Genomic DNA, 230,686 nt, shown 5'->3' with positions numbered 1-230,686 from the left:
TTGCCGTCGATGCATCACCAGTTCAAGGAGCTGGCCGATGTGGACATCACGAAGGAGCCCATGGAGGTCGGCCCCACCTGCCATTACGTGATGGGCGGCATCGAGGTGGATCCCGATACCGGCGCGGCGCGGGTGCCCGGTCTGTTCGCGGCTGGTGAGTGTTCCGGCGGTATGCACGGCTCGAACCGGCTCGGCGGCAATTCGCTGTCGGACCTGCTGGTCTTCGGCCGGCGGGCGGGGCTGGGTGCGGCCGCTTACGTGGAGGGATTGGGCTCCCGGCCCGCGGTCGCCGACGCCGATATCGCCGCGGCCGCGACAACCGCACTGGCCCCATTCGATCCGCCTGCCACGGGCACCGGCGAGAACCCGTACACCCTGCACACCGATCTGCAGCAGACCATGAACGATCTGGTCGGCATCATCCGCAAGGAACACGAGGTGCGCGAGGCCATCGACAAGCTGGCCGAGCTGCGCGAGCGGTTCACGGCGGTGACGGTGGAGGGCCATCGCCAGTTCAACCCGGGCTGGCATCTCGCGCTCGATCTACGGAACATGCTGCTGGTCAGCGAATGCGTCGCGCAGGCGGCGCTGCTGCGCACCGAGAGCCGCGGCGGCCACACCCGCGACGACCACCCGGCCATGGATCCGCAATGGCGCAACAAGCTCCTGGTCTGCACGCTGGACCCGGCGCGACCGGACGACATGGTGCCCGGTGTGTCGGTGACGGTCGAGGATCAGCTGCCGATGCGGCCGGAATTGCTGGCGCTGTTCGATCTGGCCGAACTCGAGAAGTACTACACCCCAGCCGAACTCGCCGGGCATCCGGCGGCCGGAGTTTCCACCGACGGAGAGGCCTGACTATGGGTTACGACGCCAGGTTCCGCATCTGGCGCGGCGATATCGACGGCGGCGAGCTGCACGACTTCACCGTGCCCGTGCACGAGGGCGAGGTGGTGCTCGACATCATCCACCGCTTACAGGCCACTCAGGCGCCCGATCTCGCGGTGCGCTGGAATTGCAAAGCGGGTAAATGCGGTTCGTGCTCGGCGGAGGTGAACGGCAGGCCGCGGCTGCTGTGCATGACCCGGATGTCGACATTCACCCAGGACGAGCTCATCACGGTGACGCCGATGCGGACCTTCCCGGTCATCAAGGATCTGGTGACCGACGTGTCGTTCAACTACGAAAAGGCCAGGGAAATACCGTCGTTCACCCCGCCGCCGGATCTGAAACCGGGGGAGTACCGGATGAAACAGGTCGATGTGGAGCGGTCGCAGGAATTCCGCAAATGCATCGAATGTTTCCTGTGCCAGAACACCTGTCACGTCGTTCGCGATCACGAGGAGAACAAGCAGGCGTTCTCCGGTCCGCGGTTCTTGATGCGCATCGCCGAATTGGAGATGCATCCGCTCGATGTGGCCGACCGCCGGGATATGGCTCAGGAGGAGCACGGCCTCGGCCTGTGCAATATCACCAAATGCTGCACCGAGGTGTGCCCGGAGCACATCAAGATCACCGACAACGCGCTCATTCCGATGAAGGAACGGGTGGTCGACCGCAAGTACGATCCGCTGGTGTGGCTGGGCAACAAGCTGTTTCGCCGCTGACCAGCGGTCTACAGCTGGGCCGTCACCGCTCGCTCGGCGGTGTCGGCACCCTCACAGCAGGGCCACCACACCCGCTGCCACCAGCCATACCAGCGCCCCGACGAGCAATGCCGACGCCAACGAGCCGGTGAGTACATAGATACCCACCGCCGACACCGCGAAAAGCAGCGCGACGATAAGCCATTCGACCCAGTCGTGCGGCCGCAATCTGCGGTACAAGGGGTGGGTGTTTTTCAGCCCACGATCCACAAGTTGTTGTCTACCCGTTATCTTCGGATGTCAAACACCAGGTAGATCGTGGGCCGGTGCGCTCGAGGCTAGGAAGTGCCGGGCCGGTCGAATTCACCGTCCTGCACGCCCGCGGTGAACGCGGCCCATTCGCCCGGGGTGAAGATCAGGGCGGGGCCGTCCGGGTTCTTTCCGTCACGCATGCCGACGTGGCCGTCGGCGAGCAGTGCCACCTCGACGGCGTCGCCGTTTTCCCCTTCGCCCGCGCGCAGCCAGGTCGCGCCGGTCAGGTCGATGTCGGCGCCCTTGTTGATACTCATGCCAGGAACTCCTTCGCCAGCTGCCGCAGCAGGTGCCTACTCGATGGACCGTCCAGCGCGGAGTGCCGGAGGTTCTCGTGCGCCCGATGGTACCGGCGCACATCCGCCGGGCGTTCCAGATACAGATCCCCGGTCAGGCCCTCGGCGTGCACCACCGGCGGTTCCAGCGGACGGCCCGATCGGTCGACGCCGAATTCCAGGATGGTGAACGCGCCGGTGCCGACACCGAGCGGTACGCCGGCGGTGAACGGCAGCACCCGCACGGTGACATTGTCCCTGGTGCCCGCGTCCGCCAGCTGCCGCAGCTGGCCCGCCATCGCCTTCGCGCCGCCGACCATCCGGCGCAGCACCGCTTCGTGCACGATCGCATCCAGGTTCGCCGGTGCGACCCTGCGGGTGATCAGCGCCTGCCGTTGCAGCCGCAGCTGCACCCGCTTGTCGAGTGCGGCCTCGTCGTCACCGGGGTGGGCCAGTCGGTACAGCGCCCGTGCGTAGTCGGCGGTCTGCAACAGCGGAGGGACGAGCTCGGGATGATAGGCCGTGACGGATTCCGCCGCCGCCTCCAAACCCACGTATACGTCGAAGGTTTCGGGAATCACGTCACCGAAGGCGTGCCACCAGCTCGGGGTGTCGGCCTGCTGGGCGAGCCCGGCCAGGCCCTCGGCGAGTTGATCGGGGACACCGTAGATCCGGCACAGCTCCCGGATGTCGATGGTGCGGATCCGGTCGGCCTGACCCTTTTCCAGCCGTTGCAGGGTGCTGGCGCCCCATTCCATCAGCCGAGCCGCCTGGGCGATGGTCAACCCCGCCTGGGTGCGCATATCGCGCAGATACCGGCCGAGTTGCCGCCGCGGCAGACTCGTGGATTTGCTTCCCGAACTCACCGAACCAGCTGGCACCGCATGCTCCGTTCTGCTCTGGGATCAGCCCCTTGGCGTCGATCCGGAGAAGCCATGCGTGCGGTCCCCCGTCACACTTCGCCTGGGCATTGGGATCTTTCATCCACTATGGGCAATCCTGCACTCCACAACGGATCTTGTGCTGGGAATTCGCGCGAAAAGTCGGCAGATCCGGAAACTGCGCCTGCAGGGGCCGCCGTGATGGTGTGCTGGAAGTGTGCCGGGCCGGAAAACTGCCTCGCACAAGGGGAATCACGCAGGACTCCGAAGTCTAGTACGAGGTATCGCACGCAGAACGGGGAGAGTCATGACCGTACACCTCACCGAGTCGTCGCCGACCGCAGGCGACCCAGCCGCTCCCGGCGCCCACCGCGCCGCGTGGACGGAGGTCGCGTAATGCAGCTGACCAACCTCAATATGCATGTCGCGTCGCTACTGGCGTGCCGCAACGATCCCGGCGTCATGACCACCGAACAGGCCCATGCGGCAATGCAGTTGCATCTCGACTGCACCGTCGACGAATGCCGGGTACGGCGGCGCGCGCGGGCGACCCTGGTGGAATCGGGCCGATGTGTCCTCGACGATCGAGCGCTGCGGTAGTGAGGGGGCAGCGCTCGATCACCGGCCGGTGATCAATGCCAGGAATGGTCGGTGATCGGAGTCCGTGGGCCGAACTTCGGTTTACGGGCCTGGCCGCTGACCGACAGCAGCCGCACCGAGCGATAACGGTGCGGCCGTAGCGGTTCCAGATATTCCACCATCGCGGCATCGTCGAGTGGGCGCCCGAGCAGGGTCCAGCCGACGATCGCCGCGAGGTGGAAATCACCCACCGACAGGGCGTCGGCATCGCCGAAGGCCCGCTGCGAGATCTCGGCGACCGTCCACTCGCCGATCCCGGGCACGCTGCGCAGCAGCTTCGCCGCCGCGGCGGGCTCCATTCCGGTGCCACGCTCGAGCGAATCGGCCACCCGCGCCGCCCGGACGATGGTCTGCGCCCGCTGCGGGCCCACGTTCGCACGGTGGTAGGTCCAGGACGGGATATGGCGCCAGCCGTCGGCGTCCGGGGCCACCCGCATGCCGTCGGGCGCCGGGCCCGGCGGTATGCAGCCGAATTGGCGCACCAGCCGTCGCCATGAGGCGTGCGCGGCGACGGTGTGCACCTTCTGCTCGAGCACGGCGGGTACCAGCGCTTGGAACACCAGCCCGGTGCGCAGCATGCGCAGGCCTGGATGGCGGCGGTGTGCCTCGGCGATCTTCGGGTGCTCGGGCGCGAAGCCGGACAGATCCTCGTCCAGGCACAGCATCCAGGGCAACCGCTCGAGGAACTCGTCGGCGCCGGACCCCCAGGCACGGGCCCGCACAGCACATGGTCCGGCCTGGACGAGCCGGTAGGTGACGGGCCCGGACGGCATTCGGGCGGTGAGCCAATGCGCGCCGTCACGGGTCAGCTGATAGCAGGGATCGCCGGGGCCGCGGCGCAGCGGTGAGATCGTGTGCGCTAGATCGATCGGCCGCTCCGAGGTGACGATGCGGTCGGAGCCGGTGCGGCTCGCTTCCGATTCGACCCTGACATCACGCACGGTTTCATTGTGCGCTCCGGCGGCCAGGCATCCGCAGTAAGGGGTGGGAGCCGCCGGGCGGCAGCGGGCTCCCCGGTCCCTATCACGATCCGATGACGGCATAGCCGCAGGTAAGGCCGGGTTTGTAACAGTTCGGGAATATCCAGCGATAATGGCGGCGAATCGGCAAACAGCTGGCAGTCGCCACTACGGAGGTTTTCGACAATGATCACCAACGCGCTCAACTGGTTGCTCAACGCCTGGGGTGGAGTCTCCGCCGGCAGCTCCGGCTACCAGATCCCGCCGGGCACCCTGCCCTTCGGCAGCTGAGCCACATCCGGCGCGGGCGCGCACGCGAGCACCACGAAACTCGCGGGCGCGTCAGCCTCGGTCGCCCAGAATGAGCTGGGCGAGATGCCTGCTCGGACGTCCGGCCAGCTGCGTGGCCTGGGTCCGGCAGGAGAAGCCGTCGGCGATCAAGATCGCATCGTCGGCCGCGCGCCGCAACGCGGGTAGCAGACCGTTTTCCGCCACCGCGACCGAAATGTCGTAATGGCCCTTCTGCATTCCGAAGTTGCCGGCCAGCCCGCAACACCCGGTGATTTCGGTCACCGTGACGCCCATTCTGGCTAATATCCGGCGATCGGCATCGAAGCCGAGAACCGCGTGCTGATGACAATGCGGTTGCACCACCACCGACTGCCCGGAAAGGTCCGGCGCGACCCAATCCGGTTCCGCATCGAGGAACTCGGCGAGGGTGCGCACCGCCGCCGCGGTACGCGCCGCGCGCGGGTCCTGCGGCAGTAGTTCCGGCAGGTCGGCGCGGAGTGCGGCGGTGCAGGAGGGTTCGAGGCCGACGACGACGCCACCGGCCCGCACATGCTCGTCCAGCGCGTCCAGCGTCGCCCGCAGCCGCTTACGGGCACCGTCCAGCTGGCCGGTACTGATCCAGGTGAGCCCGCAGCAGACCCGTTCTTCCGGGACGCGGACCCGGTAGCCCAGCGATTCCAGCAGCCGCGCCGCGGCCAGGGCGATCTCGGGATCGAAGGCCTCGGTGAAGGTATCGATCCACAGCATCACCTCGGTGGCGCCGGTCGAATCACCGCGTGAGCGTCGGCTGTCGCGCCAGATCCGGCGGAAGCCGCGCGCGGCGAGCCGCGGCACCTCACGCCGTGGATCCATGCCGCCGGCCCGGAGCCCGAGCCGGCGCAGCGCCTCGACCCGCGAGGCGGCATTCACCAGCCGCGGCGTGCGTCCGGCCGCCGCCAGCCAGCGCGGTAACCAGCCGAGCGTGTAGTGATCGACCGGCCGCGGACGACGGCGATAGCGACGATAGAGCGCCTCGGATTTGTAGGTGGCCATATCCACACCGGCCGGGCAGTCCGACCGGCACGCCTTACAGGACAGGCACAGCTCCAGCGACTGCGCCACCGCGGGTGACGACCACGGCAGCGCGCCACGCACCACCTCCTGCAATACCCGGGCACGCCCGCGCGTGCTGTCCTTCTCATCGGCGGTCGCCAGGTAGGACGGACACATGAAGCCGCCGCTCGCGCCGGTATCGGCACGGCATTTGCCGACACCGACGCAGCGGTGCACGGCCGTACTCAAGTCACCGTCGTCGTGCGGGTAGGCGAAGCCGACGCCCGCGACGTTCGGCAGCCCGGCCAGGCGCAGGTCGTGGTCGATCGGCGCCGGATCGACGAGCACGCCGGGGTTCAGCACGCCGTCCGGATCGAACAGGGCCTTGAACCCGGCGAACGCCCGCAGCACTTCGGGGGTGTACATGACCGGCAGCAGTTCCGACCGGGCGCGGCCGTCGCCGTGTTCGCCCGATAGCGAGCCGCCGTAGCGCACCACCAGCTCGGCCGCATCGCGCAGGAAGGCCCGGAAACGTTGCGGCGCATCGGCGATCGGCAGATCGAGGCGCACGTGGATGCAGCCGTCGCCGATATGGCCGTAGAGCAGCCCGTCGACGTGATGTTCGGCGGTGAGGGCACCGAAATCGCGCAGATACGCGCCGAGATGTCGCGGCGGAACGGCGGCGTCTTCCCAGCCGGGCCACGCCGGGCGGCCGTCGGGGGTGCGACCGGCCAGACCGGCTCCGTCGGCGCGGATTCGCCAGAGGGCCGCGGCGGCAACGGGATCGGTGACGATGGTGCTGTCCAGCGCGCCCGCCGACCGGCACAGCCTGGATGCGGCCGCGACGGCCTCCTGCGTGGTGTGGCCGGCGAGTTCGACGAACAGCCAGCCGTTGCCGCGCGGCAGGTCGGGCACGGTGCCGCGATGGGTGCGGACGATATCGACGAGGCGGGCATCGATCCCTTCCACCGCGAGCGGCGCATGCGCGGTGACCGCGGCGATATCGTCGGCGGCGGTGGCCATATCGGGGTATCCGAGAACCGCGAGCACCGTCGCGGATGGCAGCGGAACCAGATCGACGGTCGCTTCCACCAGCACACCGCAGGTGCCCTCGGTGCCGACGAATGCCTTGGCGATCGACGAACCCCGTTCGGGCAGAAGATGTTCCAGGCCATAACCAGAAGCCTGGCGTTCGAAGCGGCCGAGGCCGGTGCGCACCACCGCCAGCGCGCCGCGGGTGAATTCCGGGAGCCCCGGTAGCACCGACAGATCGTCGGCCAGCACCCGTTCGGTGCAGGTGCCGTCGAGAACACGCAGCTCACGCACGGTATCGGAGGTACGGCCCCAGGCCAGGGCGTGCGGGCCGCAGGCATTGTTGCCGATCATGCCGCCGAGGGTGCAGCGGTTCTGCGTCGACGGGTCGGGGCCGAACCGCAGCCCGTGCTCGGCTGCCCGCCGTTGCAGACTCGACAGGATGAGACCCGGCTGCACCCGAGCGGTGCGTCTTTCCGGATCCAGCTCCAGCACCGCACCCATATGCCGGCTGAAATCCAGCACGATGCCCGGGCCGATGGCATTGCCCGCCACCGACGTTCCCGCACCGCGCGCGGTGATCGGCACGCCTTCGGCCCGCCCGAATTCCAGCACCGCCGCGACATCGGCGTCCTGGCGCGGGAACACCACCGCCGCGGGAAGCACCCGGTAGTTCGACGCATCCGAGGAGTATTCGGCGCGCCGCCGCTCCGATACGTCGACCTCGCCGCGGACCCGGGAGCGCAGCGCCCGCGCCAACCGAGCCCGTCCGTCCTCGTCGGTCACGCCGTCCAGCGTAGGCGGCCACCACGCCTGCGCTCGGCCCGGCGCACCCAGCGGAGACCTCGCCTGCGCATGGCCCGCCGCACCCAGCAGCTAGTTCCGCTGCGCACGGCCCGCCGCACCCAGCAGCCAGCTCCGCTGCGCACGGCCCGCCGCACCAGTGGCTAGCGCCTGCGCTCAGTCCGGTGCACTCAGCGACCACGGCGCCCGCACTCGGCCCGGCACGAAATCGCGCTCCGAAACAACTTGCTCTCAACCTTTGTTGAGGTCTTAGTGTCGGTGGCCTGAGGTTGACTGGCGGGGAGTGGAAGGACGTGTCGAGGTGAGCATCGAATCGGTGGCCTGGAACCAGATGTACCGGCGGATGAACGCGCCGAAGGAGCAGCGGCCGTTCAGTATGGCCACGGCTCGGCGGATCCTGCGCTTCGCCGCGCCGCACAAACGCCGGCTCGGCGTGTTCCTGCTGTTCAGCGTGGTGTCGGCGCTGTTGGCGGTGGCGACGCCGCTGCTGGCCGGGCGGGTGGTGAACGGGATCGTCGACGGTGCGGCGCCGCGCGTGGTGGTCATCCTGGCGCTGGCCATCGGCGGACTCGCGATCGTCGACGCCGGGCTCGGATTGGCGATCCGGTGGCTGTCGGCCCGCATCGGCGAGGGACTGATCCTCGACCTGCGCACCGCCGTCTTCGACCACGTGCAGAAGATGCCCATCGCCTTCTTCACCCGCACTCGCACCGGCGCGCTGGTCAGCCGGTTGAACAATGACGTGATCGGCGCGCAGCGCGCGTTCAGCGACACGCTCTCCGGCGTGGTGGCCAATCTGGTGACGGTCCTGCTGACGCTGGTGGTGATGATCCAGCTGTCCTGGCAGATCACCCTGCTGGCGCTGCTGCTGTTGCCGGTGTTCGTGATCCCGGCGCGCCGGATGGGCGATCGGCTCGCCGATATCCAGCGCGAGGCCGCGGGCCTGAACTCGGCGATGAGCACCCAGATGACCGAACGCTTCTCGGCGCCGGGCGCGACGCTGGTCAAACTGTTCGGCCGGCCGCATCAGGAGTCGGCGGAGTTCGCGCTGCGGGCACGGCGGGTCCGCGATATCGGGGTGCGCACCGCCATGCTGCAGACCGTTTTCGTCACCTCCCTGACGTTGGTCTCCGCGCTGGCGATCGCGCTGGTCTACGGGCTCGGCGGCTGGTACGCGCTGGCCGGACGGCTGGACGCGGGCGCCGTCGTCGCCCTGTCGCTGCTGCTGACCCGGCTGTACTCGCCGTTGACGGCGCTGGCCAGTGCGCGGATGGAGATCATGTCCGCGCTGGTGAGCTTCGAGCGGGTCTTCGAAGTGCTGGATCTGAAGCCGCTGATCGAGGACGCGCCGAATGCCGTCCCGGTCCCGGAGGGTCCGGTCGCGGTGGAGTTGCGGAATGTGCGCTTCGGCTACCCGTCGGCGGACAAGGTGTCGCTGGCCTCCCTGGAAGAGGTCGCGACACTCGATACGCGCGGCGGAGTGGAAGTGCTGCACGATATCTCGCTGCGCGCCGAACCCGGGGAGATGGTGGCACTGGTCGGTTCGTCCGGAGCCGGTAAGTCCACCATCGCGCAGCTGGTGTCGCGGCTCTACGACGTCGACAGCGGCGCGGTACGGCTCAACGGCGTCGATGTGCGTGAGCTGAGCACCCGCTCGATCCAGCAGGCCGTCGGCCTGGTGACCCAGGACGGGCACCTGTTCCACGACACCATCCGCGCGAATCTGCTGCTGGCTCGTCCCGAGGCCACCGAGGCCGAGCTGTGGGACGCGCTGGAGCGAGCGCGGCTGCGTGATCTGGTCGCGTCGCTGGCCGACGGGCTCGACACGGTGGTCGGCGAGCGCGGATACCGGCTCTCGGGTGGTGAGCGTCAGCGGCTCACCATCGCCCGGCTGCTGCTCAAGCAGCCTCGCGTGGTGATTCTGGACGAGGCCACCGCCTCTCTGGACTCGACCTCCGAGGCCGCGGTGCAGGAAGCACTGGCCGAGGCGCTCGAAGGGCGCACGGCGCTGGTCATCGCGCACCGCCTCTCCACCATCCGGGCCGCCGACAAGATCGTGGTGCTGGAGGACGGACGCATCGTCGAACGCGGCACCCACCCGCAGCTGCTGGCCGCGGGCGGGCGGTACGCGGAGTTGTACCGGACGCAGTTCTCCGAGGAGCCCGCTATCGTCGCCGCCTGAACCGCCGACGGTCAAGGACTTCCGCCCGCCGCACCGGCCGCCCACACGACATCCGTGCCAGCGGCCGACGTGGGGGACTTCGGGCGACCGGGCACCGGAAAGCCGGCGCGGCTCGCCCGGCTTCGATCAGAAGCCGCCTGCGACCCCGAAGACCGTGCGGCCCGAATGCGTGCCGTCCTTGATCGAGCGCAGCACCCGCTCGGCATCGGTCACCGGGGCGACATTCTCGATCTCCGACAGGTGGCGCGGGCGCAGCTCGTTGGCCAGCCTGCGCCACAGCTCGCGCCGTTTCTCGATCGGGTGGTTCACCGAGTCGATGCCGAGCAACGCCACACTGCGCAGAATGAACGGCATCACGGTGGTGGGGACCTCGGTTCCACCGGTCAGGCCGCTGGCCGCGACGGCGCCGCCGTAGCCGATGGCGCTGAGCACATAGGCCAGCGACGCCCCGCCGACGCTGTCGACCGCACCGGCCCACCGGGCCTTGGACAACGGACGGACCTTGGCCTCCGGTTCCGGGAGGCGGCCGATCACCTCGTTCGCCCCGAGCTCGGCCAGCCGATCTGCGGCGTCGGCCTTTCCGGTCGAGGCGATCACCTCGTAACCGAGTCCGGACAGAATGTCGACGGCCACGCTGCCGACCCCGCCGGTCGCGCCGGTGACCAGGATGGCGCCGTCATCGGGGGTGAGGCCGCGGTCGAGCAGTGCCTGCACGCTCAGCGCCGCGGTGAACCCTGCCGTACCGAGGGCGGCGGCGTCGCGGGTGGACAGCCCGTCCAGCTTCACCACCCATTCGGCGGGCACCCTGGCGTACTCGGCGAAACCGCCGTGATGCGAGACGCCGATCTCGTAGCCGTGGGCCACCACCTGATCGCCGGGCGCGAAATCCTCGGATCCGGATTCCACGACTTCACCGGTGAGGTCGATACCGGGGACGATCGGATAGTTGCGCACCACGCCGCCGCCCGGGGTGATGGCAAGGCCGTCTTTGAAGTTGGCGCTCGAATAATGCACCTTGATCGTTACCGCACCCGGTCCGAGGAACTCCGCCCCGACCTGCTGCCGCGCGAGCACGACGCCGCTGTCCGATTCGTGTGCCACCATCGCCCAGAATTCCATGGGCCCGAGCATACGAGCGTGCGGCCGCGGAGAAGTCAGACCGGAACCAATTCGAGCCGGACGCCGAGCAGCCGCACCGGACGGTCGAGCTCGAAGCGGTCGATGATGCGCAGGGCGGCGTCGATGATGGCGTCGCGGTCGGTGGTGGGTTCGGGCAGTTTGGTCTGTTTGCTGCGGGTGTAGAAGGTGTTGGTGCGCACGGTCACCGACACCCGGATGGTGATCCGGCCCGCTTCGGCCATTTCATCGGCCACCTCACCGGCCAGCCGCGCGACCTGGGCGCGGATCTCGTCCCGTTCGGTGAGGTCGTGCGGGAACGTTTCGGATTTGCTGCGACCCACCGGGATTCGCGGCTCGGTGACCACGTCGGTATCGCCCGCGCCCTTACCGAGCACCCAGAGGTACGGGCCGGTGGTCGGTCCGAAGGCCGCGGCCAGCCGATGCCGATCCGAGGACATCAGGTCACCGACCGTCTCGATCCCGAGTTCGGCCAGGCGGGCGGCGATCCGGTTGCCGATACCCCACAGCGCGCTGGTCGGGCGGTGCGCCATCACCTCGGTCCAGTTGGCGGCGGTGAGCCGGAACATGCCCGCCGCCGCGCCCGCACCGGGTTCCGCGGAATCCTTGCCGGAGGATTTGGCGAAACCGGTGGCGAGTTTGGCGGTGAGCTTGTTGTCGCCGATGCCGACCGAGCAGCTCAGCTCCAATTCGGCGATGGCGGCGCGGATGTCGCGGGCCAGGCCTTCCGGATCGTCGGTGTCGGCGGCCAGGAACGCCTCGTCCCAGCCCCAGACCTCCACCGGACCGAAGGTCCGCAGCAATGTCATGACCTCCTCGGAGGCCTCTTCGTAGCTGGCCATGTCCAGCGGCAAGAACACACCGTCCGGGCATTTGCGCACCGCGGTGCGCAGCGCCATGCCTGCCCGCACCCCATAGGCCCGCGCCGGATAGGAGGCACAGGTGACGACCTTGCGCGGCTCCTGCGGATCCCCGTTCCCGCCGACGATCACCGGCTGCCCGCGCAGCTCCGGATGACGACGGAACTCCACCGCCGCCTGGAATTGGTCGAGATCGACATGCAGCAGCCACCTGGGCATACGTCCGTCTTACCGCATGGGTATGACTCTCGACTCCGTCCGCGCCGCGGCGTCCCGGCAGATCGCGGATGGCCGACCGGAATCGGCGACCGTTGCGGTGAAGGACTTTACGGTGTAAATGTGTGGCTTATCGCGCTGTAGCCGGCCTCGAACGGGTCGGCCCGGCAACGACCAGGAGGTACCCGCCTGATGACCATTCCCGAACTCGGTATCGAGCAAGCGCGGCAGGTGCTCGCCGCGCAACCGTTCGCACAGCTGGTCGGCACGGAGTTGACGGCGTTCGGGGATGGCACGGCGACGTTGGTGATCCCGTTGCGGAAGGAACTGGGCCAGCAGTTCGGGTTCGTGCACGGGGGAGTGCTGGCCTACGCGGCCGACAACGCGATCACCTTCGCGGCAGGAACAGTCCTCGGGGCCAATGTGCTCACCGGCGGTTTCTCGGTGACCTACCTGCGGCCGGCGAGCGGAACACTGCTGCGGGCGCAGGCGAAGGTGACCGGTTCGACCCGCCGCCAGGCCGTGGTCAGCTGCGAGATCTATGCCGAGGACGGCGACGGTGAGCCGGTGCTGTGCGCGGTCGCGCAAGGCACCACACGCACCGTCGAACGCGAACTCGGCAACGGCGGCTGAGCTACCGGGCCAGCAGTGCGCGCAGCGCGCGAATGATCTCATCGGGCGCCTCTTCGGCCATGAAATGGCCCGCATCGAGCGTGCTGTGATCGAGGTCGACGGCCCAGTTCCGCCACAGCCGCGCCGCGTCGAACCCGAGCGCGGAGCCCCAATCCTGCTGGATGACGGTCACCGGCATCGCCAGCCGGTGACCGGCCGCCCGGTCCGCGCTGTCGTGTTCGATATCCACCCCCGCGCTGGCGCGATAATCGGCGACGATCGACGGCACCGCCTCGCGTGCGGCACGCAGATACTCGGCGCGGATACCGGCCGGAATGGCGGTCGAATCGCGAGTCCAGATGTCGAGGAAGTAGCCGAAGAACGCATCCGCGCTCGCCGCGATCATCTGTTCCGGCAGGCCGGCCGGCTGCGCCATCAGATACAGGTGGAACGCGACCGCGGCGTCGGCGCCGTGCAGCACCTCCCACATGTCGAGGGTGGGTAGCACATCCAGGGACGCCAGGTGGGTGATGCGGCCGGGATGGTCGAGTCCGGCGCGGATCGCCACGAGGGCGCCGCGGTCGTGGCCCGCCACCGCGAAACGGTCGAAGCCGAGCGCTTCGGCAACGGCGACGATATCGGCGGCCATGGTCCGCTTGGAGTACACCTCACGGTCGCGTTCGGCCGGCTTATCGCTGGCGCCGTATCCGCGCAGGTCGGGGCAGATGACGGTGTGCTGAGCGGCGAGGTCGGTGGCCACGTGCCGCCACATCAGGTGGGTTTGCGGAAACCCGTGCAGCAGCACGATCGGACTGCCGGAACCGCCGACGGCAACCTGTAGGGCGATATCGTCGGCGACGCGCACGCGCCGGTAGTCGAATCCGGGAATCATCGAGGTCATCGGGTATTTCTCCTTGATCGGTTCGGTCTCGACCAGGCTGGCGTGGCCCGATGAGCAACCGATGAGCGCGCTATACCGTGAGGGCGTGACAGTCTCGTTCGGCGTGCTCGGACCCGTGCTCGCCTGGGATGCCGACGGCGCACGGATCGACCTGAAAGGCCCGAGGCATCGGGCGGTGCTGGCGCGATTGCTCGTAGCGCGCGGGCGGGTCGTGCCGGTGCAGGTCATCATCGATGACCTGTGGGGGCCGGGCGGGGGCACCAAATCCGCGGTCCGCACGTTCGTCGCCGCATTGCGTCGCGCGCTCGAACCGCAGCGTCCGGCTCGCACCGCCGCCCGGCTCCTGGTCACCGAGGGCACCGGATACGCCCTGCGGGCCGAGCAGGACCGGGTCGACGCGTGGCGGTTCGAGCGGGCGGTGCGCGAGGGGGCCGACCTCACGCCCGCCGACGCGCTGTCCACGCTCACCGAAGCGCTCGGCTGGTGGCGCGGGCCGGCCTACTCCGAGTTCGCCGATATGGCTTGGGCTCGAACAGAATCGGCACGGTTGGAAGAACTGCGGCTCACCGCCGTCGAGCGGCAGGCCCGAGCCCGGCTGACGCTCGGGCGTGCCGCCGACGCAGTACCGGATCTGGATGCGCTGGTCGGCACCCATCCGTGGCGGGAGGAGGCGTGGCGGCTGCTTGCCCTCGCCCTGTACCGATCCGGACGCCAGGGCGACGCACTCGCGGTATTGCGCAGGGCGCGTGGCATTCTCGTCGATGAGCTCGGCGTCGACCCCGGACCGCGATTGGCCGCGACGGAGTCGGCCATCCTGCGCCACGACATCGGTGTCGACGACGCTGCCGAGCGGGTGTGGGCCGAGGCCACCGCGGCCTACGACCGCACCGTGGCAGGCGGAGCCACCGCGCGCCTCGAATCGACGGTCGGGCTGCTGCGCAGTCTTGCGATGACCGGCAGCGGCGGGCTCGCCGCCGCCAGGCAGCAGCGGCTCGACACGGTCGCCGCGGCCGAACGCCTCGATGATCCGCAGCTCACCGCACGCATCATCGGCAGCTACGACGTGCCGGGCATATGGACTCGATCCGACGATCCCGACCAGGCGGCCCAGATCACGGCCGCCGCCGAACGCACGCTCGCCCGGCTACCGGCGGACGCGGCGGCCGGCTCGAGGGCCCGGCTGCTGACGACCATCGCCGTCGAAACCCGGGGAATCCGCAGCCGCCGCGGGCTCGACGCGGCCCGCGCGGCCACCGGAATCGCTCGGGCACTGGATGATCCGTCCCTGCTCGCCTTCGCATTGAACGGCCTCTTCCTCCAGACCTGTGATCGCCCCGGCCGCGCCGGCGAACGCGAAGCCATCGGCCGGGAACTGGTGGAACTGTCGCGCCGCCACGAGCTGGTGCCGTTCGAAATCCTCGGCCACCTCGCCCTGATGCAGACCCGCAGCGCTTTCGGTGATTTCGACCAGGCCGACGTCCACGCCGGTGCCGCCGACCGGCTGGGAGCCCGCAACGAACGGCCGCTGGTCGCGGTGTTCACCGGGTGGTATCGCGCCATGCGGGCAGCCGCGACCGGCGCACCGATCGAGATCGCCGAAGCGGGCTATCGCACCATCGCCCAGCGGTACGAGAACTGCGGTATGCCGGGATTCGAGCAGGGCGCGCTGCCGATGGCATTGCTGTGCCTGCGGGTATGGCGCGGGGCTCCGGCGGAATTCCCGGCAGCGACCGAGTGGGGCCCCTATGAGCCGTGGGCTCGGCCGCTGCTGCTACTGGCCGAAGGGCGCCGCGACGAGGCCCGGGCACGCCTGGCCCGTGTCCAGGAACCACCGCCGGGTCTGCTGATCGAAGCGTTGTGGAGTCTTATCGCACGAGCGGCGATAGATCTCGGCGACCACGCCGCGATGGCGCGCGCCCGTGCTCGGTTGACGCCCGCCGCGGGCGAGATCGCGGGCGCGGGCAGCGGGATCCTCACCGCGGGGCCGGTGCAGGGGTATCTCACCGAACTGGACGACGCACTCGCGCGGGAATAGCGAGTTCGCACCCCGGTGGTCGGGCCGAAAATCACCTCGGGCAGACGAATTCGCCATTGCGCGACGCTGATTCGCAACCGGATACGCACACCCTGTCGAGCGGTGTCGCAACCCTGCTCACCGGTCGATTCGGGGGATCGCCTTCGATACCCGCGGCGCGGGGGCACAACCTGAGGTATCCGCAGATGCCGAACGAGCCGTGCCCATCGCGGGGCACGGCTCGTTCGGCGTCAGGGCTGCGGCGGATCAGGCCGTGGCCGCCAGCGGCCGTCCGTCCAGCGCCGGTTCCTGGACCGGCTCGATGGCGTAGGCGAGGATCTCGGCCACATCGGCGACCGGGCGGACATCCAGCGCGGCGAGCACCTCGGCCGGGACGTCGTCCAGATCCGGCTCGTTGCGGGCCGGGATGAACACCGTCTTCAGGCCGGCCCGTTGCGCGGCGAGCAGCTTCTGCTTGACGCCGCCGATGGGCAGCACCCGGCCGTTCAGCGTGACCTCGCCGGTCATGCCGACATCCGAACGCACCTGCCTGCCGAGAGCCAGCGATACCAGGGCCGTGACCATGGTGACACCGGCCGAGGGACCGTCCTTCGGCACCGCGCCCGCCGGGAAGTGCACGTGGATATTGCGATCCAGCACCGAGGGCTCGATGCCGATCTCTTCCAGGTGCGAGCGGACGTAGGTCAGCGCGATCTGGGCCGATTCCTTCATGACGTCACCGAGCTGGCCGGTGAGCGTCAGCGAACGTTCGCCGTCGACGGCGTTGGTCTCGATGTAGAGCACATCGCCGCCGAGACCCGTCACCGCCAAGCCGGTGGCCACGCCCGGGACGGCGGTGCGTTCCACCGAATCCGGGGTGAAGCGGGGACGGCCGAGGTATTCCTTCAGATCACCGACGTCGATGGTCAGCGATGCACCGGAACGCACTGCGGCCGGGTCCTTTTCGATGACCACGTCGTCGTAGCCGAGTTCGGCGTCGTAGCCGAGCCCGATCGTCGGCACGGCATCGGCGACCGAAGCACCCTCCGACAGCGTCGTGGCCGCCTTGCGCAGCGCCTTGGCGATCAACCGCTCCATCTGCCGCACACCGGCCTCGCGGGTGTAGTTGGCCGCGATCTCACGCAGCGCACCCTCGGTGACGGTCACCTCCTCGGCGGTCAGCGCATTGCGTTCCAGCTGGCGCGGGACCAGGAAGTCGCGGGCGATGGCGACCTTGTCGTCCTCGGTGTAGCCGTCGACGGTGATCAGTTCCATCCGGTCCAGCAGCGGGCCGGGGATGGTCTCCATGACGTTGGCCGTGGCGATGAACAGCACGTCGGACAGGTCCAGATCGAGGTCGAGGTAGTGATCGCGGAAGGTGTGGTTCTGCGCCGGGTCGAGCACCTCGAGCAGGGCCGCGGCCGGGTCGCCGCGGAAATCGGAGCCGACCTTATCGATCTCGTCCAGCAGCACGACCGGGTTCATCGAGCCGGCTTCCTTCATGGCCCGCACGATGCGCCCGGGCAGCGCGCCGACATAGGTACGCCGGTGACCGCGGATCTCGGCCTCGTCACGCACACCGCCGAGCGCAACTCGCACGAATTTGCGCCCGAGCGCCCGCGCGACGCTTTCACCCAGCGAGGTTTTACCCACACCGGGCGGGCCGGCCAGCACCAGCACCGCGCCGGAGCCGCGTCCGCCGACGACCTCCAGCCCGCGGGCGGCCCGCCGCGCCCGCACCGCCAGGTACTCGACCATCCGGTCCTTCACCTCGTCGAGGCCGTGGTGATCGGCGTCGAGCACGGCGCGGGCGGCCGAAACATCGGTGTTGTCGGTGGTTTTCACCGTCCACGGCAGTTCCAGGACGGTGTCGAGCCAGGTGCGGATCCAGCCCGATTCGGGGCTCTGATCGCTGGCCCGTTCGAGCCTGCCGACCTCGCGCAGCGCGGCTTCGCGCACCGTTTCGGGCAGATCGGCCTGCTCGACGCGGGTGCGGTAGTCGTCGGCGCCGTCGGGTTCGTCCTCGCCGAGTTCCTTGCGAATGGCGTTGAGCTGCTGGCGCAGCAGGAATTCGCGCTGACTCTTCTCCATGCCCTCGCGGACCTCTTCGCTGATCTTCTCCGAGACCTCGGTCTCGGCGATATGCGCCTTGGTCCATTCGATCAGCGTCGCCAGCCGCTGGGCCGGTTCCGGGGTTTCCAGCAGCTCGCGCTTCTGCTCGCTGGTCAGGTAGGTGGCGTAGCCCGCGGTATCGGCGATCGCGGAGGGATCGCTGAGCTGGTTGACCGCGTCGATGACCTGCCAGGCCTCCCGGCGTTGCAGCACCGAGACGACCAGCTTCTTGTATTCGGCGGCGAGTTCCTTGGTCCGCCCGTCGGCGGGCACGTCGGCTACCGGTTCGGCCTCCACCCACAGCGCCGCACCCGGCCCGGTCACCCCGTGACCGATCTTGGCGCGCCGCTCCGCCTTCAGCACCGCCGCGGGCGCGCCACCGCGCAGCCGGCCGACCTGTTCGATGGTGGCGACCACGCCGTAGGCCGCGTACCCCTCGTCCAAGCGGGGCGCGACCAGGACCTGGTCGGTCTTCGCGGCACGCGCGGCATCAATGGCCGCCTGCGCCGATTCGTCGAGTTCGATGGGCACGACCATGCCCGGCAGCACGATCGGATCGGTCAGGAACAGCACCGGCAAGTTCTGAGCTGCAGTCACGTCTTCGACCCTTTCAAAGTTGAGCGATGCCTACTCAACCCCGGGCTATTCGGGTTTGTTCCAGGGGAGTGGCGGGGTTCACTCAGGGCGAAAGCGGCGCCGAATACATCAGCGCTCCAGGGTGGACGTGCGCGGCGGCTACCAGCCGAACAGCAGCAGATGTACCCCGCCGACGACGACGCCGAGCAGGCCGCCGTGGACGTACAGCAGCCAGGCGTCTTGTTCGACGGAGGCGTAGAACATCTCCATGAACTCGCCGGGGGTGAGTTGGGTGAGTTTGCGGGCGGCGAATTCGTCGATCTTCTTGGCTTGTTCCTCGGTGAACTCGGCGTCCTCGACCAGGGTCGGTGCCAGGCCGACGGCGGCGCCGGCGGCTCCGACCTTGAGGTTGTCGAATTGGCGGCGGCCGAAGGCGGCGCGGACCATCGAGGTGGTGCGGCCGAGCTGGCGGTGGATCTCGTCGGAGATCAGCCGTTCCAGCAACTGGCGGGTCTTATCGCCGTTGGGGCCCTCGAGCAGTTCCTTGGACAGATTGGGCAGGGTGAGCACCTGGTAGGCCAGGATGTGGGCCAGATCGACCGCGGCCTGCGGCTGACGCTTGGCCAGCAGGGCCTGGCGCCACAGGTATTTGTAGCGCGGCTGCGGATCGCCCGGCTCGAACACCATCTTGATCGCGATCAGGTTGACCAGCACGCCGATACCGGCCGACACCAGCAGCACGATCACCCACGCCGGCACCCAGCCGAGTACCGGGATGCTCGGATGCACGTGCAGATACAGCGCGAGCAGCAGCCCGAAGGGCGCGCCGAGCAGGCCGATCCGCACCATGAACCGCAGCTCGGGCGCGGCGATCGTGGTGGTCAGATCCTTGAGGATGATCGGGTTGTCCTGCAGGTACCGGATCACGAAGCCCTTGACGTCGATCAGCTGGTCGACATTGTCACCCAGCGATTCGAACGCGCGACGGCACAGCGCGGGCAGCTCCCGGTCCACCCGCTGATAGACCAGCTGCTTCATCGCCCGCGGCAGCGAACCCCACAGCTCGGGATTCTCCCGGTACATGACGTCGTCGACGATCGACTGAACCTGCTTGTGCGCCATCTCGGCCACATAGTCGGCGATACCGTCCAGGTCGAGTTCGTGGATGAAATCGCGTGGACTGCCGATCCGCATCAGCGCCTTGTCCACGCAGATGCTGGCCATCTTCTCCGCGCGGGCCGGGATGAAACCCTGGAAACCGAAACGGGAACCGTCCTCGGAGAACACCGGAAGTACCTGCACCCGGCGCGGCAGATACGGGTAGAGCACTTTCAGGCCGGGCACCCGCACACCGCGGAAGCTCAGCGGCCAGAACAGCATCAACACGCCGGTCCAGTTGGTCAGCCAGCCCGCGATCCCGGCGAAGATCGGGAAGCTGATCAGGTCCACCACGAATTTCGACTGCCCGGTGAGCTGCTCCCAATCGATGAACACACCGGACGCGAGTGTGGTCACGCGGGCTCTCCCTAGGCCGGCCGGTACGAATGCCCGGAATGGTTGTCTGAGACATCGAATGAGACTCGAGGTCCCAACATTCTCATTGCCCCGTGGAGGTGTCAACGATTCGGGGCGCGGCGGCCGCGACTACCCGTTCATGATCGTGTCACGCTGCGCGCGGGCAGTGCGGCGACCGCGCGTTCGGCCGCGACCAGGGCACTGTTGATCGAGATCTCACCGCGCATTCCGGGGGCGGCCACCATATCGCCGGCCAGGAAGACATCGTCACCGCGGTCGATCGCCGGACGGTCGCGCCAGGTCCGGCCGGGCAGGTCGAGGGCGCCGGTGCGGCCCTTCGCCGTGCCGGTCCGGGAGAACGTCGTCCTGGTGGCGCGTCCGGGGATGACGAGATCGGCGAACTCGGCAAGCCGCTGCTGGGCTTGCCCGGGCGTTTCGCCGGCGCGCACCGGCATCTGCAGTTGGAACAGCGACTGTCCGGCCGGGGCGATGCTGTAGTCCTGCATGGTGTAGCTCTCGTGGAACCCGCCCGCGTCGAGGTCGAAGACGATGCTGCGGTCGCGCGGTGAGCTCTGCACCGCGATATCGAGCAGGGCGGCGTGCCCGCTGGTCCAGGTCAGGCTGTCGTCGCCGAGCAGGCGCCGGGCCGAGGCGAGTTCGGTGGCCACGATCACCGGCCCGGCCGAGGTGTCGACGCTGTCGATGCGCGCACCGGTGGTGATCTCCACGCCGAGTCCGGCGGCGTGGGCAGCCATCCGGTCCATCACCCGCTGCCAGCCGCCGCGCACCCACCGCACCGCGGGCACCCGTGGCCCGAGCACCCGCTGGAACAGGCCCCAGACGAAGGCCGCCGACAATCGCCCGGTGTCGGCGTCAGAGGTGGCCACACTGATCGCGTTGGCGATGTGCTCGGCGGTCGCCGCGCCCCAGCGCGCCGAGGCCCAGCTGCGGAAATCCTGGTCAACCGGCGGTTTCAGATCGAAACGGGCCTGCGCGCGCAGCATCCGGGCGGGCGGTATCCGGCGTACCCGGCCGTCGGTGCGAAAACCGAGGCGCGCCATCTGTTGTGGTGCGGGCCAGCCGAGGCCTGCGGTGAATCCGCGTGCCTTCAGCCAGGTGTAGTGCGGGCCGTCGGCATAGAAGACGTGCGCGCCGTCATGGGCGATGTGCGGCCCCGAGGTGGCGCGACCGCGCCCGCCGAGCGTCGAGTGCGCCTCGAACAGCCGTACCGGTGCACCGGTTTCCGCGCACGCTATGGCGGCGGTGAGTCCGGCCAGGCCGCCGCCGATCACCGTGATGTACTGCGTCATCGCAACGTCTCCAGTTCGCCGAGGGGCAGTGGGGCGGCCGCATCGATCTGTGCGGCCATCAGGTCCGCGGTGGCCCGCAGATAGCGTTCGCTGTCCATTCCGGAGGGGTGGTCACCGCCGAAGATGTCGCACATCAGCCAGTAGTGCGCGATGGCGCCGACGATCACGGCCGCGGTGGCCTCCCAGTCGACGTCGGCGTGCTTCGGGCCGGCGAGTTCGGTCAGTCCGCGCGCGACCACCGAGGTGACCACGACGAACTCCTCGCGCCGGAACACCTCGAGTACTTCGGGGGCGATGGAGTTGTCGCGCAGCAGGATTCGGGTGACGTCACGGTCGTGTTCCAGGCGCATGAGCCCGATCCGGCACAGCATCCACAGCCGATCCGCCGTCGACGCGCTCGGCGCGACCGCCGCAAGGAACTGGGCGATGGAGAAGTCCGGGTCGAGGAAATGCTGCCATTCGCCGCGGTCGACCAGCCGCGAGCGCACCGCCTCGACCAGCAGTTCGTCCTTGGAGGCGAAGTGCCGGTACAGCGCACCGGAACCACGCGAGAGCCCGGCGGCCGCTTCGATCTGGGCGACGGAGGTGCGGGCGAAACCCTGTGCGCCGAACAGCCGCAGGGCTTCCGAAACGATCCGCTCCCGTGTCGATGCCATCCGCACTCCCGTAAGTAACCACTTACTTACATGACATCCCGGCCGCTTCGGCTATGCAAGAGGTGACTGACGAGATGACTGAAAAGCGCTACCGAACAGCTCGGCAAACCGCTTGCACCTGCGCATTTCCGGGGGCAGCGGGCGAGCATTCCGCCCCGACGGCCTGCCTGCCTGCTGGGTGAAATCAAATACAAGCACGCATGCTTGCTTCTTTAATCGGGAGCTGAGATGCTGAACCCCGACGTCACCACGAGTGACATCCGGTAACGACAACGCGGGGCGAGGACTCATGGCTGACCTGGAAGCGTTACTCGGCGATCTGGCCGAGGAGAGCGCCGATCTGGAACGACTCGTCGCCCCACTCGCCCCCGCCGAGTGGGCCACCCCCACGCCCGCCGAGGGGTGGACCATCGCGCATCAGATCGGGCATCTGGCCTGGACCGACGAGATCGCCACGATCTCGGCCTGCGATGCGGACCGGTTCGCGAAACTGGTCGCCGAGGCCGGGCCGCGCGTGCTGACCTTCGTCGACGAGGCCGCCGAAGAAGCAGCGGCCGCGGAGCCCGCCGAACTGCTGCACCGGTGGCGGCGCAGCCGGGCCGAATTGGCCGACGCACTGCGCAACGTTCCCGCCGGCGCGAAGGTGCCGTGGTTCGGGCCGCCGATGAGCGCGGCCTCGATGGTCACCGCGCGGACGATGGAGACCTGGGCGCACGGCCAGGACGTGGCCGACGCGCTCGGCGTCACCAGGACACCGACCGCCCGACTGCGGACCGTGGCCCATATCGGCGCGCGGACCAGGAACTTCGCCTACATGGTGCGCGGTAAGCAAGCGCCGGCCGCGGAATTCCGGATCGAACTCACCGCGCCCGACGGCAGCGTGTGGACCTGGGGTCCCGAGGATGCGGAACAGCGCGTCACCGGTTCGGCACTGGACTTCTGCCTGCTGGTCACCCAGCGCAGACATCGTGACGATCTCGCGCTCACGGCAGTGGGGGCGGACGCGGCCGAATGGCTGACGATCGCGCAGGCCTTCGCCGGGCCCAGTGGTGCGGGACGCTCGCCGGGCCAATTCGCCTGAGCTGGATCGCCCACGCCGATACGTGAAGCGGGCGAGCGCCAGTCTTGGGTGCGTCGCGACGACGATCGGACGTCGTTGGCCGGGTGTCTCGATGTGGCAGTCGAGAATGACGCTCGCCAGCGAGCTCGGAATACCCCCATTTTCACGGCGCGAAACCTCGTCGACCCGGATGGTTCACCACCGTGTCACGGGAACGCCGAGCCAGCGGACCGTGCGCCGCCGACGCTGTGATGCTGCTCTCAGCGATGCGGCACGCCCACCGTCCACGCCGTAACCTGGACGAGCGTACGGCTTTCAACGATGCGGGCCGTCGACCCCAGGGAAACCAGGGCGGAGGGAAAGGAAAGCATCGTGTCAGCATTCGAGTCTGCTCAGATCGCTCGCCATACCGCCATCGTGCTGGCAGGCGCGGCCAGCCTCAGTCTCACCGTGGTGTCCGGCGCCTATATCGCCACCAACATGCCCGGTCTCGAACGTCCCGGACAGCTCGCCGCGCCGTCGGCGCCGCTCATCCGCGAGGGCGCACCGCGGCCCGGGCCGGCCCATCGCACCGGATCCATCCTGCTCACCGACGGTTCCGGCCAGGCTGCCGTCTACCGTGACCGGCCCGCGGTCGCGCCGGGTGCCCTCACCGCGCCCGAACCCACCGCGCTGCCCGCCGAAACGCAGGCCGCTCCCGCCGAGCGCGACGGCGTCGGCGGGCGGGTCGGGCTCGGCACCACCTACGTCGGCGCCCGAGTCGCCCCGGCACAGACCAACACCGTCTCGATCACCCTCGACACCAACGCGCTGACGGTGCTGAGCGGAATCCTGATGTCCGAGCCGGTCCGGGAACGCCTCGGCGTATCCACCGACCCGTCCGGAGTCACCCAGATGCGCACCGATGTCGACACCCGGCGCGGCGAGGTGACCTTGGTGTTCTCCGATCCGACGCTCGGTGAGCATGCCCTCGAGCTGGACCGGAATCCGGCGCCGGGGCAAGCCGATCGGGCCGACAGCGGCGCGGTGGTCGAGGACGCGCCGGACGAGGCGCGCCCGGCGCCGGCCGTTCCGGCAGCCGGAAGCGACGTCGTCACCGCCTGATCGGCACCCGTTCCCCGGCGAGCGCAGGCCGGCGACGGGCGGTGCTCGGCGCCGCGCCTATCGTGCTTCCCATGTCGACAATCGCCACCCGGGTCTGAACCCATGTACGACTTCTGCGTGATCGGGGGCGGCATCGTCGGCGTGGCGACCGCGTACCGGATCCTGCGGCGGGCGCCGGGAGCGAGCCTGGTGTTGCTGGAGAAGGGCGATGCGCTCGGTACCCATCAGACCGGGCACAACAGCGGCGTCATCCACTCCGGCATCTACTACGCGCCGGGCAGCTTGAAGGCCACACTGTGCAGGCAGGGCGCGCGGGCGACCAAGGAATTCGCGGCCGCACACGGGATCGCGTTCGCCGAATGCGGGAAGCTGCTGGTGGCGACCGACGGCGCGGAACGGGAACGGATGCTCGCGCTCTACGAGCGGTCGCGGGTGAACGGGGTGGACGTCGAGTTGCTCGACGCCGCCGAGCTGCGCCAGCGGGAACCCCATGTGACCGGGGTGGGCGCGCTGTTCGTCCCGGATACCGGGATCGTCGACTACCGCGCGATCACCGACGCGCTGGCCGAGCAGGTGCGCGCCGCGGGCGGGCGGATCGTGCTCGGGGCGCGGGTCGATGCCGTCACCGAGACCGCCACGGGCGTCACAGTCTCCGGTCCAACGGGTAGCTGGACCGCGGCGAACCTGGTGGCATGTGCCGGGTTGCAGGCCGATCGGGTGGCCCGGATGGCGGGACTGCGCATCGACACCCGGATCGTCCCGTTCCGCGGTGAGTACTACCAGCTACCTGCCTCGCGCGCGGGGTTGGTCGACACCCTGATCTATCCGATCCCGGATCCTGATCTGCCGTTCCTCGGTGTGCACCTGAGCCCGACCATCGACGGCGAGCTCACGGTCGGGCCGAACGCCGTGCTCGGCCTGTCCAGGGAGGGCTACCGCAAGGGCAGTATCGACCTGCGTGATGCCAAGGAGGTGCTTGGCTATCCGGGTGTGCACCGGGTGGCCGCGGCCAATGTGCGCACCGGGCTGCGCGAGCTGCGCAATTCCCTGTTCAAACGCGGCTACCTGGCCGAATGCCGACGCTACTGTCCCGAGCTGACCATGGCCGATCTGCGACCGCGGGAAGCGGGCATTCGTGCCCAGGCCGTGGCAAGGGATGGCACGCTGATCCACGACTTCCTGGTCGAACGCACCGACCGGATGGTGCATGTGCTCAACGCACCGTCACCGGCGGCCACCTCGGCGCTACCGATCGCCGATCACCTCGTCGACCGGCTCGGGCTGCCCGCCGACCGAGCAACCGACCGGTAGCCATCTGGAAATCCACCTCCCCAAATCTCGGCGCAACCCTCGAATAAAGAGGAAGGCTGTAGTACTTTTGTCGCAGCCGTGGAGGGAGGGCCCATGGGCCGCATCAGATATGCCAGCGACGTCGGCGCACCGGTCGAGGTGGCTTTCGCCTACACGGACAACCATCTGTTCGTACCGGACTGGATGTTCGGCGTCGCCGGATTCGAACCGAGCGGCGATACCGACCGCGGGCTCGGCGCGCGCTTCCGCACCGACGCCGGGCCGATCCTGCTCCGCACCACGCTCACCTGCGAGATCACCGAGTACCGGCGCAACGTCGTGATCGGGTATACGCTGCGTGGACGCTTATCCGGCACTCTGACACTGCGATTCGATCCGCTGGGCTACGGGCGGTCGGTGCTCACCTCCGAGGTCGACTACGATCCGCCACGTGGCCTGGCAGGCCGCATGCTCGCTCGTCCTATCGAATCGGGTGTCCGCTCGGCCCTGCGCCGCACAGAGTCCCGGTTACGAAGGGAGATAGAGCAATTCCACGGTACCGATCTTGTCGGCCGAATTGCGTAGGGTGCGAGGCATGATCATCGTGAGCACCGACGGATCCTGCCTGCGCAATCCCGGCGGCGCCATCGGCTGGGCATGGGTCAACCATCAGGGCCCCTCCGATAGTGGGGGCGCCGTGTCGGGCACGAATCAGATCGCGGAACTACGCGCGTTGCTCGAGGCCATCCTCGCCCACCCCGGTGATGAACCGCTGCTGATCGAAAGCGATTCGCTCTACGCCATCAAATGCGCCTCGGAGTGGATCGCGGGCTGGCGGCGCAACGGCTGGCGCACCTCCGCGGGCGCGGCGGTCAAGAACGCCGAGCTCATCCAGCAGATCGATCGCGCTATCGCCTCCCGCCCCGGGCCGGTCCGTTTCCGCTGGGTGCGCGGGCATGTCGGCAACTACTTCAACGAGCAGGCCGACACACTGGCCGGCCAAGCCGCCCGCCGGGTCGCCGCCGATCCCACCGCCGCCGCCGATCCGGTGACGGTCGAGATCCCCGCACTCGCCACCACCATCCCGGCCCCCGCCGTCCGCGCGGAACCGGCTGTGCCAGAAGAAAAGCCGGCTGCCCCGCGCAAAGTCGCGAAGCAGCCGGCCGCAGGAGCGCTGACGCTGTTCTGATCGGCGCCGCACCGACCACCTGAATAGACCTCCGGCGGTGGTGGCTCGACCCACCGCCGGGGGTCGCTATCGGTGGCTCAGTTGCCCGGCTCGGGAGCGGGCTGATCGGCGGGCGGGGCCGGGGGCTGCTGGGCGGCGTTCGGGTCGATGCCGGGCAGCATGGCCAGCTCCCACTTGTTGACCAGCCACTTGTCACCGGACTTCTCCATGCCCGCGACCACGGCGATGTCCTGGCGCTTGGGCTCGGGGGTGGCCGAGTTGGTCTTCATCAGGCTGATGTTCACCAGCACCTGGGTGTTCTCGGTGTCGCCGGAACGGAAACCGCAGGTCGCCTTGTCGACCCAGGCCTTGACCTTGGACTCGACCAGCAGCTGGCGCAGCACCTCCCAGTTCTGCTCCAGATCCGAGACCACATTGTCGGTCGCCCGGCCCTTCAGCTCGGCGATGAAGTTGTCGAGATTGCCCGCGTAGTCGTAGGTGTTGGTCGCGCGGGCGAAATCGCAGGCGGCCTGGCTGGATTCGTCCTGCGCGGCGAGTTCGTCGCTACGCTGCTGCGCCTGCCGGAAGAACACGACGGCGGTGACGACCAGCGCCACCAGCACCACCCCCGCCACGAAGGCGAGGACGACGGGCAGCACACCGCGCTCATCGCCGCTGTTGTCGGCGTTTTCGACCATAGATCCGGTCCCACTCTCTTTCGTCACGCCGCTGCCCTACTGCATTGCCGGGAAGTCGAACTGAGCCACGAGCCAGCGCCCGTTCTCCTTCTTCATCTCCACATTCGCCGCGACCCGGACCTTGCCAGGGGTGGAGTTCGGGACATCCGCGGTGGAGAAGGTCTGGTCGATGACCAGGACAAGGGTGGCGCTCTCCGCGTCGCCGGAGGCATAACCGCACATGACCTCGTCGGCCCGGGAGTCGACCTGCCTGCCCTCGAACCGCGCCTTCAGGTCGGGGCCGAGCTGGGCGACCATCTTCTTCCACTCACCGGTCGCGGTGTCCTCGAGCCGGCCCAGGTAATCGTCGACCTTGTCGCCGCTGTAGGTGGCGAACTGGTTGCCGAAATCGCAGGCCGCCTTGGTGGCGGCGGCGCGGGTGTCCAGCTCGTCCTGGCGGTTGCCGGACTGGAGGAAGAACACCACGCCCGCGATCGCGGCGGCGATCGCGAGGACCACGGCCGCGGCGGCTGCGATGAACAAGGGATTGCGGCGCTCGGCCCGCGCGGCTTCGGCGGCGGCCGGTGTGCGCACTTTGACGGTCTTGTCGTCGTCGGACTTGGTGGCCTTACCGGGCCTGCCGGCTTCAACGGCCTTGTCGACCTCGACGGTCTTGTCCGCGTCAGCGGCGGCCGTGGCCTTGACGGTCTCGTCGGGATCCGCGGCGGCATCGGCCGCATCGGAACCGGCCTTGTCCACCTCGGCGGCGTCGGTCGATCCGGCGGCCGCGCTCTCGGCCTTCACGGTCTTGTCCGCGTCCGCCGTGCTCGCCTTGCCGGCAGCGGCCTCGTCCGGCTCGGCCGCACCGGCGCCGACCTTACCGGTGTCGCGGTCGGCAGCGTCCGTGGACTCGGCGTCGCCGTCCGGGGCCGGTGTGGTCGCCTCGGCGTCGGAAGCGGCGTCATCTGTGGACATGAGTACTGTTCACACCTTCCCGGCACACATCGGGGGTGTGCCGTGTATTTCGTCCGGCCACGCGCGCGCCGGGCCGCAGGCATTCATCTGCGAGTATGCCCCGGCGCACGCGCGACGCGTTCAGCCGGTCGGGGTTACCGCACCGGCGGCATGGTCCGTTCGTTCGGATCCACACCCGGCGGCATGTGCGAGCCGTTGTTCGGGATGTTCGGCCGCGGCGCGTTCACCGCACCTCGAATCTGCTGTCCCGGCGGCGGATTCTCGCAGTAGTTCCACTTCGGCATGGTCCCGTCGGAGACGACCTGCGGGCTGGCCGGGGTGGACTGGTACTGGCAGAAGGGCCGCAACCAGATGTCGAGGATGGTGTGGAATTCGTTGTCGTGGGCGGGTACGCCCAGCGCCGCACCACCGAGTTCGAGCGCGGGGAACAGCGCCCGCATGGCCGGGGTGCGCAGCTGCGCCGCCTTGGTGATGGCGACGAAGTTGTTGACCAGGCCGGTGATCGGATCGGTGGTGGTGTCGAGCACCGCGCCGAGGCTGGCGAACTGGCCCGGGGCCTGCGACAGCACCGACTGCAATTCGGCGTTGGCGTTGTTGAACTGCTCGAACAGCACGCCCGAGTTGCGCGTCAGCGTGCCGAGGTCGGGCTGGGCCATGGACGTCGTCGACGCGATGGTGCGCAGGTTGGTGATCAGATTCGCGGTCTGCGGCAGCAGCGAATCCAGGCCGGCGGCCACCAGGCTGACGCCGTCGATGAGCGAACGCAGCTGATCCGGGCCACCGCTGAGCGCGATATCGAGCTCGTTGAGGATGACGTCGAAATGCTTCGGATCGATCTGGGCGATCAACGCGCTGGTGTCGTCGAGCACCGCCCACACCGGGGTGGGCGTGCGCACGGTCTCCGGGTTGTATTCGATTACCGAGCCATCGGTCAGGAACGGGCCCTGATCGGTATCGGGCCGGAAGTCGATGTACTGCTCACCCGCGGCCGACAGGGCCTGCACCGCGACCACGGTGTCCACCGAGATGTCGTAGTCGTCATCGATCGAGGCCTTGGCCGCGATGGCGGCGCCGCCGTTGATGAGCTCGATCGAATCCACCTTGCCGACGCGGAAACCACGCAGCGTGACGTCGTTGCCCGGTTGCAGACCGCCGGAGCGGTCCAGCGTCACCGTGACGGTGTAGGTACCGCGCAGCGGATTGATCCGCATGACGTTCACCAGCAGATATGCCGCACCGATGATCAGCACCAGCACCAGGCCGATGGTGGAGTAGAGGATCTTGTGGCTTTTCACCGGTGGCCTCCCGTCACCCGGCCGTAGACGACCTGGAGCACCTGGATCAAACTGCCCGCGAAGTCGTTCAGGTCGTTGACATCGAAGAACTTGCTGGTCCCGGGGGCGGTGAGCAGGGCGATATCGAGGTTGGTGACGTTGACCTGCGCGGCGAGGCTGTTACCGCGGAAGGTCGCGTTGACGCCGGGGCGGATCTCGCGGAGCGCGTCGAGCACCGCACCGAAGTTGTCGCCGGTGGCGGCCAGGGCGCCCATCAGCTGATCGAGGCTGTCGAGCAGCCCGGCCAGTTCACCGCCGGAGGTGTTGGCGTAATCGCCGAGCGCGACGCTGGCGGTGCCGATCTTGGCGAGCAGATCACCGATGGCCTTGTTGTTCTCCGCGACCGCGCCGATCATGTTCGGCAGGGTGTCGGCGACCTGGCCGAGATCGGAGCGCCTGGCCTCCAGCGTGGTGGCCAGCGCGCCGAATTCGGCGAGCACGCTGTCGATCCGGGCGGAATTGTCGTTCATGCTGGTGACGACGCCGGTCATCTCGTTGACCAGATGCACCACCTGATCGCTGCGACCGCCGACGATGGAGTCGAGTTCGGCGCCGAGCCTGGCCAGATGGGCGATGCCGCCGCCGTTGAACATCATCGACACCGACAGCAACAGTTCCTCGACCGTGGCGCCCGCCGAGGTCTGCTCGAGCGGCAGGGTGTCGCCGTCCTCCATCATCTGGGTGCCGGGTTCGGCCGGCGGCATGGACAGCGCGACGAACACATCGCCCAGCGGGGTGGCCTGGCGCAGTTCGGCGGTGCTGCCGACCGGCAGCTGGATATCGGTACTGATATCCATGTCGACGATGGCCTGGAAGTTCGAGGTGGTGATATCGGTGACCACCCCGACGTCGGAGCCGCCGACCTTCACCTTCGCCTGATCGGGCAGGTTGAGCGCATTGTCGAACACCGCCTTCAGCGAATAGGTGTCGCCGGTGGCGCCCGGCTTGGGCAGCGGCAGCTTCTCCACGGTCAGACCGCAGCCGGAGGTCACCGACATCGCCCCGACGGCCGCGACCGCGACCATGCTGCGGCGGGCTCGTCTGCTGATTCGATTCATCATTTCGTCAGTCCAAGCAGTGCGGCGGTGAGTCCGAAGTCGGGACCGAAGTCCTCCATGCGACCGGTGCGGCAACCGTCGGCGCGCATCTGGATCCGTTCGCAGAACAGGCTGATCTGCTCACCGGCGAGGGTGGTGCCGACGATGCCGTGCAGCCGGATGTAGCCGAGTTCCTTGTTCATCGACTTGTCGATGCTCTCCAGCAGCATCGGCGCGACGTCGATGACCTCGGTGAGCCCGCGCGCGTTCTGGCGCAGCTGATCGGTGACCGCCGTCATCCTGGTCAGGGTGTCGCTGATCTGCGCCTGGTGATCGGCGAAGATCGAGCTGGTGTTGGTGAGGAAGCTGTTGAGCTGATCCAGCGTGGCCTGCAGACCGGGGGCCTGCTCGGCGAGCAGCGTGGTCATCTGGGTGGCCTGGTTGCTGAAATCGCGCACCGACTGGTCGTTTTCGGCCAGCATCGTGGTGAGCTCGTTGAGCTTGATGATGATGGTCGAGATCGCGTCCTTGTTGTCCAGGCCCACCTTGAGCGCGCTCGACAGCGCGTTGAGGGTGTCGCGGATCTTCTCACCGTTGCCGTCGAGCATCGGGTAGAGCACCCGGCCCGACAGCGGGCCGAGCCCTTCCTGGCCCTCTTCCGGCTTGAGTGCCGCGGCGAACTGATCGATGGTCTTGATCATGGTGTCGAGTTCGACCGGGACATCGGTGCGTTCCAACGGCAGATGATCGCCGTCGGACAGCGTCTCGCCTTCGGTGAACGGCGGAGTGATCTCGATGTGCCGGTCGGTGACGATCGACGGCGAGATCACCACGGCCATGGCGTCCTTGGGGAACTTCACATCGCCGTCGAGGGTCATGTGCACCTCGACGAAGGTGCCGCGCGGCACGATCTTGTCGACCTTGCCGACGTCGATGCCGAGCACCTGGATGCTGTTGCCCTCGTACATACCCGCGATGTTCTCGAAGTCCGCGGTGATCTTGATGTCGTTGTTCAACGGGCCGGGCAGCAGCGAGCAGCTACCGACCAGCAGCGCGGTGGCTCCGACGAACAGCGATTGGGCGATCGTTTTGAGTCTCATCACGCGCACCCCTCGGCGACTTGGGCGAAGCACAACCAGTTGTCGGGGAACAGCCACGGGATGCCGACCTCGGCGTAGTTGCCGTTACCCCAGGCATTGGCCAGGTAACGCACCGCGGGCGGCATGATCGACAGCAGCCGGTCCAGGTTGTCCTTGTTCTTCTGCAGGCCCGAGGCCATGATGTTGAGCTGGTCGAGAGTGCCGGAGAACTGGTTGTCGTTCTGCGCGCCGATCTGCTGCAACTGCGCGGTCAGGGTGGCGACATTGTCGAGCAGCTGACGCAGCAGGTTCTGCCGTTCCATCACCCGGCTGGCGATCGCCTCACCCTGGGTCACCACCAGCAGCACGCTGTTGCGGTTGTCGGCCAGGATGGTCGTGACCCGGTCCAGATCCTTGAGCAGGGTGTCGACCTGGGTCTTGCGCGAGTCGATGGTCTTGGCCAGCGCACCGACGCTGTCGAGCGCCTGCGCGATCAGCTCCGGCGAACCACCGAGCTGCTGATTGAACAGGTTCAGCGATTCGGCCAGCTTGGCGGTGTCGAGTTCCTCGAACTTCGGGGTACCGCGCTGCACGACGTCGGCCAGGTTGTAGGGAACCGTGGTGTTGGACTTGGGGATCCGCTTGTCCGGCAGGCCCGAGCCGTCACCGGGCTCGAGGTCGATGTAGCGGGCGCCCAGCAGCGTCGCCATCTTGATCGAGGCGTGCGCGTCGGGGCCGAGCTTCACATCGTCGTTGACCTGCAGGGTGATCACCACGTGATCGCCCTCGAGTTCGGCGCTGGAGACCCGGCCGACCGGGACGCCGGCGACGTCGACCTTGTCGCCGACCTTGATGCCCGCGGCCTGGACGAACTCGGCCTCGATCGACTGCTCGCCGATGCCGAGGCTCTGGAAGCCGGAGGAGGCGATCACCAGCAGCGCCACCAGCGCGGCGCCGATGATGCCGAGACCGAAGTAGCGGTTGGCGTTGAACCAGGTTTTGATCTTGGTCATGGGCGGCACACCGCCGACTGTCCGTTGCCACCGATCTGCGAGAAGATCCCGCGCGGGAACAGGATCCCGTAGAGCGAGACGTCGAGGCGGCAGATGTAGGCGTTGGCGTAGGTGCCCTCGGAGGTGAACCGGCCCACGTCGGCGAGCACCGACGGCAGGTCGATCGCGGCCTGGTCGAGCTTGGCGCCGTTGGCCAGTAGCAGCGTCAGCGCATCGCGGGTCGAGTTCTGCGCGGCGTCCAGCTTGGGCTGGATATTGCCGACCATGTCGACCAGTGCGGTGGTGGCGTCGGCGATCTGCACGGTGGACTGCTGCAAGGACTGGCCCTGTTCATAGAGCCCGCCGATCAGCGCCCTGGTCTGGGTTACCAGCGTCTCCAATTCGTCCCCTCGTTTTGCCAACCCCGACATGATGCCGCTGAGGTTGGTGATCACATCGCTGAGAATCGCGTCCCTGCGCTCGAAATCGGTGGCCAGCGTGGCGGCCTGGGTGATGAACGAGCTCAGCGAGATCCGGTCGCCCTGCAATGCCAGCACGAACGTCTCCGACAGGCGATTGACCTGCTCGGGCTCGAGCGCCTGGAACAGCGGCTGGAAACCGTTGAGCAGCGCCGAGATGTCGAACGACGGCTCGGTGCGCTCGAGCGGGATGGTCGCGTTGTTCTCCAGCGGGGTGGCATCCCCGCCGGTGCCCGGCGCCAGCGCGATATAGCGCTGGCCGATCAGGTTCTGATAGCGCACCAGCGCCTTGGTGTTGCCGTAGAGGGTCTGCTCGTCCTGGACGATGAACGACACGTGGGCGTCGTTGTTGTCGTCGAGTTCGATCTTCTCGACCTTGCCGACGCGCACGCCCGCCATGCGGACATCGTCACCTTCGCGCAGACCCAGCACGTCGGTGAAGGTGGCCGAGTAGGTCTTGGTGTCGCCGTCGACGGTGCGGGCCAGCGTGTTCCAGATGACCACGGTGACCAGGATCGATACGACTGCGAAGAGGCTGAAGCCGATCAGCGGTTTGCGGATGCTCATCGGCCGGCCCCCTCTGCGGTGACCTGCACAGTGCCGCCTTCCAGAGCCGTGCTCAACATCATGTACTCGAGGGTGGAGGCCCGCCGGCCCAGCAGCGCCGTCAGCGCCGGATCATCGGTGTAGGCGATGGGCCGGGCAGCCGGCTTCACGCCGGGGCGCTCGGTGTTCGCCGCGGGCGCGGCCGCACCCGACTCGGACCGATCGGTGCCAGGCTGGGTGGCCGGCGCCGGGGGCCCCGGCTGCGGCGCGGCCGGAGCGGGAGCACCGGGCACCAGATTCGGGAACAGGCCCTCGAGCGGGGTACCGGCGAACGGGTTGGGCAACGCCGCGGTGGGTGCCGGCGCCGCGGGCGCGGTGACCTGGGTGGTCACGCCCGGAATGGCGGGCATACCCGGCATCGGCGGCAGCACCGGCAGGCCCTCGGCCGACTTCAACCGGCCCGGCCGCATGGATTCCGGCAGCACACCGGGATCGGCGACCGCTGGGGCGGTGGCACAGCTGGGACCGGCAAGGTCGCCGTAGCGCGGGCAGTCCTTGACGGTGTTCGGCTGCCACGGGGTGAACGTGACGCCCGCGTTCCAGACCATCTGCCGCTGCGGCCCCCAGGTGAAGACGGTGTTCAGCTTGCGGGTGGAGCTGTTCAGGTTGGCGATCGCGTTGGTGATGGCGCTCGGGTCGGAGGCGAGCGCGCCGATGGTGGCGTTCAGGCCGGCGGTGACCTCTTTACCGGAGTTCGGGTTGATCGCGAACAGGTGGTTGATCTTGTCCGCGGTGACGCTCGCACCGCTGATCAGGGCGGCCAGCTCCGAGCGGCGGTCGGCGATGGTGCGCGCGGTGGTGACCGAGCTGGCCAGCACGTCCATCAGTTCCGGCGCGGATTCGTTCAGCGCGTGCGCCGAGGCGGAGAAATCGCCGAGCAGCACACCGAGATCCGGAATCGACTGGTCGACCGTGGTGAGCCAGCGGTCGAGGCGCTCGATGGTGGAACCGGGCACCCGGCCGCTGCCGTCGAGAGCGTAGGACAGGGTGCCGAGCACCCGCCCGAACTGCATCGGGTCGATCTGATCGAGGATGTTCTGCACCGTGGTGAGAGTGTCCTGCAAGGCAACGGTGCCCTTGCTGGTGTCCTCCTGGATGATCGAGCCCTCTTCCAGGTGCCCGTCGGACTGGCCGTTGTAGACCAGCTCGACCGAGGTCACGGCGAACAGGTTGCTCGGCACCACGCGCGCGGTGACGTTGTCCGGGATGCCGTCGACATACTCCGGCTTCAGCTCGATATGGACCTGCTGCAGTTCACCTTTCGCCGCCACCGACACGCTGTCGACGGCGCCGACCAGCACACCACGGAACTTCACGTCGGCGTCCTGCGGCAGGCCGTCACCGGTGGTGGTGAGGTTCGCGGTGACGTTCACCTTGGGCACGAAGTAGCCCTGATAGCGCGCCATCAGGAAACCGAGAATGACTGCGAAGACGACGAGCCCGCACACACCAGCGATGAGCAGCTGCCGCATGGTGGGCCCGCGCCCACTCGGATCGATGATCATTACCTACCCCGAGATCCGGATGCCGGGGTTGACACCCCAGATTGCCAAGGTCATGAACAGGTCGGCGAAGACGACGACGATGATGCACATCTTGATCGCGCGGCCCGCTGCCACACCGACACCCTCGGGTCCACCCGAGGCGAAAAAGCCGTAGTAGCACTGGATGAACGTGGTGATCGCGACGAACACGATCGCTTTGAGCAGCGAATACAGCACGTCGGTCGGTATCAGGAATTGGTAGAAGTAATGCATGTAGGTACCGCTGTCGGTGCCGCCGATCAGCTGCACGGTGACCGCACAGGAGATGTAGGCCATGGCAAGGCCGAGGCAGTACAGCGGGACGATGGTGATCATCGCGGCGATCATCCGGGTGCTGACCAGGTAGGGCAGCGGGCGGATGGCGACCGATTCGAGCGCGTCGATCTCCTCGGAGATGCGCATGGCGCCCAGTTGAGCGGTGAACCGGCAGCCGGCCTGCGCCGCGAACGCCAGCGCCGCCAGCAGCGGGCCGAGCTCACGGGTGGTCGCGAAGGCCGAGATGGCGCCGGTGATCGGGCTGAGGCCGAGCAGGTTCAGTGAGGTGTGGCCCTGGATGCCGACGGTCATACCGCCGAAGGCGGACAGGATCAGGATGACGCCGATGGTGCCGCCACCGACGACGAGATTGCCGTTGCCCCAGGTGACGTCGGACAGCAGCCGCCAGACTTCCTTCGGGTACTGCTTGAACGCCAGCGGCATCGAGCCGATGGAGCGCAGGAAGAAGAACACCTGGTGGCCGAGGCGGGCCAGCATGTCCTTGGGCGCAGTGGCCGCGCTGCGGAGCTTCTGGAAGGGCCGCAGCAGGGGCGGCACATAGGTCGCTGACACCGGCTACACCACCGTCGGGGGGAAGAGGGTGTTGTAGACCTGCGTGAAGATGACGTTCACGCCGAACAACATCACCGCGGACATCACGACGGCGGTGTTGACCGAGTTGGCCACACCGCCGGGGCCGCCGCGGGTGTTGAGCCCGGTGTCGCAGGCGATGATCGCCGCGAGCAGGCCGAACAGCAGCGACTTGACCAGGGCCACCAGCAGATCCAAGGTCACCGCGAACGAGGAGAAGGTGGCGATGTAGGAGCCAGGGGTGCCGCCCTGGGCGAAGATGTTGAAGATGTAGCCGGTCAGGAAGCCGACGAAGACGACGAATCCGCACAGCAGCACGCTGACGACCATCGCCGCGCCGAGCCGGGGGGCGACCAGCCGCCGCATCGGGTCGACGCCCATCACCTTCATGGCGTCGATTTCCTCGCGGATGGTGCGGGAGCCGAGGTCGGCGCAGATGGCCGAACCGACGGCGCCCGCGATCATCAGCACGGTGACCAGTGGTGCGCCCTGCTGGATGATGCCGAGGCCGTTGGCCGCGCCGATGAACGAGGTGGCGCCGACCTGACCGGCGACCGCACCGACCTGAATCGAGACGATGACGCCGATGGGGATGGCGACCAGCAGCGTGGGCGCGGCGGCGACGCTTGCCATGAAGGCGCACTGGCGGATGAACTCGTCGAACGGGAACCGCCGCCGGAAGATCGAGACGACGAGTTCGGTGACGGCCTGTGCGCCCATCGTCATCTGACGGCCGAGGGTTTCCAGCGACTTTTTGGGATGGTCGCGCCAGTAGTCCTTAGTCCACTCGACCGCATCGCTCAATCTCGAACCCGCTGGTGGACTCTTGGTCGACTGCACTGACTAACCCCTCTCGACGTCGGTTTACCTGCCCCGACGACTTGTTTGCTTGACGCACCTTACTACGGAGTAGCGCAGAACACACCATAGACATGTGATTGCGGTCATAGACCGTTGTCACTATGCACTGTGACCACTGAGTTATCGCCGCGGAGTTGGTATTGATCCCAATCTTTCGCGGAATAGAACTAGAACAAGTTACAGATCCCCAGCACGGAGGCGGGACCGGTCGGCTAGTCGGTTCCCAATAAATAGGGAAACCATTCATCGAAAATTGCGCGGATTCAATTCTGGACAGACGACCATGACAAGACTCGCTTTGTAAACTTCGCCGACAATAATAGAGTCGGTGATAGCAAGGAGCTATTTCGCAGGAAAGAGACAGCACCGGCTAGATGTATGGAAACCGGCGTCGTGGCGGGCTCGCCCCGGCCGATGACGCGCCCGAGCACAAATACTGACACGATGGGTCTCGCAGATTGATATCGTGCGGGCTTCCGACGTCTGGAGGGACATGTTCAGCAAACTCGCCAAGGCGGCCAACGCCGTCCTCGCCGTCGCCATCGGAGCGGCGCTGCTCGGGACCGGCGCTGGCGCCGCCGGCGCCGCACCAGGCGCGCCGGTCATCGGCGGCGGATCCGGAATCGTCATCGACAATCAGTTCGAGTGCACGGTCACCACGGTCGGCCACGATGCGGCGGGACGACTGGTCGGACTCACCGCCGGACACTGCGGCGACGCGGGTGCGCAGGTGTACGCCGAGGTGAACCGCGGCTACGGACCGATCGGCAAGTTCGTCTTCTCCAACCACGAACTCGATTACGCCGTCATCCAGTTCGATCCGAACCGGATCACCCCGGTGAACCGGATCGGCAACGTCACCATCACCGGGATCGGCGCCGCGCCGCAGTTCCCGACCATCGTCTGCAAGGAAGGCCGGACCACCGGCAACACCTGCGGCGTCACGTGGGGCGATGTCTTCCAGACCAACTACGAGACCTGGGCCCAGATGTGCGTGGTCGAAGGCGACTCCGGCGCACCGGTGGTCGTCGGGTCCACCCTGGTCGGCATGGTGAACGCCTACCTGGCCATCGCCTGCTTCGGCCCCGAGGTCGGCACCAACCTGACCGCGATCATGGACGACGTCAACGCGCGCGGCGGGACGGGCTCGGGTTTCCGGCCCATCTGATCACCCCGGAACGCGAACGATACGAATGAGCGGGCGGATATCGCCCGCTCATTCGGCGTTTCCGGGGCGTTCCGGCCGGCTGTCGGCGCGTGCCGGAGCGAGCGCGGGCGCGGAGATGCCGCACTGCGGCATGCAGTCGACATCGTCCAGCGTGGGCGCGAGCCTGCGCGGTGCGCGCAACAGCACCGCCGCGAGCACCGCGCCGGTGAGCAGCAATCCGACGCAGATCCACATGGCGACCCCGAAACCGGAGTCGAACGCCGCCGGATCGCCGAGCGCACCGGAGATTCCGGCCAGACCGGGCAGCGCGGCCACCGCCAGCAGCTGGGCCGTCCTGGCGACGGCGTTGTTGACCCCGGAGGCGATGCCCGCCTCACTCGGGTCGACGGCGCCGAGCACGGCGCCGGTGAGCGGGGCGACCAGGACCGCGAGCCCGAGGCCGAACAACAGCACCCCCGGCAGCACATCCACCGGGTAGGCGGCGCCGGGGCCGACGCCGAGCAGCAGCATGAGGCCGAACGCGGCCAGCACCGGCCCGGCCGTCATCGGCAGCCGCGGCCCGTGCCGCTGCGCCCACCGTCCGGCCGGGGCCGACAGCAGCAGCATCAGCACGGTGACCGGCACCGTCGCCATACCCGCCTGCAACGGCGAGTACCCCGCCACCACTTGCAGTTCGAGTACCAGCAGGAAGAACACCCCGCCCAGCGCCGCGTAGACGGCGAGCGTCACCAGGTTGGCGGCGGTGAACACCCGGGAGGCGAACAGCGACGGCGGCACCAGCGGATGGTCACTGCGCAATTCGATCACCACGAACACCCCGAGCAGCAGCACACCCGCGAGCACCAGCCACGGCATCGCGTCGATCAAGCCGAGGGTGAGCGCAGCCAGCGCCACCGCGACCACGAACGCACCGGGAACGTCGAGGCGGATATCGGCGTCCGGATCGCGGCTTTCCGGCACGTGCCGCATCGCCACCAGCACCACGATCAGCGTCAACGGGACGTTGAGGAAGAAGATCGACCGCCAACCGGCCAGCTCGATCAGCCAGCCGCCGAGCAGCGGGCCGATGGCGCCCGCCACCCCGCCGAAACCGGACCACAGCCCGATCGCCGCACCCTGATCACGGGCGTCGATCGAGGACGAGATCAACGCCAGACTGCCGGGGGTGAGCAGCGCACCGGCCATGCCTTGCAGGATCCGCGCGACGATCAGCATCTCGATGTTGACCGCCGCACCGCACAGCACCGAGGCGAGCGCGAATCCGATCACGCCCCAGACGAATACCGTGCGCCTGCCGAGCCGGTCGCCCAGCGATCCACCGAGCAGGATGAACGAGGCCAGCGTCAGGGTGTAGCCGTTGAGCGTCCACTGCAGGCCTGCGACATCGGTGTCGAGTGCGGCGCCGATCTCCGGCAGCGCGATATTGACGACGGTCGCGTCGAGCGAGGCCACCGACGACCCGAGCACGGTGGCCAGCAGAATCCAGCGGCCGGTGCGCGAGCCTAGGCGCGGCAGCTGCGTGGTGCTCACCGCTCCCAAGATACGGCGGAGTTACAGCTCCTCGACGCACACGACGAAACGGCGCTCCGGATACACGTACCCGCTGCCGCCCGAGCCGCACGCGTCGGCGGAGTCGGCGTCCTGCTCGATCGAGAGCACCTTCACGCCGTCGACGGCCGGTTCGGTGCAGTCCACCCGCTTGGGATCCTCACCGCCGACATCCATACAGCCGCCGACGACCCAGTCGATATCCAGGCACAGCGCGCCCTGCTCGACTCCGTTGACGGTTTCGGCGTAGTAGCTGTCGGCGTCGCTGACGCATTCGGACCGCTTGGCCACCTTGCCGATGACCTTGTAGTTGGCCGCGCGGCTGCCACAGGAGGCCTGATCGATCTCGGCGTCGGTGGTGGTGCCGCCGAGGGTCACGCAGTCGCCGATCTCGGCGTCGAAGGAGGTGTTACCGCCGGTCGGCGCGGTGCTCGTGGTGGTGCGCGGTGCACGGGTGCTGGTCGGCTCGGAGCCCGAGGTCGATTCGGCACTGCTGGTGGGGGATATCGCGTTGTCGAGCGCGGGCTGCGCGGTACCGGTGACGGTGGTGCTGCACCCCGCCGCGAACGGCACGAGCGCCGCGGCGACGGCACAGGCCGCCAGCGCCCGATGGGCGAAGGTCGAACGACCAGACACGAAAAGTCCTCCCGAACTTACAACGCCGAACTCACACCCCCATACGAATCCGAAGTCCACAACAGTGCTTGGAATACCTCGAAATGAATACACCACCGCTTCGGTGCGGTCGAGTCGAGCGCCGCGCCGCGCGTCGCGCATGCGCCGGGAACCGCCCCCGCAGCAACGATCTCGCCTATGGTGGGGAGGCCGGTGCGAGAGGAGTCGGACATGAAGCTGATCAGCGCGATCGCCTGCGCCACCGCGACAGCCGGGGCCTGTTTCGCGGCACCGGCGGTGGCCTCGGCAAATACCGTGCAATGCGCCGCGGACAACGGAGCCGACGTGATGATCCTCGATGGCGACCACGGCTGCCGCGCGCGCTCGGGCCCGACCGGTAAGGCGCGCTCGGCCGGGGTGGACGGCATGGGTTACGCCATAGCATCGTCGGGCGCCACCGCGGTCGGGATCGGCGCGGCGGGCGGACTCGGCGCGAGCGAAGGCGTCGGTGGCGTGCCGATCGCCGTCGGGCTCGGACCCGATGCCGTGGCGTTGACCTCGCTGCTGCCGGTGGGCGGCGCACCGAGTTCCACCGCGGTGGCGGTATCGCTGGCGCTGGACGGCTCACGCGCCCAGGTGCTCTCCGGCGAAGACGCCGTGGTGTGCTTGGGCGTGGCGGCGTTCGCCTGGAATGCCGGTACCGGCGAGGCCTGCCTGGCGACACCGGTGGGCCGCTGGCAGCGGTCGTGAGCACGGCCGAGCCCGCGCGCCGGCTCTCGGCCCCGCGCGAGATGCTGGTCGACCCGCGGTTCATCCGGCTGGCCGACCATTTCTTCGGGATGTTCAGCCAGCCCAGCCGGGGTGGCGGCGCGCTGGCGATCTATTTGGACGGCGAACCGGTCGTCGACATCTGGGCCGGCTGGGCGGCCAAGGACAAGCGCTGGAACGGCGAGAACGTCGCGCTCACCTTCTCCACCGGCAAGGGCGTCGCCTCCACGGTGCTGCACCGGGTGGCCGAACGCGGGTTCATCGATTACGACACGCCCGTCGCCGAGTACTGGCCGGAGTTCGCCGCGCACGGCAAACAGGACATCACCGTGCGCGACGTGCTCTCCCACCGCGCGGGCCTGCATCGGGTGCGCGGGCTGGTGCCGGGCCGCGAGGGCATCCTCGACTACGACTCGGTGGTGCGGGCGCTGGCCGACAGCCCGCCCGACCCGCGGCGCATCCGCACCTCCGGCTACCACGCCATCACCTTCGGCTGGCTGGTCGCCGAGCTGGTCCAGCGGGTGACCGGCGACCCCTTCACCGACGTGCTGCGACGCGAGATCGCGATCCCGCTCGGCACCGACGAATTCTGGTTCCGGGTGCCCGAATCCGAGCGCTACCGGATCGCCAAGACGTTCCCGCATCTGGCTCCGCCCGGCATCCGGTGGAACACCGCGTCGTCGGTGCTGTCGTGGGTGCGGCCGATCCGCGGGCTGGCCGAGGCCGGAATGCCGGAGAGTTTCGACGAGCTGGTGCGCGATCCACGCGTGCACGATGCGGTGATGCCGGGCTGGAACGGCGTGTTCTCGGCGCGGGCGCTGGCCAGGATGTACGGGGCACTCGCCAATCGCGGACAGGTCGCCGGCCTCGGCGCCGATCGCGGGCGCACGATCCGGTTCTTGAAGCCCGAGACCATCGAGAAGATCAATCAGGTGCAGCCGACCGAGAGCCGCGACTATGTGCTCGGGTTCCCGCTGCGGTTCACCCTCGGCTATCACCGTCCGGTGCTGATGACCAAACAGCAGCCGCGAAAAGCGTTCGGGCACTATGGCGTCGGCGGGTCCGGCGCGTATGCCGATCCCTTGCTCGGCATGTCGGTCGCGTTCGTCACCAACCGCCTCGGCAATGCGGTCACCGCACTCGGTGATGCCCGGCTGGCCCGGTTGGCGGCACTTGCGCGCAATACCGTCCGCAGAGAACGTCCCGTCGACGATCTCGACCCCGTCCACGAGCACTGAACCGCCGCATACCGCCTGCCGTATCCAGCGGTATGGAACCGAGCACCCGCGCCGGGCAGGTGGTGCTGCGCCGGCCGCGCGCGGCGCTCGTGCATGCCGCCGCGGCGGGTGTGGACTTCCAGTGGTACTTCCGCAGGCGCCGCGCGCGCGACGGCGATCCGTTCCTCGTGCCGTTTCCGGGACTGGGCGAAGCGGTGTTCACCGGCACCCCCGAGGGCGCGCGCGAGGTGTTCCGCGCGCCGCTCGACGCACTGGTGCCGCCGCGGCCGAATCCGATCGAACCGCTCGTCGGCACGGCCTCGCTCATCCTGACCGGCGGCGAACGTCATCGCCGCGACCGCGCGCTGTTGGCGCCGGCCCTGCACGGGTCGCGGGTGCGCGGCTACGGCGAACTCATCGCGGAATCGGTGCGGGCCGAGGTGGATCGGTGGCGTCCCGGCAGCGTCATCGATGCGGGTTCGGCGGCTACCGCGATCACGCTGCGGGTGATCCTGGAGGCGGTGTTCGGCGTCGGCGCCGAACACCGGCCCGCCTACATCGCCGCGATCGGCGCGTTCCTCGGCAGCTTCTCCGGCCCCCTGATGCTGGCGCCGGTATTGCGCCGCGGCTTGTTCGGACTGACACCGTGGGACCGGTTCGTCGCCGCGCGCGAGCGGCTGGACCACCTGTTGCTCGCCGATATCGCCGAGCGGCGCGACGGGTCGGCGCGCGTACGCCGCGACGGTTCGGCACGCGGACGACATAGCGGCGCAGCGGACGAACGGCGCGATGGCGCACCGGGCGAGGACATCGCATCGACCCTGCTCGGCACCCGCTACGACGATGGCAGCACGATCTCCGATCGCGACCTGTGCGATCAGCTGCGGACCCTGCTCGTCACAGGTCATGAGACCACCGCCAACACGCTGGTCTGGGCACTGCTGCGAGTGCATCGCGAACCCGCCGTACTGCACCGGTTGCGCGAGGAACTGCGGGAGGCGGGCCCGGATGCGGCGCCGGAGGAACTGCTCCGGCTGCCCTACCTCGATGCCGTCTGCCAGGAAACCCTGCGCTTGCATCCGGCCGTGCCGATCGTGCTGCGCAGGCTGACCACACCGTTCACCCTGCGTGGTGTACCGCTTGCCCCCGACGCCATCATGGGCGTCGCGGTTCCGCTGCTGCATTCGGATCCGGCGGTGTGGTCCGAGCCGGATCGGTTCCGCCCCGAACGGTTCCTGGACCGCCGCTACACCCCGTTCGAGTTCGCGCCCTTCGGCGGCGGTCATCGCCGCTGCGTGGGGGCCGCGCTCGCCGATGCCGAACTACGCATCGCCCTCGCGACGATCGTCGGCCGCACCCGGCTGCGGCTCGCGCCGCCGCTGGATCACGGCCGCTTGCCCCGCGCGCTGCCGCGCGGGATCGCCACCGGGCCGAGCAGGCGGATCCGATTCACGGTGTGCGAGTGATTTAGCTCACCAACAGGTTGGAGTCCGTCCGATACCGGCCGGCCGGGTCGATCACCGCACCGCCTGCGACTCACCGGTGTGAGCGGCGCGTTTCGCCGCACCACCGGCCGCCGTCGCGGGCCATGCGCAAACGAACAACCGGTGGCGGTTGCCTATCACCGCCGCACCCGGCTGGAAACGTCGGCTCATCAACGGTAGGAATGGTCGGCGGAGCGGTAGGTGTAGCCGCCAGGGTCGCCGCCGCCATGGCAGCGGATCCGCGGATACCCGGTCGGGGCCGCTCCGGGCTCCACGACCCGTCGGTGCGCCGAGAACGATGCGCACGCCGCGGGGGCCGCGCATGTTCGATGCCGAAGCCGTGGGGTGCTCCGCAGGTCCGGTGAGCAGTCACCGGGCCGCTCCGCAGGTCGCGCGCGAACGCGCCGTGCAATCCACGGCGAGCGGGTGCGGCCGAGAGATGGAATGGACGAAGAACATATGTATGCCGCCAAGACCACCGAGTCGATGACCACGCGCCGTCGCGGCGCGCACCGGCTCCGCCAGGGCGTCCTGTTGACCGCGGCGGTCGCCACCGCGGGCGCTTTGCTCGTCGCTCCTGCCCAGGCCGCGCCCCAGCTACCGTCGGGTTCGGCGGAAATGGCCACCGAACCGGTGCCGCCGCAGGCCAACTTCGCACCGCCGAGCCTCAACCCCGGCGAGGGCGAGGTGGTCGGCGTCGCGCAGCCGATCATCATCAACTTCAAGGAGCCGGTGGGCGACCGTGCCGCCGCCGAGCGCGCCATCAAGATCACCTCGTCGAACCCGGCGGAGGGCCACTTCTACTGGTTCAGCGACAAGCAGGTGCGCTGGCGGCCCAATGAGTTCTGGCCGGCCGAAACCGACGTCGTGGTGGAGGCGGGCGGCAGCCGCAGCGCCTTCCGGGTCGGTGAGGCGCTGATCGCCACCGCCGACGACAACACCAAGACCATCACCGTCACCCGCAACGGTGAGGTGGTCAAGACCATGCCGACCTCGATGGGCAAGCCCGACCACGAGACCCCCAACGGCACCTACATCGTGGGCGAGAAGCGCCGCGAGATGGTGATGGATTCCTCCACCTACGGTGTGCCGATCGACGATCCGGAGGGCTACAAGCTCGACGTCGAGTACGCCACCCGCATCTCCAACAGCGGCATCTTCGTGCATGCCGCGCCGTGGTCGGTGGGCCAGCAGGGTGTGTCGAATGTCAGCCACGGCTGCCTCAATGTCAGCACCGAGGACGCCAAGTGGTTCTTCGAGAACGTCAAGAAGGGCGACGCGGTGGTCGTGCAGAACACCGCGGGCGGCACCCTCAACCAGCGTGACGGGCTGGGCGACTGGAACTGATCCACTGATACCGCAACGGCGGCGCGTCCCTACCGGGCGCGCCGCCGTTGTCGTTCGCGGCCTACCAGATCTTGACGCGCTCTTCCGGCTCCAGGTACAGGGCGTCGCCGGGCTGGATGTCGAAGGCCTCGTGGAAGGCATCGATATTGCGCACCACGGCATTGCAGCGGAATTCCGGCGGCGAATGCGGGTCGGTGGCCAGCCTGCGGATGGCCTCTTCCGGCCGGATCTTGCTGCGCCACACCTGCGCCCAGCCGTAGAAGACCCGCTGCAATCCCGTCAGCCCGTCGATGACGGGCGGCTCGGCCCCGTTCAGTGAAATCCGGTACGCCTCCAGCGCGATCGACAGCCCGCCGAGATCGCCGATGTTCTCGCCGATGGTGAATTCACCGTTGACGGTGTGCTCATCGGGCAGGTCCGTGGGCGACAGCACGCCGTATTGATCGATCAATGCCTTTGTGCGCTTGGCGAATTCGGTGCGGTCGGCATCGGTCCACCAGTCGACCATATTGCCGTCGCCGTCGTACTTGGCGCCCTGATCGTCGAAACCGTGCCCGATCTCGTGCCCGATCACCGCCCCGATTCCGCCGTAGTTGGCGGCGTCGTCGGCGTTCATATCGAAGAACGGCGGCTGCAGAATCGCTGCGGGGAAAACGATTTCGTTCATGCCCGGGTTGTAATAGGCGTTGACGGTCTGCGGCGTCATGTGCCATTCGTCGCGGTCCACCGGGCCGCCCAGCTTGTTCAGATCCCGGTCCACTTCGAAGGCGTAGCCGCGACGGTAATTGCCGACCAGATCGTCGGTGGCGATCTCCAGCGTCGAATAGTCGCGCCAGCGGTCGGGGTAACCGATCTTCGGAGTGAACTTCTCCAGCTTGGCCATTGCAGCCTTCCTGGTATCGGGCCCCATCCATTCCAGCTCGGAGATATTGCGGCGGTAGGCCTCTCGCAGGTTCTCCACCAGCTCGACCATGCGTTCCTTGGCCGCCGGCGGAAAGTGCCGCTCCACATACAGTTTGCCGACGGCCTCGCCGAGCAGGTCCTGCACCAGCGACACCGCGCGCTTCCAGCGTTCGCGGTTCTCCTGGGCGCCGGTGAGCGTGCGGCCGTAGAAGTCGAAGTTCTCGTCGACCAGTTCCTCGGTCAGATAGGGTGCGCGAGCCCGGAGTACCCGCCACATCGTCCACGCCTGCCAATCCGACAGCGACTCCTGCGCCCAGGTGCGGGCGAAGACACCGAGATACTCGGGCTGGCGCACGACGAGTTCGGCGAACAGCTCGCCCGCCTCCTTGGACACGTTCTCCGACAGCGCCGAACCCCAGGCCTGCCAATCGAATTCGGGATGATCGGCGACCAGTTCGGCGAAAGTGCGCAGGTTGTAGCTCAACTCGGCTTCGCGGCGGCGCACCACATCCCAGTGCCCGGCGGCCAGCTTGCGTTCGAGTTCGAACACCCGGTCGCCCACCGGCTGCGCGGGCAGCAGCCCTGCCACCGCGTCGTCGGCGGCGGCCAGCGCGAACATCCGGTCGATATGGGCGATGTAGGCGGTGCGGATCGCCTCGAATTCGTCCTGGCGGTAGTAGGACTCATCGGGCAGGCCGATGCCGGACTGGGTGAGGTTCACCAGGTAACGCTGGGAATTCTTGTCGTCGGTGTCGACGTAGACCGCGAGCGCACCGCCGACGCCGGTGCGTTGCAGGCGGCCGAGCAGGGCAGCGAACGCGGCGCGGTCGCTCACCTCGGCGATGGCCGACAGCTCATCGGCGATCGGCGTGAGCCCGGCGGCGGCCACCCGCTCGGTGTCCATGAAGCTGGCATACAGGTCGGCGACCTTGCGGCCTTCGGTGCCCGGCGCACCGCCTGCCTGCTGGATGATGGCCTTGACGTCGAGTTCGGCCTGGTCGTAGAGCGTGCGGAAGGCGCCGTCGACGGCCCGGTCGGCGGGAATCTCATAGGACTGCAGCCAGGCGCCGTTGACATGCGCGAACAGGTCGTCCTGTACCCGAACGGCCGGGTCGAGGTAGGAAAGGTCGATACCGGAGGGACTGGTCAGTTCGGAGGTCACGACCACCAGTATGCCGGTGGCCGTGATGTCGGTGGGGTGCGGCGAAAGGTCACCGATCAGGTTTTGCCGCCCCGACCGTCAGTACTTGTGCCATCGACTCACAGGAGGCCGACACATGCGGAAACTGACTTTTGCCATGAATGTGACCCTGGACGGCTACATCGCCGCCCGCGGCGACGACCTCGGCTGGAGCGGGGGTGAAGGCCCGGACTCCTCGCCTGGTGACGAGCTGTTCGAGTGGTGGTCCGACCGGGTGGCGGAGACCGGTCTGGCGCTGTACGGGCGCAAGCTGTGGGAGGCGATGAGTTCGCACTGGCCGACCGCCGACCAGCAGCCGGGCGCCACGCCGGCGGAGATCGAGTTCTCCCGCCGCTGGCGGGACATGCCGAAGGTGGTGTTCTCGTCGACGATCGGCACGGCCGACTGGAATACCCGCGTCGTCACCGGCGACCCGGTGGCCGAGATCACCCGGCTGAAAGCCGAGGACGGCGGCCCGATCGACATCGGCGGCGCGAGGCTCGCCGGCGCGGCCATGCGGGCCGGGTTGATCGACGAATATCTGCTGGTCACCCACCCGGTCCTGGTGGGTGGCGGTACACCGTTCTTCACCGCACTGGACAGCTGGGTGCGGGTGAACCTCGTGGAGACCCGGACCTTTCCCGGCGGCATCCTGCTGACCCGATACGAGACGAGGCGGTGAGCACGGGACGGGCGATCGGCTCGTGAGTGAAGGCCGATGTCGTTCCCGATCACAGCGTCGGGGGCAGATCCAGCCATGACTTGCCGGTGACGTCGAATCCGGTGAGCTCGGCGATCTTCCCGTCGACGATGTGCAGGACCGCGAGGGCGAATGGCCGGTACTCCTTGTCGCCCGGCTGACGCAGATACAGCGCGGCGGCAGGCATGCGGTTGACCGCCGTGACGAAACCGCGCCAGTCGTCGCGGCCGCGCTGGAACAGCCCGCCGGAGACCCAGCCGTCGACCGCGTCCTCGGCCGTCGTGACGACGGTGCCCATTTCGGGCAGCATCGCGAACCGCAGGTGGTCGCGTAACAGGGCGGTCAGCCCGTCGAGGTCGTTGTGCTCGTGAGCCGCGATGTAGGAGTTCACCACGGCTCGCTCGGCATTCGACAGCGCGTGGGTGGCGGGACCGCGCCAGTCGAGGCGGCGGCCGGGCAGCTGCTCGCGCACCGTCACCCGCGCCCGCTGCAGTGCGCTGGTCACCGATGCGACGGTCAACTCGAGCGCGTCGGCCGCCGTCGGCGCGGGCCAGCCGAGGACGTCACGCAGGATGAACACCGCCCGCTGCCGCGGCGGCAGGTACTGCACGGCGACGATGAACGCCAGCTCGATCGTCTCGCGCGCCACCACCGAGTCCTGCGGGTCCTCGGGAAGCATCCGGTCCGGGTACGGCTGGAGATACAGCAGGTCGGCCTCCGACAGCTCGGACGGTAGCGGGGTGCGGTTGTTGCGCTTGTCCAGAAAGTCGAGGCAGACGTTCGTCGCGATCCGGTAGAGCCAGGTCCGCAACCCTGCCTCGCCCCTGAACGACTCGCGCTTGTTCCACGCACGCAGGAACGTCTCCTGCGTCATGTCCATGGCGTCTTCGTAATTCGCCAGCATCCGGTAGCAATGCACCTGCAGCTCACGCCGATGGCGCTCGGTGATGAGCGCGAACCGCGCCGCATCGCCCGAGCGAACCACCGCGATGAACGTGGCCTCGTCGGCGCCCGGCGATCCAGCGTCGGTCATGGTCGTCGATCCTGCCACCGGGGCGGTGGCCATCGGATCGGAACCGACGACACCGCACGGACCGGCACGCCTATGCTCGCCGACTCGAAACCTCCTGCCGCGGAAGCCGATCGGCGGGCGCGATTATTCGAGTGACGTTCAGGCCGGCAGGATGATGCGGTCGAACTCGCCGGCGATGGCGCCGTCGAGGAAGGCCTGCCACTCCTCAGGGGTGTAGGTGAGGGTGGTGGCGCGGTGGCCGAGACTGGTGTAGCCGTCCTCGGCGGTGTGCACGGTCAAGACGCTGGTGGCGGGCCCGCGCCCGGTGACGGTGGCGATGAATGCGGTCCATTCGCATGCGGTGACGGTGATGATGGGCTCTTCGTCGGGGCGGTTGGCCGGGTTGCGGCGGTATTTGCTGTCACGGATGAGCACCGCATCACCATCGAACCGAACCTCGACACATTGATTGCCATTGTTGGATCTGCTCGATGTGAACCAGCCGCGGGCATGCGGCCGATACTTCGCGGTGGTGGCCATGGGCCGCATTTTACCCGACCATATACCGTCTGAGCAGGGATAATGAGTCATCTCGCGACAATGATTGTTCCAGTGCGCGCACGAAGGCGAAGCTCAGATCGCGCACCTGCTCCGGGTCGTCGACGGCACCGCCGAAGACCGCGCTCTCGGCCCAGCCGAAGGTGGGTAGCCGCTCGCTGGTGAAGTCGATCAGATGGAAACTCGACCCGCCGAGCACCGCACCGGCCGACGCGGTGAACGGGATGACGCGCACCTCGACATTGCCGAGTTCGGTCATCAGGTCCACCAGGTGACGCAATTGCGCGGCCAGCACATCCGGCCCGCCGGTCTGCTGACGCAGCGTGCCCTCGCCGACCACCGCGGTCAACTCCACCGGATCTTGCCCGCGCAACCGCCGCTGGCGCTGCATCCGGATCGCCACCAGCTGCTCCACCTGCACCGGCCGGATCATGACATCGGCGCTGATCAACGCCCTGGCGTAGGCCTCGGTCTGCAGTAGGCCAGGCACCACGGAGCTGTCGTAGCTGCGGATGCTCTGTGCGCCGTACTCCATTCCGTAGAGCCGCTGCAATTCCGAGCCGATCAGCGCCGACGATTTCGCCCACCAGCCGCGCTGTTTACTGGCCCGCAGCAGCTCGAGCAGTTCGGCGCGTTCTTCCGGTTCCACCTCGAGCTGATCGAGCACGGGGCCGATGGTGTTGGTGGTCAGCACCCGCCTGCCCTTTTCCACATGCGACCAGTTGGCCGGTGTGAAGCCGACCAGCTTGGCGAACCCGGCCGAGTCGTAGCCGCGCTGTTCGCGCAGCTCACGCAGCCGCAGCACCAATTCCCAGCGGGCAACTGTCGGTGAAACGGGTGCCATGGCAGCCGATGCTACGCCCGCCGAAGTCATCGGCGTGTGACTATTGTCAGCGCTGGTGGCCGGGTCTACTGTCGAGGTCAGCGGTCGATCCCACCTGTACGAGATCCACCAGCGCCGAGGGCGAGGTTCGTCATGAGTACGTCCCGCACCGATTCCGAGCCGGGCAGTTATCCCGCGTCCGATCCGCCTCACCACACCCGCGCAGACTCCGAAGCGGTGGCCCGCTGTCACCGCTACCGCACCGAGCACGGCCTGTTCGCCGACGTCGATCGGACATTGGGCCGCATCGTGCTCGAGATCGGGGCGGTCGGCGCGGTGGCGATGCCTGCGGTGCTCGGCCGGCAGGTGCACGACCGGCTCGACAGCCGGGGGATGCGCAACGGCCCGATCATCGCGCATCCGCGCTCCTCGCGCTGGACCTTCCTCACCGAACCGGTGGACGACTCCTACCTCGATACCGATCTGTTCGCGGATCTGTTCCGCGAATGCGCGTCGGTGGCGCTGCCCGGTAGCCAGATCGTGCTGCCCTCACCGGCCGACGAACGCAACGGCTACCGGATCTGGATCAACCCGCCGCAAGGCGATTACCGGCCCGAGTTCGGCCATGTGGTGGCCGCGACCAGAGCGGTCGCGGTCAGGGCGCGGGAGTCGGGGTGATGCCGACCTTGTCTTCGATGCGCTGGTTCCATTCGCGTTCGCACTGGTCGATCTTGGCCTGATCGCCGCCGGCGTTGCTCACGCAGTCGTAGAAGTCGGTGAAGCCGGTCTCCTCGGCGAACCCCCAGTAGACGATGCCGGCGATGACGGCACCGACGATCGCGAGCGCACCGAGGATCAGCCCGATCCACGCCATGACGGCACCACCGGCACGGCCCCGCGTCGCCTTGATCACCGCGATCACGCCGAAGATCACCGCGAACAGGCCGAACAGGACGCCGCCGACGACCGTCCAGAAGCTCAGTGCGGCCAGGATGCCGAGCACCAGCGCGGTGATCGCGAGACCCTTGCGCTGGGGCGATTCCTGCCAGTATTCGGGCTGACCCGGGTACCGGCCGGGCGGCGGGGATGGATAGTCGCCGGGAGGAGGAGGCGGATACTGCGACATGGTGTCCTCTCGGTCGGGCCGCCGGCTTGGGCATCGATGGATCGCGCCCGCCGGCCTTCGATGGTAATGGCGGACCGCGCGTGGACCGGTGCGTCGGCGGCCGTTCCGGCGTGCCGCCTATGGACCGCCGAGGCGCGCGTGCATCTCCCAGACCAGGACTTCCGAGGGCATCCGCGCGGTGATGCGCTGCCCACCCGAGCGCGTCATCCGCACCGCGTCGCCCTCGTAGAGCGGGCCGACGCCCTCCATATCGACCTCGCCGCGCGCGATGAACACGTGCAGATACAGCGCGTCGGGCAACTCGATGACCGAATCGGGACCGCCCGGCTCGGTGGCCGCGAGCCGGGCCACGTGCAACGCCGAATGGCTGCTGTTGATGGCGATGGCGGTGCGGTCGCGATAGCGGGGGAGCCCGGAGGCGACGGTGACCAGGCCGCCGCCGGCCAGCTGATCGTCGATCTCGAGCTGCTGGTAGCCGGGCTCGACGCCGGGCTCATCCGGCAGCACCCACATCTGCACGAAATGGACCGGCTCGTCGTGTTCGGGTCGATTCCCGTCCAGCCGCCAGGAATCGTTCTTCTCCGAATGCATAATTCCGGTGCCCGCGCTCATCCGCTGGGCCAGGCCCGGATAGATGATTCCGCTGTGGCCGAGGGAATCCTGATGGACAAGGCTGCCGCTGAGCACCCAGGTGACGATCTCCATATCCCGATGCGGATGGGTATCGAAGCCCTGACCTGGCAGAACTATATCCTCGTTATTCACGAGCAACAGCCCGTGATGGGTGTTATCGGGGTCGTAGTGCTGGCCGAACGAGAACGAGTGTTTCGAATCGAGCCACGAGATACGCGTTTTCATGCGGTCGCCGCCGCGATGGACATCAATATGCGGAGTCGTGAGTGTGGACATCGCGGTCCTCCTCTCGGGCCCTGGCACCATCGCCTTTCCGGTCGAAGTACCGCAGGCGCGACCGCGGGCGCGCGATACTCCCCATTCCTTGTAAATTGTCTGCACTCGGCATTTTACGCGAGCGACCAGCGGATGAACGGTAGGTGAGCAGTACCGGCCGATCTGCCGAATCGGTGCGGTGGCGTAACAGAATGTGCCCCAAGGGAACCGGAGGGATGGGCCGGATGCGACCGGAAACACTCGCCCGCGTCGAGCGGCAGCTCCGCACCGAGGCGCACCGCGACGGGATCACCGACTTCGTGGTCGGCGTCGCAGTATTCCGCGACCGGAAACTGCTGGTCGTGCGGCGGGTACCGGACGATTATCACGGCGGCATGTACGAACTGCCCGGCGGCGGTGTCGAAACGGGGGAAAGCTTCGCCGAGAGCGTGGCCAGGGAACTGCACGAGGAAACCGGTCTGCGGTTACGCGCGATCACCGATTTTCTGGGCAGCTTCGACTACGCCACCAGAACGAAGGCACGAGTCCGTAAATTCGCCTTCGTGGTAGAGGCCGAACCAGGTGAGGTCGAACTGGCACCCGGCGAACACGACGCCTACGCCTGGATCGATGCCGAGGGGCTGGCCGAGTTGCCGATGGCGCCGGATATGCGGCAAACAGTCATCGCACTGGTCAGCACCGGAATTCGCTGACCACTCCCGCACCGCGGCGACCACGGCCGGGCATGCTCGGAAATATGGACAGAACCTGCTCCGGGTAGCCTCCCGGCCGTGTCCAGTGCTCGCCCCGACAACCGCCATGGGGCGGACGAGTCCGGCGAGCCTGCCGCCCCCGCACCGCCGATGAACGCGCTCGGCAAGGCCAGGGCTTTTCGCACCGCCCTGCGGGAGAGCCCCGGTGTGGCGCGGCTTGCGCTGGTCCGGTTCACCGGACAGTTCGGTGACGGCATGTTCCAGGCGGCGCTCTCGGGTGCCATCCTGTTCAATCCCGAACGCGAGACCGATCCACTGGCCATCGCGGCCGGGTTCGCGGTGCTGTTGCTCCCGTATTCCTTCATCGGACCGTACGCGGGCGCGCTGCTGGACCGATGGGATCGGCGCACGGTGCTGCTGGTGGCGAATGTGCTGCGGGCGGTGCTGATCGGTGTCGTGAGCCTCGGCCTGCTCGGCGGGATCGGCGAGACGCCGCTGCTGTTGCTCGCGCTCGCGGTGGTGGGCATCAGCAGGTTCGTGATGGCGGGGGTCTCGGCCGCGCTGCCACGGGTGCTGGCGCAGCGCTGGCTGGTGCCGACGAATTCGGTGCTCGCCACGGTGGCCTCCGGCTGTGCCGGGGTGGGGGCCGCGGCGTCGGTCGCGGTGATCGGGCTGATCGGCGCGGGGGATACCGGATCGGCGGTCGCGGTGGGCGCGAGCGCGACCGGTTCGGTGGCGGGTGCGCTGCTGGCGGCCGGATTCGCGGCTCGCGCGCTCGGCCCGGAAGCCGGGTCGGCCGCACGAACCGGCACGGTGCGCGCGGTCGCGACCGGACTGCGCACCGGCGCCCGCGCGGTCTGGGATTCGGTGCAGGTCACCACCGCGATGATCGGGATCGGCACGCACCGCATCGTGTTCGGGATGAACACGCTGATCATGGTGCTGGTGCTGCGGCAGGCGCCCTCGGACGGCTCGGGCGTGGACAGCGGCCTGATCGGCTTCGGTGTCGCGATCGCCGCGACGGCGAGCGGCATGCTGGTGGCCGCGGTGGTCGCGCCGGTGCTGATCCCACGGTTGGGCAGGCCGCGCACCGTGCTGGCGGGCTTGGTGACCGCGACGGCAGTGCAGCTGCTGCTGGTGACGCCGATCGCGGTGGCCGACACGGGTGACGCCGCGCATCGGGCCCACCAACTGCTGCTTGCCGGGGCCTTCCTGTTCGGTTTGGCCGGCCAGACCATCAAACTCACCGGTGACGCGGCCATGCAGATCGATGTCGACGACACCCGGCGCGGCCAGGTGTTCGCCCTCCAGGACACCGTGTTCAATGTGGCGTTCGTGCTGGCCATCGCGCTCACCGCGCTGGTCGTCCCCACCGACGGCCGGTCGCTGCCGGTGGTGGCGGCCGGTGCGGCCATCTATTGCGCGGGCGTAGCCGCCATCGCCCTGAACTCCCGGCGTGCACGGGCGGCGAGGAGCACCCGCTGAGCCGGTAGCGTCACCGCGCTGTTCCCGGCGAGTAGCCGATAAGCCCCGGGTGTCCAGGCGGATCGGCCAATCCCGCACATCGACCCCTCGAACGTCGGCGGAGTTCGTCGATCCGGCCCGGACCGGCTGGACGAGGAGGACGCTCAGCCCCGCTCGTCGGCTGTGGACCCGGCCACCGCCGGATCCACAGACAGTTCTTGCTGCCCGGGCAACGCATGCACCTGCATCTCCAGGTCGAACTGCACCACCAGGCCCGTTGGATTGCCCGGCTGCATATCCGGCCGCCCGAACGGATCCACCGGCGGAATCGGCTGCGGCGGCGCGGGCATCGGGCCGGGCCGACTCGCGAGAGGCGGCTGGTCGCCGTGCCCGCCGGAAGGACCCATCGACGGCGCCGGATGGGGCGGGGCGTGCTGCCCGGAAACCGACTCGGGCGCGGCCTGCCCCGCGCGCGGATCCTCCGCGGGGCCGGGGTGTGTGGCCGCGTACCCGGCGGGGGAGTCGTGACCGGCGGGGGCCGGCGGGGCATCGCCTCGGACGATCCAGTCCAGGGGCTCACTGGCCGCGTCGGCGCTGGTTCCGGTGATCTGGTGGTCCCAGACGCCTGCCCCGGACGGGTCGGTGAAGAAGGCATCGAGTACGCCGTCGTCGTTCAGGTCGAGGGCGGCGACGTCGGCGACGCCATCGCCCTGGGTGTCCCACATGGCGTCGTCGATCAGCCCGTCGCCGTCGAAGTCCAGCTGCACGGCGTCCGGCGATCCGGCCAGTTCCAGATTCGCCTGCGTCGACCAGACGTCGACGGCGCCGTCGCCGGTTCCGAAGGCGTACTCGATCTCGTTCATATCTGCTTGGACGCGGCGCGCGCTGATCCGGTTCCACCGCGAGCAACATTCGTCGATCGGGGGCTCCCATCCCTCGATTCGGGCTCCCCGCACGGTAAGTTGATCTTCGCTTGATCCGGCCGGGCCCCGGAGCCGGCTGCACCGGTGGGGCCACGGGATCAGCTACGCCCGTTCCGATCCGACCCGGGAGCCGCCGCGCCATGGGACTTCTGCCGAACCACCTCGGTATCCACTCCCGCGCCGCCGCCCCGCTCCGTCCCGCCCTGTTCGGCGTGCTGCTCACGGGTGTGCTCGCGGTGCCTGCGCCGGTGCAGGCGGCACCGTTTCCGTGGGCGCCGCCGCCGGTGAACAGTTGCGGCGAGGTGGGTTTCGATCCGCTCGCCCGTGAGCCGGACCCCGCTCAGCCGCCCGCGCCACCGCTGCCGCCGCAGATCGATATCCCGGTTCCGGTCCCGCAGCTCACCCCGGTGCCGGTGCCGGACCCGCCGCAGGACAACACCCGGATCGTGCCGGAGCCGCTGCCGAGCGATCCCTGCCGCAACCCGTGCCCCGATATCCGCGACAACGCGAAACCGGAAGAGTCGGCGCCCGCCCCGCAGTCGCCACCGGCGGCGCCGGGTTCGGGTTCGAGTAATGGCTCGGGCAGTGGTTCCGGTTCGGGCAGCTCCTCCGGTTCCGCCGAGCCGATCAAACTGCCCAAGATCCAGATCAAACCCGAGATCGAACCCATCCCGATCCCGGTACCCGGCGAGCCGGGCGACCCACCGCAACCCGCACCGCCCCACGTGGTGCACCCCGCCGAACCCGGACCGCTGAGCGCCGCGGTCGCGCCGGCCCGGGTGGAGTCGGTGCGGTTGGTCGAGCAGGTCACCGGCCCCGGCTCGGCGAACCGGACCGATATGCGCTGGCAGGTCGACGGCACCGATCTCGGCCTGATGTGGGAGAACCGGCCCGGTGAGGTGGCCGTGGTGTTCGGCGACACCTTCGGCAAGGGCTGGAGTCCGGGCGGCGCGGGCGGCGCGGACGAGGACTGGCGCAGCAACGTCCTCGGTTACAGCACCGACCGCGACCTCGCCGACGGGCTGCGGATCGACACCATGGTGCAGGACAGCCGCTGCCACGCCGCCGAACTCCTCGGCAGCCGCAAGGTGAAGAACTGGGAGACCACCACCATCCCCACCTCCGGCTTCGCCCTCGGCGACCGCCAGTACCTGAGCTATATGTCGGTGAACCGCTGGAGCCGCATCCCCGGCCTGTGGTGGACCAATTACGGCGGGATCGCCTACTCCGACGACAACGGCAGCACCTGGGTCAAGGATCAGCATGCCAAGTGGGAGAACCTGTTCGGGCTCGGCCGGTTCCAGGTGGCGGCGATGGTCCCGCAGGGCGATTACGTCTACATGTTCGGCACACCCAACGGGCGCATCGGCGTGATCGGCCTGGCCAGGGTGCCAAAGGACGAGGTGCTCAACAAGTCGGCCTATCAGTACTGGGTGGGCGGCACCTGGGCGCCCGCGGCCGAAAACCTCGCGACCCCATTGGTTCCCGGGATCGCTTCGGAACTGTCGGTTCGCTACGACGCGGAATCCGACCGCTGGCAGATGGTGTATCTGGATTCGGCGCGCGGCGCGATCGTCCTGCGGACCGCGGCGTCACCGCAGGGTGCGTGGACCGAGGCGGTGCCGCTGGTGTCGACCACCGACTACCCCAAGTCCTACGGCGGCTTCATCCATCCGTGGTCGACGGCGAAGGATCTGTATTTCACCATCTCGGCCTGGGACAGCTACAACGTCTATCTCATGCACGCGCGCCTCGATCAGCCCTGATCAGCAGCGCCGGAACCGCACCGTCTGCCCGGGCCTGGCCTGCGCCATGAGGTCGATGTCGGCATCGGCCACCACCGCGATCACCGGATAGCCACCGGTGATCGGGTGATCGGCGAGAAACACCACCGGCTGCCCGGCCGGCGGCACCTGAATGGCGCCGAGCGCGACCCCCTCGGTCGGAAGTTCCTGTGTGCGAGATCGTTCCAGCGGCGGCCCGGATTCCCGGCGCAGCCGCGCACCGACCCGGTCGACGTCGGCGCTGACCGACCAGCTGCCTGCGAACAAGGCCGCCGGATCGGTGAACCAGTCGTCCCGTGGGCCGGGTATGGCTCGAATATCCAGCAGCACCGGCAGATTCGGCAGCGGCGCGAGGTCGAGGATCGGAAAGGTCCGTGGCGCAGGGCCGATGGGCACCTCATCACCCGCGCGCAGCGGTTGCGGCCCGATCCCGGACATGGTGTCGCGGCTGCGCGAGCCGAGTACCGGCGCGACGTCGACGCCGCCGCGCACGCCGATATAACTGCGCAACCCCGTCGACGCGAGGCCGAGCGAAACGACTTGGTCCGCTTCGAGTTCCAGCACGCTGGCATGCCCGACCGGACGGCCGTCGACCGTCACCGGCGCGGGCGCTCCCGTGATGGCGAGCGTGGTGGGGCGCATGGTCCGCAATCGCACACCGCCGAGCAACACCTCGATCCCGGCATGCCCCTCCGGATTCCCGACCAGCCGATTGGCCAATCGGAGCGCCGCGCGATCGGCCGCTCCGGATACACCGACGCCCGAATCGAACCAACCGGCGCGGCCGAGATCCTGGATGGTCGCCAGCGGACCCACCCGTTCGACCAGCAGTTTCGCATCGTCGGTCATTCCTGCCTCCCCGGCGCTGCCACAGACCCGTCCGCTCTCATCGCCCCGCCGGCGCGGGCGCGCTGATCTCATCCGCGCGTGCGCCGTGGCCCGGTCTCATCGGCTTGCCCGAGCATCGACGAAACGCACCGCGGTGCCCGCTCGGATCAGCGCGGGCGGATCACGGTCGACGTCCCACATGGTCAGCTCAGTACGTCCGATCAGCTGCCACCCGCCCGGCGACTTACGCGGATAGACCGCCGAATATCCGCCCGCCAACGCGACGCTCCCGGCCGGGATCGCCGTCCGCGACTCGGCGCGGCGCGGCACCGTGAGGCGGTCGTCGGGGGAGCGCAGGTAGCCGAAGCCGGGCGCGAAACCGACGAAGGCGCAATACCATACGGTTCCGGTGTGCGCGGCGATCACGCCCTCGACGCCGAGGCCGAGCGTCCGGGCGACCTCGTCCAGATCGGCGCCGTCGTAGTGCACCGGGATCACCACCGGCTCGCCCACGGGCGATGTTCCACGGGAAACGTCGCCGGAATCGGCGCGCTCGGTCAGCTCCTCGAGGACGGTGTGCAACGCCCGCCGGACCGGCTCGGCGTCGCGGGTGGATCGCAGCGTGACCAGCACGGTTTCAGCGGCGGGTAGCACATCCTGCACCCCGTCGAGCCGCCGATCGCGCAGTGTCGCAGCCAATTCCGCTACCGCGTCCGCCGGATGCGGAGTGAGCAGAAAGGCGCGATCACCGGCCGGGCGAATGGCCTGCGCGGCGGCATCGGCGCGCGCCCGGTGGGGCACCGAACCGGTCGATGTTGTCATCAGCGCCTCCCTCCAGGCCACCGATGGTACGGCCCCCGCGCGCGCCGTATCGGCGATCGCGCGCACCCGGCCGGGGCGGGTCACCCCGTTCAGCTGAAGGGCGCGACCACCACGCCGACCTCATCCAGCGTCTCCCGGATCAGCCGGGCCATGTCCACCGCCTCGGGGGTATCGCCGTGCACGCAGATGCTCGTCGCGCGCACGGTGACCTCACCGGACCCGCCGACGGTGCGCGCGGTGCCGGACATGGCGATCGAGACCGCCTGGGCGACCGCCTCATTGGTATGCAGAATCGCCCCGGAGGTACCGCGCTCGGCGAGTCCACCGGACGGGGTGTAGCCGCGATCGGCGAACCCCTCGCCGATGAACCGCACCCCGATATGGCCGGCGGCGTGTTCGAGTTCGGTACCGGCCGGGCCGAGCAGCGCGAGCTCGGGATCATATTCGGCGACCGCGGCCAGCACCGCGTCGGCGATCTTCCGATCCCGTGCGGCCGCGTGATAGAGCGCGCCGTGCGGCTTCACATACCGCACCCGGTCGCCCTCGGCGCGGGCGAAACCATCCAGGCCGCCGATCTGGTACAGCACCTCGTCGCGCAGTTCGGCGGGCGCCACCGCGATCGCGCGCCGGCCGAATCCGGCCAGATCGCGGTAGCCGACGTGGGCACCGATCCGGACGCCCTTCTCCACCGCCGACGCGCAGGTGCGGCGCATGATCGTCGGATCACCGGCATGCCCGCCGCAGGCGATGTTGGCGCTGGTGACGATGTCGAGCATCGCCGCGTCATCGCCCATCGTCCACGGCCCGAAGCCTTCGCCGAGATCACTGTTCAGATCCAGCGCCATGCGCGTCCTTCCCGTCGTCACCATTGTCCCCGGGGTGTGATTCCGCAGACAAGGATCGCAGTCCTGGCCCGGTCGCGGGGTATCGGCCGCCGTCGAGGGCGGATTCGGCGATGGTCGTCGCCGGGCCGGGCCAGTACGCTCGGAGCAATCATGGCCACGTATTTCGACCCGAAGTCCTGGTCACCGCTGTGGGCAGTGGACTTCGGCAAACGGCTGTTCGAGCAGTCCTCGCTGGAGCAGTGGATTTCCTACACCACGGCCTGGGTGGATCCGGTGGCCGATCTGGGTGCGGGCACGGTGACCGCGCTCATGCCCGATGTGCTGCTCACCGTGCTCAGCGAGGGCATCCTGAGCCGATTCGGCGGCCAGGAAGTCACCGCAACCCTGCTCGGCCATGATCTGACCGCGACCCTCGAGGTATTGAAGGTGCGCCGCCGCGGCGCGCACTTCCAGACCAAGACGGTGCTCACCGACCTGCAGTGGGATCGGCACCCGATCCGCGAGATGACGGTGATCGCGCACGGCGTGCGGCTCATCCCCGGTGTGCCCACCAAAGTGCGCACCGCACAACTCGATGTCGAGGGCACCGTGACCACCGCCGCCCTGGTCGACTGGCTCAACGAGCAACAGCTGGATTGGAAACTCTCCCTCGCGCCGGACGGCCTGGTCCGCGCCGTACACCGGCAGCGCCGGATCACCGCGGTCGCCGACGCCTGGGTGCGCGACAACCTGCTCACCCTCGACGTGCGCCGGGCCGGCTGGTTCGGTGTGCCGATACCGCGACGGATGCGTACCGTTCGCCCGATCCGCCTGCCCGAACTGCCCAACGACGCGCGCGTCGTGCACGCCGCCCGCGAGGGGGAACTTGTGCGGTTCCGGATCGAGTTGCCGGAGGTCAGCGGTTCGATCGACCTGGCGCAGATGCGCGCGGCGATCGTCGCGGGGACGACGCTGATCGTGTTCTAGACCGGCCGCGCCGGTCCGGCCGGATCAGCCGAGCAGCCGCCTCACTGCTGGCTCTTCCACCACTCCAGGAGTGCCGCCTCGGCCTCGTCCCTGGTCAGCGGGCCACGATCGAGCCGGAGTTCCTTCAGGTACTTCCAGGCCTTGCCGACCTCGGGCCCCGGTTTCAGGCCGAGGAGTTCCATGATCGCGTTGCCGTCGAGGTCGGGCCGCACCCGATCGAGGTCCTCCTGCTCCTGCAGCCGCGCGATCCGGTGCTCCAGATCGTCATAGGTGGCGCGCAGGGCCGCGGCACGGCGCTTGTTGCGGGTGGTGCAGTCGGCGCGCACCAGTTTGTGCAGCCGGGGCAGCAGATCACCCGCATCGGTGACGTAGCGGCGCACCGCGGAATCGGTCCACTGGCCCTTGCCGTAGCCATGGAACCGCAGGTGCAGGAACACCAGCCTGGCCACGTCCTCGGTGAACTGCTTCGGGTATTTCAGCGCCCGCATCCGCTTGCGCACCATCTTCGCGCCCACCACCTCGTGATGGTGGAAGCTCACCCCGCCGCCGGGCTCATTGCGTTTGGTGTCCGGCTTGCCGATGTCGTGCAGCAGCGCCGCCCAGCGCAGCACCAGGTCGGGATCGCCCTCTTCCTGGTCGATGGCCTGTTCGAGCACGGTCAGCGAATGCCAGTACACGTCCTTGTGCTGGTGGTGCTCGTCGATCTCCAGCTTCATCGCGGGCACCTCGGGCAGCACGATCTGAGCCAACCCGGTCTCGCACATGATGTTGATGCCGTCGATGGGATGCGCGCCCGCGATGAGCTTGTCCAGTTCGGTGCGCACCCGCTCGGCGGTGATGCGTTCGATCTCACCGGCCATCTCGGTGATCGCCTCCTGCACCCGCGGATGCAGCGTGAAACCGAGCTGGGAGACGAAGCGGGCGGCGCGCAGCATCCGCAACGGATCGTCGCCGAAGGATTCCTGCGGCGTCGACGGGGTGTCGAGCATGCCCGCGAGCAGGGCGTCCATGCCGCCGAGCGGATCGACGAACTCCAATGCACCGTCCGCGCCGATCTTCACCGCCATCGCGTTGACGGTGAAATCGCGCCGCACCAGATCACCCTCGAGGCTGTCGCCGAAGGTGACCTCCGGATTGCGGGAGACCCGGTCGTAGGCGTCGCTGCGGAAGGTGGTGATCTCGAGCTGCTGATCGTCCTTGGCCGCGCTGACGGTGCCGAAGGCCAGGCCGCCGGTATCCCACAGATGGTCGGCCCAGCCGCGCAGCAGCTGCTGCACCTGCTCGGGCCTGGCATCGGTGGTGAAATCGAGATCGGTGCCGAGGCGCCCGAGCACCGCGTCGCGGACACTGCCGCCGACCAGATACAGCTGGAATCCGCGCGCGGCGAAGAGTTCGCCGAGCGGGGTGAGCACATCGCCGAGGCTGCCGAGGGTCACCGCCGCCGCGGCGAGCAGCCTGGTGCGGCGCTCATCGGGCGCGAGCTGCGCGTGATCGGTCTGCGCTGGCAGCTGGGCGGGGTCGGGGCCGGTCGAAACCACGAACGTGAACCTTACCCAGGCGCAGGTTGTCCCGGACACCGCCATCTCCGCGGGCCGGGAACGGCGCCGCCATACGCCGGACTATGGACGGCCGGGGCGTCGCCGTCGATTAGGATTGCTTGGTGTCCCCGGCCGATCGCGCGAACAGTCGACGCCGCCAGCCCCGGCGCCGAGGTTCGGCCGGAAACGCGGCGAGACCACGCATGCGCACGGTCAAGGAGACTTCCGCGGGTGGCCTCGTCGTCGACGGTCTCGATGGGCCACGTGAACAGCGCAGCGCCGCCCTGATCGGGCGCACCGACCGGCGCGGGCGGCTGCTGTGGTCGCTACCAAAGGGCCATATCGAAGAAGGCGAGACCTCCGAGCAGACCGCCATCCGTGAGGTCGCCGAGGAAACCGGCATCCAGGGTGTGGTGGTCGCCGAACTCGGCAGCATCGATTACTGGTTCGTCACCGACGGCCGCCGGGTACACAAAACGGTGCACCATTTCCTTTTACGCTCGGTCGGTGGTGAACTGTCCGACGCGGACATCGAAGTCACCCAGGTGGCGTGGGTTCCGTTGAGTGAACTCGACTCCCGGCTCGCCTATGCCGACGAACGGCGCCTGGCCGAGGTGGCGAACCGGCTGATCGACCGGATGGAGACCGGCAAGCAATGACGCGTGGACTGCGGATCATCGTGGCGGTCCTGACGATTCTCGGCGCGGTGGCGACGCTGCCGGTGCTGAGCGAACCGCCCGCGGGCGCGCAGCCGAGCGAGTCAGGTGAGGCGTCGTCGCCGAAGTTCCTCAAGCTCTCGCTGGATTCGGTGACCCCGACCACGGTGACCACCACCAGCGATCCGCTGCTGACCGTGTCGGGCACCGTCACCAATATCGGCGATCGGGTGGTCGACGACGTCAGCGTCCGGGTGCAGCGCGCCCGCGCGATCGCCGAACCCAGTGGGCTACGCACCGCACTGCGGCTGGACCAGGCCAACTACGAGGTGGCGGGCCCGTTCGAGGACGTCGCCGAACGGCTCAGCCCCGGCCAGCGCCGCCAGTTCACGCTGAGCATCGCGTTGCGCGCCGACGACACCGGCGCCTCGCTCGACATCACCGCGCCCGGGGTATATCCGCTGCTGCTCAACGTCAACGGGGAACCGGCCTACGGCAGCCAGGCCCGCCTCGACGACGCCCGCTTCCTGCTGCCGGTGCTCGGCCTGCCGCCCGCGTCGGCCGGCGATACCGAGGCGGTGCCGCCCGCCCCGGCGCCCCCGGTGGCCACCACGCTGGTGTGGCCGCTGGCGGATCGGCCACGGCTGGTGGCCGGGCGCGCGGGCACGGTGGACGAGCTGCCCGAACTGACCGATGACGAGCTGGCGTCGTCGCTTGCCAAGGGCGGCCGGCTGGAACAGCTGCTGGACGCGTTGGAGACCGTGCTCGGCAGTGATGCGGGCCGGGACAAGCGGCTCGCGTCCTCGGTGTGCGTGGCCGTCGACCCGGATCTGCTGCTCACCGTGGAGGCGATGACCGGCGACTACCGCGTGCTGGCCAGCCCGTCGGACCCGGGCGGTGCGACCAGGGCGGGCACCGGTTCCGAGCATGCCAAGGCCTGGCTGGACCGGTTGCGCTCGCTGGCCTCATCGATGTGCACGGTGGCGCTGCCGTTCGCGCAGGTGGATCTGTCGGCGCTGGCCGCGGTGGACGATCCGCAACTCACCGCACGCGCGGTGAAGGCGCCCGCCGACGTGGTCGATTCGATCCTGGCCACCCGGTCGGTACGCGGCGTGAGCCTGCCCGATTCCGGCAGTATCGACACCAGCGCGGGAGTACTGCTGCGCAGCAACGGCTTCAAGACCGCGATTCTGGCCGATAATGCCGTCGCGCCGGCCGGCGATGCGGCGATCGCCTCGGCCCGCACCGGCGTCACCGGACGCACGGCCGCCACGCGCACCGCGCGCACCGAGCCGGAACCGGGTACGCCCGATATGGTCCGGCTGCCCGGCATCACCCCGCCCGCACCCGAAACGCCGGTCCCACCCGCAGCGACGCCGCCACCCGCCGCGGGGGCTCCGACGCCCCGCGTCCCCGAACCCGCCGACGATCCGGCCCTGCGCGCGGCCACCTTCGATATCTGGTCGGCGACGGCGCTGGCCGCGATGGGCTCCAACCCGCCGACGCCCTCGTTCACCCCCGACCGGGTCCGCTACGAGGTCACCAAGGACTCCAGGACCGCCCGCTTGCAGGACGCGCTCGGCGCACTGTCGTGGAGCGCGCTCAACCCGCGCCCGGACCGGCCGCGCTCGGCCCTGCTGGTGCCGCCGCAGCAGTGGGGCGCCAACCGCGATGAGGCCATCGCGGTCCTGCGGCAGGTCGATCTGCTGCTCCAGAACAATCTGGCCACCCCGCGCACCTTCGCCCAGCTGCTCGACCAGCCCGCAGACATCGCGCCCTACCAGGTCGATTACCTCGCGCAGGCGAGTCAGGACGCGGCGCCCGGCCGGTTCGTCGCGCCGATCCGCGAACAGGGCCATCGGATCAGCGAACTGATGCGCGCGCTGGTCGAGGTGCCGCAGTCGGAGCCGACGCCGCAGGAGTTCCTCACCCCGCTGCGCGATGACCTGGTGCGCGCGCTGAGCCTGTCGGACCGCCGCGGTGAAACCGCGATGGCCGATACCTTCGCCCAGCGCCGGGTGGAGCAGACCACCACGGCACTGGACCGTATGTTCGGCTCGGTCACCGTGCTGCCGCCGGGCGGGGTGTACACCCTCGCCTCCGAGCAGAGCCCCTTGCTCTTGGTCGCCCGCAATGATCTGCCGGTCGCGGTGCGGATCCGGTTCCGGATCGACGCTCCGGCCGAGACGAAGATCACCGATATCGGCGAACAGCAGCTACCGCCGCGCGGCACCCGCTCGTTCCAGATCCCCACCGAGGTCAGCGACTCCCGTAACCTGGTCATTCCGATTTCGCTTACCACGCCGGAGGGGGTGCCGCTCGGCAACGCCACGTCGGTGTCGGTGCGTTCGAACGCGTACGGTCAAACGCTGGCGATAATTACCGCATGTGCCGGGATACTGCTGTTCCTGTTGGCCGGACGCCGCCTGTGGCGCCGGTTCCACGGAGAGCCGGATCCCGCCGACAAGGGCGTCGATCCGGGCATCCGGCGGCGGGTGAACAGGTACCGGCGGGCGCGTAAGCGCGCACTTCGGCAGCAAGGACAGCAACAGGAGGTGTAGATGAGCCAGGCCCGCCCGGCGCGCTTCGGCGCGGCGCAGCTCATCGTCACCGTCCGGTTCCGCTGCCCGGCGATGCACAGGAGGCATGATGGGCGACGATGATCAATTCGCTCATCAGCGACCCGAGGACCGCCCCGACGGACCACCGGCCCGGCGGGCCCCCGCGGCGCCCTGGGAACGAGGACCGCACCCGGAGCCGACGATGAGCGGCGACGGCGCAGGCCCTGGAGTGCCCCGCATCAGCCGCCCCGGCGAACCGCCCGTCCCGGGCCGTCGGATGCCGCCGCCGCAGCGTCCGGCGCCGCCGGTGCATCCCGGTCAGCAGAGTTATCCGGCCGAACCCCGGCCACCACGGCCCGGCCCACCCCCGCCGGGGCACCCGGGACGTCCGGGGCCGCTACCACCACCGCAGCGCATCCCGCCGCGCGGCATGCCGCCACAGGGCGGAGGCAATCCACGCAGCGGTGAGCTACCGCGGCAACGCCCCGTACGTCCGGGACCGCCGCAGCAGGGCAGGCCGCAGCGGCCGCTTCCGCCGCAGGATCAGGGTCGTCCGGTTCCTGGGCAACCGGGGCATCCACAGCGTCCCGGCGGCCCGGCGCAGCACGGCCGCCCGCCCGGCCGGCCACCGCAGGGCCGACCGGCGCCGGGCCAGCGTCCGCCGCAAGGCAGGCCCGCCCCGCGCGAGGAACAACCGCCCCACCGTCCGCCCACGCAGCCGCAGCCGCAGGTGCGACGGCCCGCGCCGCCCGAACGGGTGGCGCCCCGCACCGAGTCCGGCAGACCGAGCACCAAGGGCATGCCGGTCGTGGTGGCCGAGAAACCCGGCACACGCGAATCGAAGGAAAGCGCCAACGCCCGGCTGCTGCGCGACTCCGGTTCCATCGCCTTCGCCACCCTGATCAGCCGCATCACCGGCTTCGGTAAGCAGCTGTTGCTGCTCACCGTGCTCGGCCCCGCCATCGCCAGTGCCTTCACCTCGGCCAGCCTGATCCCGAACATGATCGCGGAACTGGTGCTCGGCGCCGTGCTGACCGCGATCGTGGTACCGACGCTGGTGCGCGCCGAACAAGAGGACGCCGACGGTGGCGCCGCATTCGTGCGCAGGCTCGTCACCGCCGCCTTCGTGGTGTTGGCTACGGCGGCATTGCTGGCCACCGCGTCCGCGCCGATCCTCGCCACCCATCTGTTCGTCGCCGCCGACGGCGAGGTGAACACCGACCTCACCACCGCGCTGACGTTCCTGCTGGTTCCGGCGATCCTGTTCTACGGCATGTCGGCGCTGTTCACCGCCATCCTGAACACCAGGCAGAACTTCAAACCCGGCGCCTGGGCTCCGGTGTTCAACAACATCGTCGTGCTGGTGACGCTCGGCCTGTACGCGGTGACCCCCGGCGAGATCTCGCTGGACCCGGTGCGGATGGGCGATTCGAAGCTGCTGATCCTCGGCGTCGGCGTCACGCTCGGCGTCGTCACCCAGGCGATGGTGCTGATCCCCGCCATCCGCCGCGAGGGCATCGACCTGCGCCCGCTGTGGGGAGTCGACGAGCGGCTCAAGCAGTTCGGCACCATGGGCGCCGCGATCATCCTCTACGTGCTGATCAGCCAGATCGGCACGATCTTCGCCAACCACATCTCCTCGCAGGCCGACGCGGCCGGTCCGGCGATCTACAACAACGCCTGGGCGCTGCTCCAGCTGCCCTACGGCGTGCTCGGCGTCACCCTGCTCACCGCGATCATGCCGCGGTTGAGCCGCAACGCCGCCAATGACGACACCCCGGCGGTGGTCGACGACCTCTCGGCCGCGACCAGGCTGACGATGATCGCGCTGATCCCCATCGTCGTGTTCCTGACGCTGGCGGGCCCGCAGGTCGGTGACGCGCTGTTCGGCTATGCCCGGTTCGCCGAGGACGCCGAACGCCTCGGCCAGGCGGTCAGCTGGTCGGCCTTCACGCTGATCCCGTACGCGCTGGTGTTGATCCATCTGCGGGTGTTCTACGCCAGGGAGCAGGCCTGGACACCGACCTGGATCATTCTCGGCATCGTCACCGTCAAGATCATCGGCTCCGCACTGGCCCCGGTGCTGGCCAGCAACGGCGATCAGGTGGTGATGGTGCTCGGCGCGGCCACCGGTGTCGGTTTCACCGCGGGCGCCTTCATCGGCGGGTATCTGCTGCACCGCAGCCTCGGCGATCTGCGCATGGCCAACGTCGGGCACACCATCACCAGGGTCGTGCTGTCGTCGGCCGCGGGCGGCGCGGTGATGCTGATCGTGGACAAGGTGCTCGGCCTGCACCGGCTCTCGGACGCGCTGCACGGTCCCGGCTCGTTCATCCGGGTCGCCATCACCTCGCTGGTGATGTTCGGGGTGGCCTTCGGGCTCATGCGCCTGGCGGGCATCCCGGAGATCGTCGCCATCACCGTGGCGATCTCGCGCAAACTCGGCATCACCCCGCCCGCCCCCGATCTGGGCCTGGACGAACCGGTCGAGGACGAATACGCCACCCAGATCCTGCGCAGGCCGGATCCGTACCTGGCCTACTCCCACTACGACCCCATGGACGCACAGACCATGGTGCTGCCCGTTATCCGCTCGAATGCTGTTGACATCACCGGGGTCGGCGAGTTCCCGTACCCTGTTCGGCAGAGAAGCACAAGTGGCGAATTCGCCGGGGTTGCGAAACATCAGGGCGAAGGAGGACCGAGGGTGAGCGACGACGCGGTGGGCGGCGTCCCAGCCGCCGAATCAGCTGCGAACACGGCGGGCGGGCTCTCCACCGACGTTCCGCTCGCCGCGGGGGAGCAGCCCGATTCCGCATCGGCGCACCAGCCGGAGCAGGCCGATCCGCACGAGGTGGATCCGTCCGCCGACGCCGAGCACGCAGACGACCGCACCGAGCGCCATGCGCCGCCACGCGATCCGATGTACGACACCGGCATGCTGCCGGTCATGCCGCCGGTCGGTGGCGGTGACGGCGGCGGCCCGCGGCGTACCCCGCGCGGCCCGAAGCTGATGCCCGGCGCCTCCGTCGCCGGCGGTCGTTACCGGCTGCTGGCCAGCCACGGCGGTGCGCGCGGCCTGAAGTTCTGGCAGGCGCTCGATATCAAGCTCGATCGTGAGGTCGCGCTGACCTTCGTCGACGCCGATCAGAAGGCCGCCGACAACTCCGGACATGATGGCCCGCAGGCGATCCTGTCGCGCACACTGCGCCTGGGCCGGATCAATTCGCCCGGCCTGGCACGCGTGCTCGATGTGGTGCGCGGCAGCTCCGGCGGCATCGTGGTGGCCGAATGGACTCCTGGCCGTTCGCTGCGCGAAATGGCCGATACGGTGCCCTCGCCGATCGGCGCGGCCCGGGCGATCCGGGCGCTGGCCTCGGCCGCCGAGATGGCCCACCGCGGTGGCGGTTCGCTGTCGATCGATCATCCGGATCGGGTGCGCATCAGCGCCTCCGGTGACGCGGTGCTCGCCTTCCCCGGCACGCTCGCCGATTCCGACGCCCAGTCCGATGTGCGTGGTCTCGGAGCCATGCTCTACGCACTGATCACCGCTCGGTGGCCGCTGCGGGCCGGTGGCGTCACCGGTAGTGCGGCCACCGTTGGTGGGCTGCGGCTGGCCGATTTCGGCCCCGATGGCACCCCGGTCGAACCGCGCCAGATCCGCCCGGAGGTGCCGTTCGAGATTTCCGCCGTCGCGGTCCGTTCGCTGGAGCCGAACAAGGGCGTGCGCACCGCCGCGACGGTGCAGCACGTGCTGGAGCAGGCCTCGGTGGTCGATCAGAAGACCGATTTCATTCCGGTGCTGCGGCTCGGCCAGCGTGCCACCGCGCCCGCTGACGAATCCCTCGCCGATCCGGAACTGCTTGCGGCCGAACGGGAGAAGTCGCAGCGGATGATGTGGATCATGGTGGGGCTCGGCATCCTCACCGCGCTCGTGGTCGGCATCATCATCTGGTGGATGGTGAGCATCTTCGCGCCGGGCGCCTCCGATGAGCCACTCAACGAACAGCGCAATATCGGACTCACGACGGCCAATTCCGCTCCCGCCGAACCCGCCGCGACGCCCGGCGCGCCCGCACCGAAGGCCGGCGTGCCGGTCCCGGTGACGGGTGTGTCGGTGTTCTCGCCGGAGGGCACCCCCGACAACGTCAACGGCGTCAGCTCGGTGCTGGACAACAACGCCTCCTCGATGTGGCGCACCGACCAGTACTTCCAGCAGTTCCCGGCGCTGAAGAAGGGCGTGGGCCTGCTGGCGACCCTGCCGAGCCCGGCCAAGCTCACCAATGTCGCGATCAACTCGCCGAGCCCTGGCACCCGGGTGGAGATCCGTACCTCGCCGACGACCTCGCCCACGCTGGATCAGACGCAGTTGATCGGCAGCGCGACCTTGGTCGACGGCGTCACCCAGATCCCGGTTCAGGCCGATCAGGCCGCCCGTTATGTGCTGGTCTGGATCACCGGCCTGGGTAACGCCGACGGCCAGTTCCAGACCTCCATCGCCGACATCCGCTTCGACGCCGCCCGCTGACGCGCGCCCGGAAACTGCTCTCACCAGGCAAAACGCCGTAACATCACGGGCTGGTCGCGGTGCGGGGCAGATCACGGTTCGGTTGCTACCGAATCGTTACCCACGTTATGATTCTGCTCGCGCTCTCAGCAGGGGAGCCTCTCGGGATCAGGCGTTTCGATCCCTGCATGCTGCGATTTCTTCGGTGCCCGGCCAGGCCGGCCGGTCACTCTGATGAGCGCGTCCAAGGGGTTGGCATTGTCGTCGGAATCGAACGCGGGCTTCCGCAGGGGGAGGCCACGAGCCTTCGCGCGGACCGGCTCGCTCGTTCTGGGCGAAGCCACCGACGCCGAACTGCTCCGCGCGCACGCCGGCGGCGCGCCGCACGCCTTCGCCGAACTGCTGCGCAGGCATAACGACCACCTCTGGCAGACCGCGCTGCGCACCTCCTACACCCGCGAGGACGCCGCCGACTCGCTGCAGGACGCGCTGCTGTCGGCGCACCGCACCGCAGGCTCGTTCCGGGCCGAATCCGAGGTGCGCAGCTGGTTGCATGCCATCGTCGTCAACGCCTGCCTGGACCGGATCCGGCGCAACAAGACCAGGCGCGCGTTCTCGCTGACGCCGGAGAACATGCCCGAGCCCATCGAGGAACGCGACGATATCGCGCGGCTGGAAATGTCGATGGTGGTCGACCGTGCCCTGTTCTCGCTGCCGCCGGACCAGCGCACCGCGATCGTGGCCGTCGATCTGGAGGGGTATAGCGTGGCGGATGCGGCGGCGCTGCTCGGCGTTCCGGAAGGCACGATCAAGAGCCGCTGCGCCCGGGCCAGACAACGGCTCGGCGAACGCCTGGAATTTCTGCGGGATCCAGGGAACCGGATGTGACCCTGCTGCGTCAGTAATAGTGACGAACCACGAGACGATGTAACCGCCGCCTGGCATTCGCCCGGCTGCGTGCAAGGTCAAATGTAAGAACACTTGGAGGTGCGATGGCGACCCGATCCGTTCCGCAGCCTCCGTATTCGGCGGAGCTGCTCGCCGACCTGCACGCCGACAACCTCTCGCGCGAACTGAGCGAACAGTTGTGGCCCGCGGTCCACGGCGATCCGGAGGCCCAGCGTTATCTACGGTCACTCGACGAGGTGAGCGCCCAGCTGCGCGCCCTCGGCCGCGACGACCACATCATCCATCCGATGCCCGACGACGTGTCCGCACGCTTGCGGCAGTGGGCCGAGGAACTGGGCCAGGCCGAAACGGACCAGGAACCGACCGCACGGATATCCGAACCGCCGGCCGCCGCCCCGCGCGACGAATACGAATCTACCGGCGCACCAACGACTTCGGTGGTCTCGCTGCATGAGCGCCGCCGACGGCGGATGCGCGTGCTCACCGCAGCCGCGGCAGCCGTCGCGGTGCTCGCCTGTGCGGCGATCGCGATCACCGCCGTGCGCCAGGACAGCACGGTGAGCCCCACCGCGGCACCGACCACCGCCGACGTGGCACCGGGCGAGGATCTCGATTCCACCGTCGCACTCGGCGCGCTCGGCCGGCACGACGTACGCGGCCCGCTCGCCGACTCGACCGAACTCGCCGGATGCGTCGCGGCCGCCGGATACGACCGCAAGGTCCTCGGCTCCTCCGATATCACCTACCGCGGCACGGACGCGGTGCTGATCCTGCTCGCGGGCACCACGCCGGGCCGGATCACCGCCCTCGTCGTCGAGCCCGGCTGCACCGCGAACGAGCCGAGAGTGTTCACCGTCACCGACATCGGATAGCCCGCTCACCCGGGGAACAAGTGCGTTTACCCTGTTGTTGACCGACACGTCCCCTTGATGTCTTTCGGAAGGGCCCCATGAGCACGCCAGTTCGCGACCTGATCATCGTCGGCTCCGGCCCCGCCGGCTACACCGCCGCCGTCTACGCGGCCCGCGCGGAACTACAGCCGCTGCTGTTCGAGGGAACGCAATTCGGCGGCGCTCTGATGACCACCACCGAGGTCGAGAACTTCCCCGGGTTCCGCGACGGCATCATGGGCCCGGATCTGATGGAGCAGATGCGCGATCAGGCCAAGCGTTTCGGCGCCGACATCCGCACCGAAGACGTCGACGCCATCGACCTGAGCGGACCTGTGAAGAAGGTCACCGTCGGCGATGAGACCTTCGAGGCCTACGCCGTCATCCTCGCGATGGGCTCGGCCGCCCGCTACCTCGGCGTCCCCGGTGAGCAGGAACTGCTCGGCCGCGGCGTGAGCGCGTGCGCCACCTGCGACGGCTTCTTCTTCAAGGGCCAGGACATCGTCGTGGTCGGCGGCGGCGATTCGGCCATGGAAGAAGCGACCTTCCTCACCAAGTTCGCCTCCAGCGTCACCGTCGTACATCGGCGCGATGAGTTCCGGGCCTCGCGCATCATGCTCGAGCGCGCCAAGGCCAACGAGAAGATTCGCTTCGTCACCAATGCCGAGGTCGTGAAGGTCAACGGCGACACCAGCGTGACCAGCCTCACCCTGCGCGACACCCGCACCGGCGAAACCTCCGAGCTCGCCGCCACCGGCATGTTCGTCGCGATCGGTCACGACCCGCGCAGCGAACTGGTGCGTGGCCAGGTCGAACTCGACGACGAGGGCTATGTGAAAGTGGCCGATCCGTCCACCGCCACCGCGGTGCCCGGCGTCTTCGCCGCGGGCGACCTGGTCGACCACACCTACCGGCAGGCGATCACCGCCGCGGGCACCGGCTGCCGCGCCGCGATCGACGCCGAACGCTGGCTCGCCGAACAGGGCGATATCACCGCCAACACTCTCGACCACGCCGGACGCCCGGTCGCGGTCTCCGCCAACTGATCCGGCGCACCGCGCATTTCACCTGCTAGAGGAGAACACCCATGTCCGAATCCACCATCACCGTCACCGACGCCACCTTCGCCGATGACGTCCTGCTCAGCGAGAAGCCGGTTCTGGTCGACTTCTGGGCGGACTGGTGCGGCCCGTGCAAAATGGTCGCGCCGGTGCTGGAGGAGATCGCGGGCACCCATGCCGATAAACTGACCGTCGCCAAGCTGGACGTGGACGCCAACCCGGTCACCGCCAAGGATTATCAGATCCTGTCGCTGCCCACTATGATGCTGTTCGCCGGTGGCAAGCCGGTCAAGCAGATCGTCGGGGCCAAGGGCAAAGCCGCCCTGCTGCGCGAACTCGACGGCGTCATCTGAGATCGCGGCGAACTCCGCCGTAAGGCAACGCACACCGGCGACGCGCCGTAGTATGCCCAGACCCGGAATTGCCGAAATCCGGTCCGGGTCTGAGACAATCGACCGATGCTCCGGTTGTGCGAGGGTGTAACCCATCGCATGAGTGGGTACCCGGGCTGACGGAAGGGAAAGGGCTCTCACGCATGCACCGACTTCGTCACGGCGATACCGGTCCAGCCGTCGCAGAGGTTCGGAGCACCCTGGCAAGTCTGGGCTTCCTGCACGAGCACAACGCCGATGGCGATGGTGCGCCCGAGTACTGGAAAGACACCGACGCCACCTTCGATCACCAGCTCGACTCCGCGGTGCGCGCCTTCCAGCAGCATCGCGGACTGCTGGTGGACGGGGTGGTCGGTCCGGCGACGTACCGGGCGCTGAAAGAGGCCTCCTACCGGCTCGGCGCGCGCACGCTGATCTACCAGCTGTCGGCGCCGCTCTACGGCGACGATGTGGCGACGCTGCAGCGCAGGCTGCAAGACCTCGGCTTCTACGTGCACCGGGTGGACGGCTACTTCGGCCCGCACACCCATGACGGCCTGACCGCGTTCCAGCGCGAGATCGGCCTGTCGGCCGACGGCATCTGCGGCCCGGACACGCTGCGTTCGCTGGATCTGCTCGGCGCAAGGGTCACCGGTGGTAATCCGCATCGCATCGCCGAAGAGGAAGTGGTGCACCGCGCGGGCCCGCAGCTGACGGGCAAGCGGATCGTCATCGATCCGGGCCTCGGCGGACCGGACAAGGGCCAGGCCGTGCCGACCGAATTCGGCGACGTCTACGAGTCGGAGATCCTCTGGGATCTGGCCAGCCGGCTGGAGGGCCGGATGGCCGCCACCGGCATGGAGACCTTCCTGTCGCGTCCGTGGGGCGCCAACCCCTCCGACGCGGAACGGGCCGAGACCTCCAACGCCTTCGACGCCGACCTGATGATCTCGCTGCGTTGCGCGAACAACCCGAGCTCCTCGGCCAACGGTGTCGCGGGATTCTATTTCGGCAATTCGCACGGCTCGGTCTCGATGATCGGGCAGGTGCTGGCCGGCTTCATCCAGCGTGAGGTGGTGGCGCGGACCTCGCTGCAGGACTGCCGTACCCATCAGCGCACCTGGGATCTGCTGCGGCTCACCAAAATGCCGACGGTTCAGGTCGATATCGGGTACCTGACAAACGAATACGACGCCTCGGTGCTCACCAATCCGCGCATGCGCGACGTCATCGCCGAGGCCATCCTGGTGTCGGTGAAGCGGCTCTACCTGCTCGGCCAGGACGACCAGCCGACCGGTACCTACACCTTCGCCGAACTACTCGCCGAAGAGCTCGCCGCGGCCGACCGCGGATAGTCTGCCCAGCTACGAATCTGCCCCGCCGGACCTGTTGCCGGCGGGGCAGATTCGTTATGGCGCTACGGCTCGTGTCAGAGGCTGAGGATGCGCGTCGGCACCGTCATCGACGCGGCCGCGAGCAGCTGATCCAGCGCCCGCTCCACGTCTTCCTTCCAGCCGTGATCGGAGTCGAGTTCCAGCCGCAACCGGGGAAACCGGTGATGCGGGGCGACGACCTCGAAGCCGGCCTCCTCCAGGAAGTCGGCGTCGATCATGCAGGTTTCCGGTGCGCAGCGCGCGGTGGCGCGGCCGGAGGGGCGCAGCCGATCGCGCACCGGGGTCGCGATGCGTTCCATCAGGGTCATCGACCCCATGGTCCGATCCGAGAGCGCGGTGCTGGGCGGATCACCCCTGATACCGAAGACCTCGAGCGCACGGACACCACGGCGCATCAGATCGGTCACCACGGCCTGAATCAGGCGGTAGCCGATATCGGAGTCCTGATGCGGCGGCTCGGCCCGCAGCGTCGTCAGCAGGATGGCATCCGGGCTCACGGGGGAGGTGGGGAACAGGGCCGCGCGCGGTACGGCGCTCGGTGGAGCGTAGAGCGCGCAACCGGCGGCGTTCCCGTCGACGGTGGCGATCTGGCCGCACGAGCCCCATTCCAGCATGACCGTCGACAGCCAGGCTTCCTTCTCGAAGACCGGATCACTGAATTCCTGGGAGTCAGCGGCCACGGCCGGATCGATCTCCCAGAACACACAGCGCCGAGCATGCGCGGGCAGTTGGTCCAGCCCGTCCAGGGTTAGTGCTGTGACGCTGGTCGACACCGCTCTGCTCAGCCTCCAGCTGTCCGATTCATCCACGCTCACGCCGCATCACTGTCTTCTCGCCAGCAAGAATATGCGATCAAGCGAACCCGCCTCATTCCACGTCACTGTGCTGCTCGGTCCGGGGCTCTGTGCGATTTTCGGGCACCGTCACAGTGACGTTTCGGTGCCAGGTCGAGGGTTACGGGTGCACAGGCTCTATTTTTCTTATGTTGCGATGTTGTTCTGCTGCATCAGGCCGACGATGCGCTCGAGATCGTCGACCGAGCCGAACTCGACGACGATCTTCCCCTTGCGCTTGCCCAGACTCACCGTCACCCGGGTGTCGAACGACTCCGAGAGCCGCTCGGCCACATCCTGTAAACCCGGCGCGTGCATCGGCTTGCGGCGCGGGGCGGGGGGCGCGGCGTTCTCCGGTTCCCGGTTCGCCAGCGTTACCGCTTCCTCGGTCGCACGCACCGACATGCCCTCGGCGACGATTCGGGCCGCGAGCACCTCTTGCGCGTCGGCGCCGCCTTCCAAACCGAGCAACGCCCGAGCGTGACCCGCGGACAACACACCGGCGGCCACCCGCCGCTGCACCGGCACCGGCAGCTTGAGCAGCCGGATCATATTCGTCACCGCGGAACGGGAGCGGCCGATGCGGTCGGCAAGTTCCTCGTGCGTGACGTCGAACTCCTCGAGCAGCTGCTGATAGGCGGCCGCCTCTTCGAGGGGATTGAGCTGCACGCGATGGATGTTCTCCAGCAGTGCGTCACGCAGCATCGAGCCGTCATCGGTCTCGCGGACAATGGCCGGAATGGCGGTCAGGCCGGCTTCCTGGCAGGCGCGCCAGCGGCGCTCACCCATGACGAGCTGATAGCGCTCGGGGTCGGATTCCAGGCGGCGCACCACGATCGGCTGCATGAGCCCGAACTCGCGAATCGAATGCACGAGCTCGGCCAGCGCGTCTTCCTGGAAGACCTGACGCGGCTGCTTCGGGTTCGGCTCGATGGCGTCCGGCGGGATCTCCCGATAGACGGCGTCACCGGGGGAGTCGAGTTCCGAGGCGGTCGCGGGGGAGTCGGGCACCCGATGCAGGTAGGCGGTGGCGGGCTGGAGCGGGCCGGGATCGACCCCGATGACCACACTCGCGGCCGCATCGCCGAGACCGGTCGACGCCGGTCCGGTCGGGATCAACGCGGCGAGACCGCGTCCCAGACCACCCTTCTTAGCCTGACTCATCGGGCCTACCCCTTTCTCGTTCCACCGCCACAGGTCCGCTCGGCCTGCGTCACTGGGCACCTTCGGTGACCGCCGCGCGTTTCGCCGCCGCGCGTGCCGCCATTTCCCGACCGGCATCAAGGTAGCTCATCGCCCCTCGCGAACCGGGATCGTAATCCAGCACCGTCATGCCGTAGCCGGGCGCCTCCGAGACCTTCACGCTGCGCGGGATGACCGACCGCAGCACCACATCGCCGAAGTGGCCGCGAACCTCCTCGGCCACCTGGTCGGCGAGTTTGGTGCGACCGTCGTACATCGTGAGGATCACGGTGGAGACGTGCAGTTCGGGATTGAGGTGCGACTGGACGAGCCCGATATTGCGGATCAGCTGACCGACACCCTCGAGTGCGTAGTACTCGCACTGGATGGGGATCAACACTTCCTTGGCCGCGACCATCGCGTTGACCGTCAGCAGACCCAGCGACGGCGGGCAGTCGATCATCACGTAGTCGATGTCGTAGCCGGAGATATTGGCTTCCTGGATGGCGGCCTTCAGCCTGCCCTCGCGCGCAACCATGGACACCAATTCGATCTCGGCGCCGGCGAGGTCGATGGTGGCCGGAATGCAGAGCAGCCGTTCACTGTGCGGGCTCTGCTGAATCGCGTCTTTGACCGAGATCTCGCCGATGAGCAGTTCGTAGCTCGACGGCACACCCGAGTGGTGTTCGACCCCGAGCGCAGTGCTGGCATTGCCCTGCGGGTCGAGATCGATCACGAGCACCTTCATCCCCTGATGCGCCAGGGCGGCCGCCAGATTGACCGCGGTGGTCGTCTTGCCGACGCCGCCCTTCTGGTTAGCGATCGTGATGATCCGTTGCTCATGCGGTTTCGGCACTGTCACCTTTCCTGGATGCAGTATCTGACTCGCGCGGTGCGCCTCCGCCGCGATCGGGGTCTCACTGGGGGAGATGTGCCCGAACGGTGTGCTTCCGAAAGTTTCCGGACCGGCATTGCTGGAATCCAGCATGCCCGGAACTCGCGATGTTTCCCGTGAAACATTCGCTGAACCGCTCGACATAGACAGCTCCTAACGCGAGAACTCCAGATCACGTGCCCCGAGAAAACGTCGGCGCCGTGTCTTCAAACAAGCCGTGTCGGATCGAACTTGATGCTCAACCGGGACCGCGGCGCCCGATCGACCGAGCGGAGCTTCTGCCGCTGTGACATCCACATCCCTCCGTGGCACCAACGCTCACGCCCGACGCCCATTAGCTTGCCAGCACCGAGCAGGATAAGAAAGCTGAATCGCGGTGACGCGCGCACGACACGCGGATCCGTGACCATTCGCGTGCGCGGGACCATGTTTCCCGTGAAACATCGACGTCCGGAAACGGTCAGTTGGCCTTCCGGGCGGCCCGCGCCGCCCGACGCGCAGACTTCTCCGGACGCGACTTCGCCGGTCGCTCGGAACGGGGGAGGCGCTCGGCGCTGATGACGAGTGTCGGCGTTTCGACAATGCCCACGCCGCACTCCAGCACCTCAGCCTTACCCGCGCCGGCCCGAGCGAGCGCGTCGGCATCGCGGGCCAGTTCCTCGGCCGCGCTGACACCTTTGAGCGCGAGCATGCGCCCGTGCTCGTGCACGAGGGGGAGAGACCATTGCGCCAGTTTCGCCAGCGGGGCCACCGCACGCGAGGTGACCACGTCCGCGCCGCCGGCCTCGTGAATCACACCCGACTGTTCTGCGCGGCCGCGGACGACGGCCACCTCCAGGTCCGCCTCCTCGATGAACTCACTCAGAAAGATCGTGCGGCGCAACAGCGGTTCCACCAAGGTGATGCGCAGATCAGGTCGGGCGATCGCCAGCGGAATGCCCGGCAGCCCGGCGCCGCTACCGATATCGACGACCGACGCGCCCTCAGCGATCAGCTCTCCGATCACAGCGCAATTCAGAATGTGGCGGTCCCAGAGCCGGGGAACTTCACGCGGACCGATCAAGCCGCGCTCGACGCCGGCGGTCGCCAGGGCGGCACAGTAGCGGCGGGCGAGTTCGAGACGGTCACCGAAGACCGTGGCGGCCACCGCCGGCGGCTCCAGCTCGGCCGGCAACTCGGTCGCTCCGCCGAGATCTCGTTCCACGTGAAACATCCTTCCGAGCGTCATCGAAAATCGGTGCCGGGCACCGTCGGCCAGATATGACGAAGGGCCCCGGTCCGAAGACCCGAGGCCCTATCCAACCATTGCCCGCCCCGTCAGCGCACGGGGCGTGCCGGTCTATCCGTCAAGCCGGAACGACAACCACGTGCCGGTTGGGTTCCACGCCTTCACTCTCGCTCGCCACACCATCGATGGCGGCGACGGCATCGTGCACGATCTTGCGCTCAAACGGCGTCATCGGAGCCAGCGACTCGGGGGCGCCGGTCTCCTGTACCCGCTTGGCAGCAGCGGTACCGAGCGCGCTCAGCTCCTCCCGACGCTTGGCCCGCCAACCCGCGACATCCAGCATGAGCCGGCTACGCACGCCGGTCGCCTGCTGCACGGCGAGGCGGGTCAGCTCCTGCAACGCGTCGAGCACCTCACCGTTGCGGCCGACGAGCTTCGACAGGTCGCGGCCGCCGTCGATACTCACGACCGCACGGTCGCCCTCGACGTCCAGATCGATGTCGCCGTCGAAGTCGAGCACATCGAGCAACTGCTCCAGGTAGTCGCCCGCGATCTCACCCTCTTCGATCAGCGCTTCCTCGGCATCGGTCACGTCGGCCGCATCGGTGTCGGCATCAACCATCGTCGTTGCCACAGTGGCGTCCCCTCCGTCGCTCTCAACTGTCATCTGATTTCCTTCATCTGCTCGTCGCGGCCACCGGTGCCCGGATGCGCCGCAATCAAGGGGTTGCTCGGCGATCGTGGTCTCCCACGGATCGAATGGGCTCGGCTGAGCGGACTCAGCGGCGGCGTTTCTGGTTGGCCCGGCCGCGGTTGCCCGACTTCTTCTGCCCGCCCGGACGTTTCTGCCCGGGGGCCGGCTTGCTCGACGCCTTTGCCGCCGGCACCGCCCCGTTGGTGGTGGCGGTGTCGTCGTCGGTCGTCGTCGCGGCCGGCTGCTTCTTCCGGGTATCGACCGGCTTGGCGCCGGGCTTCGGGGCATTCTGCGCGCGCTGCTCGAGCTTGGCCTGCTTCTTGGCTTCTTCTTCCTTGGCCATGCGCCCGAAGACCAGGTGCTGCTGCCCGTAGGTCCAGATGTTGTTGGAGACCCAGTACAGCAGGATGGCGATCGGCAGGAACGGACCACCGACGAGCACGCCGAGCGGGAACACCCACAGCGCCAGCTTGTTCATCAGCGCGGCCTGCGGGTTGGCCGCCGCCTCCGGGGTCTGACGCGCGACCGAAGCGCGGGCGTTGAAGTGGGTGGCGACCGAGGCGATCACCATCAACGGGATCGCGACGGCAGCGATGGAGACCCGGCTCGGAATCCCACCCCAGTCCTCGAAGGCCAGCAGCTCATTGGCCGGGGTGGTGATGAATGCGGAGATCGGGGCACCGAAGATGCGGGCACTCAGGAACGACTGGACGTCGGCCGCGTTGAACACGTAGTTCGGCGTGTTCGCGTTGGTGACCGGATCCATGCCGAGCTGACCGAATCCGTGGCCGGTTCGGTTGAACGAGCGCAGCACGTGGAACAGACCGAGGAACACCGGCACCTGAGCCAGGATCGGCAGGCAGCCCATGAGGGGGTTGAAGCCGTTCTCCTTCTGGAGCTTCTGCATCTCCAGCGCCATCTTCTGGCGGTCGTTCTTGTACTTCTTCTGCAACTCCTTGATCTGGGGCTGCAGCTCCTGCATCTGCTTGGTGGTGCGCACCTGCTTCACGAATGGCTTGTAGAGCACCAACCGCAGCGTGAACACCAGGAACACCACGGCCAGCGCCCAGGTGAGTCCGTTGTCCGCGCCGAAGGCGAACCCGAAGACCCGGTGCCAGAACCAAAGGATCCAGGACACCGGGTAATAAATGAAGTCGAGCACGGCTCTATGCACTCCCGTCGTTCGTATCGCCGACCACCGCGGGCGGTGGTCCTGTACAAGCCTTGGCCTCCGGCTCCGAGTCGGCCGGCGGGGTCGATTCCCGTGACGATTCGGCGGTTGCCTCGTTCCCGTGCTCGGCGCGGCGTTTGCGCTCCGGAACGGGGTCCCACCCACCAGGGTGCCAGGGTGCGCATTTGGCCAGACGCACGACCGTCAGTCCGAGGCCGATGAACAGCCCTCGGGTGCGCAACGCGGTGACCGCGTACTCGCTACAGGTCGGGGTGAAGCGGCAGACCGGCATCCGGGTGGGGGACACATACGTCCGGTAGAGCTCGATCAGGAAGATCAGAATATTGGCCGGCAACCGGACCAGGACCGCGGGCGATCTCATGCCGGTGCACCCGGGTGGACGTCTGAGCGGACGGCCGGGCCGAGGCCGAGTTTGCGGGCCGCGCCGCGCAGCTGACGCAGCAGCTCCGCCGAATCGGCGGTGGCGGCGCCGGGCAGAGCGCGGATGACGATGTCGGCCTCGACGGGAATCTCGGTGCGCATCTCGGCGCAGATATGACGCAGGCGGCGGGCCACCCGGTGACGAATCACCGCGTTGCCCACCGCCTTGCTGACGATCAATCCGAAGCGCGGACCGCCGACGCGAATCAGCACATCCTCGGCCGGTTCGGCGGCAGGATCCACGGCGTGCACGAACGCGTGCACCACCAGATCCCGCCTCCCGGTTCGCTGGCCGCGACGCACCGTCCTGGAGAAGTCGGCACGACGATGCAGCCGATTCGGCTCAGGCAGCACCCGAGAGTCCGGGGGCGAGTGAGCGATCAGGGACGAGGAGCGCAGCGTTCGGCGAAACGGGCATCCGACACCGAATCCGGGAGGTGGATCAGGCCGTCAGGCTGGCGCGGCCCTTACGGCGACGCGCGGAAACGATGGCGCGGCCCGCACGGGTCCGCATCCGGAGGCGGAAGCCGTGAACCCGCGCCCGACGACGGTTGTTCGGCTGGAACGTCCGCTTGCCCTTGGCCACGGTCAACACTCCTCGAGTTGGTGGGCGCCTGTCGCGCCCGAAGCTTTTCGGTGATTCGTTCGTCCTCGACGTGCGGCGATCCTGGCGAACAGTCAGCACAGGACAGCCACCGCACCGAGGGGTGACTGTACGAGGGTACTCAGCGGCTACGAGCGGGTCAAACTCGCCCATATCAGGGGTGTGCGGGCGTGAGCTCGTCCACACCCCTGATCGGCCCGCCCCGGTGACCACCGGGGGTGTAGCCGGACGATTGCCGGCTGCACCGCAGGTCGGGGCGTCGCGGCCGGTCAACGCGGCCGTACTCCCCAATCCCCAGGAGTTCTCCACATCTGTGGATAATTGTGTGGAAAGACCCCGTGAGTGGCATATTCGTTAAGCCGACGGTGCCGCGCCGCCATCCGGAACCCGCGAACGCGGGATGCGTGGCGAACCGGTCACGGATCTGCGCGGGATCGGATCGAACCACCACGGTAGACGTCTTGCGTACCCCGGCCGTCTGCTCCCATCGACCAATTTCCGGGGAGGACACTGCATGGACGACGAGCAGAACGTGTTGGCCACCGTCTGGCCGGAGGTGGTGGCCGAACTCACCACCGGCTCTCCCGATGGTGCCATCCCGTCGGTCTCGCGCGCACAGCAGGCGTGGTTGAAGCTCGTCAAGCCGCTGACCGTCGCGCAGGGATTCGCGCTGCTCTCGGTGCCGTCGTCGCTCGCCCAGGAGGCGATCGAGCGTGATCTGCGCGAGCCGATCCTGCGTTCGCTCGCCCGCAGGCTCGGTCCGCAGGTGGAGGGTCTCGGAGTGCGTATCGCCGCGCCGACCACACCGGGAGCCGAACGTCCGAGCGCCCCGCCCCGGCACGCCAGGATGACCAGCAGGCCGGAACGCCCGCGTGAGCCGGTCCGCAGGCCCGAGTACCCGGGCGCGGAGTCCGCGGGCCGCGGCGAGTTCAGTCCGCCGCGCTACGCCGCGGGCAACGAGTACGCCCCCGACTATCCGAGCGCCGACTACGCGGGCGGACGCAACTACCCGCCGGGCCAGGATTATCCACAGGGTCAGGATTTCGACCGCTCCGATAGCTACGCCCGTGCCGACGGATTCGCCGAGGGCGGCGGCTACGGCGCCGACGATAGCTACGAGCAGCGTGACAACTTCGACCAGCGCGATGGTCGCGACAGCTACGGCAGGCCCGAGTTCGCCCGCGGACCGGAATTCGCCGAGTCCAGCGAACGCCGGTCCGAGCAGGATTACCGTCCCGCGCCCGACTATCGCGAGGGCGAGTACAACCCGCGCGGCGACTACCCGGCATCCGAGGCCGAACGCGAGGCCGAGGGCCGCGCCGACAATGCTCCGGCGCCGCGCCGCGAGCCGGCCACACCGCGCCGCGAGTCGGTGCCGCCGGGACAAGAGTCCCTGTTCACGCCCGAGCCCGCGCCCCGGGCCCCGATCCAGGCCCGCGACCCCGGCCCCACCGAGGAACCCGCGCCCGCCGCCGCGCGTGAGACGATCCGCGAGGCCGGACCCGATCCCGCTCGGGAGCCGCTGCGCGATTCGGTGCGCGAGCCCGCCGGTGACGGGACGCGCCCCGATCACGACGACGAACCCGTGGTCAATGTGCGCGATTCCTGGCCCACCTACTTCGCCAAATCGCAGGAGTCGCAGGCACCGCAGTCCTCCTCGGCGAGCCTGAACGCCAAGTACACCTTCGAGACCTTCGTCATCGGCGCGTCCAACCGTTTCGCGCACGCCGCGGCGGTCGCCATCGCCGAGGCGCCGGCGCGCGCCTACAACCCGCTGTTCGTCTGGGGTGCCTCCGGCCTCGGCAAGACCCATTTGCTGCACGCGGCCGGGCACTACGCCCAGCGGCTGTTCCCCGGGATGCGGGTCAAGTACGTCTCCACCGAGGAATTCACCAACGACTTCATCAACAGCCTGCGCGACGACCGCAAGGTGGCGTTCAAGCGCCGCTACCGCGAGACCGACATCCTGTTGGTCGACGACATCCAGTTCATCGAGGGCAAGGAAGGTATCCAGGAGGAGTTCTTCCACACCTTCAACACCCTGCACAACGCCAACAAGCAGATCGTGGTGTCCTCGGATCGCCCGCCCAAGCAGCTCGCCACGCTGGAAGAACGGCTGCGGACCCGGTTCGAGTGGGGCCTGATCACCGATGTGCAGCCGCCGGAGCTGGAGACCCGGATCGCGATCCTGCGCAAGAAGGCCAGGATGGACCGGCTCGATGTGCCGCATGACGTGCTCGAACTCATCGCCAGCCGGGTCGAGCGCAATATCCGTGAGCTCGAGGGCGCGCTGATCCGGGTGACGGCCTTCGCCTCGCTCAACGGTCAACCGCTGGATCTGCCACTGGCCGAGGTGGTGCTGCGGGATCTGATGCCCGACACCGCCGCGCTCGAGATCACCGCGGCCACGATCATGGCCGTCACCGCGGAGTACTTCAACACCACGCTCGAGGAGCTGACCGGCCCCGGTAAGGCCCGCCCGCTCGCGCAGGCGCGCCAGATCGCGATGTATCTGTGCCGTGAGCTCACCGACCTGTCGTTGCCGAAGATCGGGCAGGCGTTCGGCCGCGATCACACCACGGTCATGTACGCGGAGAAGAAGGTCCGCAAGGAGATGACCGAACGGCGCCGGGTCTACGACCAGGTCCAAGAACTCACAGCCCGCATCAAACAGCGTTCGCGCTGATCGCCGTACACACCCTGTGAAAGTCCCTGACCTGGGTTGACGCATGCCCGAGGGCTGTGGATTCCTCGAGGAATTCCTGTGGAGTCCTCGAGGAATCCACCGTTTGTGCACCGTTTTACCCACAGGCAGCCGGGACGGGCGTCGCGGATCTACGCACAGGCAGTTGTCCACAGCGTCCACAGGGTGGTGCGTGCACAGGCGCTGAGCGGGCAATGTCCGAAGTTGTGCCTGTGGAATCCTCGAGGAAACCGTGTGGAGTCCTCAAGGATTCCACCGGTTGTCCACGCTGTGGTGCACATGTGTGAACAACCGGGTGAATCCGGTGGAACAACTCGAGGATCAGCGGTGGATGAACGTGGGACAGATTCCGTGCCTCCACAGATGCCCCACGTTCATCCTCGAGACACTCCACGCTCATCCCCATGCCACCACGCCCTGTGACCTGCGCAGACGGGCGATTTCCCCAGAATCCACAGGGCCTATTACTACTTCGGTTCTTCTTCAAATAGATCTCTCTTGAAAACAGGCTGTGTGGAAAGTCGGTCGGGCAGGCTCGGCTCGGCGATGGGGTCCCGGACAACAGGCAAGGAAGAGACGGGCGCACCGCGCGAACGGGATCGCGGAGGAACCGAGCCGGATCACCGATAGCCGAGCCGGAGCCGCGAGCGAGCGGGACGGGACCGGAGGGTCGGACCCGGGTGCCGGGTCGCACGCGGTACCGTTTGGTTGTCGGTCGTCTGTGCCACACTTTCGAAGGCGGCCGCGACAGCACGTCTTTCGAGAACCAACGCTGACCAGCCGTCAGGGGTCGGACGACACCGTTCGATCACTGCTAGACCACGGAACCGGGAGAGGACAGATCGGGCGATGGAGCTTTCGAGCATGAAGTTTCGGGTCGCCCGTGAGGATTTCGCGGAATCGGTCGCCTGGGTGGCACGCAGCCTTCCGTCCCGGCCCCCGGTGCCGGTGCTCGGTGGTGTGCTGCTGGTAGCCGACGAAGACGGGCTCACGGTTTCCGGCTTCGACTACGAGGTGTCCGCGCAGATGCGGGTCGCGGCCGAGGTCGCAGGTCCCGGCCAGGTGCTCGTCTCCGGGCGGCTGCTCGCCGATATCACCAAGGCGCTGTCCAACAAGCCGGTGGATGTCTCCGTCGACGGCACCCGCGTGCTGATCAGCTGCGGCAGCGCCAAGTTCTCCCTGCCCACCATGCCGGTCGAGGACTATCCACAGCTTCCCGAGGTGCCGCAGCAGAGCGGTGAACTCAATGCCGACGTCTTCGCCGAGGCGGTCGGTCAGGTGGCCGTCGCCGCAGGCCGCGACGACACGCTGCCGATGCTCACCGGCATCCGCGTCGAGATCGAGGGCCCGCATGTGGTCCTCGCCGCCACCGACCGCTTCCGGCTGGCGGTGCGCCACATCGAATGGCAGCCCGCACGGCCCGATATCGAGACCGCGGTGCTCATCCCCGCCCGCACCCTGTCGGAGTCGGCGAAGACACTCGGCGCCACCGACGCGCCGGTGCAGCTGTCGCTCGGTACCGGTGCCGGGGCCGACGGCCTGCTCGGCATCGTCAACGCGGGCCGGCGCACCACCACCCGCCTGCTGGACGCGGAATTCCCCAAGTTCCGTCAGTTGCTCCCCAAGGAGCACACCTCCATCGCGACGCTGCCGGTCGCCACTCTCACCGATGCGATCAAGCGCGTGGCCCTGGTGGCCGAGCGCGGCGCCCAGGTGCGGCTGGAGTTCTCCGGTGAGGGCCTGTTGCTGTCGGCCGGCGGTGACGACGCGGGCCGCGCCGAGGAGTGGCTGGAGGCCGATTTCCGCGGCGAGCCGCTGACCATCGCCTTCAATCCCGGTTACCTCATCGACGGGCTGTCCGCGCTGCATTCGGATCGGGTCACCTTCGGCTTCACCACCCCGAGCCGTCCCGCGGTGCTGCTGCCTGCCTCCGAGGAAGAGCCGCAGCCGTTGGATTCCGGTTCCTTCGCGGCCCTGGACAGCGCCTACATCTACCTGCTGATGCCGGTCCGGCTCCCGGGCTGAGGCCGGGTGTGACCGTCGGGTGCGAGCAGGATCCGAAACCGGCAGTGCGGTACGACGTTTCGGTGCGGCACATCCTCACCGAACCGGAAACCGGTGTGGCACAAGAAAAGTTGTCCACAGTTGTGGATACAACTGTGACATCTCGTTCGGCGAGCTGAGCGCATGTTCATCCGAGCGCTGACGGTGCGTGACTTCCGGTCCTGGGAGCACGCGGAGATCGAGTTATCCACAGGCGGAACGGTTTTCCTGGGGGCCAACGGCAACGGCAAGACCAATCTGCTCGAGGCCGTCGGCTATCTGTCCACCCTCGGCTCCCATCGGGTCGCCGCCGAGGCACCATTGCTGCGGATTGGCACCGAGCGGGCCAGGATCGGCGCGACGGTGGTCAACACCGGTCGTGAGCTGCGCATCGACGTCGAACTCAATCAGGGTTCGGCCAACCGCGCGCAGATCAACCGGTCGCCGGTGCGCAGGCCGCGTGAGATTCTCGGGATTCTGCACACGGTGTTGTTCGCGCCGGAGGATCTGGCACTGGTGCGGGGCGATCCGGGGGAGCGGCGCCGGTTCCTCGACGAGTTGTGCACAGCCAGACTGCCGCGGTTGGCGGCGGTGCGGGCCGATTACGACCGGGTGCTGCGGCAGCGGTCGGCGCTGTTGAAGAGCGCGGGCAGGCAAGCCCGTTCCCGTGCCGATCTGAGCACCCTCGACGTGTGGGACGGTCATCTGGCCGCGCACGCCTCGGTGCTGCTGGCCGAGCGATTACGGCTGGTCCATGAGCTGTCGCCGCATCTGGCGGCCTCGTACGCCGCCATCGCCCCGGAATCGCGGCCCGCGGCCATCGGCTACCGCAGCGCCGCACTACCGGTGGAATTGCTCGATCCCGCGCGGGCACCCGAGCCGGGCGACGCCGCCGCACTGGAGGCGATCCTGCTGCGCGAACTCGCCGCGGCTCGCCCCCGTGAACTGGAGCGAGGGGTCTGCCTGGTGGGCCCGCATCGCGACGATCTCGAGCTCATGCTCGGCGACGCGCCGGCCAAAGGTTTCGCCAGCCACGGCGAGTCCTGGTCGTACGCGCTGGCCCTTCGGCTCGCCTCGTTCGAGCTGTTGCGCGCGGGCGGTACCGACCCGGTGCTGCTGCTCGACGACGTCTTCGCCGAGCTCGACAGGCGCAGGCGCACCGCCCTCGCCGCGGTGGCGGCCGGCGCCGAACAGGTGCTGATCACCGCGGCGGTGGCCGAGGACGTCCCGGCGGAGCTGTCGGCAGCGACGCTGCGGGTGGAGACTTCCGGCGATGCCGAGCGCCGCACCTCCCGGATCGTCCGCAGCGTCGACTCCTCGGCCGCAGGCTGATCGATGCGTCCGGAACCGCTCGTCGTCCCGGTGCGCGGGGAGGCGCTGCCGTACAGTTCTCTCGTGCGTCCAGCGCTGCCTGCCTGGTCACGGGCATCGATCCCACGTTGTCAACAGCCTGTGGATAACTCGGTATCGTCGGAGAGCTCGCCGATGGGCCGCAGCTCGACAGCGACCGCCGGGCAACGGCCGCATTGGCCTCGGAAATGGCCTTCTACCTGCTGGTATGCCGGTAGGAGTCGGCAGGTCGCGGTACCCGGCCGCCTCGGAACGGCCTGGTACACACAGCGTGTCGGAGCCTGGGGACAACTCGCCAGAGCTGGGGACAACTCGACGAATCGAACGGAGCGGCGATGACCGATCGAGCCGAACCGCCGGGCGGCCGGAGCCCGGACGCGGAACCGGAATTGCGCGGGATCGACCTGGCTCGCCGAGCCCTCGAAGAGGCCCGCGCTGCCGCCAAGGCCAGCGGCAAATCGGTGGGCCAGGGTCGTTCTTCCCCGCGGCGGAGCCTGCGGACCGGTGCCCGCCGCCGCAGTGGATGGTCCGGTCCTCGGCCGGACGACCGTGATCCACAGATGCTGTCCAAGCTGGCCGGTTCGATCGCCAAGAGTCGAGGCTGGTCGACGAAGGTGGCCGAGGGCATGGTGTTCGGCCGATGGTCCGGTGTGGTCGGTGAGGACATCGCGAGCCATGCGACGCCGGTCAAGCTGGAGAACGGGGTGCTGAGCATCGCGGCCGAATCCACCGCGTGGGCCACTCAGTTGCGCATGTTGCAGTCGCAGATCCTGGCCAAGATCAATGCCGCCGTCGGGCAGGGCGTGGTGACGTCGGTGAAGATTTCCGGTCCGGCCGCACCGAGCTGGCGCAAGGGGGAACGCCATATCAAGGGCCGCGGACCTCGCGATACCTACGGCTGAGCCGTTCCTTTGTGTGGTACCCAGTGTTACATTGATCCGAATTGCCGGTCCCGTGTCGTGCTGGCGCCGCGAACTGCGGTTTCACGTGGAACAGCGCGGCGATCCGGGCCGCCGGCCCGCGCCACTCGTCGAAAGTTGTCACCGATGACCGTCGTTACCGAGCCGTTTCCCACGTTGCCGACCCGCACGGTCCGGCGCGGCGATATCGAACTCGCCGTCTTCGAATGCGGAAACACCGACGGGCCCGCGATCATCCTGGTGCACGGCTGGCCGGATACGCACACCCTGTGGAACGGTGTCGCCACCCTGCTCGCCGACCGATTCCGGGTGATCGCCTTCGACAATCGCGGAGCGGGAGCCAGTACCGTCCCGGCCGAGGTGGCCGCCTACCGGATCGAAGAGCTGGCCGCCGACGTGCGCGCGGTCGCCGAGGCCGTGGCGCCCGGTGAGCGAGTGCACGTGCTCGGTCATGACTGGGGTTCGGTGATCGGCTGGGAACTGGCCTCGATGCCCGATGCGGTCGGCGCGATCGCCTCCTTCACCTCGGTCTCCGGCCCCAACCTCGACTTCCTCGGTGCCTACCTGCGCGGGCCCTTCTCCCTCGCCCGGCTGCGCAATTCCCTCGCCCAGGGCGTGGCCTCGGCTTATACCGTCGCTTTCCAGATCCCCGGACTGCCCAACCCGGTATTGCGCGGTTTGTCCGGTCGCTGGCCGCGATTCCTGTCGTTCTTCGACGGCATCGACCCCGCCCTGGTGCGGCCTGCGCCCACCCTGCGCGCCGACATGATCAACGGCCTCGAGCTCTACCGCGCCAATATCCGGCCGAGGCTCGGCAACCCGCGGCCGCGCCCGATCGACGTTCCGGTCCAGGTGATCGTCGCGACAGGCGACCGCGCGGTGCGCCCGGTGGTGCATCTCGAAGCGGATAATTGGGTGCGGGACCTGACGATGCGCCAGATTCCGGCCAGGCATTGGTCGCCGCTGTCGCATCCGGCGGATCTGGCCCGGCTCACCGCGGAATTCGTGGCCCGCGGCACCGAAAGCTGACCGGCGGGAGCGATCCGGGCGCACGCGGAACGAGACGAGTCGCAACACAACTCTCACGCCAACCCTGATGGATCGAAACCGCCGGGCGGCGGATCGGACCCACCGTGATCCGATTTCTCGCATTCTCGTAGCCGTCAGGGGTGTCGTAGGTGCACTGTAGTTTGGGCGTACCAGTAGGATGGTGACGTAACTAGCGGCGATACCTTCGGCGCGTTCCGCACAGCCCGCGCGGTGGACCGTGAATCTCGACCAGCTCAGAATCCGGCCCCTCCGTGTGCTGTGGCGACGCTGTGCCGGGGATCAGCAAGTAAGGAGAGCTACCGACCAGTGGCTGCCAACGACTCCAATGCATCGGGCTCGACCAAGGCGTCTTCGGGTAAGGCGGGCAACAAGGACTACGGTGCCTCCTCCATCACGGTTCTCGAGGGGCTCGAAGCCGTCCGTAAACGCCCAGGCATGTACATCGGCTCCACCGGCGAGCGCGGTCTGCACCACCTGATCTGGGAGGTGGTCGACAACTCCGTCGACGAGGCGATGGCCGGGTACGCCACCCGCGTCGACGTCACGCTGCTCGCCGACGGCGGCGTCGAGGTGATCGACGACGGCCGCGGTATCCCCACCGGAATGCATGCCCAGGGCGTGCCCACCATCGAGGTGGTCATGACTCAGCTGCACGCGGGCGGCAAGTTCGACTCCGACTCCTACGCCGTATCCGGTGGTCTGCACGGCGTCGGCATCTCGGTGGTGAACGCGCTGTCCACGCGGCTGGAGGCGGAGATCGATCACGACGGCTACCACTGGACCCAGGAGTACAAGGACGCCACTCCCGGCAAGCTGATCCAGGGCGAGGCCACCAAGCGCACCGGCACCACCATCCGGTTCTGGCCGGACCCGAACATCTTCGAGACCACCTCGTTCAACTTCGAGACGGTGGCCCGCCGCCTGCAGGAGATGGCATTCCTGAACAAGGGCCTCACCATCACCCTCACCGATGAGCGGGTCTCCGACGCCGAGGTCACCGACGAGGTGGTCAGCGAGACCGCGGAGGCGCCCAAGCACGCCGACGCCGAGGCGCCGCAGGCCGAGCACAAGGTCAAGTCGCGCACCTACCACTACCCGGGTGGTCTCGAGGATTTCGTGCGCCACATCAACCGCACCAAGCAGCCCATCCACAACTCGGTGGTCGCGTTCACCGGTAAGGGCACCGGCCATGAGCTCGAGGTCGCGATGCAGTGGAACTCGGGCTATTCGGAGTCGGTGCACACCTTCGCCAACACCATCAACACCCACGAGGGTGGCACCCACGAAGAGGGCTTCCGCGCCGCGCTGACCACCGTGGTCAACCGGTACGCGAAGGAGAAGAAGCTCCTCAAGGACAAGGACGGCAACCTCACCGGTGACGATATCCGCGAGGGCTTGGCCGCGATCGTCAGCGTGAAGGTCGGCGAACCGCAGTTCGAGGGCCAGACCAAGACCAAGCTCGGCAATACCGAGGTCAAGTCGTTCGTGCAGCGCACCTGCAACGAGCACCTGGCGCACTGGTTCGAGGCCAATCCGGCCGATGCCAAGACCATCGTGAACAAGGCCGTGTCCTCGGCGCAGGCCCGGGTCGCCGCGCGTAAGGCTCGTGAGCTGGTCCGTCGCAAGAGCGCCACCGATCTGGGTGGGTTGCCGGGCAAGCTGGCCGACTGCCGGTCCAAGGATCCGAGCAAGTCCGAGATCTACATCGTCGAGGGTGATTCCGCCGGCGGCTCGGCCAAGTCCGGGCGCGACTCGATGTACCAGGCGATCCTGCCGTTGCGCGGCAAGATCATCAATGTCGAGAAGGCGCGCATCGACAAGGTCCTCAAGAACAACGAGGTCCAGGCGATCATCACCGCCTTCGGCACCGGTATCCACGACGAGTTCGACATCTCCAAGCTGCGCTATCACAAGATCGTGCTGATGGCCGACGCCGACGTCGACGGCCAGCACATCTCCACCCTGCTGCTGACGCTGCTGTTCCGGTTCATGCGTCCGCTGATCGAGCACGGGCACGTCTACCTGGCCCAGCCGCCGCTGTACAAGCTCAAGTGGCAGCGCGCCGATCCGGAGTTCGCCTACTCCGACCGCGAGCGCGACGGTCTGCTCGAGGCAGGTCTGGCCGCGGGCAAGAAGATCAACAAGGACGACGGCGTCCAGCGCTACAAGGGTCTGGGCGAGATGAACGCCAAGGAACTGTGGGAGACCACGATGGATCCGGCGGTCCGGGTGCTGCGTCAGGTCACCCTCGACGACGCCGCCGCGGCCGACGAACTGTTCTCGGTGCTGATGGGCGAGGACGTCGAAGCGCGCCGCAGCTTCATCACCCGCAATGCCAAGGACGTCCGCTTCCTCGACGTGTAGCCGGTTCGGCAGGGTCAGGGGAATCGACCCCCTGACCGCTGCCTGGAACCGCCGCAGCCCCCGAGCCTTCCAACGGAGAGCCATTCATGACTGAGACCACCCTGCCGCCGAACGGCGGCGCAGGCGACCGCATCGAGCCGGTCGACATCCAGAACGAAATGCAGAGCAGCTATATCGATTACGCGATGAGCGTGATCGTCGGCCGCGCGCTGCCCGATGTGCGCGACGGCCTCAAGCCGGTGCACCGGCGGGTGCTCTACGCGATGTACGACAACGGTTACCGGCCCGATCGCGGTTACGTGAAGTCCGCCCGCCCGGTCGCCGAGACCATGGGTAATTACCATCCGCACGGCGACGCCTCCATCTACGACACCCTCGTGCGCATGGCCCAGCCCTGGTCGCTGCGGTATCCGCTGGTCGACGGCCAGGGCAACTTCGGTTCCCGGGGCAACGACGGCGCGGCCGCCATGCGATACACCGAATGCCGCCTGACGCCGCTGGCGATGGAGCTGCTGCGCGAGATCGACCACGAGACCGTCGATTTCACGCCGAACTACGACGGCCGCTCGCAGGAGCCGGTGGTACTGCCGAGCCGGGTGCCGAACCTGCTGATGAACGGCAGCAACGGCATCGCGGTCGGCATGGCGACCAACATCCCGCCGCACAACCTCAACGAGCTCGCCGACGCCATCTACTGGGCGCTGGAGAACTACGACGCCGACGAAGAGGCCACCCTCGCCGCCTGCATGGAGCGCGTCAAGGGCCCTGACTTCCCGACCGCGGGCCTGATCGTCGGCGGGCAGGGCATTCACGACGCCTACACCACCGGCCGAGGTTCCATCCGCATGCGCGGCGTGGTGGAGATCGAGGAAGACACCCGCGGCCGCACCACCATCGTCATCACCGAGCTGCCGTACCAGGTCAACACCGACAACTTCATCAACTCGATCGCCGAGCAGGTGAAGGACGGCAAGATCGCCGGCATCTCCGATATCCACGACGAGTCCTCCGACCGCGCGGGTATGCGGATCGTGGTGACGGTCAAGCGCGACGCCGTCGCCAAGGTCGTGCTGAACAATCTGTACAAGCACACCCAGCTGCAGACCAGCTTCGGCGCCAACATGCTCTCCATCGTCGACGGTGTGCCGCGCACCCTGCGCCTGGATCAGATGATCCGGTACTACGTCGAGCACCAGTTGGAAGTCATCGTCCGGCGCACCCGGTACCTGCTGCGCAAGGCCGAGGAACGCGCTCACATCCTGCGCGGCCTGGTCAAGGCGCTCGACGCGCTCGACGAGGTCATCGCGCTGATCCGGCGTTCGGCCAATACCGATACCGCGCGCACCGGCCTGATGCAGCTGCTCGACATCGACGAGATCCAGGCCACCGCCATCCTCGATATGCAGCTGCGCAGGCTCTCGGCGCTGGAGCGGCAGAAGATCGTCGACGAACTGGCCAAGATCGAGGCCGAGATCGCCGACCTCAAGGACATTCTGGACAAGCCGGAGCGGCAGCGCGCGATCGTGCGCGACGAGCTGGCCGAGATCGTGGAGAAGTACGGCGACGAACGGCGCACCAAGATCATCGCCGCCGACGGCGACGTGGCCGACGAGGATCTGATCGCCCGCGAGGACGTGGTCGTCACCATCACCGAGACCGGATACGCCAAGCGCACCAAGACCGACCTGTACCGCAGCCAGAAGCGCGGCGGCAAGGGTGTGCAGGGCGCGGGTCTCAAGCAGGACGACCTGGTCAAGCACTTCTTCATCACCTCGACCCACGATTGGCTGCTGTTCTTCACCAACAAGGGCCGGGTGTACCGGGCCAAGGCCTACGAACTGCCCGAAGCCAACCGGACCGCCCGTGGTCAGCACGTGGCGAACCTGCTGGCGTTCCAGCCGGACGAGAAGATCGCCCAGATCATTCGGATCAAATCCTACGAAGACGCCCCGTATCTGGTGCTCGCCACCAAGAATGGCCTCGTGAAGAAGTCGCGGCTGTCGGATTTCGACTCCAACCGCAGCGGAGGCATCGTCGCGGTGAACCTGCGCGACAACGACGAACTGGTCGGTGCCGTGCTGTGCTCGGCGGACGACGACCTGCTGCTGGTATCGGCGCAGGGGCAGTCGATCCGCTTCGCGGCGACCGACGAGGCACTGCGTCCGATGGGCCGGGCCACCTCCGGTGTGCAGGGTATGCGGTTCAACGCCGAGGATGAGCTGCTTTCCCTCAACGTCGTGCGTGAGGGAACATACCTGCTGGTCGCGACGTCCGGCGGGTACGCCAAGCGCACCGCTATCGAGGAGTACACGGCACAGGGTCGCGGCGGTAAGGGTGTGTTGACCATCCAGTACGACACCCGGCGTGGCACGCTGGTCGGTGCGCTCATCGTCGACGACGACGATGAGCTGTACGCGATCACCTCCGGGGGCGGTGTCATCCGCACGGGAGCCAAGCAGGTTCGCAAGGCAGGCCGCCAGACCAAGGGCGTGCGATTGATGAACCTGGGCGAGGGCGATACCTTGCTTGCGATCGCGCGCAACGCCGACGAGCCCGAGGCTCTCGACGACGACACCAGCGATTCTTCCGAGCAATAAACACAGCGGCGGCAACGAACGGATCTGAGGATTGCATTGACCACTCCGAATCAGCCGAATGACGAGCGGCAGCAGACGAACGGCGTGACCGAACGGGTCGCACCGTCACCGATTCCGCCCCGGCCGATCCAACGACCGGAGTCCGAACCGTCCAATGGCGGTCCGGCGGGCGCGAATCCGCAGGCCGGCGCCGGGCCCGCCGCACCGTCGCGCGAAAATGACGACAAGCAGGGCGATTTCGGCTCCGACAGCGCTGAATCGGCGCCGAAGGAGGGCGGTAGCGCCTCCGATCAGACCGTCCGGATGAACGGTTCCGGTCAAGCGCCGCAGGGCGATTCGGGTGCGCCGAGCGGCAACGGCGGCGGTCAGTCGCGGTACCAGGACGGCTGGTCGGCGCTGCCGCAGCGGGAGCCGCAGTCCAACCTGCCCCGGCCCGGGCATTCGCCGGTGGCCGGAAGGCAGGCGCCCGCCGGAGGCGGCGGCCTCGGTGGTGGTGGCGGTCTCGGCGGGGGCGTCGGCAATGCCAGGACCACGGCCGATCTCGCGGCCAAGGCGGCTCGCAAGGAAGCGGCGATGGTGAAGTCGGTGGGCCTCGACGGGCCGACCCGCAGCATCTCCCGCCCCGAACTCACCAAGGACATGCCGGATCTGTCCGAGATCCGGCATCCGCTGCCCCCGGAGAACCCCACCGCGCCCAAGCCGGGCCCCACCCCGGTCTCGCCCGCGGTGCCGGTCGCGGTCGCCCAGGCGGTCGCCGGTGAGCCGTTGCGCGCCACGGTCCAGATCCGTCGCATCGACCCCTGGTCGACGCTGAAGATCACCCTGGTGATCAGCGTGGCGCTGTTCTTCGTGTGGATGCTCGCCGTCGGGCTGCTCTACATCGTGCTCGAGGGCATGGGCGTGTGGGAGCGGCTCAACGACACCTTCACCGAAATGGTGTCGCAGGACAGCGGCGCGTCCACCGGCCTGATCGATGCGGGCACGGTGTTCGGCTACGCCGGCGTCATCGGGCTGATCAACGTGGTGCTGTTCACCGCGCTGGCCACCGTCGGAACGTTCATCTACAACCAGTGCTGCGATCTGGTCGGCGGCATCCAGGTGACCCTGGCCGACCCGGACTAGAACCCCACCCGACGGCCGGTACCGACGCCCTCCGCCGGGCGCGGTGCCGGCCGTTATCGTTGCCGGGGCAAGCTCGGCCCACCCTCGTCCGCAGCCCATCTACCAGGCGTTTTGGTCGTAGTCGGCACGTCGGGTAATCTCTGTTCTCGGTCGTTGCGTTCGGTGCAGTACCCGGCTGAACACAACAACGAACACACGGGCCTATAGCTCAGGCGGTTAGAGCGCTTCGCTGATAACGAAGAGGTCGGAGGTTCAAGTCCTCCTAGGCCCACTCCCGAACATCACAGTAGGGTGGGAACCATGAAAATTCTCCTCACACTCGGTGTCGTGGTCGCGGTTCTCATCGGAATCACCAAACTGCGCCAGCGCAACGACGCCGACCTGTGGCACGAGGTCACCACCCGCTGACAGCTCGGGCAGCCACCCGGGGCCTTAGCTCAATTGGCAGAGCACTGCCTTTGCAAGGCAGGGGTTAGGGGTTCGATTCCCCTAGGCTCCACCAAATCCACCGGCGATGCTCGCGGAAAGCGCTCGCCGGTGTTTTGGTTCCGCGTGTTTTGTGGGGGCGCAGCCCCCACGCCCCGCCCGGCGGGCTTCGCCCCCGGACCCCCTCTCAGGTAGGCCCGCCGTGAAGGTGCTCGGTCGGTGGCTGCGGTGACGCTTGTCGCGGCCGGTGGGCTGCGATCACCGCACAGCCTTACGGGTGGGAGTTCGTGAATCTTCCCAGCTGCGCCTGTCTTGCCAGCGCACTGCTGTCGGCTTACGTTTACTGCACTCGCCGAGGGCACGGGTGTGGATGGAGGGGCCGATGCGGATCTCGATACGGGGGGATGGGGACGGGCTGCGGGTTCGGATGCGGTTCGAGATCAATCGGCGGCGGTGGCTGATTCTGCGAATCGCCCTGTGGATACTCGCGATTCAGGGGCTGCTGGTCGGGGCGTGGGCAGTGGTGGCGCCGCGGTCCTGGTACACCAGCTTTCCCGGATTCGGGATGCGCTGGATATCCGCCGACGGGCCGTACAACCATCACCTGGCCGCGGACGTTGGGGCGTTCTTCCTCGCCTTGGCGGCCGTCACCGGCGCGGCACTGTATTACGGGGACAGCTTGCTGGCGCGGGTCGCCGGGCTCGGGTGGGTGGTTTTCGGAGTACCGCACCTGATCTACCACCTGCTCCACAAACCGACCGAGATGGGCGGCGTGAGTTTCACATTCAGCGTTCTCGCGGCGGCACTGCTACCCGTCCTCGGGCTGGCGGCGATCCTGGTGGCGCCCGCCGAACGCACCCAGGTGCGTGACCCGGCGCCGCTGAACATCCGGTTCCCACGACGCCGGGAACGGTGAACGCTGCTCAGCCGAGCGCGGCGGCCTGCTCGATCCGGCGCAGCTGCTCCGGCTCGGGCCAGCTCCTGATCTCGTAGCGGGTGGGCGCGAGGCCCGGCACCGGCGTCAGGCCGAGGATCTCGACCACGCGGGCGAACGGCGCGTCGAACAACGTGCGTTCCTCACCGTTGTCGTCGGTATCGCAGAAGACGACGAGATCGGCTTCCGGCAACAGATAATCCACACCCTCACCCCATGCGGTGATGGTGCGCGGGCCGTCGCCGGGGTCGTAGTACATCAGCGAGGCGACATAGGCGCTGGAGGAGTCGGCGAGCTCGGCGTCCAGCGACTCGAAATCGAAGTCCTCTTCGAGGATTTCGTTCAACCACTCGGTCTGCGCGGCATACTCGGTGACGGCGAGGCCGCAGCGGGCCCGCTGCGCGGCAGGCAGCTGCTCATGCGGGCCTGCCTGATCGAAGGGCACCACCCGGCCGTCGTCATCGACGGTGTAGGCCTGCGGACTGAGCGGACGCTCGGACTCGCCGTACTGCTCCTCGACCATCTCGAACAGCGAACCGACCATCTCCGGATCATCCGGCGCCACGATCAACGTGTCCGCATCCGGCAGGAACGCCACGGGGCGGCGGCCGTAGCCGGCCCGGAAGCCCGCCAACCAGCCCGGAACCAGCAGCCAGGACGTGAAGTAGCCGTCGCCGTCGTCGGCGAAACGCAGCACGGAACCGGCCTCCAGGTCCGGCAGCTGGGCCATCGTGGACAGATTCGCCAACGCGGCCGCGAAGACCTCATCGGCCGACACATTCCACGCCGCTCGATGATCGTCATTGACGATGGTGCGCCGATCGGGCAGGTCGACGGCCACCAGCTCGTCCACGAACGGCAGCACGGTGCGCCCGAGCGGCTGATCGGACGCGGGCACGGTGCTGCGGTAGGTCACGGGCCGGAGCACCGGCCGCAGCAGGGGACGGGCCTCGGCCCAGTTCTGAGGAACCTCGAAGTCGGTCACGTCGCACACGGTAACGGTCGCCTACGACACTTCCTGGCGTTGGCGACAACCGCCGGGTATCAAGCGATTTCGGCCCTGCCGTCGTAGGCGGTGCGCGCCGCCGCGATCTCGCGCTGATGTGTTTCGGTCCAGGTGACCAGCGCCTGAATAGTTTCGTGCAGGCTCCCGCCGAGCGGGGTGAGCTGGTACTCCACCCGAGGCGGAACCACCGGATACACCGTGCGCCGCACCAACCCGTCGCGTTCCAGATGCCGCAGCGTGCGGGTGAGCATCCGCTGGCTCACCCCGTCGATCTCACGCCGCAATTCGGTGAAGCGCATGGTGCGACCGGCCAGCAGTGCGATCGTCAGCAATGACCATTTGTCGGCGATGCGGTCCAGGATCTGGCGCACATCGCAGTCTTCGCGGGTGTCCCATTGTTTCGCGGTGTAGTCGTCGGTATCCGCGCAGTAACCGAGTGACTCAGAAGTGCCGTCTTCCATGGAATCAAATAGTGACCGATGATGCTCTCAGTTACAAGGAGTAACCGACAGGTACTTCGGGAACCGAGGTGGAGGTGGCGTGATGGTCGGCAAAGTGGGGTCGTTCGCGGAGATCGAATCCGAATTCGATGCCTATGTGGGGCGCATCGTGTACGCGACGATGGTGACCGTGGACAGCAAGAACCGTCCGCGCACCAGGGTGCTGATCCCGGTATGGGAGAACGTCGACGGCACGCCGCTCGGATGGCTGGCGACCTACCGGACGCCGATCAAGTCCGCCCACATCGTCCGCAACCCGCACGTGAACTTCTCGTATTGGGCTCAGGGCAGCAATAATTCGGTCGCCGTCGATGCGACGGCGCAGTGGATCGACGATCCGGCCAACGGTGTGCACGACCCGCGGACCAGGGAACGGATCTGGCGGATGTACGCACGCACCAGCCCGCGCGGCGCCGGATATCAGCTCGGGCAATTCTGGAGCGCACCCGACGATCCGACCCTGCACATCATGCGGCTGGAGCCGTGGCGGATCCAGGTGATCCGCGGCCGGGATCTGCGCAGCCGGATCTGGCAGGCGCCGGCCGACGTAACGGCCGGGCCCGCCCCGGTATCCCGGTGAGAGCTCAGATCGGGCGCTTGGCGATGACGGTCTGCAAGCGGGCGCGATCCCGCTCCAGCTTGCGGGCCTCATAGGCAATGGGGAAGTAGCGCAACCGTTCCGGCAGCAGTGGCACGAGCCTGGCGATCACCCAGCCGATGGCGCGCAGCTTGCGTTCGTCGGATTCCGACCAGGTCAGGCCGAGCTTGCGGCGGGCGGACTCGGGCGTGGTACCGACGGTGACGAAGTATTGCAGCGCGCCGATCGGGGCAGCCGCCCGCTTCCACACCGGCACGAGCACCTTGGGCAGGCCCTTCGGAGCGCCGACCGAGCGGATCACCCGCAGATAATCGTGCGCGGTCTGGGTGGCGACCAGATGGTTCTCGACGGTGTCGGCGAAGAACTTCTCGAAGTCGGCGTAGGTGGCGGGCACTTCCTTCGGTGGCACCGAGAAGTTACGCATGAGCTGCAAGGTCTCGGTGTAGTACTGCTCCTTTTCCGCCGGGGTGAGTGGACGCTTGGAAAAGTACTTTGCGTTCTCACTGAAGGCGAAGGTGCCGGTGTGCAAGACCCAGGCCCACGGCCCACTGGACAATGCACGATGCTTGACGCCCGCGGCGTCGGTGGTGTTCAGCGATGCGTGCATGGCGCGCAGCCGGGCGGTTTCGGCCAGCGCTTCCGGGCCGCCGTAGGTCCATGTCATCACCGCGGACAGGCTGCGTACGGCGCGGCCGATCGGGTCGGTGCGGAAGGTGGAGTGTTCATCTACGACCGCGGAAATCGTCGGCTCCATCGTCTGTAGCAGGAAGGCGGAACCAGCGGTGAGCGAGAAGGTGACCAGACCGACTTCGTCCCACATCCGGGTTCCCGGGCCGATGGGGCGTGGTTCGGGCAGGTAGGTGGTGCGAGATTCGGCCTCTACGGACGCGGTCATTGCGATCTCCCTTGATCGGCGACAGTGAGCGAGCGTGAGAAAATAATACTCTAACTCTCTCACGATCGCAGTGCGTGTTTCCTTGGCCGGACGCCGAGCCGGCGGCACACCGCTAGCGTGCAGGGGTGGATTCTGTACTCGATTACCTGCTCACCGCGCCGGCCGAGGTCGCGGCGCTCACCGATGTGTCGCAGGCCTGGCAGCGGCACCGGGACACCGCCGCGCGGTTCGAGGCCCCCGTCGATGCGGCACTGGCTTGCGGGTTCGGCGCTGATCGACTCGGATACGCGTTCCTGTCCGGATATCAAGCGGCCCTGCGAGCCTTGCTGCCGCAGCTGTCCCCGGAGGATCTGGTGTCGCTGTGCGCGACCGAGCAGGGCGGCGGGCATCCGGCGGCGATCCGGACCACCGTCACCGAGCGGGCCGGGCACTGGCTGGTCGACGGGACCAAGACCTTCGCCACCCTCGGCGAACCCGCTGACCGTCTGGTGGTGATCGCCAGTGCGGGCACCGATGCCGGCGGCCGCAACCGATTGGCTGCCGTGCTCGTGGATGCCGAACAGACGACCGTGGTGCGGTCCGCGCTTCCCGAAACCCCGTTCATCCCGGAAATACCGCATGCGACGGTCACATTCACCGCTGCCCGAGGGCGGCTGCTGCCCGGCGACGGCTACACCGACTATCTGAAACCGTTCCGCACCATCGAGGACATTCACGTGCTCGCGGCAGCGCTGGGCTGGCTGATCAGGATGGGGCGCAAGGGAGCGGTGGCGCGATCGTTGCTGGAGCAATTGCTGGCCGACGCGGCGATCTTGCGTGATCTCGGGCGGGCGCCGGCTAGTTCGCCCGGTGTCCATATCGCGCTGGGCGGGGTGCTCGCCCGCTTCGACGAACTACCCACGATGACGGCGCCGATCTGGGCGGCCGCCGAGCCGGAGGACGCCCGCCGATGGGAGCGCGATCTGCCGTTGCTCCGGGTTGCCGGGAAGGTGCGGGGCCTGCGATTGACCGCGGCCTGGCAATCGGTGCACGGCCCCGCTCATTAGTGCCGGAAACGAGGTTCCGCCAATCGGTTCCGGCGGAACCTCGTCCGGACATGAGAGCGGGCCTCGGCGAAGGGGGGGAGTTAGCCGAGGCCCGCGTAAGGTCGGCCCGGGGGGGAGGGGCCGACGAGAACGATCCTACGCGAAGATCCACGTTTTTGTGTGTATGAGGACAGTCGGTTTCGAAGTTTTTTCGGGGTAATTCACAGGGTTCGGGTCCCGCGGTTGGTGAATCGGACACCCGGCTCGATCCCGGGTCGGCCCGCCGATGGCTCCATGGTTGCCAAAAGCGCAGGCCCGCACCGGTTTACCGGGCTGTATACGCGGTTGTCCAGGAGTTCAGGTGCGATCGGTAAACATGCCGACCGGTCGCTGTAGCGTCTGCCGGGGTGCTATCGCCGGCCGCGTGTCGTCGTCGTCGGTGCCGGCCATTGTGCGGTAGCCGACGCGATATCAGAAATGTGTCGTACCCCCGTGGCAGCATCCCTCGCGTGGACGACCTCGCCTCGCGAACGCTGCCGTCGCCGGTGTATTTCCGCCTCCGGTTACCCGGACGCGGGCCGTCCCCGCGCCCGAACGAGTACCGGCCCGCCGGGATTCGAGTAGTCCGGTACGCGCGACCGCTCGCCCCCGCCGGCGGGATCATCGAATCGGTCGCACCCCGATCCGGTACCCCCGAGCACCGCCCGGATCGCGGTGCGGCCTTCTTTCGTTGCCCACCGGTAACCGGGCGGCCCGGCAAATCGGATGAAATCGGTCACCCGACGCGCAATACTCACACCAGGTCTGGTCGATCGTCCGAATGGTGCGATCGGTCCGGTTGCCGGCCCTCGCGATTAATTTCGGCACCCGGGGCCGTCATATCAGCAGGTCGCCGAGGAAGCCGGCCACCGACACCGCATGTCATCGAGCTCTACGAACTTCAGGAGAATCATGGGTGACGCAATAGTCGCCGAGGGTCTCGTCAAGCGATACGGCCCGCAGGTCGCCCTCGACGGGCTCGACCTGACCGTGCCCGAGGGCACCGTCACCGCCCTGCTCGGCCCGAACGGCGCCGGGAAAACCACCACCGTCCGCGTCCTGACGACGCTGTTGATCCCCGACGGCGGCCGCGCCACCGTCGCGGGCATCGATGTGCTGCGTGATCCGCGGGCACTGCGCCGCCGGATCGGCGCGTCGGGCCAGTACGCGGCGGTCGACGAGTACCTCACCGGCTTCGAGAACCTCGAAATGGTCGGACGCCTGTACCACATGGGCGTCCAGCGCAGTAAAGAACGCGCGCGCGAACTGCTCGACCGATTCCGGCTCAGCGACGCCGCCGATCGCCCGGTCAAGGGCTACTCCGGCGGTATGCGAAGGCGCCTTGACCTGGCGGGTGCGCTGGTCGCCGCGCCGCCGGTGCTGTTCCTCGACGAGCCGACCACCGGCCTGGACCCGAGAGCCCGGCTGGATCTGTGGGATGTGATCGAGGAACTCGTGGCCGGCGGCACCACCTTGCTGCTCACCACCCAGTACATGGAGGAGGCCGATCGGCTCGCCGATTCCATCGCGGTGATCGATCGCGGCAAGGTCATCGCCAAGGGCACCGCCGATGAGCTGAAGACGATGGTCGGCGGTGACCGCATCGAGCTGACCGTCGACCATGTGGACAACCTGGCCATCGCGCAGCAGGCGCTGGCGGGTCTGGCCGACGGCGAGATCCATCTGGAACCGGGCCTGCGGCGCATCATCGTGCCGGTCAGCAACGGCTCGCAGGCCCTGGTCGAGGCCGTCGGCAAGCTCAACGACCACAGCGTGAAAATCCACGACGTCGGCCTGCGGCGCCCATCGCTCGACGACGTCTTCCTCACCCTCACCGGACACGAGGCCGAGGAACTGATCAACGCCGACGACGCGGCCGAGGGCCTCGGCGCGCTGGAAGCTACGGAAGGAAAGACTCGATGACCGCGGTCAGCACCACGCCGGTCGTGCCCGATCACGGCCCTGGTCTCGGTGAGCGGCTCTCGACCGTCGTCTCCGACACCATCACCATCACCAAGCGCAACGTCATCAAGATCAAGCGCGTGCCCGATGTGCTCATCTTCAGCACGCTCTCGCCGATCATGTTCGTGCTGCTGTTCGCCTACATCTTCGGCACGGCGATCAAGGTGCCCGGATTGGAGGGTGGCTACCGCGAATTCCTCATCGCCGGCATCTTTGCCCAGACCTGCGTGTTCGGCGCGACCTTCACCGGGCTGAGCCTGGTGGAGGATATGCAGAAGGGCATCATCGACCGGTTCCGGTCGCTGCCGATGGAGCCGGTCGCGGTGCTCATCGGGCGCACCATCAGCGATGTCGTCATCAATGTGGTGAGCCTGGTGGTCATGTCGCTGACCGGCCTGATCGTCGGCTGGCGGATCCGGGGTTCACTGGTGGACGCGGTGCTGGCCTATGTGCTGCTGCTGCTGTTCGCCTACGCGATCTCCTGGATCATGGCCTTCGTCGGTCTGATCGTGCGGGCACCGGAGGTGTTCAACAATGCCAGCTTCATGGTGATCTTCCCGCTCACCTTCCTGGCCAACACCTTCGTGCCGATCGAGGAACTGCCGACGGTGCTGCGCGTATTCGCCGAATGGAACCCGGTCTCGGCCGTCACGCAGGCGATTCGCGAGTTGTTCGGCAACACCTCGCCGGTACAGCCGCCGCCGGACACCTGGCCGATGCAGCATCCGGTCGCGACGACCCTGATCTGGGTTGTGGTGATCTTGGCGGTCTTCGTCCCGCTCACCCTGTGGCGGTACAAGCGCAGCGTCAGCCGCTGAGGCTCAGCTCTGCGAATCCGCGCCGGCACCCGTCTCGGGGGTCGGCGCGGAACCGTTTCGGGAGTAGCCGATGCGCGGCGGGGCGGGGGCCGGCTCCGGCGGCTGCGGGCGCTTGGCCCGGGCCAGCCAGGCGGCACCGCCCGCGGCCGCGACGGCGGCGGCGGTCAGAAGCCGATTACGGGAACGCGAAGACAGGTGCGGGGACCTCGAGCTCATGGGTCAACTCTGACACAGACCCCGGGCTCGCGCACCGAGCCCCAGGTCAGCGCGCTGTCCGGGACGCCATGGCACGATGGTCGGGTGACCATGACCGCGTCGGCGCCGCCGGCACGATTCGAATGAGCCGATGAACCCCCAACCTCCCGCGACGACGTGTGTCCGGCACCCGGATCGGGTGACCGGCCTGGCCTGCACCCGGTGCGGTCGCCCCGCCTGCCCGGAATGCCTGCGTCCGGCCTCGGTCGGCCAGCACTGTGTGGATTGCCTGCGCGCGGACAACCGCGGCGCCCCGCAGGTGCGCACGGTGTCGACGGCCGCCGCACCGCGAGTGCGGATCCCATATGTCACGTACGCGTTGATCGCGATCAACGTCGCGGTATTCGCCATTACCGCCGCGCAATCACGCAGCCTGATCGACAACTACAACGGCTCGCAGCTGTTCCTGCGCTGGGTGATGTACCCGCCTGCGGTGGCCGATGGCGATTGGTTCCGGGTGATCGGCTCCGGTTTCCTGCACTATGGGCCGATTCACCTGCTGCTCAATATGTTCGCGCTGTATGTGGTCGGCCGCGATATCGAGCTGGTGCTCGGCCGGACGCGCTACCTCGCGGTGTATCTGGTCTCGCTGCTCGGCGGTTCGGCCGCGGTCATGATGTTCTCCCAGGACAGCCTCACGGCGGGCGCGTCCGGCGCGGTCTACGGCCTGTTCGGGGCCATCACGGTGATCTTGATCCGGCTGCGGCAGAACGCCAACAGCATGTTCATCCTGATCGGCATCAACGTGTTCATCAGCTTCTCGCTGCCGGGCATCTCACTGTTCGGCCATCTCGGCGGGCTCGCGGCGGGCACAGTGGCCACCCTCGGCATCTTGTTCCTGCCCGCCTGGTTGAAGGCCGGGTCGACGCGCAGCGCGCAGATCATCGGCTGGTCCGCGGTCGCTGCGGTCGCGGTGATCTCGCTGGCCGTCCTCGGGACGGCGGCAGCGTCACTGCTGCCCTGAGTGCACGCACGGGCGGGAATGTTTCACGCGAAACACCGACCGCGAAGCGCGAGGCTGCGCATCCTGCTCAGGGCCGGGTGATGTCCCCGCTCAGCCGCAGCTGCTCGACCAGGACGTCGTAGACGTCTTCGGGGTGGGTGCCCAGGTCCCAGCGCCCGAAGATGAGCAGCCGCTCGGCGTCATTGTGGATGAGCTCGATCTCCAGCATCGGCGTGCGGCGCCCGAGACGGCGGTAGTAGACGATGCGCGCACGCAGGATCTGGTCGGGGCGATATTCGGTGGGGCCGGTCAGCGAACGCACCACCAAGCGTGGATCCGCGCCGGGAATCACCGAGAGCCGGGGGCGCTGCCGGAACCCGAGACCGGCCAGCCCCAGCAGCAGCACGGCGGCAAGGCCGATGAGCAACCGGCCCGGTGGATCGTTGTTCAGCACCGCGACCACCGCCAGGATGACGCCGCCCGCGCTCGCCGCGACCAGCGCGGACATCGGTGTGGTCCACGAAAGGCGCGACTCAGGATTCACGATTTCCTCGAGTTGTCCACAGGTTCATCCACAGGTGTGCATGAATGACACGTCTGTAATACGGGCGGCCGGCAACCGGGCTCAGCGCCACCTCATGGTCATGATCAGGCCGATCACCATCAGGCCGAAGCCGATGAGGAAGTTCCAGGCGTCGAGGTCGCGCATCCAGCTGATCTGATCGCCCGCGAGGTAATACACAAGCAGCCACACCAGGCCCGCGAGCATGAACCCGAGCATGATGGCGACGTACCAGACCGGCGACGGACCGACGGCCTTCACCTTCACCGGGGTGCGGCTGGCGGGGGAGCTGGAGTAGTCGGTCTTCTTACGGACCTTGGACTTGGGCATGACGTCCTCGAATTCGGCGAACAGGGCAATACCGGCGTCCCTCCGGTTCTCTCTAGGCTATCCCAACTGGTAATGGATGCGACGGCCTGTGGGTAGGCCACGTAATCTCGAACCATGCGTGTTCTGGTCGTCGACAATTACGACAGCTTCGTCTACAACCTGGTCCAGTACCTGGGCCAGCTGGGCGCGGAGGCCGAAGTCTGGCGCAACGACGACCAGCGCCTGGCCGATCTGGATGCGGTGGCCATCGAATTCGACGGCATTCTGATCAGCCCCGGGCCCGGCACCCCCGATCGCGCGGGCGCGAGCATCGAGTTGGTCCACGCCGCCGCCCGGCAGCGCACCCCGCTGCTCGGTGTGTGTCTCGGCCATCAATCCATCGGGGCGGCCTTCGGCGCCACCGTCACCCGGGCGCCGGAGCTGCTGCACGGCAAGACCAGCGAGGTCTTCCATATCGGCGCGGGCGTGCTTGCCGGACTGCCCGATCCGTTCACCGCCACCCGCTATCACTCGCTGACCGTCCTCGAAGACACCCTGCCCGAGGAGATCGAGGTGCTCGGCCGCACCGAAAGCGGGATCGTGATGGCCATGCGGCACAACGACCTGCCCATCCACGGCGTGCAGTTCCATCCGGAATCGGTGCTCACCCAGGGCGGCCACCGGATGCTGGCCAACTGGCTGGAAGTGTGCGGCGAACGGCCCGCCGAGGGTCTGGTGGAGATGCTGGAGGCGGAGGTCGCGGCGCTGGCGATCTCATGAGCCGGCCGTACGTGCTGCTCTCGGTCGCCGCGAGCGTCGACGGCTATATCGACGACGCGAGCCCGCAGCGGCTGCTGTTGTCGAGCGCCGAGGACTTCGACCGGGTCGATCAGGTGCGGGCCGAATCGGATGCCATCCTGGTCGGCGCGCAGACTCTGCGCAGTGACAATCCGCGACTGCTGGTGAACGACGCGGCTCGGCGAGCCGAGCGTCTCGCCGCAGGCAAGCCCGAGTACCCGCTCAAGGTCACGGTGACCGCCGGCGGTGATCTCGATCCCGAGCTGCGGTTCTGGCATCACGGCGGTGACAAGCTGGTCTACACCACCGTCGCCGGAGCGGCTCGGCTCGGCGACCGGCTGGGCGAGTCCGCCGAGGTCGTCGCGCTCGGCGAACAGATCGAGCTCGGCCGGTTGCTCGATGATCTCGGTCATCGTGGAATCGGCCGGTTGATGGTCGAGGGCGGCACCCGCATCCTCACCGGTTTCCTGGCGGCCGGGCTCGCCGATGAACTGGTGCTCGCGATCGCGCCGCTGATCGTCGGCGACGCCGCCGCCCCGCGGATACTGGAACCGGCCGATTTCCCCGGTGGTGCGCGGCGGCGGATGCGGCTGGCCGAGGTCGGGCGCGCCGGCGATGTCGCGGTGCTGCGCTATCTGCCCAAGACCGGTGATCTGCCCGAAGCGTAAAAGGAGGAGGCAATAGTGGGTATCGCCTCGACCGACCACAACTGGATGCTGCGCGCGATCAACCTCGCCAACCTCGCCCCGCGCAGCGCGACCGCCTTCTCCGTCGGTGCCGTGATCGTCGCCGACGGTGTCGAGATCAGCTCCGGATATTCGCGGGGAACCGATCCGAAGGTGCACGCGGAAGAGTCCGCGCTGGACAAAGTGGCCGCGGATGATCCCCGGTTGGCGGGTGCGACGATCTACAGCACCCTCGAACCGTGTTCGGAGCGCGCCACGGCGACGCGGCTGCCGTGCACCGAGCGGATCCTGCGGGCCGGAATCCCCAGAGTCGTCATCGCCTGGCGGGAACCGGGCACCTTTGTCACCAACTGCGTCGGCGTGGAACGGCTGCGGCAGCAGGGCGTCGAGGTGGTCGAACTACCGGAACTGGCCGAGGCGGCGATGGCGATGAACCGCCACCTCGACCTGTCCTGATCGGTTCAGCGCGTCACGGCCTGCCGTAGACGGCGGTGACGAACTCGCCGAGCTGGTTGTCATCGAGATGCCTGGCCAGATCGGCCTCGCTGATCATGCCGATCAGGCGCTTGTTCTCGATCACCGGCATGCGTTTGACCTGGTGGGTCTCCATTTCGTCGAGCACCTCGTCGACGTCGGCGTCGGCCGAGATCCAGCGCGGCGTCGCTTCGCACAGCTCCGCGGCGCGAGTGCCCGACGGGGACAGACCCTGGGCGATGCATTTCACCACGATGTCGCGGTCGGTGATGATGCCGCACATCCGTTCGTTCTCGTCGGCGATGACGAGCGAGCCGACACCGAGTTCGGCCATCACGCGGGCCGCCTGTGCGACCGTTTGATCTCGGGAAATCCACTGAGCGCCGGGCTTCATGATGTCCCTGGCAGTGGTCATCTGGGCTACCTCCTCATGGATTCAGCTGAGCTGATCGGGATGGAGCCCATCAATTGTCGCACCGCACGGACCGACCGGTTCGGTGAATCGGCATCCCGTTCGCCCGAATCCGGCGGCCGGTCCGGCGGCGCGGTGGATCACGGCGGGCCGAGCGGAAGCACCCCGGTGTAGATGACGACGGTGCTGTTGCGCCCGACCGAGGAGCCCGCCGCCGGCTGCTGGTTCAGCACCTTGCCGACGTTCGCCGAATCCAGCGTGACCTGCGTGTTCTGCACGATCTGGGTGGTCGAGCCGGCCCAGCCGGCCTGGCGCAGCCGGTCGACGGCCTGCGAGGCGTTCAGCCCGACCAGGCTGGGCATGGTGAAATCGGCGCCGAGCGAGACCTGCACCGTGACGGTCGATCCCTTCTCCGCGGTTGAACCGCCGGCCGGGCTGGTCGCGATGACCTCACCCTTCGGCCGGGACGAGACGACCTCCTGGACGACGACCTTGAACTGCGCGCCCTCCACCAGATTCGGTTCGGCGACCTCGATGTCCTGGCCGACCACATTGGGCACCCGGACCTGCTCCGGCCCGCTGCCGATGGTCACCTTGACGGCCCGGTCGACCTCTACGCTCGCGCCCTCGGCCGGGTTCTGGCCGATCACCTTGTCCAACTCGGCGGTGCTGGAGGCCTCCTTGTCGACCTGGGGATCCAGCCGCAATCCGATGGCGTTGAGCTTCTGCTCGGCCTCCTGCCTGGTCAATCCGGTCAGCCGGGGCACCTGGATCTGCGCGGGCCCGGTGGACACGTGCAGGGTGATGGTGCTGCCCTCGTCGACGCGGGAACCGCCGAGGGGCTGGGTGGCGATCACATTGCCGGGAGCGACCCTGGCATCGGGCTTTTCCTGGATGGCGACGTGGAAACCGAGATCCTCGAGTTTCTGCTCGGCCTGCTGCACCGAACTGTTCGACAGATCCGGCACCGCGACCTGATCGGGCTTGCTGCCCGGCCCGATCAGCACCCAGAACAGGGCGATCGCGACGATCACCGCGGCCACCGCGCCCAACGTCAGATAGGCGGTGCGCCGCTGGCTCGGCGGCTCCACCGGCTCCTGTTCACCGGTGTCGTCACCGCCGCGATAAGCGGAGCGGTCATGGTTGTCGACGGTGTGGTACGAGTGCTGTGCCGGTTCCTCCGAGCCGAGGATGGTGGTGCGGTCCTCGTCGGTCATCACCATCGGCGCGCTCGGCTTCTGCCCGCCGAGCACCCGGATCAGATCCGCGCGCATTTCGGCGGCGGTCTGATACCGGTTGGCCGGGTTCTTGCTCATCGCCTTGAGCACCACCGAATCCAGTTCGCGTGGCACCCCGTCGTGCACGAGCGAGGGCAGCCGCGGATCCTCGCGCACATGCTGATAGGCCACCGCCACCGGCGAGTCGCCGGTGAAAGGCGGTTCGCCGGTGAGGATCTCGAAGAGCACACAGCCCACCGAGTACACATCCGAGCGGGCGTCGACGGATTCGCCGCGCGCCTGCTCCGGCGAGAGGTATTGCGCGGTACCGATGACGGCGGCGGTCTGCGTCATCGGGTTGGCGGCATCGGCGATGGCGCGGGCGATGCCGAAGTCCATCACCTTCACCGCGCCGGACCGATTGATCATGATGTTGGCCGGCTTCATATCGCGGTGCACGATCCCGGCCTTGTGGCTGAAATCCAGTGCGGCGCAGACATCGGCGATGATCTCCATCGCCCGGCGCGGCGGCAGCGGACCCTTGCCGCGCACGATGTCGCGCAGCGTCTCGCCGTCCACGTACTCCATCACGATGTAGGGCAGCGGGCCGCCGTCGACCTCGGCCTCGCCGGTGTCGTACACCGCGACGATGGCCGGATGATTCAACGCGGCCGCGTTCTGCGCCTCTCGTTTGAAGCGCAGATAGAAGGTGGGGTCGCGGGCGAGGTCGGCGCGCAGCACCTTGATCGCCACATCCCGGCTCAGTCGCAGGTCGCGTGCCTTGTGGACCTCCGACATCCCGCCGAACCCGATGATCTCGCCCAGCTCGTACCGGGAGGAGAGATTCTTCGGGGTCGTCATGGCAGTCCTTGCTGGGAAGTAGCCGGCGTGCTGCTTTCGGTGACGACGGGACGTCGGGCACCGGGAATCTCGGGCAATGGTATGTCGACGGTCGGCACCCGCCCGCGGGTGGTCGTCGGCTGTGTCGAGGTGCGCTGAACCGTGGTGGTCGGCTCGGTCGTCGACGGTTCGGTGGTGGTCGGTTCGGTGGTCGTCGACGTGGGCGGTTCGGTGGTGGTGGTCGGCGGCTGCGTGGTGGTCGGTTCCTCGGTGGTGGTCACCGGGGGCGGCAGCGGCCGCACCGTCGTGGTGACCGGCGGCGGCAGCGGCTTTGTGGTGTGCGGCGCGACCGTGGTCGACTCGATCTGCCTGGTCGGATCGGGGTTGGTGTCGCCACCGAACAGCAGCCAGATCACCAGCCCGCCGAGCACCACGGCGCCGACACCGAGCCCGGCCATCCACTTCTGGGTAGAGGTCGGTCCGCGTTTGTGGTCGTCGGGCGGCATCGGCGCGCGCCCGGAGGCGGCGGTGGCACCGACCGTCGTCGGAGTCGCCGCGCCGGTCGCCGCCGCCGTCGGATAACGCACGGTCGCGCCGTTGTCGTAGGCGGGCTGGGCCGAGGGCAGCACTACCGTCGGCCCCGGCGGGAGCACCCTGGTGGCGCCGGTGGGCGCGGGTCCGGTGCCCATCCCGCGTGGCGGCGGTGGCCTGCGGCCAGCCCGCACCGCGGCGACGGCGTCGGCGAATTCGCCGCCGTCGGCGTACCGCTGGGCCGGATCCTTCCCGATGGTGATGTCGATCAGTTCGCGCACGTTGGGCGGCAGATCCGAGGGCATCGGCGGTGGTGTCTCGCGCACATGCTTCATCGCGACGGTGATCGCGCCGTCGCCGCTGAACGGGCGCTGGCCCGCCAGCGCCTCGTAGCCGACGATGCCGAGGGAGTACACGTCGCTGGAGGCGGTGGCGTCCTCGCCGACGGCCTGCTCCGGTGCGATGTACTGCGCGGTGCCCATCACCATGCCGGTCTTGGTGACCGGCGAGGCGTCCACCGCTTTGGCGATGCCGAAGTCGGTGATCTTCACCTGCCCGGCGGGGGTAACCAGGATATTGCCGGGCTTCACATCGCGGTGCACCACACCGGCGGCGTGCGCCACCTGCAGCGCCCGGCCGGTCTGTTCGAGCATGTCGAGGCCCTGCGCCACCGAGAGCCTGCCGAGCCGGTTGAGCACCGTATTGAGCGGTTCGCCCTGCACCAGTTCCATGACCAGGTAGGCCACCTCCCCGCCCTGCGGGTCGACGGTCTCGCCGTAGTCGTAGATGCCGGCGATGCCGGAGTGGTTGAGCTGCGCGGTGGTCTTGGCCTCGGTGCGGAACCGATGCCGGAAGGTGGGATCGGCCGAGAACTCCGACTTGAGCACCTTGACCGCCACCCGCCGGTCGAGACGGGTGTCGAGGGCTTCCCAGACCTGGCCCATACCGCCGGTGGCGATCAGCCGCTGCAGCCGGTACCGGTCCGCGATCATCGCACCGTTGTTCAGCATCGGATTCCCCGCAGATTCACTCGCACATCCATCTCGTTCAGCGCCCTTGCAGGCCCGCGTCCAGTACCGCGCGGGCTACCGGCGCGGCGACCGACCCACCGGTTGCCGCCTCCCCGCGGTCACCGCCGTTCTCCACGATGACCGCAATCGCGATCTTCGGGTTCTGCGCGGGCGCGAAGGCGATATACCAGGCGTGCGGTGGGGTATTACGCGGGTCCGAGCCGTGTTCGGCCGTTCCGGTCTTGGACGCGATCTGGTACGGCCGTCCGCCACCGCCCTTGGTGTTCTGTTCGGAGGCGACCATCAGGTTGGTCACGGTCGACGCTACCTGGGCGCTCACGGCCTGCCCGACCGACACCGGTGTGGTTTCCGACAGCACGCTCAGATCGGGGCCCTGCAGCTGGTCGACCAGGTACGGCTCCATCCGCACGCCGCCGTTGGCGATGGTCGCGGCGATCACCGCGTTGTTGAGCGGGGTCAGCGCGACGTCGCGCTGACCGATGCTGGTCTGGCCGAGTGCGGCATCGTCGGGGATCGGCCCGACGGTGCTCTCGGCGACCGGGATCGGCACCCCGCGATGCGGCCCGATGCCGAAGGCGGCGGCCTCGTCCTTCAGGTTCGAGGCGCCCACATCGACACCGAGCTCGACGAACGCGGTGTTGCACGACATACGGAACGCGTCGTACAGCGAGGCGGTCGGGCCTGGGCCGCAGGTGGTGCCGTTGTAGTTCTCCAGCGTGGTGCTGGTGCCGGGCAGGGTGATGTTCGGCGCGGCGGTGAACTGGCTTTCCGGGGTGGCGACCCCGTTGGACAGCGCCGCCGCGGTGACGATCACCTTGAAGGTGGAGCCGGGCGGATAGGTCTGCGAGACGGCGCGATTGAGCATCGGCTGGTTCGGGTCCGAGCTCAGCTGCTCCCAGGCCTTGGTGCCCTGGGCGCCGTCGTGGCCCGACAGCAGGTTCGGGTCGTAGCTCGGGGTGGACACCATCGTCAGGATCTTGCCGGTGCTCGGCTCGATCGCGACCACCGATCCGGTGTAGCCCTTGCTGGTCAGCTCGTCGTAGGCGACCTGCTGCATGACCGGGTCGATGGTGGTGACCACATTGCCGCCGCGCGGATCGCGCCCGGAGAACAGATCGACCAGCCGGCTGCCGAACAGCTGATTGTCCGAGCCGTTGAGCACCGGATCCTCCGCGCGTTCGAGCCCGGTGCTGCCGTACTGCATCGAGTAGAAGCCGGTCACCGGGGCGAAGGCCTCGGGTGCGGTGGGGTAGGTGCGCAGGTATTTGTAGCGGTCGTCGGTGGCAACCGAGCTGGCGAGCACGGTGCCGCCGGCCGAGATCTGGCCGCGCTGGCGCGAGTACTCGTCGAGCAGCACCCGGGAGTTGCGTGGATCCGCGCGCAGATCGTCGGCCTTGATGACCTGGACGTAGGTGATGTTGGCCAGCAGCGCGACGACCATGACCATCACCGCGACGGCGACCCGGCGTAGGGGAGTGTTCACTACCTCGGCCCCCCTTCCTGACGGTTCTGATCCCGCCGCATCATCTCGGTCGGCGCCTCGGCGATCGGCGGCGGTGCGACTTCCTTCTTGCGGACCGGCGCCGGCGCGCGGGCCGCGTCGGAGATCTTGATCAACAGCGCGAGCAGCGCGTAGTTGGCCAGCAGCGACGAACCACCATAGGACATGAACGGCGTGGTCAGACCGGTCAGCGGGATCAGCTTGGTGACACCGCCGACCACAACGAACAACTGGACCGCGATGGTGAACGACAGACCAGCGGCGAGCAGTTTGCCGAAGCTGTCGCGGACCGCGAGCGCGGTGCGCATCCCGCGCATGATGAACACCAGGAACAGGATCAGCACCGCGGTCAGCCCGATCAGGCCGAGTTCCTCACCGATGGTGGTGACGATGAAGTCGGTCTTGGCGAAGGGCACCTGGGACGGGCGGCCGCTACCGAGCCCGGTGCCCGCGAGCCCGCCGGTGGCCAGCCCGAACAGCGACTGCGAGATCTGGTAGCCGGTGTTGTTGTAGTCGTCGAAGGGGTGCAGCCAGGTTTCCACGCGCACCCGCACGTGCCCGAACAGCTGATAGGCGAAGACGAATCCGAGTGCGAGCAGCCCGCCACCGATGATCAGCCAGCCCACCCGCTCGGTGGCGATGTAGAGCATCACCAGCACGGTGCCGAAGATCAGCAGCGACGTGCCGAGATCCTTTTCGAACACCAGCACCCCGATGCACACGATCCACACCGCGAGGATCGGGCCGAGATCGCGGGCCCTTGGGAACTCCATGCCGAGGAAATGCTTGCCCGCGGCGGTGAACAGATCGCGCTTGGCCACCAGCACCGAGGCGAAGAAGATGATCAGCAGGATCTTGGCGAACTCGCCCGGCTGCATGCTGAAACCCGGCAGCCGGATCCAGATCTTGGCGCCGTTGGTTTCGGAGAATCGGCTCGGCAGCAGCGCCGGGATCGCCAGCGCGACCAGCCCGATCAGTCCCAGGGTGTAGCTGTAGCGGGCCAGCGTGCGATAGTCGCGCAGCACGATCAGCAAGGTGATGAACACGATCGTGCCGAGCGCCGTCCACAGGATCTGCTGGGTGGCGTCGGGGGAAGGCACCGGCCAGTCGTTGTAGGCGGCGGCCTGCTGATCGGCCAGATCGAGACGATGGATCAGCACCAGGCCGAGGCCGTTGAGCAGCGCGACGATGGGCAGCAGCAACGGGTCGGCGAAGGGTGCGAAGCGGCGGATCGCCAGATGCGCGATCCCGAACAGAGCGAGGTAGGCCAGACCGTATTTGGCGATGTCCCAGGTGATCGACTGCTCCTGGCTGGCCTCGACCAGGAACAGCGATGCGGTGGTGACCACTGCCGCGAAGCCGAGCAACAACAGCTCGTTGTTGCGTCTGGTGCTCGGCGCAGGCGCGGGAGCGAAGCCGCCCGGGGGACTCGGATAGGCCCCGGCGGACGGTGGTGCCGGTGCGGACATCAGTCCGTCACCCGGCAGTTCTCCCCCGCGGTCTGGGGCTGGGTCGGCGGAGCCGTGGTGGTCGGCGGCGCCGGCGTCGGGGTGGCCGAGGCCGGCGGCGCGCCTTCACCATTGGGTGCCGGAGCCGGGGGTGGCGCGGTGGTGGTGGTCGGGGCGGGGCCCGTCGGCGGAACAACCGGCGGCGCGACGACACCTGGCTGCGGCACCGAGCTCTTGGTGTCGCACGGCGGCAGCAGTTCCCGGTCGGCCAGCACGGCCATCTGGTCCTTGGCCTTGTCCAGCGAGCCGGGCGGCAGGCCCTTGTCCACCTGGTCGCGTCCGGTCTGCTTCAGGTCCTCGACCTTCAGTTCCCGGCAATCGGCAGGCATGTCCGCATCGGCGTCGACCAGCGTCAGCTTGCCGTCGGCGGCGACACAGCCGACCAGATCGACCTCATGGATCGAGTAGCCGAGGATCGAGCCCGGCAGCCCGCGCATGACGACGACGCGATCGTTGTCGGCGCCGACGTAGTAGTTGGACCGGATCATCTTGTACCCGACCAGCAGACCGACGCCGACCGCGGCCACCAGCGCGACCGCGAGCAGGATCCAGCGCAGCCGATGCGATTTCGCCGCGGGCGGCGGTTCCGGTGCGGAGGCGGCCCGGCGCGGCGCCGCACGCGGCGGGCGCATGGCGGCGGCTCGGCCGGCCGCGGTGTTCGGCGGTGGAGTGTCCTCGTCCTGGCCCGACGCCGCGCCCGCGACGATGGGGTGGCTCTGCCCGTAATCCAGGTCGATGACATCGGCGACGACCACGGTGACGTTGTCGGGTCCGCCGCTGCGCAAGGCGAGTTCGATCAGCCGGTCGGCGCATTCGTCGGTGCTGCCCTCGCGCATGGTGTTGGCGATGGTCTCATCGCTGACCACATCCGAAAGCCCGTCCGAGCACAGCAGATACCGGTCGCCCGCGCGTGCCTCGCGCATCACCAGCGTCGGCTCGATCTCGTTGCCGGTGAGCGCCCTCATGATCAGCGAACGCTGCGGATGCGTGTGCGCCTGCTCCGGGGTGATCCGGCCCTCGTCGACCAGCGACTGGACGAAGGTGTCGTCCCTGGTGATCTGGGCCAGCTCGCCGTCGCGCAACATGTAGGCGCGCGAATCGCCGATGTGCACGAGGCCGAGCTTCTTACCGGCGAACAGCATGGCGGTGAGCGTGGTGCCCATGCCGTCGAGCTCGGGTTCCTCCTCGACCTGATCGGCGATGGCCGCATTGCCCTCACGGGTGGCGCGGTCGAGCTTGCCGAGCAGATCGTCGCCCGGTTCGTCGTCGTCGAGGTGGGCCAGCGCCGCGATCATCAGCTGCGAGGCCACTTCGCCCGCCGCGTGTCCGCCCATGCCGTCGGCGAGGGCGAGCAGGCGGGCACCCGCGTAGACGGAATCTTCGTTGTTGGCCCGGACCAGACCGCGGTCGCTGCGCGCTGCGTAGCGGAGAACAAGTGTCACGATCGGAGCTCGATCACAGTTTTGCCGACCCGGACGGGAGCGCCGAGCGGAACACGGACAGCGGTGGTGACCTTCGCGCGGTCGAGATACGTACCGTTCGTCGAGCCGAGATCCTCGACGTACCAGTCGTCACCACGCTGTGACAGCCGCGCATGTCTGGTCGAAGCGTAGTCGTCGGTGAGTACCAGCGTGGAATCGTCCGCACGGCCGATCAGCACCGGTTGGGTGCCGAGGGTGATGCGGGTGCCGGCTAGTGAACCTTGAGTCACCACAAGATATTTGGCGCCCTTCTGGCCTCGGCGCAGGGACGGCAGCACCGCGGGACCGCGCGCGGCCCTCGGCTGGACCCGGATGCCGGAGGCCGCGTAGATGTCGCTGCGCAAGGTCCGCAGCACCGCCCACACGAACAGCCACAACAGCAGCAGGAAGCCCGCACGGGTCAGCTGCAGGATCAGTCCCTGCACGGCGCTCCACCTCCTGTTCGACCGTGTGTCGGTGCCGTAGGTGTGGTTCGACCCACCCCCACCGCTGTGCTGGTCTTGCCGGCTCCGTATGCGGTGCCTCGCGTGTGTGGGCACATCATAGGGCCGTCAGCCGATACGGACACGCCACGACCGCCCATTTCCGGACAGTCATGTCGTGACCTGCATCGCGAGCTTACGGGATCAGACGATGCGGATCAGGATCTCGGAATGCCCGGCGCGGATCACATCGCCGTCGGCCAGTTGCCAGTCCTGCACCGGGGAACCGTTCACCAGGGTGCCGTTGGTCGAGCCGAGATCCGACAGCATGGCGGTCTGCCCGTCCCAGCGGACCTCGATGTGCCGACGGGAGACGCCGGTGTCCGGCAGGCGGAAGTGCGCGTCCTGGCCGCGGCCGATGATGTTGCTGCCCTCACGCAGCTGGTAGGTGCGGCCGCTGCCGTCGTCGAGCTGGAGGGTTGCCGAATAGCCCGAGCCGGCCGCGGGAGCCGCGGCATATCCGCCGCCGGCGTAGCCGCCCTGCGCGCCGTAACCGGGCTGCTGGGAGTACGCCTGGCCGTAGCTCTGATCGTCGCCGTAGCCGGCCTGATCGCCGTATCCCGGATCCGCGTAGCCCTGGTCGGCGTAGCCGGGCTGGCCGTAGCCCTGCTGAGCCCCCTGCGGGCCGTAGCCCGGCTGGGCGCCGTAGGCCGGGTCGGCGTAGGCCTGCTCGCCATAGCCGGGTTGCCCCACGCTTTGCTGACCGCCCGGGGCCGGTGCGTAGCCCTGATCGGCGTAACCGGGCTGCCCGTAGCCGGGCTCGGAGTAGCCCCCGCCTTGCTGGCCGTAGCCCTGATCGGCGTAGCCCTGCTGCTGGTACCCCTGGTCGGCGTAGCCGGGCTGACCGTAACCGGGATCGGCCTGGCCGTAACCCTGGTCGCCGTAGCCGCCCTGCTGGCCGTAGGCCTGCTGACCGCCCTGCTGGTAGTCGTAGCCGTTCTGGTAATCGCCACCCTGGTAATCGCCGTAGCCCGGCGACTCCGGCGCGCGATAGTCGGCGCCCGAACCGTAGGGCGCGCCCGAACCGTAGTCCTCGGGGTACGCGCCGTTCTGCGGCCCGCGTCCCGCGGGCGGGGGTGCGTACCCGCGGTTGCGTGGATCGGACTCCGCGGGCTCACGGCTCGGGTCGTAGCCAGAGTTCTGCGTCATGGGGCCAGCTCCTGGTTGCGGGTGTGCGGGTCGTTGTGGCGGGGGTTCCGGGCTGCGAGCTGCGGGAGCCGCACGGCCGACGTCGGGATCGACCCGGCCGCTCGCCCTGAACTGTCCGGTGTGCAGCGTAGGGGATGCCTCGAACGCCACGTGTACTTCGCCGTAGGTCTGCCACCCTTGTTCGCGGATGAAGTCCTGCAGATGCTTGGCGAACGCGCGCGTCGTGAGGTCGTGATCGGCGTCGAGCTGCTGATGATCCGACGAGTTGATCGTGATCACATAACTGTTGGGTGCGAGCAGATGCCCGCCGCCGAGTTCCTGGACGTGATCGGCCGCCTCGCGCTGCAACGCCGCCTCCACCTCCTGCGGCACGACGCTCCCACCGAAGACCCTGGCGAACACATCACCGACGGCGCCTTGCAGGCGACGCTCGAATCTCGAAACGATGCCCATCTCGGCCCTCCCTTCGGTGAGATGTCTCCTCATTCGCAACGACGACACGCGGACGTGGCGTGTCGTTCAACGAGCACGTTCTTTGCATGATATCCGCGATCGTCTACACCTGTAACTGATGGAACTCGCGCCGGGTTCCCGCGGGTCGTCGCCGGGGGTGGACCGCGATTTCGTATCCGGGCGGGCTCCGTGATACTGTCTCCCAGTCGCTCGGGCGAGTGGCGGAATGGCAGACGCGCTGGCTTCAGGTGCCAGTGTCCTTCGGGACGTGGGGGTTCAAGTCCCCCTTCGCCCACAGATGCGGGAAAGCCGCAGATCAGATGGACAATCTGATCTGCGGCTTTTCTCGTTTCCGGGTCAGGCCGGCTTGATATTGGCGTTGCGGTGCAGCACATTGCCCGGGTCGTACTGCGCCTTGAGCGCGGCCAGCCTCGCGTACTTCGCACCGTAGGACCTACGGATCAGCTCCTCATCGGGTTCGGCCATGAAGTTGATATAGCTGCCAGGGTTCGACGACAACGGCCCGAGCGCGGACCACGTCTGCCTGGCCCACTGCCGATCTCCGGCCAGCAGCTCCGGGTCGGGGGCGACGGCGGCGATATTGCAGACGTAATGCGGCGTGCGCGCCCCGCCGAAGGCGGTGTCATCGGCGGCGACCGCGGCGAACGCGCCGTCCAGGCAGAAGCACGGCATGAACGACATCGGCGAGGCCTTCTTCGGAATGGCATCGGTGATGACCGCGATCGCCTCGTCGGAGATGTCGTCTATATCCACGGCCTTCTCATAGCCGTAGATGCCCCAGGGCGCGGCGTTGTCGAGCAGGCTCTGCAATGCCGTGTAGGGCATGGGTGTGACGAATTCGAACAGCGGCGGCAGCGCGTCACGGATCGGCGCGACCATCCGGGCATGTTCGGCGGCGGTGCCGAAACCGGCCACCAGCAGGGCATAGCCCGGCATCAGGTGGTATTGCTCCGGCACGAACGGCTCCGGCGGTGCGCTCAGGCCGAGTCCCATCAGCGCGCCCGCCCGCTCGGGCAGGGTCGGGAGGAACTCGCGGCACATCCGCAGCATGTCGGCGCCCGCGGCGCGGTCCCAGAAGAACAGTCCGAAATGGATCTCGGGCCCGAGCCGGTGCAGCCGGAATTCGAACTCGGTGACCACGCCGAAATTGCCGCCGCCACCACGCAGGCCCCAGAACAGGTCGGCATTCTCCTGGTCCGAGGCACGCACGATGCTGCCGTCGGCCAGCACTACCTGTGCGGCGACCAGGTTGTCGATGGTGAGTCCGAAGCTGTGGGTGAGCCAGCCCATCCCGCCGCCGAGGGTCAGCCCGCCCACGCCGGTGTGGCTGATGGTGCCCGCGGGTACCGCCAGGCCGTGGGCCTGGGTGGCGGCATCCATATCGGCCATCGTCGCGCCGCCGCCGACGCTGGCGATTTCCTTCTCCGGATCGACCACGACCTTGTTCATCGCGCTGAGGTTGATCATCAGCCCGTCGTCGACGCACGAGGAGCCGCTGAAGGCATGGCCGCCGCCGCGGACGGCGATCTCGAGATCGCGCTCGCGGCCGAAGGACAGCGCCGCGGAGACGTCTTCGGCGGACAGGCAGCCGGCGATCGCGGCCGGGTGCCTATCGATATCGCCGTTCCAGAGGGAGCGGGCGGTGTCGTAGCCCGCCTCGCCGGGACCGAACACCGGCCCGCTGATCTTCGAACGCAATGCGCCCAGATCGGTGTGCATTGTCTGTGTCATAGCTTTCTCCGCCCATGTGGCCCCGCCCCACTGATTCCGGAGCCCGGCACCGCCGCCGGCTCATACCGACCCCCACCCACCTGAAACGTGGTGGGCTCCGCTGCCGCGCCTGCTGCGCGCTGTCAGGTGATACGCGCCACGTCGGCACGTGGTTCAGCACGGTCGTCCCGCAATCCTCGGTCGGCGCGGTGAAGACCCCTGGCAGCCGGCCTCTGACTCGTGGAACGCGTTGCATTGTGTTGCCGCGGAATTCGTTGAACAGGCTTGACCGACAATGAGAACCTGTTCTAATTCATGGCATGCGCAGATTTGACGGCCGCCGGGTGGTGGTGACAGGTGCCGGATCGGGTATCGGACAGGGCATCGCTTTGCGACTGCTCGATGAGGGCGCCCAGCTGGTCGCCGTCGATATCGACGAGCCCGGCCTGGCCGCCACCGCGGACAAGGCAGGCGACGCCGCCGACCGGCTGCGGACGGTGCGGCTCGACATCGCCGATCAGGACTCGGTCCGCACCGGCACCGAGACCGCCCTCGAGTACCTCGGTGGGCTCGATGTGCTGGTGAACTCCGCAGGCATCCTGCGACCGGCCCGCACGCACGAAATGCCGCTCGACGCCTGGGACACGGTGATCCGGGTGAACCTCACCGGCACCTTCCTGATGACCCAGGCCGCGCTGCCCGCCCTGCTCGATTCCGGACGCGGCGTGGTGGTGAACCTGTCGTCGACCGCGGCGTTCCAGGGTTCGCCCTATCTGGCCGCCTACGCGGCCTCCAAGGGCGGCGTGGCCAGCTTCACCCATGCCATCGCGCTCGAATACGCCAAGCAGGGCCTGCGCGCGGTGAACATCGTGCCGGCGGGGATCACCAGCGGGATCACCACCAAATCGATCCTGGAGCAGCCGGAGGGTTTCGATCCGAGCCTGTTCGCGCGGCTCACCGGCTGGCTCAACGGCGGCGCACTCGGCAGCCCGGAGGACATCGCCGGCGTCGTCGCCATGGTCGCCTCCGACGACGGCCGCTATATGACGGGCACAGAGCTGCGGGTCGACGGCGGCGCCCTCATGTGAGCGCCGGTGCGATCAGGACGCGGCGGGCCGGGCGATCAGCAGATGGAACGGGATCGGCGGGTTGGGGATCCGCCGGTGCTCGACCGCGCAGCCGGCCGCGCGCAGCGTGTCGATCACCTCGGCGACCGGGCGAAGGGTGAATCCGTAGCCGGTGAACGGCAACTTCCTCATCGCATCGGGATCGCCGATGCCGATCACGAGCCTGCCCCCGGGGCGGACCACCCGCGCCAGTTCGGCGCAGGCGGCGGGCAGGTCGTCGACGAAGTAGACGGTGTTGCACGTGATCGCGGCATCGAGGCTGTCGGTGTCGAGTGGCAGCGCGGTGAGCGAACCCTCGGCCAGCCGCAGCCGGCCCGCGGCGATATCGGCGGCGAAACCGGATCGGGCCCGATCGAGCATGTCGGCGGAGATCTCGATGCCGTGCACGATGCCGTCCGCACCCACCCGGCCCAGCAGCTTCTTCAGGCCGATGCCGCCGCCGAAACCGATATCGGCGACAGCCGGTGCGCCGAGCGGTTGTCCGGCGGTGTCGTCCGGCTCGAGAGCGGCGTCGACGGCCGCCGCGACGGCGCGACCGTTGCCGCGATCCAACATCGGCGCGACCACCTTGCCGAGCAGGCCGTGCGGATTACCGAGCTGTCCGGCGACGGTCGACAGGATGCGGTCACGAAGCCCACTCATGCGGCCATGGTATCGGCGCCGGGCGTGAGTGCCGGTGCGGCAATACTGTTCTGGCGCGGTCACGGCCGGCCGCCGAGCAGGCGGCGCATTTGCGTCAGCGTCTCCAATAGGACGGAAATGTCGAACGAAAGGCGGTCGCCATGCGCGCACCACTGGCCCTGCTCGCCACCTGTGTCCTGATGAGTGCGGGCAGCGCGAGCGCCGCACCGGTCTGGGGCCCACTCGCGCCGCCCAATCCGCATCTGGGACCGCTCGGCACCGCGACCATGCACGGCGACGCCGGCTCGTCGGACGCGACACCGCTGGCGGGTCCGGGCACCGGCAAGCACGCGGTGACGATCTATCCGCTGGCCGCCGCCTGCCCGACCCTGTTGCAGGGCAACGACGGTCTGGTGGTGGCGTTGTGCACCACGGTCGCCGGGCGCGAGCCGACGGTGTTCCTGATCGACCCGCAGTCACCGGTCGGCCTGCCGCTGGCCTCGCTGACGCTGGTCAAGGGCAGTCTGCTCGGCGGTGTGTACGCCTACCTCGACAACGCCGACCGTCTGGTGGTGGTGGACGGTAACCGGGATCTGCTGCGAATCGGGCACGGCCGCACCGAATCCGGACGCTGGCAACTCACGGTCGACGCCTCCGTGCCGCTGGCGGGCTCGATTCCGGCGGGTGACAACGTGACCGGGCTGGTGCCGGATTGGTCCGGCAATGTCTGGTTCGCCGCCGGCGGCGGGGTGGTCGGCTTCGTGCGGCCCGCAGGGGCGGTGGCGGCGATCGCGCTGCCCGGCGGCGAGCAGGTGGCCAACAGCATCTCGGCGGCGCCGAGCGGGCGGGTCGCGGTGGCCACCACGCATGCGCTCTACGAGCTGCGGGCAAGTGGTTCGGGTCCGGAGGTGTTGTGGCGCGCGCCCTATGAGCGTGGTCCGGCGCGCAAACCGGGGCAGCTGAGCTGGGGGACCGGTTCCACCCCCACCTATTTCGGCCCGCGGACCGGCGCCGAGTACCTCACCATCGTCGACAACGCCGAGGGCCGGGTCCGGCTGCTGGTCTTCCGCACCGGCAGCGGGGAGTTGGTCTGCACTCGGCCGGTGCTGACCGAAGACGGTGCGGGCAGCGAGAATTCGCCGATCGGGATCGGCCGGTCGGTGTTCGTCGCGAGCACCTACGGCTACCCGTATCCGGCCGTGCCCGAGGGGGCGGGTCCCGCGGTGCCGCCGACGGCGCCGTTCGCCGGCGGCCTCACCCGAGTCGATGTGGACGACAACGGTTGCCGCACAGTGTGGGACAGCCCGGTGCGCAGCGCGGCGGTACCGCATCTGTCGACCGCGGACGGCCTGGTGTACACCGTGTCGCGGATCGGGCTGCCGACCACGACGCCGCTGGATGGTTACGCGTTGACGGTGATCGACCCGGAAACCGGTGGCGTACTGGCGAACAGTGTGCTGCCTCCGACGATCGTCGGTGATCCGTTGCAGATGTCGGCGTTGATCACCAAGAGCGGCAAGCTCTTACAGGGCACCGTCACGGGGATCGTCCGGGTGGGCTGACGGCCGCCGGATCTGTCCGATTCACCCGTTTAAACCTCTGATGAGGCGAAGATCACACTACGGATTTCAGTAACTCCGATGGTGCTGATCCGAGCCCGCCGTCGAGTGCGCTGATCGCATTGCGGCGACCGGATAACCTGCCGGTTAACTGTGTATTGGTACATGTAGGTCGCCCTCTGCATGATGCCGATCGTGTTTGTTCCGTGATAAACAAACCTGCGGTCGCTTTCTCGCCACGCTTCATTCAGCTATCCCCATTATCCACACTGAATCCCCAGGTAGCGGGCCATCTTGTGAGTACCGACCGGTAGTGAGCGGGTAGGCGTGGCTAATCGCCTGGGGGTGTCCGGCCGTAGCGAGTCCGTGACCTCGAAAAACGAAATGCAATTGCAGATGAAAGGACCAAATCGCGATTCACATCGGCCGCTGTGAGTTAGCTGGAACCGTGAAAAACGAGGACTTCACATGGGTTTGCGGGCGGTCTGCTTTATACGCTCAGCGGCCGCGCAGAGGGTTGCGTGGGCATAACGATTGTGTAGAGTCGACGGCAACGCTGGCCGCAGCTGAGCACGACTCGCTGCGGCCAGCGGAACTCAAATGGGGGAGTTCTTCACCGATCCGATTCCCGGCGTTGCCAACGGTTGCCAGAGCCGTGATCGCTCACCGTGTGCTCGGCGATGGCTACCGTCACCGATCCGTCGCGATAGCTACCGTCTGGTCGGTTTCAGAACGGTCCCGTTCCAGCACTGCCCGCCGGCCCGCACCGAACACGTACAGCAGAAACAGCGCCTCGGCCGCGAACCCGATCGCGATCCGCACCGGCGCGGGCAGGCCGCTCGGGGTCACGAAACCTTCCAGCAGGCCCGCCACCAGCAGCACGCCGACCAGCCCTAGCGCAATCGTGGCGGTGGTCCTGCCCTGCCGCGCCACCGCCTCCAACCGGCTCGACCGCCCCGGATCGATCAGCGTCCAGCCGAGTTTCAGGCCCGCGCCACCCGCGACGAAGACCGCCGTCAGCTCGAGCGTGCCGTGCGGAAGGATGAACCCGAAGAACGATTCCAAGCGCCCGGCCTCGGCCATCAATCCCGCCGTGACACCGAGATTGAGCGCGTTCATGAACAGCAGATACAGCGCGGGCAGGATCAACACCCCGGTGAACAGCGCGATCGCCGACACCCAAGCGTTATTGGTCCACACCTGCGCGGCGAACGCCTCGTTCGGATGCTCGGAGTAGTAGGTCTCGAACGCGCCACCGGGCGCGGTGACCGCGCGGGTATCGGCTGGAATGCCGAGAACCGAACGCGCCGAATCGAACTCGGCCACCCAGCCCGCGATCCCACCCGAGACCAGCAGGAACACCGCGCCCACCGACACCCACCACGGCCACGCGCGATACACGGCGGCGGGGAAGCGGTGGGTGAAGAAGCGGCCGACCTCCGACCAGGTGTCGGCCCTGGTGCCGAGCACCTTCGCGCGCGCCCGCGCCAGTACCGCGCTCAGCCCAGCCACCAATTCCGGATCCGGGCTATGGGTCTGTAACCGGGCCAGCTGCTGCGAGGTGCGCCGATACAGCGCGACAAGCTCGTCGGCCTCGGCGCCGGTGAGGGTGCCCTTGCGGGCCAGGAAGTCCAGCCGGTTCCAGGACCCGCGATGCGCGTAGCTGTATGCGTCCACGTCCATTCGGTTGCCTCCCACTCCCGCTCTGGGAAGAATGCTAGGCGACATGGCTGAGTTCACCACCGGCGAAGCAGTGGCCCTGGAGCTGCCCATCGCGCGCATCCCCACCAGGGCGGCGGCGTTCCTCGTCGACGTGATCATGCAGCTGATCCTGGGCTGGACGCTGATGCTGGGCGTCGTCTCGCTCCTGCTGCCGAGCGAACTCGACTCCGCGTGGCTGGCCACGGCGGTGCTCGTCACCGTGGTCACGGTGCTGGTCGGCTATCCGGTGGCCTGCGAAACCCTCAGCCGCGGGCGCACCCTCGGCAAGCTGATCTTCGGGTTGCGCGTGGTGCGCGCCGACGGCGGCCCGATCGATTTCCGGCACGCGCTGACCCGCGGCCTGGCCGGCGCGATCGTCGATTTCTGGATGCTCGGCGGGTTCGGCGCCATAGCTATGATCAGCTCGCTGTGCTCGCCCAACGCGCGCCGCGTCGGCGATGTGCTCGCGGGCACGGTCGTCGTCCACGGGCAGCAGCGGCTGCCGATCCCGGCGCTCGCCGTACCGCCGCCCTGGCTCGCCGAGTGGGCCACCCGACTCGATCCGAGCCCGCTGCCCGACGATCTGGCGCTGGCAGTCCGTCAGTACCTGACCCGGCTGCGCACCCTCACCCCGGCAGCACAGGTCGAACTCGGCAATGCCCTCACCGACGCCGTCTGCGCGCGCCTCGGCATCACCCGCCCCGGCGATTACCCGGCACCCCAGATTCTCGGCAGCGTCATGGCCGAACGGCAGCGTCGCGCGCTGGCGGCGCCGGTCGCGGCACCAGCGGTCCTCGGGTGGGCGACAAAACCTGCCGTCGCCCGAACGTGAGCGGATCGCGACGCTACCGGCAAACACCTTTCGCCCGGCTTTGAGCGACAACTCGGAATTCTGTCGCTCATATGCGGGCGAAAGGTATCTCCGGACCCGGCGGTGGGGGGCGTCGAGGAGCCCCGTCCAGCGCACGCGACGGTGCGGCCGAAGAGCCCCACCGATCGCGCGGGCCGGTGGTCTACAGCCCTCCGGACTGTTTCAGCTCCAGGTACTCGTCGGCGAGCGCTTCCGGCAATTTCGCCGGCTCCGCCGCTACCACGTCGATTCCGCTGCGGCGCAGCGATTCCCGCACCAGCGCGCGTTCGGCGAGTAGCGATTCGGCCGCTGCCGCCCCGTAGAGCTCGCCGGGAGTGTCGCGGCGGGTGGCGGCCGCGGCGACCTCCGGGTCGGTGACCGAGACGATCAGCACCCGATGACGATGGGCGAGCACCGGGAGCACCGGCATCAGATTCTCCTGCACCGCGGCGCCGTCGAGAGTGGTGAACCAGACGATCAGGCTGCGCCGCCGGGTGCGGTCGATGGCGGCGCGCACCAGGGCGGCGGTATCGGTATCGACCAGCGCCGGCGTCACCCCGGCCAGGGCGTGCATCAGCTTCGATTGCAGCCGTCTGCCGCCGATGCCGCGCACCTCCGCGCGCACCTGACGGTCGAAGGCGAGCAGATCGACCGAATCGCCGGCCGCGGCGGCCAGCCCGCCCAACAACAACGCCGCCTCGATGCTCGCATCCAGCCGGGTGCCGTCCGCACCGCCGGTGCCTACCCGTCCGGCGCTGACGCGGCCGGTGTCGAGCAGCATGAGCATGTGCCGGTTGCGTTCCGGGCGCCAGGTGCGCACCAGGACGTCGGCGGCGCGAGCGGTGGCGCGCCAGTCGATCGCGCGCACGTCGTCGCCGGCGACATATTCGCGGAAGGAATCGAATTCGGTGCCCTGCCCGCGCATGTTCGCCACCGTGCGGCCCTCGAGATGCTGCAGTCGTTTGACCTTCGAGCGCAGCAGTTTCTCGCTGCGGAACGGCGGCAGCGCACGGACCCGGGCGGGCACCGTGTGCCGAGTCTGCCGTCCGGCCAGGCCCAGCGGGCCGATGACGCGTACCGTGATCGGCCCGGCGACCCGATCACCGCGCCGGGTGGGGGTGAGGGTGGTGCGGTAGCGGGTGCGGGTGCCCGGCTCGACGGCGAGCCGGTGGGTGCGACCGGCGGCGTGCGCGCTGCCGGGCCAGTCGTCCCACAGCACACCGCGGACGGTGCGCGGGCCGGTGTTGGTCACCACGAGCTCCACGTCGGTGCTGCGTCCGAGCCGCACCACCGTCAGCGGATCTCTGGTCAAGGTCAGCGCGGCGGCGCTACCGGCCGCACCGAGATCGACGAGCACCGCCACCGCCAGCAGCGCGCTCAGCACGGCGACGCCGAACCAGGACGGCAGCACGAAGGTGACCACCAGCGCCGCCGCCACGGCGACGGCGAACAACCGACCGGTGACGACCACGGGCCTACACCGGAACCGGGACCGCGAGCAGTAGCGACCGCACGACGCCTTCGGCGCTCACCCCGTCCAGCTCGGCCTCCGGGCGCAGCTGCATCCGATGCCGCAGCACCGCCACCGCAACGGTTTTCACGTCGTCCGGGGTAACGAAGCCGCGTCCGTTCAACCAGGCGAACGCCCTGGCCGCCGCCATCAGCGCGGTCGCGCCGCGGGTGGAGGCGCCGTGCTGCACGGCCGGGGCCGCCCGGGTGGCTCGGCAGATGTCGACGATGTAGGCCAGCACCTCGGGGCTGATCGTGACGGTGCCGATCGCGGCCCGCCCCGCGGCGATATGCGCCGGACCGGCTACCGGGCGCAGACCGGCCGCGGCCAGATCGCGCGGATCGAAACCGCCGGCATGCCGTTGCAGGATGCGGAATTCGTCGTCGCGTTCGGGCAGCTGGATGTCGACCTTGAACAGGAAGCGGTCCAGCTGCGCCTCGGGCAGCGGATAGGTGCCTTCCTGTTCGATCGGATTCTGGGTGGCGACCACCACGAACGGATCCGGCAGCGGGCGCGGGGTCCCGTCGACAGAGACCTGGCGTTCCTCCATCGACTCCAGCAGCGCGGACTGAGTCTTCGGCGGCGTGCGGTTGATCTCGTCGGCCAGCAGCAGGTTGGTGAACACCGGGCCGGAGCGGAAGGTGAATTCGGTGGTGTGCGGGTCGTAGATCTGCGAGCCGGTGACGTCACCCGGCATCAGATCCGGGGTGAACTGCACCCGGGAATGCTCCAGATCCAATGCGGTGGCCAGTGCACGCACCAGCAGCGTCTTCGCCACGCCCGGAACGCCTTCGAGCAGCACGTGGCCGCGGCACAGCAGCGCGAGCACCAGATACATGATGGCGTTGTCGTTGCCGACCACCGCCTTACCGATCTCGGTGCGCAGCGCCGCGAACGCGGCCGCCGCCTCCTCGGCGCTCGGCGCCTTGCTGGTGTCAATGCTGGTCACGAGACCTCCGCTTCGATCCATTCGAGTTGCGCGGCAACCATTTCCAAGGTGTGTTCATCGGGTACCGGCCCGTAGAGCGCGGTGTACACCCAGTTCGGGTCCGCACCGGTGCGTGCGGTGAGTGCGGCTGCCACCTGATCCGGCGCGGTATCGGCGGTGATCCCGAGCGGCGAACGCACCCGGCGCAGGGTGGCCGCACGCAGTTTCGCCGCGACGTATTCGTGGTCCTTCGACAGCCGGTACAGCGCTGCCTGCCCGGCGAGCAGCTCATTGGCGGTGACTTCGACCGGGCGCGGTTCCCCGACCAGCGCGCCGCGCCGTCGCGCCCGCCACCACACCAGCAGAGCCCCCGCGATGAGGAACTGCAGGCCGCCGAAGGCGACGGGCGCGGGCAGGCGTTCGAAGATGGAATCCGATCCGGAGCCGAAGTCGGGGTCGACGTCCTCGGGGTAGTCGGGTTCTGGCAGGTCCGGCGGAATGTCCGGCGGCTGCGGTGGCGGGGGAGCGTCGGGCGCGCCGCACGATTGCAGTGCCGCCCACAGCAGCAGAATCAGCACCGCGATGCCGGCGAGGGTGGCCCAGAACTTCGGGTCGCGCAGCAGATCCGGCAGCGGCGGCAGGCTCCGGCGGGTACGTGAGGTGCGTTCGGCGGCGTCGACTTCGCGGGGTTCGGCCGCCGGTGCCGGCGCGGCCGCGGAGAATTGATCGACGAATTCGAGCCTGCGGTACTCGTCCTCGGTCGCATGCCTGCCGCCGTAGACGACCTCGTCGAAACTGTGTGCGGCGGGCCGGAATTCGTCGGCATGCTGCACCGGGGCCGCCGCGGTTGTGACCTCGTCCGCGGTCTCGGCGGCGGTACGGGATCGGCGGACGTCGAGCAGGCCGCGCTGTTCGAGCCCGCGCAGGGTGGCGCGGAAGCGTTCCCGCAGGGCGGAGTCGTAATCGCGGCGCTCGAGCGCGGAGTCGGCGGCGGCGCGGTGCTCGGCGGCCGAGCCGAGCCGAGGTGGTTGCGGCGCCGAGCCGTTGTCGGGGGTGTTCAGCTCGGCCATCGCACCCCCTGGGCGACCGGCGCGGGAGCGGGCAGCCGGATGTCCATGCCTTCGCGCCGGCAGCGGCGGTCCACGTAGACCACCACCCTGGTGGCGGATTCGACGATCTCACCGAACGCGACGATCAGCAGCACCGCCGAGGTGGTCAGGACGATGACCGCCCAACGATGGGTGCCGGAGAAATCGGAGAGGAACCACGGGATACCGAGCAGCGGCAAGGCCGTCAGCAACAGCAGCGCGCGCAGACACAGCCACAGCCATACCGTCGGCCACTGGGCTCCCGCGATGAGCAATTTCGAGCGCGCCACCGCGGTCCGATGGTTCGCACCTTCGGCGAAGATCACCGGCACCGCAACGAAACGATTGGCACGCAGCCAGCCCAGCCACAGCAGGGCGAATGGCAGCCCGATGATGAGCACGGTGCCCAGCCCGAGCACCGCGACGCCGACCAGCGTGAACAGCGATCCGAACACCAGTTGCGGGCCCAGCCGCGCCCCGGAACGCCGCAGCGCGGTGCGCCAGTCGATGGGCGCGCCCGCGATCACACCGGTGCCGATCGCGGTGGTGAGCCCGCGCAGCGCGATGCGGACCAGCCAGAGGCAGACCAGGGTGCTGACCACCACCGCCCACGCGACCGCGGCATCGTCGTCATCGGACAGCCGCGCGACGCCGGCCGTCACACCGGCGATGACGAGTTCGGCCGCGATGAGCAGCGTCGCACCGAACCCGGCCAGCGGCCGGATGGCCGACTGGATGAGCGCGAACGGCGTATCGAGCAGTTCGCGGAAGGTCATCGGACGGATCGGCACCGTCGTTCCGAGAGTCCCCGGTACCGGATCGTTCCCCGCCCCGACGGCACCGGCCGTTTCGGCTGGTGGCACGCGGCCGAGTGTAACCGGTCGGCGAGCGCCGAGCCCGCCGATGACGCGGTGCAGCGCGGGCGATGCCGTCGGGGCCGGGTGCGCCGGGCGCCTTCAGCGCAGCAGATGGTCGACCACGCGCCGATAGCGCTCCGGGTCGATCGAGGGCAGGCCGAGCAGGGCGCGCAGGTAGACCCCGTCGCCGACCAGGCGGATCAGGTCCGCGCGCACCGGATCGTCGATCTCGTCGTCCAGGCCGTCGGACCAGGAGGTCATCATCTCGGCCAAGGCCTGCTGGACGGCGTCGGCCTCCGGGCCCGCATTGGCGTCGACGGTGCGCATGGTGGCCAGCATCGATCGGTACAGCTCGAGCTCGAGTGCTTCGTCGGCGGAGTCGGGGTTCGGGATCTGGAGATACCACTGCGCCACCGAACCGCCCGCGGCCACCGAATCTTCCAGTTGGGTGCGGGCCCGTTCGGTGAGCCGCCGGACCAGTCCCGCGAGCAGGGCGTCCTTGCTCTTGAAGTGGTAGAGCAGCCCGCCCTTCGAGACGCCGGCGGTGGCGGCGACGTTCTCCAGGGTCACCTGGGACATGCCCTTGTCCAGCACCAGTGTTTCCAGGGCGTCCAGGATGCGGTCGCGGGTGGTGGTTGTCACGGAATTCACTATACCGGCTGGACGGTAATGTTCGGTACTATACCGTCTGGACGGTAAGAATCACGAACGACGGAAGTCGAGAAGGATCATGGACATCACCACCGGGATCGGCCCCGACCTGCGCGACACCCCACCCCGCGCCACCACCCGGGACTGGATCGGCCTGGCCGTGCTGGCCCTTGCCCTGCTGCTGCTCGCGGTCGACGCGACCGTCCTCGATATCGCGGTGCCCGCCATCAGCGCCGATCTGGCGCCGAGCACCACCCAGCTGCTGTGGATCATCGACGTCTACTCGTTCGTGCTCGCCGGCCTACTGGTGGTGATGGGCAACCTCGGCGACCGGATCGGCCGGCGCAAGCTGCTGCTGATCGGCGCGGCGGGCTTCGGGCTCGCCTCGCTGCTCGCGGCCTGGTCGGTCAGCCCGGAGATGCTGATCGCCGCTCGCGTACTGCAGGGCATCACCGGCGCGACCCTGATGCCTGCCACCCTCGGCCTGATCCGCGCGATGTTCCTCGACCCGCGTCAGCGCACCTTCGCCATCGCGGTCTGGGGTGCCATGGCCGGTGGTGGCGCCGCGGCGGGTCCGCTGCTGGGCGGCTGGCTGCTCGAGCACTACTGGTGGGGTTCGGTGTTCCTGGCGAACCTGCCGGTGATGCTGGTGTTGGTCGCGCTCGGACCGCTGCTCATCCCGGAATCGAAGGACCCGAACCCGGGCCGCTTCGACATCCCCAGCGCGGTGCTGTCGATGCTGGCGCTGGTGCCGTTCGTGTACGCGGTCAAGGAATTCGCGGCGCACGGTGTGCGCGCGGTGCCGATGGTCGCCGGTGTGGTCGGCGTTGTCGCGGGCGTGCTGTTCGTGCGCAGGCAGCGCACCATCGAACAGCCCATGCTCGACCTGCGACTGTTCGCGGTGCCGCAGTTCCGCACGGCGGTGCTGACCAACCTGCTCGCGGTCTTCGCGCTGGCCGGCGTGCTGTTCTTCGGCTCGCAGTACCTGCAACTGGTGCTCGGCCGCTCGCCGATGCAGGCGGGATTGCTGCTCCTGCCGGGGCTCGCGGCAAGCGTCGTCGGCTCGCTGCTGGCCGCCGTACTCGTGCAGCGCTGGCGGCCGACCGCGGTGCTCGGTGGATCACTGGCCGTGGCGGCGGTCGGTGCGGCGCTGTTCTGCTGGCTGACCGCCGACGCCGCGACCGGGATCGTGCCGTTCGTGCTCGGCTTCGGCCTGATCGGCACCGGCGTCGGCATCGCGCTGACGGTGTCGTCGGATCTGGTGGTCAGCTCGGCTCCGGTCGAGCGGGCCGGTGCGGCGGCGGCGATTTCCGAGACCGCCTACGAAACCGGTATCGCGCTCGGTGTGGCGCTGCTCGGCAGCGCGGTGATGGCGGTGTTCCGCAATGGGCTCGACCTGGCGGCGCTGCCGTCGGAGGCGTCCGGCGCGGCCGCCGAATCGCTGGGCGGTGCGGCGGAACTGGCGCGGCAGCTACCGGAGGCGGCCGGCTCGGCGCTGCTGACGTCGGCACACGAATCGTTCGTCACCGGCATTCACCTGGCCTCGGTCGGCATCGCGGGCATCCTGCTGGTGGCGGCGGTACTTGCGTTCCGCTCGCGGGCCGCGCGGAGCTGACGGGGGAGTCGTCGCGCTGAACCGCTCATCGGGTGACGTGGTGAGCGTCCTGTCCGACCGGTCGCGCTCACTTCGTCCGGGGCCGGGCGAGTTCGGTGCGCTGAGTACGGCCGCGCAACGTCACCGACTCGCCCAGCTTCCACTGCGCTGCCTCCTCGGCATCGGCGGAGGCGACGGTGGATGCCGAACTCAGCAGCAGCCCCGGATCCTGTTTGGCCAGCTCGCACAGGCGCGCGGCCTCGTTCACCGCATCACCGATGACGGTGAACTCATAGCGCTGATGCGCGCCCACATTGCCTGCGACCACCCGCCCCGCGGCCACCCCGATGGCGGCGGAGAAGTCGGAGGAGTGCGCGTCGAGCCGGACGCGGATGGCGCGAGCACACGCCAGGGCCGAGCCCGCCGCATCGGGCAGCGGTGCCGGGGCGCCGAAAATCGCCAGCGCCGCATCACCTTCGAATTTGTTGACCAGCCCGCCGTGGCGTTCCACCTCGTCGACCACGATGGCGAAGAACTCGTTGAGGATGGCGACGATCTCGGCGGCGGGGCGGGTCGCGGTCAGGGTGGTGGAACCGATGATGTCGATGAACAGCGCCGCCGCCTCGCATTCCTGGCCACCCAATTGCGGATTGCTGCCGATGGCGGCGACCGCGACCTCGTGGCCGACGTGCCTGCCGAACAGGTCGCGGATCTGTTCACGTTCCCGCAGCCCGTGCACCATCCGGTTGAATCCGCTTTGCAGCTCGCCCAATTCGGTGCCGTCGTAGACGGTGACCGCCACATTCAGGTCGCCGCCCTCCACCTGCCGCAGCGCCCGGCGCACCCCGCGGATCGGCGCCACCGTCGCGGCCGAGGCCTGCATCATCAACAGCATCCCGAATATCAAAGTGGCGCCGCCGAGGGTCAGTACGCAGACCGCCATGCGTTCGGTGCTGACGTCGAAACCGGTCAGCGACAACAGCGCCACCACCATCGACAGCGCCACCGGGACGGCCGAACCGAGCAACCACATCAGCATGGTCCGCCCGAAGACGCCGATGCTGTGGATGACCTGCCCCGGAGCGGCGTCGAGCACCCGCGCCGTCACCGAACGCAACGCGAACTCCGCGATCAGATAGCTGTTGGCGCACACCACGATCGCGCTGAACCCGATGCCGAGCACGATCTTCGGGATCAATGCCGGATCGGCGAGCCCGTAGAGCAGGCTCAGCACCACGGCACCGCCGAACCACAGCCATGCCTGCTGGCGCACCAACCGCCGCGGCACCCGCACGGCCGCGCGCTGTTCGGCCTCGGTGGGCACATGTTCGGGATCGGTCGCCCAGCGCAATGTCCGCAGCCCCGATACCGTTCCCCACAGCAGGCCGACGACCACCGCCAGCACCGCATACAGCGGCGCGGCGATCGCATTGAGCGGCAGCAGCCGCAGGGTGAAGATGGTCGGCCCCGGCAGCACGAACCCGATCAGCACGATCGCCACCGCGATCCCGATCAGGTTGGCCCCGATCAAGGGAATCGTCAGTAGCAGCTGAATCCGCACCCGCCGGATCCCGGACTTCTCATCTGCGGGCCCGAGCAGTCGCGAACCCCACGGTTTGGAACCGAAGGCTTCGGGCGTGAGCTGGCTATCGGGCATGGTTGGCAGCGTATGCGCTGGTGCGCGCCCGCCAGGCCGGTCGGCGCCGTCGGCGGTGAGACCGGACAAGTGCGCCCCCGTCCCGTTGTGAACCGCCCCGGATCCGCCCGATGAACGGCGCCGCCGCTGCCGGGCTCTCATAGTTCGCCCCCGAGGCCACCGTCGGTTCGGGCGTGTGCTCGCGGCCACGGCTCGGGTCCGGGGCGGACGGTGCTCAGCGACCGGGCGGCAGTTCACGCGGGCCCGACGGTCCGGGCAGCTCCGGGCTCTGCCGGCCGGGCAGTTCATCGTGGGTGGCGGACGGCAGCCCGTACCCGGAGGCCGAGGCCTGCGGCAGTGCCGAGTAGCGCGGATCGGTGGAGTAGCGGGGGTCGGTGGTCGGGTAGTAGTGCGGCACCTGGGGGTCGACGGCCGCGGCGGCGATGCGCTGAGCGTGCCAGTACTCCGGCGTGCCCGGCGTCAGCTGGTACCCGGGCGGCACCTGGTAGCCCACCTGCGGGGCGGCTTGGGCGGCCGAGTCTTCGGAGTCGACGGTGACCTTGCGGGTGCGGCGCAGCGTGAAGGTGATCTCCTCGACCTCTTCGAACGCCTGGCGCGCGGTACGCAGCGGATGGGTCGCTGTATCGATGGCGTTGGCGACGAAGGAGGGGACCAGCGGGCGGATCCAGCGGGCGGCGGTGTCGGTGAACGGCACCTGACCGATCAGCGGAAACTCCAGTCCGCCACCTGCACCGGAGCGTTCGGACCGGTCGGGCGCTGCCGTCGGCACCGCGGGGGCGAGGGGGCCCGGTGCCGGGGTGATCGCGTTCGCGCCGACCGGGGCGGGCAGATTCGTCGGGGTGGCGATCCCGTCGTGCGACACGGTGGGGTCCTTTCGGTCGGCGGCCGGAGTTCCGGCCGGTAGTTCGGCGGTCGCGCCCGCGCCGACGGCCCGGCGCGGGGGTTCGGTGATGCCGATCTCCAGGCCGCCGATGGCGGCGATGACGCGGGTGCGCTGGCGTTCCCGGTCGATGGCGGTATCGGCCTCGACGGCCAGCCGGGCGGCGGTGAGCTGTTGATCGGCGCGCAACCGCTCGGCCTCGGTGCGCACTTCGGCTCGCTTCACCGCGATGGCGGCATCGGCGGTCCGCTCGGCCCGGTCCCGGATGGTGTCGGCGGCCAGCCGCCGGTCCTGCGCGGTTTCCCCGCGCCAGCGTCGCAGGATCAGCGGCAGCAGCGCGAGCAGCACGAACGCGGTCGCCGTCAGCAGCCGCAGCAGCAGGGCGCCGGCGTGGGCGGTGGTGTGGTCGTGCATGGCGACCCAGCGCGCGCCGAGTCCACGGTCGGCGGCGGCGAGGGCGGCGGTCTCGGCGGCGTCGACGCGCACCTGCGCATCGGTGACGGCCTGGTCGAGTGGTGCGATCCGGTCCAGCGCGGCGGCGTGCTTGGCGCGGGCGTCGGCGAGCATGTCGTCGGCGGTCTGTGATTCCGGTCCGCGCCCGGGGACGCCGGTGATCCGGGTCTGCGGGCATTCCGGGGTGGGGTTGTATTCGCAGCGCGCGGTGATGAGGGCCTTGTCGATATCGGCCTGCGCCTGCGCGATCGTCTGGTTCAGGTTGGAACGGTCGGCGCGGGCCCGGTCGAGATCGGCGCGGGCGTCGCGCACGGACGGCACCGAGGCCGCCGCGGCCGCTGCGCGTTCGTCCAGCAGCCGGTCGACGGTGCCGCCGAACAGCAGGGTCGAGGCCAGTTCCGCCAGCAGCACCCCGGTCAGTGCGGCCACGACCACCCGCCCGATCGAACCGCGCCGGTCGCCGGTCTCGCCGTCGCGGCGCAGCACGGTTTCCGGGTCGACCGTGGCCAGCGCCTTGCCGATGGCGCCCGCCAGCAGCACGACGATCACCGCCGCCGCGATCACACCGAAGGCAGGCCATCCCGACGCCGCACCCGCCGCACCGGTGACCGCTCCCGCGACCACCGCGAACAGCACGACCACCGCGCCGGTGAGCGCGTATGCACTGTGTTCTCGGCTGTCGTCGATATCAGGCCGGGCGCCGGCCCTGTCCCCGCCGAGCCAGGTGAGCATGCCGATGACGGTCATGGGATTCCCACATCCTCTATGTCCGAGTCCTTGTCGCGCTTGGCCCCGATGTTCGCGCGCAGCTCGCTTCTCGACTGCCACGGCGATCGCCCGCGCGTGGCGAAAGTGTCACGGATTCGTTGTCACAGCGTGACAGGCGATCTGCCGATCCACCGAGCGCGGAGCGGGCGATGTGGTCAGCCTCACAGCAGGCGTCGATGTCGCCGACGGCGGAGATCGGCGGGGCGGACCGCCGCGCGCGCGGATCCGATGCCGCAGGTAGCGCCCTATGTGCCGAAGACCGCGCTGCCGCAACGAGATCCGGACCGGCGTCACACGCGGCCGAGACCACGATCAGATGTGTCGAAGACCACTCGGGCGCCGTTTGCTGCAAGTGTGCTGAAGCGCACATCGGGTAAAACAGGCCGGACGGTCGGATCATGTTCTGTGCTCGTCACAACGCTGTCGGAAATATCTCATCGGCCCGCGCAATGGTTAGCCGCACCACGAATGGTTTGTCCGGCTCCGGCGCGGGGAAATCTGCTTCGATGCAGGTGAAAGCGGGTGTTCGAGCGCAATGGCGCGCTCGGTCACCCTCCGGAAAGCCCCCTGACAACCCCCTCCGACCTGCACGGAACGGGATCGATCAGTGCCCGGATGCTGCTTTACACTGGACGACGCGCACACGTGGAGGACCTGAATGAAGAAGCCCAGCTAGACCTGGTTATTAGCGAAACCTAAGTTGGTTGGGCTCGGGACCTGACTTATCGTTTGCTCTTACGCCGAACACAGAATGTTCGGTGCCCGAACGCCCGTACAGGCACCCTGACCCGGTGCCGAGCGTAGCGGGCACAACCCCGCGCGGCGGTAAGGAACACGTAAGCGTTCCGTTACCACCGAGCACCCCTACTGCATAACAGGAGCGGGTGGACAACTAGAGACGTGACTGCACCCAGCGGCGAGCGCCGCGAATCGGATACAGGGAACCATCAGCGCGGCTGGCTTCCCGAAGGTACCGGCGCAGTCTTGACGGAGGCGTTCGACAGGCCGTCTTCGACGGCCGCCCGAATCGAGGGCCGACTTTCTTGAAGGCAGAGGCATGACGCAACTTCCTGGCCACAGGTCACCTGGACCCATCGGTCTCTACGACCCGGCGAACGAGCACGACGCGTGTGGCGTCGCCTTCGTCGTGGACATGCACGGCCGCCGCAGCCGTGACATCGTCGACAAGGCCATCACCGCCTTGTTGAACCTGGAGCACCGTGGTGCCGCGGGCGCCGAGCCCAACAGTGGTGACGGCGCAGGCATCCTGATCCAGGTGCCGGACCGGTTCTTCCGTGCCGTGGTCGACTTCGAGCTGCCGCCGGAGGGCTCCTACGCCACCGGTATCGCCTTCCTGCCGCAGGCCCGTCGCGAAGCCGCCGTCGCCGCGTACGGCGTGGACAAGATCGTCAAGGAAGAGGGCCTCGCCGTCCTCGGCTGGCGTGAGGTGCCGATCGACGAGTCCTCGCTCGGCGCACTCTCGCGCGATGCCATGCCGACCTTCCGGCAGATCTTCATCGGTTCCCCCGCCGACGGCGAGCAGCTGTCCGGGATGGACCTGGAGCGTCGTGCCTACGTCATCCGCAAGCGGGTCGAGCGCGAGCTCGGCAAGTCCGGCGCCGGTGAGGGCGCGGTCGGCCGCGAGTCGGTGTACTTCCCGAGCCTGTCCGGGCAGACCTTCGTCTACAAGGGCATGTTCACCACCCCGCAGCTGCGGGCGTTCTACCTCGACCTGCAGGACGACCGGGTGGAGTCGGCGCTCGGCATCGTGCACTCGCGCTTCTCCACCAACACCTTCCCGTCCTGGCCGCTGGCCCACCCGTTCCGCCGGGTCGCGCACAACGGTGAGATCAACACCGTCAGCGGTAACGAGAACTGGATGCGCGCGCGTGAGGCGCTGCTGCGCTCCGATGTCTTCGGCACCGACTCCGCGGGCAAGAACCGGCTGGAGAAGATCTTCCCGGTCTGCACCCCCGGCGCCAGCGACACCGCCCGCTTCGACGAGGTGCTCGAGCTGCTGCACCTGGGCGGTCGCAGCCTGCCGCACGCGGTGCTGATGATGATTCCCGAGGCCTGGGAACGCAACGAGACCATGGACGCGAAGCGACGCGCGTTCTACGAGTACCACTCGATGCTGATGGAGCCGTGGGACGGCCCGGCGTCGGTGTGCTTCTCCGACGGCACCGTCATCGGTGCGGTGCTCGACCGCAACGGCCTGCGCCCCAGCCGCATCTGGGTCACCGACGACGGCCTCGTCGTCATGGCCTCCGAGGTCGGCGTGCTCGACATCGATCCGGCCAAGGTGATCAAGAAGGTCCGCCTGCAGCCCGGCCGCATGTTCCTGGTCGACACCGCGCAGGGCCGCATCGTCGGCGACGACGAGCTCAAGGATCAGCTCGCCTCCGAGCACCCGTACCAGGAATGGCTGGACGCGGGCGTGAGCCGGCTGGCCGATCTGCCCGACCGCCCGCATGTGCACATGTCGCACGACCGGGTGCTGATCCGGCAGCAGATCTTCGGCTACACCACCGAGGAACTGAACCTGCTGATCGCGCCGATGGCCAAGACCGGCGGTGAGGCGCTCGGTTCGATGGGCACCGACACCCCGATCGCGGTGCTGTCGAGCCGGTCGCGGCTGCTGTTCGACTACTTCTCCCAGCTGTTCGCGCAGGTCACCAACCCGCCGCTGGACGCGATCCGGGAAGAGGTGGTCACCAGCCTCAAGCGCAATATCGGTCCGGAGGCCGACCTGCTGCATCCGAGCCCGGAATCCTGTAAGCAGATCGCCATCGAGCAGCCGATCCTGGACAACGACGAGCTGGCCAAGCTCGTGCACATCAACGACGACGGCTCGCACCCCGATCTGCGTTCGGTGGTCGTGCGCGGCCTGTACCCGGTCGCCGAGGGCGGCGAGGGTCTGCGCAGGGCGCTGGCCGCCATCAACACCCAGGTCTCGGCCGCCATCGACGGCGGCGCCCGCATCATCGTGCTGTCCGACCGTGAGTCCAACGAGAAGCTGGCGCCGATCCCGTCGCTGCTGCTCACCTCGTCGGTGCATCACCATCTGGTCCGCGAGCGCACCCGCACCATGGTCGGGCTGGTCGTCGAGGCCGGTGACGCCCGCGAGGTGCACCACATGGCGATGCTCGTCGGCTTCGGCGCGGCGGCCATCAACCCGTACATGGCCTTCGAGTCCATCGAGGACATGATGGAGCGCGGCGCGCTGGAGCTGCCGGGCAGCACCGGCGATCACGCCGCCGATTTCCGCAAGGCCGTGGCCAACTACAACAAGGCCGCGAGCAAGGGTGTGCTGAAGGTGATGTCCAAGATGGGCATCTCCACCCTGGCCTCCTACAACGGCGCCCAGCTGTTCCAGGTGATCGGCCTGGATCAGGGCCTGGTCGACGAGTACTTCACCGGTCTGCGCTCGCACCTGGGCGGTATCGGCCTCGACGACATCGCCGACGAGGTCGCGGCCAGGCACCGGATCGCGTTCCTGGAGAACCGCACCGAGCGCGCGCACCGCGAGCTCGAGGTCGGCGGTGAATACCAGTGGCGGCGCGAGGGTGAGTACCACCTGTTCAACCCGGACACCGTGTTCAAGCTGCAGCACTCCACCCGCACCGGGCAGTACTCGATCTTCAAGGAGTACACCAAGCTGGTCGACGACCAGTCCGAGCGGCTGGCCTCGCTGCGCGGCCTGTTCAAGTTCAAGTCCGGCGAGCGCGCGCCGATCTCGATCGACGAGGTCGAGCCCGCCAGCGAGATCGTCAAGCGGTTCTCCACCGGTGCGATGAGCTACGGCTCCATCTCCGCCGAATCGCACGAGACCCTCGCCATCGCGATGAACCGGCTCGGTGGCCGCTCCAACTCCGGTGAGGGCGGCGAGCATCCGGCTCGGTTCGAGGTCGAGGAGAACGGCGACTGGCGCCGCAGCGCGATCAAGCAGGTGGCCTCGGGTCGTTTCGGTGTCACCGCGCACTACCTGACCAACTGCACCGACATCCAGATCAAGATGGCCCAGGGCGCCAAGCCCGGTGAGGGCGGTCAGCTGCCCGCGCACAAGGTGTACCCGTGGGTCGCCGAGGTGCGGCACTCCACGCCCGGTGTCGGCCTGATCTCGCCGCCGCCGCACCACGACATCTACTCGATCGAGGATCTGGCCCAGCTGATCCACGACCTGAAGAACGCGAATCCGCAGGCGCGGATTCACGTGAAACTGGTCGCCGAGCCCGGCGTCGGCACCGTCGCCGCCGGTGTGTCCAAGGCGCACGCCGATGTGGTGCTGATCTCCGGCCACGACGGTGGCACCGGCGCCTCGCCGCTCACCTCGCTCAAGCACGCGGGCGGTCCCTGGGAGCTCGGCCTGGCCGAGACCCAGCAGACGCTGCTGCTCAACGGTCTGCGCGACCGCATCGTGGTGCAGGTCGACGGCCAGATGAAGACCGGCCGCGACGTGATGATCGCCGCGCTGCTCGGCGCCGAGGAGTACGGCTTCGCCACCGCGCCGCTGGTGGTCTCCGGCTGCATCATGATGCGGGTGTGCCATCTGGACACCTGCCCCGTCGGTGTGGCCACGCAGAACCCGATCCTGCGCCAGCGCTTCACCGGCAAGCCGGAATTCGTCGAGAACTTCTTCATGTTCATCGCCGAAGAGGTGCGCGAACTGCTGGCCTCGCTGGGCTTCCGCACGCTGGACGAGGCCATCGGCCGGGTCGACCTGCTCGACACCAGCAAGGCCAAGCAGCACTGGAAGGCGGCCAAGCTGGACCTGTCGCCGATCCTCGACGACGTCGAGACGGCGTTCATGTACCAGGACCGCCGCTGCACCAAGACCCAGGACCACGGGCTGGACAAGGCGCTGGACAACGAGCTCATCGCCCAGTCGGCCGATGCGCTCGAGCGCGGCAAGCCGGTCAAGTTCGAAACCAAGATCACCAACGTGAACCGGACGGTCGGCACCATGCTCGGCCACGAGGTGACCAAGCTCTACGGTGGCGCCGGCCTGCCCGACGACACCATCGACATCACCTTCACCGGTTCGGCGGGCAACAGCTTCGGCGCGTTCGTCCCGGCCGGTATCACCCTGCGGGTGCAGGGCGATGCCAACGACTACGTCGGCAAGGGCCTGTCCGGCGGCCACATCGTGGTCCGCCCGGCGCCCACCGCGCCGCCGGAGTTCGTGGCCGAAGAGAACATCATCGCCGGCAACGTGATCCTGTTCGGCGCGACCAGCGGCCTGGCGTTCATCAACGGCATCGTGGGTGAGCGGTTCGCGGTGCGTAACTCGGGCGCCACCGCGGTGGTCGAGGGCGTCGGCGATCACGGTTGTGAGTACATGACCGGCGGCAAGGTCGTCATCCTCGGTGAGACCGGCCGCAACTTCGGCGCCGGTATGTCGGGCGGTGTGGCGTTCGTCTACAACCCGAACGGCACCTTCGAAGCGAAGGTGAACCCGGACCAGGCCGATGCCATCGAGCCGCTGTCCGGCGACGACTTCACCTGGCTGCGCGACATCATCACGCAGCACCGCGACCAGACCGGATCGGCTGTGGCCGAACGCATTCTGAGTGACTGGTCGCAGCAGGTGAACCACTTTGTGAAGGTTATGCCACGCGAATACAAGAAGGTGCTGCTCGCTATCTCCGAGGCTGAGAAGAGCGGCAAGGACGTGGACGAGGCAATTATGGAGGCTGCTCGTGGGTGACGCGCAGGGATTTTTGAAGCACACCTCGCGTGAGCTGCCCAAGCGGCGTCCGGTGCCGCTGCGACTGATGGACTGGAAAGAGGTCTACGAGGAGAACTTCTCCCACGAGACCCTCCAGCGTCAGGCCAGCCGGTGCATGGACTGCGGTATTCCGTTCTGTCACAACGGTTGTCCGCTGGGCAACCTGATTCCGGAATGGAACGACCTGGTCTACAAGGACCGCTGGCGCGACGGTATCGACCGGCTGCACGCGACCAACAACTTCCCGGAGTTCACCGGGCGGCTGTGCCCGGCGCCGTGTGAGGCGTCGTGCGTGCTCGGGATCAACCAGGACCCGGTGACCATCAAGCAGGTCGAGGTCGAGATCATCGAGAACGCCTTCGACGAGGGCTGGGTCGCCCCGGTGTACCCGACCCGGCTCACCGGTAAGAAGGTCGCCGTCGTCGGTTCCGGCCCGGCCGGTCTGGCCGCCGCCCAGCAGCTGACCCGCGCCGGTCACACCGTGACCGTGTTCGAGCGGGCCGACCGCATCGGTGGTCTGCTGCGCTACGGCATCCCGGAATTCAAGATGGAGAAGCGCTTCATCGACCGCCGCCTGGCGCAGATGGAGGCCGAAGGCACCATCTTCAAGACCGGTGTGAACGTCGGTGTCGACATCACCGCCGACGAACTGCGCGAGCAGTTCGACGCGATCGTGCTGGCCGGCGGTGCCACCCAGGCCCGCGACCTGCCGATTCCCGGTCGTGAACTGGACGGCATCCATCAGGCGATGGAGTTCCTGCCCTGGGCCAACCGGGTGCAGCACGGCGATCCGGTCACCGACGCCGAAGGCCTGCCGCCGATCCACGCCCGCGGCAAGAAGGTCGTCATCATCGGCGGTGGCGACACCGGCGCCGACTGCCTCGGTACCTCGCACCGTCAGGGCGCCGAGAGCGTGCACCAGTTCGAGATCATGCCGCGTCCGCCGGAGGAGCGCGCCAGCTCCACCCCGTGGCCGACCTACCCGCTCATGTACCGGGTGTCCTCGGCCCACGAGGAGGGTGGCGAGCGGGTGTTCTCGGTGAACACCGAACGCTTCGTCGGCAAGAACGGCAAGGTCACCGGCCTCGAGGCGCACGAGGTGAAGATGGTCAACGGCCGCTTCGAGAAGGTCGAAGGCACCGACTTCACCCTCGAAGCCGATCTGGTGCTGCTGGCCATGGGCTTCGTCGGCCCCGAGAAGCCGGGCCTGCTCACCGACCTCGGCGTCGGCTACGACCAGCGCGGCAACGTCCAGCGTGACAAGAACTGGGCCACCAACATCCCCGGCGTCTACGTCGCCGGCGATATGGGTCGCGGCCAGTCGCTGATCGTGTGGGCCATCGCCGAAGGCCGCGCCGCGGCGTCCGCGGTGGACACGTTCCTGGAGGGTGAGACCGCCCTCCCGGCGCCCATCACCCCGACGATGGTCGCCCAGCGCTGAGCCGATAACAGCCGAAAAGGCGTTGTGCGGGATGTTCCTGCACAACGCCTTTTTGCGTTCTGGGGTTTCGCCCGGTGATCGAAGAATCCCGCGCGGTGCCCGATCGTTTCGGTTCCCGAAACACAAAGGGTGCGCAGGCAATATGCCTGCGCACCCTTACGGTGTCGATTCAGCTCAGGGCTGGCCGGTCGCGAACGCGATCAGCGCGTCCAGGAACGGCTGGCCGCCCATCACGTAACCACCGATGACGGCGCCTGCCGGGATGGTGATGATCCACAGGAACGGCACGAAGCAGCCGATCAGTGCACCGATGGCGATGCCGGGCAGGTTCTTGTTGACCTGCTCCATCAGCCGGTCGTAGGAGCTGATGTCCTTCAGGTTCGAGACGTCCTTCAGCTCGGCGCTGTCCTCGGGCGTCATGGTGGCGGCCAGCGTGACGGTGCGGCCGTCGGCGCTGATCTCCTCTTCCACCGCGATCGGCAGGCCCGCGACCTCCGAGCGCAGCGGCACCTGGTCGACGGTCGCGCCGTCCTCGGACTTCAACAGCACGGCCGAGCCGTCCGCGGCGACCTCGAACCGGCCCTTGTCGACGGCCCAGGTGATGGTCTTGTCAGAAGGGGAAACGGTGGTGTTGTAGTTGATACCCTGCACAACACCGGAAGTCGCGTCCCCCGAGGTCACCACGGCCGACTCGTTCGCCACAGCGGGCTGACCATTGGCAGTGGCCGCGGTGATCCCCACCGCGGTGACGGCCATGAAAACGGCAGCAGTGATCTTTCCGAACTTCATTCTGTGAATTCCCTCCGCTTTGCCCGTCCCCCATGAACGGACACACGGTGACCCTATCGCGCGCAATTCCTTGCGCTGCAAGAGGGTTGAACAGCGGCGGAATATCGCATTTGCTGATTCTCTTCCGCCGCAGGCATATTCGGCTGCCGGAATTCGAAACTCGAGGCTGTCGGCTCTTTCCGGGGATCGCTATGTGTGTGCTGAAGCTCCCGGGGGTGATGGCTCCTCCGCCGGGGTCGAGAGAGCGGACCGTGCCGGCCGGGTGGGGAATGAGTGGTTTCGGCGTGGGCGGCCCTCGACCGACATGCCCGGTGCGCGCCGCCTGCCGCCATACGGCACAGTAGGGGTGTGCAGCTGATTCTCGTTCGCCATGCCCAGCCCGTCCGGATCGAGCAGGTCGAGGGGGCGGCGGATCCGGGGCTGGCCGGGGTGGGGGTGGAGCAGGCCGAGCGGGTGCCCGCGGCGCTGGCGCATCATCGGATCGCGCGGGTGGTGAGCAGTCCGCAGCGCCGGGCGCTGGAGACCGCGCGGCCGACGGCGGCGAAGCTGGGACTCGAGGTCGAGGTGCTCGACGGGCTGGCCGAATACGACCGGGACCTGCCCGCGTACATCCCGATCGAGGACGCCAAGGTGGAGTTCCGGGCCGAATACGATCGGATCAAGGCCGGTCATCTGCCGACGGTGATCGACGAGCCCGCGTTCAAGTCGCGGGTGCTGGATACGATCACCGATATCGCGGTGCGCGCCGACCACACCGATACCGTGGTCGCGTTCGCGCACGGTGGGGTGGTCAATATCCTGCTCCAGGACATTCTCGGCCTGGCCCGCCCGCTGACGTTCCCGATCGACTACTGCTCGATCACCCGGATCCTGTTCTCTCGCACCGGACGGCGCACCGCCGCCACCATCAACGAGAACGGGCACGTCTGGGAGCTGCTGCCGCGCAACATCAAGGCCTGACCCACACGGCCATTCCCAGCAGACTGCCAGCTCGGTCCCACCGCTGTCCCAGCGTCGGCGGCTTTCCTGGAGTTCGTGCACCGCGGACGCGGTTCATGTTCCGGGAGAAAGGGATTGACGTTGCACTCCACGAAACTGTCTTCTGTTCGACGGATCGGCCTTCGGGTCGCGGTGGCGGGTGCGCTCGCCGCGGTACCGGTGGCGGCGGTCGCTGCCACCGCATCGGCCGAGGCGCCGAGCGCAGCCACCACCCAGGTCGCCGAGGCGGCTGCCCCGGTCGCGGCGAGCGCCGATGAGGTGAGTCGACCGGGGCTGCACCTCGGGGAGCACCGCGATGGTGAGCGTCGCCTGTACCTGGACGATCACCGCCCCGGCGGCCCGGGCCCCGACGGTTCCGGACCGCGCATCCTGCATCGGGTGCTGCCCGGCGCTACCGGTTCCTTCGGTAGCAGCTAGCGGCTGCGCACACGACTGCGGCCACCGACCCGGCAGTGCCGAGTGGGTGGCCGCAGGGCGGGGCCGCTGATCACGCCATGCGCGCGAACCAGTTGTGCATCCAGGAGATGGCGGTCTGCCCGCCGCCCACCTGGTAGGTGCCGTAGCTGGTGTGGGCGTGCGACTGGTAGAAGTCCTCCAGCTCCTTGATCCGCTGCTGGTTGGCGGATTCGGTGAGCTGGGCCTGCAGGGTCGGGATGCCGCCGTTCGCCATCAGATCGTTGATGATCGCACCGGCTTCCAGCTGGTAGCGCCACATGTTCGCGGGATTGGCGTCCGAGCTCTGCGCCAGGAATCCGGCGAACCGGGTGACGAAATCGTCCGAGGCTGTCGCGCAGTAGAGGTCGTCGACGGCGCAGATGGTGCGCACCCGGTCGTGGATCCAGCCGAAGCCGCCGACCCGCGGCCCACCGCCACCGGCACCACCCGCGTGCGGACCGACCTGGATATCGTTCGGCGAGCGCCGCGGATCCGAGATCAGGCCGACGCCGGCGATCCGGCTCGGCGGGACGACTCCGACGCCGGTGCCGATCTCCGCGGCGAGATCGCCTGCGGCGTCGGCACCCTGGCTGTAGCCGACCAGGCCGATCTTGGTGGCACCGCACCGCTGTGCCATCGCGCCGACGAGCCCGCGCGCCTTATCGGTGGCCTCACGCTTGGACTGGCCGTAGACATCGCCCTCCCACGGGAAAGCGGTGGCGGCGTAGGTGACGTAGTCGACCTTCGTCTCCGGGCCGAGCCCGTTGGTCACGCCGGACAGCATGCCGGGCTGTGGCTTCTTGTCATGGCCGGTTTCCCAGGTGCCGGGAATCGCCACCACGTACAGACTCGGGCATCCGGGTGCGGCCGTTGCCACGGCGTTACCTCCGACAACCAACCCGGATGCGATCGCCACGCACGCGCCGAGTGCCGCGGCAACCTTCTTGAACTGCATACTGCTCCAGTCAACCCATCGCCCCTGATCAGGGCGTTCCCGTACACGCTGTCGCTACGATGCTGAACTCGCCGGATGGCGCACCGGTGCACACGAAGTGAACACCATTCCACCCGTCGAGTGCGCACACCCGGATAACATCCGAGGCCCCGACGCACACACCGCGAATAACAATAGGGCTACACCGGAACGCCCGCCAACCGAACGCGATCGGTTGTCCGGTTTCCTCTACTGGAGCTATCTCGCACCGATCCGTGGAGCTACGGCCCGGTGCGAGTGACGCGTCCGGCTAGTGATTCTGCGGCGGGTACTACCCACCCTGCGGCGGGTACTGGCCGCCGTGGGGCGGATTGTTCGGGTCCTGCGGGTACTGGCCCTGCCGCGGGTACTGACCCTGCGGCGGGTACGGGTTGTTCGGGTCCAGCGGGAACTGGCCCTGCGGTGGGATCTGGCCCTGCGGCGGCTGGGCGTTCTTCTTGCGCTTCATGAGCAGCACGACCGCCACGACGATGGCGAGAATGGCGACGACGCAGATGATCCCGATGATCCACCCACCCTTGCCCTTCTTGCCTTTGCCGCCCCTTTTCGCCAGCTCCTGCTCCATGGCCGCGGTCCACACGTCCGGGCTCGCCCAGGTCGAGTGATCGAGCGTGGCGGCGTTGGTCAGCAAGTCGAGGTGATACAACGAAGATCCCCAATCCGATGTGTGTCGGCGGCCTCCTCCTGGCGCCGGATCCTCCACACTATTGCCCGCGGGCTCGGCGCGCGAACATTCGGCGAGCCGATCGCGTCACCGCGGCTTGACCAACGGGAACGGCAACGTCTCCCGAATACTGCGCCCAGTGATCAGCATGACCACCCGATCAACACCCATACCCAGCCCGCCGGTGGGTGGCATGGCGTGTTCGAGGGCCTGCAGGAAGTCCTCGTCCAGTTCCATGGCCTCCGGGTCGCCGCCCGCCGCGAGCATGGACTGCTCGGTGAGCCGGCGTCGTTGTTCGACCGGGTCGGTGAGTTCGCTGTAGGCGGTGCCCAATTCGACGCCCCAGGCCACCAGGTCCCAGCGTTCGGCGACGCCCGCGATGCGGCGGTGGCTGCGGGTGAGCGGGGAGACCGAGGTGGGGAAGTCGATGTAGAAGGTGGGCTCTTCGGTGCGGTCTTCCACCAGGTGCTCATACATTTCCAGCACGATCTGGCCGGCGTCCCAGGCGTGCTGGTACGGGATCGTGTTGGCGTCGCACAACTCTCGCAGCCGCGTGACGTCGGTGCGTGGAGTGATCTCGGTGCCGATGGCCTGCGAGATGGCTCCGTGCACGGTCTTGACCGGCCATTCACCGGAGATGTCGACGGCCTCGAAGGTGCCGTCGCCCTTGGGGCGCATCGCGACCATCGCGCCGTTGGCGGCCAGGGCCGCGTTCTGGATCAGCTGACGGCACAGGTGCATCATCCGCTCGTAATCGCTGTGCGCCTCGTACGCCTCGAGAATGGTGAATTCCGGGTTGTGGCTGAAATCCACGCCCTCGTTGCGGAAGGTGCGACCCAGTTCGAACACCTTCTCCACGCCGCCGACGCAGAGCCGTTTGAGGTAGAGCTCGGGGGCGATGCGCAGGTAGAGGTCCAGATCGTAGGCGTCGATATGGGTGCGGAACGGCGTCGCGTTGGCGCCGCCGTGCACCTGCTGCAGGATCGGCGTCTCGACCTCGATATAGCCCCAGTCGGTGAGCGAATCCCGCAGCGACCGCACCACCGCACTGCGTTTGGCCAGCACGTCGCGGGTCTCCGGGTTGATCATCATGTCGACGTAGCGTTGCCGGACCCGCGCCTCCGGATCGGCCAGGCCCTTCCACTTGTCGGGCAGCGGGTGCAGGCATTTGCCCAGCATCCGCCAGTCCGCGACCAGCAGCGACAACTCCCCGCGCCTGCTGCGCCCGATCCGCCCGCTGACCTCGATGAGATCGCCGAGGTCGAAGAATTCGCCGAATTCGGCGCAGCGCTTGGCGCCGAGGCGTTCCCGGTCGAGTACCAGCTGGATGTCGTCGGACCAGTCGCGCAGCACCGCGAACACCACGCCGCCGTAGTCGCGGATGCGCAGCAGCCTGCCGCATACCCGCACCGTCGTCCCGCGCGGTGACCGGCGCGCCGCCGCGACGGTGTGGGTCGGCGGATAGGCGACGGGGTAGGCGTCGATGCCGGTGGCGGCCAGCCGATCCAGCTTGTTCATCCGCACCCGCACCTGTTCGGGCCTGCGCGCCAGCTGGAGTTCGGCCTCGGATTCGGGCGGCTCGGGCGGGCTGCCGTCGGCGTGCAGGCCGGTGCTGGTCGGCGGGACGGCGGGGTGGCGTCCGGTGTGCGTGGCCGGGTCCGGTTCGGCGCCGAAACGCGGCAGGAACCCTTCGGCAAGGCCGCTGGCCATCGCCACCCGCGGCAGCTGCCTGCGTTCCTCGAACAGGAAGAACCGCGGCACCCAGATCGGCTGATATTTCACATTCGACCGGTACAGCGCTTCGAGCTGCCACCACCGGGAGAAGAACAGCAGCACCCCGCGCCAGGCCCGCAGGATCGGCCCGGCACCGATGCGTCCGCCTTCCTCGAATACCGAACGGAACACCGCGAAGTTCAGCGAGATCTTGGTGATGCCGTACTGGTCGGAGGTGAGCGCGAGCTGGGAGATCATCAACTCCATCACGCCGTTGGGTCCGAGCGGGTCGCGGCGCATCAACTCCAGCGAAACTCCGGTGCGGCCCCACGGGACCATCGACAGCATGGCGAGTACCCGGTCGTCGGAGTCGACGGCCTCCACCAGCAGGCAGTCGCCATCGAGTGGGTCGCCGAGCCGGCCGAGCGCCATCGAGAAGCCGCGCTCGTTCTCGGTATCGCGCCAGGCCTCGGCCCGCGCCACGATCTGGGCGAACTCATCGGCGGGGATATCCGAGTGGCGCCGGATCCGCACCCACATGCCTTGGCGGCGCAATCGGTTGACGGCTTGGCGGACCGGTTTCATCTCGGCGCCGGCCAGGGAGAAGTTCCTGGTGTCGAGCACGGCCTCGTCGCCGAGGCGCAGCACCGACAGCCCGGCTCTGCGGTAGGCGGTCGCTCCGAGTTCGCTGGCGCCCATCACCGCGGGCGCCCAGCCGAACTGGTCGGCCAAGCGCAGCCAGGCATCGATCGCCTGCGGCCACGCCTCTTTGAGGCCGATCGGGTCACCGCTGGCCAGGCAGACACCGAGCTCGACCCGGTAGGTGATGGCGGCCTTGCCGCTCGGCGCGAACACCACGGCCTTGTCGCGGCGAGTGGCGAAATAGCCGAGCGAATCCTCCACGTCGGAGCGGGCCAGCAGTCCGCGCAGCGCGGATTCGTCGAGCCCGGTCATGGCGTTGTCGGCGCGCTGGGAGCGCAGCAGCACGATGAAGGCACTGAGCAGGGCGACCGCGCCGAACAGGCCGAGCAGGAAATTCACGAAATGATGCGGCGAGCCGTCGAACTGCTCGTTCTCCACCAGGATCGCGCCGGTCACCCGGTACACCGCCCACAGCGGGCGTTGCGCCCCGGCGGGCAGCGAGCCGGGGAACATCTCCACCAGGCCCCAGCCGAGCAGGCAGCCGAGAGCGGCCCCACCCACCAGCGCGAGCAGCGCTTTGCGGCCGGCACCGCGGCGCACCCGGGTGTAGAACTCGGGCCAGGCGGCGATGAGCACACCGATCACCGCCACGTGCACCACGGCCGCGACCAGGGCGTTCACATCGCGGTCGGTGAGGAAGGCGACGACGTTGTCGAGCACCCACGTCACCAGGTAGATGACGAGCAACCACCAGGCGATGCGTTTTCGTCCGGCCGTCGCCGCCGCGAGCAGACCCACCACCAGTGCCCACACCAGGCTGGTGTCGGGAGCGTCGAAGTAGTAGTCGTCGATGTAGTGGCGGGGCGCGTGGGTCAGATAGCGCAGCGCGGGCGACAGGCTCCACAGCAGACATGCCACCGCGAACACACCGAGCACCAGCCCGGCGTAATGCGGAACCTCGGCCAACCGGCCGCGCCCCCGATGCGGTACCGGCGCAGCGGGTCTGCTCGCGGATAGCTCGGTGGTCGTGCGTAGGTCGTCTGGCGCGGAAGTCACCGATCCAGTGTGACCGTTGGGGTGGATTTGCCGGTCGTTTGTCGCGGCGTGTTCGCGACCCCTTTGCGACGTCTCAGAAATGGCGGATCAGTGCCGGATGCTGGGCCGCTGCAGTCTCGGCCGGGCCGGAGGAGTAAGTATTTAGTTCATGTCGGAACCAGTCGATGTGCCGATCGATGACGAAGCCATTCGGCTCGGCCAATTTCTCAAATTGGCCAATCTGATCGATTCCGGTTCGGAAGCCAAGACGGTGATCGCCGCGGGTCTGGTGCGGGTGAACGACGAGGTCGAGCTACGGCGCGGACGGCAATTGCACGTCGGCGATGTGGTCGCCCTCGCCGGTCACCAGGCGCGAGTCGCGGAGTAGGCCGGATCAGTCCGCTGCGCGGACCACGACCCCGTCGTGATCGCTGTAGAGCATGTCGCCCGGCACGAAGGTGACACCGCCGAACTCCACCGGTACGTCCTTGTCGCCGGATCCGGTCTGGGTGCTCTTGCGCGGGTTGGTGCCCAGCGCCTTGATACCGATGTCGAGGGTGCGCAGGATGGCCGAATCGCGCACGGCGCCGTTGACGATGACGCCGGCCCAGCCGTTGGCTACGCCGCGGCCCGCGATGATGTCGCCCACCAGAGCGGTGTGCACGCTCGCGCCGCCGTCCACGACCAGCACCTTGCCCTCGCCCGGTTCGCTCAGCGTCTGCTTGACCAGCAGATTGTCCTGGAAGCAGCGGATGGTGGTGATCCGGCCGGAGAATGCCGCGCGGCCGCCGAACTGGATGAATTGGGTATCACAGCTGCGAATCTCGGGGCCGATTTCGTCGGCCAGGTCCGCGGTCGCCACAACATCTGTCGGTTCGGTCATGGCCCTCAGCTTAAAGGTGGCCGGGTTTCACCCCGAACGGACCGCTCGGTCTGGGTCCGTTCCCTTGGGCCCGACACGATCAGGCGCAGCCGCGCGCCGGACCGCGCATGGCCGGAGCGAAGGCGGAGGTACGCCTATCGGTGTCCGTAGCGCAGTTCGTACATCTCGCGATCGTGGTCGGAAATCTTGCCGTGATCGACCAACCCCGGATCGAGCCCGTGCTGCACCAGCCGGTACCGGCGCCACACATAGCTGAGCGCGACGGTGAAGATGATCAGCGGCACGATCATCATCACGATCAGCCCGAGCTTGAGCGGCATCGGTCCGGGAAACAGCAGCACCAGCGCGAAGAACGGAATGATCGGCCCGATGAACCGCACGAGATAGCGTTCCATGGCCCCGTGCCCGACCAGGTCGTGGACCACCCACTCGTGCAGGTCCGCGGGGAGCTCGCGGCCCAGATCATAGGCAATGCGCTGCCCGAAGGTGGGTTTCTTCATACCTAAAGGCTATGCCTGTGCAGGAGGTCACCGCCAGCTGCGAATGGGGATTCGAGCAGGGCATTCGACCGATTTCCCACACTCGCTGTTTCCCGCCGGCGGGCCGGTCGGCCGCGGCGCCGCGCGACCGACCGGGCAGTGCTCATTCCGTGCCGTCGGCCCCGCGGGTCCGGTGGAATTCCGCGATCTGCTTGGTGAGGTTGTCGGTGCTGTGCTTCACCGCGATCTTGACGAACGGCTCGATGGTCTTGCCGAGTGCCTTGCCCGCCAGTCCACCGGGGACCCGGTAGTCGACGATGGCGTCGACGGTGCACCGCTCGGCGTCCTTGGCGTGGAACAGGAAGGTCGATTCGACCTCGAATCCTTTGATCGACTTCACGCCGATCGCGACATGCGGTTCCCAGCGCACCACCTGGATCCGGGAGTTCAGCGAGACCGGCCCCAGCTTGATGTGGCCGTCGAACGTCGCACCGACACCTTCGGTCTGGCTGCCCACCGGCGTGAACTCCTGCACTTCGCGCAGAAAGCGCGGCAGGTTGCGGTAATCGTTCACGTAGGCGAACGCGGTTTCGGCCGAGGCGTCGCAGTCGGCGACGATCTTCACTTCGGTCATGGCGCAACCTTAACCGGGCGTTCGCCCGCGCCCGTCATGCCGTGACGGCCAGCGTCGCCGCCAGGCCGAACGCCGCTGCCATCACCACCACCTCGACGGTGGCCCGGCGCAGCGAGGCATCGGCGGGCATCCGGTGATCGGCGGCGCGGCCGACCCAATCGCGGCGCCACCACCAGCCGAGGGCCAGCAGCACGCCCAGGATCAGTGTCTTGGCCAGCAGCACCCGTCCGTATCCGGTCTGCACCAGCGGCGCGAGCCCGCCGATCCGGACCAGGCCGTTCACCAATCCGGTCACCGCGACGACCGCCACCAGCGGCAGCGCCACCGCGGAGTAGCGCGGCAGGGCGAGCGCCCATTCGCCACGAGAACGCACCACCAGCGCCAGTCCGATCAACAGGCCGAGCCACGCGCCCGCGGCCAGCGCGTGCACGGCGGCCAGTACCGAGCCGAACGGCTGCTGGGACATATGCCCGGTGATCGGCCGCAGCGTCAGCGCCACCGCCGCGAAGACCAGCACCAGATCCGGCGAGGCGGTCGCCGGGCGCCGGAACGCCAGCGCCGAATAGCAGGCGATGGCACCGGTCCCGATCAGGATCGCGATACCGACCTGGCCGCCGCTGAGCTCGGTGAGGAAGGTGGCGAACCGTCCGGCGTCCAACGCGCCGACCCGCACCCCGACGACGTCGGCGGCCTCGAACACCAGCACCACGAATTCACTGCCGCACCAGATTCCGGCGAGCACCGCAAGCAGCCGCCACGGCGGCCGCAGCCGCTCGTGTACCCGCGGCAGCGCGGCCAACCCGAGCACGGTGGCTCCGGCCAGATCGGCGAGCACCCGGACCGCGCTCTCGGCCGTCACCGCGGTCAGTGCCCAGGCCAGCAGCACACCGAGCAGCCCGGACGGGACGACCAGCAGCAGTGCCGGACGGCGGTCACGGCCGCCGGTCGCCCGATCGGTCACCGGCCGCTCTTACCGCTGCCCTTGCCGAACAGGCCCGTCCCGAACAACGCGAAAGCCAGTCCGCCACCGAACAGCACGATCGCGCCGACGATGAACACCCAGATCGGAACGCCGCCGGAATCGCCGTCGCCCGCGTCCGCCGAACCCAGTGCGGGGCCGGGGGTTCCATTGCCGGGGGTGGTGAGGGTGAAGGTGAGTTTGCCTTCCACCGGATGCCCGTCAGCGGAGGTGACCCGGTAGCCGACCCGGTAGGTGCCCGCCGGTCCGAGTTCGCCGACCGCGACGCTCACCGTCTTCCCGTCGACCACCGGATCGCCCTTGGACCACAGATGATCGTCGGGGCCGACCACGGTCAGCGAGGGGAAGTTGGGTTGCAGGTTCTCGTTGAAGGTGATGGTGACCCGCTCGGGGCCCGCATCCAGCGAGGCGCCGTCCTCGGGGGAGGTGCCGACCACCGCGGAGTGCGCCGCGGCAGGCCCGGCGACGGTGGCGCCGACACCGAGGCACACGGCCCCGGCGAGCAGGGTGAGCAATACTGCGCGCAGTCGCACGCGCCCGCCGCTCACGACCGCCGTCCCCGCAGGACCGAGCCGACGCCGAGCCCGAGCCCGAGCAAGCCGACCGCAAGCCCGATTCCGCCGAGCCAGCGGGCCGTGGTGTCGGTGCCGGAATCATCGGATTCGGTTGCCGCGGCCTGATCTTCGCTCTCCACGCCGTGCGTGCCGTGTGAATCGCCGGAGGCGGCGGCCAGCGTCAGGGTGGGGGCGGGGTTGGCGACCAGGCCCTGATCGGCAGGCTGATTCCAATCGACGACCTTGCCGTCGCTGTAGGTCTGCTTGGTCGGGAAGCTCACCGAATCCTGCTGCGGCAGGGGGCCGAGGGCCACCGCGAACTGCTGGAACTGGCCGGGCCCGACACCGGGGTTACCCGGATCCGCGGTCCAGGTCACGGCGGTGACCTGGGACTTGTCATTGCGATCGACCTTGGCGGTCCAGCCGGGGATCGGCTCGGTCATGGCAACCGCGAGATTGGGCACGGTGACGGTGACGGCTGTGGTCGCGGCGGTATCGGATTCGGTCGGAACCCGGAAGGTGGCCACCGCCATCGAACCCTGCTTCGCACCGGGCGCGTCGACGGTGACGTGGGCGTTCGCGACCCCGGCGGTCAGCGCGAGCAGTCCGCCGCCGAGCGCCACCGTGCAGATGGCACGCGAAATGAACGTTTTCATGAATGAAGTGCTTTCTCTCCGAAAGGTATTGATGCGTCAGGCCGGGCGCGCCAGGGGCGGGGCGCGCGGGCCCGCGGCACCGATCGGAGACCGGCCGAGCAGCCGGAAGATCGCGACACCGGCATTCGGCGGGCGGTGCGTGAAGAGCGTGCGCGGCGCCGCCATCACGATCCGAACGGCCGCCGATACCGCGCGATAGAGCCGCTCGGCGAGCGGGATCAGCGCGGCGCAGACGGCGGTCGCGGTGAAGTGCGCGAGCAACATCGGGCCCGAGGGCAGATATCCGCCGAGCAGTTCGCCTGCCGGTGCTGCCGCGGTGGGGGAGGCGTGCTCGTGGCCGTAGAGACCGGTGAGGGCGACATGTCCGCCCGCCTGTCCAGCGGCCAGCCAGACGAGCACCGAACCCCAGCCCATCGGCCGCGCGGCGGCGGCAAGACCGGTCACCGAAGCGGCGATCAGGATCAGCGCCAGTTCGGCCGACGACGGATACGCTCCACCGGCCAGCCCGTGCGCGGCGACCGCGAGCGCGCCGGCCGACGCGCCGACCAGGAAGCCGCGCGGGCTACCGGAGGTCGGGCGTCGGTACATCGGTGCGGTGGATCAGCGCACGCCGAGGCGGGCCAGGACGTCGGATTCGAGGCCGGTCAGTTCGTCGGCGATGGAGGCGTGCACGGCGCGACGGCGCTGGGCGGGCATCTGGTCGGCGGTGCGCACAGCGGCGCTCAGCGCTTCCAGGCGGTCGCGGGTCGCCGCGACGAACTTCTTGCCCTCGCCGTTGTCGCCCGCGCCGACCTTGTCGAGCGCGGCCTCGGTATTGGCGATCCTGGCGTGCAGGCGGGCACCGTGGCCGGTGTACTCGCCGAGCTGTTCGACGCCGATACCGAGCTGGTGGGCCTTGCGGTTGTCGAGCTGGGCGCGCACCGCGGTGGCGCCGCGGTAGGCCAGCGGGGCGAGCACCGGCACCAGGATCCTGGCCACACCGATGTACTTCTTCACCTGTCCGACGCTGAACGGATCACGCTCGGCCTTGGCCGCGGCCTTCAGCGCGGCCTTCTCCTCCGCCTGCAGCGCGGCGATCTGAGCCTTGGCCACCTTCTTCTGGGTGCGGGTCTCGGCGCGCCGCTGTTTACGATCGTTCTTGGCGGCGAGCTTGGCCTCCAGGGCCGCCTTGTGCTTGAGGGCTTTCGCCTCGGCCCGGCGGCTCGGGCGCCGCTTGCGCTTCGTGAACAACCCCATCGTTGGCCCTCCGTCATGCTGGTTCGCCCTGGCGGCTCGGCGCGCGAAGTTGCCCGTCCGCCCATGTCACACGGTTTGCCGACACCCTATCCGGTCGCGGCCGGTCGCTGCGAGGGCGGCGGGCGAACGCCGGGGGCGCGGGCGACGATTCGCTGATCTGTCGGGGGTAGGGACCATACTGCTTACGTGCATCCGGGCAGGGCCGATCGAGAGGGTCGCGAGTTGGACGAGGGAACCGAGCAGGATCGGTCCGTCGCCGCAGCGACCGCGTTTCTCGATGCCAGGGCGCTGATCGGGTGCAGGCACCGGCTGAATATGAACGCCACGCATCCGGAGCTGCTCACCGGCGTCCGCGAGGACGCGGGCGTGCAGCAGCGTCGCGAGGCCGCCGTCGCGCATCGGCAGCGGGTACGCGACGCCCTGGTCGGCGCCCGTCCCGAACAATGGGTGGTGATCGATCCGGCGTTGCGCGCGGCCGATCGCGCCGAATCCACCATGCGCGCCTGCGCGGCGGGAGCGCTGTGCATCTGGGGCGGATTGCTGCCGCAGGAGCCCGATACCGGTCGCCGCGGCGGCGCCGAGATCCTGCTGCGCGATCTGGACCGCGGCGGCTATATTCCGGTGATCGTGGTCAACCACAAGGTCACCGATCCGCGTCAGCCCGAGCCGGCCGAATTCCACCCAACCACCTCGGATCTGTACCACTGGGATCCGCAGCCGGATCCGCACCGCAAACTGCGTCAGCAGCCGCGCGATCAGCAACGCCTCGCCCACCTCTACCGCATGCTGCAACGGCACGGGCTGGCCAGCCCCGCCCTGGTCGGCGGGGTGATCGGCTACCACTTCGACCGCATCCTGGTCCACGATCTGACCCAGGTGCTCGCCGATTACGACCAGCGCTACGCCGACCGGATCGCGGTGGTGCGCGGTGAGCTGCCGACGGTGCCGTCGAAGGTGCCCGAGTGCAGGCAGTGCCCATGGTGGAACCGCGGCGGGGCCGACGGGCGCGGGTGCGAGGGCTGGTTGATCGACCACCGCGACGTCAGCCTGGTCGCGCCGGGCTCCCGCGCCGACGTGCTGCGCGGGCACGGCGTGCAGACCATCGACGATCTGGCCGCCTGGTCCGGGCCCGAACCCGAGGACTGGCAGCACGGACCGTTCGAGGAGGCCGTGGTCACCGCGCGCGCCTGGATCGCGGGCGCGCCACTGGTGCGCCGGTTCGACCAGGTGAAGGTGCGCCGGGCCGACGTCGAGGTCGACGTCGATCTGGAGAGCTTCCAGGAGTTCGGCGCGTACCTGTGGGGCACCCTGCTCGACGGGGTGTACCGGCCGTTCGTCACCTGGGATCCGCTGCCCACCGAGGACGAGGGGCGTTCCTTCGGCGAATTCTGGACCTGGCTGATGCGCGTGCGGGCGGAGGCCACCGCCGCCGGCAAAACCTTTGCCGCCTACTGCTATTCGCGTACCGCCGAGGACAAGTGGCTCTACGAGTCGGCGCGCCGGTTCGCCGGTCAGCCGGGGGTGCCGACGGTGGAGCAGGTGCGCGCCTTCGTCGATTCGCCGCAGTGGGTCGACATGTTCCAAGCCGTCACCGAGCAGTTCATCTGCCCGAACGGCAAGGGCCTCAAGAAGATCGCGCCGGTGGCCGGTTTCGCCTGGCGCGATGCCGAGGCCAACGGCGAGGCCTCGATGAGCTGGTACCGGCTCGCGGTCGGCTACGACGGCGCGCCCGATCTCACCCAGCGCACCCGGCTGCTCGAATACAACGAAGACGATGTGCGCGCCACCATGGTGCTGCGGGAATGGATGTGCCCGCGGGTGCCGGGCCCGCACCGCGCCGAGCTGGAGGTGCCCGCGCTGGCCGATTTCGCGCGGCCGGCCGATCTCGCGCGAGTGGGGACCGCTCTCGGGCGTCGGAGGCGGTCGGCGGCGGCGGTAATATTTCGGCGTGACTGAGCACGTCGAAACACTCGAGTTCCAGGCCGAAACCCATCAGCTGCTCGAGCTGATGATCCACTCGGTCTACTCCAACAAAGACACGTTCCTGCGGGAGCTGATCTCGAACGCTTCCGACGCGCTGGACAAGCTGCGGCTGGAGTCCTACAAGGACAAGGACCTGCACGTCGACACCTCCGACCTGCATATCGAGCTGGAGGTCGACAAGGACGCGCGGGTCCTCACGGTCAAGGACAACGGCATCGGCATGTCGCGCGCCGAGGTGGTGGACCTGATCGGCACGCTCGCCAAGTCGGGCACCGCCCAGCTGCGCAAACAACTCAGCGAGGCCAAATCCGAGGCCGCCGCCGAGGAGCTGATCGGCCAGTTCGGCATCGGCTTCTACTCGACCTTCATGGTCGCCGACAAGGTCACCCTGACCACCCGCCGCGCGGGCGAGACCGAGGCCACCCGCTGGGTGGCCGAGGCCGGTAGCTCCACCTACAGCATCGAAACCGTCGACGACGCCCCGCCGGGTACCGCGGTGACGTTGCAGCTCAAGGCCCCCGACGAGGACGATCACCTCTTCGATTACACCCAGGAGTGGAAGCTCCGCGAGATCGTCAAGAAGTACTCCGACTTCATCGCCTGGCCCATCCGCATGTCGGTGGAGCGCACCGTCACCGAGGGTGAGGGCGAGGACAAAAAAGAGAAGACGATCGTCGAAGAGCAGACCCTCAACTCCATGAAGGCGCTGTGGACCCGCCCCAAGAGCGAGGTGAGCGACGAGGAGTACAAGGAGTTCTACAAGCACGTCAGCCATGCGTGGGACGAACCGCTCGAGATCATCCCGCTCAAGGCCGAGGGCACCTTCGAATACCAGGCGCTGCTGTTCATTCCGTCGACGGCGCCGTTCGATCTGTTCACCCGCGAGCACAAGCGGGGCGTGCAGCTCTACGTCAAGCGGGTGTTCATCATGGACAACTGCGAAGAGCTGATGCCGGAGTACCTGCGCTTCGTCAAGGGTGTGGTGGACGCCCAGGATCTTTCGCTCAACGTCTCGCGCGAGATCCTGCAGCAGGACCGCCAGATCCAGATGATCCGCAAACGCCTGGTGAAGAAGGTGCTGTCCACGGTCAAGGACCTGCAGGGCGCCGAAGACCAGGGCAAGTACCAGACCTTCTGGCGCGAGTTCGGCCGCGTCCTGAAGGAGGGCCTGCTCTCCGACTTCGACAACCGCGACACCATCCTCGAGGTGTCGTCGTTCGCCTCGACGCACTCCGACTCCGAACTCACCACGCTCGCGCAGTACGTGGAGCGGATGAAGGACGGCCAGGACTCCATCTACTACATGACCGGCGAATCCCGCCAGCAGGTGGAGAGCTCGCCGCATCTCGAGGCGTTCCAGGCCAAGGGGCTAGAGGTGCTGATCCTGACCGATCCGGTCGACGAGATGTGGGTCGGCTCGGTGCCGGAATTCGACGGCAAGCCGTTCAAGTCCATCGCCAAGGGCGAGGTCGATCTGGAGACCGAAGAGGAGAAGAAGGAGTCCGAGCAGCTGCGTGAGCAGCAGGACAAGGAGTTCGCCGAGCTGCTGGGCTGGCTGGGCAAGACCCTCGAGGACAACGTCAAGGAGGTGCGCCTGACCAACCGGCTCACCACCTCACCGGCCTGCCTGGTGGGCGACGTCTTCGATTTCACGCCGATGCTGGAGCGGATGTACCGGGCCTCGGGCCAGGTGTTGCCGGAAACCAAGCGCATCCTCGAGCTGAACCCGACCCACCCGCTCGTCACCGGCCTGCGCGAGGCCTACGACTCCCGCAAGCAGGACGCCGACGAGGGCAAGGTCCCCGAGCTCACCGAGACCGCCGAACTGCTGTACGGCACCGCGGTGCTGGCCGAGGGCGGCGAGCTGAAGGATCCGGCGAAGTTCGCCCACATCCTCACCGATCGGCTCACCCGCACGCTCTGATGCGAGCCGAGGGCAGTCCGCCGATACGGCGGGCTGCCCTCGCCACAGTCGTGCCGCCGCGCCGCTGACGCCACACCAGCCCGGCGATATCTGCGCGCTGGAGCCACGGTTCGTCCACCGCGGCCGGTCGCGTGGGCTATCCATCCGCTAACGCACGGCATCCAACCGCGGTGCGGCGCAATGAGTCCGATCTCCTGCTGTTCGATTCGGCGCCGATGTGCGCGACCCAGCCCTTGGTCTGGGATTTGTACAAGTAGCTGTCGCTGAAGGCGATAGATCATCCGGAGTGCGAGATCCGCGCTCCGGACAGGAGATCGATCATGTCGACTACGACCCTGCGTGGCCGTAGCATTCGCCGGGCGGTGACCCGAACTGTTCTGCTGGGGGCCCTTGTGCTCGCTCCCGCCGCGACGGTAGCGCCCGCATTCGCCGAGCCGATCGGCTCGACGCCGACCGCGCCCACTCAGCCGACCACGGCACCCACTCAGCCGACCACGGCACCCACTCAGCCGACCACGGCACCCACTCAGCCGACGCCGCCGACAACAGCGCCGACGCCGCCGACAACACCACCGACGACGCCCGCGCCCACCCCGCCACCGGAGCACAAACCGCCGAAGCCCTGCCCGGACGGTGGGTTCGACATGGGCACGGGTTGCCCGCCCTCGCCGCCGGACCCGTACGGCCCCGACGGCTATGACGTGCACGGTTACGACCGGTCCGGCTACGACCGTTCGGGCTTTGACCGTTCCGGTTACGACCGTTCGGGCTTTGACCGTTCCGGTTACGACCGCTTCGGACGGGACCGTTTCGGTTATGACCGCAACGGCATCGGCCGCGATGGCTACACGCGCCAGGGTTGCGCGGTCGATGGCAAGGACCGGCCGGACGCCGACCACGAGGCCTGCGAGCGTTGGCGCTCGCGCCCGGCGACCGGTAGCGCCGGCTAGCGAGTTCGCGGCCTGCCGGGGCCGCGCTCCCGCCTCGCCGCACGCGCGAACGCCCGCCGACCCGCGGTGAGCGGGAGGGCGGGCGTCGAGCGCCGGGCAGCGCGAAACGATGCCGGGCGGGGTAGTACTACCGCGGGATTACCGCGGCGCCATGCGCAGCGCGCCGTCCATGCGGATGGTCTCGCCGTTGAGGTAGTCGTGCTCGACGATGTACTGCGACAGCTGCGCGTACTCGTCCGGGCGGCCCAGCCGCGACGGGAACGGCACACCGGCCTCGAGGCCCTTGCGGTACTCCTCGGTGACGCCGGCCAGCATCGGGGTGTCGATGATGCCGGGGGCGATGGTGTTCACCCGGATACCGAACTGGGCCAGGTCACGCGCGGCCGGAACGGTCATGCCGTGCACGCCGCCCTTGGAGGCGGAGTAGGCGATCTGGCCGATCTGGCCCTCGAACGCGGCGACCGAGGCGGTGTTGATGACCACACCGCGCTGGCCGTAGTCATCGACCGGATCGGTCTTGGCGATGGCGTCGGCGGCCAGGCGCATCACGTTGAAGGTGCCGAGCAGGTTGACCGTGATGACGGTGCGGAACAGCTCCAGATCGTGCGGGCCGTTCTTGGACAGGATGCGCCCGGCCCAGCCGACACCGGCGCAGTTGACCACGATGCGCAGCGGCGCGCCGGATTCGACGACCTTCGCGACGGCGGCGCTGACCTCGTCGTTGCTGGTCACATCGGCCGGAAGGAGGGTGACACCGGCGGGCACGTTGTCGCCGGCCCGCTCGATCGACTGCGGCACGTCGAGCCCGAAGACGGTGGCGCCCAGTTCGGCGAAACGCTTGGCGGTGGCGGCGCCGAGGCCGGACGCGCCTCCGGTGACAATGGCGGCGGAACCCGAAATCTCCACGATGGTCCTCTCGTTCGTGACAAGCCAGTTGGCCCTTCGTCAATTTGCACCCTAACGGGTCACCGGTGAGGCGCGGATCACCACTCCCTGGCCTCGGGGCCCAGCGGTCCGGGCAATTTGCGAACACTAGTGTTCGCTGATGGTACCGTCGGCCGCATGACGTCGATATTTGGTGGATCGGTCGCCGGCCGCCGGGTGCTGATCACCGGTGCGGCCCGCGGCATCGGAGCCGCGCTGGCCAGGCAGTTGTCCGCGCACGGCGCGCAGGTGGCGCTGCTCGGGCTGGAATCGGAATCGCTGGCGGAGGTGGCGCGCGAGTGCGGCGGGGCGCCGTGGCGCTATTGCGATGTGAGCGACCGCGCGCAGGTGGACGCCGCGGTCGAGGACGTCGTCGGCGAACTCGGCGGCCTCGATGTGGTGGTCGCCAATGCCGGTGTAGCCAAACAACTTCCGCTGATCGGCGGCGATCCGGAGGTGATGGAGCGGACGCTGGCGGTCAACGTCCTCGGCGTGTACTACACGGTGCGCGCGGCGGGCCCGCACATCTCCCATTCCGAGGGCTACGCGCTGGTGGTCTCCTCGCTGGCGGCGGCCGTGCACCTGCCGCTGCTCGGCGCCTACAGCGCCTCGAAGGCGGGGGTCGAGGCACTCGGCGACACCCTGCGTCACGAACTCCGGCACACCGGGGCGAAGGTCGGCGTCGCGTATTTCGCCGAACTCGACACCGATATGACCGCCCGCGGATTCGGCACCGAGGCGGCACGCTCGCTGCTCGGCCGCAGCACCGTGTCCGGGGTGGCGCCGCTGGGCCCGGCCATCGACGCCGTCGAACGGGCCATCGCGCGCAGGCGCCGACAGGTGGTTTCGCCCTGGTGGGTGCGGTTCGTGCTGCCGTTGCGGCCGATCGCGCAACGCGTCACCGAGCTGGCGTTGCGGCGCGGCGTGCACGAGGCCCTGAGCATCGCGCGCACCGAAGCGACACCCTTCACGACCGAGCAGCCCGCGCGAACCAGCAGAATGGGTCAGCACCCGCCCGACCGAACACCGGAGTAGCCAGCCATGACCGACCCGGCCACCAGTCTCCGCCAGCTGCCGCGCGGCCGGCACGGTCTGCCCCGGGAGCAGGTCGTCGCCTCACAACGCGAGCGGATTCTGCACGCGATGGGCGAGGCGATGGTCGACAACGGTTATGTCGGAACGTCGGTCGCGGCGATCCTGAAGAAGGCCGGTGTCTCGCGCGAGACCTTCTATGAGCAATTCCGTTCCAAGGAAGACTGTTTCGAGGCCGCCTACGAGCGGGCCGTCGAGCAGCTGCTCGCCCGGATCGACGAGACCGATGCCCCCGCAGCCGATCCCGGCGATCCGGCGCCTATCGACCCGGTCGAGCGAATGCGCCGGCTGTTCGACACCTACCTGCGGCATCTGGCCGACGATCCGGCCGGTGCCCGGCTGTTCCTCGTGGAGGTCTACGCCGTCGGAGCGAAGGCGGTCGCCCGGCGGATGGAGCTACAGGACCTGTTCGTGGAGCGGATCGCCGAGGTCCTCGACGCCCGCACGCCCGAACAGCGCTTCGCCTGCCGAACCCTCGCGGCGGCCGTCGGCGCGATGGTGACGGGCAAGATCGCCACCGATGATGTGGCCGGGCTTCGTGCGCTCCGCGAACCCTTGCTCGAGCTCGTCGTTCGCGGCGGGGATCTGTACGGGCAGGCGCTGGCGGGCGGCTGATATCGGCGTCAGCGCAATTCCTCGGCGGGCTGCTCTGAGCCATCGGTTGCCGCGATGGGCGCTGCGACCGCTGTCCGGCGCCGGGTCAGCAGGTAGAAGACCGCCCCCGCGAGGGCAGGCACGGTGATCGCGACGGCCGCGCCCGGCAGGGTGCCGAGGCCGGGCCAGGCGAGTCCGGTGAGCGTCAGCGAACCGAAGAACAGGAACAGCAGCCCGGAACCGATGCCGATGGCGCGTTCGGGCAGATGCTTGCCGACCAGGATGCCCAGCGCGATGGCCAGTGCGTCCGCGGCGACCATGCCGATGGTCGAGCCCAGCCAGACGCCCGCCCAGTCGTAATCGGTGGCCAGGGCGGCGGTGGCGAACATGGTGCGATCGCCCAGTTCGGCCAGCAGGAACGCCGACAGCACCACCAGGAACGGGGCCGCGGTGGCGAAACGGGAGACCTTGGGAGCGGCTTCGGCGTCGTCTTCGGGATCGAGGTGCTCGCGCAGGGTCCAGACGCCGACGGCGAGGAAGGTGAGCGCGGCGACCAGCGCGATCGCCGTGGTCGGCAGTGCCGCGCCGAGGAAGTGGCCGACGGCGACCGAGATGACGTGCACCGCGGCGGTGGCGGTGGCGATTCCGCCGAGCACCACCCACCAGCGATAGCGCAGCGCGAACGTCAGCGCCATCAGCTGGGACTTGTCGCCGAGCTCGGCGAGGAAGACGATGCCGATACTCAGCAATACGGTGGCGATCATGTGATGTGTTCTCCCGGGCTCCGGCCAGTCGGCCGGAAAACGGGACGCCTCCGGCCGACAACGTCAAGGTTGTCTCGGCCGAAGGTCTCGCCCACCGGAGGGATTCCGGTTCACGCAGCCGGACCCGCGCCACACGCGGCGGCGGATCAGTATGTCGACTACGCGATTGGGGGCTACTCCCCTTCGCTGCTGCCGACTCTACCCGCCCTGGCGTCGCGACGGCAACTCGCTGTTGTCGAAATCGCAATGCGCGCAATAAGTTTGGCGATCCGTGCGGTAGATTTCGGGTGCCCTTACGCGGCCAGCAGCATAGCCAGAACCGCGGTGTCGGGATCGCTGATCGGATCCAGCCCGACCCGGCTGACCAGCGAGGTCACCGTTCCGTCCAACTCGGCCTCGGCCCATGCGGCCCGGTGTTCCAGCCCCAGATGCGGCACGCCGGGCAGCAGCACACAGCCCGAGGCGGCCCCGCTGCATTCGGGCAGCGACGGATTGGTTTCGGACGGCGGATGCAGCATCAGCAGGGCGGGCGGCACATGCTCGGCAAACTTGCCGGGCGTCACCGCGGACTCACCGAGCACCGGCCCTTCGGCCAGTACCAGCCCGACGGTGCCCGGCTCGGGATCATCGGGCAGATCCTCGCGCGCCCCGAACACCGTCGATGTCGACAGCAGCCCGGGCAGGCTGGCCACCCGCACCGCGAGCACCAGCAGCTGCGCCCATTCCTTGGTGGTATCGGGCCAGCGCCCGGAGATGACGAACCCGCGAAGAGATCCGCGCGCTTGGAACGGCGTGACGCCGATCTGACCATCGCTGCGCATGAGGCCTCCCGTCATGGAACCGGGGGCGGCATTGCCCGTCCTCGAACTGTGGACTTGAAGAATGAACCCGAAGGCATCTGGCACACAAGTACCAAAGAGTGCCAGTACGTCTCGGCGTCGACCCGCAGAGGGCTTTTCACCAGCAGAAACGCAGCGGGCCGCGACACCATGCGGTGTCGCGGCCCCGGGCGCGTCGGATGCTTTTACCCGAAGATCAGGCCCTTGCCCTGGTTCACGGCCTTGGCGAAACGGTCCTGCACGTCGGCCCAGTTGACGACGTTCCAGAACGCCGTCACGTAGTCGGCCTTGACGTTCTTGTACTGCAGGTAGAAGGCGTGCTCCCACATGTCGACCTGCAGCAGCGGGATGATGCCGAGCGGCACGTTGGCCTGCTGGTCGTAGAGCTGGAAGGTCAGCAGCTTCTGGCCGAGGGTGTCGTAGCCGAGCACCGCCCAGCCCGAGCCCTGCAGGCCGTTGGCCGCGGCGGTGAACTGCGCGCGGAACTTGTCGAACGAACCGAACTGGTCGTCGATGGCCGCGGCCAGCTCGCCGACCGGCTTGTCGCCACCGTTGGGGGACAGGTTCTTCCACCAGATGGAGTGGTTCACGTGTCCGCCGAGGTGGAACGCGAGGTTCTTCTCGTGCAGGAAGATGGCGCTGTGATCGCCGGCCTCACGGGCGGCTTCCAGCTTCTCCAGTGCCGTGTTGGCACCGGCGACGTATGCGGCGTGGTGCTTGGAATGGTGCAGCTCGTTGATCTGCCCGGAGATGTGGGGTTCCAGGGCGCTGTAGTCGTAATCCAGATCCGGCAGCGTGTACTCAGCCACGATGTCCCTTCCTTGTCGGGCCGCGCACTCACGAACCTCGCGAGCGCTCTCGACCATCATTCGTACACCCGATCGGTTCCAACTTGCCCGGATGCCCCGGCATTCCGGTGACGGTGCTCACTCGGGTGGGCCCGGGCGCTACCGCGCCACGTTCATCGGCGAGCAGTAAGAACCGCACTCGTGCATCGAACCATGCCGGGAAGCGACTAACTAGTCGGGCGGTCCGGGCTGTGGATCGCGAATGCGGGCGGGTGGGGCAGGTCGAACCGTTCGCCGGGGCGGATACCCATTCCGGGAACGTCTATCGGTGAACGCCGATGCCGCACACCGGACCGGCCCGGTATGCGGCATCTGCTCGGCTGTCGCCGGCTCAGAGCGGGGGCGCGATCCCCGGCCGCCTGGTGCGCGGATCGCCCGCGTCGTGCGCCGCCCACCAGCGCCGGCCGCCCGCGATGAACTCCGGCAGCGGGATCTGCTTGCCGCGGGGGTCGTGAATGGTGATGCTGTCGAACCAGACCCGCACGTCGAGTTCGCGCGGATCGAGGCCCTCCTCCTGGGAGAACTCGAGCACATGCGGCGAGACGCGCTGATCGATCATGGTGTCGAAGCTCAGCAGCTCGCTCCACAGCGACCAGCTGCTGTCGTCGATGTCGATGAAATCCCAGCCGTGCAGCCTGCCGCCGCCGAAACTGGTGATGGCATCGCCGAGCCCGTCCAGTTCCAGCGGCAGCACGGTGGGTTCGACGTCGTCCCAGCGGTGGATGCGCAGCGAGGCGGCCACCCGGCTGACGCCGTGGAAGGTCATCCGGACCTTGATATCGGCAGGTGTGGATTCCTGTGCGGGCAGTGTGAGTACTTCGAGGTCGAGTTCGAGTCGGCCGGTGTCGGCATCGACGGCGAGGCCGAGGCACGCGGCCTCCCTCAGTGCGATGTCGATTCCGGCGGTGTCCAATCCGTCAAGTAGCCCCCTGCTCGAGTACATAGCGCCAGGCTACCGAGATCACCGCCCAGATCGGCGCATTTCAAGTTTTCACTAGGGTTGTCGTTTTTTATGGAACCGAATCCGCGTCGCTTCCGTCCAAGTACATGTCGGGAGCTTCGACGGCGCAGCTCCCGAACAAGGCGGCGGATGACCGCTCCGGGATGGCTGGAGGGGAGTCCCGGATCGGTCGTTCGCAACCGTCGCCCGGTGATCGCCCAGTTGAAGCCGCGATAGCGTCAGCCTGTGGACGATGCGCCGGACGATAGCTGACACCTGTGGATCAGGTTGTGGAATCTGTGGATAACTACACCGACTTATCCACATCCCCCCAGAAATCGGGGCACCGGTCGGAAGTCGGCGCGGCATAACCTACGCGGGGCCCGCTGGCCCGGCGCGTCCCAGGTGGGCGGTGTTCGCACCGATGGACGGGCACGGAAGTCCGCGATCGTACGGCACCCATGGCAGGATCGAACACGTGACGAGCTCCGAGGTCCCGACGGTACCGCTGAACGAGGTGCCAGGTGAATTCGACGACAGTGCGCGCGCTGCCGCGGAGAAGGCCGGCGCGATCCTGCTCGACGTGCGCGAGCCCGACGAGTGGGCGCTGGGCCACGCGCCGGGCGCCGTCCACATTCCGGTGGACGACATCCCGGCCCGGCTGGACGAACTGGACTACGACGCCCAGCTCTACGTCATCTGCCGGCAGGGCGGCCGGTCCTTCGAGGCGGTCAAGTACCTGACCCACGTCGGATTCGACGCCGTGTGCGTCGTCGGCGGCATGGTGGAGTGGCAGCGTACCGGCCGCCCGCTGGTCGGCGAGGGCAAGCACGAGCCCAAGATCTACTGACGAAAGAGCGAGGTGCGACGGCATTGAGTACGGTGGTGCAACCCTGTGCGCGCTGCGGCGCGCGCTGGGCCGTACAACAGGCGGCGCCGATGCACTGGTGCCCGCGTTGCCGTGGCGTCCTGCTCTCGCCCGGGCCGATCGACGCGCCCGCCGAACGGCGCAACTACCGGTGGGTCGCCCGCAGGCCCGATCACCGTCCGCGCGGCACCGTGGCCCCCGGCCGCACCGGGCCCACTCCCACCCCGCACTACACCGAGATCCCGCGCTGGGGACTGCGCGATGAACCGGCCCGCGAGCCCGTAGCCGCCCGGCCGCCGCTGAATGTGCTGGCCGGCTGGCTGCCCCCGCTCTTGATCGCGACGGCGCTGATGTTCGCCATCGCGGCGGGCTCCGAACTCGGTCGTTACCTGCTGCTACTGCGCAATCGCACCTATCTCATCGATCCATTGCTGTTGACGTTCTCCGACGCGATGGTCAACGCTTCGGCGCTGTTCGCCGCGGTGCTGGCATTGCTCGCCGCGGTCGCCGCCGTCGGCTGGCTGATCCAGGCGCGCCGGGCCGTGTACGAGGGTCGTGGTCTGCGCGATCCGCGGTCGCCGCGGATGCTGGTGCTCGGCTGTGTGATCCCGGTGGTCAACCTGCTGTGGCCGGGAGTTTTCCTGAGCGAGATGGTGGCCGGCCGGGAGGATCCACGGCCGCTGCGTGCGGTGCGGGTGTGGTGGGCGATCTGGGTGTTCGGCGGAGCCTGCGCGGTTGCCGCGCTGGCCTGGCGCAGCGCCGACTCGCTGCAGGCCGAGGCCGACGGAGTGCTGTTCACCGCGTTCACCGACGCCGTGGCGGTGGCGGTGGCGGTGGCGACACTGTGGATTGTGCGGATGGTGGAGGGCCGCGATCTGCTCGGGCGCGCCCATATCGCGCACCGCTGGGTGGTGGCCGCGGACCCGGCGGTGCCCGTCATCGAACCGGTGCAGCCGGGATCGGCTACCGTCGCAGCCCGGGCCGATGCCGGCGCGGGCCGCGTCGACGGCGGTGCCGCACCGGACGGTGCGATCGCGGCCGGCGACGACGCCGACGCGGAGCCCGCGGCCGAGCCGAGTGCGGAGGCGGCCGATCGTGAGCATCAGGAGCAGGAGGTCGTGGCGAAGTGAGCCAGCCCAATCGCGCACCATTCGTCGTCGCCCATCGCGGCGCGTCCGCCGAACGCCCCGAGCACACCCTCGCCGCCTATGAGCTGGCCCTGCAGGAGGGCGCCGACGGCGTCGAATGCGATGTCCGGCTGACCAGGGACGGGCATCTGGTCTGCGTGCACGACCGCACCGTCGACCGGACGTCCTCGGGCACCGGCCTGGTCAGTGAACTCACCCTGGACGAGTTGAAGGCCCTCGACTTCGGCACCGCAGGCGAACCCGCCTCGGTACTCACCCTGGCCGAGCTCATCGCCCTTGTGCTCGATTGGCGCAGCCGCCCGACCAAGCTGTTCATCGAGACCAAGCATCCGGTGCGCTACGGCGCGCTGGTGGAGAACAAGCTGCTGGCCGAATTGCAGCGCTTCGGCATCGCGACCCCGGCCTCGGCCGATCACTCCAGGGCCGTGGTGATGTCGTTCGCGGCCACCGCGGTCTGGCGGATCCGCCGCGCCGCGCCGCTGCTGCCGACCGTGCTGCTCGGCGAATCCTCGCGCTATCTGGGCGGCAGCGCGGCCACCACGGTCGGCGCCACGGCCGTCGGCCCGTCGGTGAAGACGCTGCGTGAACACCCCGATCTGGTGGACAAGGCCGCCGCCGCCGGCCGCGCCACCTACTGCTGGACCGTCGACGATCCCGAAGACGTGCGGCTGTGCGCCGATCTCGGCGTCAGCTGGGTGGCGACCAACCATCCGGGGCGGACCAAGGCACTGCTGGCCACCGCCTGAGCCGGTCGAGGCCCGGAGGCGGCAGCGGAGCGTAACCACGCAGGGCCTCCGGCTCGGGCGCCGATCGACACCGCCTGAGCCGGTCGATGGCGACTGCCGAGCCGAGAGCGTGGCGCGCGGAGCGGGCGGCCGTGACCGGTGTAGTTTGACCAGCCGTGGGTAAGAGCAAGCGCAACAGTCCGAAGCCCGGCGGGAACCGGGCGCAGCGTCTCGCCGAGCGGCGAGCCGCGCTGGAACAGGCCGCCAACGCCGTCACGCGCCCGTTCGAGGGTTTGGCCGCCGAATGCGATCTCGTCGCGTTGCGCGAGTTCGTGCAGTCGGCGACCGCGACCCTGAAGCTATCGCCGGGCGCCGCGGCCGAACGTTCGGTCGTCCTCGCGACGGTGCTGCCCGGTGCGGTCGCCGCGCTGGTGCGCGCGGGTGACGAGCCGACCGGCTATGTCGGGGTGCAGGTGCAGGCCGAGGGGGAGAACCCGGCCGCCGATCTCGCCGCGGCGATCTTGTGGACCCAGTCGGCGGAACCGGGTGAGTCGCTGCCCGCCGCCGCGAGCGTCGAAGGTGGGCCCACCCTGGCCGACGTCATCGACCCGGGCGCCGCGCTCGAGTTGACGGTGCATCAAGATTTCGACTGGTGGGTGCCCGAAGGCGTGGAGCCCGATCCGCAGGTGGCCGCGACCATCGAGCAGGCCAAGCAGGCGATCATGCCCTCGGATCGGCTGGATCTCGGTGCCGACGCGATCGGCGCGGCCTGGTGGGTCGACGCGGGTGAGAAGGCGCATCTGCGCTGGGTGCGCCCGGAGCCGGAAGACGATCTGATGCTGGCGCTGGCCCGGTTGCACGCCTCGGGTGGTCTGCATCTGGGTGAGGGTTCGCGGTTCGCGGGCTCGTTCCGTACCCACGGGCTGCTGGTGCCGGTGTTCGATCTGGATCCCGAGCGGCACGCGGCCGAATGGGCCGCGCCCGCAGTCGAGTTCGGTGCGCGGTTGGCGCAGGCGCTGGCCTCGGACGCGCCGATGTCGGCCGAGGAGCGGCGGTCGCGCGACGGCCTGCGTTCGCGACAGGTCACCCTGCGTTGACGCGTCGGCGTCGTTCGCGCTGAGTCGGCGCGCGAAAACAGTGAGACGGCTTCGGTGTCCGGCCTCGGGCCGGCCCGGAGCCGTCGCTGTTCGGGGGTGGCGAAAATTCCACCGTAGTAATTTTGTGAAAAACGCTCCTTTCTAATCTTGGCTCCGTTACGTTCTCTGCATCACCGAAAGATGGTGTAGGTGAGGGAAACCTCACCGGCCGATGAGGAAAGTAGGGAAATCATGGACGCCATTCTCGAGCTTCTGACCACGCTTCTCAGCAGCCTTAGCGCCAGCGCGGGCTGAGTAGTGCGGAATTCGGCAGGCCGAGCACGCCGCAACGTGCTCGGCCTGCCGATCGCTCGATAGCGCGGTGGCGTATTACACCGAACCGCCGGCGGCCGACGGGGCACCCGAAGTGTTGCTCGGGCCGCTCATTTCGCGGGCGATGAATTCCTCCAGATCGAACAGGTTCGACCCGGCGCGATCGGCGATGGTGAGGAGGGTGTTCATATTGGCCACCTCCTCGACCTGTTCCTTCAGGAACCACTGCATGAACTGCTCGCCGAGGTAATCGCCCTCTTCGCGAGCGGTGCTGGCCAGCTGGATGATCTGGTCGGTGACCGCCTTCTCCTGGGCCAGTGCCAATGCGATGGGTTCGCGGGCATTCTCGAAATGCGATTTAGCAGCGTCGACTCCACCGAGTTCGATGCTGATATCGCGGTCGAGGAAGTACTGCACGATCATCATCGCGTGGTTACGTTCTTCGACGGCCTGGGCGTAGAAGCGCTTTGCCAACTGCGGCAGGTCGGCGTTGTCGAACCAAACCGCAATCGCGATGTATTGATGCTCGGCATTGAATTCATGCCGGATCTGATCGTGGAGCAGGCTGTGGAATTTGCTGCGTGGAGTTTCCGGATGGCTGGACATGACACAGACGTTATCGCTGGTCAGCGTCCTTGTCATCCAAGTCGACCCTTATTGAGGATAGTGTTTCCTAATTAGTTGCGTACTGTCCCAGCCATTTTGGGGGCGGAGTTGCCCGCCGGTGCGACGGTGGTCGGCAGTTCACGCGCGGCGAATTCCTCCACGTCGAACAGGTTGCCCGCGGCGCGCTCGAGCACCGTCAGCAGCGTCGTCATGGCGGACACCTCGTCGAGTTGCTGCTCCAGGAACCACTGCATGAACTGCTCGCCGAGGTAGTCGTTCGAAGCGCGCGCGGCCTTGGCGCACTCGACCGTCTGATCGGTCAGCCTCTGCTCCCGCGCATGCAGGAAAGCGATTGCGGCGTGCGGTGATTCGAAGGTCGGGCGCACCTCGTCCAGGCCGCCGACGGTGACCTCCAGATCGCGGTCGAGCAGATGCTGCACCATGCGCAGCGCATGGCCGCGATGCTCGTCGGAACGGCCGTAACAATGTCGGGCCAACTGGGGCAGCCGGTTCGCCTCGAAGTACACCGCGGCGGCCAGATACTGCTGGCCCGCGGTGAACCCGTGACGGATCTGATCGCGCAGCAGGGCCGGGAACGACCGGCCGGCGTCGAGGTCGGACATGTGCTCGACGTTACTCGCCGCGCAGATCCTCCGGAACGGGTTGCCCGGTCGCCAGCGCCTCGAAGAACCGGCTCGCGTTGGCCTTGTCCCACAGCACCACATTGCCGCTGGAGGTATCGCCGAATCCGCCGATCGGTACCGTCGTCGCCAGCGTGTCGCCGCGCAGCGCCCAGCCGAGCCGCGCCAGATCCCAGATGTGATCGCCGTTGTCGACGGTCAGCGAGCGCGCGGTGTCGCGGGCCATCGGCCACAGCTTGAACGGATTGGCCAGCGTGCTCGGGCTGGTGGCCTGTTCGAGCAAGGCGGACAGGAACAGTCGCTGATTGTTCATCCGGTCGATATCGGCGAGCGCGGTGGCGCGGGTGCGCACGAAACCCAGCGCCTGCGGCCCGTCGAGGGTCTGGCAGCCCGCGGCCAGATTGATGCCGGCCAGCGGGTCGTCGATGGGTTGCGGCACGCACACATCGATCCCGCCGAGCGCGTCGACCACTCCGGCGAATCCGGCGAACCCGATCTGCGCGTAGTGGTCGATGTGCAGCCCCGTGGCGATCTCCACCGACTGCACAAGCAGTTGCGGACCGCCGAATGCGAAGGAGGCGTTGAGCTTGTCCTGGCCGTAGCCCGGGATGCTGACGTAGGAATCGCGCGGCAGGCTCACCAATGTGGTGCGGCCCGAGGGCGGCACATGCACCAGGATGATCGTGTCGGTGCGCTCCGGACCCACCTCGCCACCGGTGGCCAGGCCCTGCTCCTGATCGGCGGTGAGCCCGGACCGGCTGTCGGACCCGACGAGCAGCCAGTTGGTGCCGGGCGTGTCGCCCACCCGGTCGGAGTAATCGGCGAGCGCGTCGATCCGGTGCAGGGTGCGGTCGAGCTGAATGACCGCGGTGACGATCAGCAGCATGAACACCACGAGCATGACCAGGAACCACCGGAAGAGATGCCGTTTGCGCTTGGGCCGCGGCGGGCGTGGCGCCCGGCCGCCACCGCGTGGCGGTCGGCTCGGCGGGGGTGGGGGCACATCGCGGCGTCTGCGCGGGGGTTCGTCCTCGCGGAACGGGACGGGTTGCTGCGTCGGCGCATGGGTGCCCGCGCGGTGCTGTTCGGCGGGCGCCTCGGGCACCTGCGACCAGGCCAGCGGTGCCGCTTCCGCTCGGCCGTCACGGTGCAGCACCTGTGTCGGCTCGATATGGCGTGGCGGTCCGTTCGGTCCGTCTTTCCGCAGCCCGGGGGCTCCCTCGGGACGGCGCATCACCGGCTCGGCGGGCTGCCGGGCGTCCGGGTGCCGCGCCGGTCCGCCGCGATACGCGCCGCCTGGTCGGTCCGCGTCGTAACGACGGGTTGCCTCGGGATCGGGGTGGGCTCCCGGGCGATTGCCGTGCGGGCCCGCAGCGCCGGGGTTGCGCGGGGCACCTCGTCGAGCGTCCTGCCCGGCACCGAGTCGATCGGAGCCAGGGCGATCGGGGTGCGGGATGCCCGGGCGGTCGGGTTGCTGCCGCCCGGCTCCTGAACGGCCGGGGTGTGCGGCGCCTGGGCGCTCGGGTTCGGGTCGTCCGGATACGGGCCGGTCGGATGACGGGATTGCGCCGGGCCCGCCGATCGGATGGCCGCCGCGTTCGCCCGCCCCGCGTGAGCCCCGGTCGGGCCGCTGCCACCCGCCCCGCTCTCCGGGTGCCTGCGGCCTGCCGGGTTCGGGGGATGGCCCACGCATCCCCGGTTCGGCCGGACGCGCGCCGGGCCGACCGGGCGCCTGCGGCGGGACCCGGCGCCTCCGTGGGTCGTCGCCGTTCATCATGTCGAACTCTACTTACCCACTCCGCCCCCGTTTGTTACCCGACGCCACGCCGGTACGCCCGCGCCCGATCCGGCAGGCCGGCGCGGACACTGCCCCGCCACCGTCCTCCGCCCTCGACCGGACCCGGCGATCCACCGCCATCGCTGTTCACGCCCGGCCAGCCGACCTGCTCAGGCGCTGATACGGGCGGCCGGGTCGACCATGGCGTGGGCGATTGCCGGCCCAGCGGCTGAGTGCCGTGCGTGGTTACCGCTCATGCTGTCTTCCGGTCTTGACCGGCTCGACGCGGTTACGGCGCCTCTCTGGGCCTTGCCCGGCGCGAGTCGAACCCAGTGCGGAGCTGGTCCAGCGCGATCAGCCGGTATCGCGGTTCACGGCAGCCGGCCGATGGCTCGCGGGGCGATATGGCGGGCAGGTCGATTGTGGTGTGCACGATCGCCGGCGGCCAGAGTCGGAGTGCCTTGCGTCGTTACCGCTACTGCGGTCTTCGGATCTCGACCGGCTTCGCGCGGTTCGTCGGTCGACTGCTCACGGCAGCCAGCCGACCCGGTCGCGGAGCACGGTGTAGCCGATATAGGCGACCGCGTCGATGAACGCGTGTGCGATGACCAGTGGCCAGAGTCGCCCGGTGCGCTGCCAGTAGCGGCCGAAGATCAGGCCCATGACGATATTGCCGAGTCCGCCGCCGAGGCCCTGGTAGAGGTGGTAGCTGCCGCGCAGCAGCGCCGAGGCGAGCAGGGAACGGTTGTCCGACCAGCCCAGGGCGCGCAGCCGGGTGATCAAGTAGGCAACGACAATGATCTCTTCGGCGGCGGAGTTGGCGCAGGCCGACAGAATCAGGGCGGGCAGCCGCCACCAGTGCTCGTCGAGGGCGCTGGGCACGATCGTCACGCTGACGCCCGCCGCGTGCGCGATCAGGTACAGCGCGAGCCCCGGCAGCCCGATCACGGCCGCGAGCACGAGTCCGTGCAGCAAATCCGGCCGCCAGCGCGCCCGAGCGAGGCCGATGGCGCGCGGGCCGATACCGCTGCGCCACAGCAGGTAGAGCCCGAGCCCCGCCCACGCTGTGAGCCGCAGCACGCCGAGCAGTTGGAACAGCAGGTCGATGGTCGACTGCGCCGAGCGCGAGGCATTGAGCGCGACGGTCTGCTCGTCCACACCGCCCGGTGCGAGCGCGCTCTCCACCAGCGACAGGGCGGCATTGAGGCCGCTCAGTCCGAAGGTGACGCCGAGCACCACCAGGATCTCGAGCCGAATCCCCGCCCGTTCCCGATCGGTCGGCTCACCGGTTTCCGCCCGGCCGAGGTCATCGCGCATGCAGCCGAATCTATTGCCCCCGGGCGCGGGAATCAGATCCGGCGCAGTCCGTTCAGGAAGGGGCAGCCTGCCAGCAACCGCACTGCGCGGCTCAGCGATTCGACGTCGTCGGCGGGCGAGGCGAAGGGCAGGCGGACGTCGTGGTCGCCGTCCTCGCCTTCTACCCGCAGGGTGAGTCCGTATCGGTCGATAGCGAGCGGATGCACAGTGCCGCGCTGCAGGCGGGGCGGCAGATGCCGGGCCAGTTGCGCGATGACGTCGGCGTGGTCGGCCTCCATATGCTGCAGCCAGGCCGATTCCATCGAGCAGAACGGGTCGGGCCTGGCCAGCCGCAGATCCTCGACGCACACCGATTCCGCGCCGGTGGCATCGGCGACCACGGCCGAGTTGATCACCAGACGCAACAGGGTGGCGGTGTGGCCGACGTCGAGCAGGCCCGGATCGGGGTTCTCCTTGGCGACCTCGGTGGCCAGCGCCCGCTGCGCCTGCGTCGGCACGGCCCGCACCCAGCCGCGCAACCACACCAGCGCGCGCACCGGTTCCCGCAGCGGCAGTGGGGCGTGGTCGGTGAGTTCCAGGACGGCCGGCGCGCCCGCGGCACCGGAGGCGGCGGCATGCGCGGCGGCGCTGTCGCGGGGCACGGCGATCACGGCGTCGCCGCATTCGCGCAGATGATGCACCGAGGTGGAGATCGGATCGGTGCCGGGCAGAGCCAGCACCGAATACTCGGCATGCGCACATGCGCTGCGCACCCGCTCGGCGGTCGTCGGTGCGCTGATCGTCTCCGGCATAGAAACCTCCACTGGGTGAACGTGCCCCACTTCACAGATGCGCAATTAGGTTAACCTAACCTAAGCGAAGGTGGGGATGCGCGCAACATCTGGCCGCTGGGTAAGTTGAAGTCCATGAGCAGCGAGCCGGTTCTGGTCGCATTGACGGCACCCGCGCGGCGACATCTGGCCGACGGCCTTGTCGTCCCGCCCGCCACGGCGCCACCGGGCCGGATCATCGCAGCGGATCTCGACGTTGCCGAGATCGCCGACATCCTCGCCGAAGCCGCCCACTCCGACACCGGTCTGGTCGCACGGACCGACGATCCGCAGCGCGCGCTCGCCCTCGTCGCCGGCACCGCCGCCGCACTGTGCGGTGAGGACATCCGCACCGCCCTGACCACTCCCGATGTCGGCTTCCTCACCGGCCTGAAGCCACAGGCGGTCGAGGCCGTGCGCGGGGTACTGCTGGCCATCGAGACGCGGCATCCGCGGGAACTGGCTCAGGCGCTCACCGAGCTGCTGGCTCCGGTCGCCGACTGATAGCCCAGCCGTTCCCGGCCTCGGGAAGTCGGCCGAGCGCGTGGGCTCGCGCAAGTAATCTCGTAGGCGTGCCGCGAATAGCGTATTTCGGGCCCTCCGGAACCTTCACCGAGATGGCCCTCGCCGAACTCGAAACCTCGGGGGCCTTCGACGGGCCGGTCGAGCGGATCGCCGCGCCCAGTCAGGGCGCCGCCCTCGATTTGATCCGCTCGGGTGACGTCGACGGCGCCGTGGTGCCGATCGAGAGTTCGGTGGAGGGCTCGATTCCGGCCACCCTGGATTCGCTGGCCGTCGGCCCGCGGCTGCAGATCATCGCCGAGACCGAACTCGAGGTGAGCTTCGCGATCCTGGCCCGCCCGGGCACCCGGCTCGACGACGTGACGTCGGTGGCCGCGTACCCGGTGGCCGCGGCGCAGGTGCGGCTGTGGCTGGAACGTCATCTGCCCGGCGCCACCGGTTATGTGTCGGCCTCGAACGCCGCTGCCGCCGAGGATGTGCTGGCCGGGCGCGCCGATGCCGCGGTGTCCACCACTCTGGCCGGGCAACGCCTCGGCCTGGTGCCGCTGGCCGAGGGCGTCGCCGATCACGAGGACGCGATCACCCGGTTCGTGCTCGTCACCAAGCCGCGGGTGGCACCGCAGGCCACCGGCGCCGACCGCACGTCGATCGTGCTCGAACTGCCGAACGAACCGGGCGCGCTGATGCGCGCCTTCGGTGAATTCTCCACTCGCGGTATCGATTTGACCCGAATCGAATCACGGCCCACCCGCACCGGGATGGGCACGTACCGGTTCTATCTGGATTGCGTCGGCCATATCGACGACGCCGCGGTCGCCGAAGCGCTCAAGGCGCTGCACCGCACGGCGCGTATCCGTTTCCTCGGCTCCTGGCCCGCCACCTCGGCCACCGGGACGCCGCCGCCGTCGGATGAGGAAGCCGCGCAGTGGCTGACCCGATTACGAAAGGGGGTTGCCGACCTGTGACAGGCAAACTGATTCTGGTGCGGCACGGTGAGACCGAAGGCAATGTCGCACGGATGCTCGATACCAGTCTGCCCGGGCTGCCACTCACCGAACGCGGTGCGGCGCAGGCGAAGACCTTCGCATCGCGGCTGACGGTGCCGCCTCGGCTGCTGCTGTCCTCGCAGGCCTTGCGGGCCAGGCAGACCGCCGGCTACATCGAAGCCGCGAGCGGCATCTCGGCCGGAGTGCTCGACGGCGTGCACGAGGTGCAGGTCGGCGATCTGGAGGGGGAGAGCAGCCAGCAGGCGCACGAGCTGTTCCTGCGGGTGTACCGGTCCTGGCACGAGGGCGAGTTGACGCAGCGGCTGCCCGGTGGCGAATCGGGCCAGGACGTGCTCGACCGTTTCCTGCCCGCGATCACCGAATTGCGTGACGGATACCTACTCGACGACGCCGGCGATGTGCTGCTGGTGAACCACGGCGCCGCCATGCGCCTCGTCGCGCGGGCACTGACCGGCGTGGCGCCGCCGTTCACCATCGACAACCATCTCGACAACACCGAGACCATCGAGTTGGCGCCGCGTCCCGACGGCAGCTGGGAATGCGTGCGCTGGGGCCGGTTCACCCCGCCGTTCGGGCGCGCGCCGGCATTGGGGTCCGACGACCCGATGGGGTGAGCTGCGCCCGGCCACGCTGGTGACCGGGCGCGACGCTCGATGATTCAGGACCGTGGTCGGATCACACCACCGCTGGACTGTCCGGGAACTCTTCGCGTTCCGGCAGCGAGTTGATCAGATCTTGCAGCGCTATCCGCAGTCGGGCGTTGGTGCCGCTGCTGAACGAGGTCCACTTCACGCCGTCATCGGAGACGCTCGCCGTCGCGATGAAACGGCCCGCGCGCGTGTTGAATACGGCGATATGGTTGTCGGCGATCTCGCGGGTGCCGTCGCCGTAGACGACGCCGACGATCTCGGCATGCGAATCCAGATGCACCAGGGCCGAGGCGAGGGTCTGCGCGTCCCGTGGTGGATTGCCGACCTTGCCGAGGCGGTTGGCGGTGGCCGTCGCGTCGCCGAGGTCGTTGAAGATCGGCTCCAATTGCTCTGTCGGGGCGTTCATTCCGGTGAGTTCGAGCGCCTCGGCGGGCCCGAGCGCGGCGAGCACCGGACCGGGTAGATCTTCGTCGGCCTCGTCGATCACATACGACTCGGGTCCGCGCAGGGCGACCGTCACCAGATCGTCGCCCTTGGCCAGACACATCCGGCTCACCTGACCGGAGACGACCAGCCGCAACGCGATGGCCCAGTGCGGGCGGTTGAGCGCGCGCAGCCGGTCGGCGAGATCCGGTTGAACCACTTCACCGTCGAGCAGATCCCGATCGGCGAGCGACTGGGCGGCCGCGGCCATCGCCGCATCGTGCGCGGTCTCGTTGTCGTAGCGCCCGATCGCGTTCAACACGACCGGGACCTCGTCGATCTGCAAATGTTCCAGCAGGAACTGCATTTCGTCGAGCGAGAGCGTGACCGCGCCGAGCGTCGCCGGACCGCGACCGGCACCGAGTACCGTCACTTGGCCGTCCCGGCGGGATCGGCACCGATGACGCCGTCGGCGGCGAGGCGGCCGTCGGAGAAGTGATCCGCCCGCAGGTAATCCGCGCCGTTGTGCTCGGACTCGTCGTCCTCGCTGTTGGCCGCACCGCGACCGAGCAGCGGGCTGGCGGGCCCGGTGGAGGCGGGACGGATCGGCGCGGCCTCGGTGCGCGCCACGGCGACCTCGGTGACCGGAGCGGCCGCACCCGCACCACCGCTGACCGGCGGTGCGCCCCAGCCCTCGGGCACCTTGAACGCGCTGCCCGCGCCGACCGACGCGCCCATCCCGGCGGCGCGGGTGGAGGCACCGGCCGCGGCCGCGGCGCCACCGGCGGCCATGCCGACCGGAGCCATCGACGCCACCCCTGGCGCGCCCGAGCTGGTGGCGGCGGCGATCGCGTTGGCGCCGAGATTGCCGACGGTGCTCACACCGCTGGTGGCGACCGAACCGGCCACGTTCGCGGCCTGGGTGACCGCGCTGCTGATGGCCGGGTTGTTCACCACCGCGCCCGCGGCGGCGAGCGCGGTCTGCACCGGGTCGCCATTGCCGCTCTGGAAGGCCTGATCGGCGTTGGAGGCGGCTTCGGCGGAGCCGGCGCCGTTGGCGATCGGCGGCGGGTTGATGAACTCACCGGGCGTGATCACGGTGGCGGTGGTGGCGGCCTCGTAGGTCTCCATCACCAGCGCGGCGCGAATGTCCATGGCGTGCTTGGCGACTTCGGCCGCCTCGAACGCGCCCGAGAGCGCACCGGCCGGGTTGGCAGAGGCGACGACCGCGGTATTGACCGCGACGATCTCCGGCAGGCTCGGCATCGCCAGCGAGGCGACGGTGTAGGCGGTGGCGTTGGCGGCGGCCTTGCTTCCCATCGTCGCGGCCATCACGCCCTGCTGGCCCGCCCATGCGGTGAACCCGCCGAGCCGGGCCAGTGCGCCGATGCCGTTGACGCTCTGCAGGCCGAGGCCCAGTTCGGCCATCACCCGGGTGACGGTGGCGGTGGCGTCGACCCAGGCGCCCGTCAGCGTCCCCCATGCGGTGGCGGCGGCCGAGATCGGAACGGCGTGCGCGCCCGCGTTCAGCGCGACGGAGTTGAATTCGGCCATGCGGGGCAGCCAGAACACCCCGGTGATTCCTGCGGTCATGCTTGTTTCTCCCCTTGTGTGAAGCTCGGAGCCGGATCGGCGGTCGGCTAGGCGACGATCGAGTTGAACGGTGCGCCGGTCAGCGTGACGATTCCGGCGGACATGGCGTCTTCGGCCATGTACTGCGCGAGCTGAGTGCGCAGGATCGCGGCGGCGTGATGCAGTTCGAGAATCCCTTGCGCGACGGCCCGATCATGGGTGATGGCCGCGTGATTGAAGTGGTTCGCGGCCAACAGCGACACCTCGTCGGCGCCCGAGGGGAGGACATGCGTTGCCGGTCCGGTCACCGCGGCCACCCCGGCCAGACGGTCGGCGAGCAGATCCAGTTCGACAGCTGCGGCGAGGATGAGTTCGGGTGTGACGTGCACGTTGCCAATCATGTCTCGACTCCTTCTAGTGGTAGCTGTTCGGCGGAACCACGAGAATTCCCCCTACGAGTACATTGGACGCGACGTCACCACGATCGGTTCCATCGAATCCAGAGTTTCCTTCCGGTCTTGCCGGCCAGACGCGAACCCCCATCCACAGGTTCGCATACAGCTCGGGCTAAGACTAGCCCCATCCCAGCTGATGGAGCCGTTCTTCGTCAATCCCGAAATAGTGTGCTATCTCATGGATCACGGTGATCGCCACCTCCTCGACCACCTCTTCTTCGTCGGCGCATATCTCCAGCAGGGCGTCTCGATAGATGGTGACGGTGTCCGGGAGTGCGCCGCCGTAATGACTGTCGCGTTCGGTCAACGCGATTCCGTGATAGAGCCCGAGCAGATGTGGATCCTCCGGATTGCGTGCCTCGATCAGCACTACGACATTGTCGATGGCCCGGGCGAGTTCGGGCGGAATGAGATCGAGCGCGTCGGCGACCAGCTCCTCGAAGCGGTCCTCGGACATCGAGACCGGCATGTACGTCGTCGCCCTGCCTAGCGCGGCTGCGGCGGCAGCGGTGCGGCGCCCGGCAGCGGCGGCGGGGTGTAGCGGCCGTCGCTCGGCGGCGGCACCGGGGCCTGGCCGTTGATCAGGATCTCGCCCTTCGCCGATCCGGTGATGGGCGCGAATCCTTCGCGGTCGGCGCCCTTACCGACCATGCAGTCGAGTTTGCGGCTGCCGGCGAGCCAGCTGCGCGCGTCGATGTAGTCGAAGAACAGCGTCAACGTCTTGTTGCGCAGGACGTCCGGGCCGCCGAGGTATTCGGTGGACAGCCGCGCGCATTCGCCTTCGACGAACTTGTCCTGCTCTTCCTTCGGCGGCGGCGGACCCTGGAAGCGGCCGCCGAGATCGACGGTCGCCACGATCTCCACCGCGTGCGGCTGGGTGCAATCGACCGGATCGGTGGGCAGGTTCTGGTTGATGCCGAGGCACACGCCAGGGGCGAACACCTTGGACTGGTCGTTGTCGAGCACGCTGCCGGTGGTCGGCAGCGGCGCCGAGGCCGCACCGGTCAGGCCCGCGGCCTGAAGTCCGCAGCGCAGCTTGCGATCTCCGGTCTTGGCCCAGCCTTCGGGGCTCGGATACATCAGGCCGACGACGAAACGCCCGCGCGGGTCGAACTTCCCGCCGAGGTACTGCTGCGCCGCGGTGACGCAGTGCTCCTCTTTGAGTTCGGTGAATCGCAGCGAATCGGGGAAACGCGAACCGGGGCCGAATTCCTTGCCCGGGTACTTGCTGAGGTCGATATCGGCGGTGACCTCGAACAGATGCTTGTCCGCGCAGTCGACCTCGACCAGGTCGGAGCGATCCGGCGCGGTCCAGCTGAGGCAATCGCCGCGGGTGGCGGTGCCGAAGGTCTTCTCGGCGCCAGCGGGCGCGGCCACGGCCGGGTTGTGCGCTTCCAAGCCGGAATCGTTCTCGAAACCGGTGACGAACAGCGTCACCATGGCCGCGGTCACCGCGCCGACGGCGACCGCGAGCAGTCCCCAGCGCAATTTCGGCGCCGACAGCCGCAGCTTGCCTCCCGAATCGGCGTCGGCATCGGGCGCCGGAGCCGCCGCCGTCGACCCGCGCCCCTGCCGCGGTTTCGACCGGCCGAACGCCGCGCCGCGCGGGCGCCGGCCGGCGGAGCCGCGGTCGGGGCGGCCGACGGCGGGCCGCGACGGATCACCGTCCCGAGCGGACTCGGGCACCGGCGGGGGCGTGTGCGCGTCATCGGAGGTCATCGCGATCCATCATGGCACGTCCGCGTCAGGGGCCGGAGGCGGAAGCTTGCGTAACCACGCAGGCCCCCGCGGGCGTGCCGAGTGGATACAGCACGTCCGCGTCAGGGGCCGGAGGCGGAAGCTTGCGTAACCACGCAGGCCTCCGCGGGCGTGCCGAGTGGATACAGCACGTCCGCGTCAGGGGCCGGAGGCGGAAGCTTGCGTAACCACGCAGGTCTCCGCTCGCAGGCCCCCGTGGCTCACCCCCGCAGGGCGGACGCGAACAATCCCGGCAGCCGCGCCGGATTCTTGCCCGCGTAGAACTCGGTGAGCTTGCGCCCGGTCGAGGCCGCAGTGGCATTGTCGACGAACCAGGGCGGCTTGGGGGAGAGCGCCCATTCCCGGTGCAGCACCGAGCGTGGCGCCGGGCGGAACGGGCCGCGCACGACGGTTCGTTCCACGTCGTCGAGCAGCAGCGCGTTGTGCACGATGCCGATGCCGCTCTGCACGTTGTCGAGGGTGTGGCCGGGGTAGGCGCCCCAGGAGGCGCGCGGGGTGAGGAAGGCCAGTCCGGTCCAGGCGTTGATCGCGACGGTGCCGTAGCGCAGCCGCTCGACAGCCCGCTCGAACGCGAAGCCGAGCCGTTTGATCGTCACCGGATGTGCGATGAGATTCGCCCCGAGCGTGCCGGTGAGCTCGTCGTTGGCGAAGTCCACCGCCCGCTGCAGGAACTCACCGCCTGCTCCGGGTAGCTCGACCACGCCGAGCACGGGCGCGAAGTATTCGGTGCGCAGCAGTGCGGTATCGGCGGTGGGCAGTTGTTCCACCAGCACTCGCCCGGAGTCGGGGCCGAGCCGCCGGGCGTCCGGGTAGGCGGCCAGTGCGTCCGCGACCCGTGTGTCGCTGCCCGGGTAGTAGGCCGGACGCTGCGGTGCCTGCGTCATCGCCTCGCGCAGTGCGTCGAGAAACTGCTGCTTCTGCGGCCAGTCCGCGCTCAGCACCACCGTCTGCGCGGCGACACAGTTGTAGCCGCCGTTGTGCAGTCGCTGGGTGGCCACATGCGCGGCCTGATAGCGCAGATCGGCCTCGGACCATTCCCCCGGCACCACGACGGTCGGCGAGACACCGCCGAGTTCGCTGGTGATCGGCTTGTCCAGCAGTGGTCGACGATCGTGGCGGCGTTCGATCGCATCCGGTCCGGTGCCCCACACGATCGCGTCGTGGGTGATGGCGCTGCCGGTCATGTGCACGTGTGCTACCCCTGGATGCCGCACCAGGTACCCGCCCGCTTCGGCGCCGCCGGTGAGAATGCGCAGCACGCCGAGTTCGATGAGCGGGGCGAAGATCATCTCGAACACCGTGAACAGCGGATCGGTGATCGGGTTCAATTTCAGCGCGACGACCCGGTTGTTCGCGTACAGCTCGTACAGGGTGTCCAGCGGCGCGATCGACATGATGTTGCCCGCGCCGAGCACCACCCCGACCCCGCCGGTCGCGGCCGGTTCCCGCTGGGCGAGCCCGGCCTTGCGGCGCGCGGTCGCGGCGTCGACGCCGGGACGCAGCCACACTTCCCCGGAGAACCCGCTGAGCAGCAGCTTGTCGTAGGTGCCGAACGGCAGGACGGGCACCGCGAGCCGTCCGCCCGGGGCCGGGCGCAGGTCGATGCCGTCGAGCGGGCTGCGGCCGGCCTCGAGTGCGCTCAGTGTTTCCGCGAGGGCGGTGGTGGCTTGCAGCAGAGTCAGCGGGCCGGACATCCACTCCTCGCCGACCAGCGGGGACTGCGGGTCGAGCTGCTTGATGGTGCAGGCGGCGCGGACCCAGTCGGCGGCGAAGCGCGCGGTCCTGGTGTGGATCTGTTCGAGGAGTTCGCGGCGGCGGCGCAGCGGAGTACCCGCCCACACCTTCTCGCCCGCGGCCAGCTCGGCCAGCGCGTTGTCGATTGCGGTGTCGTCGAAAGTGGTGGCCACAGCACAACTATGCGCCTGCGCGCCGGTTTCGGCCGGACGAATACGGATCCGCCCCCCGCCCGGTGCCGCGCTGCCCGCCGCCACCAACCGATATCCGATTACCCAGCACACGCCCCGCCAACTAGGCTGGTCAGCCATGATCGACCTCCGATTCCTGCGCGAACATCCCGACGTTGTCCGTGCCTCGCAGCGGGCGCGCGGTGAGGATCCCGCGCTGGTGGACGCGCTGCTAGAGGCCGACGCGGCGCGCCGGGCCGCGGTCGCCACCGCCGACAATCTGCGCGCCGAGCACAAGGCGATGGGCAAGAAGATCGGCAAGGCGAGCAAGGAGGAGCGCCCGGCGCTGCTGGCCGAGGCATCGGAGATGTCGGCGAAGGTCAAGGAGGCCGAGGCGGCCCAGCACGCCGCCGACGCCGATCTGGACGCCGCGCAGCGTGCCATCTCGAATGTGGTGCAGGAGGGCGCGCCCGCGGGCGGCGAGGACGATTACGTCCTGCTCGACACCATCGGCACCCCGCCCGAATTCGACTTCACCCCGAAGGACCATCTGGAGCTGGGTGAATCGCTGGGCTTGATCGATATGGAACGCGGCGCGAAGGTTTCCGGCGCCCGGTTCTACTTCCTCACCGGTTACGGCGCGCTGCTGCAACTGGGCCTGCTCCAGCTGGCCGCCCAGCGCGCGGTCGCCAACGGTTTCACGATGATGATCCCGCCGGTGCTGGTGCGCCCGGAGATCATGGCAGGCACCGGTTTCCTCGGTCAGCATTCGGCCGAGGTGTATCACCTGGCCGACGACGACCTGTACCTGGTCGGCACCTCGGAAGTGCCGCTGGCCGGCTACCACTCCGACGAGATCCTCGATCTGAGCGGCGGCGCCAAGCGGTACGCGGGCTGGTCGTCGTGCTTCCGCCGGGAAGCGGGCAGCTACGGCAAGGACACCCGCGGCATCATCCGGGTGCACCAGTTCGACAAGGTCGAGATGTTCGTCTACTGCAAACCCGAGGACGCCGACGCCGAGCATCAGCGGCTGCTGGCCTGGGAACGCGAGATGCTGGCCGCCATCGAAGTGCCCTACCGCATCATCGACGTCGCCGCGGGCGATCTGGGCAGCTCGGCCGCGCGCAAGTTCGACTGCGAGGCATGGGTGCCGAGCCAGCAGACCTACCGCGAGCTCACCTCCACCTCGAACTGCACCACCTTCCAGGCCCGCAGGCTCTCGGTGCGCTACCGCGACGAGAACGGCAAACCGCAGATCGCCGCCACCCTGAACGGCACCCTGGCCACCACCCGGTGGATCGTGGCGCTGCTGGAGAACCACCAGCAGGCCGATGGGTCGGTGCGGGTGCCGCAGGCGCTGGTGCCGTTCGTCGGCACCGATGTGTTGACGGCGCCGAAGTAGCGCGCCGTGTACGGCCCGATACGCCTGGGCGAGGATGGGTGCGATGTCCGATTCGGGTGATGTGGCAACCGGGGGGTTCGGTGTTGTCTAGGCTGTCGTTCGTGCGAGGAATCGGGTCTCGCGGCGATACCCGAACCCGGGTGCGGGCCGCGTCTGCGTTGGCGACGGCCATGGTCATGTCCAGGACCACCGGGGCCTTCTACGTGATGGGTGGCGCGCTCGGGCTGGTGATCACCGCCGTCGCGCCCGGCGATGAGGGCAACCGGCCGCTGGTCGGCAGCGCCGCCGCGGTGGCGTTGCTGCTCGGCATCAGCCTGCTCGGCTGGGGTCCGCGGCTGCCGCACAGCATCCATCACGGCTACGTCGCCATCGCGACGATCCTGGTCACCATCGCCGTCTACGCCTTCCCGAACACGGTGGGTGCGATCACGCTGGCCTCGTTCTATGTGTTCGTCGCCTGCGATGCCGCGTTATTCTTCGTCTGGCCGCTGGCCATGGCGCATATCGCGCTGGCCATGGCGTTGTGTCTGTGGGTGCTGCCCACCCGTGAGGGTCTGCCGTGGTGGTCGGGGCTGATCCCGGCGGGGGTGACCTTCGGGGTCGGCGTCGTCGTCGGGATCCTCACCCGGATGGCGTCCGAGGCCGATATCGACGTACTCACCGGGCTCCTGAATCGGCGCGGTTTCGACCGGGCGCTCAACACCGCCATCGAGAACGCCACCCGCTCCGAGGAGGGGCTCGCGCTGGTGCTGGTCGATCTCGACCGGTTCCAGAAGGTCAACGATCACCTCGGGCACCGCGCCGGTGACGCCGTGCTGCAACGGGTCGCCGATACCTGGTCCAAGCTGCTCGCCCCCGAACAGCGGCTGGCCCGCTACGGCGGCGACGTCTTCGCACTGCTGCTGCCCGGCACCACCGAACAGGCCGCGATCCTGCTGACCGAACAGTTGCGCGCCGCCGTCACCACCGGCTGCTCGGCCGGTGTGACGTCCTGGCAGCCGGGCGAATCCGGGTCGCTGCTGGTCAGCCGCGCCGATGTCGGTCTGTACCGGGCCAAGCAGGCGGGCCGCAACCGGACCGTGCTGGAATCGTCGCGGCAGCTGCCGCTGGCGGTGGAGCTGCGCGAGGCCATCGACCGCGGGGCGCTGGACGTGCACTACCAGCCGATCGTCAGCCTCAGTGAGGGCGGCGGCAAGGCCGTCGGGGTGGAGGCGCTGCTGCGCTGGTCGTCGAGCGCGCAGCCGGACGTCACCACCGAGGGCCTGATCCGGGTGGCCGAGGAATACGACCTCATCTCCGACCTGGACGAGCTGGTGCTGCGCCGGGCCTGCGCCGACGCCGCGCGGCTGCAGGAAACCTTCGCCCAGCTCGATCTCACCCTCAACGTCAATGTCAGCGGGCTGGAGCTGGCCGAATCCGGCTACGCCGACCGGGTCACCGGGATCTTGGAGAGCACCGGCTGGCCCGCCGATCAGCTGGTGCTCGAGGTGACCGAAAGTGAGCTGGCCGCCGAATCGCAGACCGCCATCGCGAACCTGCACACCCTGCGCGACCGTGGCGTCCGCATCGCCATCGACGATTTCGGCACCGGCTACTCCTCGCTGAGCAGGCTGGCCGCCCTGCCGAGCGACATCATCAAGGTCGACCAGTCGTTCGTGGCCGCGATCCGCTCCGATTCGCCCGCCCCGCCGCTGCTCGGCGTGATCGCGGCGCTGAGCAAATCGCTGGACCTGCAGGTCATCGCGGAGGGTGTGGAAACCGAGTATCAGGCGGCCGTGCTCACCGAGCTGGGTTTCGCGCTGGCACAGGGGTACCACTACAGCGATTCGCATCCGGTCGCCGAACTCATCAGCGATCTGAACCAGAACCAGGGCCGGATCGGTCCCGGTGCCGACGCCGATCGCAACGGCTGGGTTCCGCTCGGCTGAAATTTCCCTTGACCGGCATCGTCGGCTGCGGCGATGCTTGGCACATGCGTTTACTCGTCTATGGCTGTTGATTCGGCCCTGGCAGGCCTGCCGAACCGATCGGCATGCGTGCGCTCACCGTACGGGCGGTGCTGTTCACCGGTCTCGGTGATTTCTTCCCGCTCTATGCCGTCTATGCCCTGCTGTTCGCCGACCACGGCCTGAACGCCGGGCAGATCTCCTCGCTGTTCGCGCTCTGGTCCGCGACGGCGTTCCTGCTGGAAGTGCCTTCGGGCGCGTGGGCCGACACGGTGTCCCGGCGCGGACTTCTGGTGCTGAGCGGGCTACTGCTCACCCTCGGCTTCACGCTGTGGACGCTGCTGCCGAGCTATCTCGGCTTCGCCGCCGGATTCGTGGTGTGGGGCGTATCGGGCGCGCTGCGGTCGGGGACGTTCGAGGCGCTGCTCTACGACGAACTCAGCCTGCGCGGTGAACCCTCGGCGTTCCCGCGGATCCTCGGCTACACCAGGGCGGGCACCGAAATCGCTGTGCTGATCGCCATCCTTGCCGCGACCCCGCTGTACCTGATCGGCGGTTATCCGCTGATCGGCTGGGTGAGCGTGGCGATGGCGGCCGCGCACACCGTCGTCGCGCTGAGCCTGCCCGGTGCGCCCAAAGCGGTGTCGACCGCCGACGTGGATGAGGTCGAAGAGGATCCGACCGGCGCATCGACCGCCCGCGCGGCGGGGGCAGCCGCCCACCGGACCGCTGTCGCGCCGGAACCCACCGCGTTGCCGAGCGCGGCTGCCGGACCGACACCACCGGAGGCGCCGGGTCCATCCCCGCGCCCGACATCATCCGACGGCCCGATCACGCGGTACCTGACGATGTTGCGCTCCGGGCTCGCCGAGGCGACGCGGATCACGACCGTCCGCAACGGTGTGGTGCTCGGCGCGCTGCTCTACGGCATCACCGCCTTCGACGAGTATTTCGCCTTGGTGGCCGGGGAGGCCGGCGTCGCGACGGCCGTGGTCCCGGTACTGGTGGCGATCACCGTGGTCGGCTCGCTGATCGGTTCGGTGACGGCGGGACGCACCGAGACCATGCGGGCCCGCACGATGGGAATCGCCATTGCCGCCGCGGGCGCGCTGTTCATCGCCGGCGCCGTCGTCGTCGGACTGGCGGCGCGCTGGCCTGCGGCGTTGTACGTGCTCGCGGGGTCGGGCTTCGTGGCGCTCGGGGTGTCCTATGGCGTCATCTACAACACGAGCGTGGTCGCGGCGGCCCGCCTGCAGGACGCCATCGAAGGTCCGGCCCGCGCGACGGTGACCTCGGTGTCCGGCCTGCTGTCGGAGGTGGTCTCGCTCGCGGCCTTCGGTTTCGTCGCGCTGGCGACGGTGTGGTTGCCGATGTCGGCGACCGTCGCGTTGCTCGGCATCGGTGTGCTCATGATCGCCGCGGTGACACCGGCCTGGCTGCCGCGCCGGCCCCGGCCGTCGAGCAGCTGAATGGAACCCGGCCGATGATGGGTGGCGGCTGCACGGCAGCGCTGCGTCACGGGGATAGGGTGGCGCGGTGGTGCAGCGACGGCTCGGACTCGGACTCGGGATGTCCATCGGGGCCGGGGTCGCGGTGCAGGCCAGGATCAATGGCGCGCTGGGGGAGCGGCTGCACGATGGAATCGCCGCCGCGGTGGTCAGTTTCGGCACCGGATTGCTGGTGCTGGCCGTGGCTTTCGCGTGCTCGCGGACGTTGCGTGACGGCCTCGGCAAGGTGCGCCGGGCGGTGGCGGCGGGGCAGCTGCGGCGCTGGCAGTTGCTCGGCGGGTTGTGCGGTGCGGCGTTCGTGGCCAGTCAGGGGCTCACCATCACCGCGCTCGGTGTCACCGCGTTCACCGTGGCCGTGGTGGCCGGGCAGCTGCTGAGCAGCCTGGTGGTGGATCGGCTGGGGCTGGCGCCGAACGGGCACACCCCGGTGACACTGCGCCGCATCGGTGCCGCCGCGCTCGGGGTTTTCGCGGTGGCCCTGGCCGGGGTCGGTAGCTCGGAGGTCAGCGGGGCGCTGTCGGCGCCCACCGCCATCGCCGAGGTCCCGCCGGCGGTGCTCATCCTCGTTCCCGCCCTCGCGGGTATCGGCCTGGCCTGGCAGCAGGCGGTGAACGGACGTGTCGGCGCGGTCGGCGGCCCGTTCCCGGCCACCGGCATCAACTTCGCTGTCGGCCTACTCGGCTTGCTGGCCGTCGAAGCCGTGGTCGTCGCAGGTGCAGGCCTGCCCAGCGAATTCCCCACCGACCCATGGCTTTACCTCGGCGGCGTCATCGGCGTGGTCTTCATCGCCCTCGCCGTCCTGGTCGTGCGCTGGATCGGCGTCCTACTTCTCGGTCTCACCTCGGTCGCGGGCCAACTTCTCGCCTCGGTGGCCCTCGACGTCATGATCCCCACCGGGGCGGGGCTATCGATCACCGCCCTGATCGGCTGCGCTCTCACCTTGATCGCGGTGGTCGTGGCGACAGGCCGGCCGGGTTCGTCGTCCGAACAGCACAGCTGAAGATACGGCGAGGTACGACTGGCGGGACGTAGTCGTACGGCACAGCAACCACGCGCCGAGCCCGGCGTTTCCGTGCGGGCGTCGGGCAGCCCGGCGAACTCAGACGAGCTTGCGGGAGCGCAGCTCATGCCCCTTCGAGGTCTTGCAGCGACCCGATTCCAGGTCCCACTGCCAGCCGTGCAGATTGCAGGTGAGGGTGTTGCCTTCGACCACGCCGAACTTGGACAGGTCCGCCTTGAGGTGCGGGCAGCGGCGCTGGACTTCCCAGCCGTCGAGTTCGGTGGAGGCGGAGTCGTCGTGGGCCTCGGCGAACCAGCCGTCGGCGTAGGCGATGCGCTCGTCGGTGAGGCATTTGAAGAAGGTGTAGAGGAACTCGTTGTAGCCGCCGATGCGCCAGGCCTGGAAGCGCGTGGACAGGAAGATGGTGTTCACCCAGTCCGGTTCGTTGTCGCGCAGCACGGTGCGTACCAGCTCCGGGGCGATCCGGAAGCCGTAGCGGTACTTGCCCTCACCCTCGATCGGACCGCGCACCAGGCGCTTCGGGAAGTCGAGCACCACGGTTTCCTCGCCGATCACCAGGCCGACGGGGTAGCCGATGCCGTCGCAGATCAGATCGCTCTGCGCCATGATCGGCTCGAACAGCGCCTTCAGCGGTTCCAGCAGCGGGCCCTCGCCGGTGGCCCACGTCGCCTTCTCGGCCGCGAGCACCGGCGCCATCCGCTCGGCCATCCGCTCGATATAGGCGGCCTTGTCGTCGTAGATCTCGGCCGGGTCGAACGGATGGGTGAGTTCCAGCTCGGCGCCGCGCACATCGGCGACGGATCCGGGGATCATCAGCACGCCGCCGGCGTTGCCGTGGATCCGCATCTGCTCGAGAAACACCATCTGATCCGGGAAGATGTTGCCCTCGTCGCCGCGGTCGTCGTTGAGGTAGCGCAGTTCGTCGTCGAGGAAGACCGGCGGCCCGGCCGAGGGCACCACCCAGGTGGCGCCGACCTGTTCGATGTAGCTGCGGGCCCGGTCCATCCCGCGCTGACGCTTCTGTTTGCCGAAATTCGACTTGGTCCGGTTCGGGATGTCGTAGACCATCGGGTACCAGATCGCGCCCGAGTACTGCAGCAGATGGATGTCGACGTGCCCGAACGCCTCGTGCAGCACGTCCATATCCACCGGACGAGCGTCGTTCATGTTGAAACAGGTGGTCTCGCCGTCGGAGACGACCAGCCCCGAGTCGCCGATGGGCCCATCGGCGGGCGCACGCAAGGCGATGATCATGATGTCGAGCTCGCCACTGGGCCCGGTCACCGTGTGCTTGACCGAATCCTCGGTCTCGAAGAACTTGTGGAAGCCCAGCTTCTCCAGCTCACGGCGCAGATCCGGCACCGGGTAGTCCGGCAGCAGGACGGTGGCGTCCTTGTTGACGTGCTCGGCCAGGTTCTTCGCGTCGAAATGATCGCGGTGCAGATGCGAGACGTAGAGGAAATCGCAATTGCCCAGGGTGCCCCAGTCGAGCCGGGAGTTGTCCGGGAAGGGGAACCAGGACCCGAAGTAGGCGGGGTTCACCCAGGGATCGCAGAGAATCGACCCGGCCGTCGTCTGGATATGGAAACCCGCATGTCCGACGCTGGTGATCTGCACGAGCTTGTTCCTCCTGAACCGCGGTGTTTCCGAACTGTCAGCCGGTCGTCCAGGGTAGTCGCTACGGCGAGACGTCCCCGATGCAGTAGCCGTCGGATCCCTCACGCAAGGTGAACGTCCGGGTCTGGGTCACACCCGAGGAGTTCGTCACCGGAACCTGAACCGCGACATATCCGGCACGCAGCGCCTGTGAGCTGATCTGCTGATCGGCGAAGGCGGTGGTGCCGGTGAGCCGCCCCGGATTGTTGGCCAGCGGCGCCGGGAGCGGACTGCCCGTGCCCTGCGGATCCCAGTTCGCCGGGTTCGCCGTGCAGATCAGCGGGTGGGTGCCCTCCTGGTCGGACGGGTCGAGTGGCTTGCCGATGAGCCGGGCCAGGTAGCGGCGCACCGTGTGGCGGGCGTCGGCATCGTCGTAGCCGGGTTCGGCGCCCGCGGGGAAGACCCTGGGGCAGGCGTAGCCGGAGGCGACGGCCGCCCGGTCAACGGTGACGGTGGTGCCCGCGCTGCTGCGCCAGGTGATGACGTCATCGGTGACGGTGCCCGGCCGGGCCAGCGCGGCCAGCACGGGCTGTGGATCGGCGTACATATCGGCGACGGTGAGCGGCGGCAGCGTCCAGCAGGTGGTCTGGAGCTGGGCGATGGTTTTGCTCTCCAGGTCGACGGCCCAGCGCTGCACCGCGGGCGCCGCTTCTGGCACCCCGGGGACCGCACCGACCGGGGGTGCGTCGGCCGGGATCGGGGGTGCGGCGGGGGTGGTCGCCGGCGGGGTCCGGTCCGGGATCGCCGCGGGTGGGGTCGTCGCGGTGATGGAATTGCTGCCGGACGGATCGTCGCCGGGTATGCCCGATGCCGAATCGCATCCGGCCAGCAGTGCCGCGCCGGCAATGGCCGCGGCACCGAACGACGCCCGGCGGGACCTGCTCCGCCGCTGGTCCGGGTGCTGCGGCGGCGTCGCGCCACGGTGCCCGCCGGTCATCGGATGGGCGCCGGCCGGTCCGCCGGAACGCTCGGCACCACCCGGATCGCTCGCCCGCCGTACGGCGCTCGCATCCTGCGCGACGTTGCGGATGTCCTGCGATTCGGGCTCGGCGCGGTCCACTTCGGAGATCACCTTTCCTCGTGCGTGACTGGGGTCGATCACCCTTGCCTACGGCGCGCAATACCGCCGCACTGCCGGATCGGCCGGGCAGCGACTACGCTAGCGGAATTGTGGAACCCGTCTACCGGACGATCATCGGCCTGGCCCGAACCGTCTTCTTCGTTGAAGGTCTGAAGTTCACCGTCACCGGCGATGAACACATCCCTGCGTCCGGTGGTGCCGTCTTGGCGGTGAACCACACCGGATACATGGACTTCACCTATGCCGGACTTCCGGTGCGCACGCCCAAGCGCTATATCCGGTTCATGGCCAAGAAAGAGGTCTTCGACAACAAGATCTCCGGCCCGATCATGCGGGCGCTCAAGCATATTCCGGTCGATCGGTCCGCCGGCGCCGATTCCTACAAGGCCGCCGTCGACTATCTGCGGCGCGGTGAGCTGGTCGGGGTGTACCCGGAGGCGACGATCAGCCGCAGCTTCGAGATCAAGGAATTCAAATCCGGCGCCGCCCGCATGGCCATCGAGGCCGATGTGCCGATCATTCCGATCGTCATCTGGGGTGCGCAGCGGGTGTGGACCAAGGGTTTCCCGAAGCGGCTCGGCCGCACCAACACTCCGATCTCCATCGCCGTCGGCGAACCCATCCAGCCCTATGAACCCGCTGCCGAACTCACCGCGCAGCTGCGTTCCACCATGCAGCGCATGCTGCTCGAGGTGCAGCGCGACTACGAGCACGAACCCGGCGCGTACTGGGTGCCGGCACGGCTCGGTGGCAGCGCGCCGACGCTGGAGGAGGCCGACGCGATGGACGCCGCCGAGGCCGCGGAGAAGGCCGCCGCGCGGGCCGCGCGCAAGAACGCCGCTCAGCAGTAGGTCGACCACAGGGGGTTTGCCGGATGGCTCGTGAACCGATCTACGACATCCTCACCGGTTTGGTGCGCACAGTGCTCTGGGCGCAGGGATTGCGGATCGATATTCGCGGTCAGGAGCTGTTTCCGCGCAGCGGTGGCGGTGTGGTCGCGGTGAATCACACCGCTTACCTCGATTTCATGGAAGTCGGTCTGGTCGGCCGTAATTCGGGTCGCAATGTGCGGTACATGATGAAAGCCGAACTCGAACACGGGATCGTCGGCTTTCTGATGAAGCATTGCAAGGCGATCGGCGTCGACCGGTCGGCCGGTGCCGAATCCTTCGCCCGCGCTGTCGATGCGCTGCGCGCGGGTGAACTGGTGGTCGTCTATCCCGAGGCCACCATCAGCCGCAGCTTCGAGTTGAAGGAATTCAAATCCGGGGCGGCCAGGATGGCCATCGAGGCGGATGTGCCGATCATTCCGCTGGCCATCTGGGGCGCCCAGCGCATCTGGACCAAAGATATCCCGAAACGATTGGGTCGCAATAACTTCCCGATCAATATCCGGATCGGGCCCCCGATCCCGCCGATGGGCACACCCGATGAACTGACCGCGCGGTTGCGTACCGAACTCGGCGTCCAGCTCGCCGCCGCGCAGGACGGGTACCCGGCACCGGCCGGTGCGCTATGGGTGCCCGCCCGGCTCGGTGGCGGTGCACCGACGCTGGAGCGCGCGGCGGAACTGGAGCGCGCCGAGCTGGCCGCCCGCCGGGCCGAGCGCGCGGCGACGCGACGCCCGGCAGCCGACCCGGCCCCTGAACCCGAGTAGGACAGCGAAGCAACAGCTGGTGACGAGCCGGTTTGGCACCCGGCGCCGCTTCCGGCTAAAGTTTGGCGTCGCACGATGGCGGATCACCGCCGACGCGGCGATATGCGGATGTAGCGCAGCTGGTAGCGCATCACCTTGCCAAGGTGAGGGTCGCGGGTTCGAATCCCGTCATCCGCTCTCTTCACAGACCACGAAACAACGGGCGGGACGGCCGATCAGCCGTCCCGCCCGTTGCTCTATGCCGTTACCGCGCGGTGGACCGGAAATTGCGCAACCGCAGGCTGTTGCTCACCACGAACACCGAGGAGAACGCCATCGCCGCGCCCGCGAGCATCGGGTTCAGCAGGCCCGCCATGGCCAGCGGAATCGCGGCCACGTTGTAGGCGAAGGCCCAGAACAGGTTGCCCTTGATGGTGGCCAGCGTCCGCCGCGACAGCCGGATGGCGTCCGCCGCCGCACGCAGATCACCGCGCACCAGCGTCAGATCACTGGCCTCGATGGCGACATCGGTGCCGGTGCCCATCGCCAGACCGAGATCGGCCTGGGCCAGCGCGGCCGCATCGTTGACGCCGTCGCCGACCATGGCGACCACCTTGCCCTCGGCCTGCAACCGCTTGACGGTCTCGACCTTGTCCTGCGGCAGCACCTCCGCGATCACCTCGTCGATGCCCACCTGATCGCCGATCGCGCGGGCGGCGGCGGCATTGTCGCCGGTCAACATGATCGGGGTCAGGCCGAGCGCACGCAGCTGGGTGATCGCCTGCGCGGAGGTCGGCTTCACCGCATCCGCCACCACGAGCACCCCGCGCGCCTTACCGTCCCAGCCGATCGCGACCGCGGTCTTGCCCTCGGCCTCGGCGGCCGCCATGGCGCGTTCGAGTTCGGCGTCGAGCTGCTGGGACCAGTCGGCGAGCAGCCGGGCCCGGCCGACGATCACCGCGTGACCGTCCACCACACCCTGAACGCCGAGGCCCTCGATATTCGCGAAACCCTCGACCGGCTTCAGTTCGCCGACCTTGTCCCGTGCGCCCTTGGCGATGGCCTGGGCGATGGGGTGTTCGGAAGAATCCTCCAGCGCACCGGCCAGGGCCAGCACCTCGTCGGTAGCCGCACCGTCGGCCGCGATGACGTCGAGCAGGGTCATCTTGCCGGTGGTGACGGTGCCGGTCTTGTCCAGCACCACGGTGTCCACGCGACGGGTGGATTCGAGCACCTCCGGTCCCTTGATCAGGATGCCGAGCTGGGCGCCGCGCCCGGTGCCGACCATCAGCGCGGTCGGCGTGGCCAGGCCGAGGGCGCACGGGCAGGCGATGATCAGCACGGCCACCGCCGCGGTGAATGCCGCCGCGATCGCGCCGCCGGTGCCGAGCCAGAAGCCGAGGGTGGCCACCGACAGGGCGATGACGATCGGCACGAAGATGCCGGAGATCTTGTCCGCCAGCCGCTGGGCCTGCGCCTTACCGGTCTGCGCGTCCTCGACCAGCTTGGCCATCTGGGCGAGCTGGGTGTCGGAGCCGATGCGGGTGGCGCGCACCACGATCCGCCCGCCGACGTTGACGGTCGCGCCGACCACGGCATCGTCGGTGCCCACTTCGACCGGCACCGATTCGCCGGTCAGCATGGACGCGTCCACCGCCGAGGAGCCCTCGACGATCACGCCGTCGGTGGCGATCTTCTCGCCGGGGCGCACCACGAACCGGTCCCCGACGGTCAACTCCTCCACTGGAATCCGCTGCTCGGCGCCGCCGCGCAGCACCGAAACCTCTTTGGCGCCGAGCTCGAGCAGTGCGCGCAGGGCAGCACCGGCCCGTCGCTTCGACCTGGCCTCGAAGAAGCGTCCGGCCAGGATGAACGTGGTCACGCCGGCCGCGGCCTCGAGGTAGATGCTGCCGGAACCGTCCATCCGCGAGATGGTGAACTCGAACGGGTGGGTCATCCCCGGCGTACCGGCGGTGCCCCAGAACAGCGCGTAGATCGACCAGCCGAACGCGGCCAGCGTGCCGATGGATACCAGCGTGTCCATGGTGGCGGTGGCGTGCCGCAGGTTGGTCCACGCCGCCTTGTGGAACGGCAGCGCGCCCCACACCACGACCGGAGCGGCCAGCGTCAGCGACAGCCACTGCCAGTTGGTGAACTGCAGGGCCGGGATCATCGCCATGGCGATCACCGGGACGGTCAGCACCAGCGAGACCAGCAGCCGGGTCCGCAGCGAGGCGGTCGGATCCTCCTCCACCGGTTCGGCGGCGGCCGCTTCCACCTTCGGCGCGGGCAGGGCGGCGGTGTAGCCGGCTTGCTCGACGGTGGCGATCAGATCGACGGGGGAGATGTCGCCGGTGAAGTCGACGCGCGCCTTCTCGGTCGCGTAGTTCACCGTCGCGGTGACGCCGTCGAGTTTGTTCAGCTTCTTCTCGATGCGGTTGGCGCAGGACGCGCAGGTCATGCCACCGATCACCAATTCGACCTGCCCGGTGGCGGGTGGTTGTGTCGCGGTGGTCATGGGTCGCTCCGTTTCTCTGGTGCTCAGTAAATTGTCGCTCGGTGCGAGGTCGGTGGGTTCGGGGGTCGGGTCAGTGTCCGTGGCCGGGCTGTTCGGCGCCGTGGCCCGCGTCCGGCGCGGCGGTCGTCGAGGCCGGGCCCGCGGTCGCGGTGAACTCGGCGGTCCGCACCACGCCCTCGTGCTGGAAATCCAGGAACAGCCGGTAATCGCCGGTGGTCGGGGCCGTCACGAAGAAGGTGATGCCGGGGCCGGCCGCGGTGACACCGTCGCCGGGCTCACCTTCGGGGTGGACGTGCAGGTAGGCGAGGTCGGCGGCGCGCAGGGCGACCAGGTGACCATACGCACCGAGGTAGGGCTGCAGGTCGGTGACCGGCTGCCCGTTGCGGCTCACCGTCAGCGTGACCTTCGAGGCCCGGCCCGGCGTGACCGCGCCGTCCAGCGTGACGGTGTAGTCGCCGACCGTGGTGCTGGTCGCCGGGGCGGGCAGCGGCTGCACGTCGTACTGGCCCGCGACCCGCAGGTCGGCGCCGAGGGTCAGGGCTTCGCCGCCTTCGGGCGTGAAGTCGGCGTAGACCCGGTAATCGCCGGCCCGGGAGAGGTTCAGCGCAACACTCCAGGTGCCGTTCGCGTCGAGAACCGGATGCACGTGCTGGAAGGCGGCCATATCGCGGCGGACCACGATCAGGTGCAGGTCCTTGTCGTGTGAGCGGACGTAGCGGGTGACCGGTGCGCCCGTCGCGTCCAGGATGCGGAACCGCAGCTGGGCGGCGGCGGTGGTGGTGGTCGTCGCGTTGTCCAGGGCCAGTGTGTAGCCGGCTTCGGTGGCGACCAGCCCACCCGGAAGCTCCGCGGAGCCGGATCCGCCGGTGCTGGCGGATCCGGTCGCGTGGGCATCGTGCCCGGCCGGTTCGGAGGGTTCCGGACCGACCGCGGCGCCGACACCGAGAGCGATCCCGAAGACCGCCGCGAGGCCGAGGGCGAATCCGGCGAACTTGGTGGTTGTGTTCATCGGGAGGCTCCGTCTTTCTGTTGAGTCGATGCGGTGGATTGCTGTGGATGGATTTCAGTCGGCCAGTTGGAAGCCGGCCGCGGCGACGGCCTCCGCCAGCGCCGTCCGTTCGACGGGTGCGCCGTCGACGGTGACCGTGCCGCTGTCCAGGTCGACGGCGACGTCGGTGACGCCGGGCAGGGCGCCGACCTTGTCGCGGACCTTGTTGACGCAGCAGCCGCAGGTCATCCCGGTGACGGTCGCGGTGGTGGTGCTCATCGAGTGCTCTCCTTCTCGGTGACGGACTGTCCGTCGAACGTGGTTACTACCATACCCCCCTAGGGTAACTTGTCAATCCGCTGTGGCCACCTCCTGCTGCGCCGGCGAGCGCATGGTGACGGCCGCGATACCCGCGCCTGCCAGGGCGATCACGGCGGCACCGAGGAAGGCCGCGGAGAAGCCGTTGGTCAGTTCCGGCAGATCGCCCAGTTGGTCGGCGCCGAATGCGGCGGCCACGGCGGTCATCGCGGCCAGGCCGATCGCCGAACCCACCTGGTAGCTGACGTTCACGATGCCCGAGGCCAGCCCGCCCTCCTCGGGGCGCGCGGCGGAGATGGCGGTACCCAACGAGGGTATGAAGGCCAGCGACATGCCACCCGCGGCCACCAGCGAGGCCGGCAGCACGTCGACCCAGAAGTTGCCGGTGGGGCGCACCAGCGACATGATCGCCAGGCCGATGCCGAGGATCAGCAGGCCGGTCACGATCATCGGCTTGGCGCCGAAGCGCTGCATCGCCCGCGGTGCGATGACGATCATGCCGAGCATGATCAGCGTCGTCATCGGCAGCAGCGCGGCGCCCGAGGGGAACGCGCTGTAGCCGAGCACCTGCTGCAGGTAGAGGTTCAGGAAGAACCACATCGGCACCCAGGCCGCGCCGAGCAGCAACTGCGCGATATTCGCGGCGGCCAGATTCGGTGCGCGGAAGATGCCGAGCCGCATCAGCGGTTCACTGCTGCGCGACTGGAGGTAGACGAAGCCCGCCAGCAGCGCGGCCGCCACGGCCAGCACACCCCAGGTCTGCCCCGAGGCCCAGCCGACCTCCGGCGCCTGCACGATCGCGTAGACCGCCGCGGCCAGACCCGCGGTGACGGTGACCGCGCCGAGCACATCCACCGATCCCGAACGTGCCGGGGCGGCGGGCATGAGCAGCGGAACGGCGATCAGGGCCAGGATCGCGATCGGCACGTTGATGTAGAAAACCCAAGGCCAACTGATGTATTCGGTGATCACGCCACCCAGGAACACGCCGGCCGTGCCACCTGCCGGCGCCGCCGCGCCGTAGACGGCCAGCGCCTTGGTGAGTTCCTGCGGCGACGAGCCGAACAGCATCATCAGCAGGGTCAAGGCCGAGGGCGCGATGAGCGCCGCGCCGCCGCCCTGGATGGCCCGGCCCGCCAGTTCGGTCGCCACGTTGCCCGCGGCACCGGCGACCACCGATCCGGCCAGCAGCACCACCCAGCCCGCGGCGAATACCCGGCGCGCGCCGAGCAGATCCGAGAGCCTGCCGCCGAGCAGTAGCAAACCGCCGAAGGCGATCACGTAGGCGTTGAACACCCAGGTGAGATTTTCCTGGGAGAACCCGAGCTCGGCCTGCATCTTCGGCAGCGCGATCCCGATGATCGAGGTGTCCATGATGACCATGAACTGCGCGGCGGCGATCACCGCCAGCGCCCACCACCGTTTCGTGGTGGATCTGGTCTGCGTAGTCATGAGAAGTCCCTTCCCTTCCGGAAGCCGTATCGACTGCGCAGTACCATACCCCCCTAAGGTATCTATCCGTCAAGATCGGAACACGAAAAAGCGCCGGCACCTTCGAGAGGTGCCGGCGCGGCGGTGGCTGTTCGGTAGCCGGAACCGGTCCGCTACCTGCGGTGACTCAGGTCGCGTGCAGGTGACGCGCGGTCGGGGAGGTCGGGGTTCGCGACGGGTCGGGCGCGGTACCGAACAGCCGGTCGGCGGTGCCCGAGGTGGTGACGGTGAACCAGTAATGCTCGTTCTTGTAGTGGTGGTGCCGGTGATTGCGCCAGATGGCCCGGTAGAGCGAGTGTTTCGGCTTGTAGTCGGTGTGGATGAGGTAGTGGGTCCACTCGTAGCCGAGGCCGAGCGCGGTGATGGTGAGCAGGAACGTCAGCCCGAGGCCGAGGCGCGGGAAGGCCAGCAGGGCAATCGCGACCAGCACCACCACCAGCACGGTCAGCGTTTTCGTCGGGATGAAGATCAGCGGGATATCGCGCGGATCCACATGGTGCTCACGGTGTTTGCGGGCCAGCTCGCTGTCGATCGGGATCGGGCCGAGTGTGCGTGGGCGCCAATGCAGCACGGTCACATGCACGACCCATTCGAAGATCGGGAAAACCGCGAGCATGACCGCAGGCACCAGCGCGTCGGTCGGCTGCCAGTCGCCGACGATGATCCGGCCGGTCAGCGCCGCGAGCAGGGTGAGGCCGATCAACCAGGGCGAGGGATGCCGGACGAACTCACGGGCCGCCGCGCCGAGGGTGAGCCCGCGACGCAGCGCGCGTTCATCGCGACGCACCTTGGCGCGCGCGGCGGCGTCGATCGATGCCGGTTCTGGGGGTTGAGCTGTGGTCATGATGATTCCCGTGGTAGTGCTCGATGTCCGTCGAGGACGCTGATCAGAGCAGTGGTCGCCGGCTCGAGCAATGCTCGCGCTCGTTCGGCGGCCTGCTGCGGCCTGCCCGCCACGACGGCGTCGGCCAGTTCTCGATACCCCGCCACATTGCCCACCTCAGCGGACATGATCGGGGCAAGCGCCGCGAGCGCGGGCTCATACGCGGCCCGCAGCATGTTGTTCATCAGCCGGAACACGATCGAATCGGCGGCGTCGACGAGGTGATCCCAGAACTCCAGCGCGATCCGCTGCTGCGCGATCGGATCCGATTCCGACTCGGAAATGGAATCCACCAGGCCCGTCAGGGTTTTCGCCAGTTCCGTGGCATCTTCCTCGGCGATCCTGGCGGCCGCGAGCTCGGCGACCTTCGGCCCGTTGTGCAGCCGCGCCTCCAGAATGCTGCGGGCAACCGCCGGATCCAGCGCGCCCGCCCGCACCAGCAGCCGAGGCAACACCTCCAACCCAGCCCCACGCCGGTAATCCAGCACCGTCGTCGCATCCCCCTGCCGCACCGCCACCAGCCCCGCCGCCGACAACCGCTGCAACGCCTCCCGCACCGCGGGCCGTGACACCCCCAACGCCTCCGCCAACTGCCGCTCGCTGGGCAACGCCGTCCCCGGCGCCAACTCCCCACTCAGCACATCGTCGGCGATCTGCTCGAACACATCCGCCGACACCGACCGCTTCACCACCGGTTGCAACGCCATGAGCCCACTCTGCGCCAGAAAGGTCAGGAGGTCAAGTGGTCAGACCAATTTCCTTTGCCGCAGGAGTCCGCGAACGCCCGACGGAACTCGCCGCGATGACCTGGGGATCGTCAGCTCGGGTCGGAGCCGCGGATCGCCGAGAGCCAGGTGGCGGTGACGGCGGCGACGCAGGTGGCGGCCGTGAAGGCGGGGATGCCGCCGCCGTCGATGTAGATCCAGAACAGGCCGGCGAAGGGAGCTGCGACCACCGATTGCGCGTCCAGCAGCAGCCGCCGCAGGGGTGACGCCGCCGCTCGCGCCTGGGTGACGCCGTCCGGGTCAGGGCGCGATGGATTGTCGATCAGGCGGCCCGGCGGTTCGGTGTCGCGTACCCGGCCGGACGGGAAGAGCCGAACCTCACCCAACCGGACCGAACGTTCCCCGAGTTCGGCCGTCGCCTCGACCAACGTGATCAGTGCCGGATCGAAATACACCGGCAGCCAGCACGTCCGGCGCCCGTGCGTGAACTCCAGCCACGACCGGCCGACCAGCCGATGCTGCTGACGGACCCGCTTCACCGCAAGCGTCTCGTCCGCACCCACCCCGCTCCCGAGCCACCCCAGCGCCCGCGCGACGCGAACCCCCGAATACCCAACGATCCCCACCGCCACCGCCGCCAGCGCACTGAGCTGGTCCACATCGGCGAACGGCGCCCACGCGGTGATGATCGCGAGGGCGCCGAACGTGACGGTGAGCGGATAGGCCAGGGGATGTTCGGTCCGGCCTGATCCGGGAATCACTTCAGGAAGCCGATTTTCGTGTAGTCCAGAGAGGCGAGGCCCGCGGCACCGAAATTGGCGAGATCGGCGCGTACCCCGACGTTTCCTGCCGACTGGAACAGCGGAAGCGAATGCCCTTCCTGCCAGACCTGCTGGTCGACCTGGTTCGCCAGCTCGATCGCCTTCTTCGGGTCGAGCTCCGAAATCGTCTGCTCGATCAATGCGTTCAGTTCGGGCGAGCCGATGCGGCCATAGTTGCCCTGCAAGTCTTCCGGGTTGTAGCTGTAGATCTGGTTCAGGCTGCTGAGCGGGAACGGGTCACCGACCCACACCCACAGTCCGACATCGAAATTACCGGGCTGGATGACGTCGGTGAAGAATCCACGGCCCGGTTTGGTTTCGATATTCATCTTGACGCCGATCTGGGCGAGATTCTGCTGCATGATCTGTGCGATCTGCACCCAGGTGTCGTCGTTGTACATGACATTGCGGATCTCGAGCTTGCGGCCGTCCTTTTCCCGGACGTCGCCATTGAGCTTCCACCCGAGTTCGTCGAGTTCGCGCGCGGCGGCTTCCGGATCGAACGGCAGGCTGTTGTCCTGGTAGCCGACCTGCCCCTGCAAGTAGATGTGGTTGTTCAACGGTTTGGGGTCCTGCACCAGCCCGTTCTGTACAGCAGTAGCAATGCCCTGGCGGTCGATGCCCTTGGCGATCGCGACGCGCAGTTTCGGGTCTTCGAGGATGGAACCCGGTGCACCATTGAAGGTCAGATGCGACCAACTGTTGCCTGGTGCGCGGCGGATCGCCACACCCTCGGTATTGCGGGCCGTTTCCATGTCGTCGCGGGTGGCGAGGCCGACGGCGTCGAGTTCATTGTTCGCCAGGGCAGGAACGTAGGCCGAGCTGTCGAGCACCGAGAAGGTGATGGTGTCCAGGACCGGCTTGTCACCCCACCAGTTCGGGTTGCGGCCGAGCACGATACGACCCTGCCCCCGGTCGGTGGACTGCACCATGAACGGCCCCGCGGTCACTTTGATCTCGTCGACGAGGCTGTGGTTGAACGCCTCGGGAGTCGCGGTAACCGATTTCGGGTAAAGGAACTGATTGCCGGCGAATTGTCCGCGCCAATCGGCGAAGTGCTTGTTGAAGGTGATGATCGCCTGTCGGTCGTCTACGCCCCGCTCTACCTTCTCCACCCGGTCGAAGCCCATCGTGCTCGCGATCAGGAAGCTTTTGTCCCTTCCGCTGAGCGCGTTGGCCTGGGAAGCGATGTCTTCCCAGGTGATCGGGGTGCCATCGGACCAGACGGCCTTCGGGTTGATGGTGTAGACCACCGTCTGCGGATTGGTATTGGTGAGCTGGATATCGGTGAAGTAATCGGTATTGATCGACAGTTCGCCCGCGGCATCGATCTTGTAGGCCCGCGGCATCATCGGCCGCTCGATCGCGCCGATGTCGTACTCGTTGCCGTCATTGGACAGCGTGTTCCAGTTCGCCGGGTACGACGAGACCGCGAGTCGCAGATTCCCGCCCGGCCGGAGCTCGCTCACATCATGCGGATTGATGTCGTTGGTGGCGCCCACCTCGGCGACTGCGCCTTCCGGCGCATCGCTGTCGTTCGACGCACAACCAGCCGCGATGAGGCTGAACGCGAGCAGTGGAACCGCGACTCGTCTGCGCAGCAACCGATTCCTCATGATCTGACCTTCCTGCTCGATCGTGCGTGACCGGAGCGAACGCGCCCTCACTTCAAGAACCCGATTTTCGTGTAGTCGTAGGACGCGAGTCCGGGAGCGCCGTAATTGGCGAGATCCGCGCGGACCGCGACGTTACCCGCCGACTGGACCAGCGGCAGCGAGAAACCGATCTCGAACAGCTTGCGATCGATCTCGTTCGCGATCTGGATGGCCTTCTGCGGGTCGAGTTCGGCCAGGGCCTTGTCGATGAGGTCGTTGATTTCCGGTGAGCCGATGCGACCGTAGTTGCCTTGGAGATCGTTCGGGTCGTAGCGGTAGACCTGCGGGAGGTTCTTCAGCGCGAAGACATCGCTCGACCACACCCATTGCCCGGCATCGAAATTTCCGGGCTGGAATACGTCGGTGAACAGGCCCTGACCTGGCCGGGTGTCGATGATGAGTTCGACGCCGATCTGCGCGAGGTTCTGCTGGATGATCTGGGCGATCTGCACCCAGCTCTGCGCGTTGTACATGACGTCGCGGATGGTGAGCCTGCGGCCGTCCTTCTCCCGGAACTCACCGTTGAGCTTCCACCCGAGTTCGTCGAGTTCGCGCGCCGCGGCTTCCGGATCGAACGGCAGGCTGTTGTCCTGATAGCCCACCTGTCCCTGCACGTACACATGGTTGTTGAGTGGTTGAGGATTCGCCACGAGACCGTTCTGCATGGCGACCGCAATACCCTTGCGGTCGATAGCCTTCGAAATCGCGACCCGTACCCGCGGGTCTTCCAGAATCGAGCCCGGCGCTCCATTGAAGGTCAGGTGCGACCAGCTGTTGCCCGGCGCGCGCCGGATCTGCACACCGGGGGTGCTCTGCGCGGTGCGCATATCGTCGATACTGGCGATACCAACCGCATCGATCTCATTGTTCTGCAAGGCCGGGATCACCGCCTCGCTCGCCAGCACGGTAAAGGTGATGGTGTCGAGCTTGGGGGTCTCGCCCCACCATTTCGGATTACGACCGAGCACGACCCGGCCTTGCGCTTTGTCCACGGACTGGATGATGAACGGGCCCGCCGAAAGGCCGAGACCGTCGAGCTGACTCTTGTTGAAAGCCTCGGGCGTGCTGGTCACCGAGGCGGGCAGCAGGAATGCCTCACCCGCGAACTGGCCCTGCCAATCGGCGTAATGCTCCTTGAAGGTGATGATCGCCTGACGATCGTCGACGCCGCGCTCCACCTTCTCGACCCGGTCGAAACCGAATGTCATCTTGATCAGGTATTCGGGGTTCTCCCCACTCAGAGCCGCGGCCTGCGACCGCATATCCTCCCAGGTGATCGGCGTCCCGTCGGACCAGACAGCTTCGGGATTGATGGTGTAGACGACCCGCTGCGGATCGGTGTCCGTGAGTTCGACGCTGGTGAAGTAGTCGGTATTGACCGAAAGCTCACCCGAGGCGCTGGTGTGGAACGCACGGGGCATCAGCGGACGTTCGACCGCGCTGACCTCGCCGTCGGAGTCGATGTGCAGCGCGTTCCACTGCTCGGGAAATGAACTCAACGCCAGTCGCAGGTTTCCGCCGTCGCGCAGCTCGGAGACATCGCGCGGATTGATGTCGTTGGAGGTCCCGAGCGCGGCGACCTCGGCGCCCGGTGCCGGATCATCCGAACTCGAGCATCCGGACAGGACCAGACCGGTCGCGACGGCCGCAACGGCCACACGTATACCGAGCGAGTGGATCCGCACGGCAAACCTCCTATCGGCTCACGACGGGTTCGGGCACCGCGTCGATCAAAGTCCGGGTGTACTCGTGTTCAGGGTTGCCGAAGATCTGTTCCGCCGGTCCGGATTCGACGATCTTGCCGCGGTACATGACCGCGATGTCGTGGGCCAGGTTGCGGACCACCGACAGGTCGTGGGAGACGAACAGGTAGGACAGGCCGCGTTCGGTTTGCAGGTCGCGTAGCAGGTTCAGGACGCCGGCCTGAATGGAGACGTCGAGGGAGGAGACCGGTTCGTCGAGGACGAGCAGTTCCGGGTCGAGGGCGAGGGCGCGGGCGATGCTGATGCGTTGTTTCTGGCCGCCGGAGAAGTCGGCGGGGTAGCGGTCGGCGTGTTCGGGGCGCAGACCCACCTGTTCGAGCAGTTGCGGTACCCGGCGGGCGATTTCGGCGCGCGGGCGGCCGTCGATGCGCAGCGGTTCGGCGATGGCGTCGTGGATGGGCAGGCGCGGATCGAGAGACGCGGTGGGGTCCTGGAAGACGATCTGTATCTTGCGGCGGATCTCGCGTTTGCGGGCCTTGGTCAGGGTCGCGACGTCGGTGCCGAGGATTTCGATGCGGCCGGCTTCGGGGCGCACCAGATCCAGGATCTGGGTGAGGGTGGTGGATTTCCCGGAACCGGATTCGCCCACCAGCGCCAGCGTCCGGCCCTTGCGGACTTCGAAGCTGATGCCGTCGACGGCGCGCACTTCGCCCGTGCGCCGGCGCAACACCACACCCGAGGTGATCGGGAAGGTTTTCACCAGGTCGGTCACCCGCAACACCACGTCGGGTTCGGTGTCGGCGATCTGCTCCGGCTCGCTGATCTCGCGGCGGTAGGCCTCGAACAGCTCCGCCGAACCCACCTCCGAGGTGCGGATGCAGGCGGCGGAATGCCCGGGTCCGGTGCGTTCCAGTGGTGGTTCGGCGGCGCGGCAGTCGTCGATGGAGATGGGGCAGCGCGGGGCGAACGAGCAGCCCGGCGGCAGGGCGTGCATGGCGGGCGGCGCGCCGACGATCGGGATGAGCGGGGCGCGGGCCGGGCCGTCCATGCGGGGGATGGAGCCGAGCAGACCCACCGTGTACGGCATCCGGGGGGTGTTGAACAGCTCTGCGGTGGCGGCGGTTTCGACGATTCTGCCCGCGTACATGACCGCGACCCGGTCGGCGAGGGTGGCGGCGATGCCCATGTCGTGGGTGATCATGATGACGCCCGCGCCGGTGATGTCGCGAGCCTTGCGCAGCAGGTTGAGGATCTGCTTCTGCACGGTGACGTCGAGCGCGGTCGTCGGTTCGTCGCAGATGATCAGCGCCGGATCATTGGCGATCGCCATCGCGATCACCACCCGCTGGCGCATACCGCCGGAGAATTCGTGCGGGAACGCCTTCGCGCGCACTTCCGGGTCGGGAATGCCCACCAGATCGAGCAGTTCGACGGCCCGCTTCGCGGCGTCGGCCTTGTTCATCGCGCCGTGCGCCAGCAGCGCCTCGGCGATCTGATCGCCCACCCGGTACACCGGGGTCAACGCCGAGAGCGGGTCTTGGAAGACCATGCTGATCGAGCTGCCGCGCAGCTTGGACAGCTGCTTGTCGCCCAGCCCCAGCAGCTCACGTCCGCGCAGCCGGATCGAACCGTTGATCCTGGCCTGCTCGGGCAGCAGGCCCATCACCGCCAGCGACGACACGGACTTGCCCGAACCGGATTCGCCGACGATCGCCAGCACTTCCCGGTCGTTGACGGTGTAGCTCACCCCGCGCACGGCATCGACGCGGCCCTCTTCGCTGGGAAAGGAGACCCGCAGGTCGGTCACTTCGAGCAGCGGCGCGGCGGCGGACTTCTCCGGCGGCGTCTGCGCGACGGACGTGGTGTCAGTACTCATGCCTTCGCCTTCGCCTTCCGCGACCTGGCCCGCTTCGCACTCGGATCGAACGCGTCGCGCAGCCCGTCACCCACCAGATTCGCGCACAACACCGTGATGATCAGCAGCCCACCGGCGAACAGGAACAGCCACGGGTAGGTCAGCGCGGATTTGGTGCCAGAGGCGATCAGCGAGCCGAGCGAGACATCCGGCGGCTGCACACCGAAGCCGAGGAAGCTGAGCCCGGTCTCGGCCATGATCGATGCGCCGACGGTGAGGGTGGTGTCGATGATCAGGATCGAGGCGATGTTCGGCACGATATGGCTGAGGATCACCGTGCGCGTGGGTGCGCCCATATATCGTGCGGCGCGGACGAATTCGCGTTCGCGCAGGCTCAACGTCAACCCGCGCACGATCCGCGCACTGATCATCCAGCCGAACAGCGCCAGCAGCAGGATCAGCAGCAGAATCGAGCCGCTGCCCTTCGTGCGCGGGGCGAACAGGGCGATGATGATGAAGCTCGGCACCACGAGCAGCAGATCGACGAACCACATGATGGCCCGGTCGGTCCAGCCGCCGAGCAGTCCGGCGATGGAACCGGCAAGCGCGGCGATGGTGGTGGAGATGATGGCCACGCAGAACCCGATGATCAGCGATTTCTGGAGGCCACGCAGCGTCTGCGCCAGCACGTCCTGGCCGATCTGGGTGGTGCCGAACGGATGTTCCGGGCTCGGCGGTTTCAGCAGCGCCGTGTAATCGAGCTGCTGGTAGTCGTAGGGCAGAAACGGCGGCAGCGCGAAACTCACGATGAACAACAGCACCAGGATGACCGCGCCGGCCACGGCGGGTTTGTTGCGCAGGAAACGGCGCCATACCAGCTTGCGTCGCCCGGTCGCGGCGACCTCGGGGGCGCCCTGGACGATGATCTCGGCTTCGGTCACGCTGCCCCCATGGTGGGATTCCCGGGCCCTACGTGGTTACGCAAGCTGCCTCCTTCGGGCCTGACGCTCATCCCACACGCACCCTGGGATCGAGAATCGCGTACACGATGTCGGACAACAGCCCCGACACCAGCACCACCAGACCCGCGAACGCCGTCACCGTGACCACGACGTACAGGTCCTGGGCATTGATCGAATCGACCAGCCATTCACCAACGCCGTGCCAGCCGAAGATCTTCTCGGTGAAGGTGGCGCCGGTGATGAGTCCACCGAGGCTGTAGGCGAACAGCGTGGCCATCGGGATCAGCGCGGTGCGCAGGCCGTGTTTGTAGAGAGCCTTGCTCCTGGTCAGCCCCTTGGCGCGGGCGGTGCGGATGAAATCGCTCTGCAGCACGTCGAGCATGGCGTTGCGCTGGTAGCGGCTGTAACCGGCCATACCGCCGAGCGCAAGCGTCAGCGTCGGCAGCACCAGATGCTGGAGCCGGTCCACCAGCTGCGCGCCGAACCCTTCGATCGTGCTCGCCGAGGTTTCGCCGGTATAGAGGAAGATCTGCTGCCCGGTCATCGAATTGATCTCCAGCGCACCGTATTTCAGCAGCGTCGCGAGCAGGAAGACCGGTGTGGACAGAATCAGCAGCGACACGATCGTGGTGAAGTAGTCACTGAACTTGTATTGCCGGATCGCCCCTGCGGCGCCGATCAGCACGCCGAGCACGGTGCCGACGATCGAACCGATGATCAGCAGCCGCAGCGAGACTCCCACCCGGCGCGGCAATTCCTCGCTCACCGGCTGCCCGGCGAGGGTGGTGCCGAAATCTCCTTGCGGGATGCCCTTGATCCAGGTGAGATAGCGCTGCGGGATCGGCTCGTTCAGGTGCAGTTCCTCGGCCTTGGCATCGATCACCGATTGCGGCGGCCGCGGATTGCGCTGTTCCAGGCTGTCGAGCGGGCGAAAGGTCAGTGACGCCAGGCTGAACGTGAGGAATGACGCCAGCAGCAACAGCACGACATAGTTGAGCGCACGTCGTAGCAAAAAGCCGGTCATCGGTCCCCTCGAGTCCAGGTGTAGCCCCCGATCATAGGGAGCCACCGGCCACCGCGCGCGCCCGACGGGCAACCAGCGTGTTCATCTTTCGGCAAACTCGAATACCGGTGGCCGGGCAACCCGTCGGCGTGCCGGGTGGGCGGCGCGGCGGCGTGCGCGGAAAGACAGCACAATGGAATGGGTGACCCGTGTGCAGCTGCCGAAGCCGGAACTCGTCGCCTCCGATGTGGACGGCACCCTCATCGACCCCGACGAGCGGGTCACCGCCCGCACCAAAGCCGCGGTCGGCGCCGTCGTCGCCGACGGTGTGCCGTTCGTGCTGGCGACCGGTCGTCCGCCGCGCTGGATCGGCCCGGTGGTGGACGGGCTCGGCTTCGCGCCGCTGTGTGTGTGCGGCAATGGCGCGGTGATCTACGACAGCGCCGCCGATCGGGTGCTCACCAGCCGGACTCTCGATATCGAGACCCTCGGCTGGATCGCCGACCTCGCCGAGGAGGTGCTGCCGGGGTGTGGTCTGGCAGCCGAGCGGGTCGGTGCCAGCGCCCACGACGCGGTGACACCGCAATTCGTCAGCTCCCCCGAATACGAACACGCCTGGCTCAATCCGGACGACACCGCCGTCGCCCGGCACGAGGTGATCGATTCACCCGCGATCAAGATGCTGATCCGGCTACCGGGTGCCCGCAGCGGTGACATGCTGGCCGCGCTCGCCCCGATGGTCGGCGAGCGCGCCGACATCACCTATTCCACCGACCATGGCCTGATCGAACTGTCCGCGCCGGGCGTCACCAAGGCGTCCGGCCTGGTGATAGTGGCCGAACGGCTCGGCATCGACCCCGCAACGGCCATCGCCTTCGGCGATATGCCCAATGACATCCCGATGCTCACCCTCGCCGGTCGCGGCGTCGCCATGGCCAACGCCCACCCCGAGGCGATCGCCGCGGCGAACGAGGTGACCACGACCAACGCCGAGGACGGTGTGGCGCGCGTGCTCGAACGCTGGTGGGTGTGATCGCGGGCGGAAACCTATACCTGGCCGGGACCTATACCGGCCCGGAACTGCGGTCGGGTGGCCGATCGGGCGCGTGGATCTCGTAGCCGGCTCGGCACACTCAGTTACCCGCCTAGCCGTTCTCGGGGGCGACTGGCGGGGCTACCTCAGGTGCGGGCGCTTGGCCGACCTCGGGTGTGGACGGCTCCTCGCTCGCCGGGCCGGGTGCCTCAGCGGGCGGTGCCGCCTCGGGTGCGGGCGCCGCTTGCGGAGCCGGCGCGGGCGCTCCCGGAGCGGCCGGGGTTCCCGGTACCGGAGCAGGCGCCCCCGGAGCGGCCGGGGTACCCGGTACCGGTGCTTGCGCGTCAGCGGGTGCGGGGGAATCGGGCGCCGACACCTGGTCGGGCCGGTTCATCTCCTCCTGATAGGTGTCGTTGTAGGTCTTCCACACCGTGGTGACGATGCCGGTGACCTGGTTCAGGATCAGCGATCCGTACTGGAAGTCCTCGCGCAGGCCGTCGGGGACGGGGTAGGAGTTGCCGAGCGGCAGGCCGAGCACGCCCGCGTCGGCGCCCAGTTCGAGGAAGCGGTCGAGGATCTTGCCGACCACCTCGATGGCCTGCCCGTCCGGCGTCGAATACACGTACCCGTTGACGAACTTGGCGTACTGCTGACCCTGCGCGGCGGGCAGCGGCTCGGAGGCAGCCTGACCGAGCGGGCCGTCCGGTCCACCCTTCGACGCCCAGTACTTGGCGATGATGTTGTCGTTGACCATCGTCAGCAGCTTGGCCGTGAGGTTGGCCAGCGCGGCCACATCGGACTGCACCTGGCGCGACGGCGGCGTACTGCCCGACGCGCCGGGCGCGCCCGCGGCGATATCGCGGATCCGGTCCATCTGCGCGTAGGCGGCGTCACCGGGGCAGCTGGTGTTGCCGACGTCGCGGTGGGCGAACACGATCGGCAGCCGCACCTCTTCACCCTGCGCGTACGGGGTGAACTCGGTGCCCTCGGAGTACATGGTGGTGTAGCCCTTCGGGTCGAGCCCGGCGATCTTGGTGCGCCAGCCGACGAACCGCCCGACCGCGTTCAGCATGGGAGTGGACGGTGTCTCGGACTCGTAGTTGCCCATCATCGCCACTCCAGAGGTGTTCTCGTTGAACCCGCCCGCGTGCGCGCCCTGCACCGGCTTGTCGAGCCCGCCGAAACGACCCTCGAAGATCTGGCCGTACTTGTCGACAAGGGCGTGGTAGCCGATGTCGCACCAGCCGAGGGTCTGGGCGTGATAGGTGTAGATCGCGCGGACGATGCCGGCCGATTCGGCCTTGCTGTAGTCGTTGCGGCCCGCGGTGTGGTGCACCGTGACACCGCCGAGGCCGTCGTCGTAGGTGGGGGAATCGCAGCGGATGGATTCGTCGGCGCCCCACTGGTTCCGGGTGATCACCGTCGGCCCGCCGCCGGGCAGCGCGGCGGCGACGTCGTTGAGCGCGCCGTCGATGGCGCCGCGACCCGGATCGATCAGCACCGCTTTGAGTTCGGGTTCCGGCTGGTCGACGGGCGCGGCGGCCGGCGTCGGCTGGATGGGGGCGCCGTGATCCTGCGGCGCGGGCGCCGGTGCGGGCTTGCGCGTCACCAGGACCTGCACGGCGGTGGTGTTGCCGACGTAGATCGGCTCGGTACCTTCGGTGCCGGACGGTGCGGCATTGTCGGCGGCGCCGGTGTCGATCGGCTCGGTCTCGTACCAGGGGCCCCAGGTGCCGTCGGGCTGCTTGGCCCGGATCATCGCCTTGGTGTTCAGCAGGTCCTCGGCGGTGAGGGCGACGACGCTGAACGGCGTGTCGCGGGAAAGTTCTTTGACTTGCGCGCCGACCTCCGTCATCAGCTCGGGCGGCACCGCGCCCGGTGCGAGGGCGGGGGTGTTCGGGTCGGCGCCGAGGGCGGGGTCGGCGATGAATTGCGCACCGGTGGGCAGGCGTCCTGGGACGTTCTGGATCTGCGGCGCGGAGGGTTGACCGGAGTCGAACTGGGGTAAGGGAATTTCGCTGGGTAATAGGATGCCGGGCGGTAGCGGAAGCCCGGGCGGCACCGGAACCGAGGCGGGCAGCGGAATCTTGCGCAAATCGGAAAGGCGCAGGTCGGGCAGGTTGAGGCCGGTCAATTCGCGCAGCGGCAGCACGATGTCGGGTGCGGAATTCAGTACCACTTCGGCCAGCTGCGCGGGGACGGCGGCGAGCTGGGTTTCGTTGGCGGTGCGGTAGTCCGAATCACTGGGCACGAGGGCGGCCAGCGGCGCCGCTACCGCAAGTGTGGTGACAACCGGGAGCACGTAGGAACGTTTCGGTTTGCGGTAGGGCACGAGCTTCTCCCATCGGGTCGAACCAGTGATCCGAGTGCATCAGTGCTTGCGTCGAGATGTCCCAAGGATCACACTAGTCACAAATTTCACATCTCTAAACCTCTTGTTGAGGATTATGTGTGCTCGAATGTAGCTCTCGGATCGTGGCCGGTCTAAACGACATGCCGACAGGCGCCGAACCCTGTCCGGTCCTTGGAAACCAAGGGGAGTGAACGGATGCCGCAACGAAACGACCGCGCTCGCGGGTTCTTGGCGCAACGCGTCGAGAATGCGCTGGCAGCGCCGCATTTACCGCAGTCGATGCGCCGGCGCCGAGGCAGGCGGAGTTCGTTGCTGGTCGTCGGCGCGACGGCCCTGCTCGTCGCCGGCCCGCTGGTGCTGTGGACCGGCGACGACGTGTATAGACCGCTTGCCGGGCCGGGCCACGGCCGCGGCATGAGCCAGCACGGCGCGCTGAAGAACGCGCAGGACGGCTGGACGGCCGAACGCATCCTCGGGCACTACTACCCGGGCGCCACCCTCGGCGCCGTCGGCCCGACCACCGTCGCCGTCCGGTTGATGGCACAGGACGACTCGACCCTCGACGCCTACGCCGAGGCCGGCGCGCGGGTGGCCGGCCGGATCATCGGCCCCGGCGAGGTCGCCCACCTCACCGCCCTACCGGATGGCGGCGCGAATGTCGTGGTCACGAGCGGTTGCGACGGCGAGGTGCTGTGGCAGACCTCGACCGCGGATCCGTGGATCTACCCCGTCGATCCCGCTCCGGGCCGCCCCGCCGCCGAGCACCTGACCCTGTGCGGTGGCGGCGCGTACCGCGGTTCGCTGGGTGTGGCCGGCGAGGACGGCGCTGCGCGCACGGTGAACCGGGTCGACGTGGAGGACTACCTGCTCGGCGTCATCCCGGCCGAAGTGCAGGCCAACTGGGCCGACAAGGGCGCTGCCGAGGCCCTGCGCGCCCAGGCCATCGCGGCCCGCTCCTACGCCCTCGCCGAGACGCGCTACCCGTACGCGCAGACCTGCGACACCACCGACTGCCAGGTCTATCCCGGTACCGCAAAGGAAGATCCGCGCACCGCCGAGGCCGTCGCCTCGACGGCGGGCATGGTGCTGCTGCGCGACGGGCACGTCCTGCGTTCGGAGTACTCCGCCGCACCCGACGGCGGGCAGCCCGCCGACATCCAGACCTTCGAAGTCGGGCCCACCCCCGCCGAATTGAGCGTCGGCGCACCGCCGGCCGGCCCCGCGCCGCGCACCAGGACCTCCGACACCGAATCCCCGATCGACGCCGAATACGCCCGGATCGGCGGTGCGGAGAGTTCGGTGGGTGAACCCATCGGGCCGGAGATGATCCTGCCCGAGAACGCCGGGCTGTACCGGCTGTACAGCAATGGCGTCATCATCTACACGCCGACACTCGGCGCGCAGGTCGTGGACTTCACGACCCTGCTCGAGCTGGTGCCCGGCCTGGCCGATTCGGCGCCGGGCAGCGCCGAGCCCGGGGCCGCACCAGGAGATCCGGTCGGCCCGGCTTCGGAAACACCGGGCGCGCCGGCACCCGGAACCCCGGCGGCACCGGCCCAGGGCGACCCGGCGAGCGCTTCGGCCGCGCCCGGAGGACCCGAGGTGCAGCGAACACCGACCGGCGCAACCCCTGAGGTGCAACCGCCGGGCGCGGCGGTGTGGTCGGAACTGCCGACCGAAGCCGACGTATTCGGTACACCTCGGCCACTCGGCGGCGCCTGACCGGGCGCTGTGATCCACGCCCTGAAGAGGCGGTGCGATCCAGCTTGACCTTGACGTAACGTCAACTTGCAAGCTGGTTGCACCGCCTCGACAGGGAAGGAGTTCAGGTCATGGTCGCGGGCACCCGGACCGGTGAATGGTCCATCCAGGATCTGGCCAAGGCAGCCGGTACCACCAGCCGCACGCTGCGCCACTACGGCGAGCTGGGGCTGTTGCCGCCGAGCCGGATCGGGACCAACGGGTACCGCTATTACGACCAGGACTCTCTCGTGCGGTTGCAACGCATCCTGCTGCTGCGAGAGCTCGGCCTCGGCCTACCGGTCATCGCCGAAGTGCTCGCCGGAGAGCAGGAGGCCACCGCGGCACTGCACACGCACCTGGAACTGCTTCGGCAGGAACAGGATCGGATCCGGCGTCGGATCGAGTCGGTGAACTCAACGCTGCGCAAAATGGAAAGAGGTGAAAAGCTCGTGGCAGCAGAAGTTTTCGACGGGTTCGACCACACCAGGTACAAGGACGAGGTCATCGAGCGGTGGGGCAAGGACGCCTACGAGAGCGGTGACCGGTGGTGGCGTTCGCTGAGCGAGGCCGAGAAGCAGGCCTTCCAGCAGACCCAGCTCGATATCGCCGCCGATTTCGGCCGGGCCCATGCGGCCGGTCTGGATGCCGGAAGCGATGAGGTGCAGGCCATCACCCAGCGCCACTACGAGTGGCTGACCGGGGGTTACCAGGGCAAGCGCCCGGGCGCCGACCATTTCGCCGGACTGGGCGAGATGTACGTCGCCGACCCGCGTTTCGGGCAGAACTACGACCGGCACGGCGAGGGCACGGCCGAGTTCGTCCGCGACGCCATGCGGATCTACGCCGACCGCAACCTCCGCTAGCCGAGGGGCCGCCGGATCGGGTCCGGCGGTCCACGGTTTCGCCGACGCCCGCACGGGGAACCTCCGCGTGCGGGCGTCTTCGGCTCGCTCGCTGTCGGGACCGCACGGTAGAGTTCCGGCGACATCGAGAGGGGGGCGTCCCATGAGTTATCCCTATGGTCACCCGGGTCAGGGTCGGCCCGGTTACCCAGCGCCGCACAATTACGGACCGCCGCCCGGTTACGGCGCGCCGCCCGCGTACGGGCAGCCGCCGGGCTACGGCTATCCACCGCAACCGCCGCAGCAACAGGCAAGCGGCGGAACGGGAATCACCGCGGGCATTCTCGCCATGATCTGCGGTGCGCTCTACGTCTGGGGCGTCATCCGGGCGGTGCAGCTGACAAACCAGCTGGGCGCCCCCGTGGTGAGCGGCGCCCGCCGACGCGGCGGTGGCGGCAGCAGCTCCCGCAGCGACGTCGACATCGACCTCGATTTCTCCCAGAACACCGCCGACATCATGCTGTGGCTGACCGGCCTCATCGCCTTCCTGATGCTGCTCGGCGGTCTACTGCTGGTGTGCCGCACCAAGTTCGGCCGCGTCACCGTCATCATCGCCAGCGTGCTCGCCCTGATCAACATCGCCTGGGCGATCAGCATCATCGGCACGATGGTCGGCCAGATGTTCCTCGACCTGGCCCTGGTGGTCGCCGTCCTCATCCTGGCCTCCCTCAGCGCCACCGGCCGCTGGATCCGCGCCCCCCGCACCCCGGCTCTCGCCGCCCCCGCCCCGATGTACGGGCACTACCCGTACCGGTAGGCCCGGCCCGCTCATCGCAGACGGAGCAGCTCGGCGAGCGCCGCGAATACCTGACCCAGCAGTGGCGGCGCCTGCACGAGATCGCCGGAGCCGAGCAGGTTCCGCCCGCGCCCACCGTGCGCTCGTTGCGGGCCACCCCGGAGCGCCGCGCGTTCGGCAGGGTGCGGCTCCACCTGCGTGCCCGCTTCGACCAGCGCCGCACCAGTTCGCCGTCGCCGGTGTAAGCCCCGCCATACCGACGTGGAGCCTGGTCGAGCGGTGAGGTCGGGGCCCGGCCCGTCCTCTCGTCCGCACCGCGGCGCGTCGTCCTGGCAGCCGTGCGGTCGTGTTCGGGTTCACCGCGGTCTTCGCGGTAGTCACGCTCGGCCGGAACCGGTGGATCCCACCCGGCAGAGGTCGTCACCGGGCGCCCGGACGGTGCCTCCGCGCAGGTGACGAGCACGGGAAACCGGTGGCAGAACGCCTGCCGGATGCGCACCCCGCGACTCGACCCGGACCTCACGGGGAAGTCCGATACTCTGGGCTCCCGTGACCGTCGCATCGTCCCCCGGTAACTCCGCGTCCTCCGATTCCACCTTCGACCTGATCGTGGTCGGCTCCGGCTTCTTCGGGCTGACCGTTGCCGAACGCACCGCCACGCTGCTCGGTAAGCGGGTGCTGGTGCTCGACCGTCGCCACCACATCGGCGGTAACGCCTATTCGGAGCCGGATCCGCAGACCGGGATCGAAGTGCACAAGTACGGTGCGCACCTGTTCCACACCTCGAACAAGCGGGTCTGGGATTACGTCACCCAGTTCACCGAGTTCACCAACTACCAGCACCGCGTGTTCGCGATGCACAAGGGACAGGCCTACCAGTTCCCGATGGGACTCGGGCTGATCTCGCAGTTCTTCGGTCGCTACTTCACCCCGGACGAGGCCAAGGCGCTGATCGCCGAGCAGTCCGCCGAGATCGACACCGCGGACGCGCAGAACCTCGAGGAGAAGGCGATCTCGCTGATCGGCCGCCCGCTCTACGAGGCTTTCATCCGCGACTACACCGCCAAGCAGTGGCAGACCGACCCGAAGGAACTGCCCGCGGGCAACATCACCCGGCTGCCGGTCCGCTACACCTTCGACAACCGCTACTTCAACGACACCTACGAGGGCCTGCCCAAGGAGGGGTACACGAAGTGGCTGGAGAACATGGCCGCCTCCGACCTGATCGAGGTGCGGCTGAACACCGACTGGTTCGACGTGCGTGAGGAGATCCGGGCGGCGAATCCGGACGCTCCGGTCGTCTACACCGGCCCGCTGGACCGCTACTTCGACTACGCCGAGGGCGAGCTGGGCTGGCGCACCATCGACTTCGAGACCGAGGTCCTGCCCACCGGCGACTACCAGGGCACTTCGGTGATGAACTACAACGACGCGGACGTGCCCTACACCCGCATCATCGAGCCGCGCCATTTCCATCCCGAGCGCGCCTACCCGGAAGACAAGACCGTCATCATGCGCGAGTTCTCCCGCTTCGCGCAGACCGGTGACGAGCCGTACTACCCGATCAACACGCCGGAGGACCGCGCCAAGCTGCTGGCCTACCGCGAGCGCGCCAAGAACGAAACCGCAACGGCCAAGGTCGTTTTCGGTGGCCGTCTGGGCACCTACCAGTACCTGGACATGCATATGGCCATCGGTAGCGCGCTGAGCATGTTCGACAATGTGCTCAGGCCGCATCTGGAATCGGGCGCGCCGCTGACCGACAGCGAGCAGGCGTAGGTGCGCAGGCCCCGAATCCACGCCGCGACCACAGGGAACGAATGACCTCGCAACCGATTCTGGAAGAGATGACGACCGAGACCCGAGCCAAGGCGCTGCTGCAACGCATCATCCTGCCGCGGCCGGGCGAACCGCTGGACGTGCGGACCCTCTACCTGGAGGAATCGCCGACCAACGCCCGTCGCGCGCACGCACCGACCCGCACCTCGCTGTCGGTGGGCGCGGAGTCGGAGGTGTCGTTCTGCACCTACTTCAACGCGCTGCCCGCCAGCTACTGGCGCCGCTGGAGCATCCTGAGCTCGGTGGTGTTGCGGCTGGAGCTGGCCGGGCACGGCCGTGTCGACGTCTACCGCTCCAAGGCCGACGGTTCCCGCATCCACGTGCAGGGCCGCGAATTCGCGGTCGAACCCGGCGCCGACTCGACCTTCGTGGAGTTCGAGACCGAGCTGGCCCCGTTCGAGGACGGCGGCTGGATCTGGTTCGACATCACCACCGACACCGCGGTCACCCTGCTGGCGGGCGGCTGGTACGCCCCGGTCGAGGCGCCCGGCGACGGCAGCATCGCGGTGGGCATGCCGACGTTCAACCGCCCGACCGACGCGGTGAAGACCCTGGCGGCGCTCGGCTCGGATCCGCTGGTGCTCGATCAGATGAAGGCCGTGATCATCCCTGATCAGGGCAACCGCAAGGTCGTCGACGAACCGGGCTTCGCCGAGGCCGCGGCGGTACTCGGGGACCGGCTGGCCATCCACGATCAGCCCAATCTCGGCGGTTCCGGCGGCTACAGCCGGGTCATGTACGAGGCGTTGAAGACCACCGACGCCCAGTACATCGTCTACATGGACGACGACATCGAGATCGAGCCCGATTCGATCCTGCGCGCGCTGGCCTTCGCCCGGTTCGCGAAATCGCCGATCCTGGTCGGCGGGCAGATGCTCAACCTGCAGGAACGCTCGCATCTGCACACCATGGGCGAGGTCGTCGACCGCGGCATCTTCATGTGGACCGCGGCGCCCAACGTCGAATACGACCACGATTTCTCCAAGTATCCGCTGCGCGACCGGGACAACTCCAAGCTGCTGCACCGGCGCATCGACGTCGACTTCAACGGCTGGTGGACCTGCGTCATCCCGCGTCAGGTCGCCGAGGAGCTCGGTCAGCCGCTGCCGCTGTTCCTGAAATGGGACGACGTCGAGTACGGCCTGCGCGCCCGCGCCGCCGGCTATCCGACGGTCACCCTGCCGGGCGCGGCGGTCTGGCATATGGCGTGGAGCGACAAGGACGACGCCATCGACTGGCAGGCGTACTTCCATCTGCGCAATCGCCTGGTGGTCGCCTCGCTGCATCTGCCCGGCGACGGCAAGCCGATGGTCGTCAACACGATCAAGGCCACGCTCAAGCATCTGCTCTGCCTGGAGTACTCCACGGTCGCGATCCAGAACGAGGCGATCCGCGATTTCCTCGCAGGCCCCGAGGGCCTGTTCGACCTGCTGCCGAGCGCGCTCGGCAAGATCCACGCGATGCGCAAGGACTACCCGGACGCGGTGGTGCTGCCGTCGTCGACGGAGCTGCCGATGGCCAGCCACCACAGCGTCGGCGCGGTCGGCGAGCCCGGTAATCCGCTGGCCAAGGTGGCGCGCCTGGCCAAGGGTGTGGTGCACAACTTCCGCAAGGTCGATCCGGTCAACCACGACACCCCCCAGCTGAACGTGCCGACGCTGGACGCCCGCTGGTTCCTGCTCTCCCAGGTCGATGGCGTCACCGTGACCACGGCCGATGGTCGCGGCGTCGTCTACCGCAAGCGCGATCCGCGCAAGGCGGCCGAGCTGCTCAAGGAAGCGCTGCGGCTGCGCAAGGAACTCACCGCCCGTTTCCCGGAGATGCAGCAGCGCTACCGGGCCGCCCATGCCGAGCTGACCAGCGCGGCCGCATGGGAGAAGACCTTCGGCGTCAGTCAGAACGGAACCGAGAAGTGAACGCGATGAACCCGAGCCTGCCCCTGGTCGATCCGGCCCAGGAGGGGTGCGGCGGCGCCTGCGCGTGCAGCGGCGAATACGTCGAGGTCCCGCGCGAGGTCGCGATCATCAACGCCGTGCAGGGCACCATCGGCGCCAACCCCACCGTCGTCTCCGCCGCCCGCGCGATGTCGCACTTCGGTGAGCACGCGCTCGGCTGGGTCGGCATCGCCGCCGCCGGCTGGCTGGTGGACAAGCCGCGCCGCAGGCAGTGGGCCGGGGTTGCGGTCGGCGCGGTCGGCGCGCACGCGGCCTCGATCGTGATCAAGCGGGTGGTCCGCCGCCCGCGCCCGAACGATCCGTCGGTGCAGGTCAACGTGTCGACGCCGAGCAAGCTCAGCTTCCCGTCCTCGCACGCGACCTCCACCGCCGCCGCTGCGGTGTTGCTCGGCAGATTGACCGGGCTACCCTTGCCAGCGGTGCTCGTCCCGCCGATGGTGCTGTCCCGGGTCGTGCTCGGGGTGCACTACCCCTCGGATGTGCTCGCCGGTTCCGCGCTCGGTGCGGCGTCGGCTGCCGCGTTGATCGGTACCGAGAAGCGATTGGCTTCGCGACGGGCGCGTAAACATGACCACTGAAGAAAAGGCCTTGGTTGAGATGAGTGAAGAGCCGACCGGCGCCGATCTGGCCGAAGCCGTCGTCAAGGGCCCGCCCAAGACCTTGGCCGGTGGCCTGATCAAGGCGGTCCGGCCCCGGCAGTGGGTCAAGAACGTCCTGGTGCTGGCCGCGCCGCTGGCCGCGGGCCCCGATGTGCTCGGCGACGCCTCGGTGCTCGCGCATGTCGCGATCGCGTTCGTCGTGTTCTGCATGGCGGCCTCTGGCATCTATCTGGTCAACGACTCCATGGACGTCGAGGCCGACCGCGCCCACCCGACCAAGCGGTACCGGCCGATCGCGGCCGGTGTGGTGCCGGTGAACCTGGCCTACATGCTCGCGGTGGTGCTGCTTGCCGGTTCGATCCTCGGCTCGCTGCTGGCATCGTGGCAGCTCGCGGTCGTGATGGCGGTCTACATCGGCATCCAGCTCGCCTACTGCTTCGGCCTCAAGCATCAGGCCGTGCTCGACATCTGCATCGTGTCCTCGGGCTTCCTGCTGCGCGCCGTCGCCGGTGGCGCGGCCGCCGATATCGGCCTGTCGCAGTGGTTCCTGCTGATCATGGCCTTCGGTTCGCTGTTCATGGCGGCGGGCAAGCGCTACGCCGAATTGCAGATCGCGCTGGGTACCGGCGCCAAGATCCGCAAGTCGCTCGAGTACTACACGCCCACCTACCTGCGTTTCATCTGGACGCTGGCCGCGACGGCGGTCGTGGTGTTCTACGGCCTGTGGGCCTTCGAGCAGGGCGAAGCCAATAACACGAACTGGTACGCCATCTCGATGGTTCCGTTTACCATCGCAATCCTGCGGTACGCGGTCGACGTCGATGGCGGCGAGGCCGGCGAACCGGAAGAGATCGCGCTGGGGGACCGGGTCCTCCAGTTCCTCGCAATCGCCTGGATCGGAGCGGTAGGTGTCGCTGTCTATCTCACCTGACGAGATGCTGGTAGCGGGAGCGGAGGGAACCGAATACGCGGAGCGGGCGGCTGCCGAGGAGCAGCCCGCCCCGGCCTCGCGTATCGCCCGACTATCCCGGGCCACATTCGTCGGTGGGGTGGTGCTGACCGCCGCACTGTTCGCGATCGGTGGCTGGCAACGCCGCTGGATCGCCGACGACGGCCTGATCGTGCTGCGCACCGTGCGCAATCTGCTCGCGGGCAACGGCCCGGTGTTCAACGCGGGCGAACGGGTCGAAACCAACACCAGCACAGCGTGGACCTATATCGTCTGGTTCTTCAGCTGGCTCACCCAGGCGCGGCTGGAGTACGTGGTGCTCGGCGTCGCGCTGACGTTGTCGGTGCTGGCGATCGTGTTCGCCATGCTCGGCTCGGCGCGGCTGTGGGGCGGATCGTCCTCGGCGCTGCTGCTGCCAGCGGGCGCACTGGCCTACATCGCGGTGCCGCCCGCCCGTGACTACGTGACCTCCGGCTTGGAGAGCGGTCTGGTCATCGCCTGGCTCGGCCTGCTGTTCTGGCTGATGGTGCGGTGGAGCCAGGCCGAACGCGTCCGGGTGCCCGGCCTGCTCGGGCTGGTGTTCCTCGCCGGTCTGGCGCCGCTGATCCGCCCGGAGATGACGCTGGTCGGCGGACTGGCGCTGCTGATGATCTTCCTGGCGCCGATGCCGGCCACCCGGCTGCGCCCGAGCCTGCTGCGACTGATCATCGTCGCGGTCGCCGGCCTGCTGCCGCTGGGCTACCAGATCTGGCGGATGGGCTATTACGGTCTGCCGTACCCGAATACGGCCGTGGCCAAGGATGCCGGTGGTGCGAAATGGGGGCAGGGCTTCACCTACCTGTGGGATCTGGTCGGGCCGTACTTCCTCTGGGTTCCGCTGCTGATCCTGCTCGTCGCCGGGATCGTCGCGGCGCGTGCCGGACGGGCCGGCGCGGAGCAGGCCGAGACCGAGGATCCCGATGAGCCGAGGGCCCGCTGGACGATCCGGTTCCGGCAGTGGCTGCGTTCACCGAGTGCCGTCGTCGCCCTCATGCTCGGCAGTGGCGTCATCCTGACCGTCTACGCCCTGCGCGTCGGCGGCGATTTCATGCACGGCCGGATGCTGCTGTCGCAACTGTTCTGCCTGCTGGCCCCGGTCGCGGTGCTGCCGGTGCGGTTGCCAGAAGCGGGGCTGCGATCGATCTCGGCCGGCAGCGGTGCCTTCGTGCTGACCTCGCTGGCGCTGGTCGGCACGGTGGTGTGGTCGCTGCTGGCGATGGGCACCACCGCGATCACCACCGGCACCAAGATCAGCTCGTCCGGCATCGTCGACGAACGCGTCTACTACGTGCTCAACACCGGCCACGACCATCCGATCCTGGCCGAGGACTACCTCGATTACGCCCGGATGCGGCCCATGGTCAACGACATCATGGCCAATCCCAACGGCGGGCTGCTGCTGAATTCGCCGTCGTTCATGTTCTGGTACGTGGCGCCACCGCCGCAGCCCATCCCCGAGGGCGGTGCCGGCCATACCGTCTACTTCCTGAACTTGGGCATGACCAGCATGAACGTCCCGCTGGACGTGCGCGTCATCGACCCGATGGGGCTGGCCTACCCGCTGGCCGCGCACACCGAGCGGCTCGAGGACGGCCGCATCGGCCACGACAAGAGCCTGTTCCCGGACTGGGTCATCGTGGACACCGGCATGGTGGATCAGAAGCCGTGGATGCCCTGGTACCTGGACGAGAAATGGGTGACCCAGGCGCGGGTGGCGATGTCGTGCCCGCAGACCCACGCCCTGCTGCTGTCCTACCGCGGCGAGCTGACATGGGACCGGTTCAAGCACAACCTCCGCAACGCGTTGAACTTCGCGAAGTACCGTATCGAGCGGGTGCCCAAGTACGAGATCCAGCGTTGCGGGCTGGTCGACCCCTACCCGCAACCGCCCCGCTAGCGCGTTGTCGACACGCCGCGAACAAAGCGGCGTGCCTCACTTTGTCTCGTTTTGATAACGCTCTGGCATAGGTCACGGGTTAGGCTGCCGTGGTACCCCGCCGTGTCCTGCCCGAAACGTGGGCCGGGGCACGGTGGCACCGAGGAACGCGGCGACCGCCGCATGACGAAAGGCCGAGAACACATGCGAGGCGTGATCGCGCGCAGAGCGCACGGTGGCCGACCGGGAGTCCGAAGAGCCGGTTCCTGGTTGAAGCGATCGATGCTCATGTCGCTGGCAGTGCTGCTACCGCTCGGGGCGTCGGTGGCAGGCCCCGGCGCGACGGCGTCGGCGGCATTCAACCCCGCCGGAATCGACTTCTGGGTCGATTCGGAGATGGGGCCGATCAAGTCCCGCGTCTTCCGCGCCGCGGACGGCAACACCAGCCGGGTGGTCTACGCCCTGGACGGTATGCGCGCCCGTGGCGACCTGAGCGGCTGGGAGATCGAGACCGAGGTCGTCCGCGAGCTGACCAAGTGGAACATCAACGTGGTCATGCCCGTCGGTGGTCCGTCGAGCTTCTACGCCGACTGGAACGGCCCGAGCGATTTCCTCGGCCTGAACACCGGTTCGGCGGGTTCGTCGTCGGGCTCGTCGTCCGGTTCGGCCGCGACGGGTTCCTCCGGCTGGACCGAGACCCTCGGCAAGACCAACACCTACAAGTGGGAAACCTTCCTCACCCAGCACCTGCGCTGGGCGCTGCGGGACCGGCTCGGGTTCAACCCGAACAACAACGGCGTCTTCGGCCTGTCGATGGGCGGTAGTGCCGCGCTGACCCTGGCCGCCTACCATCCGGATCAGTTCAGCTTCGCCGGCTCCTACTCCGGTTACCTGAACATCTCCGCGCCCGGTATGCGTGAGGCGCTGCGCGTGGCCATGCTGAGCGCGGGCGGTTACAACATCGACGCCATGGCGCCGCCGTGGGGCCCGCAGTGGCTGCGGATGGACCCGTTCGTGTTCGCACCGCGACTCAAGGCCAACAACACCAGGCTGTGGGTCGCCGCCGGCAGTGGCCTGCCGGGCCCGGCGGATGCCACAGCGCCGCTGGACATCATCCAGGGCATGCCGCTCGAGGCGCTGGCGCTGGTGAACACCCGCGCCTTCCAGGTCCGCATGATGACGCTGGGCGCGAACAACGTGACCTACAGCTTCCCGCCCGTCGGTGTGCACAACTGGCGGAACTGGGAGTCCGAGGTCTACCGGATGATTCCGGACCTGTCGGCCCACATCGGCTAGACCGGATTCCGACCAGAAGGCCGCTCGGCACCCACCGAGCGGCCTTCTGCTTTCCCGGGGTACCTGGTGCGACCCAGGGCGGGCGATCCCGAGGAGCCCGGTTCGTGACTTCCCCGGGGCCACGAACAGACGCGACGAAGGAGCCGCAATCCAACACAGCTCCCGGCAACGAATGTGCATACGGAAGCCCGCCGGAGTTGTGGGATGGATCACCATCCAGCAACATGGAGGCATTCATTGTCGATTGATACACCAGGAACATGCACACAGGTGGGTGCGTCTCGAGATCGTCCGACGCGGTCACCCGGTGTCCGATGAGGAGGCCGGTGTCGTAGCCATGCGATTGCTGACCGGCCGTTCAGGCGAAAGGTCTAGTGGAATGCGAAGTGCGCGCAGGCCCGGTAGAACGACGCGGTCCGGCTCATGGGTGAAGCGGGCGGCGGTAGGTGTCGCCGCGGCGATGCTCGTCCCCATGGGGGTGTCCATAGCGGGTCCGGCCGCTCCCGCCTCGGCGGCGTTCAACCCGGCCGGTTTCGATTTCTGGGTCGATTCCGGGATGGGCCCTATCAAATCGCGCGTCTTCCGCGCCAAGGACGGCAACACCAACCGAGTGGTCTACGCCCTCGACGGTCTGCGCGCCCCGGAGACGCTGAGCGGCTGGGAGATCGATACCAACGTCGCGCAACTGCTCACCGACTGGAACATCAATGTGGTGATGCCGGTCGGCGGTATGTCCAGCTTCTATGCCGACTGGAATGCGCCGAGTAGTTTCGCCGGCATCCCGCCGGGCACCGGTTCGTCGTCGGGTTCGGGCGCGCTCAACGCGCTCGCCGCCGGCCCGGGTAAGAGCTACCGGTACCAGTGGGAGACCTTCCTGACCCAGAATCTGCGCTGGGCGCTGCGCGACCGGCTCGGCTTCAATCCGAACCGTAATGGCGTATTCGGTTTGTCGATGGGCGGTAGCGCCGCACTGACGTTGGCCGCCTATCACCCGGACCAGTTCAGTTTCGCCGGTTCCTACTCGGGTTACCTCAACATTTCCGCACCGGGTATGCGCGAGGCGATCCGGATGGCCATGCTCGACGCCGGCGGCTACAACGTCGATTCGATGGCGCCGCCATGGGGCCCGCAGTGGCTGCGGATGGATCCGTTCGTGTTCGCGCCGCGGTTGCGTGACAACAACACCCGCCTGTGGATCTCGGCGGGCAGCGGGCTGCCCGGCCCGACCGACGGCCCAACGGCCGGCACCGTGAACGGTATGGCGCTCGAGGCGCTGGCCCTGGCCAACACCCGTGCCTTCCAGATCAGGATGGCGACGCTCGGCGCCAACAATGTGGTCTATTCCTTCCCGAACGTCGGTATTCACGCCTGGTCCTACTGGGCCGAAGAGGTCGCGCGGATGACGCCGGATCTCTCGGCGCATATCGGCTGAGCCCCGCATTCGGCAGGGCCCTGTTCGGCACACCCCTCACGGGTGGTCCGGACAGGGCCCGAATTCATGTTGTCCGGCTATTTCCGGCGCATTTCTGCCGCTATTCCTCGAATCGATGTGCGATGTGCGAAGTACGCGGGAAAGTTGCCGGGTTCGATGCCGCGAGGAGTTCGCTGCGGTCCGTTCATGATCACTTCATCCGGCGGACCGGAACGTTCCCTCGGCGTTCGTGATCTTGGTGCGCGCCCGTTGATTTGGGATAACGAACAAATAATGAGGTCCGTCGCGACATCAACCGCGGGACACGGTAGTGTCACCGCACGATCACTGATTGTCGCGGACGGATTTCGGCCCGCACTGCAACCCCGGGTCTTGCTAACGATTCGGGGGTCGAATATCGTCCAGCGAGCATCAGTGTGACCAGATCGTTGTAGCGCCGTCGACGGCTGTACCGGAAGGTCGGGATTCGGGTACAGGCCCCGGCGGCGTCTCGTTGACACAGAACGGGTGTCGCCCGCAGCCGCGGGTGGCTCCACAACAGCAGAAAGAGAGCAGGATTCATGCGTTTCGGCAGGGCGGCCGCCCCGAAGAGGACCACGGGACGGCGAGGCGCGCCTCGCAGTTGGCGTAACCGGATTCTGGCCGTCGGCGCTGCGGCGCTAGCGCTGCCGATCGCCGCGGGTGTGGCTGCTCCGACCGCCGCCATCGCGGCTCCGGTGCACGGCCCCGCGCTGCGGGCGCCCGCCGGTGGCTACGAGGAGCTGATGGTTCCGTCGAGCATGGGTCCGATCAAGGTGCAGGTCCAGTGGGCCAGCCGCGGCGGCAACGCCGCGCTCTACCTGCTCGACGGCCTTCGTGCCCGCGACGACCGCAACGCCTGGTCGTTCGAGACCAACGCGATGCAGCAGTTCGCCAATGACAACATCACCCTTGTGATGCCGGTCGGCGGCCAGTCCAGCTTCTACGCCGACTGGTACGCGCCGTCCAACACCAACGGTCAGAAGACCACCTACAAGTGGGAGACCTTCCTGACCAAGGAGCTGCCGACCTTCCTCGAGGGTTACGGCGTCTCCCGCACCAACAACGTGGTCGCCGGTCTGTCCATGGGTGGTAGCGCCGCCCTGGCCCTGGCCGCCTACCACCGCGATCAGTTCAAGGCCGCCGCGTCCTACTCCGGCTACCTGAACATCTCCGCGCCCGGTATGCGTGAGGCCATCCGCATCGCGATGCTCGACGCCGGCCGCTACAACGTCGACTCGATGGCCGCGCCGTGGAGCCCGGCCTGGCTGCGGATGGACCCGTTCGTGTTCGCGCCGCAGCTGAAGGGTCTGCCGATGTACATCTCGGCGGCCAGCGGCCTGCCCGGTCCGCACGATCACCCGAACTCGGCGATCGGCGTGTTCAACACCGGTAACGCGATGGCCCTCGAGGCGCTGTCGCTGGTGAACACCCGCGCCTTCCAGGCCCGCCTGAGCACCCTCGGCATCCAGGCGCACTTCGACTTCCCGGCTGCCGGTACGCACAGCTGGAAGTACTGGGAGGGCCAGCTGTTCGCCTCCCGCAAGATGTTCCTGGACGCCACCGGCGGCTGGTGATCATCGGTCGCTGACGCGCTCGAAGGCGCCGTTCGTTTCCTACGGAAGCGGGCGGCGCCGTTTGCTGTGTGGTGACCCGTGTTCGCTTGTGCGGTAAGCGAATACGGCTCCACCGCCGGCGTGACCGGAGCCGATGGCGGGAAACAGGCGGCGAACCAAATGGTTTGCTATGGGCGCGTCATCCCCGGAACCACGGCCCGACCGGGGTACAAACATCCCTGTGGTAGGTATTGCGCGCGGTAGGCAGGGCAGCGGCGCACGGTTCGGCCGGCAGCCGCGCACGTTCCTGCCCGCGTTCGCCACGGCGCTGGTGCTGCCCTTCGCGGCGGGGCTCGGCGTGGTGCATGCGCCGGCCGCCGACGCTCAGCCCGCGGTCACCGCCGCCGCGCCGGCTTCGGTGCGCAATGTCATCTGGCTGACCGATCGGCATGTCGAGTTGTGGGTGAACTCGCCCGCCATGGGCGCACCGATCCAGGTGCGGTTGCTGCTGGCCCGGGATTGGAACACCCGCCCCGACGCGAAGTTCCCGGTGCTGTACATGCTCGACGGCCTGCGCGCCACCGAGGACGTCAGCGGCTGGATCAAAGATGCGGGCGCGGTCGATTTCTTCGCCGACAAGAACGTCACCGTGGTGCTGCCGGTGGGCGGGCAATCCAGCTTCTACTCCGACTGGCTCGAGCCCAACAACGGCAAGAACTACAAGTGGGAGACCTTCCTGACCAAGGAACTCCCGCCGCTACTCGAGGGCCAGTGGCGGGCCACGAATGTGCGTGGCATGGAAGGCCTGTCGATGGGCGGTACCGCCGCCATGTTCCTGGCCGCCCGCAACAAGGATTTCGTCAAGTACGCCGCCTCCTACTCCGGTTTCCTCACCACGACGACGCTCGGTATGCCGCAGGCGATCCAGTTCGCCATGCGCGACGCCGGTGGGTTCGATTCCACCGCCATGTGGGGCCCGCCGACCAGCCCACTGTGGGAGGAACACGATCCGTACCTGCTGGCCGAGAAGCTGAAGGGGATCAGCCTCTACGTCTCCAGCGGTTCCGGTGCCACCGGGCCGCACGACGCACCGAGCGGTGTGGTGCCGGGCGTGAGCACCAATCTGGCCGGGATGGGCCTGGAGATCCTGTCCAGGATGACGTCGCAGAACTTCGTCACCAAGCTCGGTGACCTGAGCATCCCGGTGCAGGTGAACTACCGTGCCTCCGGCACACATTCGTGGCCGTACTGGGATTTCGAGATGCGCCAGTCCTGGCCGCAGGCCGCTGCCGCGCTCGGCGTGGAAGCCGATAAGCCCGCGTGCGAGGTGGGTGGGGCCATCGGTCCGGTGGTTGCCGCCAACGGCTGGCTCGGCGACTGCCTGACCGGCGAGTACCCGGTGAACGGCGGTGTGGCCCAGGACTTCCGGCACGGCCGGGTGTTCTTCTCCAAAGATGGTGGCGCACATCCGGTCGCGGGCATGATCGGCGGCGGCTATCAGGCCGCTGCCGGCCCGGCCGGTGCGCTCGGCCTGCCGACCGGCCCCGAACGTGGATTGCCCGACGGGCGCGGCAGATTGCAGACCTTCCAGCATGGTTCGCTGTACTGGACTCCGCAGACCGGCGCGCAGGTGGTGCGCGGGGCGATTCTCGAAGAGTGGGGCAGGCAGGGATTCGAGGGCGGTCCCGCCGGCTACCCGGTCGGCCCGGAGATCAAGACGCCCAATCGCGATGGCGCGGTGCAGGGATTCGAGGGCGGGCCCATGTATTTCAGCCCGGCCACCGGCGTGCACCGGGTGGAGGGCCTGATCCTCGGCAAATACGCCGACATGGGTTTCGAGAACAGTTGGCTCGGCTTCCCCGCCTCGCCGGAGCAGCCGTTGAAGGATCTCGGCCGCTACAGCCGGTTCGAGGGCGGCAACATCTACTGGAGCCCGCTGTCGGGCGCCTGGGCGGTGCGCAATGGGCCGATCATGGACGCCTGGCGCGACGCGGGCTACGAGAACGGCCGCCTCGGATTCCCGATCAGCGACGAGTTCGCCATCCCCGGCGGGGTTCAGCAGAACTTCCAGGCCGGTCACATCACCATCCGCGACGGCAAGGCCCAAGTGCACCCCTGATCTTCGGCCAGGTCATCGCCGATCGGGGAAGGGTGCGGATGGATGAACCGAGGTCTGTGTCATGTGCCACACTTCGTAGCTGAGCAGCCGTATCCCGGTCTGGGTATTACCCTCGGTGTTCGCCCCCCTGGAAAACCTGAGCGGTTTGCGGCCCGTCTCGTGTTTCCGCGGCAGTTGCGCGCGCAAAAAGACAAAAGACGCCACGGGAAAAAAAAAAAAAAAGGGGGC

At 68.4% G+C, this 230,686-nt stretch carries 200 protein-coding genes and 4 tRNA genes (1 of these 204 only partly in view); 93 read left to right on the top strand and 111 right to left on the bottom strand.

The genetic code is table 11. The features are described from left to right. Nucleotides 1-858 carry the 3' end of a fumarate reductase/succinate dehydrogenase flavoprotein subunit gene (locus AC4HOU_RS08185; protein WP_163813402.1) on the top strand. The gene continues 1,080 nt to the left of window position 1, outside the view, so only the last 858 of its 1,938 coding nucleotides appear in the window; its start codon lies beyond the left edge, outside the window; it ends in the stop codon at nucleotides 856-858. Between the two features lie 2 nt (nucleotides 859-860). Further along, nucleotides 861-1,607, top strand: coding sequence for a succinate dehydrogenase/fumarate reductase iron-sulfur subunit (locus AC4HOU_RS08180; RefSeq protein ID WP_163813401.1), 747 nt, complete (start codon nucleotides 861-863; stop codon nucleotides 1,605-1,607). A 51-nt stretch (nucleotides 1,608-1,658) separates the two neighbouring features. Here the strand turns inward: AC4HOU_RS08180 and AC4HOU_RS08175 are convergent, their stop codons facing one another. From AC4HOU_RS08175 to AC4HOU_RS08165, 3 genes are all read right to left on the bottom strand, one after another. Continuing rightward, nucleotides 1,659-1,856: a DUF4175 domain-containing protein gene (locus tag AC4HOU_RS08175; RefSeq protein WP_163813280.1), complete on the bottom strand. Its 198-nt coding sequence runs from the start codon at nucleotides 1,854-1,856 to the stop codon at nucleotides 1,659-1,661. Between the two features lie 68 nt (nucleotides 1,857-1,924). Then, on the bottom strand, nucleotides 1,925-2,155 hold the full coding sequence (locus tag AC4HOU_RS08170; RefSeq protein ID WP_194990391.1) for a DUF397 domain-containing protein: 231 nt from the start codon (nucleotides 2,153-2,155) through the stop codon (nucleotides 1,925-1,927). Continuing rightward, nucleotides 2,152-3,054 carry a helix-turn-helix domain-containing protein gene (locus tag AC4HOU_RS08165; RefSeq protein ID WP_280499133.1) on the bottom strand — a complete coding sequence of 301 codons (903 nt, stop codon included), beginning with the start codon at nucleotides 3,052-3,054 and terminating at the stop codon, nucleotides 2,152-2,154. Before AC4HOU_RS08165 ends, AC4HOU_RS08170 begins: the two co-directional genes overlap by 4 nt. 396 nt (nucleotides 3,055-3,450) lie before the next feature. Here AC4HOU_RS08165 and AC4HOU_RS08160 point away from each other — a divergent pair, with 396 nt between their 5' ends. Next, nucleotides 3,451-3,654, top strand: coding sequence for a hypothetical protein (locus AC4HOU_RS08160; RefSeq protein WP_036541697.1), 204 nt, complete (start codon nucleotides 3,451-3,453; stop codon nucleotides 3,652-3,654). A 32-nt stretch (nucleotides 3,655-3,686) separates the two neighbouring features. On the opposite strand, the gene AC4HOU_RS08155 is transcribed toward AC4HOU_RS08160, so the two are convergent. Together AC4HOU_RS08155 and AC4HOU_RS08150 are read right to left on the bottom strand one after the other, a co-directional pair. Next, a complete protein-coding gene (locus AC4HOU_RS08155) occupies nucleotides 3,687-4,634 on the bottom strand; it encodes a DNA-3-methyladenine glycosylase family protein (RefSeq protein WP_195006873.1) in 948 nt (315 codons plus the stop codon). A 360-nt stretch (nucleotides 4,635-4,994) separates the two neighbouring features. Continuing rightward, on the bottom strand, nucleotides 4,995-7,793 hold the full coding sequence (locus AC4HOU_RS08150) for an FAD-binding and (Fe-S)-binding domain-containing protein (protein ID WP_490724324.1): 2,799 nt from the start codon (nucleotides 7,791-7,793) through the stop codon (nucleotides 4,995-4,997). A 319-nt stretch (nucleotides 7,794-8,112) separates the two neighbouring features. Between AC4HOU_RS08150 and AC4HOU_RS08145 the strand changes: the two genes are divergently transcribed. Beyond that, the gene (locus tag AC4HOU_RS08145) at nucleotides 8,113-9,993 is read left to right on the top strand and encodes an ABC transporter ATP-binding protein (protein WP_163813397.1); all 1,881 of its coding nucleotides are present in this window, start codon (nucleotides 8,113-8,115) and stop codon (nucleotides 9,991-9,993) included. Nucleotides 9,994-10,119: 126 nt separating this feature from the next. On the opposite strand, the gene AC4HOU_RS08140 is transcribed toward AC4HOU_RS08145, so the two are convergent. Both AC4HOU_RS08140 and AC4HOU_RS08135 read right to left on the bottom strand, forming a co-directional pair. Further along, nucleotides 10,120-11,112, bottom strand: coding sequence for an oxidoreductase (locus AC4HOU_RS08140; RefSeq protein ID WP_194991592.1), 993 nt, complete (start codon nucleotides 11,110-11,112; stop codon nucleotides 10,120-10,122). Nucleotides 11,113-11,147: 35 nt separating this feature from the next. Then, nucleotides 11,148-12,209, bottom strand: coding sequence for a DNA polymerase IV (locus AC4HOU_RS08135; protein WP_194991591.1), 1,062 nt, complete (start codon nucleotides 12,207-12,209; stop codon nucleotides 11,148-11,150). A 189-nt stretch (nucleotides 12,210-12,398) separates the two neighbouring features. On the opposite strand from AC4HOU_RS08135, the gene AC4HOU_RS08130 reads away from it, so the two are divergent. Next, the gene (locus tag AC4HOU_RS08130) at nucleotides 12,399-12,839 is read left to right on the top strand and encodes a PaaI family thioesterase (RefSeq protein ID WP_163813394.1); all 441 of its coding nucleotides are present in this window, start codon (nucleotides 12,399-12,401) and stop codon (nucleotides 12,837-12,839) included. A gap of 1 nt (nucleotide 12,840) precedes the next feature. Here the strand turns inward: AC4HOU_RS08130 and AC4HOU_RS08125 are convergent, their stop codons facing one another. Then, the gene (locus AC4HOU_RS08125; protein ID WP_490724323.1) at nucleotides 12,841-13,719 is read right to left on the bottom strand and encodes an alpha/beta fold hydrolase; all 879 of its coding nucleotides are present in this window, start codon (nucleotides 13,717-13,719) and stop codon (nucleotides 12,841-12,843) included. 85 nt (nucleotides 13,720-13,804) lie between these two features. Between AC4HOU_RS08125 and AC4HOU_RS08120 the strand changes: the two genes are divergently transcribed. Beyond that, nucleotides 13,805-15,754: an AfsR/SARP family transcriptional regulator gene (locus AC4HOU_RS08120; protein ID WP_490724322.1), complete on the top strand. Its 1,950-nt coding sequence runs from the start codon at nucleotides 13,805-13,807 to the stop codon at nucleotides 15,752-15,754. A 246-nt stretch (nucleotides 15,755-16,000) separates the two neighbouring features. Here AC4HOU_RS08120 and lon read toward each other — a convergent pair whose 3' ends face one another. The 4 genes from lon to AC4HOU_RS08100 all read right to left on the bottom strand — a co-directional run bounded on the left by lon (nucleotide 16,001) and on the right by AC4HOU_RS08100 (nucleotide 21,902). Continuing rightward, nucleotides 16,001-18,382, bottom strand: a complete 2,382-nt coding sequence (lon, locus tag AC4HOU_RS08115) for an endopeptidase La (RefSeq protein WP_218586404.1) — start codon at nucleotides 18,380-18,382, stop codon at nucleotides 16,001-16,003. Nucleotides 18,383-18,580: 198 nt separating this feature from the next. Beyond that, the gene (locus AC4HOU_RS08110) at nucleotides 18,581-19,936 is read right to left on the bottom strand and encodes a DUF445 domain-containing protein (RefSeq protein WP_163813391.1); all 1,356 of its coding nucleotides are present in this window, start codon (nucleotides 19,934-19,936) and stop codon (nucleotides 18,581-18,583) included. Between the two features lie 137 nt (nucleotides 19,937-20,073). Further along, a complete protein-coding gene (locus AC4HOU_RS08105; protein WP_490724321.1) occupies nucleotides 20,074-21,246 on the bottom strand; it encodes an NAD(P)-binding protein in 1,173 nt (390 codons plus the stop codon). Next, entirely contained in the window at nucleotides 21,243-21,902 is a 660-nt protein-coding gene (locus tag AC4HOU_RS08100; RefSeq protein ID WP_163813389.1) for a TetR/AcrR family transcriptional regulator, read from the bottom strand. The genes AC4HOU_RS08105 and AC4HOU_RS08100 overlap by 4 nt, the downstream gene beginning before the upstream one ends. Nucleotides 21,903-22,191: 289 nt before the next feature. Here AC4HOU_RS08100 and AC4HOU_RS08095 point away from each other — a divergent pair, with 289 nt between their 5' ends. From AC4HOU_RS08095 to AC4HOU_RS08075, 5 genes are all read left to right on the top strand, one after another. Then, nucleotides 22,192-22,983, top strand: a complete 792-nt coding sequence (locus tag AC4HOU_RS08095) for a TIGR03084 family metal-binding protein (RefSeq protein WP_195020332.1) — start codon at nucleotides 22,192-22,194, stop codon at nucleotides 22,981-22,983. 351 nt (nucleotides 22,984-23,334) lie between these two features. Further along, nucleotides 23,335-24,066, top strand: coding sequence for a hypothetical protein (locus AC4HOU_RS08090; protein WP_194989665.1), 732 nt, complete (start codon nucleotides 23,335-23,337; stop codon nucleotides 24,064-24,066). Nucleotides 24,067-24,168: 102 nt separating this feature from the next. Next, nucleotides 24,169-25,377: an L-2-hydroxyglutarate oxidase gene (gene lhgO, locus AC4HOU_RS08085; protein ID WP_490724320.1), complete on the top strand. Its 1,209-nt coding sequence runs from the start codon at nucleotides 24,169-24,171 to the stop codon at nucleotides 25,375-25,377. A gap of 93 nt (nucleotides 25,378-25,470) precedes the next feature. Beyond that, a complete protein-coding gene (locus tag AC4HOU_RS08080; protein WP_163813385.1) occupies nucleotides 25,471-25,941 on the top strand; it encodes an SRPBCC family protein in 471 nt (156 codons plus the stop codon). Nucleotides 25,942-25,951: 10 nt separating this feature from the next. After that, complete coding sequence (locus AC4HOU_RS08075; RefSeq protein WP_163813384.1) at nucleotides 25,952-26,545, top strand: ribonuclease H family protein; 594 nt, start codon at nucleotides 25,952-25,954, stop codon at nucleotides 26,543-26,545. A 77-nt stretch (nucleotides 26,546-26,622) separates the two neighbouring features. Here the strand turns inward: AC4HOU_RS08075 and AC4HOU_RS08070 are convergent, their stop codons facing one another. The 10 genes from AC4HOU_RS08070 to AC4HOU_RS08025 all read right to left on the bottom strand — a co-directional run bounded on the left by AC4HOU_RS08070 (nucleotide 26,623) and on the right by AC4HOU_RS08025 (nucleotide 36,897). Continuing rightward, entirely contained in the window at nucleotides 26,623-27,222 is a 600-nt protein-coding gene (locus AC4HOU_RS08070; protein WP_163813383.1) for a hypothetical protein, read from the bottom strand. Between the two features lie 36 nt (nucleotides 27,223-27,258). Next, complete coding sequence (locus AC4HOU_RS08065; RefSeq protein ID WP_195020335.1) at nucleotides 27,259-28,176, bottom strand: hypothetical protein; 918 nt, start codon at nucleotides 28,174-28,176, stop codon at nucleotides 27,259-27,261. A gap of 134 nt (nucleotides 28,177-28,310) precedes the next feature. Next, on the bottom strand, nucleotides 28,311-29,471 hold the full coding sequence (locus AC4HOU_RS08060) for an MlaD family protein (protein WP_163813381.1): 1,161 nt from the start codon (nucleotides 29,469-29,471) through the stop codon (nucleotides 28,311-28,313). Further along, nucleotides 29,468-30,571 carry an MCE family protein gene (locus AC4HOU_RS08055; protein ID WP_256673222.1) on the bottom strand — a complete coding sequence of 368 codons (1,104 nt, stop codon included), beginning with the start codon at nucleotides 30,569-30,571 and terminating at the stop codon, nucleotides 29,468-29,470. The genes AC4HOU_RS08060 and AC4HOU_RS08055 overlap by 4 nt, the downstream gene beginning before the upstream one ends. Continuing rightward, nucleotides 30,568-31,647, bottom strand: coding sequence for an MCE family protein (locus AC4HOU_RS08050; protein ID WP_163813380.1), 1,080 nt, complete (start codon nucleotides 31,645-31,647; stop codon nucleotides 30,568-30,570). The genes AC4HOU_RS08055 and AC4HOU_RS08050 overlap by 4 nt, the downstream gene beginning before the upstream one ends. Next, nucleotides 31,647-32,639 (bottom strand): MCE family protein, encoded by a 993-nt coding sequence (locus tag AC4HOU_RS08045; protein ID WP_163813379.1) that lies wholly within the window; start codon nucleotides 32,637-32,639, stop codon nucleotides 31,647-31,649. The genes AC4HOU_RS08050 and AC4HOU_RS08045 overlap by 1 nt, the downstream gene beginning before the upstream one ends. Next, a complete protein-coding gene (locus AC4HOU_RS08040; protein ID WP_163813378.1) occupies nucleotides 32,636-33,664 on the bottom strand; it encodes an MCE family protein in 1,029 nt (342 codons plus the stop codon). The genes AC4HOU_RS08045 and AC4HOU_RS08040 overlap by 4 nt, the downstream gene beginning before the upstream one ends. Then, nucleotides 33,661-35,208: an MlaD family protein gene (locus AC4HOU_RS08035; RefSeq protein ID WP_195020336.1), complete on the bottom strand. Its 1,548-nt coding sequence runs from the start codon at nucleotides 35,206-35,208 to the stop codon at nucleotides 33,661-33,663. Before AC4HOU_RS08035 ends, AC4HOU_RS08040 begins: the two co-directional genes overlap by 4 nt. 3 nt (nucleotides 35,209-35,211) lie before the next feature. After that, nucleotides 35,212-36,075: an MlaE family ABC transporter permease gene (locus tag AC4HOU_RS08030; protein ID WP_249357801.1), complete on the bottom strand. Its 864-nt coding sequence runs from the start codon at nucleotides 36,073-36,075 to the stop codon at nucleotides 35,212-35,214. Between the two features lie 3 nt (nucleotides 36,076-36,078). Further along, entirely contained in the window at nucleotides 36,079-36,897 is an 819-nt protein-coding gene (locus AC4HOU_RS08025; RefSeq protein WP_228806006.1) for an MlaE family ABC transporter permease, read from the bottom strand. 550 nt (nucleotides 36,898-37,447) lie between these two features. Here AC4HOU_RS08025 and AC4HOU_RS08020 point away from each other — a divergent pair. Continuing rightward, nucleotides 37,448-38,122, top strand: coding sequence for a S1 family peptidase (locus AC4HOU_RS08020; protein ID WP_163813375.1), 675 nt, complete (start codon nucleotides 37,448-37,450; stop codon nucleotides 38,120-38,122). Nucleotides 38,123-38,170: 48 nt separating this feature from the next. Here AC4HOU_RS08020 and AC4HOU_RS08015 read toward each other — a convergent pair whose 3' ends face one another. Together AC4HOU_RS08015 and lppU are read right to left on the bottom strand one after the other, a co-directional pair. Then, nucleotides 38,171-39,652, bottom strand: a complete 1,482-nt coding sequence (locus AC4HOU_RS08015) for an MFS transporter (RefSeq protein ID WP_195006876.1) — start codon at nucleotides 39,650-39,652, stop codon at nucleotides 38,171-38,173. A 21-nt stretch (nucleotides 39,653-39,673) separates the two neighbouring features. Then, nucleotides 39,674-40,306, bottom strand: a complete 633-nt coding sequence (gene lppU / locus AC4HOU_RS08010) for an LppU family putative lipoprotein (protein ID WP_163813373.1) — start codon at nucleotides 40,304-40,306, stop codon at nucleotides 39,674-39,676. A 210-nt stretch (nucleotides 40,307-40,516) separates the two neighbouring features. Between lppU and AC4HOU_RS08005 the strand changes: the two genes are divergently transcribed. The 4 genes from AC4HOU_RS08005 (at nucleotide 40,517) to AC4HOU_RS07990 (ending at nucleotide 45,101) form a co-directional block, all read left to right on the top strand. Beyond that, on the top strand, nucleotides 40,517-41,035 hold the full coding sequence (locus AC4HOU_RS08005; RefSeq protein ID WP_163813372.1) for a DUF6764 family protein: 519 nt from the start codon (nucleotides 40,517-40,519) through the stop codon (nucleotides 41,033-41,035). A 41-nt stretch (nucleotides 41,036-41,076) separates the two neighbouring features. Then, nucleotides 41,077-42,291: a serine hydrolase domain-containing protein gene (locus tag AC4HOU_RS08000; RefSeq protein WP_194989670.1), complete on the top strand. Its 1,215-nt coding sequence runs from the start codon at nucleotides 41,077-41,079 to the stop codon at nucleotides 42,289-42,291. Nucleotides 42,292-42,323: 32 nt separating this feature from the next. Then, nucleotides 42,324-43,736 carry a cytochrome P450 gene (locus tag AC4HOU_RS07995; protein ID WP_490724319.1) on the top strand — a complete coding sequence of 471 codons (1,413 nt, stop codon included), beginning with the start codon at nucleotides 42,324-42,326 and terminating at the stop codon, nucleotides 43,734-43,736. 477 nt (nucleotides 43,737-44,213) lie between these two features. Then, on the top strand, nucleotides 44,214-45,101 hold the full coding sequence (locus tag AC4HOU_RS07990; RefSeq protein WP_375139384.1) for a L,D-transpeptidase: 888 nt from the start codon (nucleotides 44,214-44,216) through the stop codon (nucleotides 45,099-45,101). A gap of 61 nt (nucleotides 45,102-45,162) precedes the next feature. On the opposite strand, the gene AC4HOU_RS07985 is transcribed toward AC4HOU_RS07990, so the two are convergent. Further along, a complete protein-coding gene (locus tag AC4HOU_RS07985; RefSeq protein WP_490724467.1) occupies nucleotides 45,163-47,175 on the bottom strand; it encodes a M13 family metallopeptidase in 2,013 nt (670 codons plus the stop codon). A 106-nt stretch (nucleotides 47,176-47,281) separates the two neighbouring features. Between AC4HOU_RS07985 and AC4HOU_RS07980 the strand changes: the two genes are divergently transcribed. Further along, on the top strand, nucleotides 47,282-47,866 hold the full coding sequence (locus AC4HOU_RS07980; protein ID WP_194990509.1) for a dihydrofolate reductase family protein: 585 nt from the start codon (nucleotides 47,282-47,284) through the stop codon (nucleotides 47,864-47,866). 49 nt (nucleotides 47,867-47,915) lie between these two features. On the opposite strand, the gene AC4HOU_RS07975 is transcribed toward AC4HOU_RS07980, so the two are convergent. From AC4HOU_RS07975 to AC4HOU_RS07965, 3 genes are all read right to left on the bottom strand, one after another. Next, nucleotides 47,916-48,917, bottom strand: a complete 1,002-nt coding sequence (locus AC4HOU_RS07975) for an RNA polymerase subunit sigma-70 (RefSeq protein WP_195020339.1) — start codon at nucleotides 48,915-48,917, stop codon at nucleotides 47,916-47,918. Between the two features lie 138 nt (nucleotides 48,918-49,055). Beyond that, nucleotides 49,056-49,436, bottom strand: coding sequence for a DUF397 domain-containing protein (locus AC4HOU_RS07970; protein WP_163813368.1), 381 nt, complete (start codon nucleotides 49,434-49,436; stop codon nucleotides 49,056-49,058). Between the two features lie 10 nt (nucleotides 49,437-49,446). Continuing rightward, nucleotides 49,447-50,298 carry a helix-turn-helix domain-containing protein gene (locus tag AC4HOU_RS07965; protein ID WP_194990511.1) on the bottom strand — a complete coding sequence of 284 codons (852 nt, stop codon included), beginning with the start codon at nucleotides 50,296-50,298 and terminating at the stop codon, nucleotides 49,447-49,449. Between the two features lie 132 nt (nucleotides 50,299-50,430). Between AC4HOU_RS07965 and AC4HOU_RS07960 the strand changes: the two genes are divergently transcribed. Continuing rightward, a complete protein-coding gene (locus AC4HOU_RS07960) occupies nucleotides 50,431-50,955 on the top strand; it encodes a hypothetical protein (RefSeq protein WP_194990512.1) in 525 nt (174 codons plus the stop codon). Here AC4HOU_RS07960 and AC4HOU_RS07955 read toward each other — a convergent pair. Together AC4HOU_RS07955 and AC4HOU_RS07950 are read right to left on the bottom strand one after the other, a co-directional pair. Next, the gene (locus AC4HOU_RS07955; RefSeq protein ID WP_163813365.1) at nucleotides 50,933-51,403 is read right to left on the bottom strand and encodes a DUF4190 domain-containing protein; all 471 of its coding nucleotides are present in this window, start codon (nucleotides 51,401-51,403) and stop codon (nucleotides 50,933-50,935) included. The genes AC4HOU_RS07960 and AC4HOU_RS07955 overlap by 23 nt on opposite strands. Before the next feature lie 117 nt (nucleotides 51,404-51,520). After that, complete coding sequence (locus AC4HOU_RS07950; RefSeq protein WP_163813364.1) at nucleotides 51,521-52,312, bottom strand: pirin family protein; 792 nt, start codon at nucleotides 52,310-52,312, stop codon at nucleotides 51,521-51,523. Nucleotides 52,313-52,536: 224 nt separating this feature from the next. On the opposite strand from AC4HOU_RS07950, the gene AC4HOU_RS07945 reads away from it, so the two are divergent. Continuing rightward, the gene (locus AC4HOU_RS07945; RefSeq protein ID WP_163813363.1) at nucleotides 52,537-53,004 is read left to right on the top strand and encodes an NUDIX hydrolase; all 468 of its coding nucleotides are present in this window, start codon (nucleotides 52,537-52,539) and stop codon (nucleotides 53,002-53,004) included. A gap of 150 nt (nucleotides 53,005-53,154) precedes the next feature. Then, entirely contained in the window at nucleotides 53,155-54,489 is a 1,335-nt protein-coding gene (locus tag AC4HOU_RS07940; RefSeq protein WP_163813447.1) for an MFS transporter, read from the top strand. Nucleotides 54,490-54,632: 143 nt separating this feature from the next. Here the strand turns inward: AC4HOU_RS07940 and AC4HOU_RS07935 are convergent, their stop codons facing one another. Beyond that, nucleotides 54,633-55,331 (bottom strand): hypothetical protein, encoded by a 699-nt coding sequence (locus AC4HOU_RS07935; RefSeq protein ID WP_490724318.1) that lies wholly within the window; start codon nucleotides 55,329-55,331, stop codon nucleotides 54,633-54,635. Between the two features lie 200 nt (nucleotides 55,332-55,531). Here AC4HOU_RS07935 and AC4HOU_RS07930 point away from each other — a divergent pair, with 200 nt between their 5' ends. Continuing rightward, nucleotides 55,532-57,157: a glycoside hydrolase family 183 protein gene (locus AC4HOU_RS07930; RefSeq protein WP_490724317.1), complete on the top strand. Its 1,626-nt coding sequence runs from the start codon at nucleotides 55,532-55,534 to the stop codon at nucleotides 57,155-57,157. Here AC4HOU_RS07930 and AC4HOU_RS07925 read toward each other — a convergent pair whose 3' ends face one another. From AC4HOU_RS07925 to AC4HOU_RS07915, 3 genes are all read right to left on the bottom strand, one after another. Then, nucleotides 57,158-58,024, bottom strand: a complete 867-nt coding sequence (locus AC4HOU_RS07925; protein ID WP_195020342.1) for a 5-oxoprolinase subunit C family protein — start codon at nucleotides 58,022-58,024, stop codon at nucleotides 57,158-57,160. A gap of 96 nt (nucleotides 58,025-58,120) precedes the next feature. Further along, nucleotides 58,121-58,825: a 5-oxoprolinase subunit B family protein gene (locus AC4HOU_RS07920; RefSeq protein WP_490724316.1), complete on the bottom strand. Its 705-nt coding sequence runs from the start codon at nucleotides 58,823-58,825 to the stop codon at nucleotides 58,121-58,123. A gap of 89 nt (nucleotides 58,826-58,914) precedes the next feature. Then, nucleotides 58,915-59,670, bottom strand: a complete 756-nt coding sequence (locus AC4HOU_RS07915) for a LamB/YcsF family protein (RefSeq protein ID WP_163813358.1) — start codon at nucleotides 59,668-59,670, stop codon at nucleotides 58,915-58,917. Nucleotides 59,671-59,820: 150 nt separating this feature from the next. Between AC4HOU_RS07915 and AC4HOU_RS07910 the strand changes: the two genes are divergently transcribed. Beyond that, on the top strand, nucleotides 59,821-60,636 hold the full coding sequence (locus AC4HOU_RS07910; RefSeq protein WP_163813357.1) for a hypothetical protein: 816 nt from the start codon (nucleotides 59,821-59,823) through the stop codon (nucleotides 60,634-60,636). Nucleotides 60,637-60,677: 41 nt separating this feature from the next. On the opposite strand, the gene AC4HOU_RS07905 is transcribed toward AC4HOU_RS07910, so the two are convergent. Continuing rightward, the gene (locus tag AC4HOU_RS07905; protein ID WP_490724315.1) at nucleotides 60,678-62,174 is read right to left on the bottom strand and encodes a CCA tRNA nucleotidyltransferase; all 1,497 of its coding nucleotides are present in this window, start codon (nucleotides 62,172-62,174) and stop codon (nucleotides 60,678-60,680) included. Nucleotides 62,175-62,296: 122 nt separating this feature from the next. Here AC4HOU_RS07905 and AC4HOU_RS07900 point away from each other — a divergent pair, with 122 nt between their 5' ends. From AC4HOU_RS07900 to AC4HOU_RS07865, 8 genes are all read left to right on the top strand, one after another. Further along, complete coding sequence (locus AC4HOU_RS07900; protein WP_081597542.1) at nucleotides 62,297-62,833, top strand: NUDIX hydrolase; 537 nt, start codon at nucleotides 62,297-62,299, stop codon at nucleotides 62,831-62,833. Continuing rightward, nucleotides 62,830-65,391: a DUF6049 family protein gene (locus AC4HOU_RS07895; protein WP_195006877.1), complete on the top strand. Its 2,562-nt coding sequence runs from the start codon at nucleotides 62,830-62,832 to the stop codon at nucleotides 65,389-65,391. The genes AC4HOU_RS07900 and AC4HOU_RS07895 overlap by 4 nt, the downstream gene beginning before the upstream one ends. A 799-nt stretch (nucleotides 65,392-66,190) precedes the next feature. Next, nucleotides 66,191-69,919, top strand: coding sequence for a murein biosynthesis integral membrane protein MurJ (locus AC4HOU_RS07890; protein ID WP_228806197.1), 3,729 nt, complete (start codon nucleotides 66,191-66,193; stop codon nucleotides 69,917-69,919). Between the two features lie 213 nt (nucleotides 69,920-70,132). After that, nucleotides 70,133-70,786 (top strand): RNA polymerase sigma factor SigM, encoded by a 654-nt coding sequence (gene sigM / locus AC4HOU_RS07885; protein ID WP_228806193.1) that lies wholly within the window; start codon nucleotides 70,133-70,135, stop codon nucleotides 70,784-70,786. A gap of 104 nt (nucleotides 70,787-70,890) precedes the next feature. Then, entirely contained in the window at nucleotides 70,891-71,679 is a 789-nt protein-coding gene (locus AC4HOU_RS07880) for an RsmA family anti-sigma factor (protein WP_194989995.1), read from the top strand. 77 nt (nucleotides 71,680-71,756) lie between these two features. Beyond that, on the top strand, nucleotides 71,757-72,743 hold the full coding sequence (trxB, locus tag AC4HOU_RS07875; RefSeq protein WP_163813353.1) for a thioredoxin-disulfide reductase: 987 nt from the start codon (nucleotides 71,757-71,759) through the stop codon (nucleotides 72,741-72,743). Nucleotides 72,744-72,784: 41 nt separating this feature from the next. Next, a complete protein-coding gene (gene trxA / locus AC4HOU_RS07870) occupies nucleotides 72,785-73,111 on the top strand; it encodes a thioredoxin (protein ID WP_014353750.1) in 327 nt (108 codons plus the stop codon). Between the two features lie 182 nt (nucleotides 73,112-73,293). Then, nucleotides 73,294-74,484, top strand: coding sequence for an N-acetylmuramoyl-L-alanine amidase (locus AC4HOU_RS07865; RefSeq protein ID WP_195020347.1), 1,191 nt, complete (start codon nucleotides 73,294-73,296; stop codon nucleotides 74,482-74,484). Between the two features lie 74 nt (nucleotides 74,485-74,558). On the opposite strand, the gene AC4HOU_RS07860 is transcribed toward AC4HOU_RS07865, so the two are convergent. The 9 genes from AC4HOU_RS07860 to rpmH form a co-directional block, all read right to left on the bottom strand. Continuing rightward, entirely contained in the window at nucleotides 74,559-75,296 is a 738-nt protein-coding gene (locus AC4HOU_RS07860; protein WP_163813444.1) for a GNAT family N-acetyltransferase, read from the bottom strand. Between the two features lie 207 nt (nucleotides 75,297-75,503). Continuing rightward, entirely contained in the window at nucleotides 75,504-76,520 is a 1,017-nt protein-coding gene (locus AC4HOU_RS07855) for a ParB/RepB/Spo0J family partition protein (protein ID WP_195006878.1), read from the bottom strand. Between the two features lie 49 nt (nucleotides 76,521-76,569). After that, nucleotides 76,570-77,526 carry a ParA family protein gene (locus tag AC4HOU_RS07850; RefSeq protein WP_228806198.1) on the bottom strand — a complete coding sequence of 319 codons (957 nt, stop codon included), beginning with the start codon at nucleotides 77,524-77,526 and terminating at the stop codon, nucleotides 76,570-76,572. Between the two features lie 367 nt (nucleotides 77,527-77,893). Then, nucleotides 77,894-78,646: a 16S rRNA (guanine(527)-N(7))-methyltransferase RsmG gene (gene rsmG / locus AC4HOU_RS07845; RefSeq protein ID WP_194990000.1), complete on the bottom strand. Its 753-nt coding sequence runs from the start codon at nucleotides 78,644-78,646 to the stop codon at nucleotides 77,894-77,896. 133 nt (nucleotides 78,647-78,779) lie between these two features. Continuing rightward, nucleotides 78,780-79,283 carry a Jag family protein gene (locus AC4HOU_RS07840; RefSeq protein WP_085996137.1) on the bottom strand — a complete coding sequence of 168 codons (504 nt, stop codon included), beginning with the start codon at nucleotides 79,281-79,283 and terminating at the stop codon, nucleotides 78,780-78,782. A 157-nt stretch (nucleotides 79,284-79,440) separates the two neighbouring features. Then, the gene (yidC, locus tag AC4HOU_RS07835; protein WP_490724314.1) at nucleotides 79,441-80,517 is read right to left on the bottom strand and encodes a membrane protein insertase YidC; all 1,077 of its coding nucleotides are present in this window, start codon (nucleotides 80,515-80,517) and stop codon (nucleotides 79,441-79,443) included. Between the two features lie 4 nt (nucleotides 80,518-80,521). Further along, nucleotides 80,522-80,908, bottom strand: coding sequence for a membrane protein insertion efficiency factor YidD (gene yidD, locus AC4HOU_RS07830; RefSeq protein ID WP_163813347.1), 387 nt, complete (start codon nucleotides 80,906-80,908; stop codon nucleotides 80,522-80,524). Further along, nucleotides 80,905-81,321: a ribonuclease P protein component gene (gene rnpA / locus AC4HOU_RS07825; RefSeq protein WP_163813346.1), complete on the bottom strand. Its 417-nt coding sequence runs from the start codon at nucleotides 81,319-81,321 to the stop codon at nucleotides 80,905-80,907. Before rnpA ends, yidD begins: the two co-directional genes overlap by 4 nt. Nucleotides 81,322-81,409: 88 nt before the next feature. Further along, on the bottom strand, nucleotides 81,410-81,553 hold the full coding sequence (gene rpmH, locus AC4HOU_RS07820) for a 50S ribosomal protein L34 (RefSeq protein ID WP_006550910.1): 144 nt from the start codon (nucleotides 81,551-81,553) through the stop codon (nucleotides 81,410-81,412). 532 nt (nucleotides 81,554-82,085) lie between these two features. Here rpmH and dnaA point away from each other — a divergent pair. The 12 genes from dnaA to AC4HOU_RS07760 all read left to right on the top strand — a co-directional run bounded on the left by dnaA (nucleotide 82,086) and on the right by AC4HOU_RS07760 (nucleotide 97,063). Beyond that, on the top strand, nucleotides 82,086-84,257 hold the full coding sequence (dnaA, locus tag AC4HOU_RS07815) for a chromosomal replication initiator protein DnaA (RefSeq protein ID WP_194989998.1): 2,172 nt from the start codon (nucleotides 82,086-82,088) through the stop codon (nucleotides 84,255-84,257). A gap of 867 nt (nucleotides 84,258-85,124) precedes the next feature. Further along, nucleotides 85,125-86,300: a DNA polymerase III subunit beta gene (gene dnaN / locus AC4HOU_RS07810; RefSeq protein WP_163813344.1), complete on the top strand. Its 1,176-nt coding sequence runs from the start codon at nucleotides 85,125-85,127 to the stop codon at nucleotides 86,298-86,300. A 162-nt stretch (nucleotides 86,301-86,462) separates the two neighbouring features. Continuing rightward, nucleotides 86,463-87,650: a DNA replication/repair protein RecF gene (recF, locus tag AC4HOU_RS07805; RefSeq protein ID WP_490724313.1), complete on the top strand. Its 1,188-nt coding sequence runs from the start codon at nucleotides 86,463-86,465 to the stop codon at nucleotides 87,648-87,650. Nucleotides 87,651-88,003: 353 nt separating this feature from the next. Next, nucleotides 88,004-88,570: a DUF721 family protein gene (locus tag AC4HOU_RS07800; protein ID WP_163813342.1), complete on the top strand. Its 567-nt coding sequence runs from the start codon at nucleotides 88,004-88,006 to the stop codon at nucleotides 88,568-88,570. A 144-nt stretch (nucleotides 88,571-88,714) separates the two neighbouring features. After that, complete coding sequence (locus tag AC4HOU_RS07795; protein ID WP_490724312.1) at nucleotides 88,715-89,617, top strand: alpha/beta fold hydrolase; 903 nt, start codon at nucleotides 88,715-88,717, stop codon at nucleotides 89,615-89,617. 327 nt (nucleotides 89,618-89,944) lie between these two features. Next, nucleotides 89,945-92,002: a DNA topoisomerase (ATP-hydrolyzing) subunit B gene (gene gyrB, locus AC4HOU_RS07790; protein WP_163813341.1), complete on the top strand. Its 2,058-nt coding sequence runs from the start codon at nucleotides 89,945-89,947 to the stop codon at nucleotides 92,000-92,002. Between the two features lie 86 nt (nucleotides 92,003-92,088). Then, nucleotides 92,089-94,599 (top strand): DNA gyrase subunit A, encoded by a 2,511-nt coding sequence (gene gyrA / locus AC4HOU_RS07785; protein WP_163813340.1) that lies wholly within the window; start codon nucleotides 92,089-92,091, stop codon nucleotides 94,597-94,599. Between the two features lie 36 nt (nucleotides 94,600-94,635). Continuing rightward, nucleotides 94,636-95,721, top strand: coding sequence for a DUF3566 domain-containing protein (locus tag AC4HOU_RS07780; RefSeq protein WP_163813339.1), 1,086 nt, complete (start codon nucleotides 94,636-94,638; stop codon nucleotides 95,719-95,721). A gap of 197 nt (nucleotides 95,722-95,918) precedes the next feature. Beyond that, nucleotides 95,919-95,992 (top strand) — tRNA-Ile (locus tag AC4HOU_RS07775). Nucleotides 95,993-96,021: 29 nt separating this feature from the next. Next, complete coding sequence (locus AC4HOU_RS07770; protein WP_014348311.1) at nucleotides 96,022-96,129, top strand: DLW-39 family protein; 108 nt, start codon at nucleotides 96,022-96,024, stop codon at nucleotides 96,127-96,129. A gap of 18 nt (nucleotides 96,130-96,147) precedes the next feature. After that, a tRNA-Ala gene (locus AC4HOU_RS07765) sits at nucleotides 96,148-96,223 on the top strand. Nucleotides 96,224-96,529: 306 nt separating this feature from the next. After that, on the top strand, nucleotides 96,530-97,063 hold the full coding sequence (locus AC4HOU_RS07760) for a hypothetical protein (protein WP_490724311.1): 534 nt from the start codon (nucleotides 96,530-96,532) through the stop codon (nucleotides 97,061-97,063). A 7-nt stretch (nucleotides 97,064-97,070) separates the two neighbouring features. On the opposite strand, the gene AC4HOU_RS07755 is transcribed toward AC4HOU_RS07760, so the two are convergent. Both AC4HOU_RS07755 and AC4HOU_RS07750 read right to left on the bottom strand, forming a co-directional pair. Further along, nucleotides 97,071-98,066, bottom strand: a complete 996-nt coding sequence (locus AC4HOU_RS07755) for a DUF1444 domain-containing protein (RefSeq protein ID WP_490724310.1) — start codon at nucleotides 98,064-98,066, stop codon at nucleotides 97,071-97,073. A 59-nt stretch (nucleotides 98,067-98,125) separates the two neighbouring features. Beyond that, nucleotides 98,126-98,548 carry a winged helix-turn-helix transcriptional regulator gene (locus AC4HOU_RS07750; RefSeq protein ID WP_163816564.1) on the bottom strand — a complete coding sequence of 141 codons (423 nt, stop codon included), beginning with the start codon at nucleotides 98,546-98,548 and terminating at the stop codon, nucleotides 98,126-98,128. Between the two features lie 82 nt (nucleotides 98,549-98,630). On the opposite strand from AC4HOU_RS07750, the gene AC4HOU_RS07745 reads away from it, so the two are divergent. Next, on the top strand, nucleotides 98,631-99,167 hold the full coding sequence (locus AC4HOU_RS07745) for a pyridoxamine 5'-phosphate oxidase family protein (RefSeq protein WP_490724309.1): 537 nt from the start codon (nucleotides 98,631-98,633) through the stop codon (nucleotides 99,165-99,167). Nucleotides 99,168-99,171: 4 nt separating this feature from the next. Here AC4HOU_RS07745 and AC4HOU_RS07740 read toward each other — a convergent pair whose 3' ends face one another. Then, nucleotides 99,172-100,080, bottom strand: coding sequence for an oxygenase MpaB family protein (locus AC4HOU_RS07740; RefSeq protein WP_490724308.1), 909 nt, complete (start codon nucleotides 100,078-100,080; stop codon nucleotides 99,172-99,174). Nucleotides 100,081-100,205: 125 nt separating this feature from the next. Here AC4HOU_RS07740 and AC4HOU_RS07735 point away from each other — a divergent pair, with 125 nt between their 5' ends. The 3 genes from AC4HOU_RS07735 to AC4HOU_RS07725 all read left to right on the top strand — a co-directional run bounded on the left by AC4HOU_RS07735 (nucleotide 100,206) and on the right by AC4HOU_RS07725 (nucleotide 103,924). Continuing rightward, nucleotides 100,206-101,126 carry an acyl-CoA dehydrogenase family protein gene (locus tag AC4HOU_RS07735; protein ID WP_194990006.1) on the top strand — a complete coding sequence of 307 codons (921 nt, stop codon included), beginning with the start codon at nucleotides 100,206-100,208 and terminating at the stop codon, nucleotides 101,124-101,126. A 930-nt stretch (nucleotides 101,127-102,056) separates the two neighbouring features. Continuing rightward, nucleotides 102,057-103,067 carry an ATP-binding cassette domain-containing protein gene (locus AC4HOU_RS07730; RefSeq protein ID WP_163816573.1) on the top strand — a complete coding sequence of 337 codons (1,011 nt, stop codon included), beginning with the start codon at nucleotides 102,057-102,059 and terminating at the stop codon, nucleotides 103,065-103,067. Further along, a complete protein-coding gene (locus AC4HOU_RS07725; protein WP_163816575.1) occupies nucleotides 103,064-103,924 on the top strand; it encodes an ABC transporter permease in 861 nt (286 codons plus the stop codon). Before AC4HOU_RS07730 ends, AC4HOU_RS07725 begins: the two co-directional genes overlap by 4 nt. A gap of 3 nt (nucleotides 103,925-103,927) precedes the next feature. On the opposite strand, the gene AC4HOU_RS07720 is transcribed toward AC4HOU_RS07725, so the two are convergent. Further along, nucleotides 103,928-104,140: a hypothetical protein gene (locus AC4HOU_RS07720; protein WP_163816577.1), complete on the bottom strand. Its 213-nt coding sequence runs from the start codon at nucleotides 104,138-104,140 to the stop codon at nucleotides 103,928-103,930. A gap of 130 nt (nucleotides 104,141-104,270) precedes the next feature. On the opposite strand from AC4HOU_RS07720, the gene AC4HOU_RS07715 reads away from it, so the two are divergent. Next, nucleotides 104,271-105,143 carry a rhomboid family intramembrane serine protease gene (locus tag AC4HOU_RS07715; protein WP_194990004.1) on the top strand — a complete coding sequence of 291 codons (873 nt, stop codon included), beginning with the start codon at nucleotides 104,271-104,273 and terminating at the stop codon, nucleotides 105,141-105,143. A 67-nt stretch (nucleotides 105,144-105,210) separates the two neighbouring features. Here the strand turns inward: AC4HOU_RS07715 and AC4HOU_RS07710 are convergent, their stop codons facing one another. Both AC4HOU_RS07710 and crgA read right to left on the bottom strand, forming a co-directional pair. After that, on the bottom strand, nucleotides 105,211-105,630 hold the full coding sequence (locus AC4HOU_RS07710) for a PH domain-containing protein (RefSeq protein ID WP_178128301.1): 420 nt from the start codon (nucleotides 105,628-105,630) through the stop codon (nucleotides 105,211-105,213). Between the two features lie 117 nt (nucleotides 105,631-105,747). After that, the gene (crgA, locus tag AC4HOU_RS07705; protein ID WP_014348321.1) at nucleotides 105,748-106,014 is read right to left on the bottom strand and encodes a cell division protein CrgA; all 267 of its coding nucleotides are present in this window, start codon (nucleotides 106,012-106,014) and stop codon (nucleotides 105,748-105,750) included. 114 nt (nucleotides 106,015-106,128) lie between these two features. On the opposite strand from crgA, the gene AC4HOU_RS07700 reads away from it, so the two are divergent. The 3 genes from AC4HOU_RS07700 to AC4HOU_RS07690 are packed head-to-tail and all read left to right on the top strand — an operon-like array spanning nucleotide 106,129 to nucleotide 107,933. Then, nucleotides 106,129-106,773 (top strand): aminodeoxychorismate/anthranilate synthase component II, encoded by a 645-nt coding sequence (locus tag AC4HOU_RS07700; protein ID WP_490724307.1) that lies wholly within the window; start codon nucleotides 106,129-106,131, stop codon nucleotides 106,771-106,773. Continuing rightward, nucleotides 106,770-107,459 (top strand): RibD family protein, encoded by a 690-nt coding sequence (locus tag AC4HOU_RS07695; protein ID WP_163816586.1) that lies wholly within the window; start codon nucleotides 106,770-106,772, stop codon nucleotides 107,457-107,459. The genes AC4HOU_RS07700 and AC4HOU_RS07695 overlap by 4 nt, the downstream gene beginning before the upstream one ends. 15 nt (nucleotides 107,460-107,474) lie before the next feature. Beyond that, the gene (locus tag AC4HOU_RS07690) at nucleotides 107,475-107,933 is read left to right on the top strand and encodes a dCMP deaminase (protein WP_490724306.1); all 459 of its coding nucleotides are present in this window, start codon (nucleotides 107,475-107,477) and stop codon (nucleotides 107,931-107,933) included. A gap of 13 nt (nucleotides 107,934-107,946) precedes the next feature. Here the strand turns inward: AC4HOU_RS07690 and AC4HOU_RS07685 are convergent, their stop codons facing one another. From AC4HOU_RS07685 to AC4HOU_RS07650, 8 genes are all read right to left on the bottom strand, one after another. Beyond that, nucleotides 107,947-108,366 (bottom strand): CBS domain-containing protein, encoded by a 420-nt coding sequence (locus AC4HOU_RS07685; protein WP_014348325.1) that lies wholly within the window; start codon nucleotides 108,364-108,366, stop codon nucleotides 107,947-107,949. A gap of 137 nt (nucleotides 108,367-108,503) precedes the next feature. After that, on the bottom strand, nucleotides 108,504-110,441 hold the full coding sequence (gene pknB / locus AC4HOU_RS07680) for a Stk1 family PASTA domain-containing Ser/Thr kinase (protein ID WP_194990001.1): 1,938 nt from the start codon (nucleotides 110,439-110,441) through the stop codon (nucleotides 108,504-108,506). After that, nucleotides 110,438-111,961: a protein kinase domain-containing protein gene (locus tag AC4HOU_RS07675; RefSeq protein ID WP_163816590.1), complete on the bottom strand. Its 1,524-nt coding sequence runs from the start codon at nucleotides 111,959-111,961 to the stop codon at nucleotides 110,438-110,440. The genes pknB and AC4HOU_RS07675 overlap by 4 nt, the downstream gene beginning before the upstream one ends. A gap of 37 nt (nucleotides 111,962-111,998) precedes the next feature. Then, on the bottom strand, nucleotides 111,999-113,465 hold the full coding sequence (locus tag AC4HOU_RS07670) for a peptidoglycan D,D-transpeptidase FtsI family protein (RefSeq protein ID WP_163816592.1): 1,467 nt from the start codon (nucleotides 113,463-113,465) through the stop codon (nucleotides 111,999-112,001). Next, nucleotides 113,465-114,952 carry an FtsW/RodA/SpoVE family cell cycle protein gene (locus tag AC4HOU_RS07665; RefSeq protein ID WP_194990765.1) on the bottom strand — a complete coding sequence of 496 codons (1,488 nt, stop codon included), beginning with the start codon at nucleotides 114,950-114,952 and terminating at the stop codon, nucleotides 113,465-113,467. Before AC4HOU_RS07665 ends, AC4HOU_RS07670 begins: the two co-directional genes overlap by 1 nt. Further along, complete coding sequence (locus tag AC4HOU_RS07660) at nucleotides 114,952-116,433, bottom strand: PP2C family protein-serine/threonine phosphatase (RefSeq protein WP_163816595.1); 1,482 nt, start codon at nucleotides 116,431-116,433, stop codon at nucleotides 114,952-114,954. The genes AC4HOU_RS07665 and AC4HOU_RS07660 overlap by 1 nt, the downstream gene beginning before the upstream one ends. Next, nucleotides 116,430-116,897, bottom strand: coding sequence for an FHA domain-containing protein FhaB/FipA (locus AC4HOU_RS07655; RefSeq protein WP_014348331.1), 468 nt, complete (start codon nucleotides 116,895-116,897; stop codon nucleotides 116,430-116,432). Before AC4HOU_RS07655 ends, AC4HOU_RS07660 begins: the two co-directional genes overlap by 4 nt. 201 nt (nucleotides 116,898-117,098) lie before the next feature. Continuing rightward, the gene (locus AC4HOU_RS07650; RefSeq protein WP_490724305.1) at nucleotides 117,099-118,556 is read right to left on the bottom strand and encodes an FHA domain-containing protein; all 1,458 of its coding nucleotides are present in this window, start codon (nucleotides 118,554-118,556) and stop codon (nucleotides 117,099-117,101) included. 212 nt (nucleotides 118,557-118,768) lie between these two features. Here AC4HOU_RS07650 and AC4HOU_RS07645 point away from each other — a divergent pair. Beyond that, nucleotides 118,769-118,851, top strand: a tRNA-Leu gene (locus AC4HOU_RS07645). Nucleotides 118,852-118,913: 62 nt separating this feature from the next. Here AC4HOU_RS07645 and AC4HOU_RS07640 read toward each other — a convergent pair. Continuing rightward, a complete protein-coding gene (locus AC4HOU_RS07640; RefSeq protein WP_490724304.1) occupies nucleotides 118,914-120,308 on the bottom strand; it encodes an FAD-binding oxidoreductase in 1,395 nt (464 codons plus the stop codon). 299 nt (nucleotides 120,309-120,607) lie between these two features. On the opposite strand from AC4HOU_RS07640, the gene AC4HOU_RS07635 reads away from it, so the two are divergent. Beyond that, nucleotides 120,608-121,375 carry an SDR family NAD(P)-dependent oxidoreductase gene (locus AC4HOU_RS07635; RefSeq protein ID WP_163816601.1) on the top strand — a complete coding sequence of 256 codons (768 nt, stop codon included), beginning with the start codon at nucleotides 120,608-120,610 and terminating at the stop codon, nucleotides 121,373-121,375. A gap of 12 nt (nucleotides 121,376-121,387) precedes the next feature. Here AC4HOU_RS07635 and AC4HOU_RS07630 read toward each other — a convergent pair whose 3' ends face one another. Further along, entirely contained in the window at nucleotides 121,388-122,056 is a 669-nt protein-coding gene (locus tag AC4HOU_RS07630) for a methyltransferase domain-containing protein (RefSeq protein WP_194990769.1), read from the bottom strand. Between the two features lie 140 nt (nucleotides 122,057-122,196). On the opposite strand from AC4HOU_RS07630, the gene AC4HOU_RS07625 reads away from it, so the two are divergent. Further along, entirely contained in the window at nucleotides 122,197-123,597 is a 1,401-nt protein-coding gene (locus AC4HOU_RS07625) for a hypothetical protein (RefSeq protein ID WP_194990770.1), read from the top strand. 687 nt (nucleotides 123,598-124,284) lie between these two features. On the opposite strand, the gene AC4HOU_RS07620 is transcribed toward AC4HOU_RS07625, so the two are convergent. Next, nucleotides 124,285-125,277, bottom strand: a complete 993-nt coding sequence (locus AC4HOU_RS07620) for a stage II sporulation protein M (protein WP_194990771.1) — start codon at nucleotides 125,275-125,277, stop codon at nucleotides 124,285-124,287. 43 nt (nucleotides 125,278-125,320) lie between these two features. Here AC4HOU_RS07620 and AC4HOU_RS07615 point away from each other — a divergent pair, with 43 nt between their 5' ends. Beyond that, nucleotides 125,321-126,127, top strand: coding sequence for an RDD family protein (locus AC4HOU_RS07615; protein WP_163816608.1), 807 nt, complete (start codon nucleotides 125,321-125,323; stop codon nucleotides 126,125-126,127). 181 nt (nucleotides 126,128-126,308) lie between these two features. Here the strand turns inward: AC4HOU_RS07615 and AC4HOU_RS07610 are convergent, their stop codons facing one another. The 5 genes from AC4HOU_RS07610 to AC4HOU_RS07590 form a co-directional block, all read right to left on the bottom strand. Then, nucleotides 126,309-127,616: a DUF58 domain-containing protein gene (locus AC4HOU_RS07610; RefSeq protein WP_163816610.1), complete on the bottom strand. Its 1,308-nt coding sequence runs from the start codon at nucleotides 127,614-127,616 to the stop codon at nucleotides 126,309-126,311. 4 nt (nucleotides 127,617-127,620) lie between these two features. Then, nucleotides 127,621-128,625, bottom strand: a complete 1,005-nt coding sequence (locus AC4HOU_RS07605; protein WP_163816612.1) for an AAA family ATPase — start codon at nucleotides 128,623-128,625, stop codon at nucleotides 127,621-127,623. After that, nucleotides 128,601-129,653, bottom strand: coding sequence for a DUF4129 domain-containing protein (locus AC4HOU_RS07600; protein WP_194992598.1), 1,053 nt, complete (start codon nucleotides 129,651-129,653; stop codon nucleotides 128,601-128,603). Before AC4HOU_RS07600 ends, AC4HOU_RS07605 begins: the two co-directional genes overlap by 25 nt. Further along, the gene (locus tag AC4HOU_RS07595) at nucleotides 129,641-130,534 is read right to left on the bottom strand and encodes a hypothetical protein (protein ID WP_490724303.1); all 894 of its coding nucleotides are present in this window, start codon (nucleotides 130,532-130,534) and stop codon (nucleotides 129,641-129,643) included. Before AC4HOU_RS07595 ends, AC4HOU_RS07600 begins: the two co-directional genes overlap by 13 nt. A 93-nt stretch (nucleotides 130,535-130,627) precedes the next feature. Beyond that, nucleotides 130,628-131,170 carry a TetR/AcrR family transcriptional regulator gene (locus tag AC4HOU_RS07590; RefSeq protein WP_163816616.1) on the bottom strand — a complete coding sequence of 181 codons (543 nt, stop codon included), beginning with the start codon at nucleotides 131,168-131,170 and terminating at the stop codon, nucleotides 130,628-130,630. Nucleotides 131,171-131,258: 88 nt separating this feature from the next. Here AC4HOU_RS07590 and AC4HOU_RS07585 point away from each other — a divergent pair, with 88 nt between their 5' ends. Continuing rightward, complete coding sequence (locus tag AC4HOU_RS07585; protein WP_490724302.1) at nucleotides 131,259-132,794, top strand: MFS transporter; 1,536 nt, start codon at nucleotides 131,259-131,261, stop codon at nucleotides 132,792-132,794. Between the two features lie 67 nt (nucleotides 132,795-132,861). Here the strand turns inward: AC4HOU_RS07585 and AC4HOU_RS07580 are convergent, their stop codons facing one another. Further along, nucleotides 132,862-134,430, bottom strand: coding sequence for an adenylate/guanylate cyclase domain-containing protein (locus AC4HOU_RS07580; RefSeq protein WP_163816620.1), 1,569 nt, complete (start codon nucleotides 134,428-134,430; stop codon nucleotides 132,862-132,864). Between the two features lie 214 nt (nucleotides 134,431-134,644). Continuing rightward, a complete protein-coding gene (locus AC4HOU_RS07575; protein WP_490724301.1) occupies nucleotides 134,645-136,510 on the bottom strand; it encodes a DUF4407 domain-containing protein in 1,866 nt (621 codons plus the stop codon). Between the two features lie 1,078 nt (nucleotides 136,511-137,588). On the opposite strand from AC4HOU_RS07575, the gene gltB reads away from it, so the two are divergent. Then, complete coding sequence (gene gltB, locus AC4HOU_RS07570) at nucleotides 137,589-142,238, top strand: glutamate synthase large subunit (protein ID WP_163816624.1); 4,650 nt, start codon at nucleotides 137,589-137,591, stop codon at nucleotides 142,236-142,238. Then, the gene (locus tag AC4HOU_RS07565) at nucleotides 142,231-143,700 is read left to right on the top strand and encodes a glutamate synthase subunit beta (RefSeq protein ID WP_163816626.1); all 1,470 of its coding nucleotides are present in this window, start codon (nucleotides 142,231-142,233) and stop codon (nucleotides 143,698-143,700) included. Before gltB ends, AC4HOU_RS07565 begins: the two co-directional genes overlap by 8 nt. Nucleotides 143,701-143,874: 174 nt before the next feature. Here AC4HOU_RS07565 and AC4HOU_RS07560 read toward each other — a convergent pair whose 3' ends face one another. Next, a complete protein-coding gene (locus AC4HOU_RS07560) occupies nucleotides 143,875-144,489 on the bottom strand; it encodes a DUF8020 domain-containing protein (RefSeq protein ID WP_178128302.1) in 615 nt (204 codons plus the stop codon). 348 nt (nucleotides 144,490-144,837) lie between these two features. On the opposite strand from AC4HOU_RS07560, the gene AC4HOU_RS07555 reads away from it, so the two are divergent. Beyond that, a complete protein-coding gene (locus AC4HOU_RS07555) occupies nucleotides 144,838-145,449 on the top strand; it encodes a histidine phosphatase family protein (protein WP_194989600.1) in 612 nt (203 codons plus the stop codon). A gap of 114 nt (nucleotides 145,450-145,563) precedes the next feature. Beyond that, nucleotides 145,564-145,905, top strand: coding sequence for a hypothetical protein (locus tag AC4HOU_RS07550; protein WP_163816719.1), 342 nt, complete (start codon nucleotides 145,564-145,566; stop codon nucleotides 145,903-145,905). 70 nt (nucleotides 145,906-145,975) lie between these two features. On the opposite strand, the gene AC4HOU_RS07545 is transcribed toward AC4HOU_RS07550, so the two are convergent. The 3 genes from AC4HOU_RS07545 to lysX all read right to left on the bottom strand — a co-directional run bounded on the left by AC4HOU_RS07545 (nucleotide 145,976) and on the right by lysX (nucleotide 150,992). Next, nucleotides 145,976-146,878 carry a cutinase family protein gene (locus AC4HOU_RS07545; protein WP_163816717.1) on the bottom strand — a complete coding sequence of 301 codons (903 nt, stop codon included), beginning with the start codon at nucleotides 146,876-146,878 and terminating at the stop codon, nucleotides 145,976-145,978. Between the two features lie 310 nt (nucleotides 146,879-147,188). Then, entirely contained in the window at nucleotides 147,189-147,563 is a 375-nt protein-coding gene (locus AC4HOU_RS07540) for a hypothetical protein (protein WP_194989603.1), read from the bottom strand. Between the two features lie 105 nt (nucleotides 147,564-147,668). Next, nucleotides 147,669-150,992 carry a bifunctional lysylphosphatidylglycerol synthetase/lysine--tRNA ligase LysX gene (lysX, locus tag AC4HOU_RS07535; RefSeq protein ID WP_194989604.1) on the bottom strand — a complete coding sequence of 1,108 codons (3,324 nt, stop codon included), beginning with the start codon at nucleotides 150,990-150,992 and terminating at the stop codon, nucleotides 147,669-147,671. Nucleotides 150,993-151,140: 148 nt separating this feature from the next. On the opposite strand from lysX, the gene AC4HOU_RS07530 reads away from it, so the two are divergent. Continuing rightward, nucleotides 151,141-151,359 (top strand): RNA-binding S4 domain-containing protein, encoded by a 219-nt coding sequence (locus AC4HOU_RS07530; protein ID WP_036531561.1) that lies wholly within the window; start codon nucleotides 151,141-151,143, stop codon nucleotides 151,357-151,359. Nucleotides 151,360-151,365: 6 nt separating this feature from the next. On the opposite strand, the gene rraA is transcribed toward AC4HOU_RS07530, so the two are convergent. The 8 genes from rraA to AC4HOU_RS07490 form a co-directional block, all read right to left on the bottom strand. Beyond that, the gene (gene rraA, locus AC4HOU_RS07525; RefSeq protein WP_163816712.1) at nucleotides 151,366-151,854 is read right to left on the bottom strand and encodes a ribonuclease E activity regulator RraA; all 489 of its coding nucleotides are present in this window, start codon (nucleotides 151,852-151,854) and stop codon (nucleotides 151,366-151,368) included. 134 nt (nucleotides 151,855-151,988) lie between these two features. After that, nucleotides 151,989-152,354: a DUF5313 family protein gene (locus AC4HOU_RS07520; RefSeq protein ID WP_163816710.1), complete on the bottom strand. Its 366-nt coding sequence runs from the start codon at nucleotides 152,352-152,354 to the stop codon at nucleotides 151,989-151,991. 142 nt (nucleotides 152,355-152,496) lie between these two features. Beyond that, complete coding sequence (locus AC4HOU_RS07515) at nucleotides 152,497-152,967, bottom strand: SRPBCC family protein (RefSeq protein WP_163816708.1); 471 nt, start codon at nucleotides 152,965-152,967, stop codon at nucleotides 152,497-152,499. Nucleotides 152,968-153,001: 34 nt separating this feature from the next. Further along, complete coding sequence (locus tag AC4HOU_RS07510) at nucleotides 153,002-153,928, bottom strand: copper resistance D family protein (RefSeq protein ID WP_194989605.1); 927 nt, start codon at nucleotides 153,926-153,928, stop codon at nucleotides 153,002-153,004. Next, nucleotides 153,925-154,479, bottom strand: a complete 555-nt coding sequence (locus AC4HOU_RS07505) for a copper resistance CopC family protein (RefSeq protein WP_194989611.1) — start codon at nucleotides 154,477-154,479, stop codon at nucleotides 153,925-153,927. The genes AC4HOU_RS07510 and AC4HOU_RS07505 overlap by 4 nt, the downstream gene beginning before the upstream one ends. A gap of 11 nt (nucleotides 154,480-154,490) precedes the next feature. Next, complete coding sequence (locus tag AC4HOU_RS07500) at nucleotides 154,491-155,156, bottom strand: YcnI family copper-binding membrane protein (protein WP_280212401.1); 666 nt, start codon at nucleotides 155,154-155,156, stop codon at nucleotides 154,491-154,493. Nucleotides 155,157-155,192: 36 nt separating this feature from the next. After that, entirely contained in the window at nucleotides 155,193-155,744 is a 552-nt protein-coding gene (locus AC4HOU_RS07495) for a hypothetical protein (RefSeq protein ID WP_490724300.1), read from the bottom strand. Between the two features lie 12 nt (nucleotides 155,745-155,756). After that, a complete protein-coding gene (locus AC4HOU_RS07490; RefSeq protein ID WP_163816701.1) occupies nucleotides 155,757-156,392 on the bottom strand; it encodes a DUF6474 family protein in 636 nt (211 codons plus the stop codon). 315 nt (nucleotides 156,393-156,707) lie between these two features. On the opposite strand from AC4HOU_RS07490, the gene AC4HOU_RS07485 reads away from it, so the two are divergent. From AC4HOU_RS07485 to AC4HOU_RS07475, 3 genes are all read left to right on the top strand, one after another. Continuing rightward, nucleotides 156,708-158,348 carry a TM0106 family RecB-like putative nuclease gene (locus tag AC4HOU_RS07485; RefSeq protein WP_490724466.1) on the top strand — a complete coding sequence of 547 codons (1,641 nt, stop codon included), beginning with the start codon at nucleotides 156,708-156,710 and terminating at the stop codon, nucleotides 158,346-158,348. Next, nucleotides 158,341-160,299 carry a molecular chaperone HtpG gene (gene htpG / locus AC4HOU_RS07480; RefSeq protein ID WP_490724299.1) on the top strand — a complete coding sequence of 653 codons (1,959 nt, stop codon included), beginning with the start codon at nucleotides 158,341-158,343 and terminating at the stop codon, nucleotides 160,297-160,299. Before AC4HOU_RS07485 ends, htpG begins: the two co-directional genes overlap by 8 nt. A 644-nt stretch (nucleotides 160,300-160,943) precedes the next feature. Next, nucleotides 160,944-161,249 (top strand): hypothetical protein, encoded by a 306-nt coding sequence (locus tag AC4HOU_RS07475; RefSeq protein ID WP_490724298.1) that lies wholly within the window; start codon nucleotides 160,944-160,946, stop codon nucleotides 161,247-161,249. 138 nt (nucleotides 161,250-161,387) lie between these two features. On the opposite strand, the gene AC4HOU_RS07470 is transcribed toward AC4HOU_RS07475, so the two are convergent. Beyond that, on the bottom strand, nucleotides 161,388-162,155 hold the full coding sequence (locus tag AC4HOU_RS07470) for an SDR family NAD(P)-dependent oxidoreductase (protein WP_014348381.1): 768 nt from the start codon (nucleotides 162,153-162,155) through the stop codon (nucleotides 161,388-161,390). Between the two features lie 156 nt (nucleotides 162,156-162,311). Between AC4HOU_RS07470 and AC4HOU_RS07465 the strand changes: the two genes are divergently transcribed. Then, complete coding sequence (locus AC4HOU_RS07465; RefSeq protein ID WP_163816687.1) at nucleotides 162,312-163,208, top strand: SDR family NAD(P)-dependent oxidoreductase; 897 nt, start codon at nucleotides 162,312-162,314, stop codon at nucleotides 163,206-163,208. A 6-nt stretch (nucleotides 163,209-163,214) separates the two neighbouring features. Then, complete coding sequence (locus AC4HOU_RS07460) at nucleotides 163,215-163,880, top strand: TetR/AcrR family transcriptional regulator (RefSeq protein ID WP_194989609.1); 666 nt, start codon at nucleotides 163,215-163,217, stop codon at nucleotides 163,878-163,880. Nucleotides 163,881-163,888: 8 nt separating this feature from the next. Here AC4HOU_RS07460 and AC4HOU_RS07455 read toward each other — a convergent pair whose 3' ends face one another. The 4 genes from AC4HOU_RS07455 to AC4HOU_RS07440 form a co-directional block, all read right to left on the bottom strand. Beyond that, nucleotides 163,889-164,623 carry a TMEM165/GDT1 family protein gene (locus tag AC4HOU_RS07455; protein WP_195020387.1) on the bottom strand — a complete coding sequence of 245 codons (735 nt, stop codon included), beginning with the start codon at nucleotides 164,621-164,623 and terminating at the stop codon, nucleotides 163,889-163,891. A gap of 293 nt (nucleotides 164,624-164,916) precedes the next feature. Beyond that, complete coding sequence (locus tag AC4HOU_RS07450) at nucleotides 164,917-165,444, bottom strand: peptidase (RefSeq protein WP_163816680.1); 528 nt, start codon at nucleotides 165,442-165,444, stop codon at nucleotides 164,917-164,919. 203 nt (nucleotides 165,445-165,647) lie between these two features. Continuing rightward, a complete protein-coding gene (locus tag AC4HOU_RS07445; protein ID WP_014348386.1) occupies nucleotides 165,648-166,271 on the bottom strand; it encodes a superoxide dismutase in 624 nt (207 codons plus the stop codon). Between the two features lie 370 nt (nucleotides 166,272-166,641). Beyond that, nucleotides 166,642-167,253 (bottom strand): hypothetical protein, encoded by a 612-nt coding sequence (locus AC4HOU_RS07440; protein WP_490724297.1) that lies wholly within the window; start codon nucleotides 167,251-167,253, stop codon nucleotides 166,642-166,644. Nucleotides 167,254-167,728: 475 nt separating this feature from the next. On the opposite strand from AC4HOU_RS07440, the gene AC4HOU_RS07435 reads away from it, so the two are divergent. The 4 genes from AC4HOU_RS07435 to AC4HOU_RS07420 all read left to right on the top strand — a co-directional run bounded on the left by AC4HOU_RS07435 (nucleotide 167,729) and on the right by AC4HOU_RS07420 (nucleotide 171,088). Beyond that, nucleotides 167,729-168,100: a rhodanese-like domain-containing protein gene (locus AC4HOU_RS07435; protein ID WP_195020388.1), complete on the top strand. Its 372-nt coding sequence runs from the start codon at nucleotides 167,729-167,731 to the stop codon at nucleotides 168,098-168,100. Nucleotides 168,101-168,132: 32 nt separating this feature from the next. Continuing rightward, a complete protein-coding gene (locus AC4HOU_RS07430; RefSeq protein WP_324197408.1) occupies nucleotides 168,133-169,248 on the top strand; it encodes a DUF4328 domain-containing protein in 1,116 nt (371 codons plus the stop codon). Next, nucleotides 169,245-170,012 (top strand): glycerophosphodiester phosphodiesterase, encoded by a 768-nt coding sequence (locus AC4HOU_RS07425; RefSeq protein ID WP_163816675.1) that lies wholly within the window; start codon nucleotides 169,245-169,247, stop codon nucleotides 170,010-170,012. The genes AC4HOU_RS07430 and AC4HOU_RS07425 overlap by 4 nt, the downstream gene beginning before the upstream one ends. Nucleotides 170,013-170,167: 155 nt before the next feature. Beyond that, entirely contained in the window at nucleotides 170,168-171,088 is a 921-nt protein-coding gene (locus AC4HOU_RS07420; protein WP_490724296.1) for a DUF5926 family protein, read from the top strand. A 369-nt stretch (nucleotides 171,089-171,457) separates the two neighbouring features. Here AC4HOU_RS07420 and AC4HOU_RS07415 read toward each other — a convergent pair whose 3' ends face one another. The 5 genes from AC4HOU_RS07415 to AC4HOU_RS07395 all read right to left on the bottom strand — a co-directional run bounded on the left by AC4HOU_RS07415 (nucleotide 171,458) and on the right by AC4HOU_RS07395 (nucleotide 176,532). Then, on the bottom strand, nucleotides 171,458-172,006 hold the full coding sequence (locus AC4HOU_RS07415) for a ferritin (RefSeq protein WP_014348392.1): 549 nt from the start codon (nucleotides 172,004-172,006) through the stop codon (nucleotides 171,458-171,460). 71 nt (nucleotides 172,007-172,077) lie between these two features. Further along, nucleotides 172,078-172,629, bottom strand: coding sequence for a ferritin (locus tag AC4HOU_RS07410; protein ID WP_163816670.1), 552 nt, complete (start codon nucleotides 172,627-172,629; stop codon nucleotides 172,078-172,080). Nucleotides 172,630-172,639: 10 nt separating this feature from the next. Then, nucleotides 172,640-173,803: an LCP family protein gene (locus AC4HOU_RS07405; protein WP_163816668.1), complete on the bottom strand. Its 1,164-nt coding sequence runs from the start codon at nucleotides 173,801-173,803 to the stop codon at nucleotides 172,640-172,642. A 1,149-nt stretch (nucleotides 173,804-174,952) separates the two neighbouring features. Beyond that, entirely contained in the window at nucleotides 174,953-175,741 is a 789-nt protein-coding gene (locus AC4HOU_RS07400; protein ID WP_195020390.1) for a CPBP family intramembrane glutamic endopeptidase, read from the bottom strand. A gap of 32 nt (nucleotides 175,742-175,773) precedes the next feature. Further along, nucleotides 175,774-176,532, bottom strand: coding sequence for a DUF2470 domain-containing protein (locus AC4HOU_RS07395; RefSeq protein WP_195020391.1), 759 nt, complete (start codon nucleotides 176,530-176,532; stop codon nucleotides 175,774-175,776). Between the two features lie 114 nt (nucleotides 176,533-176,646). Here AC4HOU_RS07395 and AC4HOU_RS07390 point away from each other — a divergent pair, with 114 nt between their 5' ends. From AC4HOU_RS07390 to AC4HOU_RS07380, 3 genes are all read left to right on the top strand, one after another. Beyond that, nucleotides 176,647-177,054 carry a hypothetical protein gene (locus tag AC4HOU_RS07390; protein ID WP_163816662.1) on the top strand — a complete coding sequence of 136 codons (408 nt, stop codon included), beginning with the start codon at nucleotides 176,647-176,649 and terminating at the stop codon, nucleotides 177,052-177,054. A 68-nt stretch (nucleotides 177,055-177,122) separates the two neighbouring features. Then, nucleotides 177,123-178,037, top strand: a complete 915-nt coding sequence (gene pheA / locus AC4HOU_RS07385; RefSeq protein WP_163816660.1) for a prephenate dehydratase — start codon at nucleotides 177,123-177,125, stop codon at nucleotides 178,035-178,037. After that, nucleotides 178,034-178,693, top strand: coding sequence for a histidine phosphatase family protein (locus tag AC4HOU_RS07380; RefSeq protein WP_194990879.1), 660 nt, complete (start codon nucleotides 178,034-178,036; stop codon nucleotides 178,691-178,693). Before pheA ends, AC4HOU_RS07380 begins: the two co-directional genes overlap by 4 nt. 61 nt (nucleotides 178,694-178,754) lie before the next feature. Here the strand turns inward: AC4HOU_RS07380 and AC4HOU_RS07375 are convergent, their stop codons facing one another. From AC4HOU_RS07375 to AC4HOU_RS07350, 6 genes are all read right to left on the bottom strand, one after another. After that, nucleotides 178,755-179,585 (bottom strand): ESX secretion-associated protein EspG, encoded by an 831-nt coding sequence (locus tag AC4HOU_RS07375; RefSeq protein WP_194990878.1) that lies wholly within the window; start codon nucleotides 179,583-179,585, stop codon nucleotides 178,755-178,757. After that, nucleotides 179,582-180,745: a PPE domain-containing protein gene (locus tag AC4HOU_RS07370; RefSeq protein ID WP_194990877.1), complete on the bottom strand. Its 1,164-nt coding sequence runs from the start codon at nucleotides 180,743-180,745 to the stop codon at nucleotides 179,582-179,584. Before AC4HOU_RS07370 ends, AC4HOU_RS07375 begins: the two co-directional genes overlap by 4 nt. Before the next feature lie 47 nt (nucleotides 180,746-180,792). Next, on the bottom strand, nucleotides 180,793-181,125 hold the full coding sequence (locus tag AC4HOU_RS07365; RefSeq protein WP_163816651.1) for a PE family protein: 333 nt from the start codon (nucleotides 181,123-181,125) through the stop codon (nucleotides 180,793-180,795). 172 nt (nucleotides 181,126-181,297) lie between these two features. Next, nucleotides 181,298-181,648 carry a metallopeptidase family protein gene (locus AC4HOU_RS07360; RefSeq protein WP_194990876.1) on the bottom strand — a complete coding sequence of 117 codons (351 nt, stop codon included), beginning with the start codon at nucleotides 181,646-181,648 and terminating at the stop codon, nucleotides 181,298-181,300. A gap of 17 nt (nucleotides 181,649-181,665) precedes the next feature. Beyond that, on the bottom strand, nucleotides 181,666-182,898 hold the full coding sequence (locus AC4HOU_RS07355) for a septum formation family protein (RefSeq protein ID WP_194990875.1): 1,233 nt from the start codon (nucleotides 182,896-182,898) through the stop codon (nucleotides 181,666-181,668). A gap of 239 nt (nucleotides 182,899-183,137) precedes the next feature. Next, on the bottom strand, nucleotides 183,138-184,844 hold the full coding sequence (locus AC4HOU_RS07350; protein ID WP_195020392.1) for an aldehyde dehydrogenase family protein: 1,707 nt from the start codon (nucleotides 184,842-184,844) through the stop codon (nucleotides 183,138-183,140). Nucleotides 184,845-184,980: 136 nt separating this feature from the next. On the opposite strand from AC4HOU_RS07350, the gene serS reads away from it, so the two are divergent. From serS to AC4HOU_RS07330, 4 genes are all read left to right on the top strand, one after another. Continuing rightward, a complete protein-coding gene (gene serS, locus AC4HOU_RS07345) occupies nucleotides 184,981-186,243 on the top strand; it encodes a serine--tRNA ligase (RefSeq protein ID WP_163816645.1) in 1,263 nt (420 codons plus the stop codon). A 176-nt stretch (nucleotides 186,244-186,419) separates the two neighbouring features. Continuing rightward, nucleotides 186,420-188,171, top strand: coding sequence for a putative bifunctional diguanylate cyclase/phosphodiesterase (locus AC4HOU_RS07340; RefSeq protein ID WP_228815206.1), 1,752 nt, complete (start codon nucleotides 186,420-186,422; stop codon nucleotides 188,169-188,171). 104 nt (nucleotides 188,172-188,275) lie between these two features. After that, a complete protein-coding gene (locus tag AC4HOU_RS07335; RefSeq protein ID WP_195020394.1) occupies nucleotides 188,276-189,658 on the top strand; it encodes an MFS transporter in 1,383 nt (460 codons plus the stop codon). Nucleotides 189,659-189,725: 67 nt separating this feature from the next. Continuing rightward, nucleotides 189,726-190,697 (top strand): DMT family transporter, encoded by a 972-nt coding sequence (locus tag AC4HOU_RS07330; protein WP_163816638.1) that lies wholly within the window; start codon nucleotides 189,726-189,728, stop codon nucleotides 190,695-190,697. Nucleotides 190,698-190,796: 99 nt separating this feature from the next. Here the strand turns inward: AC4HOU_RS07330 and AC4HOU_RS07325 are convergent, their stop codons facing one another. Both AC4HOU_RS07325 and AC4HOU_RS07320 read right to left on the bottom strand, forming a co-directional pair. After that, nucleotides 190,797-192,335, bottom strand: a complete 1,539-nt coding sequence (locus AC4HOU_RS07325) for a Rieske 2Fe-2S domain-containing protein (RefSeq protein ID WP_195020395.1) — start codon at nucleotides 192,333-192,335, stop codon at nucleotides 190,797-190,799. A 61-nt stretch (nucleotides 192,336-192,396) separates the two neighbouring features. After that, on the bottom strand, nucleotides 192,397-193,446 hold the full coding sequence (locus AC4HOU_RS07320; protein WP_280499033.1) for a hypothetical protein: 1,050 nt from the start codon (nucleotides 193,444-193,446) through the stop codon (nucleotides 192,397-192,399). A gap of 98 nt (nucleotides 193,447-193,544) precedes the next feature. On the opposite strand from AC4HOU_RS07320, the gene AC4HOU_RS07315 reads away from it, so the two are divergent. The 3 genes from AC4HOU_RS07315 (at nucleotide 193,545) to AC4HOU_RS07305 (ending at nucleotide 195,289) form a co-directional block, all read left to right on the top strand. After that, on the top strand, nucleotides 193,545-194,306 hold the full coding sequence (locus AC4HOU_RS07315) for a lysophospholipid acyltransferase family protein (protein ID WP_163813569.1): 762 nt from the start codon (nucleotides 193,545-193,547) through the stop codon (nucleotides 194,304-194,306). Between the two features lie 23 nt (nucleotides 194,307-194,329). Further along, nucleotides 194,330-195,112 carry a lysophospholipid acyltransferase family protein gene (locus AC4HOU_RS07310; protein ID WP_195020396.1) on the top strand — a complete coding sequence of 261 codons (783 nt, stop codon included), beginning with the start codon at nucleotides 194,330-194,332 and terminating at the stop codon, nucleotides 195,110-195,112. A gap of 104 nt (nucleotides 195,113-195,216) precedes the next feature. After that, nucleotides 195,217-195,289: transfer RNA gene (locus AC4HOU_RS07305), tRNA-Gly, on the top strand. Between the two features lie 67 nt (nucleotides 195,290-195,356). Here the strand turns inward: AC4HOU_RS07305 and AC4HOU_RS07300 are convergent. The 12 genes from AC4HOU_RS07300 to AC4HOU_RS07245 all read right to left on the bottom strand — a co-directional run bounded on the left by AC4HOU_RS07300 (nucleotide 195,357) and on the right by AC4HOU_RS07245 (nucleotide 210,034). After that, nucleotides 195,357-197,609, bottom strand: coding sequence for a heavy metal translocating P-type ATPase (locus AC4HOU_RS07300; protein ID WP_195020397.1), 2,253 nt, complete (start codon nucleotides 197,607-197,609; stop codon nucleotides 195,357-195,359). A 70-nt stretch (nucleotides 197,610-197,679) separates the two neighbouring features. Further along, nucleotides 197,680-198,618: a DUF8832 domain-containing protein gene (locus AC4HOU_RS07295; protein WP_195020398.1), complete on the bottom strand. Its 939-nt coding sequence runs from the start codon at nucleotides 198,616-198,618 to the stop codon at nucleotides 197,680-197,682. A gap of 54 nt (nucleotides 198,619-198,672) precedes the next feature. Then, complete coding sequence (locus tag AC4HOU_RS07290) at nucleotides 198,673-198,876, bottom strand: heavy-metal-associated domain-containing protein (RefSeq protein ID WP_163813565.1); 204 nt, start codon at nucleotides 198,874-198,876, stop codon at nucleotides 198,673-198,675. Nucleotides 198,877-198,948: 72 nt separating this feature from the next. Further along, complete coding sequence (locus AC4HOU_RS07285) at nucleotides 198,949-200,367, bottom strand: MFS transporter (protein WP_163813564.1); 1,419 nt, start codon at nucleotides 200,365-200,367, stop codon at nucleotides 198,949-198,951. Nucleotides 200,368-200,533: 166 nt separating this feature from the next. Further along, entirely contained in the window at nucleotides 200,534-201,250 is a 717-nt protein-coding gene (locus AC4HOU_RS07280) for a sterol desaturase family protein (protein WP_228815208.1), read from the bottom strand. Further along, nucleotides 201,247-201,996 (bottom strand): FadR/GntR family transcriptional regulator, encoded by a 750-nt coding sequence (locus AC4HOU_RS07275; RefSeq protein ID WP_163813563.1) that lies wholly within the window; start codon nucleotides 201,994-201,996, stop codon nucleotides 201,247-201,249. The genes AC4HOU_RS07280 and AC4HOU_RS07275 overlap by 4 nt, the downstream gene beginning before the upstream one ends. Before the next feature lie 110 nt (nucleotides 201,997-202,106). Beyond that, nucleotides 202,107-202,775, bottom strand: a complete 669-nt coding sequence (locus AC4HOU_RS07270) for a hypothetical protein (RefSeq protein WP_324197374.1) — start codon at nucleotides 202,773-202,775, stop codon at nucleotides 202,107-202,109. Continuing rightward, nucleotides 202,772-204,451: an ABC transporter family substrate-binding protein gene (locus AC4HOU_RS07265; protein ID WP_163813562.1), complete on the bottom strand. Its 1,680-nt coding sequence runs from the start codon at nucleotides 204,449-204,451 to the stop codon at nucleotides 202,772-202,774. The genes AC4HOU_RS07270 and AC4HOU_RS07265 overlap by 4 nt, the downstream gene beginning before the upstream one ends. 47 nt (nucleotides 204,452-204,498) lie before the next feature. Further along, the gene (locus AC4HOU_RS07260) at nucleotides 204,499-206,175 is read right to left on the bottom strand and encodes an ABC transporter family substrate-binding protein (RefSeq protein WP_195020399.1); all 1,677 of its coding nucleotides are present in this window, start codon (nucleotides 206,173-206,175) and stop codon (nucleotides 204,499-204,501) included. Between the two features lie 10 nt (nucleotides 206,176-206,185). Next, nucleotides 206,186-208,069 (bottom strand): ABC transporter ATP-binding protein, encoded by a 1,884-nt coding sequence (locus AC4HOU_RS07255; protein WP_195020400.1) that lies wholly within the window; start codon nucleotides 208,067-208,069, stop codon nucleotides 206,186-206,188. Beyond that, nucleotides 208,066-208,989 (bottom strand): ABC transporter permease, encoded by a 924-nt coding sequence (locus AC4HOU_RS07250; RefSeq protein ID WP_195020401.1) that lies wholly within the window; start codon nucleotides 208,987-208,989, stop codon nucleotides 208,066-208,068. The genes AC4HOU_RS07255 and AC4HOU_RS07250 overlap by 4 nt, the downstream gene beginning before the upstream one ends. A 67-nt stretch (nucleotides 208,990-209,056) precedes the next feature. Beyond that, nucleotides 209,057-210,034, bottom strand: a complete 978-nt coding sequence (locus AC4HOU_RS07245; RefSeq protein ID WP_163813558.1) for an ABC transporter permease — start codon at nucleotides 210,032-210,034, stop codon at nucleotides 209,057-209,059. Between the two features lie 172 nt (nucleotides 210,035-210,206). Between AC4HOU_RS07245 and AC4HOU_RS07240 the strand changes: the two genes are divergently transcribed. Continuing rightward, nucleotides 210,207-211,046: an HAD family hydrolase gene (locus AC4HOU_RS07240; RefSeq protein WP_195020402.1), complete on the top strand. Its 840-nt coding sequence runs from the start codon at nucleotides 210,207-210,209 to the stop codon at nucleotides 211,044-211,046. Between the two features lie 112 nt (nucleotides 211,047-211,158). Here AC4HOU_RS07240 and AC4HOU_RS07235 read toward each other — a convergent pair whose 3' ends face one another. After that, nucleotides 211,159-213,378 (bottom strand): N-acetylmuramoyl-L-alanine amidase, encoded by a 2,220-nt coding sequence (locus AC4HOU_RS07235; RefSeq protein WP_195020403.1) that lies wholly within the window; start codon nucleotides 213,376-213,378, stop codon nucleotides 211,159-211,161. Nucleotides 213,379-213,678: 300 nt separating this feature from the next. On the opposite strand from AC4HOU_RS07235, the gene AC4HOU_RS07230 reads away from it, so the two are divergent. The 13 genes from AC4HOU_RS07230 to AC4HOU_RS07170 form a co-directional block, all read left to right on the top strand. Further along, complete coding sequence (locus AC4HOU_RS07230) at nucleotides 213,679-215,121, top strand: SpoIID/LytB domain-containing protein (protein ID WP_490724465.1); 1,443 nt, start codon at nucleotides 213,679-213,681, stop codon at nucleotides 215,119-215,121. 110 nt (nucleotides 215,122-215,231) lie between these two features. Further along, nucleotides 215,232-216,005, top strand: coding sequence for a MerR family transcriptional regulator (locus tag AC4HOU_RS07225; RefSeq protein ID WP_490724295.1), 774 nt, complete (start codon nucleotides 215,232-215,234; stop codon nucleotides 216,003-216,005). A gap of 142 nt (nucleotides 216,006-216,147) precedes the next feature. After that, nucleotides 216,148-216,801 carry a hypothetical protein gene (locus AC4HOU_RS07220; protein WP_194990944.1) on the top strand — a complete coding sequence of 218 codons (654 nt, stop codon included), beginning with the start codon at nucleotides 216,148-216,150 and terminating at the stop codon, nucleotides 216,799-216,801. 528 nt (nucleotides 216,802-217,329) lie between these two features. Then, nucleotides 217,330-218,559 (top strand): UDP-galactopyranose mutase, encoded by a 1,230-nt coding sequence (gene glf / locus AC4HOU_RS07215; protein ID WP_194990943.1) that lies wholly within the window; start codon nucleotides 217,330-217,332, stop codon nucleotides 218,557-218,559. Nucleotides 218,560-218,600: 41 nt separating this feature from the next. Further along, nucleotides 218,601-220,535 carry a glycosyltransferase gene (locus AC4HOU_RS07210; RefSeq protein ID WP_194990942.1) on the top strand — a complete coding sequence of 645 codons (1,935 nt, stop codon included), beginning with the start codon at nucleotides 218,601-218,603 and terminating at the stop codon, nucleotides 220,533-220,535. A gap of 5 nt (nucleotides 220,536-220,540) precedes the next feature. Continuing rightward, nucleotides 220,541-221,152, top strand: coding sequence for a phosphatase PAP2 family protein (locus AC4HOU_RS07205; protein WP_228806547.1), 612 nt, complete (start codon nucleotides 220,541-220,543; stop codon nucleotides 221,150-221,152). Nucleotides 221,153-221,171: 19 nt separating this feature from the next. After that, nucleotides 221,172-222,104 (top strand): decaprenyl-phosphate phosphoribosyltransferase, encoded by a 933-nt coding sequence (locus AC4HOU_RS07200; protein ID WP_130919802.1) that lies wholly within the window; start codon nucleotides 221,172-221,174, stop codon nucleotides 222,102-222,104. A gap of 4 nt (nucleotides 222,105-222,108) precedes the next feature. Further along, nucleotides 222,109-224,058 carry an arabinofuranosyltransferase AftB family protein gene (locus AC4HOU_RS07195; protein WP_195020405.1) on the top strand — a complete coding sequence of 650 codons (1,950 nt, stop codon included), beginning with the start codon at nucleotides 222,109-222,111 and terminating at the stop codon, nucleotides 224,056-224,058. A 183-nt stretch (nucleotides 224,059-224,241) separates the two neighbouring features. After that, nucleotides 224,242-225,333 (top strand): alpha/beta hydrolase, encoded by a 1,092-nt coding sequence (locus tag AC4HOU_RS07190; RefSeq protein ID WP_375139390.1) that lies wholly within the window; start codon nucleotides 224,242-224,244, stop codon nucleotides 225,331-225,333. A 379-nt stretch (nucleotides 225,334-225,712) separates the two neighbouring features. Beyond that, nucleotides 225,713-226,765, top strand: coding sequence for an alpha/beta hydrolase (locus AC4HOU_RS07185; protein WP_163813549.1), 1,053 nt, complete (start codon nucleotides 225,713-225,715; stop codon nucleotides 226,763-226,765). Nucleotides 226,766-227,325: 560 nt separating this feature from the next. Continuing rightward, nucleotides 227,326-228,360 carry an alpha/beta hydrolase gene (locus AC4HOU_RS07180; protein WP_228806775.1) on the top strand — a complete coding sequence of 345 codons (1,035 nt, stop codon included), beginning with the start codon at nucleotides 227,326-227,328 and terminating at the stop codon, nucleotides 228,358-228,360. A gap of 169 nt (nucleotides 228,361-228,529) precedes the next feature. Continuing rightward, entirely contained in the window at nucleotides 228,530-230,458 is a 1,929-nt protein-coding gene (locus tag AC4HOU_RS07175) for an alpha/beta hydrolase-fold protein (RefSeq protein WP_490724294.1), read from the top strand. Nucleotides 230,459-230,500: 42 nt separating this feature from the next. Continuing rightward, a partial coding sequence (locus tag AC4HOU_RS07170) for a hypothetical protein (RefSeq protein WP_490724293.1) occupies nucleotides 230,501-230,686 on the top strand: 186 nt, incomplete at its 3' end.

Source organism: Nocardia sp. JCM 38205 (assembly GCF_058222935.1).
The sequence above is the reverse complement of the archived record's forward strand: the minus strand, read 5'-3'. Positions and strand labels throughout refer to the sequence as shown.

Coding starts and splice junctions, on each gene's coding strand:
- AC4HOU_RS08180 (WP_163813401.1), top strand. CDS start 861: ATGGGTTACGACGCCAGGTTCCGCATCTGGCGCGGCGATATCGACGGC.
- AC4HOU_RS08170 (WP_194990391.1), bottom strand. CDS start 2,155: ATGAGTATCAACAAGGGCGCCGACATCGACCTGACCGGCGCGACCTGG.
- AC4HOU_RS08160 (WP_036541697.1), top strand. CDS start 3,451: ATGCAGCTGACCAACCTCAATATGCATGTCGCGTCGCTACTGGCGTGC.
- AC4HOU_RS08140 (WP_194991592.1), bottom strand. CDS start 11,112: ATGGAATTCTGGGCGATGGTGGCACACGAATCGGACAGCGGCGTCGTG.
- AC4HOU_RS08135 (WP_194991591.1), bottom strand. CDS start 12,209: ATGCCCAGGTGGCTGCTGCATGTCGATCTCGACCAATTCCAGGCGGCG.
- AC4HOU_RS08130 (WP_163813394.1), top strand. CDS start 12,399: ATGACCATTCCCGAACTCGGTATCGAGCAAGCGCGGCAGGTGCTCGCC.
- AC4HOU_RS08125 (WP_490724323.1), bottom strand. CDS start 13,719: ATGACCTCGATGATTCCCGGATTCGACTACCGGCGCGTGCGCGTCGCC.
- lon (WP_218586404.1), bottom strand. CDS start 18,382: ATGGTCGTGCCCATCGAACTCGACGAATCGGCGCAGGCGGCCATTGAT.
- AC4HOU_RS08105 (WP_490724321.1), bottom strand. CDS start 21,246: ATGACGCAGTACATCACGGTGATCGGCGGCGGCCTGGCCGGACTCACC.
- AC4HOU_RS08100 (WP_163813389.1), bottom strand. CDS start 21,902: ATGGCATCGACACGGGAGCGGATCGTTTCGGAAGCCCTGCGGCTGTTC.
- AC4HOU_RS08095 (WP_195020332.1), top strand. CDS start 22,192: ATGGCTGACCTGGAAGCGTTACTCGGCGATCTGGCCGAGGAGAGCGCC.
- lhgO (WP_490724320.1), top strand. CDS start 24,169: ATGTACGACTTCTGCGTGATCGGGGGCGGCATCGTCGGCGTGGCGACC.
- AC4HOU_RS08080 (WP_163813385.1), top strand. CDS start 25,471: ATGGGCCGCATCAGATATGCCAGCGACGTCGGCGCACCGGTCGAGGTG.
- AC4HOU_RS08075 (WP_163813384.1), top strand. CDS start 25,952: ATGATCATCGTGAGCACCGACGGATCCTGCCTGCGCAATCCCGGCGGC.
- AC4HOU_RS08070 (WP_163813383.1), bottom strand. CDS start 27,222: ATGGTCGAAAACGCCGACAACAGCGGCGATGAGCGCGGTGTGCTGCCC.
- AC4HOU_RS08065 (WP_195020335.1), bottom strand. CDS start 28,176: ATGTCCACAGATGACGCCGCTTCCGACGCCGAGGCGACCACACCGGCC.
- AC4HOU_RS08055 (WP_256673222.1), bottom strand. CDS start 30,571: ATGATGAATCGAATCAGCAGACGAGCCCGCCGCAGCATGGTCGCGGTC.
- AC4HOU_RS08050 (WP_163813380.1), bottom strand. CDS start 31,647: ATGAGACTCAAAACGATCGCCCAATCGCTGTTCGTCGGAGCCACCGCG.
- AC4HOU_RS08045 (WP_163813379.1), bottom strand. CDS start 32,639: ATGACCAAGATCAAAACCTGGTTCAACGCCAACCGCTACTTCGGTCTC.
- AC4HOU_RS08040 (WP_163813378.1), bottom strand. CDS start 33,664: ATGAGCATCCGCAAACCGCTGATCGGCTTCAGCCTCTTCGCAGTCGTA.
- AC4HOU_RS08035 (WP_195020336.1), bottom strand. CDS start 35,208: ATGATCATCGATCCGAGTGGGCGCGGGCCCACCATGCGGCAGCTGCTC.
- AC4HOU_RS08020 (WP_163813375.1), top strand. CDS start 37,448: ATGTTCAGCAAACTCGCCAAGGCGGCCAACGCCGTCCTCGCCGTCGCC.
- AC4HOU_RS08005 (WP_163813372.1), top strand. CDS start 40,517: ATGAAGCTGATCAGCGCGATCGCCTGCGCCACCGCGACAGCCGGGGCC.
- AC4HOU_RS08000 (WP_194989670.1), top strand. CDS start 41,077: ATGCTGGTCGACCCGCGGTTCATCCGGCTGGCCGACCATTTCTTCGGG.
- AC4HOU_RS07995 (WP_490724319.1), top strand. CDS start 42,324: ATGGAACCGAGCACCCGCGCCGGGCAGGTGGTGCTGCGCCGGCCGCGC.
- AC4HOU_RS07990 (WP_375139384.1), top strand. CDS start 44,214: ATGTATGCCGCCAAGACCACCGAGTCGATGACCACGCGCCGTCGCGGC.
- AC4HOU_RS07980 (WP_194990509.1), top strand. CDS start 47,282: ATGCGGAAACTGACTTTTGCCATGAATGTGACCCTGGACGGCTACATC.
- AC4HOU_RS07975 (WP_195020339.1), bottom strand. CDS start 48,917: ATGACCGACGCTGGATCGCCGGGCGCCGACGAGGCCACGTTCATCGCG.
- AC4HOU_RS07970 (WP_163813368.1), bottom strand. CDS start 49,436: ATGGCCACCACCGCGAAGTATCGGCCGCATGCCCGCGGCTGGTTCACA.
- AC4HOU_RS07965 (WP_194990511.1), bottom strand. CDS start 50,298: ATGGCACCCGTTTCACCGACAGTTGCCCGCTGGGAATTGGTGCTGCGG.
- AC4HOU_RS07960 (WP_194990512.1), top strand. CDS start 50,431: ATGAGTACGTCCCGCACCGATTCCGAGCCGGGCAGTTATCCCGCGTCC.
- AC4HOU_RS07955 (WP_163813365.1), bottom strand. CDS start 51,403: ATGTCGCAGTATCCGCCTCCTCCTCCCGGCGACTATCCATCCCCGCCG.
- AC4HOU_RS07950 (WP_163813364.1), bottom strand. CDS start 52,312: ATGTCCACACTCACGACTCCGCATATTGATGTCCATCGCGGCGGCGAC.
- AC4HOU_RS07945 (WP_163813363.1), top strand. CDS start 52,537: ATGCGACCGGAAACACTCGCCCGCGTCGAGCGGCAGCTCCGCACCGAG.
- AC4HOU_RS07940 (WP_163813447.1), top strand. CDS start 53,155: ATGAACGCGCTCGGCAAGGCCAGGGCTTTTCGCACCGCCCTGCGGGAG.
- AC4HOU_RS07935 (WP_490724318.1), bottom strand. CDS start 55,331: ATGAACGAGATCGAGTACGCCTTCGGAACCGGCGACGGCGCCGTCGAC.
- AC4HOU_RS07930 (WP_490724317.1), top strand. CDS start 55,532: ATGGGACTTCTGCCGAACCACCTCGGTATCCACTCCCGCGCCGCCGCC.
- AC4HOU_RS07925 (WP_195020342.1), bottom strand. CDS start 58,024: ATGACCGACGATGCGAAACTGCTGGTCGAACGGGTGGGTCCGCTGGCG.
- AC4HOU_RS07920 (WP_490724316.1), bottom strand. CDS start 58,825: ATGACAACATCGACCGGTTCGGTGCCCCACCGGGCGCGCGCCGATGCC.
- AC4HOU_RS07915 (WP_163813358.1), bottom strand. CDS start 59,670: ATGGCGCTGGATCTGAACAGTGATCTCGGCGAAGGCTTCGGGCCGTGG.
- AC4HOU_RS07910 (WP_163813357.1), top strand. CDS start 59,821: ATGGCCACGTATTTCGACCCGAAGTCCTGGTCACCGCTGTGGGCAGTG.
- AC4HOU_RS07895 (WP_195006877.1), top strand. CDS start 62,830: ATGACGCGTGGACTGCGGATCATCGTGGCGGTCCTGACGATTCTCGGC.
- AC4HOU_RS07890 (WP_228806197.1), top strand. CDS start 66,191: ATGCCGGTCGTGGTGGCCGAGAAACCCGGCACACGCGAATCGAAGGAA.
- sigM (WP_228806193.1), top strand. CDS start 70,133: ATGAGCGCGTCCAAGGGGTTGGCATTGTCGTCGGAATCGAACGCGGGC.
- AC4HOU_RS07880 (WP_194989995.1), top strand. CDS start 70,891: ATGGCGACCCGATCCGTTCCGCAGCCTCCGTATTCGGCGGAGCTGCTC.
- trxB (WP_163813353.1), top strand. CDS start 71,757: ATGAGCACGCCAGTTCGCGACCTGATCATCGTCGGCTCCGGCCCCGCC.
- trxA (WP_014353750.1), top strand. CDS start 72,785: ATGTCCGAATCCACCATCACCGTCACCGACGCCACCTTCGCCGATGAC.
- AC4HOU_RS07865 (WP_195020347.1), top strand. CDS start 73,294: ATGCACCGACTTCGTCACGGCGATACCGGTCCAGCCGTCGCAGAGGTT.
- AC4HOU_RS07855 (WP_195006878.1), bottom strand. CDS start 76,520: ATGAGTCAGGCTAAGAAGGGTGGTCTGGGACGCGGTCTCGCCGCGTTG.
- AC4HOU_RS07850 (WP_228806198.1), bottom strand. CDS start 77,526: ATGCTGGATTCCAGCAATGCCGGTCCGGAAACTTTCGGAAGCACACCG.
- rsmG (WP_194990000.1), bottom strand. CDS start 78,646: ATGTTTCACGTGGAACGAGATCTCGGCGGAGCGACCGAGTTGCCGGCC.
- AC4HOU_RS07840 (WP_085996137.1), bottom strand. CDS start 79,283: ATGGTTGATGCCGACACCGATGCGGCCGACGTGACCGATGCCGAGGAA.
- yidD (WP_163813347.1), bottom strand. CDS start 80,908: ATGAGATCGCCCGCGGTCCTGGTCCGGTTGCCGGCCAATATTCTGATC.
- dnaA (WP_194989998.1), top strand. CDS start 82,086: ATGGACGACGAGCAGAACGTGTTGGCCACCGTCTGGCCGGAGGTGGTG.
- dnaN (WP_163813344.1), top strand. CDS start 85,125: ATGGAGCTTTCGAGCATGAAGTTTCGGGTCGCCCGTGAGGATTTCGCG.
- recF (WP_490724313.1), top strand. CDS start 86,463: ATGTTCATCCGAGCGCTGACGGTGCGTGACTTCCGGTCCTGGGAGCAC.
- AC4HOU_RS07800 (WP_163813342.1), top strand. CDS start 88,004: ATGACCGATCGAGCCGAACCGCCGGGCGGCCGGAGCCCGGACGCGGAA.
- AC4HOU_RS07795 (WP_490724312.1), top strand. CDS start 88,715: ATGACCGTCGTTACCGAGCCGTTTCCCACGTTGCCGACCCGCACGGTC.
- gyrA (WP_163813340.1), top strand. CDS start 92,089: ATGACTGAGACCACCCTGCCGCCGAACGGCGGCGCAGGCGACCGCATC.
- AC4HOU_RS07770 (WP_014348311.1), top strand. CDS start 96,022: ATGAAAATTCTCCTCACACTCGGTGTCGTGGTCGCGGTTCTCATCGGA.
- AC4HOU_RS07760 (WP_490724311.1), top strand. CDS start 96,530: ATGCGGATCTCGATACGGGGGGATGGGGACGGGCTGCGGGTTCGGATG.
- AC4HOU_RS07750 (WP_163816564.1), bottom strand. CDS start 98,548: ATGGAAGACGGCACTTCTGAGTCACTCGGTTACTGCGCGGATACCGAC.
- AC4HOU_RS07745 (WP_490724309.1), top strand. CDS start 98,631: ATGGTCGGCAAAGTGGGGTCGTTCGCGGAGATCGAATCCGAATTCGAT.
- AC4HOU_RS07740 (WP_490724308.1), bottom strand. CDS start 100,080: ATGACCGCGTCCGTAGAGGCCGAATCTCGCACCACCTACCTGCCCGAA.
- AC4HOU_RS07730 (WP_163816573.1), top strand. CDS start 102,057: ATGGGTGACGCAATAGTCGCCGAGGGTCTCGTCAAGCGATACGGCCCG.
- AC4HOU_RS07725 (WP_163816575.1), top strand. CDS start 103,064: ATGACCGCGGTCAGCACCACGCCGGTCGTGCCCGATCACGGCCCTGGT.
- AC4HOU_RS07720 (WP_163816577.1), bottom strand. CDS start 104,140: ATGAGCTCGAGGTCCCCGCACCTGTCTTCGCGTTCCCGTAATCGGCTT.
- AC4HOU_RS07715 (WP_194990004.1), top strand. CDS start 104,271: ATGAACCCCCAACCTCCCGCGACGACGTGTGTCCGGCACCCGGATCGG.
- AC4HOU_RS07710 (WP_178128301.1), bottom strand. CDS start 105,630: ATGTCCGCGCTGGTCGCGGCGAGCGCGGGCGGCGTCATCCTGGCGGTG.
- crgA (WP_014348321.1), bottom strand. CDS start 106,014: ATGCCCAAGTCCAAGGTCCGTAAGAAGACCGACTACTCCAGCTCCCCC.
- AC4HOU_RS07700 (WP_490724307.1), top strand. CDS start 106,129: ATGCGTGTTCTGGTCGTCGACAATTACGACAGCTTCGTCTACAACCTG.
- AC4HOU_RS07695 (WP_163816586.1), top strand. CDS start 106,770: ATGAGCCGGCCGTACGTGCTGCTCTCGGTCGCCGCGAGCGTCGACGGC.
- AC4HOU_RS07685 (WP_014348325.1), bottom strand. CDS start 108,366: ATGACCACTGCCAGGGACATCATGAAGCCCGGCGCTCAGTGGATTTCC.
- pknB (WP_194990001.1), bottom strand. CDS start 110,441: ATGACGACCCCGAAGAATCTCTCCTCCCGGTACGAGCTGGGCGAGATC.
- AC4HOU_RS07675 (WP_163816590.1), bottom strand. CDS start 111,961: ATGCTGAACAACGGTGCGATGATCGCGGACCGGTACCGGCTGCAGCGG.
- AC4HOU_RS07665 (WP_194990765.1), bottom strand. CDS start 114,952: ATGTCCGCACCGGCACCACCGTCCGCCGGGGCCTATCCGAGTCCCCCG.
- AC4HOU_RS07650 (WP_490724305.1), bottom strand. CDS start 118,556: ATGGGCATCGTTTCGAGATTCGAGCGTCGCCTGCAAGGCGCCGTCGGT.
- AC4HOU_RS07640 (WP_490724304.1), bottom strand. CDS start 120,308: ATGACACAGACAATGCACACCGATCTGGGCGCATTGCGTTCGAAGATC.
- AC4HOU_RS07635 (WP_163816601.1), top strand. CDS start 120,608: ATGCGCAGATTTGACGGCCGCCGGGTGGTGGTGACAGGTGCCGGATCG.
- AC4HOU_RS07630 (WP_194990769.1), bottom strand. CDS start 122,056: ATGAGTGGGCTTCGTGACCGCATCCTGTCGACCGTCGCCGGACAGCTC.
- AC4HOU_RS07625 (WP_194990770.1), top strand. CDS start 122,197: ATGCGCGCACCACTGGCCCTGCTCGCCACCTGTGTCCTGATGAGTGCG.
- AC4HOU_RS07620 (WP_194990771.1), bottom strand. CDS start 125,277: ATGGACGTGGACGCATACAGCTACGCGCATCGCGGGTCCTGGAACCGG.
- AC4HOU_RS07615 (WP_163816608.1), top strand. CDS start 125,321: ATGGCTGAGTTCACCACCGGCGAAGCAGTGGCCCTGGAGCTGCCCATC.
- AC4HOU_RS07605 (WP_163816612.1), bottom strand. CDS start 128,625: ATGGATCGAAGCGGAGGTCTCGTGACCAGCATTGACACCAGCAAGGCG.
- AC4HOU_RS07600 (WP_194992598.1), bottom strand. CDS start 129,653: ATGGCCGAGCTGAACACCCCCGACAACGGCTCGGCGCCGCAACCACCT.
- AC4HOU_RS07585 (WP_490724302.1), top strand. CDS start 131,259: ATGGACATCACCACCGGGATCGGCCCCGACCTGCGCGACACCCCACCC.
- AC4HOU_RS07580 (WP_163816620.1), bottom strand. CDS start 134,430: ATGCCCGATAGCCAGCTCACGCCCGAAGCCTTCGGTTCCAAACCGTGG.
- AC4HOU_RS07575 (WP_490724301.1), bottom strand. CDS start 136,510: ATGACCGTCATCGGCATGCTCACCTGGCTCGGCGGGGACAGGGCCGGC.
- gltB (WP_163816624.1), top strand. CDS start 137,589: ATGACGCAACTTCCTGGCCACAGGTCACCTGGACCCATCGGTCTCTAC.
- AC4HOU_RS07560 (WP_178128302.1), bottom strand. CDS start 144,489: ATGAAGTTCGGAAAGATCACTGCTGCCGTTTTCATGGCCGTCACCGCG.
- AC4HOU_RS07545 (WP_163816717.1), bottom strand. CDS start 146,878: ATGCAGTTCAAGAAGGTTGCCGCGGCACTCGGCGCGTGCGTGGCGATC.
- AC4HOU_RS07530 (WP_036531561.1), top strand. CDS start 151,141: ATGTCGGAACCAGTCGATGTGCCGATCGATGACGAAGCCATTCGGCTC.
- rraA (WP_163816712.1), bottom strand. CDS start 151,854: ATGACCGAACCGACAGATGTTGTGGCGACCGCGGACCTGGCCGACGAA.
- AC4HOU_RS07520 (WP_163816710.1), bottom strand. CDS start 152,354: ATGAAGAAACCCACCTTCGGGCAGCGCATTGCCTATGATCTGGGCCGC.
- AC4HOU_RS07515 (WP_163816708.1), bottom strand. CDS start 152,967: ATGACCGAAGTGAAGATCGTCGCCGACTGCGACGCCTCGGCCGAAACC.
- AC4HOU_RS07500 (WP_280212401.1), bottom strand. CDS start 155,156: ATGAAAACGTTCATTTCGCGTGCCATCTGCACGGTGGCGCTCGGCGGC.
- AC4HOU_RS07495 (WP_490724300.1), bottom strand. CDS start 155,744: ATGTACCGACGCCCGACCTCCGGTAGCCCGCGCGGCTTCCTGGTCGGC.
- AC4HOU_RS07490 (WP_163816701.1), bottom strand. CDS start 156,392: ATGGGGTTGTTCACGAAGCGCAAGCGGCGCCCGAGCCGCCGGGCCGAG.
- AC4HOU_RS07485 (WP_490724466.1), top strand. CDS start 156,708: ATGAACGCCACGCATCCGGAGCTGCTCACCGGCGTCCGCGAGGACGCG.
- AC4HOU_RS07475 (WP_490724298.1), top strand. CDS start 160,944: ATGGGCACGGGTTGCCCGCCCTCGCCGCCGGACCCGTACGGCCCCGAC.
- AC4HOU_RS07465 (WP_163816687.1), top strand. CDS start 162,312: ATGACGTCGATATTTGGTGGATCGGTCGCCGGCCGCCGGGTGCTGATC.
- AC4HOU_RS07460 (WP_194989609.1), top strand. CDS start 163,215: ATGACCGACCCGGCCACCAGTCTCCGCCAGCTGCCGCGCGGCCGGCAC.
- AC4HOU_RS07455 (WP_195020387.1), bottom strand. CDS start 164,623: ATGATCGCCACCGTATTGCTGAGTATCGGCATCGTCTTCCTCGCCGAG.
- AC4HOU_RS07450 (WP_163816680.1), bottom strand. CDS start 165,444: ATGCGCAGCGATGGTCAGATCGGCGTCACGCCGTTCCAAGCGCGCGGA.
- AC4HOU_RS07440 (WP_490724297.1), bottom strand. CDS start 167,253: ATGTACTCGAGCAGGGGGCTACTTGACGGATTGGACACCGCCGGAATC.
- AC4HOU_RS07415 (WP_014348392.1), bottom strand. CDS start 172,006: ATGTCCAGCCATCCGGAAACTCCACGCAGCAAATTCCACAGCCTGCTC.
- AC4HOU_RS07410 (WP_163816670.1), bottom strand. CDS start 172,629: ATGTCCGACCTCGACGCCGGCCGGTCGTTCCCGGCCCTGCTGCGCGAT.
- AC4HOU_RS07400 (WP_195020390.1), bottom strand. CDS start 175,741: ATGCGCGATGACCTCGGCCGGGCGGAAACCGGTGAGCCGACCGATCGG.
- AC4HOU_RS07395 (WP_195020391.1), bottom strand. CDS start 176,532: ATGCCGGAGACGATCAGCGCACCGACGACCGCCGAGCGGGTGCGCAGC.
- AC4HOU_RS07390 (WP_163816662.1), top strand. CDS start 176,647: ATGAGCAGCGAGCCGGTTCTGGTCGCATTGACGGCACCCGCGCGGCGA.
- AC4HOU_RS07370 (WP_194990877.1), bottom strand. CDS start 180,745: ATGACCGCAGGAATCACCGGGGTGTTCTGGCTGCCCCGCATGGCCGAA.
- AC4HOU_RS07365 (WP_163816651.1), bottom strand. CDS start 181,125: ATGATTGGCAACGTGCACGTCACACCCGAACTCATCCTCGCCGCAGCT.
- AC4HOU_RS07360 (WP_194990876.1), bottom strand. CDS start 181,648: ATGCCGGTCTCGATGTCCGAGGACCGCTTCGAGGAGCTGGTCGCCGAC.
- AC4HOU_RS07355 (WP_194990875.1), bottom strand. CDS start 182,898: ATGACCTCCGATGACGCGCACACGCCCCCGCCGGTGCCCGAGTCCGCT.
- serS (WP_163816645.1), top strand. CDS start 184,981: ATGATCGACCTCCGATTCCTGCGCGAACATCCCGACGTTGTCCGTGCC.
- AC4HOU_RS07340 (WP_228815206.1), top strand. CDS start 186,420: ATGTCCAGGACCACCGGGGCCTTCTACGTGATGGGTGGCGCGCTCGGG.
- AC4HOU_RS07335 (WP_195020394.1), top strand. CDS start 188,276: ATGCGTGCGCTCACCGTACGGGCGGTGCTGTTCACCGGTCTCGGTGAT.
- AC4HOU_RS07310 (WP_195020396.1), top strand. CDS start 194,330: ATGGCTCGTGAACCGATCTACGACATCCTCACCGGTTTGGTGCGCACA.
- AC4HOU_RS07300 (WP_195020397.1), bottom strand. CDS start 197,609: ATGACCACCGCGACACAACCACCCGCCACCGGGCAGGTCGAATTGGTG.
- AC4HOU_RS07295 (WP_195020398.1), bottom strand. CDS start 198,618: ATGAACACAACCACCAAGTTCGCCGGATTCGCCCTCGGCCTCGCGGCG.
- AC4HOU_RS07290 (WP_163813565.1), bottom strand. CDS start 198,876: ATGAGCACCACCACCGCGACCGTCACCGGGATGACCTGCGGCTGCTGC.
- AC4HOU_RS07285 (WP_163813564.1), bottom strand. CDS start 200,367: ATGACTACGCAGACCAGATCCACCACGAAACGGTGGTGGGCGCTGGCG.
- AC4HOU_RS07280 (WP_228815208.1), bottom strand. CDS start 201,250: ATGACCACAGCTCAACCCCCAGAACCGGCATCGATCGACGCCGCCGCG.
- AC4HOU_RS07275 (WP_163813563.1), bottom strand. CDS start 201,996: ATGGCGTTGCAACCGGTGGTGAAGCGGTCGGTGTCGGCGGATGTGTTC.
- AC4HOU_RS07265 (WP_163813562.1), bottom strand. CDS start 204,451: ATGAGGAATCGGTTGCTGCGCAGACGAGTCGCGGTTCCACTGCTCGCG.
- AC4HOU_RS07255 (WP_195020400.1), bottom strand. CDS start 208,069: ATGAGTACTGACACCACGTCCGTCGCGCAGACGCCGCCGGAGAAGTCC.
- AC4HOU_RS07245 (WP_163813558.1), bottom strand. CDS start 210,034: ATGACCGGCTTTTTGCTACGACGTGCGCTCAACTATGTCGTGCTGTTG.
- AC4HOU_RS07240 (WP_195020402.1), top strand. CDS start 210,207: ATGGAATGGGTGACCCGTGTGCAGCTGCCGAAGCCGGAACTCGTCGCC.
- AC4HOU_RS07230 (WP_490724465.1), top strand. CDS start 213,679: ATGCGCCGGCGCCGAGGCAGGCGGAGTTCGTTGCTGGTCGTCGGCGCG.
- AC4HOU_RS07225 (WP_490724295.1), top strand. CDS start 215,232: ATGGTCGCGGGCACCCGGACCGGTGAATGGTCCATCCAGGATCTGGCC.
- AC4HOU_RS07220 (WP_194990944.1), top strand. CDS start 216,148: ATGAGTTATCCCTATGGTCACCCGGGTCAGGGTCGGCCCGGTTACCCA.
- AC4HOU_RS07210 (WP_194990942.1), top strand. CDS start 218,601: ATGACCTCGCAACCGATTCTGGAAGAGATGACGACCGAGACCCGAGCC.
- AC4HOU_RS07205 (WP_228806547.1), top strand. CDS start 220,541: ATGAACCCGAGCCTGCCCCTGGTCGATCCGGCCCAGGAGGGGTGCGGC.
- AC4HOU_RS07200 (WP_130919802.1), top strand. CDS start 221,172: ATGAGTGAAGAGCCGACCGGCGCCGATCTGGCCGAAGCCGTCGTCAAG.
- AC4HOU_RS07195 (WP_195020405.1), top strand. CDS start 222,109: ATGCTGGTAGCGGGAGCGGAGGGAACCGAATACGCGGAGCGGGCGGCT.
- AC4HOU_RS07190 (WP_375139390.1), top strand. CDS start 224,242: ATGCGAGGCGTGATCGCGCGCAGAGCGCACGGTGGCCGACCGGGAGTC.
- AC4HOU_RS07185 (WP_163813549.1), top strand. CDS start 225,713: ATGCGAAGTGCGCGCAGGCCCGGTAGAACGACGCGGTCCGGCTCATGG.
- AC4HOU_RS07180 (WP_228806775.1), top strand. CDS start 227,326: ATGCGTTTCGGCAGGGCGGCCGCCCCGAAGAGGACCACGGGACGGCGA.
- AC4HOU_RS07175 (WP_490724294.1), top strand. CDS start 228,530: ATGGGCGCGTCATCCCCGGAACCACGGCCCGACCGGGGTACAAACATC.